Annotated in this window: 211 protein-coding genes, 1 pseudogene and 1 riboswitch (2 of these 213 running past the window's edge); of the genes and pseudogenes, 99 read left to right on the plus strand and 113 right to left on the minus strand. The window is 70.2% G+C overall.

The window, feature by feature from the left end; translation table 11 throughout:
* Position 1, minus strand: partial view of an MFS transporter gene (locus AB0C30_RS08170; protein ID WP_357940901.1) — a 1-nt sliver only. 1,262 nt of this gene lie to the left of the window's left edge; a 1-nt sliver of its 1,263-nt coding sequence is all that appears in the window; its start codon straddles the left edge of the window (only 1 of its three bases is visible, at position 1); its stop codon lies off the left edge, out of view.
* A 128-nt stretch (positions 2–129) separates the two neighbouring features.
* Here AB0C30_RS08170 and AB0C30_RS08175 point away from each other — a divergent pair, with 128 nt between their 5' ends.
* The 3 genes from AB0C30_RS08175 to AB0C30_RS08185 are packed head-to-tail and all read left to right on the plus strand — an operon-like array spanning position 130 to position 2,566.
* Positions 130–1,164 (plus strand): Gfo/Idh/MocA family oxidoreductase, encoded by a 1,035-nt coding sequence (locus AB0C30_RS08175; protein WP_357940903.1) that lies wholly within the window; start codon positions 130–132, stop codon positions 1,162–1,164.
* A 17-nt stretch (positions 1,165–1,181) separates the two neighbouring features.
* Positions 1,182–1,652 carry a heme-degrading domain-containing protein gene (locus AB0C30_RS08180; RefSeq protein WP_357940905.1) on the plus strand — a complete coding sequence of 157 codons (471 nt, stop codon included), beginning with the start codon at positions 1,182–1,184 and terminating at the stop codon, positions 1,650–1,652.
* Positions 1,649–2,566, plus strand: a complete 918-nt coding sequence (locus tag AB0C30_RS08185; protein ID WP_357940907.1) for a hypothetical protein — start codon at positions 1,649–1,651, stop codon at positions 2,564–2,566. The genes AB0C30_RS08180 and AB0C30_RS08185 overlap by 4 nt, the downstream gene beginning before the upstream one ends.
* A gap of 213 nt (positions 2,567–2,779) precedes the next feature.
* Here the strand turns inward: AB0C30_RS08185 and AB0C30_RS08190 are convergent, their stop codons facing one another.
* The 5 genes from AB0C30_RS08190 to AB0C30_RS08210 form a co-directional block, all read right to left on the minus strand.
* Positions 2,780–3,910, minus strand: a complete 1,131-nt coding sequence (locus AB0C30_RS08190; protein ID WP_357940909.1) for a hypothetical protein — start codon at positions 3,908–3,910, stop codon at positions 2,780–2,782.
* Between the two features lie 64 nt (positions 3,911–3,974).
* On the minus strand, positions 3,975–5,378 hold the full coding sequence (locus tag AB0C30_RS08195; RefSeq protein WP_357940911.1) for an MFS transporter: 1,404 nt from the start codon (positions 5,376–5,378) through the stop codon (positions 3,975–3,977).
* A gap of 58 nt (positions 5,379–5,436) precedes the next feature.
* Positions 5,437–6,321: an alpha/beta hydrolase gene (locus tag AB0C30_RS08200; RefSeq protein ID WP_357940913.1), complete on the minus strand. Its 885-nt coding sequence runs from the start codon at positions 6,319–6,321 to the stop codon at positions 5,437–5,439.
* Between the two features lie 81 nt (positions 6,322–6,402).
* Positions 6,403–6,936 carry a DUF1707 domain-containing protein gene (locus AB0C30_RS08205; RefSeq protein WP_357940914.1) on the minus strand — a complete coding sequence of 178 codons (534 nt, stop codon included), beginning with the start codon at positions 6,934–6,936 and terminating at the stop codon, positions 6,403–6,405.
* A 3-nt stretch (positions 6,937–6,939) separates the two neighbouring features.
* A complete protein-coding gene (locus AB0C30_RS08210; RefSeq protein WP_357940916.1) occupies positions 6,940–7,671 on the minus strand; it encodes a PadR family transcriptional regulator in 732 nt (243 codons plus the stop codon).
* 353 nt (positions 7,672–8,024) lie between these two features.
* Here AB0C30_RS08210 and AB0C30_RS08215 point away from each other — a divergent pair, with 353 nt between their 5' ends.
* The gene (locus tag AB0C30_RS08215) at positions 8,025–8,753 is read left to right on the plus strand and encodes a metal-dependent hydrolase (RefSeq protein ID WP_357940918.1); all 729 of its coding nucleotides are present in this window, start codon (positions 8,025–8,027) and stop codon (positions 8,751–8,753) included.
* Between the two features lie 145 nt (positions 8,754–8,898).
* Complete coding sequence (acnA, locus tag AB0C30_RS08220) at positions 8,899–11,646, plus strand: aconitate hydratase AcnA (RefSeq protein WP_357940920.1); 2,748 nt, start codon at positions 8,899–8,901, stop codon at positions 11,644–11,646.
* Between the two features lie 401 nt (positions 11,647–12,047).
* On the opposite strand, the gene AB0C30_RS08225 is transcribed toward acnA, so the two are convergent.
* Both AB0C30_RS08225 and AB0C30_RS08230 read right to left on the minus strand, forming a co-directional pair.
* Entirely contained in the window at positions 12,048–12,884 is an 837-nt protein-coding gene (locus AB0C30_RS08225) for an ABC transporter permease (RefSeq protein WP_357940922.1), read from the minus strand.
* Positions 12,885–12,970: 86 nt separating this feature from the next.
* Complete coding sequence (locus tag AB0C30_RS08230; protein ID WP_357940924.1) at positions 12,971–13,894, minus strand: ATP-binding cassette domain-containing protein; 924 nt, start codon at positions 13,892–13,894, stop codon at positions 12,971–12,973.
* A gap of 70 nt (positions 13,895–13,964) precedes the next feature.
* Here AB0C30_RS08230 and AB0C30_RS08235 point away from each other — a divergent pair, with 70 nt between their 5' ends.
* Positions 13,965–14,600 (plus strand): TetR/AcrR family transcriptional regulator C-terminal domain-containing protein, encoded by a 636-nt coding sequence (locus AB0C30_RS08235; protein ID WP_357940926.1) that lies wholly within the window; start codon positions 13,965–13,967, stop codon positions 14,598–14,600.
* Positions 14,601–14,686: 86 nt separating this feature from the next.
* Here AB0C30_RS08235 and AB0C30_RS08240 read toward each other — a convergent pair whose 3' ends face one another.
* Complete coding sequence (locus AB0C30_RS08240) at positions 14,687–15,016, minus strand: type II toxin-antitoxin system PemK/MazF family toxin (protein WP_357940928.1); 330 nt, start codon at positions 15,014–15,016, stop codon at positions 14,687–14,689.
* Entirely contained in the window at positions 14,982–15,317 is a 336-nt protein-coding gene (locus tag AB0C30_RS08245; protein ID WP_357940930.1) for a hypothetical protein, read from the minus strand. The genes AB0C30_RS08240 and AB0C30_RS08245 overlap by 35 nt, the downstream gene beginning before the upstream one ends.
* Positions 15,318–15,453: 136 nt before the next feature.
* Between AB0C30_RS08245 and AB0C30_RS08250 the strand changes: the two genes are divergently transcribed.
* Positions 15,454–16,143: a sulfite exporter TauE/SafE family protein gene (locus tag AB0C30_RS08250; RefSeq protein ID WP_357940932.1), complete on the plus strand. Its 690-nt coding sequence runs from the start codon at positions 15,454–15,456 to the stop codon at positions 16,141–16,143.
* A 102-nt stretch (positions 16,144–16,245) separates the two neighbouring features.
* Here the strand turns inward: AB0C30_RS08250 and AB0C30_RS08255 are convergent, their stop codons facing one another.
* Complete coding sequence (locus AB0C30_RS08255; RefSeq protein WP_357940934.1) at positions 16,246–16,758, minus strand: hypothetical protein; 513 nt, start codon at positions 16,756–16,758, stop codon at positions 16,246–16,248.
* A gap of 148 nt (positions 16,759–16,906) precedes the next feature.
* Complete coding sequence (locus tag AB0C30_RS08260) at positions 16,907–19,261, minus strand: hypothetical protein (protein WP_357940936.1); 2,355 nt, start codon at positions 19,259–19,261, stop codon at positions 16,907–16,909.
* A 341-nt stretch (positions 19,262–19,602) separates the two neighbouring features.
* On the opposite strand from AB0C30_RS08260, the gene AB0C30_RS08265 reads away from it, so the two are divergent.
* The 7 genes from AB0C30_RS08265 to AB0C30_RS08295 all read left to right on the plus strand — a co-directional run bounded on the left by AB0C30_RS08265 (position 19,603) and on the right by AB0C30_RS08295 (position 28,938).
* On the plus strand, positions 19,603–22,422 hold the full coding sequence (locus tag AB0C30_RS08265; protein ID WP_357941485.1) for an AAA family ATPase: 2,820 nt from the start codon (positions 19,603–19,605) through the stop codon (positions 22,420–22,422).
* A gap of 148 nt (positions 22,423–22,570) precedes the next feature.
* A complete protein-coding gene (locus AB0C30_RS08270; RefSeq protein ID WP_357940938.1) occupies positions 22,571–23,089 on the plus strand; it encodes a SigE family RNA polymerase sigma factor in 519 nt (172 codons plus the stop codon).
* Positions 23,086–24,204, plus strand: a complete 1,119-nt coding sequence (locus tag AB0C30_RS08275) for a hypothetical protein (RefSeq protein WP_357940940.1) — start codon at positions 23,086–23,088, stop codon at positions 24,202–24,204. Before AB0C30_RS08270 ends, AB0C30_RS08275 begins: the two co-directional genes overlap by 4 nt.
* Before the next feature lie 292 nt (positions 24,205–24,496).
* Entirely contained in the window at positions 24,497–25,612 is a 1,116-nt protein-coding gene (locus AB0C30_RS08280) for a substrate-binding domain-containing protein (RefSeq protein WP_357642521.1), read from the plus strand.
* 73 nt (positions 25,613–25,685) lie between these two features.
* Positions 25,686–26,438 carry an ATP-binding cassette domain-containing protein gene (locus AB0C30_RS08285; RefSeq protein ID WP_357940942.1) on the plus strand — a complete coding sequence of 251 codons (753 nt, stop codon included), beginning with the start codon at positions 25,686–25,688 and terminating at the stop codon, positions 26,436–26,438.
* Positions 26,435–27,697 (plus strand): ABC transporter permease, encoded by a 1,263-nt coding sequence (locus AB0C30_RS08290; RefSeq protein WP_357940944.1) that lies wholly within the window; start codon positions 26,435–26,437, stop codon positions 27,695–27,697. Before AB0C30_RS08285 ends, AB0C30_RS08290 begins: the two co-directional genes overlap by 4 nt.
* 35 nt (positions 27,698–27,732) lie before the next feature.
* Entirely contained in the window at positions 27,733–28,938 is a 1,206-nt protein-coding gene (locus AB0C30_RS08295) for an ROK family transcriptional regulator (RefSeq protein WP_357940946.1), read from the plus strand.
* Here the strand turns inward: AB0C30_RS08295 and AB0C30_RS08300 are convergent.
* Both AB0C30_RS08300 and AB0C30_RS08305 read right to left on the minus strand, forming a co-directional pair.
* A complete protein-coding gene (locus tag AB0C30_RS08300; protein ID WP_357940948.1) occupies positions 28,935–29,714 on the minus strand; it encodes a neutral zinc metallopeptidase in 780 nt (259 codons plus the stop codon). The two genes, AB0C30_RS08295 and AB0C30_RS08300, sit on opposite strands and share 4 nt — an antisense overlap.
* Before the next feature lie 129 nt (positions 29,715–29,843).
* A complete protein-coding gene (locus tag AB0C30_RS08305) occupies positions 29,844–30,680 on the minus strand; it encodes a neutral zinc metallopeptidase (RefSeq protein WP_357940950.1) in 837 nt (278 codons plus the stop codon).
* Positions 30,681–30,837: 157 nt separating this feature from the next.
* Here AB0C30_RS08305 and dxs point away from each other — a divergent pair, with 157 nt between their 5' ends.
* Positions 30,838–32,718: a 1-deoxy-D-xylulose-5-phosphate synthase gene (gene dxs / locus AB0C30_RS08310; protein ID WP_357941487.1), complete on the plus strand. Its 1,881-nt coding sequence runs from the start codon at positions 30,838–30,840 to the stop codon at positions 32,716–32,718.
* Positions 32,719–32,777: 59 nt separating this feature from the next.
* Positions 32,778–34,244, plus strand: a complete 1,467-nt coding sequence (locus AB0C30_RS08315) for an amino acid permease (protein ID WP_357940952.1) — start codon at positions 32,778–32,780, stop codon at positions 34,242–34,244.
* Positions 34,245–34,271: 27 nt separating this feature from the next.
* Here the strand turns inward: AB0C30_RS08315 and AB0C30_RS08320 are convergent, their stop codons facing one another.
* The 4 genes from AB0C30_RS08320 to AB0C30_RS08335 all read right to left on the minus strand — a co-directional run bounded on the left by AB0C30_RS08320 (position 34,272) and on the right by AB0C30_RS08335 (position 38,326).
* Positions 34,272–34,664, minus strand: coding sequence for an SSI family serine proteinase inhibitor (locus AB0C30_RS08320; RefSeq protein ID WP_357940954.1), 393 nt, complete (start codon positions 34,662–34,664; stop codon positions 34,272–34,274).
* A 105-nt stretch (positions 34,665–34,769) separates the two neighbouring features.
* Entirely contained in the window at positions 34,770–36,863 is a 2,094-nt protein-coding gene (locus AB0C30_RS08325; RefSeq protein ID WP_357940956.1) for a 3-hydroxyacyl-CoA dehydrogenase NAD-binding domain-containing protein, read from the minus strand.
* Positions 36,860–38,044 (minus strand): thiolase family protein, encoded by a 1,185-nt coding sequence (locus AB0C30_RS08330; RefSeq protein WP_357940958.1) that lies wholly within the window; start codon positions 38,042–38,044, stop codon positions 36,860–36,862. Before AB0C30_RS08330 ends, AB0C30_RS08325 begins: the two co-directional genes overlap by 4 nt.
* Before the next feature lie 39 nt (positions 38,045–38,083).
* Positions 38,084–38,326, minus strand: coding sequence for a hypothetical protein (locus AB0C30_RS08335; protein ID WP_357940960.1), 243 nt, complete (start codon positions 38,324–38,326; stop codon positions 38,084–38,086).
* Positions 38,327–38,675: 349 nt separating this feature from the next.
* Between AB0C30_RS08335 and AB0C30_RS08340 the strand changes: the two genes are divergently transcribed.
* The 5 genes from AB0C30_RS08340 (at position 38,676) to AB0C30_RS08360 (ending at position 45,588) form a co-directional block, all read left to right on the plus strand.
* On the plus strand, positions 38,676–39,851 hold the full coding sequence (locus tag AB0C30_RS08340) for a hypothetical protein (RefSeq protein ID WP_357940962.1): 1,176 nt from the start codon (positions 38,676–38,678) through the stop codon (positions 39,849–39,851).
* Between the two features lie 104 nt (positions 39,852–39,955).
* A complete protein-coding gene (locus AB0C30_RS08345) occupies positions 39,956–40,948 on the plus strand; it encodes a LacI family DNA-binding transcriptional regulator (RefSeq protein WP_357940964.1) in 993 nt (330 codons plus the stop codon).
* Between the two features lie 84 nt (positions 40,949–41,032).
* The gene (locus AB0C30_RS08350) at positions 41,033–41,809 is read left to right on the plus strand and encodes a sugar phosphate isomerase/epimerase family protein (protein WP_357940966.1); all 777 of its coding nucleotides are present in this window, start codon (positions 41,033–41,035) and stop codon (positions 41,807–41,809) included.
* A 42-nt stretch (positions 41,810–41,851) separates the two neighbouring features.
* Positions 41,852–42,829 carry an alkaline phosphatase family protein gene (locus tag AB0C30_RS08355; RefSeq protein WP_357940968.1) on the plus strand — a complete coding sequence of 326 codons (978 nt, stop codon included), beginning with the start codon at positions 41,852–41,854 and terminating at the stop codon, positions 42,827–42,829.
* 86 nt (positions 42,830–42,915) lie between these two features.
* On the plus strand, positions 42,916–45,588 hold the full coding sequence (locus AB0C30_RS08360; RefSeq protein WP_357940970.1) for a PEP/pyruvate-binding domain-containing protein: 2,673 nt from the start codon (positions 42,916–42,918) through the stop codon (positions 45,586–45,588).
* Positions 45,589–45,631: 43 nt separating this feature from the next.
* Here the strand turns inward: AB0C30_RS08360 and AB0C30_RS08365 are convergent, their stop codons facing one another.
* The 5 genes from AB0C30_RS08365 to AB0C30_RS08385 form a co-directional block, all read right to left on the minus strand.
* A complete protein-coding gene (locus AB0C30_RS08365) occupies positions 45,632–46,576 on the minus strand; it encodes a sugar phosphate isomerase/epimerase (RefSeq protein WP_357940972.1) in 945 nt (314 codons plus the stop codon).
* Positions 46,573–47,733, minus strand: coding sequence for a dihydrodipicolinate synthase family protein (locus tag AB0C30_RS08370; protein ID WP_357940974.1), 1,161 nt, complete (start codon positions 47,731–47,733; stop codon positions 46,573–46,575). The genes AB0C30_RS08365 and AB0C30_RS08370 overlap by 4 nt, the downstream gene beginning before the upstream one ends.
* Positions 47,730–48,875, minus strand: coding sequence for a Gfo/Idh/MocA family oxidoreductase (locus AB0C30_RS08375; RefSeq protein ID WP_357940976.1), 1,146 nt, complete (start codon positions 48,873–48,875; stop codon positions 47,730–47,732). Before AB0C30_RS08375 ends, AB0C30_RS08370 begins: the two co-directional genes overlap by 4 nt.
* Positions 48,876–48,947: 72 nt before the next feature.
* Positions 48,948–50,174, minus strand: coding sequence for a ribonuclease D (locus tag AB0C30_RS08380; protein ID WP_357940978.1), 1,227 nt, complete (start codon positions 50,172–50,174; stop codon positions 48,948–48,950).
* A gap of 45 nt (positions 50,175–50,219) precedes the next feature.
* On the minus strand, positions 50,220–50,816 hold the full coding sequence (locus AB0C30_RS08385; protein ID WP_225289305.1) for a DUF3000 domain-containing protein: 597 nt from the start codon (positions 50,814–50,816) through the stop codon (positions 50,220–50,222).
* A 652-nt stretch (positions 50,817–51,468) separates the two neighbouring features.
* Here AB0C30_RS08385 and hemE point away from each other — a divergent pair.
* Positions 51,469–52,419 carry a uroporphyrinogen decarboxylase gene (hemE, locus tag AB0C30_RS08390; protein WP_357941489.1) on the plus strand — a complete coding sequence of 317 codons (951 nt, stop codon included), beginning with the start codon at positions 51,469–51,471 and terminating at the stop codon, positions 52,417–52,419.
* Here the strand turns inward: hemE and AB0C30_RS08395 are convergent.
* Positions 52,407–53,357 carry a DUF4349 domain-containing protein gene (locus AB0C30_RS08395; protein WP_357940980.1) on the minus strand — a complete coding sequence of 317 codons (951 nt, stop codon included), beginning with the start codon at positions 53,355–53,357 and terminating at the stop codon, positions 52,407–52,409. The genes hemE and AB0C30_RS08395 overlap by 13 nt on opposite strands.
* A 134-nt stretch (positions 53,358–53,491) precedes the next feature.
* Between AB0C30_RS08395 and hemG the strand changes: the two genes are divergently transcribed.
* The 3 genes from hemG to AB0C30_RS08410 all read left to right on the plus strand — a co-directional run bounded on the left by hemG (position 53,492) and on the right by AB0C30_RS08410 (position 56,928).
* Positions 53,492–54,907: a protoporphyrinogen oxidase gene (gene hemG / locus AB0C30_RS08400; RefSeq protein WP_357940982.1), complete on the plus strand. Its 1,416-nt coding sequence runs from the start codon at positions 53,492–53,494 to the stop codon at positions 54,905–54,907.
* On the plus strand, positions 54,900–55,601 hold the full coding sequence (gene hemQ / locus AB0C30_RS08405) for a hydrogen peroxide-dependent heme synthase (RefSeq protein WP_357940984.1): 702 nt from the start codon (positions 54,900–54,902) through the stop codon (positions 55,599–55,601). The genes hemG and hemQ overlap by 8 nt, the downstream gene beginning before the upstream one ends.
* A gap of 529 nt (positions 55,602–56,130) precedes the next feature.
* The gene (locus AB0C30_RS08410; RefSeq protein ID WP_357940986.1) at positions 56,131–56,928 is read left to right on the plus strand and encodes a hypothetical protein; all 798 of its coding nucleotides are present in this window, start codon (positions 56,131–56,133) and stop codon (positions 56,926–56,928) included.
* A 15-nt stretch (positions 56,929–56,943) separates the two neighbouring features.
* Here the strand turns inward: AB0C30_RS08410 and AB0C30_RS08415 are convergent.
* The 14 genes and pseudogenes from AB0C30_RS08415 to AB0C30_RS08480 form a co-directional block, all read right to left on the minus strand.
* Positions 56,944–57,117: pseudogene (locus AB0C30_RS08415) on the minus strand (transposase); the annotation flags it as partial.
* Between the two features lie 108 nt (positions 57,118–57,225).
* Positions 57,226–59,670: a glycoside hydrolase family 2 TIM barrel-domain containing protein gene (locus AB0C30_RS08420; protein WP_357940988.1), complete on the minus strand. Its 2,445-nt coding sequence runs from the start codon at positions 59,668–59,670 to the stop codon at positions 57,226–57,228.
* Between the two features lie 39 nt (positions 59,671–59,709).
* Entirely contained in the window at positions 59,710–59,823 is a 114-nt protein-coding gene (locus AB0C30_RS08425) for a DUF5605 domain-containing protein (protein ID WP_357940990.1), read from the minus strand.
* A 190-nt stretch (positions 59,824–60,013) separates the two neighbouring features.
* Positions 60,014–60,214, minus strand: a complete 201-nt coding sequence (locus tag AB0C30_RS08430) for a hypothetical protein (RefSeq protein ID WP_357940992.1) — start codon at positions 60,212–60,214, stop codon at positions 60,014–60,016.
* Positions 60,215–60,240: 26 nt separating this feature from the next.
* Positions 60,241–62,229 carry a PKD domain-containing protein gene (locus tag AB0C30_RS08435; protein WP_357940994.1) on the minus strand — a complete coding sequence of 663 codons (1,989 nt, stop codon included), beginning with the start codon at positions 62,227–62,229 and terminating at the stop codon, positions 60,241–60,243.
* Positions 62,230–62,261: 32 nt separating this feature from the next.
* Entirely contained in the window at positions 62,262–63,704 is a 1,443-nt protein-coding gene (locus tag AB0C30_RS08440) for a family 43 glycosylhydrolase (protein WP_357940996.1), read from the minus strand.
* Positions 63,701–63,838: a hypothetical protein gene (locus AB0C30_RS08445; RefSeq protein WP_357940998.1), complete on the minus strand. Its 138-nt coding sequence runs from the start codon at positions 63,836–63,838 to the stop codon at positions 63,701–63,703. Before AB0C30_RS08445 ends, AB0C30_RS08440 begins: the two co-directional genes overlap by 4 nt.
* Complete coding sequence (locus AB0C30_RS08450) at positions 63,835–66,651, minus strand: family 78 glycoside hydrolase catalytic domain (protein ID WP_357941000.1); 2,817 nt, start codon at positions 66,649–66,651, stop codon at positions 63,835–63,837. The genes AB0C30_RS08445 and AB0C30_RS08450 overlap by 4 nt, the downstream gene beginning before the upstream one ends.
* 27 nt (positions 66,652–66,678) lie before the next feature.
* Entirely contained in the window at positions 66,679–67,503 is an 825-nt protein-coding gene (locus AB0C30_RS08455) for an ATP-binding cassette domain-containing protein (RefSeq protein WP_357941002.1), read from the minus strand.
* Entirely contained in the window at positions 67,500–69,236 is a 1,737-nt protein-coding gene (locus AB0C30_RS08460; protein WP_357941004.1) for a dipeptide/oligopeptide/nickel ABC transporter permease/ATP-binding protein, read from the minus strand. Before AB0C30_RS08460 ends, AB0C30_RS08455 begins: the two co-directional genes overlap by 4 nt.
* Positions 69,233–70,174 carry an ABC transporter permease gene (locus AB0C30_RS08465; protein ID WP_357941006.1) on the minus strand — a complete coding sequence of 314 codons (942 nt, stop codon included), beginning with the start codon at positions 70,172–70,174 and terminating at the stop codon, positions 69,233–69,235. The genes AB0C30_RS08460 and AB0C30_RS08465 overlap by 4 nt, the downstream gene beginning before the upstream one ends.
* A 16-nt stretch (positions 70,175–70,190) precedes the next feature.
* The gene (locus AB0C30_RS08470) at positions 70,191–71,726 is read right to left on the minus strand and encodes an ABC transporter substrate-binding protein (protein ID WP_357941008.1); all 1,536 of its coding nucleotides are present in this window, start codon (positions 71,724–71,726) and stop codon (positions 70,191–70,193) included.
* 235 nt (positions 71,727–71,961) lie between these two features.
* Entirely contained in the window at positions 71,962–72,993 is a 1,032-nt protein-coding gene (locus AB0C30_RS08475) for a LacI family DNA-binding transcriptional regulator (protein ID WP_357941010.1), read from the minus strand.
* 55 nt (positions 72,994–73,048) lie between these two features.
* Positions 73,049–74,212 (minus strand): MFS transporter, encoded by a 1,164-nt coding sequence (locus AB0C30_RS08480; RefSeq protein ID WP_357941012.1) that lies wholly within the window; start codon positions 74,210–74,212, stop codon positions 73,049–73,051.
* A gap of 603 nt (positions 74,213–74,815) precedes the next feature.
* Between AB0C30_RS08480 and AB0C30_RS08485 the strand changes: the two genes are divergently transcribed.
* Positions 74,816–75,640 carry a patatin-like phospholipase family protein gene (locus tag AB0C30_RS08485; RefSeq protein WP_357941014.1) on the plus strand — a complete coding sequence of 275 codons (825 nt, stop codon included), beginning with the start codon at positions 74,816–74,818 and terminating at the stop codon, positions 75,638–75,640.
* A 193-nt stretch (positions 75,641–75,833) separates the two neighbouring features.
* Here AB0C30_RS08485 and msrB read toward each other — a convergent pair whose 3' ends face one another.
* Both msrB and folP read right to left on the minus strand, forming a co-directional pair.
* Positions 75,834–76,235 (minus strand): peptide-methionine (R)-S-oxide reductase MsrB, encoded by a 402-nt coding sequence (msrB, locus tag AB0C30_RS08490; RefSeq protein ID WP_225289313.1) that lies wholly within the window; start codon positions 76,233–76,235, stop codon positions 75,834–75,836.
* Between the two features lie 667 nt (positions 76,236–76,902).
* The gene (folP, locus tag AB0C30_RS08495; RefSeq protein ID WP_357941016.1) at positions 76,903–77,766 is read right to left on the minus strand and encodes a dihydropteroate synthase; all 864 of its coding nucleotides are present in this window, start codon (positions 77,764–77,766) and stop codon (positions 76,903–76,905) included.
* A 303-nt stretch (positions 77,767–78,069) separates the two neighbouring features.
* Here folP and AB0C30_RS08500 point away from each other — a divergent pair, with 303 nt between their 5' ends.
* Together AB0C30_RS08500 and ligD are read left to right on the plus strand one after the other, a co-directional pair.
* A complete protein-coding gene (locus AB0C30_RS08500; protein ID WP_357941018.1) occupies positions 78,070–78,378 on the plus strand; it encodes a hypothetical protein in 309 nt (102 codons plus the stop codon).
* Positions 78,359–79,366 (plus strand): non-homologous end-joining DNA ligase, encoded by a 1,008-nt coding sequence (ligD, locus tag AB0C30_RS08505; RefSeq protein ID WP_357941020.1) that lies wholly within the window; start codon positions 78,359–78,361, stop codon positions 79,364–79,366. Before AB0C30_RS08500 ends, ligD begins: the two co-directional genes overlap by 20 nt.
* A gap of 30 nt (positions 79,367–79,396) precedes the next feature.
* On the opposite strand, the gene AB0C30_RS08510 is transcribed toward ligD, so the two are convergent.
* Positions 79,397–80,248: an alpha/beta hydrolase gene (locus tag AB0C30_RS08510; protein ID WP_357941022.1), complete on the minus strand. Its 852-nt coding sequence runs from the start codon at positions 80,246–80,248 to the stop codon at positions 79,397–79,399.
* On the minus strand, positions 80,223–80,711 hold the full coding sequence (locus AB0C30_RS08515; RefSeq protein ID WP_357941025.1) for a hypothetical protein: 489 nt from the start codon (positions 80,709–80,711) through the stop codon (positions 80,223–80,225). Before AB0C30_RS08515 ends, AB0C30_RS08510 begins: the two co-directional genes overlap by 26 nt.
* Positions 80,712–80,991: 280 nt before the next feature.
* Here AB0C30_RS08515 and AB0C30_RS08520 point away from each other — a divergent pair, with 280 nt between their 5' ends.
* A complete protein-coding gene (locus AB0C30_RS08520) occupies positions 80,992–81,489 on the plus strand; it encodes a hypothetical protein (protein ID WP_357941027.1) in 498 nt (165 codons plus the stop codon).
* A gap of 36 nt (positions 81,490–81,525) precedes the next feature.
* The gene (locus AB0C30_RS08525; RefSeq protein ID WP_357941029.1) at positions 81,526–82,200 is read left to right on the plus strand and encodes a class F sortase; all 675 of its coding nucleotides are present in this window, start codon (positions 81,526–81,528) and stop codon (positions 82,198–82,200) included.
* Here AB0C30_RS08525 and AB0C30_RS08530 read toward each other — a convergent pair.
* Entirely contained in the window at positions 82,197–84,302 is a 2,106-nt protein-coding gene (locus AB0C30_RS08530) for an acyl-CoA dehydrogenase (RefSeq protein ID WP_357941030.1), read from the minus strand. The genes AB0C30_RS08525 and AB0C30_RS08530 overlap by 4 nt on opposite strands.
* 311 nt (positions 84,303–84,613) lie before the next feature.
* Here AB0C30_RS08530 and nthB point away from each other — a divergent pair, with 311 nt between their 5' ends.
* The 3 genes from nthB to AB0C30_RS08545 are packed head-to-tail and all read left to right on the plus strand — an operon-like array spanning position 84,614 to position 86,231.
* Complete coding sequence (gene nthB, locus AB0C30_RS08535) at positions 84,614–85,279, plus strand: nitrile hydratase subunit beta (RefSeq protein ID WP_357941032.1); 666 nt, start codon at positions 84,614–84,616, stop codon at positions 85,277–85,279.
* On the plus strand, positions 85,276–85,863 hold the full coding sequence (gene nthA / locus AB0C30_RS08540; RefSeq protein ID WP_357941034.1) for a nitrile hydratase subunit alpha: 588 nt from the start codon (positions 85,276–85,278) through the stop codon (positions 85,861–85,863). Before nthB ends, nthA begins: the two co-directional genes overlap by 4 nt.
* 26 nt (positions 85,864–85,889) lie before the next feature.
* On the plus strand, positions 85,890–86,231 hold the full coding sequence (locus tag AB0C30_RS08545) for a nitrile hydratase accessory protein (protein ID WP_357941036.1): 342 nt from the start codon (positions 85,890–85,892) through the stop codon (positions 86,229–86,231).
* Here the strand turns inward: AB0C30_RS08545 and AB0C30_RS08550 are convergent, their stop codons facing one another.
* Both AB0C30_RS08550 and AB0C30_RS08555 read right to left on the minus strand, forming a co-directional pair.
* Positions 86,232–87,527 carry a TDT family transporter gene (locus tag AB0C30_RS08550; protein ID WP_357941038.1) on the minus strand — a complete coding sequence of 432 codons (1,296 nt, stop codon included), beginning with the start codon at positions 87,525–87,527 and terminating at the stop codon, positions 86,232–86,234.
* A 10-nt stretch (positions 87,528–87,537) separates the two neighbouring features.
* On the minus strand, positions 87,538–88,536 hold the full coding sequence (locus AB0C30_RS08555; RefSeq protein WP_357941040.1) for a GlxA family transcriptional regulator: 999 nt from the start codon (positions 88,534–88,536) through the stop codon (positions 87,538–87,540).
* 82 nt (positions 88,537–88,618) lie between these two features.
* On the opposite strand from AB0C30_RS08555, the gene AB0C30_RS08560 reads away from it, so the two are divergent.
* Positions 88,619–89,080 (plus strand): helix-turn-helix domain-containing protein, encoded by a 462-nt coding sequence (locus tag AB0C30_RS08560; protein WP_357941042.1) that lies wholly within the window; start codon positions 88,619–88,621, stop codon positions 89,078–89,080.
* Here AB0C30_RS08560 and AB0C30_RS08565 read toward each other — a convergent pair.
* On the minus strand, positions 89,077–89,859 hold the full coding sequence (locus AB0C30_RS08565) for a type II CAAX endopeptidase family protein (RefSeq protein WP_357941044.1): 783 nt from the start codon (positions 89,857–89,859) through the stop codon (positions 89,077–89,079). The genes AB0C30_RS08560 and AB0C30_RS08565 overlap by 4 nt on opposite strands.
* Positions 89,860–89,985: 126 nt before the next feature.
* On the opposite strand from AB0C30_RS08565, the gene AB0C30_RS08570 reads away from it, so the two are divergent.
* Both AB0C30_RS08570 and AB0C30_RS08575 read left to right on the plus strand, forming a co-directional pair.
* Positions 89,986–91,125, plus strand: a complete 1,140-nt coding sequence (locus AB0C30_RS08570) for a sensor histidine kinase (protein ID WP_357941491.1) — start codon at positions 89,986–89,988, stop codon at positions 91,123–91,125.
* Positions 91,122–91,751 carry a response regulator transcription factor gene (locus tag AB0C30_RS08575; RefSeq protein ID WP_357941046.1) on the plus strand — a complete coding sequence of 210 codons (630 nt, stop codon included), beginning with the start codon at positions 91,122–91,124 and terminating at the stop codon, positions 91,749–91,751. The genes AB0C30_RS08570 and AB0C30_RS08575 overlap by 4 nt, the downstream gene beginning before the upstream one ends.
* Positions 91,752–91,761: 10 nt before the next feature.
* On the opposite strand, the gene AB0C30_RS08580 is transcribed toward AB0C30_RS08575, so the two are convergent.
* The 5 genes from AB0C30_RS08580 to AB0C30_RS08600 all read right to left on the minus strand — a co-directional run bounded on the left by AB0C30_RS08580 (position 91,762) and on the right by AB0C30_RS08600 (position 95,923).
* The gene (locus AB0C30_RS08580; protein ID WP_357941048.1) at positions 91,762–92,640 is read right to left on the minus strand and encodes a tetratricopeptide repeat protein; all 879 of its coding nucleotides are present in this window, start codon (positions 92,638–92,640) and stop codon (positions 91,762–91,764) included.
* Positions 92,641–92,657: 17 nt separating this feature from the next.
* Positions 92,658–94,097, minus strand: a complete 1,440-nt coding sequence (locus AB0C30_RS08585) for an aldehyde dehydrogenase family protein (protein ID WP_357941050.1) — start codon at positions 94,095–94,097, stop codon at positions 92,658–92,660.
* A gap of 120 nt (positions 94,098–94,217) precedes the next feature.
* Positions 94,218–94,682: a hypothetical protein gene (locus tag AB0C30_RS08590; RefSeq protein WP_357941052.1), complete on the minus strand. Its 465-nt coding sequence runs from the start codon at positions 94,680–94,682 to the stop codon at positions 94,218–94,220.
* Between the two features lie 155 nt (positions 94,683–94,837).
* Positions 94,838–95,773, minus strand: a complete 936-nt coding sequence (locus AB0C30_RS08595; protein ID WP_357941054.1) for a hypothetical protein — start codon at positions 95,771–95,773, stop codon at positions 94,838–94,840.
* A gap of 3 nt (positions 95,774–95,776) precedes the next feature.
* A complete protein-coding gene (locus AB0C30_RS08600) occupies positions 95,777–95,923 on the minus strand; it encodes a hypothetical protein (RefSeq protein ID WP_357941056.1) in 147 nt (48 codons plus the stop codon).
* A 463-nt stretch (positions 95,924–96,386) separates the two neighbouring features.
* Between AB0C30_RS08600 and pgeF the strand changes: the two genes are divergently transcribed.
* A complete protein-coding gene (gene pgeF / locus AB0C30_RS08605) occupies positions 96,387–97,094 on the plus strand; it encodes a peptidoglycan editing factor PgeF (protein WP_357941058.1) in 708 nt (235 codons plus the stop codon).
* A 356-nt stretch (positions 97,095–97,450) separates the two neighbouring features.
* Here pgeF and AB0C30_RS08610 read toward each other — a convergent pair whose 3' ends face one another.
* The 5 genes from AB0C30_RS08610 to AB0C30_RS08630 form a co-directional block, all read right to left on the minus strand.
* Complete coding sequence (locus AB0C30_RS08610) at positions 97,451–97,798, minus strand: hypothetical protein (RefSeq protein WP_357941060.1); 348 nt, start codon at positions 97,796–97,798, stop codon at positions 97,451–97,453.
* Positions 97,799–97,824: 26 nt separating this feature from the next.
* A complete protein-coding gene (locus tag AB0C30_RS08615) occupies positions 97,825–99,063 on the minus strand; it encodes an ATP-dependent DNA ligase (RefSeq protein ID WP_357941062.1) in 1,239 nt (412 codons plus the stop codon).
* Positions 99,060–99,782 (minus strand): pyrimidine reductase family protein, encoded by a 723-nt coding sequence (locus tag AB0C30_RS08620; protein WP_357941064.1) that lies wholly within the window; start codon positions 99,780–99,782, stop codon positions 99,060–99,062. Before AB0C30_RS08620 ends, AB0C30_RS08615 begins: the two co-directional genes overlap by 4 nt.
* A 113-nt stretch (positions 99,783–99,895) precedes the next feature.
* Positions 99,896–101,050: a serine hydrolase domain-containing protein gene (locus AB0C30_RS08625; protein ID WP_357941066.1), complete on the minus strand. Its 1,155-nt coding sequence runs from the start codon at positions 101,048–101,050 to the stop codon at positions 99,896–99,898.
* Between the two features lie 47 nt (positions 101,051–101,097).
* Positions 101,098–101,541: a hypothetical protein gene (locus tag AB0C30_RS08630; RefSeq protein ID WP_357941492.1), complete on the minus strand. Its 444-nt coding sequence runs from the start codon at positions 101,539–101,541 to the stop codon at positions 101,098–101,100.
* A 206-nt stretch (positions 101,542–101,747) separates the two neighbouring features.
* On the opposite strand from AB0C30_RS08630, the gene AB0C30_RS08635 reads away from it, so the two are divergent.
* Complete coding sequence (locus AB0C30_RS08635; RefSeq protein ID WP_357941068.1) at positions 101,748–102,152, plus strand: hypothetical protein; 405 nt, start codon at positions 101,748–101,750, stop codon at positions 102,150–102,152.
* 199 nt (positions 102,153–102,351) lie between these two features.
* Here AB0C30_RS08635 and glgX read toward each other — a convergent pair whose 3' ends face one another.
* On the minus strand, positions 102,352–104,457 hold the full coding sequence (glgX, locus tag AB0C30_RS08640) for a glycogen debranching protein GlgX (RefSeq protein ID WP_357941070.1): 2,106 nt from the start codon (positions 104,455–104,457) through the stop codon (positions 102,352–102,354).
* Between the two features lie 33 nt (positions 104,458–104,490).
* Positions 104,491–104,916 (minus strand): OsmC family peroxiredoxin, encoded by a 426-nt coding sequence (locus AB0C30_RS08645; protein WP_357941071.1) that lies wholly within the window; start codon positions 104,914–104,916, stop codon positions 104,491–104,493.
* A 152-nt stretch (positions 104,917–105,068) separates the two neighbouring features.
* On the opposite strand from AB0C30_RS08645, the gene AB0C30_RS08650 reads away from it, so the two are divergent.
* Together AB0C30_RS08650 and AB0C30_RS08655 are read left to right on the plus strand one after the other, a co-directional pair.
* On the plus strand, positions 105,069–105,626 hold the full coding sequence (locus AB0C30_RS08650) for a sigma-70 family RNA polymerase sigma factor (RefSeq protein WP_225289339.1): 558 nt from the start codon (positions 105,069–105,071) through the stop codon (positions 105,624–105,626).
* On the plus strand, positions 105,626–106,522 hold the full coding sequence (locus tag AB0C30_RS08655; protein ID WP_357941073.1) for a maleylpyruvate isomerase family mycothiol-dependent enzyme: 897 nt from the start codon (positions 105,626–105,628) through the stop codon (positions 106,520–106,522). Before AB0C30_RS08650 ends, AB0C30_RS08655 begins: the two co-directional genes overlap by 1 nt.
* A 71-nt stretch (positions 106,523–106,593) precedes the next feature.
* Here the strand turns inward: AB0C30_RS08655 and AB0C30_RS08660 are convergent, their stop codons facing one another.
* Positions 106,594–107,940, minus strand: a complete 1,347-nt coding sequence (locus tag AB0C30_RS08660) for an ankyrin repeat domain-containing protein (protein ID WP_357941075.1) — start codon at positions 107,938–107,940, stop codon at positions 106,594–106,596.
* 195 nt (positions 107,941–108,135) lie between these two features.
* Here AB0C30_RS08660 and AB0C30_RS08665 point away from each other — a divergent pair, with 195 nt between their 5' ends.
* Positions 108,136–108,840, plus strand: coding sequence for a DUF1707 domain-containing protein (locus tag AB0C30_RS08665; RefSeq protein WP_357941077.1), 705 nt, complete (start codon positions 108,136–108,138; stop codon positions 108,838–108,840).
* Between the two features lie 5 nt (positions 108,841–108,845).
* On the opposite strand, the gene AB0C30_RS08670 is transcribed toward AB0C30_RS08665, so the two are convergent.
* Complete coding sequence (locus tag AB0C30_RS08670) at positions 108,846–109,241, minus strand: nuclear transport factor 2 family protein (protein WP_357941079.1); 396 nt, start codon at positions 109,239–109,241, stop codon at positions 108,846–108,848.
* A gap of 86 nt (positions 109,242–109,327) precedes the next feature.
* Here AB0C30_RS08670 and AB0C30_RS08675 point away from each other — a divergent pair, with 86 nt between their 5' ends.
* The gene (locus AB0C30_RS08675; protein ID WP_357941081.1) at positions 109,328–109,888 is read left to right on the plus strand and encodes a TetR family transcriptional regulator; all 561 of its coding nucleotides are present in this window, start codon (positions 109,328–109,330) and stop codon (positions 109,886–109,888) included.
* Positions 109,889–109,891: 3 nt separating this feature from the next.
* Here AB0C30_RS08675 and AB0C30_RS08680 read toward each other — a convergent pair whose 3' ends face one another.
* From AB0C30_RS08680 to AB0C30_RS08700, 5 genes are all read right to left on the minus strand, one after another.
* Positions 109,892–110,686 carry a sirohydrochlorin chelatase gene (locus tag AB0C30_RS08680; RefSeq protein WP_357941083.1) on the minus strand — a complete coding sequence of 265 codons (795 nt, stop codon included), beginning with the start codon at positions 110,684–110,686 and terminating at the stop codon, positions 109,892–109,894.
* Positions 110,687–110,709: 23 nt separating this feature from the next.
* Positions 110,710–111,438, minus strand: a complete 729-nt coding sequence (locus AB0C30_RS08685; RefSeq protein ID WP_357941085.1) for a phosphoadenylyl-sulfate reductase — start codon at positions 111,436–111,438, stop codon at positions 110,710–110,712.
* Positions 111,435–111,605: an Insertion element protein gene (locus tag AB0C30_RS08690; RefSeq protein WP_357941086.1), complete on the minus strand. Its 171-nt coding sequence runs from the start codon at positions 111,603–111,605 to the stop codon at positions 111,435–111,437. The genes AB0C30_RS08685 and AB0C30_RS08690 overlap by 4 nt, the downstream gene beginning before the upstream one ends.
* The gene (locus AB0C30_RS08695) at positions 111,602–113,275 is read right to left on the minus strand and encodes a nitrite/sulfite reductase (RefSeq protein WP_357941087.1); all 1,674 of its coding nucleotides are present in this window, start codon (positions 113,273–113,275) and stop codon (positions 111,602–111,604) included. Before AB0C30_RS08695 ends, AB0C30_RS08690 begins: the two co-directional genes overlap by 4 nt.
* Before the next feature lie 108 nt (positions 113,276–113,383).
* The gene (locus AB0C30_RS08700) at positions 113,384–113,467 is read right to left on the minus strand and encodes a putative leader peptide (protein WP_311132608.1); all 84 of its coding nucleotides are present in this window, start codon (positions 113,465–113,467) and stop codon (positions 113,384–113,386) included.
* Between the two features lie 242 nt (positions 113,468–113,709).
* Between AB0C30_RS08700 and AB0C30_RS08705 the strand changes: the two genes are divergently transcribed.
* The 5 genes from AB0C30_RS08705 (at position 113,710) to glyA (ending at position 118,967) form a co-directional block, all read left to right on the plus strand.
* The gene (locus AB0C30_RS08705) at positions 113,710–114,486 is read left to right on the plus strand and encodes a TIGR03084 family metal-binding protein (protein ID WP_357941494.1); all 777 of its coding nucleotides are present in this window, start codon (positions 113,710–113,712) and stop codon (positions 114,484–114,486) included.
* Positions 114,487–114,519: 33 nt separating this feature from the next.
* A complete protein-coding gene (locus tag AB0C30_RS08710) occupies positions 114,520–114,894 on the plus strand; it encodes a YccF domain-containing protein (RefSeq protein WP_357941088.1) in 375 nt (124 codons plus the stop codon).
* A gap of 60 nt (positions 114,895–114,954) precedes the next feature.
* Positions 114,955–115,890 (plus strand): YihY/virulence factor BrkB family protein, encoded by a 936-nt coding sequence (locus AB0C30_RS08715; protein ID WP_357642581.1) that lies wholly within the window; start codon positions 114,955–114,957, stop codon positions 115,888–115,890.
* 15 nt (positions 115,891–115,905) lie between these two features.
* A complete protein-coding gene (locus AB0C30_RS08720) occupies positions 115,906–117,561 on the plus strand; it encodes a serine/threonine-protein kinase (protein WP_357941089.1) in 1,656 nt (551 codons plus the stop codon).
* A 45-nt stretch (positions 117,562–117,606) separates the two neighbouring features.
* Positions 117,607–117,688: riboswitch (ZMP/ZTP riboswitch) on the plus strand.
* A 25-nt stretch (positions 117,689–117,713) separates the two neighbouring features.
* Entirely contained in the window at positions 117,714–118,967 is a 1,254-nt protein-coding gene (gene glyA / locus AB0C30_RS08725) for a serine hydroxymethyltransferase (protein WP_357642582.1), read from the plus strand.
* Positions 118,968–119,053: 86 nt separating this feature from the next.
* On the opposite strand, the gene AB0C30_RS08730 is transcribed toward glyA, so the two are convergent.
* The 6 genes from AB0C30_RS08730 to AB0C30_RS08755 all read right to left on the minus strand — a co-directional run bounded on the left by AB0C30_RS08730 (position 119,054) and on the right by AB0C30_RS08755 (position 124,472).
* On the minus strand, positions 119,054–120,217 hold the full coding sequence (locus AB0C30_RS08730) for an amidohydrolase/deacetylase family metallohydrolase (RefSeq protein ID WP_357941090.1): 1,164 nt from the start codon (positions 120,215–120,217) through the stop codon (positions 119,054–119,056).
* Positions 120,214–121,218, minus strand: a complete 1,005-nt coding sequence (locus tag AB0C30_RS08735) for a serine hydrolase domain-containing protein (RefSeq protein ID WP_357941091.1) — start codon at positions 121,216–121,218, stop codon at positions 120,214–120,216. The genes AB0C30_RS08730 and AB0C30_RS08735 overlap by 4 nt, the downstream gene beginning before the upstream one ends.
* A complete protein-coding gene (locus AB0C30_RS08740) occupies positions 121,215–121,475 on the minus strand; it encodes an IclR family transcriptional regulator C-terminal domain-containing protein (RefSeq protein ID WP_357941092.1) in 261 nt (86 codons plus the stop codon). The genes AB0C30_RS08735 and AB0C30_RS08740 overlap by 4 nt, the downstream gene beginning before the upstream one ends.
* A 258-nt stretch (positions 121,476–121,733) precedes the next feature.
* Positions 121,734–123,035: a CHRD domain-containing protein gene (locus AB0C30_RS08745; protein ID WP_357941094.1), complete on the minus strand. Its 1,302-nt coding sequence runs from the start codon at positions 123,033–123,035 to the stop codon at positions 121,734–121,736.
* Positions 123,036–123,204: 169 nt separating this feature from the next.
* On the minus strand, positions 123,205–123,927 hold the full coding sequence (locus AB0C30_RS08750) for a zf-HC2 domain-containing protein (RefSeq protein ID WP_357941096.1): 723 nt from the start codon (positions 123,925–123,927) through the stop codon (positions 123,205–123,207).
* Positions 123,924–124,472 (minus strand): sigma-70 family RNA polymerase sigma factor, encoded by a 549-nt coding sequence (locus tag AB0C30_RS08755; RefSeq protein ID WP_357941099.1) that lies wholly within the window; start codon positions 124,470–124,472, stop codon positions 123,924–123,926. Before AB0C30_RS08755 ends, AB0C30_RS08750 begins: the two co-directional genes overlap by 4 nt.
* Positions 124,473–124,768: 296 nt before the next feature.
* Here AB0C30_RS08755 and rsgA point away from each other — a divergent pair, with 296 nt between their 5' ends.
* Positions 124,769–125,866, plus strand: coding sequence for a ribosome small subunit-dependent GTPase A (gene rsgA, locus AB0C30_RS08760; protein ID WP_357941101.1), 1,098 nt, complete (start codon positions 124,769–124,771; stop codon positions 125,864–125,866).
* A gap of 17 nt (positions 125,867–125,883) precedes the next feature.
* Complete coding sequence (locus AB0C30_RS08765) at positions 125,884–126,516, plus strand: phosphoribosyltransferase family protein (RefSeq protein ID WP_357941103.1); 633 nt, start codon at positions 125,884–125,886, stop codon at positions 126,514–126,516.
* Positions 126,517–126,751: 235 nt separating this feature from the next.
* On the opposite strand, the gene AB0C30_RS08770 is transcribed toward AB0C30_RS08765, so the two are convergent.
* Positions 126,752–127,228 carry an ATP-binding protein gene (locus AB0C30_RS08770; protein ID WP_357941105.1) on the minus strand — a complete coding sequence of 159 codons (477 nt, stop codon included), beginning with the start codon at positions 127,226–127,228 and terminating at the stop codon, positions 126,752–126,754.
* A 131-nt stretch (positions 127,229–127,359) separates the two neighbouring features.
* Between AB0C30_RS08770 and AB0C30_RS08775 the strand changes: the two genes are divergently transcribed.
* Positions 127,360–128,247: a helix-turn-helix transcriptional regulator gene (locus AB0C30_RS08775; protein ID WP_357941107.1), complete on the plus strand. Its 888-nt coding sequence runs from the start codon at positions 127,360–127,362 to the stop codon at positions 128,245–128,247.
* Between the two features lie 116 nt (positions 128,248–128,363).
* The gene (locus AB0C30_RS08780; RefSeq protein WP_225289364.1) at positions 128,364–128,597 is read left to right on the plus strand and encodes a DUF397 domain-containing protein; all 234 of its coding nucleotides are present in this window, start codon (positions 128,364–128,366) and stop codon (positions 128,595–128,597) included.
* Between the two features lie 253 nt (positions 128,598–128,850).
* Here the strand turns inward: AB0C30_RS08780 and AB0C30_RS08785 are convergent, their stop codons facing one another.
* From AB0C30_RS08785 to AB0C30_RS08800, 4 genes are all read right to left on the minus strand, one after another.
* A complete protein-coding gene (locus AB0C30_RS08785; RefSeq protein ID WP_080036407.1) occupies positions 128,851–129,162 on the minus strand; it encodes a WhiB family transcriptional regulator in 312 nt (103 codons plus the stop codon).
* A gap of 101 nt (positions 129,163–129,263) precedes the next feature.
* On the minus strand, positions 129,264–130,133 hold the full coding sequence (locus AB0C30_RS08790) for a sucrase ferredoxin (RefSeq protein ID WP_357941109.1): 870 nt from the start codon (positions 130,131–130,133) through the stop codon (positions 129,264–129,266).
* A 106-nt stretch (positions 130,134–130,239) separates the two neighbouring features.
* Positions 130,240–131,802, minus strand: a complete 1,563-nt coding sequence (locus AB0C30_RS08795; protein ID WP_357941111.1) for a glycerol-3-phosphate dehydrogenase/oxidase — start codon at positions 131,800–131,802, stop codon at positions 130,240–130,242.
* A complete protein-coding gene (locus AB0C30_RS08800; protein WP_357941113.1) occupies positions 131,795–132,304 on the minus strand; it encodes a helix-turn-helix domain-containing protein in 510 nt (169 codons plus the stop codon). The genes AB0C30_RS08795 and AB0C30_RS08800 overlap by 8 nt, the downstream gene beginning before the upstream one ends.
* Positions 132,305–132,335: 31 nt before the next feature.
* On the opposite strand from AB0C30_RS08800, the gene AB0C30_RS08805 reads away from it, so the two are divergent.
* Complete coding sequence (locus tag AB0C30_RS08805; RefSeq protein ID WP_357941496.1) at positions 132,336–133,976, plus strand: FAD-binding oxidoreductase; 1,641 nt, start codon at positions 132,336–132,338, stop codon at positions 133,974–133,976.
* A 71-nt stretch (positions 133,977–134,047) separates the two neighbouring features.
* Here AB0C30_RS08805 and AB0C30_RS08810 read toward each other — a convergent pair whose 3' ends face one another.
* Entirely contained in the window at positions 134,048–134,458 is a 411-nt protein-coding gene (locus tag AB0C30_RS08810) for a hypothetical protein (RefSeq protein WP_357941115.1), read from the minus strand.
* A 147-nt stretch (positions 134,459–134,605) separates the two neighbouring features.
* On the opposite strand from AB0C30_RS08810, the gene AB0C30_RS08815 reads away from it, so the two are divergent.
* Both AB0C30_RS08815 and AB0C30_RS08820 read left to right on the plus strand, forming a co-directional pair.
* On the plus strand, positions 134,606–136,093 hold the full coding sequence (locus tag AB0C30_RS08815; protein ID WP_357941117.1) for a metallophosphoesterase: 1,488 nt from the start codon (positions 134,606–134,608) through the stop codon (positions 136,091–136,093).
* 21 nt (positions 136,094–136,114) lie between these two features.
* Positions 136,115–137,680 (plus strand): bifunctional 3'-5' exonuclease/DNA polymerase, encoded by a 1,566-nt coding sequence (locus tag AB0C30_RS08820; protein ID WP_357941119.1) that lies wholly within the window; start codon positions 136,115–136,117, stop codon positions 137,678–137,680.
* Between the two features lie 11 nt (positions 137,681–137,691).
* Here the strand turns inward: AB0C30_RS08820 and AB0C30_RS08825 are convergent, their stop codons facing one another.
* Both AB0C30_RS08825 and AB0C30_RS08830 read right to left on the minus strand, forming a co-directional pair.
* Positions 137,692–138,981 (minus strand): MFS transporter, encoded by a 1,290-nt coding sequence (locus tag AB0C30_RS08825; protein ID WP_357941120.1) that lies wholly within the window; start codon positions 138,979–138,981, stop codon positions 137,692–137,694.
* Positions 138,982–139,130: 149 nt separating this feature from the next.
* Positions 139,131–139,946, minus strand: coding sequence for an MOSC N-terminal beta barrel domain-containing protein (locus AB0C30_RS08830; protein ID WP_357941122.1), 816 nt, complete (start codon positions 139,944–139,946; stop codon positions 139,131–139,133).
* Between the two features lie 122 nt (positions 139,947–140,068).
* On the opposite strand from AB0C30_RS08830, the gene AB0C30_RS08835 reads away from it, so the two are divergent.
* The gene (locus AB0C30_RS08835) at positions 140,069–140,851 is read left to right on the plus strand and encodes an alpha/beta fold hydrolase (RefSeq protein ID WP_357941124.1); all 783 of its coding nucleotides are present in this window, start codon (positions 140,069–140,071) and stop codon (positions 140,849–140,851) included.
* A 67-nt stretch (positions 140,852–140,918) separates the two neighbouring features.
* Here AB0C30_RS08835 and AB0C30_RS08840 read toward each other — a convergent pair whose 3' ends face one another.
* The 4 genes from AB0C30_RS08840 to AB0C30_RS08855 form a co-directional block, all read right to left on the minus strand.
* Positions 140,919–143,210, minus strand: coding sequence for a protein kinase (locus tag AB0C30_RS08840; protein ID WP_357941126.1), 2,292 nt, complete (start codon positions 143,208–143,210; stop codon positions 140,919–140,921).
* Positions 143,211–143,436: 226 nt separating this feature from the next.
* Positions 143,437–144,819, minus strand: a complete 1,383-nt coding sequence (locus tag AB0C30_RS08845) for a DUF1116 domain-containing protein (RefSeq protein ID WP_357941128.1) — start codon at positions 144,817–144,819, stop codon at positions 143,437–143,439.
* The gene (locus AB0C30_RS08850; protein ID WP_357941130.1) at positions 144,816–146,165 is read right to left on the minus strand and encodes an FdrA family protein; all 1,350 of its coding nucleotides are present in this window, start codon (positions 146,163–146,165) and stop codon (positions 144,816–144,818) included. The genes AB0C30_RS08845 and AB0C30_RS08850 overlap by 4 nt, the downstream gene beginning before the upstream one ends.
* Positions 146,162–147,091: a DUF2877 domain-containing protein gene (locus AB0C30_RS08855; protein WP_357941132.1), complete on the minus strand. Its 930-nt coding sequence runs from the start codon at positions 147,089–147,091 to the stop codon at positions 146,162–146,164. Before AB0C30_RS08855 ends, AB0C30_RS08850 begins: the two co-directional genes overlap by 4 nt.
* Positions 147,092–147,222: 131 nt before the next feature.
* Between AB0C30_RS08855 and AB0C30_RS08860 the strand changes: the two genes are divergently transcribed.
* From AB0C30_RS08860 to AB0C30_RS08895, 8 genes are all read left to right on the plus strand, one after another.
* Positions 147,223–148,863 (plus strand): PucR family transcriptional regulator ligand-binding domain-containing protein, encoded by a 1,641-nt coding sequence (locus AB0C30_RS08860; protein ID WP_357941134.1) that lies wholly within the window; start codon positions 147,223–147,225, stop codon positions 148,861–148,863.
* Positions 148,864–148,874: 11 nt separating this feature from the next.
* On the plus strand, positions 148,875–149,078 hold the full coding sequence (locus AB0C30_RS08865) for an RNA-binding S4 domain-containing protein (RefSeq protein WP_357941136.1): 204 nt from the start codon (positions 148,875–148,877) through the stop codon (positions 149,076–149,078).
* 277 nt (positions 149,079–149,355) lie between these two features.
* Positions 149,356–150,720, plus strand: a complete 1,365-nt coding sequence (locus AB0C30_RS08870) for a solute carrier family 23 protein (RefSeq protein ID WP_357941138.1) — start codon at positions 149,356–149,358, stop codon at positions 150,718–150,720.
* Positions 150,717–151,640: an FAD binding domain-containing protein gene (locus AB0C30_RS08875; protein ID WP_357941140.1), complete on the plus strand. Its 924-nt coding sequence runs from the start codon at positions 150,717–150,719 to the stop codon at positions 151,638–151,640. Before AB0C30_RS08870 ends, AB0C30_RS08875 begins: the two co-directional genes overlap by 4 nt.
* 11 nt (positions 151,641–151,651) lie before the next feature.
* On the plus strand, positions 151,652–152,134 hold the full coding sequence (locus AB0C30_RS08880; protein ID WP_357941142.1) for a (2Fe-2S)-binding protein: 483 nt from the start codon (positions 151,652–151,654) through the stop codon (positions 152,132–152,134).
* A 2-nt stretch (positions 152,135–152,136) separates the two neighbouring features.
* Positions 152,137–154,515, plus strand: a complete 2,379-nt coding sequence (gene cutA / locus AB0C30_RS08885; protein WP_357941143.1) for an aerobic carbon-monoxide dehydrogenase large subunit — start codon at positions 152,137–152,139, stop codon at positions 154,513–154,515.
* 81 nt (positions 154,516–154,596) lie between these two features.
* Entirely contained in the window at positions 154,597–155,649 is a 1,053-nt protein-coding gene (locus tag AB0C30_RS08890) for a leucine-rich repeat domain-containing protein (protein ID WP_357941145.1), read from the plus strand.
* A gap of 111 nt (positions 155,650–155,760) precedes the next feature.
* A complete protein-coding gene (locus tag AB0C30_RS08895) occupies positions 155,761–156,216 on the plus strand; it encodes a hypothetical protein (protein ID WP_357941147.1) in 456 nt (151 codons plus the stop codon).
* A gap of 44 nt (positions 156,217–156,260) precedes the next feature.
* Here the strand turns inward: AB0C30_RS08895 and AB0C30_RS08900 are convergent, their stop codons facing one another.
* The 6 genes from AB0C30_RS08900 to AB0C30_RS08925 form a co-directional block, all read right to left on the minus strand.
* On the minus strand, positions 156,261–157,199 hold the full coding sequence (locus AB0C30_RS08900; protein ID WP_357941149.1) for a hypothetical protein: 939 nt from the start codon (positions 157,197–157,199) through the stop codon (positions 156,261–156,263).
* Positions 157,196–158,650: a PQQ-dependent sugar dehydrogenase gene (locus AB0C30_RS08905; RefSeq protein WP_357941151.1), complete on the minus strand. Its 1,455-nt coding sequence runs from the start codon at positions 158,648–158,650 to the stop codon at positions 157,196–157,198. Before AB0C30_RS08905 ends, AB0C30_RS08900 begins: the two co-directional genes overlap by 4 nt.
* Positions 158,651–158,764: 114 nt before the next feature.
* Positions 158,765–159,496: a hypothetical protein gene (locus AB0C30_RS08910; protein WP_357941153.1), complete on the minus strand. Its 732-nt coding sequence runs from the start codon at positions 159,494–159,496 to the stop codon at positions 158,765–158,767.
* 40 nt (positions 159,497–159,536) lie between these two features.
* Positions 159,537–160,319 carry an ABC transporter ATP-binding protein gene (locus AB0C30_RS08915; protein WP_357941155.1) on the minus strand — a complete coding sequence of 261 codons (783 nt, stop codon included), beginning with the start codon at positions 160,317–160,319 and terminating at the stop codon, positions 159,537–159,539.
* Between the two features lie 2 nt (positions 160,320–160,321).
* The gene (locus AB0C30_RS08920) at positions 160,322–161,344 is read right to left on the minus strand and encodes an ABC transporter substrate-binding protein (RefSeq protein ID WP_357941157.1); all 1,023 of its coding nucleotides are present in this window, start codon (positions 161,342–161,344) and stop codon (positions 160,322–160,324) included.
* 39 nt (positions 161,345–161,383) lie between these two features.
* The gene (locus AB0C30_RS08925; RefSeq protein ID WP_357941159.1) at positions 161,384–162,199 is read right to left on the minus strand and encodes an ABC transporter permease; all 816 of its coding nucleotides are present in this window, start codon (positions 162,197–162,199) and stop codon (positions 161,384–161,386) included.
* Positions 162,200–162,359: 160 nt separating this feature from the next.
* Here AB0C30_RS08925 and AB0C30_RS08930 point away from each other — a divergent pair, with 160 nt between their 5' ends.
* Both AB0C30_RS08930 and AB0C30_RS08935 read left to right on the plus strand, forming a co-directional pair.
* Complete coding sequence (locus tag AB0C30_RS08930) at positions 162,360–163,385, plus strand: LacI family DNA-binding transcriptional regulator (RefSeq protein ID WP_357941161.1); 1,026 nt, start codon at positions 162,360–162,362, stop codon at positions 163,383–163,385.
* 229 nt (positions 163,386–163,614) lie between these two features.
* Entirely contained in the window at positions 163,615–163,920 is a 306-nt protein-coding gene (locus AB0C30_RS08935; protein WP_357941162.1) for a UTRA domain-containing protein, read from the plus strand.
* 274 nt (positions 163,921–164,194) lie between these two features.
* On the opposite strand, the gene AB0C30_RS08940 is transcribed toward AB0C30_RS08935, so the two are convergent.
* Positions 164,195–164,995 (minus strand): FCD domain-containing protein, encoded by an 801-nt coding sequence (locus tag AB0C30_RS08940; RefSeq protein WP_357941164.1) that lies wholly within the window; start codon positions 164,993–164,995, stop codon positions 164,195–164,197.
* Between the two features lie 34 nt (positions 164,996–165,029).
* On the minus strand, positions 165,030–165,167 hold the full coding sequence (locus AB0C30_RS08945) for a hypothetical protein (RefSeq protein ID WP_357941166.1): 138 nt from the start codon (positions 165,165–165,167) through the stop codon (positions 165,030–165,032).
* Between the two features lie 207 nt (positions 165,168–165,374).
* Here AB0C30_RS08945 and AB0C30_RS08950 point away from each other — a divergent pair, with 207 nt between their 5' ends.
* From AB0C30_RS08950 to AB0C30_RS08970, 5 genes are read left to right on the plus strand one after another with little or no spacing between them, the layout of a single operon-like run.
* The gene (locus AB0C30_RS08950) at positions 165,375–165,761 is read left to right on the plus strand and encodes a hypothetical protein (RefSeq protein ID WP_357941168.1); all 387 of its coding nucleotides are present in this window, start codon (positions 165,375–165,377) and stop codon (positions 165,759–165,761) included.
* Positions 165,745–166,179, plus strand: a complete 435-nt coding sequence (locus tag AB0C30_RS08955; RefSeq protein WP_357941170.1) for a hypothetical protein — start codon at positions 165,745–165,747, stop codon at positions 166,177–166,179. The genes AB0C30_RS08950 and AB0C30_RS08955 overlap by 17 nt, the downstream gene beginning before the upstream one ends.
* A 15-nt stretch (positions 166,180–166,194) precedes the next feature.
* Positions 166,195–167,691, plus strand: coding sequence for an aldehyde dehydrogenase family protein (locus tag AB0C30_RS08960; RefSeq protein ID WP_357941172.1), 1,497 nt, complete (start codon positions 166,195–166,197; stop codon positions 167,689–167,691).
* Between the two features lie 20 nt (positions 167,692–167,711).
* Positions 167,712–168,251, plus strand: coding sequence for a nuclear transport factor 2 family protein (locus AB0C30_RS08965; RefSeq protein ID WP_357941174.1), 540 nt, complete (start codon positions 167,712–167,714; stop codon positions 168,249–168,251).
* A 13-nt stretch (positions 168,252–168,264) separates the two neighbouring features.
* Positions 168,265–170,238, plus strand: coding sequence for an FAD-dependent oxidoreductase (locus tag AB0C30_RS08970; protein WP_357941176.1), 1,974 nt, complete (start codon positions 168,265–168,267; stop codon positions 170,236–170,238).
* 619 nt (positions 170,239–170,857) lie between these two features.
* Here AB0C30_RS08970 and AB0C30_RS08975 read toward each other — a convergent pair.
* Entirely contained in the window at positions 170,858–172,411 is a 1,554-nt protein-coding gene (locus AB0C30_RS08975; protein ID WP_357941178.1) for a PHB depolymerase family esterase, read from the minus strand.
* Positions 172,412–172,655: 244 nt separating this feature from the next.
* Here AB0C30_RS08975 and AB0C30_RS08980 point away from each other — a divergent pair, with 244 nt between their 5' ends.
* A complete protein-coding gene (locus AB0C30_RS08980) occupies positions 172,656–173,171 on the plus strand; it encodes a MarR family transcriptional regulator (RefSeq protein WP_357941180.1) in 516 nt (171 codons plus the stop codon).
* Positions 173,172–173,345: 174 nt separating this feature from the next.
* Here AB0C30_RS08980 and AB0C30_RS08985 read toward each other — a convergent pair whose 3' ends face one another.
* Positions 173,346–174,083, minus strand: coding sequence for a hypothetical protein (locus AB0C30_RS08985; protein WP_357941182.1), 738 nt, complete (start codon positions 174,081–174,083; stop codon positions 173,346–173,348).
* Between the two features lie 83 nt (positions 174,084–174,166).
* On the opposite strand from AB0C30_RS08985, the gene AB0C30_RS08990 reads away from it, so the two are divergent.
* Together AB0C30_RS08990 and AB0C30_RS08995 are read left to right on the plus strand one after the other, a co-directional pair.
* Positions 174,167–174,928: a class I SAM-dependent methyltransferase gene (locus tag AB0C30_RS08990; protein WP_357941184.1), complete on the plus strand. Its 762-nt coding sequence runs from the start codon at positions 174,167–174,169 to the stop codon at positions 174,926–174,928.
* Positions 174,929–175,056: 128 nt separating this feature from the next.
* Positions 175,057–175,965 (plus strand): MerR family transcriptional regulator, encoded by a 909-nt coding sequence (locus tag AB0C30_RS08995; RefSeq protein WP_357941186.1) that lies wholly within the window; start codon positions 175,057–175,059, stop codon positions 175,963–175,965.
* Positions 175,966–175,969: 4 nt separating this feature from the next.
* On the opposite strand, the gene cydB is transcribed toward AB0C30_RS08995, so the two are convergent.
* The 3 genes from cydB to AB0C30_RS09010 all read right to left on the minus strand — a co-directional run bounded on the left by cydB (position 175,970) and on the right by AB0C30_RS09010 (position 179,285).
* Entirely contained in the window at positions 175,970–176,857 is an 888-nt protein-coding gene (gene cydB, locus AB0C30_RS09000) for a cytochrome d ubiquinol oxidase subunit II (protein WP_357941188.1), read from the minus strand.
* A gap of 1 nt (position 176,858) precedes the next feature.
* Positions 176,859–178,202, minus strand: a complete 1,344-nt coding sequence (locus AB0C30_RS09005; RefSeq protein ID WP_357941190.1) for a cytochrome ubiquinol oxidase subunit I — start codon at positions 178,200–178,202, stop codon at positions 176,859–176,861.
* Between the two features lie 144 nt (positions 178,203–178,346).
* The gene (locus AB0C30_RS09010; protein WP_357941192.1) at positions 178,347–179,285 is read right to left on the minus strand and encodes a polysaccharide deacetylase family protein; all 939 of its coding nucleotides are present in this window, start codon (positions 179,283–179,285) and stop codon (positions 178,347–178,349) included.
* A 174-nt stretch (positions 179,286–179,459) separates the two neighbouring features.
* Here AB0C30_RS09010 and tnpA point away from each other — a divergent pair, with 174 nt between their 5' ends.
* The 5 genes from tnpA to AB0C30_RS09035 all read left to right on the plus strand — a co-directional run bounded on the left by tnpA (position 179,460) and on the right by AB0C30_RS09035 (position 183,780).
* Complete coding sequence (tnpA, locus tag AB0C30_RS09015) at positions 179,460–179,858, plus strand: IS200/IS605 family transposase (RefSeq protein WP_357941194.1); 399 nt, start codon at positions 179,460–179,462, stop codon at positions 179,856–179,858.
* Between the two features lie 6 nt (positions 179,859–179,864).
* Complete coding sequence (locus tag AB0C30_RS09020; protein WP_357941196.1) at positions 179,865–181,154, plus strand: transposase; 1,290 nt, start codon at positions 179,865–179,867, stop codon at positions 181,152–181,154.
* 78 nt (positions 181,155–181,232) lie between these two features.
* Complete coding sequence (locus AB0C30_RS09025) at positions 181,233–181,925, plus strand: carbon monoxide dehydrogenase subunit G (protein WP_357941199.1); 693 nt, start codon at positions 181,233–181,235, stop codon at positions 181,923–181,925.
* Positions 181,926–182,061: 136 nt separating this feature from the next.
* Entirely contained in the window at positions 182,062–182,958 is an 897-nt protein-coding gene (locus AB0C30_RS09030; RefSeq protein ID WP_357941201.1) for a hypothetical protein, read from the plus strand.
* A gap of 150 nt (positions 182,959–183,108) precedes the next feature.
* Positions 183,109–183,780, plus strand: a complete 672-nt coding sequence (locus AB0C30_RS09035) for a DsbA family oxidoreductase (protein WP_357941203.1) — start codon at positions 183,109–183,111, stop codon at positions 183,778–183,780.
* Positions 183,781–183,812: 32 nt separating this feature from the next.
* Here AB0C30_RS09035 and AB0C30_RS09040 read toward each other — a convergent pair whose 3' ends face one another.
* Complete coding sequence (locus AB0C30_RS09040) at positions 183,813–184,682, minus strand: LLM class flavin-dependent oxidoreductase (protein ID WP_357941205.1); 870 nt, start codon at positions 184,680–184,682, stop codon at positions 183,813–183,815.
* Between the two features lie 59 nt (positions 184,683–184,741).
* Here AB0C30_RS09040 and AB0C30_RS09045 point away from each other — a divergent pair, with 59 nt between their 5' ends.
* A complete protein-coding gene (locus AB0C30_RS09045; RefSeq protein ID WP_357941207.1) occupies positions 184,742–185,146 on the plus strand; it encodes a MarR family transcriptional regulator in 405 nt (134 codons plus the stop codon).
* Between the two features lie 107 nt (positions 185,147–185,253).
* On the opposite strand, the gene AB0C30_RS09050 is transcribed toward AB0C30_RS09045, so the two are convergent.
* On the minus strand, positions 185,254–185,889 hold the full coding sequence (locus AB0C30_RS09050) for a thymidine kinase (protein WP_357941209.1): 636 nt from the start codon (positions 185,887–185,889) through the stop codon (positions 185,254–185,256).
* A 76-nt stretch (positions 185,890–185,965) separates the two neighbouring features.
* Here AB0C30_RS09050 and AB0C30_RS09055 point away from each other — a divergent pair, with 76 nt between their 5' ends.
* The 6 genes from AB0C30_RS09055 to AB0C30_RS09080 all read left to right on the plus strand — a co-directional run bounded on the left by AB0C30_RS09055 (position 185,966) and on the right by AB0C30_RS09080 (position 193,364).
* Positions 185,966–186,337 (plus strand): hypothetical protein, encoded by a 372-nt coding sequence (locus AB0C30_RS09055; protein ID WP_357941211.1) that lies wholly within the window; start codon positions 185,966–185,968, stop codon positions 186,335–186,337.
* A 6-nt stretch (positions 186,338–186,343) separates the two neighbouring features.
* Positions 186,344–188,350, plus strand: a complete 2,007-nt coding sequence (locus tag AB0C30_RS09060; RefSeq protein WP_357941213.1) for a hydantoinase/oxoprolinase family protein — start codon at positions 186,344–186,346, stop codon at positions 188,348–188,350.
* Positions 188,343–190,151 carry a hydantoinase B/oxoprolinase family protein gene (locus AB0C30_RS09065; RefSeq protein ID WP_357941215.1) on the plus strand — a complete coding sequence of 603 codons (1,809 nt, stop codon included), beginning with the start codon at positions 188,343–188,345 and terminating at the stop codon, positions 190,149–190,151. The genes AB0C30_RS09060 and AB0C30_RS09065 overlap by 8 nt, the downstream gene beginning before the upstream one ends.
* A gap of 72 nt (positions 190,152–190,223) precedes the next feature.
* The gene (locus AB0C30_RS09070) at positions 190,224–191,111 is read left to right on the plus strand and encodes a Gfo/Idh/MocA family oxidoreductase (RefSeq protein WP_357941217.1); all 888 of its coding nucleotides are present in this window, start codon (positions 190,224–190,226) and stop codon (positions 191,109–191,111) included.
* Positions 191,112–191,266: 155 nt separating this feature from the next.
* Positions 191,267–192,271: an NAD(P)-dependent oxidoreductase gene (locus AB0C30_RS09075; RefSeq protein ID WP_357941219.1), complete on the plus strand. Its 1,005-nt coding sequence runs from the start codon at positions 191,267–191,269 to the stop codon at positions 192,269–192,271.
* A gap of 37 nt (positions 192,272–192,308) precedes the next feature.
* Complete coding sequence (locus AB0C30_RS09080; RefSeq protein WP_357941221.1) at positions 192,309–193,364, plus strand: dihydrodipicolinate synthase family protein; 1,056 nt, start codon at positions 192,309–192,311, stop codon at positions 193,362–193,364.
* A 101-nt stretch (positions 193,365–193,465) separates the two neighbouring features.
* Here AB0C30_RS09080 and AB0C30_RS09085 read toward each other — a convergent pair whose 3' ends face one another.
* Positions 193,466–194,701, minus strand: coding sequence for a hypothetical protein (locus tag AB0C30_RS09085; RefSeq protein WP_357941223.1), 1,236 nt, complete (start codon positions 194,699–194,701; stop codon positions 193,466–193,468).
* Between the two features lie 30 nt (positions 194,702–194,731).
* Here AB0C30_RS09085 and AB0C30_RS09090 point away from each other — a divergent pair, with 30 nt between their 5' ends.
* From AB0C30_RS09090 to AB0C30_RS09110, 5 genes are all read left to right on the plus strand, one after another.
* Positions 194,732–195,880 carry a DegT/DnrJ/EryC1/StrS family aminotransferase gene (locus AB0C30_RS09090; RefSeq protein ID WP_357941225.1) on the plus strand — a complete coding sequence of 383 codons (1,149 nt, stop codon included), beginning with the start codon at positions 194,732–194,734 and terminating at the stop codon, positions 195,878–195,880.
* Between the two features lie 102 nt (positions 195,881–195,982).
* Positions 195,983–197,224, plus strand: a complete 1,242-nt coding sequence (locus AB0C30_RS09095) for a sugar ABC transporter substrate-binding protein (RefSeq protein WP_357941227.1) — start codon at positions 195,983–195,985, stop codon at positions 197,222–197,224.
* 2 nt (positions 197,225–197,226) lie between these two features.
* The gene (locus AB0C30_RS09100) at positions 197,227–198,093 is read left to right on the plus strand and encodes a sugar ABC transporter permease (protein WP_225289419.1); all 867 of its coding nucleotides are present in this window, start codon (positions 197,227–197,229) and stop codon (positions 198,091–198,093) included.
* Positions 198,090–198,899 (plus strand): carbohydrate ABC transporter permease, encoded by an 810-nt coding sequence (locus AB0C30_RS09105; protein ID WP_357941230.1) that lies wholly within the window; start codon positions 198,090–198,092, stop codon positions 198,897–198,899. The genes AB0C30_RS09100 and AB0C30_RS09105 overlap by 4 nt, the downstream gene beginning before the upstream one ends.
* A gap of 10 nt (positions 198,900–198,909) precedes the next feature.
* Positions 198,910–199,815 (plus strand): dihydrodipicolinate synthase family protein, encoded by a 906-nt coding sequence (locus tag AB0C30_RS09110; protein WP_357941232.1) that lies wholly within the window; start codon positions 198,910–198,912, stop codon positions 199,813–199,815.
* On the opposite strand, the gene AB0C30_RS09115 is transcribed toward AB0C30_RS09110, so the two are convergent.
* Entirely contained in the window at positions 199,800–203,789 is a 3,990-nt protein-coding gene (locus AB0C30_RS09115) for a S8 family serine peptidase (protein WP_357941498.1), read from the minus strand. The two genes, AB0C30_RS09110 and AB0C30_RS09115, sit on opposite strands and share 16 nt — an antisense overlap.
* Positions 203,790–203,926: 137 nt before the next feature.
* On the opposite strand from AB0C30_RS09115, the gene AB0C30_RS09120 reads away from it, so the two are divergent.
* Positions 203,927–204,898, plus strand: a complete 972-nt coding sequence (locus tag AB0C30_RS09120; protein WP_357941234.1) for a helix-turn-helix domain-containing protein — start codon at positions 203,927–203,929, stop codon at positions 204,896–204,898.
* A 52-nt stretch (positions 204,899–204,950) separates the two neighbouring features.
* Here the strand turns inward: AB0C30_RS09120 and AB0C30_RS09125 are convergent, their stop codons facing one another.
* The 3 genes from AB0C30_RS09125 to AB0C30_RS09135 all read right to left on the minus strand — a co-directional run bounded on the left by AB0C30_RS09125 (position 204,951) and on the right by AB0C30_RS09135 (position 208,682).
* A complete protein-coding gene (locus AB0C30_RS09125; protein WP_357941236.1) occupies positions 204,951–206,921 on the minus strand; it encodes a hypothetical protein in 1,971 nt (656 codons plus the stop codon).
* Between the two features lie 163 nt (positions 206,922–207,084).
* Positions 207,085–207,873, minus strand: coding sequence for an amidohydrolase family protein (locus tag AB0C30_RS09130; RefSeq protein WP_357941238.1), 789 nt, complete (start codon positions 207,871–207,873; stop codon positions 207,085–207,087).
* Positions 207,870–208,682 carry an amidohydrolase family protein gene (locus tag AB0C30_RS09135; RefSeq protein ID WP_357941240.1) on the minus strand — a complete coding sequence of 271 codons (813 nt, stop codon included), beginning with the start codon at positions 208,680–208,682 and terminating at the stop codon, positions 207,870–207,872. Before AB0C30_RS09135 ends, AB0C30_RS09130 begins: the two co-directional genes overlap by 4 nt.
* 83 nt (positions 208,683–208,765) lie before the next feature.
* Between AB0C30_RS09135 and AB0C30_RS09140 the strand changes: the two genes are divergently transcribed.
* From AB0C30_RS09140 to AB0C30_RS09155, 4 genes are read left to right on the plus strand one after another with little or no spacing between them, the layout of a single operon-like run.
* On the plus strand, positions 208,766–210,742 hold the full coding sequence (locus tag AB0C30_RS09140) for a hypothetical protein (RefSeq protein ID WP_357941242.1): 1,977 nt from the start codon (positions 208,766–208,768) through the stop codon (positions 210,740–210,742).
* A 10-nt stretch (positions 210,743–210,752) separates the two neighbouring features.
* Entirely contained in the window at positions 210,753–211,451 is a 699-nt protein-coding gene (locus tag AB0C30_RS09145) for an amidohydrolase family protein (protein WP_357941244.1), read from the plus strand.
* Between the two features lie 23 nt (positions 211,452–211,474).
* A complete protein-coding gene (locus AB0C30_RS09150; protein WP_357941246.1) occupies positions 211,475–212,254 on the plus strand; it encodes an amidohydrolase family protein in 780 nt (259 codons plus the stop codon).
* A complete protein-coding gene (locus tag AB0C30_RS09155; protein ID WP_357941248.1) occupies positions 212,251–213,465 on the plus strand; it encodes a DegT/DnrJ/EryC1/StrS family aminotransferase in 1,215 nt (404 codons plus the stop codon). The genes AB0C30_RS09150 and AB0C30_RS09155 overlap by 4 nt, the downstream gene beginning before the upstream one ends.
* A gap of 47 nt (positions 213,466–213,512) precedes the next feature.
* Here AB0C30_RS09155 and AB0C30_RS09160 read toward each other — a convergent pair whose 3' ends face one another.
* Together AB0C30_RS09160 and AB0C30_RS09165 are read right to left on the minus strand one after the other, a co-directional pair.
* Positions 213,513–214,625 carry a CU044_5270 family protein gene (locus tag AB0C30_RS09160; protein ID WP_357941250.1) on the minus strand — a complete coding sequence of 371 codons (1,113 nt, stop codon included), beginning with the start codon at positions 214,623–214,625 and terminating at the stop codon, positions 213,513–213,515.
* A complete protein-coding gene (locus AB0C30_RS09165) occupies positions 214,618–215,163 on the minus strand; it encodes an RNA polymerase sigma factor (protein ID WP_357941252.1) in 546 nt (181 codons plus the stop codon). Before AB0C30_RS09165 ends, AB0C30_RS09160 begins: the two co-directional genes overlap by 8 nt.
* 138 nt (positions 215,164–215,301) lie before the next feature.
* Between AB0C30_RS09165 and AB0C30_RS09170 the strand changes: the two genes are divergently transcribed.
* Positions 215,302–215,976, plus strand: coding sequence for a histidine phosphatase family protein (locus AB0C30_RS09170; RefSeq protein WP_357941254.1), 675 nt, complete (start codon positions 215,302–215,304; stop codon positions 215,974–215,976).
* Between the two features lie 33 nt (positions 215,977–216,009).
* Here AB0C30_RS09170 and AB0C30_RS09175 read toward each other — a convergent pair whose 3' ends face one another.
* Positions 216,010–216,540 carry an AAA family ATPase gene (locus tag AB0C30_RS09175; protein WP_357941256.1) on the minus strand — a complete coding sequence of 177 codons (531 nt, stop codon included), beginning with the start codon at positions 216,538–216,540 and terminating at the stop codon, positions 216,010–216,012.
* 78 nt (positions 216,541–216,618) lie between these two features.
* Between AB0C30_RS09175 and AB0C30_RS09180 the strand changes: the two genes are divergently transcribed.
* Entirely contained in the window at positions 216,619–217,791 is a 1,173-nt protein-coding gene (locus AB0C30_RS09180) for a CoA transferase (RefSeq protein WP_357941258.1), read from the plus strand.
* Between the two features lie 70 nt (positions 217,792–217,861).
* A complete protein-coding gene (locus tag AB0C30_RS09185; RefSeq protein WP_357941260.1) occupies positions 217,862–219,352 on the plus strand; it encodes a carboxyl transferase domain-containing protein in 1,491 nt (496 codons plus the stop codon).
* An 11-nt stretch (positions 219,353–219,363) separates the two neighbouring features.
* On the opposite strand, the gene AB0C30_RS09190 is transcribed toward AB0C30_RS09185, so the two are convergent.
* The 7 genes from AB0C30_RS09190 to AB0C30_RS09220 are packed head-to-tail and all read right to left on the minus strand — an operon-like array spanning position 219,364 to position 226,141.
* Positions 219,364–221,367, minus strand: coding sequence for a hypothetical protein (locus AB0C30_RS09190; RefSeq protein WP_357941262.1), 2,004 nt, complete (start codon positions 221,365–221,367; stop codon positions 219,364–219,366).
* A complete protein-coding gene (locus tag AB0C30_RS09195; RefSeq protein ID WP_357941264.1) occupies positions 221,364–221,843 on the minus strand; it encodes a SigE family RNA polymerase sigma factor in 480 nt (159 codons plus the stop codon). Before AB0C30_RS09195 ends, AB0C30_RS09190 begins: the two co-directional genes overlap by 4 nt.
* 51 nt (positions 221,844–221,894) lie before the next feature.
* The gene (locus AB0C30_RS09200) at positions 221,895–222,290 is read right to left on the minus strand and encodes a hypothetical protein (RefSeq protein WP_357941266.1); all 396 of its coding nucleotides are present in this window, start codon (positions 222,288–222,290) and stop codon (positions 221,895–221,897) included.
* Entirely contained in the window at positions 222,287–222,733 is a 447-nt protein-coding gene (locus tag AB0C30_RS09205; protein WP_357941268.1) for a hypothetical protein, read from the minus strand. The genes AB0C30_RS09200 and AB0C30_RS09205 overlap by 4 nt, the downstream gene beginning before the upstream one ends.
* Before the next feature lie 9 nt (positions 222,734–222,742).
* Positions 222,743–223,534, minus strand: coding sequence for a carbon-nitrogen hydrolase family protein (locus AB0C30_RS09210; protein WP_357941270.1), 792 nt, complete (start codon positions 223,532–223,534; stop codon positions 222,743–222,745).
* Positions 223,494–224,426, minus strand: coding sequence for a DUF418 domain-containing protein (locus tag AB0C30_RS09215; RefSeq protein ID WP_357941272.1), 933 nt, complete (start codon positions 224,424–224,426; stop codon positions 223,494–223,496). Before AB0C30_RS09215 ends, AB0C30_RS09210 begins: the two co-directional genes overlap by 41 nt.
* A complete protein-coding gene (locus AB0C30_RS09220; protein WP_357941274.1) occupies positions 224,423–226,141 on the minus strand; it encodes an alpha/beta hydrolase in 1,719 nt (572 codons plus the stop codon). Before AB0C30_RS09220 ends, AB0C30_RS09215 begins: the two co-directional genes overlap by 4 nt.
* A gap of 25 nt (positions 226,142–226,166) precedes the next feature.
* On the opposite strand from AB0C30_RS09220, the gene AB0C30_RS09225 reads away from it, so the two are divergent.
* On the plus strand, positions 226,167–227,091 hold the 5' portion of the coding sequence (locus AB0C30_RS09225; RefSeq protein WP_357941276.1) for a pyridoxal phosphate-dependent aminotransferase. It continues 242 nt past the right edge of the window; 925 of the gene's 1,167 nt are visible here — the first part of the coding sequence; the start codon lies at positions 226,167–226,169; its stop codon lies off the right edge, out of view.

The raw sequence follows: 227,091 nt of genomic DNA on the forward strand, positions 1-227,091 counted from the left end.
TCGACGCCTCCTTTAGTTCGTAGCCGAACGCCAGAAACTCGGCCAACACAATTTGGCTCGTGCTAACCTGCGCGTAACTTTAGCTCGTGCCAAGTCAGTTTTCTAGAACGTCGATGACATGGAGTGAACATGCTGCCTTCTCATCTCCCCGACCCCGACCTCTACCTGCCAGGCACGGGGGAGCCGTCCCTGCGGTGGGGCATCGTAGGACCGGGATGGATCGCGGGTGAGTTCGCCAAGGCGCTGCGCGCCCACACCGCGCAGCGCGTCGTGGCGGTCTCGTCCCGCTCGGCCGATCGGGCGGCTGCGTTCGCCGCCGAACACGGCATCGAGGTCGCGCTCGGCTCCACGGAGCAGCTGGTGACGCATCCGGAGGTGGATGTCGTCTACATCGCGACGCCGCAGAGCGAGCACCTTTCGATCGGGCTGGCGGCGATCGCCGCGGGCAAGCACGTACTGATCGAGAAGCCGATCACGGTGAGCGCGGCCGAGGCGCGGACGCTGGCGGACGCGGCACGTGCCGCGGGGGTGCTGGTGATGGAGGCGATGTGGAGCCGCTACCTGCCCCAGACGTCGGTCATCCGCAAGCTGCTCGCCGATGGCGTACTCGGGGAGGTTCGTGTCGTACTCGCCGATCACGGGCAGGCGATCACCGCGGATCCGCAGCATCGCCTCTACCGGCCTGAGCTCGGCGGCGGTGCGCTGCTGGATCTGGGCATCTATCCGGTGCAGTTCTCCTCGATGGTGCTCGGCGCCCCGACCCGGGTCGTCGCTGTCGGCGGCATGACGAAGACGGGCGTGGACGCCTACTCGACGCTCGTGCTCACTCATGAGGGAGACGCGCAGTCCACGCTGTACTCGTCGATCCTGGCTCGAACGTCGATGACCGCCGTGATCGCCGGATCGGCGGCGACGATCAGTGTCGACGGCAGCTTCTACACCCCCACCTCCTTCACGCTCGCGGACAGCAACCCGTTCGCCCCCGTGCTCACCTGGAGCGACCCGACGGACCTGAAGCTCTTCGCCGGGCTCTCGTGGGAGGCCACGGCGCTGGCCCGGTTCGTCGGCGAAGGCCGCACCGAGTCGCCCGTGCACACGCTGGACGAGACCGTCTCGATCCTCGACACCATCGACCAGGCGCGAGCCCAGCTCGCCGCCTCCTGACTTGAAGGAGAGCCGTCATGACCGATCTCGTCACCACGCTGGAACGTCAGGAGCAGGAGCTGGTCTTCGACGCGTTCGACCACGCGCACGCCTGGCGACTCGGCACCCGCATCACCGCGATCGCGCAGGAAGCCGGCCACAAGGTGGGTATCGACATCCGCCGACCCGGCCTGATCCTCTTCCGCGCCGCCCTGCCGGGGATCACCCCCGACCAGGACACCTGGATCGCCCGCAAGGCCGCCGTCGTCCTGCGCATGGAGGCCAGCAGCGCGCTGGTGGACGCCCGCCTGTCCGCCATGGGGGTGAATCCGGTCGCGGCCGGATGGCTGGGTGCCGAGTACGCGGTGACCGGCGGATCCTTCCCCATCCGGGTACGAGGAGCCGGGGTCGTCGCGGCGGCGACCGCCTCCGGGCTGTCCTCGCAGGAGGACCATGACCTCATTGTCGAAGGCATTCGCGCTTACCTGGCCGAAGGAGACGGTAAGTGAGTGAGCAAAAAGTGCCGCAACGGCGGTTGCGGCCCGGGCAGCGCGCCCGGATCCGCGTCTGGGATCGCCGCACCGGAGCCGTGCGTACGGTGTGCGAGTCGCGTGATCGCCTCTACGAGGCGCCGAACTGGACGCCCGACGGCCGGCTGCTGATCAACGGCGACGGGAAACTCTGGCTCCTGCCCGTCGACGGTTCCGAGCCGCCCCGGGAGATCCCCGCGGAAGGGCTGCCGGACGTCAACAACGACCACGTTCTCGCCCCCGACGGGGCGACCGTGTTCGCGTCGGCGAACGACTGGCACATCTGGCAGGTCCCCCTCACCGGAGGTACGGCGCGTCGCGTCACCGCCGATGACGGCGGGATGCATTTCCTGCACGGCGTCAGCCCCGACGGGCAACGGCTCGGCTACGTCCGTTTGACCCCGGAAGGGGACAACTGGTGGGCGTCGGCGACCATCCACACCGTCGGCGTCGACGGGCGGGGAGATATCGCCGTCACGACCGACCCGGGCCCCGCGGACGGATGCGAGTGGACGCCGGACGGCGAGTGGATCGTGTTCAACACCGAGCAGTTCTCCACCACGCCCGGACACGCCCAACTCGCCCGCGTACGGCCGGACGGGACCGAGTTGGCGCAGCTGACCTTCGACGAGCGCGTGAACTGGTTCCCGCATGTCGCTCCGACCGGCGATGTCGCGGTCTACCTCAGCTACCCGCCGGGCACCACCGGGCACCCCGCCGACCTGCCCGTCGAGCTGCGGCTGGTATCGGTCGGCGCCTGGCAGGAGCCGACCACGCTGGTCGCCCTCGACGGCGGGCAGGGCACGATCAACGTGCCCAGCTGGGCGCCGGACGGATCGGCGTTCGCCTTCGTGGACTACCCCTTCGACCAGCCTGTGAGGAGACTCCCATGACCCTGGTGCGCCGCACCGCGATCAACCCGCTGCCGTGGATCCTCGGCGACAGCGGCTAGCAGCGCCGCGTCGTCGGCGTTCCTGCGGCAGCACCCGTACTTCACCACGCCAGATGGAGGCGACGTCTGACCGCCGCGGGTGGTGATCATCGGGATGATCGCCACCCGCGCATCCGCTGGACCACTGTCAGGAGACGGTCCAGCCAGGCGACCGCTACTGGACCCGTTCGAAGGGCGCCGGGGCCTTGCCGGTCCAGCGGTGGAGCTGGGCGAGGCCGGTCTGCTTGGTCACCCCGTCTTCCACGACCGTGCCCTGCTGGGCGACGTAGTAGCGGCCGTCGTCCAGCGAGGCCAGGCCGTACTGGCCGCCGAATTCCCAGCCCCAGATGCCTGTCGCCTGGTCATGGAGACCCCGCTCGACCAAAGAGAGCGTCTTGCCGCGCTCGGGCTGCGGCTGGCCTTCGATGGGCTTGATCACGGCGGGCTTGGCGCCGTCGATCATGAAGAAGGAGTAGTTCGGGAACTGCGGCTTGATGCCCTTGTACGCCGCCATGAACCAGTTGCCGGTGTGGCCGTCGTACTCCAGGTTCTGTACGCCGTAGGTGGTGTTGCCGGTGCGGACGAAGTACTTGCCGTCCGAGCGGGATGGTCCTGAGGTGTGCGGCTCGCTCTGGGTGAGCGGGCGTTCGTACTGGCGCCACTGCTTGATGTCGTACTGCAGGATGACCTGGTAGTCGTTGTCCTGGCGGTCGGCGTTGGCGTAGATGCCGTACGCGACGGTCAGCTTGTCGCCGCCGCCGCGCTTGCCGAACGCGGGGCCGAAGGCGACGCCGTCGATGCCGCTGCAGCCGTAGCGGTGGTCCGGAGTCTTGGCCGTGTCGCCGTCGAAGACGCCGTCGCCGTTCATGTCGGCGCTGTAGTCGTCCACCACGTCCTTGAGGTAGACGGCCGTGACCACGTCGGAGGTCTCGGCGTTCATGTCGAGGCTGGTGATGCGGTCCACGTCGAAGATGGCGATGTAGAAGGACTTGGCGGCCTTGTACTCCAGGGAGCCGTACACGCGGCCGTCGCGGCTGTTGAAGTCGAGGTCGCCCAGGTGGCCGGTGAAGCCGGTGACAGAGCCGACCGGCTTGCCGGCGAGGTCGGTCTTGACCAGGAGGTTGGTGAAGGAGAAGTACATGAACCCCTTCTTCTGGTCGATCGCGATCCCCTGGACGTGGCCCGACGGCCAGGCCCCGCCGTTCACCTCCGCCGGCAGTCGTGACGGCCGGTCGGCCGCCTGGGCGGGGAGGGCGAACAGGGCCGACGCTGTCAACGTCGCGAGCAGTAGTTGAGCGACCCGCATGTTCTTCCGCGTACCTTTCCGTGGATCAGTGCTGATCCACACCATAAAGGGACACACAGGAACTTTACTGACTGTTGTTTGACTCTTTTGTGGCGTCTTGTTGAACGTCAGAGGCCGGAGCCGATGTCATCGCCGCGCGGATGCCGCGCTGGAGCAGGGCGGGCAGGCACAGTATGGTGCCCAGCGCGCCGATCCACACCGCGGCGGCGAGCCCGCCCAGAGCGGTCGCGGCGGCGGCCAGCAGGCTGCCCAGCGCGATGGCGCCCCACAAGAGGAATCGCTGCACCGAACCGACCCGGCCCAACAGGGATGCCGGGGTGAGCACCTGGCGCATCGTGATCGACGTGGGGCTGAAGGCGCCCTCGCCGACGCAGTGCACGATGCTCCCCGCGACCAGCCCGATCGCGCCGGGTGCCCCGCCCAGGGAACCGAGCGCGGGCATGGCGACGATGCCCAGCACGGACACCGACGCGGCCAGTACGAGGGTGCGCGGCGAGCCGAGACGGCGGATCAGCCGGGTCGACATCAGGTTCCCGATAGGGTAGCCCGCCGCGGCGGCGCCGATCACCACGCCGATCCAGCCGGGGGACAGGCCGAGGACGTTGCGGCAGTAGAGCACCAGGCTCGTCTCGACCATGGACAGTGCCAGTACATAGACCGTGCCGCACGCCAGGACGGGCCGGAGTATCGGGTGCCGGAGCGCGAACCGCAGCCCCTCGGCGATGTCGCGCCGCATCCAGCCGGGCTCACGTCCGTGGCCTGGGGCCGTGGTGCCCGATCCAGGTGCGGTCCCCGGCGCGGTGGTGCTCAGCTCAGTGGCGACCTTCTCGCGGTGGCGGATCAGCGCCAGCGAGGTGAGTGACGCCGCGAAGCTGACCATGTTGGCGGCGATGGCCCCGACCAGGCCGAGCGCCGCGATGACCGGCCCGGCCGCCATCGGGCCCAGCGCCTTGGCCGCCGACTCCGACAGGGCCAGCCGCGTGTTGCCGCGATGTAGCGCCTCCGCCTTGCCGTACAGACTGGGCAGGTAGGAGGTGTACGCGACCTGAAAGAACACCACCGCGCACCCGCTCACCAGGATCAGCGCGAACAGCACCGGAAACGTCAGCCCGCCCAGAACGGCCAGCACCCAGATCGCGCCGAACGCCAGCACCTGCACGCCGTCGCAGACCAGCATGACGGTACGGCGGGGCAGCCGATCGACGATGGCCCCGGCCGGCAGGCCGAGCGGGAGGAAGGGGACGAACAGCGCGAACGGCAGCAACGCGGCCTGCGCCGGGGAAGCGCCCAGGACGGTCACGGCCAGCAGCGGCAGCGCCAGCGTCATGAACTGGTCTCCGAACAGCGACAACGACTGCCCGGCCCAGAGCAGGCCGAAGTCACGATCTGCCGTCCGGCGCGTCGCGCGCCCCAGAGGCGACTCGTCACGCGACCGGTCAGTGGTCGCGGAGCCGGACCGCTTCGTCATGCGGACCGCCAGAACTCACGGATCCGCGCCCTCAAGCCGACCGCCGGAACCCGCGCCCTCATGCGGACCGCCAGAACTCATGCAGCAGGCCCAGCACGGTTTCAGGCTCTTCGACGTGGCCGAAGGAGCCGCTGCGCTCCAGCATCTCGAAGCGCGCCCGCGGGGCGAACCGCTGGAAGTCCAGCTGCGCCGCCGGATACAACGCCCGGTCGTACCGCCCGGCCAGCACCATCAGCGGGACGGCGAGCTCCTTGAGTCGCGGCCGGAAGTCCGGAATCGCCGCCACCTGACCACCGATCATGAAATCGACGTCGTCACCGCAGAAGAGCGGATAAAGCTCCTCGTTGCGGGCGCCCGGTTCGGTGGCCAGCAGGGCGGCGTTGGCGGGATCGTAGAACCTGATCAGCGGTGCCGCCGCGGCGAACTCCGCGCGCATGGGCGCGGACGTGGACCGCAGGCCGGAGCGCCGCAGCGCCTGGATGCGCTCCCAGGTCTCCGGGAGCTGGGTGGCGAGTTCGCGGTTGATGTTGGCGTGGTTGAGCTGCCACATCTCCGGGCTGTGCAGGGAATTGGCCAGAGTGAGGGTCGTTACGAGGTGCGGGTGGTCCAGGGCGACGGCCTGGGCGATCAGGCCGCCGTAGGAGAAGCCGTACAGGTGCGCGGGGCCGAGCTCGCCGAGCAGGGCCGTGACGTCGGCCACGTCGTTCGCGAAGGTGATCTCGCCCAGGTCGGCCGGGCGGTCGGAGCGGCCGCGGCCGTGGAGGTCGACGTAGATCACCCGATGGTCGGCGGCCAGCGCGTCGAAGTGCGGGTGGAAGACCACGTGCGAACCGGCCGGGCCGAGCCCGGCCAGCAGGACGACCGGGGAGCCCGCGCCGTCCTGCTCTACCCAGAGGCGGTGGCCGCGGATCTCGTGGTGGCGGCCGTTCGGATGCTGGAACATGCCGCGAATTGTGCCGACCGCCGCCCGTCGGGTGACGGCGGCGATCGGACCTATATATGCCTTTAAAAGGGGATGAGGGGGTCAGCGGCGGTGGGAGTGCCGGTGGATCATCTTGAAGACCATGGCTCCGATGAACACGAAGAACAGCACCTTCGCGATGCCGAACCCCCCGAACACGAGCCCCACCATCAGCAACACGAACAGGATCGGCAGGAACGGCCCCGGCCCATGGTGCCGCCGTCCCCAGCCATGTCGCATGTCGCGCCGCTCGTGACGCATCGACTGCATCTGGTGCCGGTGCGCCTTCATCGCCGCCCGCCAGGCGTCCTTGTCGAACGCCTGGGGAGGCAGGCCATGCGGGTCGCGGTAGTCGTACTGCCGCCGCTGTCCCGGAAGGTCAGCGGTGATCTGCGCGAGGTCTCGCGCGGTGCGTGCGCCGAGTGTCCGATCGAGGCGCTGGTCCAGCTCCTCGCGGTCGAGGCGGCCCTGCGCGAAGTGCTCGCGCAGGTCGGCCATCGTCTGTTCGCGCTCGGCGTCGCCGATGCGGAGATCGTTGGGGTCCATGGCTGGTTCCTCGCTCTCCCCGTACCGGCCTTCCAGGGTGGCGCCGGTCATGCGTTACTCCTCACCCGGGTCGCCGTCGGCCAGAATCTGGTAGAGCTTGCGCCGGGTCTCTACAAGAGTCTTACGCGCTTCGCGGATTTGTGCGTCGCTCCCGGTCTGCAAAACCTGCATCATCGCGAATGCCGACTGGCGCGCGATGTCCCACAGGTCCGCGGTGTTGTCGTCGATGTCGGGCCGCATCTCGTCCCACGGGGCGCGGATCTCGTCGGCGTGCGCCTCGATGTAGGCGAGCCCGGTCTCGGTGAGGCGGAAGGTCTTGCGGCCCTCGTTCTCCTCGGCGACGACCAGCCCCTCGTCGGTGAGCTGCTGGAGCGCCGGGTAGACGGCGCCGGGGCTGGGCTTCCAGCCGCCTTCGCTGCGCTCGGCGATCTCCTGGATGATCTGGTAGCCGTTGCGCGGCTCCTCGGACAGGAGCGCCAGGATCGCGGCGCGTACGTCGCCCCGCTTGGCCTTCCGGCCACCCCGGCCTCCCCAGCCGCCCCGATGCCCGAACGGGCCCGGTCCGCCGGGACCCCATCCCCAGGGGCCGCGCCCGAACTCGGGCGGGAATCCACGCCGGCCGCGTTGCCGCTCCTCGTGCGGACCGCCGCCGCCGCGGTGGTGGTGATGGTGGTGGTGCCCGCCCTGTTCCCACGCCTCGGCCACGGCCTTGAGCGCTTCACGGGCGGCACGCTTGAACTCGCGGGGCTCGGGCCACGGCCGACCTGCTGCTTGTGCGGAAGTCATGTCAAACGCTCCTTCTTGTGAATGCTTGTGAATGTTCTCGATGCTTCAAAGATATATCGCCAATATGTCGTTCGCAAGCGGGTGGGCAGAGTGAGACAGATCACGAAAAAGTTGCGGATTACGGGAACAGGAGACGGGAGGGTGTCGTTGTTCAGAGCAGACGAGGTCGTTCCGCGTCGGCAGGGCTGGGGGGTGCTGTCGCCGCGGAGACGACCTCGTCTGCGTTTCCGGACATTTCCGGTACGACCGGCGTTGGTCTGCGGTCGGCAAAGTCCGTAGCGCCGTGGTGAGGGTGATGGCGCCCCAGGCGGGTCTCCGCGCGTAAAGAACGGCTTTGCCGTACAGTTTCGATCATGATGGGGCATTCGCATGCGATGACCGGGGCCATCGCTTGGCTAGGACTCGCACCCGGGCTCGCCGCGCTCCCGATGCTGACCGACTCGTCCAGGTTCATCGAGACCGGGATCATGGCGAACGCCCTCACCCCGGCCGAGTTCATCGCCGGCGCCATCATCTGCGCCGGGGCGGCCATGCTGCCCGACCTCGACCATCCGAGCGCGACGATCGCGCAGACGTTCGGGCCGGTCACCTGGGTGCTGAGCAAGGCCGTCAACTGGCTGAGCGGCGGACATCGGGGGGCGACGCATTCGCTGGCGTTCGCGGTGGTGCTCGGGTTCGCGGCGCACTGGCTGGCCAACACCTATCCGATCGGCCGCGACATCATGGTCGTGCTGCTCATCGGCCTGGCGCTGCGCGCGATCGGCATCGGCATCCCGGGCAACAAGCTCGGTTCGGCGATGATCAACGTCGGCCTGACCGCCGGGCTCTACGCCGTCTTCCTGTCGCAGGGGGTCGGCTACGCGTGGCTGGGCATGGCCGTGGCCATCGGCTGCCTCGTGCACGTCGTCGGCGACTGCATGACCGAGCGGGGCTGTCCGGTGCTGTGGCCGGTGTCGGTCCGGTTCGTGCTGCCGTGGAAGATCGGGATCAAGACCGGGAAGACGTTCGAGCAGAAGATCCTGGCTCCCGTGCTGTCCATCGCCATCATTGGCCTGCTGTTCTGGCGGCTGGCGCCGGTTTAACTTGATGTCGAGATACTTTTAGAGATATCTTGACGTCAAGACATCCGCCGCGCTGCCCGCGGGTTAGGTTCACCTAACGTTCTTACTGCTCCCGGGGTGCGGCAGGATTCAACTGAGCACATGTCTATGGAGGAGGCGAATCATCGTGTCCGCGAACAGCTTCGGCAGCCGTGACACGCTACGCGTAGGCGACGCGTCTTACGAGATTTTCCGGCTGGACGCCGTCGAAGGCGCAGCCCGCCTCCCGTTCAGCCTGAAGATCCTGCTGGAGAACCTCCTCCGCACCGAGGACGGCGCGAACATCACCGCCGACCACATCCGCGCGCTGGGCGGCTGGGATCCCAAGGCGGCGCCGAGCGTGGAGATCCAGTTCACCCCGGCCCGCGTCATCATGCAGGACTTCACCGGCGTGCCGTGCGTGGTCGACCTGGCCACCATGCGTGAGGCCGTACGCGACCTGGGCGGCGACCCGGCCCGGATCAACCCGCTGGCCCCCGCCGAGATGGTCATCGACCACTCGGTCATCGTCGACTACTTCGGTCACCCCGACGCCTTCCAGCGCAACGTCGAGCGCGAATACGAGCGCAACCACGAGCGCTACCAGTTCCTGCGCTGGGGCCAGACGGCCTTCGACGAGTTCAAGGTCGTCCCGCCCGGCACCGGCATCGTCCACCAGGTCAACATCGAGCACCTGGCCCGCGTGGTCATGATCCGCGACGGCAAGGCCTACCCCGACACCTGCGTGGGCACCGACTCGCACACCACGATGGAGAACGGCATCGGCGTCCTCGGCTGGGGCGTCGGCGGCATCGAGGCCGAGGCCGCGATGCTCGGCCAGCCGATCTCCATGCTGATCCCGCGCGTGGTCGGCTTCAAGCTCAACGGCAAGCTGCCCGCCGGCGCCACGGCCACCGACCTGGTGCTGACGGTGACCGAGATCCTGCGCAAGCACGGAGTGGTCGGCAAGTTCGTCGAGTTCTACGGCGACGGCGTCTCGTCCGTGCCGCTGGCCGACCGGGCCACGATCGGCAACATGAGCCCCGAGTTCGGCTCCACCTGCGCGATCTTCCCGATCGACGGCCAGACGGTCGAATACCTGCGCCTGACCGGCCGCTCCGAGGAGCAGATCGCGCTCGTCGAGGCCTACGCCAAGGCCCAGGGCCTCTGGCTCGACCCGTCGGCGGCCGAGCCGGTCTTCTCCGAGTACATCGAGCTCGACCTCGGCACCGTCGTCCCGTCCATCGCCGGCCCGAAGCGCCCGCAGGACCGCATCGCCCTGTCGGCCGCCAAGGACACCTGGCGCCGCGACGTGCGCAACTACGTCACCGACTTCGACGGCGACGGCATCGACGAGGCCGTGGAAGAGAGCTTCCCCGCCTCCGACGCGCCCGCCTCCAACGCCCGCGCCAACGGCAGCCGCCCGCACAAGACGGTCTCGGTGACGCTCGAGGACGGCACCTCGTTCGAGATCGACCACGGCATCGTCTCCATCGCCGCGATCACCTCCTGCACCAACACCTCCAACCCGTACGTCATGCTCGGCGCGGCCCTGCTGGCCCGCAACGCCGTCGAGAAGGGCCTGACCCGCAAGCCGTGGGTCAAGACCTCTCTGGCTCCCGGCTCGCAGGTCGTCACCGGCTACTTCGAGCGTTCGGGGCTCCAGCCGTACCTCGACAAGATCGGCTTCAACCTCGTCGGCTACGGCTGCACCACCTGCATCGGCAACTCCGGGCCGCTGCTCCCGGAGATCTCCGACGCGATCCAGGCCAACGACCTCGCCGTCACCGCCGTGCTGTCGGGCAACCGCAACTTCGAGGGCCGGATCAACCCCGACGTCAAGATGAACTACCTGGCCTCGCCGCCGCTCGTGGTGGCGTACGCGCTGGCCGGGACCATGGATCTCGACCTCGACACCGAGCCGCTGGGCGTCGGCGCCGACGGCACGCCGGTCTTCCTGCGCGACATCTGGCCGTCGCCCGAGGAGATCGCGGCCGTGGTCAACTCCTCGATCGGGCGCGACATGTTCGAGCGGGACTACGCCGACGTGTTCAAGGGCGACGAGCACTGGACATCGCTGCCGATCCCCACGGGCAACACCTTCGAGTGGGACCCTTCCTCCACGTACGTGCGCAAGGCTCCCTACTTCGAGGGCATGCCCTCGACTCCTGACCCCGTTACCGACATTTCCGGCGCCCGCGTGCTGGTGAAGGTCGGCGACTCGGTCACCACCGACCACATCTCGCCGGCCGGCTCCATCAAGGTCGGCACGCCCGCCGCCCAATACCTGCAGTCGCACGAGGTCGCGGTCAAGGACTTCAACTCCTACGGCTCGCGGCGCGGCAACCACGAGGTCATGATCCGGGGTACGTTCGCCAACATCCGCCTGCGCAACCAGATCGCGCCCGGCACCGAGGGCGGCTACACCCGCGACTTCACCCAGGACGAGGGGCCGGTGTCGTTCATCTACGACGCCTCGGTAAACTACGCCTCGGCCGGGACGCCGCTGGTGGTGCTCGCGGGCAAGGAGTACGGCTCGGGCTCGTCGCGCGACTGGGCGGCCAAGGGCACGGCGCTCCTGGGCGTCCGCGCCGTCATCGCGGAGTCGTACGAGCGCATCCACCGCTCCAACCTGATCGGGATGGGCGTGCTGCCGCTGCAGTACCCGGAGGGCGTCTCGGCCGCCTCGCTGGGGCTGACCGGCGAGGAGACGTTCGACATCACCGGGGTGGAGGAGCTCAACAAGGGCGGCATCCCGGCGACCGTGCACGTCAAGGCGGGCGAGGTGGAGTTCGACGCGGTGGTCCGCATCGACACGCCCGGCGAGGCCGACTACTACCGGCACGGGGGCATCATGCAGTACGTGCTGCGCTCCCTCCTCGCCAAGTCCTCCTAAGTTCTCCCGCGTCTCCGCCTCGGCCATCAGCTGAGCGGAGGCCGCCGGGATCCCGCGCCGCACTTCCCGCGGCCGGGCGGGCGCGACCTCACGCGCCCACATCGGGGGTGAACCACCCGACCACGAAGAGCCGCCCGGCACCACACCGCCGGGCGGCGCTTTGCTGCCTTCCCGCAGACATCTGCTTTCGAGCCACCCGCCGTCCGTGGCCGGACCCCGTTCAGGGGCGCCCTCCTCCGTACCCGCTTTACGGGCACTTCCCTTTTACGGCAGGCACGGTGAGCCCCACCCGCCGTCCATGGCCGGGCCCCATCCAGGGGCACGCTCCTGCGGTTCACGGGGCTGGGCGCCGTGACGTGCGCGTTCTTGGCCGCCTGCTTCGGCCTACGTCACCCGGCGGATCAGCGGGATATACGGCGGTAGGCGCGGACGGCCAACGGCATGAAGACGACGATGAGCGCCCCGGACCACAGCAGGCTCGCCGCGATCGGGTGCTGGAGCGGCCAGGCGGTGGAGTGCGACGTCGGGTTGCCGAAGAGCAGGCGGGCGGCGGCGACCACGGCGCTCATCGGGTTCCAGTCGGCGAGCGGCTTGATCCAGGCGGGAAGCCCCTCCGTCGGGACGAACGTGTTGGCCAGGAACGTCATCGGGAACAGCCACCCGAACGTCGCCGCGTCCGCCTGGGCGCCACTCTTGACGAACAGCCCGATGTACGTGCCCACCCAGATCATCGCGAAGCCGAACAGGGCCAGCAGGCCGAACGCCGCCGCCGTCTGCCCGAAGGTGCCGTGCGCCCGCCACCCCGCCAGCAGCATCGCCGCCCCCACCATCGAGGCCAGCGACAGCAGGTGCATGGACAGGTCGGCGACGCTGCGGCCGATGAGCACGGCGCCGCGGGCGATCGGCTGGGCGCGGAACCGGTCGATGATGCCGCGCTCCATGTCCTCGCCGACCGCCGTGGCCGCGGCGGCCGCGGTCATCGCCATGACCTGCATGAAGATGCCGGGCATCAGGTAACTGCGGTAGTCGCCCCCACCGGGGAGGGTGATCGCGCTGCCGAAGACATAGCCAAACAGGATGGTCATGACAACGGGGAACACCAGGTATCCCGCTATTTCCCCTGGCTGCGCCATCAGCCTGAAGTAGGTGCGGCGCGCGATGGTCAGGGAGTCGGAGATCGTCCAGCGGAGGCGCTCGCCGAGCGTCGTCGGTGGAGCGGGTACGTGGACAAGGGTCATGTGGAGTCACCTCGTGGGAATCGGCCGGACCTGCCGGAAGGGCGGGTCGGGTGGCGGTCAGCGGCTGTGGGCTGGTGGTCGGGTGGTCAGGTGGTGGTCAGGTGGAGGAAGACCTCGTCCAGGGTGGGGCGACGGAGGGACAGGTCTTCGACCGGGATCATGGCCGTGTCCAGCGCGCCGGCGATGCGGATGAGCGACTGCGCCCCGTGTTCGACCGCCACCGTCACCCGCCGCTCGTCCACCACCTCCACCTGCCGTTCATCGGCCGCGCGCCGTACCAGGTCGAGGGCTTGGGGGACGTCGGCGGCCGCGCGGAGGACGACCTGCACCCGGTCGCCGCCGATCCGCTGCTTCAGCTCCGCGGGTGAGCCGGAGGCGGCGACCCGCCCCTGGTCGAGCAGGACGATCTGGTCGGCGAGACGGTCGGCCTCGTCCAGGTATTGAGTGGTGAGCAGCAGCGTGGTCCCTTCGGTGACCAGGTCGCGCAGCAGTTCCCACAGCCCGAGGCGGCTGCGCGGGTCGAGGCCGGTCGTGGGCTCGTCCATGAACAGCACGGGCGGCGCGACGATCAGGCTGGCGGCCACGTCGAGGCGGCGGCGCATGCCCCCTGAGTACGTCTTGACCCGCCGGTTCGCGGCGTCGGTCAGGTCGAACCGCTCGAGCAGCTCGTCGGCCCGCCGCCGGGCCGCCGCCTTGGGCAGGTGGTACAGGCTGCCGAACATCTCCAGGTTGCGCCGCCCGGTGAGCAACTCGTCGACCGCCGCGTGCTGCCCGGCGAGCCCGAACATGAAGCGCAGCCGCGCCGCGTCCCGCACCACGTCCAGCCCCGCCACCTCCGCGTGACCGGAGTCGGGGCGGAGGAGGGTGGTGAGGATGCGTACGGCGGTGGTCTTGCCCGCCCCGTTGGGCCCGAGGAGCCCGCAGACCGTGCCCGCCGGCACGGACAGGTCGATGCCCGCCAGCGCGTCCTTGGACCGGTAACTCTTCCGGAGCCCTTCCGCGTGGATCACGACGAACCTCCTTAACGCCGTTAAATCTAACGCTGTTAAGGATGCATTGAACGTTGTTAAACTGTCAACCGTGGCACTCGAAAAAGGCACCATCGTGGCGACGGGGCTCCGCTTGCTCGACGAGGTGGGCCTCGACGGCCTCACCTTGCGGCGGCTGGCGGCGGAGCTCGGCGTGCAGGCGCCGGCGCTCTACTGGCACTTCAAGAACAAGCAGCAGTTGCTCGACGCGATGGCGGTGGCCATGGAGGCACCGCATGTGACGCGGCCGGTGTTCACGGACCCGTCGCAGTGGCGGGAGTGGGTGGCCGACTACGCCCGCGGCAGCCGGTCGATACTCAACTCCCACCGCGACGGCGCCAGGCTGGCGGCCGGGACGCGGTCGTCACCTGAGATGTTCGCGATGGTGGAGCGGGCGGTGGAGGCGCTGGAGCTGGCGGGCTTCACGGTGGCGGACGCGGCGCGGGGACTGTTCGCGGTGAGCAACTACGTGGCCGGGTTCGTGCTGGAGGAGCAGGCCGACCGGACGCGGCCGGACACGGACGAGTCGGGGCCCGACATGGCGGAGTTTCAGGCACGCTACCCCCGGATCATGGCGGCCCTGCTGGAGGAGGGCGACCCGCAGGGCGACCGCTCGTTCGAGGCGGGGCTGGCCCTCATCCTGGACGGCATGCGGCTGCGACTGTCCAGCGGGAGCGCCGCCGATTGAGGCGGGTTGGCGACGGTCGATCGGCGAGTCTGGCACGATGAGGGTGCCACCCGGCGAAATTCCGCTTCGCCGGATGGCACTAATCGTCAGACGATGTCCGCGATCCAGTCGGTCACTTCGCGGACGACCTCGTCGGGAGCGATCCCGACTCTCCTGGTGAATCGCTGGGGAGACACGCTTCGCACGTGCTCGACCATGGCCCAGCTGGGTTTGTCGAGCCCCGTGCCTTCGCGGCTGACCGGGATGTGGTTGTCCCATCCGCGCTCGGTCGTTGTCAGGGGGACAATGATCTTTACTGCGGCTGCGGCGTTGAAGCCGTCGTTGCTCACGACGAGCACGGGGCGACGGTAGCCCTGCTCCCGTCCGGTGGGCTCGCCCAGCTCAGCGAGCCAGATCTCGCCTTGGATCACCCTCATCTCTCTCCTCGGGAAACGTGATGAGCCCCTCCCACTCGGGTGCGATGCGGAGGGAGCTTGACGGTGGGCCCTGGACCAGCTCGGACTCGGCGAGATAGTCGGCCCAGGCTCGCGGGTCCTCCTTCCTCGTGCGTTCCATCTGGTCCGCGACATGTTGCCAGCGGTGCTTCTTCTCCAACTCCCGAATGGCCTGGTCGATGATCGCGGTCATGGGTTCACCCGCCTTTCTGGCAAGTGCGGCGATTCTGTCCCGGGTCTTGACGCTGACGCGTATCGTCGTCGCTTTTTGTTTCACGTTCATACTCCGGAGGCTACGTCTGCGTCGGGAAGAAACCTACACCCTCGTCGTAACGCATACTGCTTGAACGGCAACACAGAGTAAAGATGATTGACTCTCCTCCGTGACTCAGATGGCATTAGTGCTGATTGTTGGCGGTTTGGCGGTCTTCATTGGGGCGGTTGTCCAGGGCAGCGTGGGGTTCGGGCTGGGGCTGGTGGCCGCGCCGGTGCTCACCATGCTCGACCACTCCCTGATGCCCACCGCCATTCAGGTGGTCAACCTCACGTTGCCGCTGTTCACGCTGGCCGCGGAGTGGCGGAAGGTGGACTGGCGCGGGGTGGTTTTCGCGGTGCTGGGACGGCTGCCCGGTGCGGCTATAGGTGGAGTCGTCCTGGTCTACATATCCGTCTACACGCGAGGCGTCTTCGTGGGGGTCATGGTGCTCATCGCGGTGGGGCTCACGGCGTGGGCGGTCAGCGTGCCGCGCAACGATGCGACCATCGCGGGGGCCGGGTTCTTCTCGGGCATCACCGGCACCGCGACCGGCGTCGGCGGGCCGCCGATCGCGCTGGTGTACCAGCACGCCAAGGGGCCGCAGATCCGGGCGACGCTGGCGATGGTCTTCTTCCTAGGCGCCGCGCAGTCGCTGGCCGTCCTGGGCTTCGTGGGGGAGTTCTCCGGCCGGGCGGCCATCACGGGGGCCGTGCTGATCGTGCCGATGGTGCTCGGGTTCCTGGTGTCGGGGCCGCTGCGGCGCTACCTGGACGGCGGGAAGGTACGGACCGCGGTGCTGGTGGTCGCCGCCCTTTCGGCCGTCGCCCTCATCGGTCAGAGCCTGACCGCCTGAGCCGCCCGCCGCGTCCGCGCCTTCATGTCGTCCGTGCCTGATCGGCCGAGCGTCAGGCCCTGACCGGCTAACGGTCAGGGCCTGTAAGCGGTGGTACGGCGCCTAGGTTGCCCTCAGTGAGACGTCGAGTATGGTTCGGCTGCAATTGGTGGTCGGCGCGTTCCCGCAGAAGGTGTTGACCGCGAAGTCGCTGAAGTCCGCGGTGGGCTCGATGGCGATGACGTTGCCCACAAGGTCGGGGTACGGGCTGACCTTGAGCTGGATGCCCGTGTCCAGCCAGTACAGCTTCTTGATGGCCACCTGCACGTAGGCCTGTTGTGCCGCGGTGACGCCTAAGCGGAGGCCGAATGTGCCCAAATACCCGGGGGAGTAGACGGGCCGCGAATGGGTGTCCAGGAAGTAGGCCTGGACCTCTCCCGGTTGGATGACCGTGTTGACGTTAATGGTCTTACAGTCGCCTTGGGCGCTCACCATGGGCACCTCGTAGGTGCAGGCTTTGAACGTGCCGGTGACCCACTTGGCGGGGGCGGCGTGGGCGGCGCCGGCCGGTACGGTGAGTGCCGCACCGGCGGCGAGCCCGGCCGCCGCCAGGCTGAACGCGCGGCGCATGGACATGGGTTTCTCCTTTGATCGCTTCCGCGGGTTGATGTGCTGGACGTTGGATATCTCTAGAACTTTGTTCTGTGTTGGCGTGCGCCAACGATGGGCCGGGGTAGTTCGCCGTCCTGGGAAGGCCGGCGGACTACCCCAGCTCCGCCACGTGTCACTTCGGTTGCAGCTGGGTCGTCAGCGTGTAGTCACCCGCGACCGCGGTGGGGTTGGTCAGCACGAAGCCGAACCAGGTGTCGGTCGAACCGGTGTTGGCGAAGGTGAACTCCTCCGGCACTCCGGGCCCGTGGGTCGTCGACGACGCCACCGCCTGGGCCCGCGTCTGGAAGTTCCCGGACGCGCTCGACAGCAGGAAGATCTCCGGATCCTGGTTGTTCAACGGTGTGAGCGTTACCTTGATCGTTCTTCCGGGTGGGACCGCCAGGTCTCGCGCCGCGATGACGTTGTCGCCGCCCATGGTGATCGTGTCGGTCGTCGTTTCACCCGAGATGGCGCGTCCGCCGCCGAACTCGATCATGTACGGGAGGTTGTCCGAACCGAGGGAGACCGTCGCGCGGTAGGTATCGGCGGGCTGCTTGTTCGAGTCGACCGCCACGAAATCGGTGACCGACCCCGTGATCGTGCTCTCCACGAGTGCGGAACCGTGGTTATTGAGCAGTTTGACGTTCACGTCATTGCCCGACTGCGGCCGGGCGCCGACGACGCTCCAGTAGGTGGGCACCGCGTCGAACCGGAAATTCTGCGCCGGCAACGGCCTCGGCCGTTTGCGCGGCGTATCCCTCGGCAGGGGATCGTGGAACAACCCGATCCCGATCTGGATGCCGTTGTTGTAGGCGCTGCCTTGCGGGTCGACGCCAACGCCCTGGTCCGGACGCTGTCCCCAGTACTGCACGAAGTTCTGCAACGTAGAGGACGAATCCCGCACTGTGTTGAAGATGCTGTGCGGACCCTCGTGCGCGTAGTCCCAGTAGTCCACCGCGCTGATGGCGCTGTCGCCCAGGTCGAGCAGCGCTCCGGCGACGTTCGCCTCCACCGTGATGCCACCGGTGTTGTTGTACTCCACCAGGTCGAGGTCGCTGACATCGAACGGGTTCGTCCAGAAGTCCGACTTGCCGTACACCGCCAACGGGAACCAGTCCGCCCAGCCCTCGACCCAGGCGCAGGTGTCCGAGGAGACCTCGAACAGGAAGTGCGGGTTGCAGTTCGCGATCGACATCGGCGCGTCGTTGAACAGGTCGTCCATCACAGCGTGGCCGACCTCGTGCACCACGGCGTCCGGGGTGTCGGGGTCGTCCGCCTGCAGCCAGATGGTGTCCGTGCCGTGGTCGTAGTGGGTGCGATTCACGTTCGGTCCCATGCTCACCTTGTATTTCCGGCATGGGTTCTCGTTGCCGTCCCAGCACGGGTCCGGGATCCAGAACCACACGTCGGCCAGCTCGTCGAAGGCATGCGCGGCCTTTTGCTTCGAGCTCGGCGGGAACGACTGCCCGAAGTCGACCGTGCCACTCGTCACCGTCTGGCCCCAACTGGTCCAGGTGAAGGGGATGCCGTCCTGCGCCACGACCCAGTGCGGGTTGTCCGTGGTGAACCGGATCTCGATGTTGGGGGAATCACCGGTGGCGTCGAAGCAGAGCTTGTAGTTTCCGCTGCGGTCGGTGTACCCGCTGGCCAGGACGGTGCCGAACCCGAGAACCTCGGCGCGCAGAAACTGCGAGAAATGATTGCTACCGGCGGCGTTGTACAACGCGGTGCCCTTGACGCAGGCGATCACCGGCTTCGGGTCCGGCCCTGGGGCGCCCGTCGGCGCGACGCCCGGGTGATCCGGCTTGTCCGTCGGTGTGACGGCCGAGTCCGCCCGCTTGTCCGTCGGTGTGACGGCTGGGTTCACCGGCCTGTCCGTCGATGTGACGGCCCGATCCACAGGCGTGACCGCCGAGTCCACCTGCTTGTCCGACCGGGTCGGCGCCGGTATCGCGGAGGTGTCCACAACGGCCCGCACCGCGGCGACGTCGTCCGTGACGGCTCCGGCGCGTGACTCGCCACCGGACGCGGCCACCGTGAAGTCGACGGTGTCTCTGTCGCCGTTCTTGCCGACGAGACTTGGCGCCGAAGCGGACGCCATGATCTCGGCATAGCCCGCGGCCGTCGCCCGCACCGCCCCCTCATATGTGGTGGCGCCGGCGGCCAGGTCCACGTGCGCGGCGGCCCGGTGGACGGTGCCCGCACGCGTCGGATCTGTGGACGCCACGTCGCTGGTCGAGAGCCCTCGCGGCGCGTTCGACCAGGTCAGGTTGGGTGGCAACTCGATCGCCACGTCGGCGCCCGCCCGCGCCACCTTGCTGTTCACCGTCACCCGCAGCGTCGCGGTCTGCCCTACCGCGGGCAACTGTGTGAGGTCGGCGGAGACCTCGATGGGCGCGGTGACCGGAGTAGGCGCCGTTGGTTGCGCAACCGCCTTACCGGGGGCGCCGGATAAGAGCAGGCCGGCCCCGAGCATGCCGGCGGACATCAAACGCCAACGGCGATGCGCCCCCGATTTCGAGCGCCTGAACTGACTTCTTCGCCTTCTCGATGTGTCGCCGGCGGCGGTTACGGCGAGACTCAGCCCTGCCAGGCGGCGGGCGATGGACATGATTTTTCCCCTTTTATGAGATGAATTTCCGCTGCCTGGGCCAAGGGTGCGGACCAGGCGTCCAGATCAGGCTGGCCCGTACCTGGTGCCGAGGGCTTTAGGGCGGACCCCCAACCGCGACCCCAAGGTTTGGCGGACCCTCCCCGTCCGCTGGAGGCGTTTTATTGCGCAGACATAGGGGCCGTCGCCGTGCGATGGTGACGCGGGCGGTGAGAGCGATGGTGGGTCAGGTGCGGCTGCGGGAGCGTGAGGATCACCTCGCGTCACTCGCTGACGCCGCGAGGTCGGCCAGAGCCGGGCAGGGCCGGCTCGTGCTGATCAGCGGATCGGCTGGTCTGGGCAAGACCAGCGTGCTGGCGCAGGCGAGGCAGATCGCCGCTTCGGCGGGATTGCGGGTCCTGACGGCGCGCGGCACGGAGCTGGAACGCGATTTCGGCTTCGGGGTGGCGCGGCAGCTGTTCGAGCCGTGGCTGGCGGGCATGCCGGCGGGTGAGCGGGCCGCCCTGCTGTCGGATGCGGGCGCGGCGGCCGAGGCCGTCTTCGGCCCGGCCAGACCGGGGCAGGGCGCGGTGGGCGATTTCGCGGTGCTGCACGGCCTGTACAAGCTCGCGGCCCGAGGCGGCTCACTGGCGTTGCTCTGCGATGATCTGCATTGGGCGGATGAGTCGTCGCTGCGGTTCCTGGCCTATCTGCTGCCGCGCCTGGACGGGCTGGGACTGATGGTCGTGGCGGCGTTGCGGCCCGGCGAGACGGGCGCCGCGACCAGACTGCTGGATCTGATCACCGCCGATGACGGTTGCCAGGTGCGCAGGCTCGCGCCGCTGACCGGGACCGCCAGCGCGGAACTCCTGCGCGAGCTGCTGCCGGACGGCTGCGAGGACGACTTCGTCGTGGCCTGTCAGACGGCCGCGGCCGGCAACCCGCTGCTGCTGCGCGAACTGGCGTGCACAGTGCGGACCGGCGACCTCGCGCCGACGAACGCCAACGCCCCGCGCGTGGCGGGCCTGGGCGCGGACGCGGTCGGCCGCCGGATCGCGCTCCGGCTCGACAGGCTGCCCAAGGCCGACGCGGCGGTCGCGGGGGCGGTCGCGACACTGGGCGGTGCGCCGATCGCCATGGCGTCCAAGCTGGCCCGTCTGCCGGCGGCCGAAGCCGCGGACGCCATCGCGGACCTGGTCACGGCTGACATCCTCCGTGTGGACGACGGCCGGGTGGAGTTCGTCCATCCCCTGGTGCAGGCGGCCGTCTACGACCGGCTGAGCGTGACCGAACGCGTCGATCGGCACCGCTGCGCCGCCGGGCTGCTGGCCACCGCGGGTGCCCCGGCCGAGCAGGCCGCGGTCCACCTGCTCAGGATTCCGCCCGGCGGCGACCGTACCGCCATCGCCACACTGCGCCGCGCCGCCGATGACGCCCGGGCCCGCGGGGCGCCGCAGGCCGCGTTGAGCTACCTCCAGCGCTGCCTGGCCGCTATGGACGACAACGATGTCCGGCGGGTGGAGGTGCTGACGACGGCGGGCATGGCGGCCGCCCATGTCGACCAGAGCGCCGCGGTCACTCACTTGGCCGACGCGCTGGAGCTGGCCACCGAGCTCCGTCAGCGGGCGGAGCTGGCCTACGCCCTGTCGCTCGCCTGCTCGCTGGTGGGCCGGATCGACGAGGCGCTCAGTGTGCTGGCGCGGGCCCGGGAATGGGTGCCCGACGAGGATGAGGAGCTACGCCGCAGGCTGCTGGCCAGTACGACGCTCATCAAGAGCATCTTCACCGGAGCCGACCGCGATGCCGCCGACCGTGAGCTCCAGGAACTCCGGGCTCTGACGCCCCATGACAGCGCCGGCGGACGCATGCTCGACTGCGTGATCGCCACGCGCGACGGCATGGCCGGCGATCCGGCCGCGATCCAGCGAGGGCTGCGCGGCCTCGCCGACGATGTGCTGATCTATCAGGCCATCGGCTGGCCGGCGCTCAACGGCGTGTGGGGAGTGCTGTTATCCGCCGACCTGGACGATCCCATGGCCAGCATCGAACGTGCCCTGGAGCACGGTCGCGCACACGGATCGACCTTCGCCCTGGCCGCCGTGCTCACCTATCGCGGCCTGGGCAGGCTATGGCGCGGACAACTGCCCGGCGCCGAGGCCGACCTGCGAGAGGCCGTAAGGGTGATCGACCTCGCCGGGATCGACTCGGGGCGCCCCTTCGCCGGAGCGTTCCTGGCTCTCACCCTGCTGGAGCGGCAGCTGCCCGACCAGGCGGCGGCGGCGCTGGAGTGGGTGGGAGCGCCCGATCCCGTGCCGCCGGTCGGGCCGTGGTACTTCTACCTCGATGCCCTGGCCGCCGTGCGACAGGCTCAGCAACGGTACGAGGAGTCCGCCGTGCTGGCCGTCGCGGCCGGCCACAACCTGGCTGTACACGGGTTCGGCAATCCCGCGTGCGTGCCGTGGCGTACCCGGGCCGCCCAGAGCCTGCACGCCCGGGGCCGTAGCGCGCAGGCGCGGGCGCTCGCTGCGGAAGAGCTCGAACTGGCGCGCCGATGGGGCGCGCCCCGCGCGCTCGGCCGCGCGCTACGGGTGCTGGGCCTGCTGACCGGCGGCGAGCAGGGCCGCGAGCTGATGCGGGAGTCGGTAGAGGTTCTACGCGGATCATCCGCCAAGCTGGAGCACGCCCACAGCCTGCACCACCTCGGCGCGGTGCTACGCCGGGCGGGCACGCTCACCGCCGCCCGCGTGCCCCTGACCGAGGCGCTCGACCTGGCCGTGGCCTGCGGCGCACCCGGACTCGCCCAGGCGGCCAGGAACGAACTGCTGGCAGCGGGAGCCCGACCCCGGCGAGGCCGCTTGCTGTCGGGGCCGCAGGCACTGACGAACGCCGAGCAGCGGGTCGCCGCCCTCGCCGCGGCGGGCCACTCCAACCGGGACATCGCCCAGCGCCTCTTCGTCACCCCCAAGACCGTGGAGGTACACCTGACCAGCGTGTACCGCAAGCTCGGCGTCAGCAATCGGGCCGGCCTGAGGCAGGCGCTGGAACACGCGCCGCTTTGAGGGATCGAGCCGTCAGCGCTGATTTGCCCGTCACGATCCCAGACCGGCCACCGCATGAGCTCCTGAGGACCGGAGCCCCCTGTGCGTGCTCGGCGATACAACCTTTTGTCACACAAGTCGCGTTGGCAACGGGGGAGAGGAGATCACATTGGACCGTCACGACGGCTTCCGTGAGTTCGTGCTCGCCCGCCAGCAAGCCCTGATGCGGACCGCGTACCTGCTCACGGGAGACCCGCACCTGGCAGAGGACCTGCTGCAGAGCGTCCTGATCAATGTCGTGGGCCACTGGTCCAAGCTGGTCAAGGGCGGCAACCCGGAGGCGTACACCCGCAAGGCCATGGTCAACCAGTACATCTCCTGGAAGCGCAGATTACGTCCCGAGGTGCCGAGCGGTGACCCGCCCGAGCGGGGCGCCTACTCCGACGGAGCCGTGCTCGACCGGATCGTGCTGCGCCAGGCGCTGGCCAAGCTGGGGCGCAGGCAGCGGGCCGTGATCGTGCTGCGTTTCTGGGAGGACCTGACCGAGGCGCAGACGGCCGAGGTGCTGGGCTGCGCGGTCGGCACCGTCAAGAGCCAGACCCATCACGCGCTGGCCCGCCTGCGCGAGGTCGCCCCCGAACTGCTGCATCTGCTGGACGATCCCGAGGTTGTGGAGGTGGCACGATGACGAGACTGCGTGAGGCATTGGGGGACATCGCAGAGGAGGCGCCGCTGGTGAGCCTCGCCGACGTGGCCATCGCGGGCCACCGGCACAGGCGGCGGACCGTGCTGACGGCATCCGCCGTGGCGGTGCTGTGCGTGACGGCGGCGGTGGCAGTGGTGGTGGCGGTGCCGTGGCCGCGTGGTGCCCAGACGGCCACGCGGCAGGGCCAAGAGGCCGTGCCCGACCTGCCCCCGGGCAAGGTGGGGGCGATCAGCCGCGCGTACATGACATCCTGCAAGGTCGTCGAGCATGAGATCGACTGCACCGCGGTCGAGTGGCGGCTGGTCACCCGCGCCGGCAAGACCTACCGCGTGCCGCAGGCGCTCGCCAAGACCGCCAAGGGCGAGCGGGTGCCCGTCGCGATCAGCCGGGACGGCCGCCTGCTCGCCTACTACAGCCGCGACGCTCAGGCGCACGTGGTGCGCGACCTGGTGGGCGGCTCCGAGACGACGTCGGCGGTCACCATCAAGGAGGAGCGGATCGGCGTGGGTTCCATGCTCGTGCTCTCCGACGACGGCCGGTACATCGCCTTCGACCCGCGCGAGGGCAGCAAGTATCCCGGCATGCTGATCGACGTGCGCACCGGCAGGACGACGCACATCAACGGCAAGTACGAGCCGGTCAGCGTCAAGGGCGGCGTCGCCGAACTGGTCCGCTATCGCAAGACCGACCTGTGGCTCATGCCCGTCACGGGGGGAGGCAAGCCGGTGCGTTTCAACGGCGTGTTCATCATGTTCAGCGAAGTAGCGCCCGACGGTCGTACGGTGGTCGCCGTCGAGTTCCCGAAGGTCGGCAAGGGCGAGGTCCCGAGGCACGAAGAGCGCATACTGACCCTGCTCGACGCCAAGACCGGCGAGACCCTGCGCAAGGTGTCCGTCCGCGGCCTGCCGGACGACCGCGGGGGCGTCATCGGCACCACGATCTGGCAGAGCGCATCCGAGGTCACGCTGCTGTACGGGGGCAAGGAAGGCGAGCGCTCGTACGCGGTCGACGTCAACACCGGGCGGGCTCGGCTCCTGGACCGGCAGTCAGGCAAGGCCATGAACCTGATCTATCCCGGGGCAGCCGCGAGCGGCTGACAGTCGCCCAAGAGACGCCGCCCAAGAGACGCCGCCCAAGAGACGCCGCCCAAGAGACGCCGCCCAAGAGTCGCCCAAGAGACGCCGCACCGGCCGGATCCCCCCGGTCGGTGCGGCGTTTCGGGTGTCCGGCGGCACGCGCACGGTGAACCTCCGATGTCAGGCGCGTTTCTAGATTGTTATCCGGAACAACAAACTCCCCCCTTCATAGGTCTTCCAAAGCAGGCCGTCCCGGAATACGTTGCCGCAAACAACATTCATCCGGGCCCTCCGGAAGAAAGGACCCTGCACTATGCGCAAGGGGATCCTCAGCCTGACCGCCGCGGCCGCCGTTCTAGCCCTCGGTCTCACCGCCTGCGGGGGCAACAGCGGTCCGACCTCGTCCACGTCTTCCGCGCAGAGCACGCAGAGCTCGCAGAAGGCCGGCAAGATCGGCGTCATCCTGCCCGACAGCAAGTCCTCGGCCCGCTGGGAGACGGCGGATCGCAAGTACCTGGAAGAGGCGTTCAAGGCCGCCGGGGTGGCCTACGACATCCAGAACGCCCAGAACGACAAGACGGCCTTCCAGACCATCGCCGACCAGATGATCACCAACGGCGCCACCGTGCTGATGATCGTCAACCTCGACAGCGGCACCGGCAAGACGGTCATCGACAAGGCCAAGTCCCAGGGCGTGGCGACCATCGACTACGACCGGCTGACGCTGGGTGGCGGCGCCGCCTACTACGTGAGCTTCGACAACACCAAGGTCGGCACCCTGCAGGGCGAGGGCCTGGTCAAGTGCCTGACCGACAAGAAGGCCAGCAAGCCGATCATCGCCGAGCTCAACGGCTCGCCGACCGACAACAACGCCACCCTCTTCAAGGCCGGGTATGACGGCGTGCTCAAGCCCAAGTACGACTCGGGCGACTACGTCAAGGGCCCCGACCAGTCCGTGCCCGACTGGGACAACGCCCAGGCCGGCACCATCTTCGAGCAGATGCTGACCAGCGCGCCGAAGATCGCCGGCGTGCTGGCCGCCAACGACGGTCTCGGCAACGCCGCCATCACGGTGCTGAAGAAGAACAACCTCAACGGCAAGGTCCCGGTGACCGGCCAGGACGCCACGGTCCAGGGTCTGCAGAACATCCTGGTCGGCGACCAGTGCATGACCGTCTACAAGGCCGTCAAGAAGGAGGCCGACGCGGCGGCCAAGCTCGCGGTCGCGCTGGCCAAGGGTGAGAAGCCCACGGCGAGCGGCAGCGTCAAGGACCCGCAGAGCAACCAGGACGTGCCGTCCGAACTGCTCGACCCGCAGCCGATCTACCTCGACAACGTCAAGGACGTCGTGGCGGACGGTTACGTGACCAAGGAGGAGTTGTGCACCGGCGACTTCGCCGCCAAGTGCACCTCGGCCGGAATTCAGTAGGAAAAGGAAGAAAGCGGAACCGGGTACGGCCGCGACCTAAGAGGGCGGCCGTACCCCTCCCCAAGGGAGCCTCATGACCCCCCTGCTCGAAGTGCGCGGGATAGACAAGAGCTTCGGCCCGGTACAGGTCCTGCATGACGTCACCTTCGCCGCCAACCCCGGCGAGGTGACGGCCCTGGTCGGCGACAACGGCGCGGGCAAGTCGACGCTGGTCAAGTGCATCGGCGGCATCTACCCGATCGACGGGGGCGACATCCTCTTCGACGGCCGCCCCGTCCAGGTGCACGGCCCGCGTGACGCCGGTGAGCTGGGTATCGAGATCGTCTACCAGGATCTCGCACTCTGCGACAACCTCGACATCGTCCAGAACATGTTCCTCGGCAGGGAACGCCGCAGCGGGCTCGTGCTCGACGAGGCGTCGATGGAGGAACTGGCCACACAGACGCTCGACGGACTGTCCGTCCGTACGGTGAAGTCCATCAGGCAGCAGGTGTCCAGCCTGTCCGGCGGTCAGCGCCAGACGGTGGCCATCGCCAAGGCCGTCCTGTGGAACAGCAAGGTCGTCATCCTCGACGAGCCGACGGCCGCCCTCGGCGTCGCCCAGACCGCGCAGGTGCTGGAGCTGGTACGCCGGCTCGCCGACACCGGCCTGGCCGTCGTCCTCATCTCGCACAACCTGAACGACGTCTTCGCCGTCTCCGACCAGATCGCGGCGCTCTATCTCGGCAGGATGGCCGCGCAGGTCAGGACCGCCGACGTGACGCACGCGCAGGTCGTCGAACTGATCACATCCGGCCGGAGCGGAGACCTGGGGATCGCGCAATGAACAAGGTCAAGGAACTCCCCGGCGAGGCGATCGTCACCGCGAAGCAGTCGCCGTCGATCGGGCACAGCGTCACCGCCTACATCGAGCGGGTACGCGGCGGCGACATGGGCGCGCTGCCGGCCGTACTCGGCCTGCTGGTGCTCTGCACCGTCTTCGCCATCGCACGTCCCGCCTTCCTCACGGCGATCAACATCGCGAACCTGTTCACCCAGGGCGCCGCGGTCACGGTGATCGCGATGGGCCTGGTGTTCGTGCTGCTGCTCGGCGAGATCGACCTGTCGGCCGGTTTCGCCAGCGGCGTCTGCGCGGCGGTGCTCGCGGTGACGCTCACCAACATGGGCCTGCCCTGGTACGTCTGCGTGGGGGCGGCGATACTCACCGGCATCGTCATCGGCACCGTGCTCGGCACGCTGGTGGCCAAGGTGGGCATACCGTCCTTCGTGGTGACGCTGGCCGCCTTCCTCGCCTTCCAGGGGCTGGTCCTGGTGCTGGTCGACGAGGGGACGAACATCTCGATCCGGGATCCCGTCATCGTCGCCATCGCCAACAAGAACCTGCCGGTCTGGCTGGGCTGGGCGCTCTTCGCGGCCTGCGTGGCGGGCTACGCCGCCCTCCAGCTCCTCAGGGCCGGCCGGCGGTCGAAGCGCGGGCTGGTGGCCGACCCGCTCTCGCTGATCGCCGCCCGCGTGGGCGCGCTGGCGATCATCGGGGGTGTTGTCGTCTACGTGCTCAACCTCGAACGCTCCCGCAACCCGGCCATCAGCTCGCTCATGGGGGTGCCGATCGTGGTGCCGGTGATCCTCGTGCTGCTGGTCGCGTGGACGTTCGTGCTCCGCCGTACCGCGTTCGGCCGGCACATCTACGCGGTCGGCGGGAACGCGGAGGCGTCCCGCAGAGCCGGCATCGGCGTCGACCGGATCAGGATCAGCGCGTTCGTGATCTGCTCCGCGATGGCCGCCGTCGGCGGCATCGTCGCCGCCTCCCGGGCCAGCTCGGTCGACCCGAACACCGGCGGCAGCTCCGTGCTGCTGTACGCGGTCGGCGCCGCGGTCATCGGCGGCACCAGCCTGTTCGGCGGGAAGGGGCGGGTCCTCGACGCGATACTCGGCGGCGCCGTGGTCGCGGTGATCGAGAACGGCATGGGCCTGATGGGGTACGGTGCGAGTGTGAAATACCTGGTCACGGGGTTCGTTCTGCTCCTGGCCGCGGGTGTCGACGCTCTGGCGCGCAAGCGGGCGGCAGCCGCTGGTCTAAGGTGATCAGCGACTCTCACCCCTTTAAGGAAGCCCAGACGATGCGTGCCGGTCCCTCCCAGGAGGACATCAGGCGTCACAACCTCGGCGCCCTGTTGCGGCACGTCCATCTGGGCGGGCCGACCTCGCGCGCCGAGCTGACGTCGAAGATGGGCCTCAACCGCAGCACGATCATGGCGCTCACCTCCGACCTCACCGCGGCCGGCCTGGTACGCGAGGAGCTGCCGCGCGAGACCGGCCGCGCGGGCCGCCCCTCGCTCGTGGTGCGTCCCGAGTCGGCGCGGGTCTACGTGTTCGCCTTCGACGTGGGCCCGGACCGGCTGGCCGTCGCGCGCGTCGGGCTGGGCGGGGTGATCCTCGACCGCAGGGAGGCCGTACGCCTGCGCGGCCCGTTCGAGCTGGAGGAGCTGGCCGGGATCCTGGCCGGCTTCGCCCGGCAGATGCGGCGCAAGACCAGGGCCGACACGGTCTGCGTCGGCGCGGCCGCGGCGGTCGCCGGCGGGGTGCGCAAGGGCGACGGCATGATCAGGTTCGGCCCCAACCTGGGCACCGAGGAGGTGCCGTTCGGTGAGGAGCTGGGCCGCAGGCTGGGTCTGGGCCTGCCCGTGAGCGTGGGCAACGACGCCAACCTGGCCGCGCTGGCCGAGCACAGCCGCGGCGTCGGGGCCGCCGTCCGGGACCTGATCTACCTGCACGGAGACGTCGGCATCGGCGGCGGGATCATCGCGGGCGGTCACCTGCTGGGCGGTCACGACGGCTACGGCGGCGAGGTCGGCCACATGGTCGTCAACCCCGGCGGGCGGGCCTGCGGCTGCGGTTCGCACGGCTGCCTGGAGGCCGAGGTGGGGGAGCGGGCCCTGCTGGAGACCGCCGGCCGGCTGGCCGGCGAGCAGCACGGCAGGGACGCGGTGCGCGCCGTGGTCGACGCCGCCGACCGGGGCGACATCGTGGCCCAGGAGGCGCTCAAGAAGGTCGGCGACTGGCTCGGCCTGGGCGTCGCCAACCTGGTCAACATCTTCAACCCGGAGATGGTCATCTTCGGCGGAATGCTACGGGAGATCTATCTCGGCGCGGCCGCTCAGGTACGCACCAGGCTGACGCTGCACGCGATGGCGCCGCAGCGGGAGAAGCTGCGGCTGCGCACCTCGGCCCTGGCCGACGACGCGACGCTCGTGGGCGCGGCCGAACTGGCCTTCGCCCACGTGCTCGCGGACCCGCTGGAAGTGCTGGCCAGGGCCAACGCCTAGGAGACCCGGCTCTTCTGCGCGGTCCAGGTGTTGCAGTACCGGGCCGATCCGCCGCTGTAGCCGCGGTCCTGCCAGTAGGCGAGGTTGGCCGGCTTGCCGTGGACCTTGCTCTCCCCGGCCCTGCTCACGGCGTCGGTCCACTCGTCCCAGGTGATGCCCGGGTCGATGGAGTCGAGGGTGGAGCTGTAGAAGACGCCGGCGAAGCACTCGGCCTGCATCTCCAGGCGGTGGCTGAGTATCGTGCGCGCGCTCCCTCCGGCTCTCCAGTAGAGCCTGTTCTGCTCGTCCAGCATGCCGCTGAGCTGCTGCACGTGGTGGCCCCACTCGTGGGCGACGGAGTGCGCGATGTTCATCCGGAACGGGTCCTGCAGGTCCCGCTTCATGATCCGGATGGCGATCGTCCGCTGCGCCGGGCAGTACTGGGCGCCGTTGCTGGTGATCTTGCCGCAGACCGACCCGCTGCCGGTCGTGATGGCGATCTTCGGAGGGCTGTAACGCAGCCCGGCGGCCTTGAACCTGGTGGCCCAGAAGGTGTTGGCGCACCTGGCCATGGCCCGGTGGAAGGTCTTGAGTGAGGCGGCGCTGCCCTTGCGGATCGCGGGGATCGCGCACGACTGCGGCGACGGGGTGCCGGACCGATAGATCTTGTTCTTGGCCAGTACGGCGGGCGGCGCGATCTGCGCGACCTGCGGGGCCGTGGTCTCCGCGTTGGCCGTGCCAGATAGGGCCAAACCCACGACCATGCCGACAGATGCGGCGATAAGGGGTATACGCACGATCGCGGATACTAGACCACTAGGTCGGGCCCTGTTCGCGAGACCTGTGCTTTGTCCGGAAAGCGCAATGCGGCCGCGCCGTAGGGCGCGGCCGCATCAGAGCGGGAGAAAGAACTACGGGAGAAAGAACTAGGCGACGGTACGCGCCGACGCGGCCCAGGTGTTGCAGGAGCCGGGGGACGCCGAGCCGTAGCCGCGGTTCATCCAGTACGCCTGCGACGGGCCCCGGCCGTGGTCGTTCTGCGGCCAGCCCTTGGCGCCGTTCTTACGGAACCAGTTGACGGTGTAGTCCCACTCACCCGAGTCGACGGGCAGCGTGCCCTCGACCGTGCGCATGAAGACCGAGGAGAAGCACTCCGCCTGCAGCTCCGACCGGCGCGAGAGCGCGAGCTGGCCGGACCTGCCGCTGGCGTTCCTGGCAGCCCAGTAGTAGTTCCAGATGCCCGACATGTTCTGCACGTGGTGGCCGTACTCGTGGGCCATCAGCCGGGTGATGCCCAGCGCGAACGGCTGGCGCAGCTGAGTCTTGGTGATCAGCATGTACATCGTGCGGTCGGTCGAGCAGTAGATGCCGTCGGCACCCGCGCTCCACGGGCCGCAAGGCGTGCGGACCTTCTTGGTGATGATGCGCAGCCGCGGCTTGCTGAAGGAGAGGCCGGCCTTGCGGAACTGGGTGGCCCAGGAGCGGTTCAGGCAGTTCGTCACGGTCGAGAGGAAGCGCTTGTAAGCCGTCGTGCTGCCCTTGGGCAGGTTGCCGGGCGAACAGTTGGAGCCGGCGAGCCGTCCCGTCCGGTACAGCGGGCTGGCCGTCGCGGCGGCCTTGCCGCGAGGGGGCGCCGCCTGCTGAGCGGCTGGCTGGACGACCTGCTGACCTGCGGAAACAGGCTTGACATCGGCTGTCGCCGTTCCCGCGCCGGCCAGCGCGATAACCGCGCCTGTGGCCACAAGGGACGACAGCTTCTTCATGGGGAGAGTGTTCATAGTGAAGGAAAGACTAGGTCAAGATCGGACATATGTGGGTGGATTTGACTCTATGGAGCTCGATGGAGTCAGCAAGGCAGGCACGAACTAGACTCGATCGGGTTAGCGCACAGGAGCAGAGGGGATCGCATCCGTGAGCGGGTTGCTGGGCTCGGTAAAGGGACCACACGACGTCAAACGCCTGGATGCAGAGGAGCTGCCGCAGCTAGCGGCGGAGATCCGTGACCTGCTCGTCGACTGCTGCGCCCGCTTCGGCGGCCATCTCGGCCCCAACCTCGGTGTGGTGGAGCTCACCATCGCCCTGCACCGCGTCTTCGACTCGCCGAACGACCCGATCGTCTGGGACACCGGGCATCAGTCGTATGTTCATAAATTGCTCACCGGCCGGGCCGCGGGCTTCGGCGCGCTGAAGCAGGAGGGCGGCCTGTCCGGCTACCCGAGCCAGGCCGAGTCCGAGCACGACTTCGTCGAGAACTCCCACGCCTCCACCGCGCTGTCCTACGCCGACGGCCTGGCCAAGGCGTTCAAGCTGCGCGGCGAGCACGACCGCACGGCCATCGCGGTGATCGGTGACGGCGCGCTGACCGGCGGCATGGCCTGGGAGGCGCTCAACAACATCGCGGCGGGCAAGGACCTGCGGCTGGTCATCGTCGTCAACGACAACGGCCGCTCCTACTCGCCGACGATCGGCGGCCTGGCCTCCCACCTGTCCTCGCTGCGGGTCAACCGCCGCTACGAGGACATGCTCGAGTACGTCAAAGACAAGATCGGGAACGTTCCCGTGCTCTACGACGCGCTCCACGGCATCAAGAAGGGCGTCAAGGACGTCCTGGCCCCGCAGGTCATGTTCGAGGACCTCGGCCTGAAATACGTCGGGCCGATCGACGGCCACGACGAGCAGGCCATGGAGGCGGCGCTGCGCAAGGCCCGCGACTTCCGCGGCCCGGTCATCGTGCACGCCCTCACCCAGAAGGGCCGCGGCTACTCACCGGCCGAGAACCACGACGAGGACCAGTTCCACTCGCCCGGCGCCTTCGACCGGGCCACCGGCGCGGAGAAGCCCAAGGGCCGCATCTGGACCAACGTGTTCAGCGAGGAGCTGGTCAGGCTCGGCAAGGACCGCGAGGACCTGGTCGCCATCACCGCCGCGATGCTCCACCCGACCGGCCTGGCCGCCTTCGCCGAGGCCTACCCCGAGCGCATCTACGACGTCGGCATCGCCGAGCAGCACGCCCTGACCAGCGCGGCCGGGCTGGCGCTGGGCGGCATGCACCCGGTCGTCGCCGTCTACGCGACCTTCCTCAACCGGGCCTTCGACCAGCTGCTCATGGACGTGGCCCTGCACCGGCTGCCCGTCACCGTGGTGCTCGACCGGGCGGGCGTCACCGGCGACGACGGCGCCAGCCACAACGGCATGTGGGACCTGTCGATCCTGCAGGTCGTCCCCGGCCTGAAGATCGCCGTGCCGCGCGACGGCGAGCGGCTGACCGAGCTGCTCGGCGAGGCCGTGGAGGTCTCCGACGGCCCGACCGTGCTGCGCTTCCCCAAGGGCCCGGTCGCCGAGCCGATCGAGGCCGTCGGCAAGCTGGGCACGATGGACGTGCTGCGCGCGGGCGAGCCCGACGTGCTGCTGGTGGGCGTCGGCCCGATGGCGCGGATCTGCATGGACGCCGCCCTCCTGCTCGACGCGCAGGGCATCTCGGCGACCGTGGTCGACCCGCGCTGGGTCAAGCCGCTCGACGAGGCGCTCGTGGCCGCCGCGAGCGCCCACAAGCTGGTCGCGGTCGTCGAGGACAACGGCCGCGTGGGCGGCGTCGGCGACGCGGTATCCCGCCTGCTGCGCGACGCCGACGTGGATGTGCCCGTACGCGGCTACGGCATCCCGCAGCGCTTCCTCGACCATGCCAAGCGGGCCGCGATCCTCGGCCAGGTCGGGCTGACCGGCCAGGACCTGGCGCGCGAGATCACCGAGGCGATCGCCAAGCGGAGCAGCCCCATCGAGAGCCAGTCCGCGCCACGCTGATCGCCCTGGTCACAGCCCGTGTAGGGATGATCAACCGGGGGTTTGGGAAGACGCTGAGTGTGGACATCTTTCGCACCAAGAGCGTCGAGCAGTCGATCCTCGACACCGAAGCCCCCGAGCATCGGCTGCGAAAGCGACTGACCGCCGTCGACCTCACCGTCTTCGGCATCGGCGTCATCGTCGGCACCGGCATCTTCGTCCTCACCGGCCGCGTGGCCAAGGAGACGGCCGGTCCGGCGGTGGCGCTCTCCTTCATCGTGGCCGCCGTCGTCTGCGGTCTGGCGGCGCTGTGCTACGCGGAGTTCGCCTCGTCGATCCCCGTGGCCGGATCCGCCTACACCTTCTCGCTGGCCACGCTGGGCGAGTTCCCGGCCTGGGTCATCGGCTGGGACCTGATGCTGGAGATGGCGCTGGCCGGGGCGGTGGTCGCCGTCGGCTGGTCGGGCTACTTCGCGTCGCTGATGTCCTCGCTGGGCCTCCAGCTGCCCGGCTGGATGGCGGGGGAGCACCCCGTGATCAACCTGCCCGCGATGGTCATCGTGCTGATCCTCACCGGCGTTCTGACCGCCGGGATCAAGCTGTCGTCGCGGGTCAACCTGGTCATCGTCACCATCAAGGTGGCGGTGATCCTGCTCGTCATCGTGGCCGGGCTGTTCTTCATCAACACGGCCAACTACTCGCCGTTCATCCCGCCGCCGGTGTCCACGCCGGGGGTCGAGGGGCTGAAGGCGCCGCTGATCCAGGTGCTGTTCGGCATCACGCCCGTCGCCTTCGGCGTGATCGGCATCTTCTCGGCCGCCGCGATCGTGTTCTTCGCCTTCATCGGCTTCGACATCGTCGCCACCGCCGCCGAGGAGACCATCAAGCCGCAGCGCGACCTGCCGCGCGGCATCATCGGCTCCCTGGCCATCTGCACCGTCCTGTACGTCGCGGTGTCGCTGGTCGTGGTCGGCATGCAGCGCTACGACAAGCTGAGTGAGAAGGCGCCGCTCGCCGACGCCTTCACCGCGGTCGGCCAGTCCTGGGCGGCCACGCTGATCAGCATCGGCGCGATCGCCGGCCTGACCACCGTGGTGATGATCCTCATGCTGGGGCAGAGCCGGGTGCTGTTCGCCATGTGCCGCGACGGGCTGCTGCCGGTCGCGCTGGCGAAGGTCCACCCCAGGTTCGGCACGCCGGCCCGGCTGACGATCATCATTGGGCTGGTCACCACGGTGCTGTCCGGGTTCATCTCGCTCAGCGCGCTGGCCGAGCTGGTGAACATCGGGACGCTCTTCGCGTTCGTGGTGGTCTCGGCAGGTGTGATCGTGCTGCGTCGGACACAGCCGGATCTGCACCGGGCCTTCCGTACGCCGATGGTGCCGCTGCTGCCGATCCTGTCGGTGCTGGCCTGCCTCTACCTGATGCTCAACCTGCCGGTCGAGACGTGGCTGCGATTCCTGGTGTGGCTGATCATCGGTGCCGTGCTCTACTTCGCCTACGGCTACCGCCACAGCCGGGTCCAGGTGACCGGCCCGAAGGGGTAGGCGCCCGGGGCGCCCACCCCTCGGCGGTCAGGCGGCCGGCGGTCTGACGGTGAAGACCGCTCCGCCCGCCGCCTTCATCCGGCAGGAGTTGGAGAAGATGTAGGTCCATCGCAGCGACGTCCCGCGCCACTTGCCCACCACCACGACGGTGTGCGGCTGGTACTCGTCGGTGCACACCGGATTCGGCACCACGTTCAGCTTGCTCGGGTCGCCCTTGACCTTCCGCAGCAGGTCGCAGGCCGCGGCAGGGGTGGGGTGGCTGCCGCCGTCGGGGTCACAGGTGAGGGTGGCCCCCTTCGGCAGGTCGTCCACCACGACAACGATCTTCAGCGTCGACTTGGGGGCCGTTTCGGCGAGCGCGGGGGTCGCCGTCGCCAGCGCGACTCCGCACAACGCGATCGTGCCGACTGCTCTCATCATGGATCTTCTCCGTTCGTAGCGCGGCGAACACGCTACGTGACGGACGGCCGGACCTTGGGAGGCCCGCCGGACGGGCCTCCCAAGATTCGGTCAAGCCGGCCCGTCTCAGGCGGGCACGGAGGCGGTGCCGGACGGGAGGAAGCGCGGCCGGGCCAGACCCGACCTGTCCAAGTACGGGGTGATCCCGCCCAGATGGAACGGCCAGCCCGCGCCGAGGATCATGCACAGGTCGATGTCCTGCGCCGCCGCGACCACGCCTTCGTCCAGCATGATCTGGATCTCCTCGGCCAGCGCCCGCAGCACGCGCAGCCGTACGTCGGCGGCGGTGGACGGCGCCGAGCCGCCCGCGAACAGCGCCACCGCCTCGGGGTCGAGCGAGAAGTCGGGCAGATAGACGCCCGGCTTGCCGGAGGCGACCAGCTTGGCCATGTTCGCCGAGACGCCGAAGCGCTCGGGGAAGGCCGCGTGCAGGGTCTCGGCCACGTGCAGGCCGACGGCCGGCCCCACGAGCTGGAGCAGCGCGAACGGCGTCATCGGCAGCCCGAGGTCGTCGAGCGAGTGTTCGGCGACCTCCAGCGGCGTGCCCTCGTCGACCGCGGCGATCACCTCGCCCATGAAGCGGGTGAGCAGCCGGTTGACCACGAACGCCGGAGCGTCCTTCACCAGCACCGACGACTTCTTCAGCGACCGGCCCACGGCGAAGGCGGTGGCCAGCGTCGCGTCGTCCGTCGCGGGCGCCTTGACGATCTCCAGCAGCGGCATCACCGCGACCGGGTTGAAGAAGTGGAACCCGACCAGCCGCTCCGGACGCTCCAGCGCGGCGCCCATCTCGGCCAGCGAGAGCGAGGAGGTGTTGGTCGCGAGCACGCAGTCGGCCGAGACCACCGCCTCCACCTCCGCGAACACCTGCCGCTTGACGGCCATCTCCTCGAAGACCGCCTCGATGACGAAGTCGGCGTCGGCGAAGGCGTCCTTGGTCAGCGAGCCGGTCACCAGCCCCTTGAGCCGGTTGGCCTGGTCGGCCGAGATACGGCCCTTGGCGAGCAGCTTGTCGACCTCGGCGTGCACGTGCCCCACGCCCTTGCCGAGCCTGCTCTCGTCGAGGTCGGTCAGTACGACCGGCACCTCCAGGCGGCGGGCGAACAGCAGCGCCATCTGCGAGGCCATCAGCCCCGCGCCCACCACGCCGACCTTGGTCACCTTGCGGGCCAGCGCGGCGTCGGGGGCGCCCGCCGGGCGCTTGGCCCGCCGCTGCACCAGGTCGAAGGCGTAGAGCCCGGCCCGCAGCTCGTCACCCATCAGCAGGTCGGTCAGCGCCTCGTCCTCGGCGGCGAAGCCCTCGTCGCGCGTGGCCGTACGGGCCAGGGCGACCAGGTCGAGCGCCCGATAGGGCGCGGGGGAGGCGCCGCGCAGCTTCATGTCGACCAGGAAACGCGCGTCGGCGACCGCCTTGTCCCAGTCATCGTCGGCGTACGAGTCGCGTGCCACGACGGTGTCGCCGGTGAGCACCCGGGCGGCCCAGCGCAGCGACTCCTCCAGGAAGTCGGCCGGCTCGAACATCGCGTCGGCGACGCCCAGCTCGAACACCTGGGCGCCCTTGAGCATCCGGTTCTGCGACAGCGGGTTCTCGATGATCAGCTTGAGCGCGCGGGCCGGGCCGATCAGGTGCGGCAGCAGCTGCGTACCGCCCCAGCCCGGCACCAGCCCGAGGAAGCACTCGGGCAGCGCGATGGCCGGGACGCCCGAGGAGATCGTCCGGTAGGTGCAGTGGAGGGCCACCTCCAGGCCGCCGCCCATCGCCGCGCCGTTGACGAACGCGAACGACGGGATCGGCAGCTCGCCCAGGCGGCGGAACACGTGGTGCCCCAGCGCGCCGATGGCCCGCGCCTCCTCGCGCGAGGCCATGGTCGTCGCGCCCTTGAGGTCGGCGCCGACCGCGAAGACGAACGGCTTGCCCGTCACGCCCACGGCGGCCACGTCGGTGCGGGCGGCGATCTCGGACAGCGCGCCGTTCAGCGCGAACAGCCCGTGCGGGCCGAAGGTGTTGGGCTTGGTGTGGTCGAAGCCGTTGTCGAGGGTGATGAGCGCCATCGTGCCGGCCCCGCCGGGCAACTCGACGTCGCGGACCAGGGCCTTGGTGACGACTTCGCCGGTGTCGCGCTCGGTCAGCAGCGAGCGCCAGGTGTCGAGGTTGCTCATGCCAGGTTCTCCCAGATCACGGTGCCGCCCATGCCCATGCCGACGCACATGGTGGTGATGCCGTAGCGAACGTCGGGGCGCTCGCCGAACTGCCGCGCGAGCTGCGTCATCAACCGCACGCCCGAGGAGGCCAGCGGGTGGCCGAAGGCGATCGCGCCGCCGTAGGGGTTCACCCGCGGGTCGTCGTCGGCGATGCCGAAGTGCTCCAGGAAGGCCAGCACCTGTACGGCGAAAGCCTCGTTGATCTCGAACAGCCCGATATCGGAAATATCGAGATTTGCCAGGCGGAGCGCCCGCTCGGTGGACGGGATCGGGCCCACGCCCATCACCTCGGGATCCACTCCGGCGAAGGCGTAGGAGACCAGCCGCATCTTCGGCGCCAGGCCCAGCTCGGCGGCCGTCTCGGCGGCGGCCACGACGCAGCCGGTGGCCCCGTCGTTGATGCCCGAGGAGTTGCCCGCCGTGACGTTGCCGTGGGCGCGGAACGGCGTCTTGAGCGCGCCCAGCCCGTCCAGCGTGGTGCCGGGGCGCGGCGCCTCGTCCTCGACCGCCAGGCCCCAGCCCCGCTCGGCCGTCCTGATCGCCGTGGGGACCAGATCGGGCTGGATCCGGCCGTCGGCGTACGCCTTGGCCACCTTCTCCTGCGACAGCACCGCGTAGGCGTCGGCGCGGTCCTTGGTGATCGTGGGGAAGCGGTCGTGCAGGTTCTCGGCCGTCATGCCCATGACCAGGGCGCTCGGGTCGACGAGGCGCTCGGACAGGAACCTCGGGTTCGGGTCGACGCCCTCGCCCATCGGGTGACGGCCCATGTGCTCGACACCGCCCGCGATGGCCACGTCGTACGCGCCAAACGCGATGCCGCCCGCGACCGTGGTCACCGCGGTCATCGCGCCGGCGCACATGCGGTCGATCGCGTAGCCGGGCACGGTCTTGGGCAGCCCGGCCAGCACCGCCGCCGAGCGGCCGATGGTCAGGCCCTGGTCGCCGATCTGGGTGGTCGCGGCGATCGCGACCTCGTCCACGCGCTCCGGGGGCAGCCCCGGGTTGCGCCGGATCAGCTCGCGGATGACGCGGACGACCAGGTCGTCCGCGCGGGTCTCCGCGTACATGCCCTTGGGCCCGGACCGGCCGAAAGGTGTGCGTACGCCGTCGACGAACACGACGTCACGAGAGGAAGGCACGGATTCGCTCCTCGTTGCTCGGCAGTTACCGCGCCTATGCTACTGGTCAGTAACCACGACGCGGACGAGGCCCTTGCCGCCGCCGAACCTGCCAGCCTCGGCGCCTCGGTGACCGGGCTCATCGCGTCGGCGAAGCCGTACAGGCGCGGCTGGCGGAGCGGGCGTGGCGCCCGTACAGCCGAGCGGCGGCGTCACCGCCCACCCGCGGCCGACGGAGAGCCTGCTGAGCGCCGGCTGCGGCGTCCTGGGCGGGCTCGCCGGGAGGGGCGCGAACTCAGTCATGGGGGTCATGATCTCGTCACTGCGCGTGACTGTGCGCTGAATTTCGGTCTTTTGGATGGAGTCCTCGATTGGACCGAAACTCCGGTCCTGACCGAGATCAGCGCCGTCATGCGCGGCCTTTGCTGGCTTTAGGTGGGCCGTGTCCCGTTACCGTGCGTATAGGGCTGGAGCAGGTGCGTGGTCATGTGCAGGCAACCTTCGGGCATACCCCTCGGGGGGTCCGCCGAAACGGGGGATCATAGTTGTGACACCAGCTTATTTATGAGCATCCTGTGAAATTTCCGGACAAGTGGTGGAGAAGTCTGTTAGGAAGGGTCGCGGTCCAGATTCGTATTAGAGAGGTTCCATCGTGGCGCGCGACGAGAACGACAGGCCATATGAGGATGGGCAGGGCAGGTCGGCGAACCCGGAGCTGACCGGCGACGTTCTGTCTCCGCGCTGGAGCACGGACGACACCGACGAACAGCCGGCCATTGTGGTCTCGGGCAATGAGACCTACATCCTCCCGCCGGACAACGGCGCGCCCGAGTTGTACATCCCGCCGTCCGAGGGGCAGCACCGCGCGACAGGTGCCGAGGGTGAGCTGTACACGGGTGACCCGGCCAGCGGTCCCCTTTACGGGGATTCGCTTTACACGGGTGGCGACCAGCTGTATGCCGGTGACGCGCCCAGTGGGCCGCTCTACAGCGGTGACTCGGCCAGTGGGCCGCTTTACACGGGCGATGCGCAGAGGGAGCCGCTCTACTCCGGTGACACCGGCGAGCCGCTCTACACGGGTGACGCCCAGAGTGGGCCGCTTTACACGGGTGACGCGCCGAGCGGGCCGCTTTACACCGGTGACCAGCCGAGTGACGCCTACCTCCCGCTCGACAAGAGCTACGGGTCCTCCTACGACGATGACGAGTCCGCGGAGCCCAAGCGCGGCTTCCTCGGCTCCGGCTGGACCGACGGCTCCCAAGGGGGCGGTCACCAGGCCGAGGGCGACAAGGAGGTGCGCCGCCGTACCAAGGTGCTGCTCATGGCGGCCGTCGCGGTCGTCGTGCTCGGCGCGGGGGCCGGCTGGATGCTGACCGGTACGTCCTCCGACGACCCGTGCCAGAGCGGGAAGTGCGCCAGCGCCGAGCAGGTGAGCGCGCCGGCCGCCTCTCCCACGGACGCGGAGCCGACTGACACCGAGGAGGAGGCCACCGACCCCACGGAATCGGACTCCCCGGAGCCGACCGCGTCGGCCACCGCCGCCCCGTCGCCGACCGCCGCCCGGGTGCGCCCCACCCGAACCCCCTCTCCGCGGGCCACCCGCACGCGCATCGGCGAGCCGACCGCCAAGCCGAGCACCCGGGCCACCAGGGCGACGCAGGACACGATCAAGGACACGGACACCGGCACCACCCAGAAGCAGCCGACGCAGGACCCGGCCAAGCAGGAGACCAGCCAGCCGACGCAGGCGGTCCAGACGCAGGCTCCGGTGCCGGCTCCGACGGAGACCAAGAAGGGCCTGTTCGACATCCTGTTCCCGTGGGGATGAAGTCCTTCGGCGGTGACTTCCTGTCGCGCCGGCCCCGAGACGTGTAAGGATGCGGACCCAGGTGCCGGTCTGGCACACTGGGAAACCGCTTTCCGGGAGGTCTCGTGGTCACGCTGGAAGACGTCGCCAAGCAGGCGGGCGTCTCACTCGCCACCGCCTCGCGGGTGCTCAACGGCAGCACCCGCCAGGTGGGCGCCGACCTGCGGGCCCGCGTCGAGCGAGCCGCGTACGAGCTGGGCTACCGCGCCAACATCGCGGCGCAGACACTGGCCCGCGGGGCGAGCAACGTCATCGGCATCGTGGTCCACGACCTGACCGACCCCTACTTCGCGGCGCTGGCCGACGGCGCGATGCGGGCCGCGGCCGGCGAGGGTCTGCTGGTCATGGTGGGCACCACGCACCGCGACCCCGAGCAGGAGATCGCCTACGTGGCGACGCTCAACGCCCAGCGCGTACGCGCCGTGCTGCTGGTCGGCTCCCGCGTCGCCGACCCTGAGGTCACCGAACGGCTCCGCGCCGAGCTGGACCGCTACCGGGCCAGCGGCGGGCGGGCCGCGTGCGTGGGCCAGGACCTGCTCGGCGTCGACACGGTCGCGCCCGCCAACCACGAGGGCGCCGCCGCCCTGGCCCGCTCGCTGGCCGGGCTGGGCCACACCCGCTTCGCCGTACTGGCGGGGCCGCCGCGCCTGATGACCGCCCGCGACCGCTGCGCCGGGTTCGTGTCGGCGCTGGCCGAGCTCGGCCTGCCGGAGCCGCGCGTCATCGAGGGACCCTTCGACCGCGACGGCGGCTACCGGGCGGCCCAGGAGACGGGGGACGCGACGTGCGTATTCGCCGTCAACGACGTGATGGCCGTGGGGGCGCTCGCCGCCTACCGCGAGCGGGGGATCCGGGTGCCGGACGATGTGTCGGTGGCCGGCTTCGACGACATCGCGACGCTACGCGACCAGGTGCCCGCGCTGACCACGGTACGGCTGCCGCTGCAGGACATGGGCGCCCGCGCCCTCGAACTGGCCTTGGCGGCGGAGGAGGAGCCGACGGTGGAGCAGGTGCCGGGTGAGGTGGTTTTGCGCGAGAGCGTACGGGCGCTGCGCTGAGCTTCGCCGTACAGGGCGTGGATAGGGGGCGCTTCCGAAGGGGAGGCGCCGCACAGGCGGGACGGTCGCTCGGGAGGGCACGCGATGAAACTGGCGGTCAGCACGCTCGGGATGCCGGGCGATGGGCTCGACAGGGCGATCGAGGTGGCGACCGCGCAGGGTTGCCAGGGTCTGGAACTGCGGTTGCACCCCGACACTGGCGTACACCGGGGTCTGTCGGCGGATGAGCGGTCGTCGGTGCGGCAGCGGGTCGAAGCCGCAGGTCTGGAAATATCGGCGCTCGCCGGATATGTCGGCGTATGCGAGCCGGGCCCGGACGAGCCCGTCGTCGAGGCGCTCGTCGCGGACCTGACGCTCGCGGCCGACTTGGGCGCCCCGGGCGTCCGGGTGTTCCCGCGCGGCGACGACCCTTCCATCGGAGCGCGCAGGCTCAAAGCGGTCTCCGCCACGGCCGCCGGACTCGGTCTGCGGGTGCTCGTCGAGACGCACGACCAGATGGCCACCGGCGCGGCCGTCGCGCGGCTGCTCGACGAGGCGGCCTGCCCGGAGACCACCGGCGCGCTCTGGGACCTCCTCCACCCTTGGCGCCACGGCGAGTCCCCGGCCGACACATTGGCGCTTCTCGGCCCGCACCTCGCCTACGTCCAGGTGAAGGACGCGGTCTCCGCCCAGGACACCACGCCGGTGCCGATGTGGACCGGCACGGTGCCGCTGGACGAGTGCGGTGAGCTGCTGCGCTCGTGGGGCTACTCCGGGTGGGTGTCGCTGGAGTGGGAGCGCACCTGGTATCCCCAGGTCGCACCGGTGGAGGAGATACTGCCTGGGGCCGCCGAGTGGGTGCGGCGTTTTAGGAGGGAGTAGCCAGTGACGAGCGACCCGGTGAGGGATCCAGCCAGGGGCTCAGTGAGGGCCAAGGTGCTGGTGGTCGGCATGGATGGCCTGCGCTTCGACCGCTTGGTCGCGCTGGAGCCGCCGGTGCTGAGCGGGCTGATGTCGGCGGGCGCGTACGGGACGAGCCTGCTCCCGTACGGCGAGGCCGCCGCCCCCCGGACCGAGTCCCCCGGCGAGATCGTCCCAGAGGGCACCGCCGCTTCGGGCGAGGACGCCGCCACTTCGGGGGAGATCTCCTCCAGCGGTGCCGCTTCGGACCAGGTCTCCTCCAGCCGGGTCATCAGGTCGCGGACCGATTCCGGGCCGGGATGGTCGTCCATCGCCACCGGGGTGTGGCCCGACAAGCACGGCGTTGTGGACAACGCATTCACCGACCCTCAATTCGCGAAATATCCGGACTTCTTGACGCGCGCCAACACGGCCCGCCCCGACCTGACCACCGCGGCGTTCTTCTCCTGGGCGGCGCTTGCGGACCACGGCGCGTTCGGCCCGGCCATCGGCACCCGCCTCGCCCTGGACGGCTACGCGATCACCTGGCCGACCGCCGACAAGCAGGTGACCGAGGCCGCCGAGAACCACCTCGCGAACACCGGCGCCGACCTCACCTTCGTCTACCTGGGCGAGACCGACGAGGTGGCCCATGACCTCGGCCCGCACTGCCCCGAATACACCGAGGCGCTGCACACCCAGGACGCCTACCTCGGCCGCTTCCTCGACGCGATCCGGGACAGACCGACGTTCGCCGGCGAGCGCTGGACCGTGCTGGTCACCACCGACCACGGTCACGTCGACGAGGGCGGCCACGGCGGCACCTCCATCGAGGAGCGAACGGTCTTCGTCATCGCCGCCCGCCTGGGCGGCGGCGTGAACCTGGGCGGTTCCGGCCTCGGCGGTCCGAGGCTCGTGGACGTCGGCCCGACCGCGCTGGCCCTGCTCGGCATCGAGCCCGACCCCGCCTGGGGCCTCGACGGTGTGCCGCTGGAGGTGTGAGCGACGCCACTGTTCATCAAGTGTTGAATTCTTTGCCGTAAAGCGTGACACTCATAGCGAGACGCTGAACGGTGGGGGTGCGCCCGATGAACACGGCACTAAACTTTTCCGACATCGACGGCGGCATGCTGGCCGAAGTCGGTGGCAAGGCGGCCAACCTCGGTGAGCTGACCCGGGCCGGGCTCCCCGTCCCGCCCGGCTGGGCGCTCACCACCGAGGCGTACCACGAGGTGGCGCAGGCGGCGGGCCTGGACGACGTCATCGCGACCGGCGGCCCGGGCCTCGCGGAGGCCGCCAGGACCCGGCTGCTGAGGGCCCCGATCCCCGAGGCCGTCGCGCGGTCGATCCGCGAGGCGTACACCACACTGAGCCAGACCGTGCACCATGACGCGGCGCCGGTCGCGGTGCGGTCCTCGGCCACGGCGGAGGACCTGCCGTTCGCCAGTTTCGCCGGTCAGCAGGACACCTACCTCAACGTCGTCGGCGCCGACGACGTGCTCGACGCCGTACGCCGCTGCTGGGCCTCGCTCTGGACCGACCGCGCCGTCGCCTACCGCGACTCCAACGGCATCGACCACGCCTCCGTACGGCTGGCGGTGGTCGTCCAGGTCATGGTCGACGCGCGGACGGCCGGCGTACTTTTCACCGCGAACCCGCTCACCGGACGCAGGCACGAGGCCGTCATCGACGCGAACCCCGGGCTCGGCGAGGCCGTGGTCTCCGGCGCCGTCAACCCCGACCGGTTCGTCGTCGACGCGGCGAGCGGTGAGATCCTCGACCGGCACGCGGGCGACAAGCGGCTGACGATCCGCGCCCTGCCCGGCGGCGGCACGGAACGCGTCGAGTCCGCCCATGACGGCTTCTGCCTGACCGACGAGCAGGTACGCGACCTGGCCGCGCTCGGCACCCGCGTCGAGGACCACTACGGCGCGCCGCAGGACACCGAGTGGGCCATCGACGCCGACGGCGAGCTCTGGCTCACTCAGGCCAGGCCGATCACCACGCTCTACCCGCTGCCCGAGACCACCAGGCAGGGCCTGCGGGTCTACTTCTCCATCAACGTCGCCCAGGGCGTCATGGGGCCGCTTACCCCGATGGGGCTGTCCGCGTTCCAGCTGCTCAGCTCGGGTGCCGCCGGGGTGTTCGGCTACGGTCCGGCCAGGGCGCGTGATGGGGCGGCGTTCATGTTCGAGGCGGGTCAGCGCGTCTGGCTGGACCTCACCACGGCCCTGCGCAGCCGCATGGGCCGGGCGATCATGCCGCGCGCCCTGCTGATGGGCGAGGCCAGGGCCGGGGCGGTGCTGACGGACCTGTTCGAGGAGCCCCGGTTCTCGGTGATCCAGACCTCGCGCCGGCCGTTCTTCCGCGCGGTGGCGCACTTCGCCCGCCGCGTACACGCCCCGAAGCGGCTGCTCCAGGCGCTGACCCGGCCCGACCGGGCGATCGCCTACACCAGGCGGATGGGCGACGAGCTGGACCGGCGGCTGCGGGTGCCCGGCTCCGCCACACCCGTCCAGCGGCTCGACCACGCGGAGCGGATGCTCAGCACCGCGTTCCCGGCGATCGTCTCGCTCATGCCGATCGCGATCGCCGGTTATGGGCTGTTCGGGCTGGCCGCGAAGCTCTCCGGCCTGTCCATGAGCGACATGCAGGACGTACTCCGCAGCGTCCCCAACAACCCGACCACCGAGATGGACCTCGAACTCTGGGCGCTGGCGACGCGCATCGAGCCGGAACCGTTCAGGAACGAGCCGGTGAGCGAGCTCGTACGCCGCTTCAAGGCCGGCGAACTGCCCCCGAAGGCCCAGCAGGGGATCACTGCTTTTCTGGATAAGTACGGGCATCGCGGCATCGCCGAGATCGACCTGGGCGTCGCCCGCTGGTCGGAGGACCCGACGCACATCCTGGGCGTCCTGGCCAACTACCTGCGTATGGAGGGCGGCGCCGACCTCGCGCCCCACGCGCTGTTCGCCAGGGGAGCGGCCGAGGCCGAGGCGGCTGTCGCGCGGATCGTGGCGACTGCTCGCCGCAAGGGCGCGCTCCGGGGGGCTGTCGTCCGGTTCGGGCTGCGGCGGACCCGGATGTTCGCCGGGGTACGCGAGATGCCGAAGTTCTACCTGGTGAAGACCCTGGCCGCGATCCGGCGGAGTCTGCTGGTCGTCGGCGAGCACCTGGTGACCACCGGCGTGCTGGACGCGGCGGACGACGTGTTCTACCTGCGGATCGAGGAGGCGCGGTCGGCCCTGGACGGGGGCGACCTGCGTACCACGGTGATCGAGCGGCGGGCGGCCTACGAGCGGGAGTCACGCCGCAGGCACGTGCCGAGGATCATGCTGTCGGACGGCACCGAGCCCGAGGCCCTGGCGGCCCCCGCCGCGGCGGGCGCGCTGATCGGCAGCGCCGCCTCCGCCGGTACGGTCACCGGCCGCGCCAGGGTGGTGCTCGACCCGGTCGGGGCGCACCTGGAGCCGGGGGAGATCCTGGTCTGCCCGTCGACCGACCCCGGCTGGACGCCGCTGTTCCTCACGGCGGGCGGGCTGGTGATGGAGATGGGCGGCGCCATGTCGCACGGCGCGGTGGTGGCCCGCGAGTACGGCATCCCGGCGGTGGCCGGCGTCCCGGACGCCACCCACCGCATCGTCACCGGCCAGGAGATCACCGTGAACGGAGCCGCGGGCACGGTGACGATCTCCGAGGCCGAGCCGGACCCGGCTGACGAAGCCGCGGCACGGGACGAACCGGCCGCCAGCCCGGCCTGACCCGGTCGCGGTCAGGAGGGGCGGCACAGGACGCCCGGCCGGGTCAGGCGGACACCACCTGGGCGTAGCGGTGCTTCATGGTGGCCACGATCTCGTCCGGGTCGGCGGCCCAGACGTCGGCGTTGAAGATCTCCACTTCGACGTCCCCGGTGTAGCCGGCCGCGGCGACAGCGCGGGTGATCGGCGGAAAGTCGATCACCCCGTCGCCCATCATCCCGCGCCCCAGCAGCACGTCCGCCGGCAGCGGCTGCAGGTAGTCGCACACCTGGTACGACGCGATCCGGCTGCCGGCCCTGGCGATCTCCTCGAACAGCCGCGGGTCCCACCACACGTGGAAGGTGTCGACCACCACCCCCACCTGCTCCTCCGGATACGGCAGGCACAGGTCGACCGCCTGGGCCAGCGTCGACAGGACGGCCCGGTCGGCGCAGTACATCGGATGCAGCGGCTCCAGCGCCAGCTTGACGCCCCGCTCACCGGCGTACGGGGCCAGCACCTCCAGCGCCTCGGCCACCTGCTCACGGGCCCCGGCCAGATCACGCGAGAAGGGCCGCCCCGCGCCGTCGGGGTCGGCCGGCAGCGGTTCACCCGGCCGCACGACCGGTAGCGGCTCACCCGGCAGCGGTTCGCCGGGCCGCACGCCCGGCAGGCCGCCGACGACCATGACCAGGCAGGCCGCCCCCAGCTCGGCGGCCTCGTCGATGGCCCGCCGGTTGTCGTCGAGCGCCACCCGACGAGCCGTCCCGCCTGATGCCTGGCCGCTCGTGCCGGAACCCGGGTCGGCGGGGGTGGTCAGGAAGCCGCCACGGCAGAGCGACGACACGCGCAGCCCGGCGTCGCGGACCAGCTTGACGCTCTCGGCCAGCCCCTGCTCCGCCACCTCCTCACGCCACAGCCCCACGGCCTCCAGACCGTGCCGTACGCAGCCCTCGACGGCCTCCGCCACCGACCACCGTTTGGTCGTCCGCTGGTTCAGGGAGAGGCTCACAGCCCGTTCACCTCCAGCAGCGCCTTCATCTTCCGTACGGCCAGCTCCTGGTCGGCCAGCAGCCCGGCCTGGTCGGCCAGGCGGAAGACCTCCGACAGGTGGACCAGCGAGCGGGCCGACTGGGCGCCGTTCACCATGGCGAACGCGTCCTGGTGGCCGTTCAGCCAGGCCAGGAAGACGATGCCGGTCTTGTAGTTGTACGTCGGCGTCTCGAAGATCTTCCGGGACAGCGGCACGGTCGGCGCCAAGATCTCATCGTAAAGTGCGAGATTTCGGGCGGCCGCCGCGCCGGTGCTCTGTTCGGCGGCGTCCAGCGCCCGCAGGGCCGCGGCCGCCGCCGGCGCGATCGCGTCGAAGATGCCCAGCAGCGCGTGCGACCCCGACTTGATCAACGACGGATAGTTGAAGTCGTCGCCGGTGTACAGCCTGACGCCGGCGGGCAGCGCGGCCCGCAGTCCCACCTCGTGCTCCTCGTCGAGCAGCGACACCTTCACGCCGTCCACCTTCGAGGCGTGCGCGTGGATCAGTTCCAGGAACGACTCCGTGGCCGCCGCCACATCGGCGGAGCCCCAGTATCCGGCCAGCTGCGGGTCGAACATCTGGCCGAGCCAGTGCAGGATCACCGGCCGGTCGGCCAGCCCGAGCAGCTCCCCGTACACCTGGTGGTAGTCCTTGGGCCCGCTCGCCACCCGCGCGAGCTGCCGCGAGGCCATGATGATCACCCCGGCGCCGGCGGCCTGCACGGTCTCCAGCTGCTCGGTATAGGCGGCGGTGATCGCGCCCAGGTCGGCGGCTTCGGGCGCGTGGTCGGTGCCCGCGCCACAGGCCACCAGCGCGGCGGGGTCGCCGAACGAGCGGGCCTCGGCGGCGCTGCGCCGGATGAGCTCCTTGGTGGCGACCCAGTCCAGGCCCATGTTGCGCTGGGCGGTGTCCATGGCGTCGGCGACGCGCAGGCCGTACGACCACAGGTGCCGGCGGAACCGGAGCGTGGCGTCCCAGTCGACGGCGGCGGGGGAGCCGGGCGTGTTGTCGCCGAGCGGGTCGGCCACCACGTGCGCGGCCGCGTACACGACCCGGCTCGACGCCGGGGCGTCGACGACGGGCCAGGTCACGGGCTCACGCAGCGTGTACGCGCCGCCGGGCAGGTCGATGATCACAGGTGCGGCACCTCGATCCGGCGGCCCTCGGCCGAGGAGCGCAGGCCCAGCTCGGCCAGCTGCACGCCGCGCGCGCCCGAGGCGAAGTCGTTCGGGAACGGCGCGTCCTCGCACACGTGGCGGATGAACCCCTCCCACTGGATCTTGAAGCCGTTGTCGAAGTCGGCGTTGTCCGGCACGTCCTGCCAGCCCTCGCGGAAGCGGGCCGTGGCGGGCAGGTCGGGGTTCCAGACCGGCTTGGGCGTGGCGGCGCGGTGCTGGAAGCGGCAGTTGCGCAGGCCCGCGACCGCGCTGCCGTGCGTGCCGTCCACCTGGAACTCCACCAGCTCGTCGCGGTTGACGCGGACGGTCCAGGAGGAGTTGATCTGGGCGATCACACCGCCGGCCAGCTCGAAGATGCCGTACGCGGCGTCGTCGGCGGTGGCCGCGTAGGCCTTGCCCTGCTCGTCGACCCGCTGGGGAACGTGCGTCACGGCCTTGGCGTAGACGGACTCGACGCGGCCGAACAGGTTCTCCATCACGTAGTGCCAGTGCGGGAACATGTCGAGCACGATGCCGCCGCCGTCCTCGGCCCGGTAGTTCCACGACGGCCGCTGGGCCTCCTGCCAGTCGCCCTCGAACACCCAGTAACCGAATTCGCCCCGGACTGAGAGGATCTGGCCGAAGAAGCCGCTGTCGATGAGCCGCTTCAGCTTGAGCAGGCCCGGCAGGAACAGCTTGTCCTGCACCACGCCGTTCTTGACGCCCTTGGCCTTGGCCGCCTCCGCCAGCGCGACCGCCTCCTGGACGGACTCGGCCGTGGGCTTCTCGGCGTAGATGTGCTTGCCGGCCTCGATGGCCTTGAGCACCGCCTTCACCCTGGCGCTGGTGACCTGGGCGTCGAAGTAGATGAGGTTGTCGTCGTCGGACAGAGCCGAGTCGAGGTCCGTGGTGTAGCGGGAGATGTGGTGCTCGGCGGCGATCCGGGAAAGCTTGTCCGCGCTCCTGCCCACCAGGACCGGCCTGAGCTTGACCCGGCTGCCGTCGGAGAGGACGACCCCACCCTGCTCGTTGATGGCCAGGACCGATCGGACCAGATGCTGGCGGTAACCCATCCGGCCGGTGACGCCGTTCATCACGACGCCAATGGTGCGCACGCTCATGAGGATCCTTTCGCGGAAAGCGCTTTCCCGAACGGTAAGGCCGCCCCCGTGGGGGCGTCAAGTGGGCCGTACCTAGAGCTCGCCCTTGCTTTCCAGCCGGGCCAGCGCCTTGGCGAGCGGATGGGCGGTGAGGGAGAGCTGCCATTCGCGGGCGCCGAGCCCGCGCAGCCGGGCGGTCACGGTCTCGTCGGTGATCTCCACCGGCGGCTCCCAGGTGAGTCTGCGGACCGCGTCGGGCTGCAGGAGATTCTCCGTCGGCATCCGATGCTCGTCGGCGAGCGCGGCCACGACGGCGCGCGCCGCGGCGAGCCGCTTGGCCGCCGCCGGATCGCGGTCGGCCCAGCGGTTGGCCGGGGGCGGCCCGTCGCCGGGCGTGCTCGGCTGCGGCAGCTCGGACTCGGGCAGCCCGCGCGCCCTGCTGACCGCGGCCAGCCAGTCGGTCATGTGCCGGCGCGCGCTGCGCCCGGTGAACGCCGAGATCTCGGTGAGCGCCTTCTTGGTGCGCGGCACCTCCAGCGCGGCCGTGACGATCGCCGAGTCGGGCAGCACCCGGCCGGGCGCCAGGTCGCTCTCCTGGGCGATGCGGTCGCGCATGGTCCACAGCTCCCGCACGATCGCCAGCGCCCGCATGTTGCGTACCTTGTGGATGCCCGACGTGCGCCGCCACGGATCGGAGCGGGGGACCGGTGGCGGGGTGTTGAGCACGGCGGCGAACTCCTCGCGCGCCCACTCCAGCTTGCCGCTCTCCACCAGCTCGCCGTGGAGCACGTCGCGGAGCTCGACCAGCACCTCGACGTCGAGCGCCGCGTAGCGCAGCCAGTCTTCGGGCAACGGCCTGGTCGACCAGTCGGCCGCCGAGTGGCCCTTCTCCAGCCGCAGCCCCAGCACGGTCTCGACCATCGTGCCGAGCCCCACCCGCTCGTAGCCGAGCAACCGGCCCGCCAGCTCGGTGTCGAACATGTCACGGGGCCGGAACCCGACCTCCAGCAGGCACGCCAGGTCCTGCGACGCGGCGTGCAGCACGATCTCCGCGCCCGAGACGGCCTCGTCCAGCTCCGACAGGTCGGGGCAGGCGATCGGGTCGATCAGCGCGCTGCCCGCGCCCGCCCGGCGCAGCTGCACCAGGTACGCGCGGTTGCCGTAGCGATAGCCGGAGGCCCGCTCGGCGTCGACGGCCACGGGACCGGTGCCCGCCCGGAAGGCCGCGACGACGCGCGCCAAAGAGGCGCCGTCTTCGACGACCGCCGGGATGCCCTCGCGTGGCTCCAGCAGTGGGACGACGGTTCGTTCTTCTGTCATGAGATCACCGTTCTCATGACGCTTGTGCGGTATTGACTGGTGCCCTCACTTCGTACGGTCACTCTCCGGATCTTCACGTCGGCGTGGCATGGCGGCCACGTCGGGAGGGAGCGGCGGGATCCCGGCCGCCAGGCACATGAGGTCACACCACGCTGCGACATGGCCGGAGAGATCCTCATGCGCGGGCGACCAGGATGCCCTCAGCTCTAGCTCGGTGGTGACCGGGTCTTCGGCCTTGTTGCCGAACCCCTCGGACACGGCTCTAGTCACGGTACCGCCAGCGGCGGAGTAGTCGGCCTGATGAGCCTCGAGCGCTTCGGTGAGCCAGCTCCACGCGACGGGGCCGAGCAGGGGGTCGGAGGTGATCTCCGGCTCCATGTCGGCACGGACATAGGCGACCAGCCGGAACGGACCCTCCCAGCCGCGCTGGCCGTCGGGGTCGAAGAGCAGGATCAGCCTGCCGACCGCGAGTTCGTCGTCCTCGCGGTAGACCGAGGCGCCGATCGCGGCCGAGAAGGGGGCCAGCCGCTGGGGCGCGGGCAGGTCTTCGAGCTCGATCTCCGGCCTGACCTCGGCCTGACGCAGGCTGTCGACCGCACGCCTGAAGGAGGCGGGGGCCGGCGGCTGCTCACCGAGGGTCATAGCCGAAGCGTAGGTCGAAGACGGGCGGAAGGGGACCACGGGGGTGCTCATAGTTCGCGATCAAACCGATGCCATAGCTAGCTGACGGACCGGCAGGGTGATCCCGCCTAGGACGATCGCGTGGCCGCAGTCGACACAGGCCCACTCCGGACACTCGCCCGGCTCGTGCCCGTCGGGACACGGAGGCTGCTCGAACAGCCGCATGCCGGCACAGGGAGCGCAGTGCTCACTGCGGTGTTCTGGGGAACCCCACAACGCGGTCATCGCACCGGAGCCTTTCTTCGGGTCGTCGCTCCGACGTTGGCACGGCACGCTGACAATTCGCCGCAACGCGCTCGGCGTGTCCCGAAAGTGGATGCTGAATCGATGCCGCGCGGTGGCTTGGCCAACTTTTGGTCCAGACGAGACCGGCTTTCTGGTCGCCCATGGGGTGTGTTCGACCCGTGTGGGGCGCCGATGCCGAGCCGACCGGTAAACATCCATCTGGCTATCTGATCATGATTTTGGTCGTTCAATGCATACTTTTCCGACACGTCGCGCCGGTGAACGGACCGGCACGAGGTCATGGGACCCTTGAGAGGTGAATCTCGCCGACTCAGCGTTCCTTCGCGCCTGCCGCCGTCAGCCCGCACCGCACACCCCGGTCTGGTACATGCGGCAGGCCGGGCGGTCGCTGCCCGAATACCTGAAGGTTCGCGAGGGCGTGCCCATGCTGACCGCGTGCGCGACGCCCGACCTCATCGTCGAGATCACCCTGCAACCCGTCCGCCGCTACGGCGTCGACGCGGCCATCTTCTTCAGCGACATCGTCGTGCCGCTCAAGGCCATCGGCATCGACCTCGACATCAAGCCGGGAGTCGGCCCGGTCGTGGCCGACCCCATCCGCGACGCCGCCGGGATCGACGCGCTGCGCCCGCTGGAGCCCGGCGACGTCCCCTACGTGACCGAGGCGATCCAGGCGCTGACCGGCGAGCTGGGCGCCACGCCGCTGATCGGCTTCGCGGGCGCGCCGTTCACGCTCGGCTCCTACCTCATCGAGGGCGGGCCGTCCAAGAACCACGACCGCACCAAGGCCATGATGTACGGCGAGCCCGCGCTGTGGCACGCGTTGATGGACCGGCTCAGCGCCATCGTCCTGGAGCACCTGCGCATCCAGGTACGGGCCGGGGCGTCGGCCGTCCAGCTGTTCGACTCGTGGGTGGGGGCGGTGGCCCCCGAGGACTACCGGGAGTTCGTCCTGCCCCACACCCGCCGCATCTTCGACGGCCTGGCCGACCTCGACGTGCCGCGCATCCACTTCGGGGTGGGCACCGGCGAGCTGCTGGGCCTGCTCGGCGAGGCCGGGGCCGACGTGGTGGGCGTCGACTGGCGGGTGCCGCTCGACGAGGCCGCCCGCCGCGTGGGGCCGGGCAAGGCGCTGCAGGGCAACCTCGACCCCGCCATCCTGCTGGCCCCGTGGGAGGTCGTCGAGCGCAAGGCGCGCGAGGTGCTGCGCCGGGGCGAGGCGGCCGAGGGCCACGTGTTCAACCTCGGCCACGGCGTACTGCCCTCGACCGACCCCGACCAGCTCATGCGCCTGACCGACCTGGTTCACGAAGCCTGAGTCTCCACCGGGGTTGCCGCTGCTGGGCGGGCTAGGCGGCGCCGCCGTACCAGGACGACCGTCAGAACGATCACCGGCACGACCACGATCATCCAGGGCAGCAGCACCCCGACGACCGTCAGCGCGACCTTCACGGCCCCGACCAGGCCCCTCCAGCCCGACTTCAGCCCGCCGAGGAAGCCGGCGGGCTCCTCCGACGGCTCGTTCACGACCGCGACGGGGCCGACCAGCCGGAGCGTGAGGGTCGCCATGCCGACCTGGGTGGCCAGCTCCTTCTGCTGGGACTGCAGCGACTCCAGGTCGGCCTCGCGGTCGGAGATCTCCCGCTCGACCTGCAGCACCTGGCCGATCGTGTCGGCCTTCTTCAGCAGCGTACGCAGTGAGTCGAGCGCCTGCTGCGCCGACTTCAACCGGCTGTTGACGTCGGCCACCTGCAGCGTGACGTCCTGGGTGCCCTGCTGGACCGACAGCTGCTTGCCCAGGTTCTTGCCGAGCGCGGCGAGCACCTCGCCGTAGCGGGCGGGCGGGATCTTGAACTCCAGCAGGGCGCTGGCCTCGCTGCCCTCGGCCGAGTTCGACTCCTCCTTCGACAGGTAGCCGCCGGCCGCGGTGACGATCTGCTTGGCCTGGAGCGCCGCCCCCGTGACCTCCTTGGCCCGTACGGTCATGCTCGCCGTGTAGATGACCTGGCGGTCCTGCTGGGTGACCTTGACCTTCGAGGCGATGTTCTCGACGGACTTGGGGGCTCTGCGTTGCGGGGTGGAGGCACTGTCCTGGGCGGCCTTCGACTCTGTCTGGCCGGACGCGGCCGCTTCGGGTGCCACCGCCGGGGCCCCGGCCTGGTCGGACAAGATGTTCGACTGGCTACCGCCGCAGCCGGACAGGACCAGGATCGCGCAGGCGGCTGATAACGCGACGCCGTACCGGAATCTCTCCATGCACCTAAGACGGGCGGTGGCTCCGGCGGGTTTGACCATGGGCGTCACGGTCAGGTCACATGCCTTCAGCATGATCCCAAAGTGGGCTCCCCCGAGGGGCTGGTCGAGCCCGTGAGGCGGTAGCGTCGGGAGGCGTGGCAGGGAAACAAGCGCACGTGGTCGTCATCGGGGGCGGGATCTCCGGCCTGGCCGCGGCGTGGCACCTCAGACAGGGCGCGGGCGAGCGCGTGAAGGTGACCGTGCTGGAGGGCAGTCCGCGCATCGGCGGCAAGCTGCTCGTCTCCGAGGTCGCGGGCATCGACGTCGACGCCGGCGCGGAGTCCATGCTGGCCAGGCGGCCCGAGGGCAAGGAGCTGGCCAAGGCCGTCGGGCTCGGCGACGACCTGGTGGACCCCGGCACCACCCGCGCCGCCGTCTACAGCAGGGGCGCGCTGCGGCCGATGCCCAAGAAGCAGGTCATGGGCGTGCCCGCCGACCTGATGGAGCTGGTCAGATCCGGCATCGTGTCGCCCGGCGGGCTGGCGCGCGTGCCGCTGGACCAGATCCTGCCCCCCACGCTGGTACGTACCGACGTCTCCGTCGCCTCCTACATCAGGGCCAGGATGGGCGGCGAGGTGCTCGAGCGGCTGGTCGAACCGCTGCTCGGCGGCGTCTACGCGGGCCGGGCCGAACGGCTGTCGCTGGAGGCCACGATGCCGGCCATCGCCGCCGCCGCGCGCTCCGAGCGTTCGCTGCTCGCGGCGGCCAGGCAGATCGTGGAGGAGGCGCCCCGCGACGCGGGACCCGTCTTCACCTCGCTCAGGACCGGGATCGGCAGCCTGCCGGAAGCGGTCGCCAAGGCGTCGGGCGCCGACATCAGGACCGGCGTCACCGTACGCGAGCTGCACCGGACCGAGCACGGCTGGCGGCTCGTGACCGGCCCCGTGCCGCGCCCCGAGGTCATCGAGGCCGACGCGGTGATCGTCGCCACGCCGGGACCCGCCGCCGCCAGGCTGCTGCGCGCCGAGGCGCCCAAGGCGGCGACCGAGCTGGACCGCATCGACTACGCCAGCATGGCCATCGTCACCCTCGCCTACGCCGTCGACGCCTTCCCCACACCGCCGACGAGCAGCGGCTACCTCGTCCCGCCGGTCGAGCGGCGGCCGGTCAAGGCGGTGACGTTCAGCTCGGTCAAGTGGCCGCACCTGGCCGGCGACCTGGTGGTGGTGCGCTGCTCCATCGGCCGGATCGGCGAGGAACACCTGCTCCAGCGCGACGACTCCGAACTCGTCTCCCTGGCCACGGCCGAGATGGGCGACGTCATGAGCGTACGCGGGCTGCCGGTCGACACCCGGGTCTCGCGCTGGGGCGGGGCGCTGCCGCAGTACGACGTCGGCCACCTCGACCGGGTGGCCCGCATCCGCGCGGCGGTCGCCGTGCAGCCCGGCCTGGCGGTGTGCGGGGCGGCCTACGACGGGCTCGGCATCCCCGCGTGCGTCTCCACCGCCCGCACGGCGGCGGCCCGGATTCTGGACCACCTCTCGCCGGAAGGACAATGGACCCATGACTGAGGGCGCACCGCGGCCGAAGGCCCGCGATCTGAACCAGGTGATCCGCTACACGATGTGGTCGGTCTTCAAGGCCACCGACCGCTGTCCCGCCAACCGTGACAGCATGACCGGCGAGGTCACTGAGCTGCTCGAACAGGCGGCGCTGAAAGACGTTGTGACCCGCGGCCTCTATGACGTGGCGGGGTTCCGGGCCGACGCCGACTACATGTTCTGGTGGCACGCGCCGACGGCCGAGGACCTCCAGGACGTCTACTCCCGTTTCCGCCGCACCGAGCTCGGCCGCCACAGCGCGCCGGTCTGGTCGGCGATGGCGCTGCACCGGCCGGCCGAGTTCAACAAGTCCCACATCCCGGCCTTCCTGGCCGAGGAGGAGCCGCGCGCCTACGTCAGCGTCTACCCGTTCGTGCGCTCGCTGGAGTGGTACCTCCTCGACGACGCCGAGCGGCGGTCGATGCTGGCCGAGCACGGTCACATGGCGCGTGACTACCCGGACGTCCGCGCCAACACGGTGTCCTGCTTCGCCCTGAACGACTACGAGTGGATGCTGGCCTTCGAGGCCGACGAGCTGCACCGGATCGTCGACCTGATGCGTCACCTGCGGGGCGCCAAGGCCCGTGAGCACACGCGCATCGAGGTCCCCTTCTACACGGGCGTGCGCAAGCCCGTCCAGGAACTCATCGCGGCACTTCCGTAACCTCAACCTCCTTGTTCACTGGCGCCCCGAGTTGGGGGATCCAACTGAATTGATCTACCGCTCCTTGCCACAATCGGGGGAATCCCTTGCCTGTGCGGTGCGAGGGTGTCCACGTTCCAAGGGGGCGGGCCGGGTGCGGCGGTCGGAAGGGCACACCTCTGGGCGACACGCGGCGGATTGTGATGATCTCCGGATCAGGCCAGGACGGGAGCGGTCGGACGCGCCTCCGCTGGGATGGGGGCGGCCGGAGGCGTCTGCGCCGGGTCGGGGGCGGTCCGACGCGCTTCCGCCGGGTCGGGACTGGTTCGACACGTCTCCGGTGGGTCGGGGGCGGTCGGACACGTCTCCGCCGGGTCAGGAGTGGTTTGACGCGTCTTCGCCCGGCCGCCCGGAGCGTCGTGAGGGAACCCGGGAGGTGCCCGGTCACGGGTCGCCGGGGAGTTCGCCGCGCAGGTCACGGCATGTCGGGCGGCGGCGTCGTACGAAGGCTCGGCGGCCGTGGGCCTTGGGGTTGTCTGCGGGGGCGTTGGTGCTGGCAGGAGCGACCTTGTGGCTGCTGGGCACGGACGGCCCGTACGCCGGTCCACTCGTCGGCCCGCTGGCCGGTCCGCTCGCCGGTGGGCTGACGGCCCGATCGGACGCGAGCGGAGGCGTGGACACCCGCGCGGCCACGGACTCGAGCCTGCGTGAGGGTACGAGCTCTGGCGCCCGCAGAGGTGCGGGGAAGCATGGCCAGGCCCTCGCGGAGGGCGGCGCGACCCGCATCCCGATGAGCGTCACCCCCACCCCACTGGGCGGAGGCGCCCAGCGCTCGGGCGGTTCGACGCACGACACCCCGGCCTCGAAGGCCCCGCCGGCCGGCGCCACGCCGGGCTCCGTGACAGGGGACGACCCCCAGGCCGAAGCGCCCCAGGACAGCGGCACCGTGAACCCCTCGACCGTCGATGCGTTGACCGGAGATCTGTCGACTGGGGATGACGGATCCGACTACAAGGCGGACGGCCCCTCGATGCACACCGACCAGCAGGCGGCCGAATACTTCCGCACCCACTGGCCCGCGGACGACAAGGCCTCCAAACGCCTCAAGGACATCCGCAGCATAGGCGGATATCTCCGCCTATACACCGACCTCCCGGAGTCGGCCGGCAACTCCAGCCAAGCCATCACCTTGTGCGAACGCGGCCTGCAGTATTTGAGGGAGAGCGGCGAGACGAACCCGATCATCTTCGTTCAGGCCAAGTTCGGCGAGAACGGCAACCCGGTCCTGGCCAACATCCTCGGCCCCGCCGACAAGAGCTGCCGCGTCACCTACCCCGAACCCGACTAAGAGCTGTTTCTCGAATCAGGGGCGGAGCGAGATGGTCAGGGCGGCCAAGGTGACGGTGCCGAGGAAGATGTGGGCGCGTTTGTCGTGGCGGGTCGCGATGGCTCGGAGGTTCTTCAGCCGGTTGATCGCTCGTTCGACGACGTTCCTGCCCTTGTATCGTTCGGCGTCGAAGCCGGTGGGGCGTCCGCCGGCGGACAGATGGATCTTGGTGGTGAAGCCACCCCGGCAACGGCCTGACCACCTCCGCCAGCCGGGAGAAATTCCAGCTCAGCCTCGCTGAACTCCTGCCGATCGACGTCATCCCTCGTCGGCGGCGACCTTGAGCTCCACGGTGACCGGGGCAAGTCCGTCACTGGTGACCCGCACGTGGATGGGGCCCGGGCCGGTCGGGCGGATAACGGCGAGGGCCCGGCCGTCGAACGTGGTACGCCGTGTCGCGTCGAAGCCTTCCTCGGTCATGGGCCGCGCGCTGCCCAGCGCCTGAAGGACTCCTGCACCGCTCACCTGGACCGCCACTTGGCGATCGTCGTCGTGTGCCAGGTTGCCGTCGGCGTCACGGAGCTCGATGGTGACGTAGGCCAGATCACGATGGTCGGCGCGCAGCAGGTGACGATCGGTCTCGACGCTGAGGCGGGGCTCTGCAGCCGTCCGAAGGCGCACTCGTGACTGTTCGCGGCCGGCGCTGTACGCGACCGCCGTGAGCTCGCCGGGGTGGTACCGCAGGTCGAAGCGCGCCCGGTACTCGTGGTGGCGGCCGGCCGGGGCCCGGCCCACCGCTGTGCCGTTCAGGAGCAGTTCGACTTCGTCGGCGTCGCTGTACACCTCGGCCTCGACGGGTGATCCCGGTGCCACGTTCCAGGACCACCCGGCGACCGTGTCGGTCCACGCCCACTGCATCTCCAGGCGTCGCCTGCCATGGTGCTGAGGACGGAACACGGCGATATACGGCTCGTGCCGCAGCCCGAACACGATCTCCCGGTAATAGGAGGCCGGGCGGCGATGGCCGGTGATGTCGATGTCTCCGCACCAGGCGAGCAGCCAGGGGTAATCCGGGTCACCGCCGCCACTCCGTGCCGGATCGTCGGCGTAGTCGGTGCGTCCGAGCCCCACCTCGCCCAGGTAGTCCCACCCGGTCCAGGTGAAGTCGCCGATCACGTGCGGTAGTTCCTCCACCAGTGGCCAGATCCGCGCGATGTTGCGCGGATTGGTCTCCGTGCCCAGGACGACCCGGTTGGGGAACCGCTGCCTGTCGGAGACGTAGCGCTGCTCGGCGTAGTTCAGGCCCGCCACGTCGACGGCCGCGTGTGACTCCGCTGTGCGCTCGGTGACGAGGTCGGAGGTGGTGATGCGGTCGAAGATGTCCGACATCGCGGTCATGACGTCGTTGACGCCGCGGGCATGCAGGGCCGAGACCTCCTGCTTGAAGTCGTCGAGGATCTCGGCGCTGACGGCCCAGAAGCTGCTGATCGCGTTGGTCACGAAGCGGGTGCCGTCCAGGCTGCGGACCTTCTCGGCCAGCCGGCGTCCCCATGCGCCGCCGTGCCCGGAACCGGCCTCGGGGACCTCGTTGCCGATCGAGTACATGATGACGCTCGGGTGGTTGCGGCTCTTGGCCACCATGGCCTCGATGTCACGCTCCCACCACTCGGGAAAGTCCAGGGAGTAGTCGAAGGGCTTCATGGCCTCCAACCACATGTCGAACGCCTCGTCCAAGACGAGCATCCCGAGCCGGTCGCACGCTTCCAGCAAGGCGGGGCTCGCCGGGTTGTGGGAGCTGCGGATGGCGTTGAACCCGGCGGCCTTGAGGATCTCGATGCGGCGCTCCTCCGCCCGCGCGATCGCCGCCGCTCCGAGCGGACCGTTGTCGTGATGGATGCACGCCCCGCGCAGCTTCACCGCCTGGCCGTTGATCCGCAGGCCGTGCATCGGATCCAGTTGGAGAGTGCGGATGCCGATGTTCAGCGAGGCCGAGTCGGACTCGACGTCCCCGTCCTGCAGCCTGATCGTCGCCTGGTACAGGTAGGGGTCGTCGACGCTCCAGCGGCGGTGGCCGGCCACGTAGAGCCGGTTGCGCGACACCGTGGTCGTGCCAGGGGTGATGGTGACGGGCGTGGCCTCGTTCGCGACGAGTGCGCCTTGCTGGTCGCGCAGCTCCACCTGCACGGCCACGGTGCGCGTGGTCAGGCCCTCGTTCTGGATGGTCGCAGCGACCTCGACCACCGCTCGCTCGTCGTCCACGTCGGGCGTGGTGACCAATACGCCGTCGGGGGTCAGGTGGACGAGATCCAGCACGTGCAGATACGTGTCGCGGTGAATGCCCAGGCCCGAGTACCAGCGGGAGTCCTGGTGCGCCCGTGCCTCGACCCGGATGGTGTTCGTCTGCCCGTAGTGCAGGTAGGCGTCCAGGGGTACCCGGAATCCGGTGTAACCGTTGCGGCGCTGCCCGGCGAAAGAGCCGTTCACGAAGACCATGGCGTCCCGGTAGACGGCCTCGAACTCGATCGCGACACGCTTGTGACGCCACTCCTCGGGCACGAACAGCGTCTTGTTGTACTCGACCACACCACCGGGGTGGTAACCGGTGGAAGCTCCTTCGCTGTCCGTGGCCGAACGCTTGAGCGACTGCATGGCGTCGTGGGGGAGCACGACAGCCTGGCCGGCGGCATCTGCGGCGACGAGATCGGAGAAGCTGCTGACCTTCGGTTTCACCGTCCAGTCGGCGTTGAACGAGATGCGTGCCACAGTGACCTCTTTCTATGGGGACAGGCGACCTGAAACTGGTCAGGCCGCCACCAGCCGCACGGCCTGATACGGCTTGGACGGTAGGGGCACCAGCACGAACGTCTCGTACGTGCCGGGCAGCCGGTCGATGGTGCACTCCCAGGTGTCGAGCACGTCCACTCCGCGGACAGCTCGACGTCCACGAAGGGGTTGCCGGCCGCCGGTCCCTGCAGTGCGATTTCCAGCACTTCCCACCTGGACGGCTCGCCCACGAGGGTCCAGGCCGCCGTGGCGCGCGGGGCCGACGGGTCCGGGGCGGCGGGCGTGACGGCGGGCGCGTGCTCGTGGAGCAGGATCGGGGCCATCACCTTGTCGATCTCGTTCCAGAAAGCTCTCTCGCCGCCTCGTCGTCGCGCAGGCCGGGCGCCACCCGTAGGAACGCGCCGATGAGCAGCACACGCAGGCCCGGCTGGTCGAGCACGGCTTCCGGCAGATGCCGCTCCAGCAGGGCGCGGCCGCTCGGCGCGTCGAGGACCTGGCCGAGCGTGACGAGGGGTGTGAGCATGGGTTCGTTCTCCTTACGTCTCGTAATCAGGGCTTCACGACCACGCGGACCCGGCCGAGGTTCTCGACCTGGGCGAACGGGCCTGCCTGGCCCGGCCGGGAGGAGGCCACCTTGAGCGAGACGTAGTACGTGCCGGGCTTGGTGTACCGGTGGCTGCCGGTGAGGGTCAGTGTGGAGCCGGGCTTGCCGATGGTGATGGGCGTGTAGGTGCCGGAGCCGGTGAAGTCCCACGCGGCCGAGACGATCGTCCCGGCGTCCGGGGGAGTCTGTGCTTTTGCGAAGAAGGTCGCCTTGCGACCGGCCAGACGGACGGTCAGGTCGACGACGGGCTGAATGCCGCGCCTGTCCGACGCCCGCGCCGGGATGGTGACCTGTCCGCCGGTGATGTCGTACCGGGTGGAACGAGGTGGGGTCACACCGCGCTCGGCCCATGCGGCCACGTCGCGCAGCGCCTGCTCGACGATCGGGTCGTAGGAGACGATCCGGTTCGTCTTGGTGCCGGTGACCGGGCCTTCGAGGTGGTCGGCGTTGTCGTTGTAGTAGAGCCGGAAGGCGCCGTCGAACGCCTGGTCACCGAGCGCCGTGCGCACCTGCTTGGCGTACCAGTCCGCGTGCCACGGGTAGGCGTCGGTGTCGACGAGGTTGTCCACCACGATGACCTTGGTGTTGATCTTGCCGGTGAAGGTGCCGCCGCCGGTGGTGCTCCGCGCGATCATTGGGCCGATGAGCATGGGCCGCTGCGGGTAGAGCGGCTGCCCGTCAGGGCCACGAAGCACGTCGTAGATGGTGTAACCCTGGTCGGCGGGCGGAACCTGGTGGCGGTAGTACGACGGCAGCGCGACGAACCAGCGGTTGTCGACGCGGATCCGCACGCCGGTCTTGAGCGCCGCGAGCACCGCGGCGGAGTTATCGCTGCCCAGAGTCAGCACGCCGGTGGAGGGATCGAGGGTGCCGATCAAGCCGCCGATTCCCGGGACGGTGAAGTCCAGCCCGAGGGTGCCGGTCAGGGTGGGCAGGCCGGACAGCGTGACGGCGATGGGTGTCCCGTCGGCGGCGGCTTGCACGTGGGTGATGGTCGGTGTGGCGTCGATCAGTTCGGCGCGGACGAGGTCGCCGAGCGGCGACTGCTCGGTGCCGAGATAGCCGGGCTTGGACCAGAAGTCGGTGACGTAGGACGGGTCGAACCGGCGGATCACGGCACCGAAGCCGAGCAGTCCGTCCGCGGTGGACAGCCCCAGCACGTAGTCCGGGTCCTCCCACGCCCGCAGCGGGACGCCGAGGCTCGTCACCTCGCGCAGCATCGCCGCCTGAACCGCCGTCAGCCCGGCGTACGGGTCGCCGGAGCCGCCGGGGTGGACCGCGTCCGCGATTCGGTCGGCCACATCCCGCAGCACCATGCGGGCCTGCGCGCGGATGAAGAAGTTGGCCGGGATGGACATGGGGACGCCCACGACGATCGGGACTGCGCCGTCCCAGACGCCCGTGGTGTTCTCGATCGCGCCGACGGTCTGGAAGGAACCGCCGGAGGGGCCGTAGAGGTAGCCGTAGATGCGCCGGGAGCCGGAGCGGTAGTAGGCGGCGGCCACGGTCTCGGCGAATTTCGCCGCGGCGGCGGCATGTCGGTACCCCTGGGTCCCGCTGGTCGCGACGGTGTACCCGCCGCTGGCGGCGCCGAAGGAGATGACGCGGTCCAGGGCGTTCTCGTCCGACAGGGGATAGGTGTACTGGAAGAAGCGGCCCTGCCACTGGGCGGCCGGCGGCAGGTAGATCGTGAACTTCACGTCCGTGCCCTCGAAGTGCCCCGACAGCCGGCGGTGTGCCACGGGGGTGGTGAGGTCCCGCTCGGCGTCGATCATGGGCTTGACGTAGAGCGGGTCCACGCAGTCCGGCGTCACTTGGATCGGCCCTCCTGGCTGGGAAGCGGCGCAGTCCGCCGCTGCGATGGCGGGCTGTGCGGGGACGAGGACCGGGCTCAAGGCGAGGACGAGGCCGGTGGCCACGAAACGCAGGGTCATGCGAACTCCTTGGGGGGTGGGGTGGCGGGCTCCTACGCCTGCGGGCGGTAGGTCACCGAGCGCACGTGCGCCGGGACGGTGGTGGAGCCCAGAGCGAGCATGCGTCCGGTAAACCCGGAGGCGACCTCGGTGGACAGGTAGCGCCCGTCCAACCGGGCGAGATCCCGCACGCCGTCCGGCCGGCCGACGGAGAGCACGATCTCGTCCGGGCCCGCGTCACCGAGGGGTACGGTGGGCGATGCCGGCGGCGCCGCCTCGATGCGTAGCACGACGGGGCCGTCCGGGACGAAGGCTGTCGCGAGCACGACGTCGAGGTCGCCCACGCGGGCACTGGCCTCGACGCGATCACCGTAGCGGGCCAGCCCATAGTGGTGCCGGTGATCCAGGCGCAGCAGGAATCGGCCCGAGCCCTCCAGCGTCGCCTCGGCCGACCAGCGCAGGTCCCGGACCCGGGCGCACAACAATCCCTCGGCGATGCGCAGGCCGTCGGCGGTGACGGTCACGGCTGGTTCGCCGCCCGGCACCACCCAGCGCGGGTCGAGCGCAGGACGGTCGAAGCGGTCGGTGAACGCGGTGTTCGCCGAAGGGACGTCGTAGCGGTCCTCGTCGAACACCGGCCAGCCGCCCACCCAGTTCACGCCCGCGAGGAACGTCTCTCGACCCAGCACGTGGAAGCCGGGCGTCGAGCCGCGCGGCCGGGCGCCCAGGTAGACGGCCGCCCAGCCGCCGTCCGGCGCGCGCACCAGATCGGCGTGGCCGGTGTTCTGCGTCGGGTGGATCGTGCTGCGGTGGCTGAGGATCGGGTTGGCCGGGCAGCCCTCGAAGGGGCCGGAGGGGTGCGGGCCGCGGGCGACCGTGACGGCGTGCCCCCGCTCGGTGCCGCCTTCTGCGAGGAGCAGGTACCAGAGGCCGTCCACCTCGTACAGGTGCGGGCCTTCGGCGGCGCTCAGCCCGCTGCCCTGCCACACCGGGTAGGCCGGTTCGAGGAGCCGGCCGGTGGCGAGGTCGAGGCGGGCCTGCATGATGCCGCCCTCGCCCTCGGTGAAGCTCAGCGCCTTCCACGTCAGGTAGCACTGCCCGGCGTCGTCCCAGGCCAGGTCCGGGTCGATGCCGATGGCCTGGGGGACGCGCACCGGGTCGCTCCACGGCCCGGCGGGGTCGTCGGCCTGGAGGATGAGCTGGCCGCCGTCGTGGTCGCCGACGTTCGTGGTGACGTACCAGAAGCGCCCGCCGTGATGGCGCAGCGTGCCCGCGTAGATCCCGCCGGACGAGCGCCCGTCACCGCGGGCGAACTGGCTGCGGCGGGTCAGGACGTGGCCGAGCTGCGTCCAGCGCAGCAGGTCGCGGCTGTGCCAGATCGGCACGCCGGGGAAGTACTCGAAGCTCGAATGCGCCAGGTAGTAGTCGTCGCCGACGCGGCACACAGTCGGGTCGGGGTAGAAGCCCGGGACGATCGGCGTGGTGGAGCCCTTCACCCGAGGGTCACCTCGGACAGGAACGACCGCTCGGCGCTCTTCAGCGTGCGCGCCTCGCCTCCGACGTCGAAGGAGCCTTCCAGCCACCGGTCGTCGGCCGGCAGCGTCGGGTCGAGGTGTCCCTGAGAGGTCATCGTCGGTCCTTCGTGTCGCCGAGAATGTCCGCGATGCGGAGGTGCAGCTCCCGCGCCCGCGGCAGGTGATCTTCAGGTGCCAGGGCGTGGGCCACCCGCGTCGCGGGGGAGTCGAGGTAGGCGGCCAGCTTTTCGGCGGCCTGGGCGTCGCCCCTGGGGGTGATGCCCGCCGTGACGGCGGCTTGGGCCACCGCGGCCCAGGTCCGCGGGTCGTCGAGCAGGTCCCTGACCGTCGCGCCGGTCCAGCGGCGATCCTCGTCCGTGATGGGATCGGCGGCCGTCCAGCGGTGCTCGCCGTGGCCGACCTGCACGGGAGCGTCCGCCCCTGGGACGTGGACCTCGGCGGATGCTCCGGCGGGGACGGCGACCGTGAGGCGCATGCTGCCGCCGGAGCGTTCCCACGACACCGACGCCTCCCCGTAAGGGGTGGCGTGGCGGGCGGCGGCGCGGGTGAGCGCCGCGGTCGGCCGGGGCCGGATGAGCAGCCGCCGGTAGCCCGGGGCCGCGGGCGCGAGACCGGCGACGGTGCGGTGCAGCCAGTCGGCCACGGCGCCCAGGGCGTAGTGGTTGAAGGAGGTCATCTCGCCCGGGTTGATGCCACCGTCGGGCCGCATGCTGTCCCAGCGCTCCCAGATCGTGGTCGCGCCCATGGTGACGGGGTACAGCCAGGACGGGCACCGCGTCTGAAGGAGCAGCCGGTAGGCGATGTCGAGGTGGCCGGTGCTGGTGAGCGCGTCGCATACCAGCGGAGTGCCGACGAAGCCTGTGGCGATCCGGAAACCGCCGGCCCGCACGAGGTCGGCCAGCCGGCGACCGGCCTCCTCGCGCTGGGCCTGCGTGGGCAGCAGGTCCCACTCGATGGCCAGCGCGTACACGGTCTGGGCATCGGACAGCACCCGCCCCGCCGGTGTCACGAACGTCCGGGCGAAGGCGTCGCGCACCTCCTGGGTGAGAGCCTGATACTTGTCCGCTTCGTCCGCGCGTCCGAGCAGCCGTGCTGTTTCGGCGACGATCCATGAGGAGCGGGCGAAATGGGCGGTCGCTACCACGTCGGGGTCAGCCTTGGCGCGGCCCGGCTCCTCTGGGGGCGCGGTGGGGTCGAGCCAGTCGCCGAACTGGAAGCCGCCCCGCCAGATCCGGTCCGGGCCGGCCAGTGCCGTGACCTTGTCGACCCAGGCGCGCATGCTCGGCAGTTGACGTTCCAGGAGTTCGAGGTCGCCGGTGCGCTGGTAGAGCGTCCAGGGCAGGATCGTGGCGGCGTCGCCCCAGGCGGCCGCCGGCACCGCTGACGCCGCGTCGTCCCTGAAACCTGGGACGACGTGCGGCACCGAACCGTCCGGGCGCTGCTCGGCGGCGAGGTCGGCCAGCCACGAGCGCAGCAGGCCGGTGGCGTCGTAGAGGAAGGTCGCGGTGGGGCCGAACACCTGGATGTCGCCGGTCCAGCCGAGGCGCTCGTCGCGTTGCGGGCAGTCCGTGGGCAGATCGACGAAGTTGCCGCGGGTGCTCCACACCACGTTCTCGTGCAACTGGTCGAGTTCCTCGTGTGAGGAGGAGAACCATCCGGTGCGACGCAGATCCGAGCCGACGACGACCAGTTCGAGGTCTTCGGCGCGCAGGTCCGGCACGCCGGTGACCTCGGCGTAGCGGAAGCCGTGCAGCGTCAGCGACGGTTCGAGCACCTCGTCGCGGCCGGACAGCACCCACGTGTCGGTGGCGCGGGCCGTGCGCAGCGGGCGCGTGCCCAGCTCGTCGTCCTCCAGCACCTCGGCGTGCCGGATCACGACCGTGGTGCCCTCCGGCAGGCCGCGCGTGCGGAGCCGGACCCAGCCGACCGCGTTCTGCCCGAAGTCGACGAGCGTCATGCCGGACGGTGAGGTCCACACCCGCTGTGCCGGCAGTACACCGGTCGGCCGGATGGGCGGGCCGTCGGGGGCGACGAGCGCCGACAGGTCCGCCTCGATCACCTCCACGCCGCTCACCGGGCCGGGCGCGCCGCGCAGGCGCAGGTCGGTGGACTGCCCGTCGTACAGGTCGTCGGCCAGGACCTCGCTCTCGCGGGCGCGCCAGGTGTCATCCGTCGCCAGGACGTGCACGGCACCGTCGGTGGTGGTGATCTCGAGCTGGGCGAGCAGGGCGAGCCGGTCGCCGTAGACGGCGCGATCGTTGAGGTAGCCGAGCCGGCCGCGATACCAGCCGTTGCCGAGCAGCACCTCCAGCATGTTCTCGCCGGGCCGGACCAGGTCGGTGACGTCGTAGACGTGGTAGCGCAGCCGGTGCCGGTACGACGTCCAGCCCGGGGCGAGGACCGTGTCGTCCACGCGGCGCCCGTTGATCGACGGCGAGTAGATGCCGTGGGCGGTGGCGTACAGCCGGGCACTGCGCACCGGGCCCGGCACGTCCACCAGGCCGTACAGGAGGGGAGCCCTGCCGTCCATGGCGCCGATCTCGGCGGGGCTGATGAAGCGGGCCGTCCAATCGGACGGGTGCAGCAGGCCCGCTTCGACGGTGGCCGCCTCGCTCCAAGGGCTCCAGTCCTCCCCGTGCGCCACCCGCACCCTGGCCTCGGCGGCCTCACGGGAGGCGAGCGGCGGCGCCGGCCACGGGACCAGTACCTGCTCCCGGCTCCGGACCAGATGGGGCTCGCGAGTTCTTCCTCGGGTGATCTCCACCTCATACGCCGTCTGCTCCCAGCCCTCGCCGGCGTGCGGGACGGTCCAGGACAATCGAGGGACCGGCGTGCCCATCCCGAGCGCCGGCCCGGGCTCGGTGCGGTGCTCGAAGCGCGGCGCGCTGGGTGCAGCGGACAAAGTCATGCAAAACTCCATAATGTACGTGAAGCGTCAGGACCGGCCCTCAGCCGGCAGGGCTTGGCGCAGCTCGCGCCGTTCGCGCTGCTTGGCCGGGTCGGCGACCGGCGCGGCCATGTGCAACCGGCGCGTGTACTCGTGCCGCGGTGCGGTGGCCACCTGGCGCGCGTCACCGATCTCCACGATCTTCCCGCGGTGCAGGACCGCGATCCGGTCGCTGATCTGGTTGACCACGCCCAGGTCGTGGCTGATGAACAGGTAGGCCACGCCGGTCGCCTGCTGGATGTCCTTGAACAGCCTCAGGACACGAGCCTGGGTGGTGACGTCCAGCGCGCTCGTCGGCTCGTCGCAGACGATCACCGCCGGGTCGAGGGCGAGCGCGCGGGCAATGGCCACCCGCTGTCGTTGCCCGCCGGAGAACTCTCGTGGATACCTGGCGGCGGCATCCGTGGGCAGACCGACCGCGTCCAGCAACTCCCGGACCCGGGCACGACCGCCCGCGACGCCGGCGGCGGCGAGCGGCTCGACCAGGATGTCCCCGACCGTCATGGACGGGTTGAGCGAGGAGTAGGGGTCCTGGAAGACCACCTGAAGGTCGCGGGCCAGCTCGCGGCGGCGCGCCCGGGACACGCCGCTGATGGTCTGCCCGCGAAAGCCGATGCTCCCCGAGGTGACCGGGGCGAGGCCCAGAATAGCGCGGCCGATCGTGGTCTTGCCGGACCCGGACTCGCCCACGAGGCTGAGCGTCTCCCCGGACGCCAGGTCGAAGGAGACACCGTCGATGACGGTGCTCGCGCTCTTGCCGCGCCCGCCGAACCGGACCACCAAGTCACAGACCTGCAGCAGGGGTTGCGTCATGGTTGGATCTCCATCAGCTCGACACTGCGCGAGGAGGACAGCAGTTCCTTCGTGTACGCCTCCCGCGGCGACTCGAAGAGCGTCTCGACATCGGCCCGCTCGACGATGCGGCCTTCCTTCATCACGCTCACGACGTCGCACAGGTCGGCCACGACCCCGAGGTTGTGCGTCACCAGGATCATGGCCAGGCCACGCTCGCGGCTGAGCTCGCGCAGCAGCTCCAGGACCTCCGCCTGAACCGTGACGTCGAGGGCGGTGGTGGGCTCGTCGGCGACGATGACGTCCGGGTCGGCGGCGACGGCACCGCAGATGAGCACTCGCTGCGCCATGCCGCCCGAGATCTCGTGCGGGTACAGACACATGACGCGCTCCGGATCGTTGATGCCGACGCGGGTGAGCAGCTCCACGAGCCGCTCCCGCGCTTGCTGCGCACTCAGCGAGGTCACCCCCCGCAGGCCGTAGGCGAGCTGCTTGCCGATGGTGAATGACGGGTCCAGATTCGACATGGGCTCCTGCGGGACGTACGCGATGCGCCGCCCGCGGGCCGCGCGCATCTTCGCCCCGTCCTCCAGCAGGTCGTCGCCGCCGAGCAGCACGCTGCCGCCAAGGATGAGCGCCTCGCGCGGCAGGATGCCGAGCGTGGAGAAGGCGACCTGGGACTTGCCCGACCCCGACTCGCCGACCAGGCCGTGGATCTCCCCGCGCCGCACGTCCAGATCGACACCGTGGACGACCTCGCGGATCTCGCCGCCCACCGGGTAGGCGACCCGCAGGGCGCGGATGGACAGCACGACGTCGTCGGAGCTGCCCACCAGGATGGAGTCCTCCTCCACCTCCTCGCGCCGCGCCGCCTTCAGCACCGCGCGCCGGGCCCGCGGAGACAGCGGCTTGCTGCGGGCCGAGGCCTGCAGGACGTCGCTGAGCGCGTTGCCGAGCAGGACCAGCGCCAGGATGGTGAGGCTGATGACGAGCGCGGGCCACACGACGGCTGTGGGATTGTTGTAGATGCCGTTGAACGACTCCTGCAGCACGATGCCCCACGACGCCGCGGCGGGGTCGCCGAGCCCGAGGAACGAGATCCCGGCCTCGATCCCGATGCCGGACGCGAGCACGAACGAGCTCTGGATGATCACCGGCGCGCGCACCGCCCACAGCACGTGCCGGCCGACGATGCGCAGGTCGGGCAAGCCGACCACGCGCGCCGCGTCCACGTACAGCTCGTTGCGAACCCCCAGCACGACGCTGCGGACGAGGCGGTAGTACGTGGGCGCGAGGATCAGCCCGAACGCGGCCATGGCGACCGGGATGTTCGGGCCGGTGAGGGCGTAGAGGGCGATCAGCAGGACGACCCCCGGCAGCGACATGATCACGTCGGCCACGAAACTCGCGCCCGCCTCGAAGCGCCCTCGGTAGAAGCCCGCCGCGAGGCCGGAGAGGACACCGGTCACCACCGACACCGCCAGGATGATGAGGCAGGCGAGCACGGTCTGGCGTGAGCCCCACATCAGCCGGGACAGGATGTCGCGGCCCGCGCCGTCGCCGCCGAGCAGATGTCCGGCGGTGAACGGCGGGGCGTTGGTGGCGTCGAGCTCGGTGACCGACGGGCCCGTCGGGGCCAGCCACGGGCTCGTGACGGCGACCAGGACGACGAGCAGCAGGTAGACCAGGCAGATGGCGCCCTGCGGGTTGCGCAGAAGGCGGACGAGCACTCCGCGCCGGGGGTTCTCGGTCATCGGGTCCTCGCCTTCGGGTTCAGGACCGTCGTAGCCAGATCGCCGAGAAAATTGACGACCAGGACGATCACGATGGTGACGAGTACGGTGCCCATGACCATGGGCACGTCGTTGATCTGGGCCGATTGGTTGGCGAGCTGGCCCATGCCCGGCAGGGCGAACACCTGCTCGATGAAGACCGCGCCGCCCAGCAGGCTGAAGGTCGTCAGGCTGAGCACCGTCAGACCGGGAGCGGCTGAGTTGCGCAGCACGTGCCGGAAGATGACGTGCCGCTCGCTGATGCCGCGTGCCCGCAGCGTGCGGACGTAGTCGCGGCTCAGCGTGTCCAGCACCGCCGTGCGGAACTGCGCGGCGGCGCTGGCCATCGACCCGATCAGCAGCGCGACGACCGGCAGCGTCACGGACGCCAGCCAGCCGGAGACGCTGATCTCGGGCGAGACATATCCGGTGGCCGGCAGCACCCGCCCGGCGATGGCGAAGGCGAAGACCAGGACGATGGCCACGATGAACGCCGGCACGGCGGTGCCCAGCACCGACAGGAACTGCAGCACCCGGTCCACCCATCCGCCCTTGACGGCCGCGGTGACACCGAGGAGCACGCTGAGCGCGGCCGTCAGGACGAGGGTGATGACCACGATGGCGAGCGTCACCGGCACCCTGGACGAGAGAGCGTTCGTCACGGTCTGCCCCGTGTAGAACGACGCGCCGAGGTCACCGGAGAGTGCCCCCTTCAGCCAGTTCCCGTACTGAACGAGGAGCGGCTGGTCGAGTCCCAGGGCGATGACCTCACGCTGGACGTCCTCGGGTCTGGCGTTCATCCCGAGCACCGCCCGCGCGATACCCGGTCCGTTGCCGAACATGAGAGAGAAGGTGGCGAAGGTGACCACCAGCAGTACGGCGAGCGAGCGTACGAGGTTCTTGAGCAGCGTGAGTGCCATCTGTGAGTTCTCCCGGCTACTTGAAGTCGCGCAGCTTCGGGGTCAGCGCCTCGACGTCGGAGACCTTGTCGACGGTGACGTCGGGGCTGTGCGCGTAAAAGCCGTCCGGATTGACCATCGGAGCGAACCAGGCCTGGTCGATGATGTACCGGTTGATCTCCTGCTGGGCGGCCTTCTTCTGGGCCTCGTCGCCGGTGACGATCTGCTTCCAGTGCTTGTCCACGGTGGCGTCGGGCTGGTGCATGAGGTTCCAGTAGCCGGACGAGCGGACCACGATGTCGATGTCCTGCAACGACTGGCCGAAGTTGCCGAGCTGCCAGAGCACCACCGGGTAGGTGCCGCTGAGCAGGTCGCCGATCGCGTTCGCACCGGACAGCGGAACCTGCTTGACGGTGATGTTGAGCTGGGCGAGCTGCTGTGTCACGTACGGCATCAGCTTCTCGTGGTTCTGGCCCGCCATCGTCGGCAGCTCCAGCGCGAAGCCCTTCTCGTAGCCGGCCTCGGCCATGAGCGCTTTGGCCTTGGCGACGTCGAACGGGTAGGGGTCCTGCAAGCCCTCGATGTAGGCGTCGCTGCCCGGGCGGAAGATCTGGTACGACGGCTTGCCATGGCCTTGGTAGAGGTTCTTCACCATGGCCTCGCGGTCGAACACCATGTTGATCGCCCGGCGCACCCGCACGTCGCCGAGAGCCGGGATCTTCTTGCCCAGATGGTCGGTGAGCAGCAGGCGGGTCGTCTGACCCTGCATCGTCTGCACCTTCAGGCCCGATGCCGTGATCTCGTTGTAGCTCTGCGGGGTGATCAGCGCCCCGTCGATCTGCTTGGTCTTGAGCGCGCTGACGGTGGCGGTCTCGCTCTCGATGACCTTGATGACGAGCTTCTTGTACGGGTAATTGGCCGCGTTCCAGTGCTGGTCGTTCTTGGTGAACGCGTACACCGAGCCGCGCGTGGTGCCGGCCGTGTCGAGGACGTAGGGGCCCGAGCCGACCGGGGTGTCGTTCACCTTCCCGGAGTCCAGGATCGCCTTGGTCGTGACCTTCGGGTTGCAGATCCGGGTGACGATCAGCGGCTGCGGCTCCGGCCAGGTGATCGTGATGTTCTGCGGATCGGGGGTGTCGAACTTGATGCCCTCATAGTCGGCCTGGGCTCCGCCGTGAGTGCTTATGTACTTGTACGTGGCCTCGACGGCGGCGGAGTCGACCGGCGTCCCGTCGGAGAACTTCATGCCCTCCCGGATATGCGCCGTGAACGACTTGTTGTCCTCGCTGATCGACCACTTGTCGGCGATGTCGGCCTCGGGCTTGCCGAAGGCGTCACACTTGACGAGGGTGTCCCAGACGGCCTCCCCCGCCCAGCCCTGGTAACCCGGCTGGTTCGACGGGTCCCAGCCCTGGATGTCGGCCGACATGCCCAGCGTGAGCGTGTCCTTGGCCGTCTTGGTGGTGCCACCGCCGGCAGGGCCGGTGCCTGTCGCCGACTGTCCGGTGCACCCGGCCAGCAGGACGGCGAGTGCCGATGCCGAGGCGATGAGTGCTGGCTTGTTAGGTCGCATAGGGGGACTCCTTCAGGCTGCCGCCGAAGTGGGCACTCGGTCTGCGGGAGCAGGAGGCGATCAAGAGGACTTGAGTACTTCGGCATGTGCAACGTTCTACGCCGAGGACTGTAGGGAGCCGCCTCGTAGCCCGTCAAGAGTGCGGATGAAACCTGCTAGTAACTATCAAGAAAAGACAGAGGCGACTTCTTGTAGAACGTTGCCGCAAATCCTCTTGCCAGACGAGCGTGGACGATCAGTGCTCGGCGGGAGCGGGACCACTGGTGGCGCGGGGGATGAGCCTCGGCGCGATGATGTAGTGCACCGGCCTAGGGCGGCCGCCGATGCGCTCCAGCAGAAGACGGGCGCTGATCGAACCGGTATGGCGCCCCGACTGATCGATGGTCGTCAGAGCGACACGACCGATCGTGGAGATGAAGGTGTTGTCATATCCGGTCACCGAAAGTCGGTCCGGCACGGTCAGACCTCGCTCCTCGGCGGCACGCAGGACGCCGAGCGCTGCGATGTCCGCGCCGGCGAACACCGCCGTGGGCGGTTCCGGCCCGGCCAGCGCCAGCAGCGCCGCCTCATGGCCGCCCTCCTCGGAATAGGAGGTCTCGATCACGTCCGGGACGAGCCCGTGTCTCCTCATCGCGGCGACATAGCCTTCGCGTCGTGCGGTGTGCGCCAGCACGTGCGGCGGCGTCAGGCCGAGAGCGGAGTGACCGGTATGGACGATCCGGCGGTGACCGAGCCCCACGAGATGGTCGACCATCAGCCGCGCGCCCTCGTAGTCGTCGTCCACGATGGTGTCGAAGTTGTCCCCGCCGCCGTGCCGGGCGATGACGACCGTGGGGATCTTCGCGCCTAAGGCCTCCAGCCAGGAGGTCTCCACCCAAGGGGCGACCAGGATGAGGCCATCGACCTGCCGGTCGATGAGCGCCTCCACGCTGCCGCGCTGTCGTGCCTCGGATGGGCTCGCTCCGATGAGGATCTCCTGATAGGGGCTGGGCTCCAACTCCGCCCCGATCCCCGCGGAGATCTCCAGCTGAAAAGGGGAGCCCAGGTCCGCGATCAGCACGCCGATCGTGAAAGAGCGCCCCCGCATCGCCCGCGCCCCCGCGTGCGGGCGGTAGCCGAGCCTCTCGATGGCCTCGGTGACCTTCTGCCGCATCTGTGGACTGACCCCGTAGGCCTGGCGGAGTACCTTCGAGACGGCGGACATGGAGACCCCGGCCGCTTTCGCGACATCCTGGATGGTCACACGCCGGGTCTCGGGTTGGGTCACGGAGGGAGCCTACCCGAGCGTAGAACGTTCTCTCCGGCAGGGTTGGACGTTGCCGTCACGCCGGCCGTTCTCCGCCAGGAGGCACGACGAGCGCGCCCAGGAGTGCGATGACGGCGGCGGCCGGCAGGGCGGCATGCGAACCGAAACCGTCGACCAGCAGCCCCGCGAACAAGGTCCCCACGGCGTTTCCGATCGCCAGTGCGCTGCCCATCCAGCCGAACGCCTCCGTGGCGGATCCGGCGGGAACGAGCTCCGACAGCCGTTCGAACAGTCTGGACATGGTCGGCGCGACGGTGCCGCCCCAGAGAAACAGCACCACGCTGAGCACGCCCGTGTCAGGCGCCAAGGCCAGGACGAAGAGGCCCGTCGACACGAGCAGCAGCAGGTGTCGCAGGTGGATCGCGCGGCGGCGAACCGACCCGTAGAGCAGTCCACCCACCAGCGATCCGAGACTGCCGACGGCCATGACGAGGCCCGCGTCGGCTGAGACGCTCGCCCCGCTGACCAGCGCGGCGACCCCCAGGACCTGTGCGGCCAGCGCGCAGGTCAGCAGCGCGGTGCCGCCCAGCAGCCTGGCCAGACCCGGTATTCGCAGGACCGCGCCCAACCCGGCCCGTTCCTCTCGCGGCCTGTCGGCGGGCGGCCGGGACAGCTCGACGTTGCGATCCCGGGCATAGCCGACGGTTCCGGCGAGGACGAACGCCGCTGCCACGAAGATGGCCAGGCGGGGGCCTCCCAGGGAGGAGGCGAGCGCCGCGACGGGAGGGCCGAGGACGAACGTGATCTCCTGCGCCGTCGCCTCCATCGCGTAGGCGCTCCGTCGCCTGTCCGGGCCGACCAGGACGGGCAGCACGGCTCGGAGCGAGGCGGTCAAGGGCGGTGCCGACACTCCGACCAGGAAGGCGACCGCGATGAGCAACGGCGGGTTGTGCGGCACCAGCGCAAGGGCGCACGTCCCGCCGGCGTGGAGAACCGCGCTGATCTGCAGCACCCGGCGATGCCCTCTGGCGTCGGCCAGCCGGCTCAGCGCGGGACCCCCGATGAACGCCCCGGCTGTCGTGGCCGCCGAGACCGCGCTGAAGACCGCATAGCTCGACGTCTGGGTGATGAGCATCATCAGCGCGAGCCCGACCATGCCCTGAGGGAAACGGCCGATGATGGAGGTGCCGAACAGCCATGCGAACGACGGCACGCGAAACAGGTCCCGGAAGGCGGACATTCCTGGTCTTCCTCAAGTGGATGGCGCGGCCCGATGCCGAATCATCCGGGGCCCGCCCAGGACCGGTCTGGTACCGATGTGTAACGTTCTACGCCGGAGCGTAGAATCGTCCACCAAGACGTGTCAAATCCTTGGATCAAGGCCTGGCAGACGGGGGCGCGCTGGTGCCGCGCGGCACGAGGCGCGGCACGATGACGTAGTGCACGGGCCTGGTGCGGCCTTCCAGTCTTTCGAGCAGCTTCCCGAGGTGCGGAGTAGAACGTTGCACACGCGCGCTTCCTCGGCTTCCACTCCGACGAGCGGGGCATCGAGGGTCCCTCCATGGGAGCCCTGCCGCGACGGGCCGTCTGCTTCCGCTCTCTCGGAGGGGCGTCTTTCCCCTGGGAACCTTTGCTACGACGGACCGTCGTCTTTCGCTCCCCAGGAGGGGCAGGCCTCCTTTGGGACCCCAGCCACCACAGACCGCCGCAGGGATTGAGACGGTCGCGTGACGAACCATTCGGGAAACCATCGTGGTAACCCCGCTGTCCCCACCAGGAAGACGATCGGCTCGCGGCCGGTTGGGGATTACATCGTCTTCGATAGCGAGCGAGGGGCCTTCATATGAGCGAGATCAAACGGGCACTGGTGATGGGCGGCGGCGGGGTCGCCGGGATCGCGTGGACCACCGGTGTGCTGGTCGGCCTGGCCGCCGGGGGAGTGGACGTGGCCGCCTCCGCCGACAAGGTCATCGGCACCTCGGCGGGGTCCGTCGTCGCCGCGCAGGTCACCAGCGGCCTGTCGCTGCCCGACCTCCTCGAACGCCAGACCAACCCCGCCCTCCAGGCCCCCGAACTCCCGAGCGGCGTCCCCATGGACCATCTGTGGGCGACCATGCAGGAGGTCTACGAGAGTACGGAGGATCCGGCCGAGCAGCGGCGCAGGTTCGGCGCGCTGGCCCTGGCCGCCGACACCGTCGGCGAGCCCGAACGCCGCCGGGTGATCGAGGCGCGCCTGCCCGTCCACACCTGGCCGGAACGCGACCTCGTCATCGTGGCCGTGGACGCGGTCACGGGCGAGCCCGCCCTGTTCGGGCCCGGCTCGGGCGTGGCGCTGGTCGACGCGGTCGCGGCGAGCTGCGCGATCCCGGTCGTCTGGCCGCCGGTGACGATCGACGGCGTGCGTTACATCGACGGCGGCATGCGCTCGATGAGCAACGCCGACCTCGCCTCCGGGTACGACCGGATCCTCATCCTCGCCCCGATGCCCGAACTCGGCCCCGAGCCCGCGGTGACGGGCGGGAAGGTCGAGGTGATCGAGCCCGACGAGGCGTCACAGGCGGCGGTCGGCGCCGACCCTCTCGACCCCGCCGTGCGGGGCGCCAGCGCCGAGGCCGGCTACGCCCAGGGCACCGCCCTCGTCGCCCACGTGGCGGCGCTGTGGACATGACCGAACTCGTGCTCGTCCCTGGTCGCAGGGAGAGCTAGCGCACGCGCGTGCGGGTCTTGAAGCACACTTCGCACCGCTGGGTCACGACGCGGCCGATGGCCTCGATCGTGTGCCAGCGGTGACGAAGATGAACAAGATTCACAGCGGAGTACTTACCCGCTCCACGCGCTCGATACGCGGTGTCGCCGGTCGTTCACGCGCTGGGTTCGAGCCGCAAGGACACGGAGTTGATGCAATAACGGTCGTCCGTGGGCGTGGCGTACCCCTCGCCGTGGAAGACGTGCCCCAGATGAGAGTCGCACCGCGCGCAGCGCACCTCGGTACGCACCATGCCGTGGCTGGCGTCCTCGATCAGCCGCACCGCGTCCGAATCCGACGGCTGGAAGAAGCTCGGCCACCCGCAGTGCGACTCGAACTTCGTGTCCGACCGGAACAACTCGGCCCCGCACGCCCGGCAGGAGTAGACCCCCTCGGTCTTGGTATCGACGTACTCGCCGGTAAACGGACGCTCGGTGCCCGCCTCCCTGAGGACGTGGAACTCGTCGGGAGAGAGCTGGATCCGCCACTCGGCATCGCTCTTGACCACCTTTTCCATGCTTCCAGCGTACGAGATCCGGCAAAAAGAGATCTCCATTGGGTGAAGCATCCCTTCTGGGGCCAATTTGCGTCTTTGACGACAAGGGGGTGTCATCACCTCCTGCCCAGAGGTGAGATCACTCGCCGGATCGCCTGCGCGGCACAGCCCACGCCCGTGCTGGCGCCGCCGGCGATCCGAAGACCGGCCGGGTGGCGCGCCAGCGCCCGGAACGGTGGCGAGTGATCTTTTGGTCCGTCCCGTCGAGCGCCGGTCCCGCCACCGCGCCCGCTCCGGGCCGGACCACCTCATACCACCATCAACATCATTGGTCTCTTTACGGCACCCACGGTCAGCCCCAGTCGCCGTAAAGGGCGGGGGTCCCTGGCACACGTACGGCGTAACCGAGATGTGGTCGAAGGTGACCGGCGCGAACGGCATCGTGGTAGCGCGCCCTGGAGCAAGTTTCCCGAGCTGAGCGCCGCCGCGTCATCTCGCTTTCAAGGCTTTTGGGAGACCCCACGGGCTGGGCGCCGCACTGCGTGCCGTTGGCCCGCTGGACTCGCCGAGCCCACGCACCGGCCGCGCACCTCAGCAAGCGTCCGCCAAGTCGCCGGCCCAACTCGCCGGACGCTCGCCCTTCGGGCGCTACGCATTGGGCGGACGGCTTGGCTCCCATCGCACAGATTTACGCCAAACCGAGCAGTGATTCCGCCGCTCTCATCGCGGTGACATTCCCGGCGACATCATGGACTCGCACGACCCGCGCGCCCTGATGAACGCACATCGTGTTCGCCGCGATCGTTCCTGCCTTCAGTGCTTCGCTGTCTCGTTCCACCCCGAGGCTTTCCCGAATGAAATGCTTGTTGCTGCACGCCACGAGTACGGGATATCCGATCGCCGCGATCTCTCCCAGGCGGCGGGTTATCGTGTTCGAGTGCTCGGTGTTCTTGTTCAGGTCGTGCCCCGGATCGATGAAGATCTTCTCCGGTTTGATGCCATGTCCAACCGCGGCGTCCGCCCGTTGACGAAGGAATTCTGTCACCTCGCTGACGACATCTCCATATTGGGGGCTCGCTACCACCTCCCCCGGCCCGCCGATGCTGTGGGTAATGACAACGCTCATCCCTGTCTCGGCGATAAGGCTCGCCATCCCCGGCGAACGGAGCCCGTTCGTGTCATTGATCACATCGGCCCCCGCTTTGTAGGCCGCCTCCGCGACCTCCGGCAGGTGAGTGTCCACGCTGATCACGGCGTCGCTCTTCTCCCGAATGCCCTTGATTACCGGCACCACTCGGTCTATCTCTTCCGCCCCCGACAACGGTGGCTGATCAGAGCGGAAAGCCCGGCCCCCTACATCAAGCCATTCCGCGCCATCCCGTAGCGCCCGCTCCGCCGTCGCAATCGTCTCGCCAAGCTCCATCGACCGATTCGGATCCAGGCCCGAGTTGGGGGTGCGATTCACAATGCCCATCACGACTATGTGTCGTGCTAGATCGAATTCTCGCCGTCCCACTCTCCGTATCGGCGCGATCAGCTTGGGGTGGTACATCTGCATTACGTTCAACTCCGTCTGAAAGAATGATCAGCGCAGCGCCATGAAGAGGCCGATGGATCCCGGTTCGATCAAAACCACGTCGCCTGCTGCCAGCCCTTTCTTCATTGCTCGCCTCAGTCCCTAAGTCACTCGCGGTCATACTCCAGCGCAGCCGGGTGCCGTCCGTGGATCTCCACCACCATAACTTCAACATGTGGATCTCCGTAGTGCGTCGGAGACCCAGGTGTCAACGATGATCGTCAGTTTTAGACCGCTGCCTTCCCCTACGCCTCGTGGGACGCGACCGGCGCGCTGCAGGTGGGCCGTGTCCAGTGGCACAACACCTTCATCGAGAACTTCGCCGGTGACATCGACGAGCTGAAGGTGTGGAACCGGGAGTTGTTCGACGACCCGCGCACGGTCAACGATCCCGCGCGGCTGGCCGCCGCTGAAGATCGTGATCGGCTCGACCGGAGGAGCGTTTCCCTGAACAGGTCTCGGCCCGGTGTGGGTGGGTGGGGCTCACCGTGCCTGCCGTACAAGATCGTCAAGAGAATGAGGTACGGCGCGCAGGCGATCTCCACCGGAGGCGCGTTAGGTTGGGGGCATGGCGTCACCGTTTGTTGAGATTGAGGTGGGGGAGCGGACCGTTAAGGTCACAAATCCCGACAAGGTGTATTTCCCGGAGATCGGGGCGACCAAGCGCGAGCTGGTCGAGTACTACGTGAGCGTCGGCGACGGCGCCTTGCGCTCACTCAAGGATCGGCCGACCAACCTGAAACGTCACCCCGACGGCGTGCACAGCCCGGCGATCTACCAGAAGCGGATGCCGCCCAAGCATCCCGACTGGCTCGAGACCGTGACCGTCACGTTCCCCAGCGGGCGCAAGGCCGACTCCCTGCGCGTCACCGAAGTGGCCGCCATCGCCTACTGCGCCAACCTCGGCACCATCGACTTCCACCCCTGGCAGGTGCGCGCCGCCGACACCGAGCACCCCGACGAGCTGCGCATCGACCTCGACCCGCAGCCCGGCCTGGAGTTCGACGCCGCGCGGAAGGCCGCGTTCCTGACCCGCGAGGTGCTGGACGAGCTGGGGATGACCGGGTTCGTGAAGACCTCGGGCAACCGCGGCGTGCACATCGCCGTGCGGATCGAGCCGCGCTGGGACTTCGTTCAGGTACGGTACGCGGGCATCGCCCTGGCCAGAGCCATCGAGGCTCGGGATCCCAGCCTGGTCACGACCGCCTGGTGGAAGGAGGAACGCGGCGAACGGGTCTTCATCGACTTCAACCAGAACGCCCGCGACCGCACCATAGCCAGCGCCTACTCCGTCAGGGCCAGGCCGGACGCCACCGTCTCCACCCCGCTCACCTGGGACGAGCTGGCGGACGCCGACCCGCGCGACTTCGACATCCGCACGGTCCCGGCCCGCTTCGCCAAGCTGGGCGACGTCCACGCCGCCATCGACGACCAGGCGTACTCGATTGAAGCCCTGCTCGACCGCTACGAAAGCGACGAACGCGGCGACATGCCCTATCCCCCGAACTACCCGAAGATGCCCGGCGAGCCCAAGCGCGTACAGCCGAGCAAGGCCAGGGACAGCGAGCAAGACTGATCTGCCGGCGCGAGCACGGGGCATTCGGATTCACGCTGATGAGGCGCTGCCCGGGCTGTTCGCCGTGAGGAAGTCCGTTACGAGCGCGGCGACCGCCTTCGGCTGCTCGGCGAGCATATTGTGGCTGGCATCCAGCTCTTTGACCTGAATATTGGACGGCACGTCAGCGAGGTCCCGGCGCACCCCCCTTCTGAAGGCTTCCATCAATTCCCCGCCCGACATCCCCGGCGGGTCCTGGGTCGGAATCACCACCAGCGCGGCACAGGTGACCTGACGCAGCAGCGGAATCGTGTCGCGGAACTCCGGCGTGTATCGCACCGCTTCGAGGAGTGCCGCGCTGGGCCGGGCGTAGGTGTTCCCGTCCTTCTCGGTGAGAGCCCTCGTGGAGAACATCGCCTGGAACTCGGCGGACAGCGGTCGGCCCATGTTCGCGGCCTGCGCGTCGAACATGGCCTTGAGTTTCGCCAGTTCCTGGTCCCTTGCGGCCGGATCCATCCCCGGATAGTTGTCCGGGTCGTTCTCGGCGGATCGCAATCCGTCCAGGTTGACGATGCCCGGGCATCCGGGATGGCGCCGGGCCCAAAGTACGGCGAGCATTCCGCCCAGCGAGTGCCCGACTATTGCCGGGTTGCCGAGGTCGAAACGCCGCACCACGACCTCGATGTCGTCCAGAACTCTTTCCCACTCCCATGGCCCATCGCCGGACAGGCCGTGGCCCCGCAGATCCATGGCCACGGCCCGGTGGTCTCCAAGCTCCAGCGCGTCCCAGGCTTCCAGGGTGCCGCCGAGCCCGTGGAGAAGAAGCACGGGTTCGCCGTCCCCGCCTAAGTCCCGCGCGGCGAGGGGTATTTCGTGTTCAGTGATGGTCACGTCGTGCGGCATAACGCTCCTGAGGTTGGTTCAGTCGTTCGTGTATGGATTCTGCGGTCACCCCGCCGTCGGGATGCCGGTCGAGCTTGGCGCGTTTGACGAGGTCGTGAACGCCCTGTCGGGTGATGCCCAGCATCGCCCCCGCCGTGGCGAACGGCACCGCGGTCTTGCCCGGGTGGCCCACACGTCTGGCCACCGTCCGGCCAAAGGCCGTGCGCCACCACTCGTCGGGTGGATCGAACGGACCGTCTCCGGGAAAGACCGCCGCGATCAGCCGCGCTGCCGTATGAACCGCGAGCCGGTCGTCGGGTCCCAGCAACTGCGCGGCCCAAACCTCGGCCTCGATCCGCAATCGACCTCTGACCGGACCCACCTGTTCGTCCGAGCCGAACAGGATCTCCAGCGGATCGACGATCCGCCGCTCGATCAGTCTGACCAGCTCACCAGCCAACGCGACGTGCTCGCCCGTACTCACTTGACGAACAATAGCAAGTACTTGCTCTCGTTCGTCAAGTATCAATCGCGAAGCCGCTTCCGCTCGTTGATCCGACGGATATGAGCGCGGTGGGCGCGGTCGTGGTCCCGTTCGGGCTGCGGTCACTGCCTGTAGGTCGCTCCTGCGGTTTTACTGGGAGGGAGAAAACGCAGAGTAAGTGACTGATTTCACTTCGGTCACATTACTTGACTCATGGTCTAATAATTCGCAAGGCTCTCCTTCTATCTCGGGGCGTGACAACCGATTCGGGAGCCTTGTAATGACAAGAGCGCGACGTCTCGCAGCCGCCGGAGCCTTGGCGGCCTTCGTGGTCGGGGGCGTGAGCATGGTGGCGGGCATCGGAACCGCTTCGGCCACCACGCAGGACGAGCCGAACGCGGGCGCCACCTGCCTGCTGCCCATCCTGCCGTGCGAGGTCCAGCCGTCGCTCGCGGTGCCCGACCTGCCCATCCCCAACCCGCTCGACAGCTGGTCCAGCGCGCCCACGACGGACGACTCGTGGTCGCCGCCGCCCGATGAGCCAGCGCCCTCGAAGGAGCCCGACCGGCCGTGGAAACCGGCCGACGAAGAAGAGCACCGGATGCCGCAGGGCCATCCCGAGACGGGCGGTGGCGGGCTGGTGCCTGAGCCGCCGGTGTGGCCGTTCGCGGCGGGTGGGGTCGCGCTGCTGGCCGGGGCCGGGCTGACCGGGTTCGCCGTGCGGCGCGGCAAGGGCGACACGGACGCGGAGGAGATCGCGCAGGCCGCCCAACGCTGAAGCGGCCGATGGCATGGGAAGCGGGGCGGTGAGACGGTGGCTGGCTCGAAGCTGATCTGGGCCGGGGCGGGTGTGGTGTCGCTGGCCGGGGTGCTGCTGATCGGGTTCGGGATCAACGGCATGCTCGGCGACGGCGCGTCCGAGCCCGTGGCGGCCGCCGGACCCCAGGTGCCCCATGCGCTCAAGGCCACCAGCCTGCCGTCCCTGAACGTGCCGCTCGACAAGGTCGCCAAGCCGATGAAGGCCGCGCGGCCCACGGCCGTCTACATCCCCTCGATCGGCGTGTCGGCGCCGCTCATGGAACTCGGCCTCGACGCCGCCGGGGCCATCCAGAACCCGCCCTTCGACCCGCCGAACCTCGCCGGCTGGTACCGCTACGGCGCCGTCCCCGGCGGGCGCGGCGCCGCCGTGATCACCGGTCATCTCGACACGAAGAGCGGCCCGGCCGTGTTCGCGAGGCTCAAGAACGTCAAGCGCGGCGAGCAGGTGCAGGTGCTGCGGGCCGACCGGTCCGTGGCCGTGTTCGTGGTGGACCGGGTCGAGCACACGCCGAAGAAGAGCTTCCCGACCAAGAAGGTGTACGGGAAGATCGACTATCCGGGGCTACGGCTGGTGACCTGCGGGGGGACCTTTGACCGGCAGGCCCACAGCTATCGCGACAACACCATCGTGTTCGCCCACCTCGCAGCGCCGTACCATCTCAAAAGCTAAGGATCGCGGGGCAGGCCGAGGGCGCGTTCGGCGATGATGTTCAGCTGGACCTCGGCGGTGCCGCCGCCGATGGTGAACGCCCTGGTGGTCAGGATCGTCCGTGACCAGCGGGCGTTCGACGGGTCGAGTGACCAGCAGTATTCGGAGACGGCCTGGGCGTGGCGCATGCCGAGGAGTTTGCGCACGCTGGGGGCCGTACCCGGGTCGGTGCCCGAGAGCTGGGAGAGCGTCACGCGCAGGCCGAGCGCCGAGATGGCCTGGCCTTCCGCCCAGAGGCGGCCCGCCTGTTCGCGCTGGGACTGCCGCAGGTCGGGCAGCTTGCCGACGAGTTCGATCATGTCGGTGTGCTGGGAGCCGGGGCCCCAGGAGTCGCCGAGCGCGACCCGTTCATGCGAGAGCGTGTCGCGGGCCACGCGCCAGCCGCCGTCGACCTCGCCGACCACCAGGTCATCGGGTACGAACACGTCATCCAGGAACACCTCGTTGAAGATCTCCTCGCCGTTGATCTCCTTGAGCGGCCTGATGGTGATGCCCGGCGTGGCCATGTCCACCAGGAAGTAGGTGATGCCCTCATGCTTGGGTTTTGAGGGGGAAGTCCTCGCCAGACATATCCCGAAATGTGCGTACTGGGCGAGGGATGTCCAGATCTTCTGGCCCGTCAGGGACCAGCCGCCCTCCACCCGGGTCGCCTTCGTCGACAGGCCCGCCAGGTCGGAGCCCGCGCCCGGCTCGCTGAAGAGCTGGCACCAGACGATCTCGCCGGCGAACGTCCTGGGCAGGAAGCGTTCGGCCTGTTCGGGGGTGCCGTACTTGACGATGGAGGGCACGGCCCACGCCGCTATGCCAAGGTTCGGTCGGCCGAGGTCGCGGAACTCCTGGTGGATGATCACCTGCTCCAGCGGTGACGCCGCCCGGCCCCACGGCTTCGGGAGGTAGGGCATGATCCACCCTTCCCGGGCGAACCTCCCCAGCCTGGCGTCCCGCTCCAACGCCCGCAGAGACGCCGCCTCGGCCCAGATCGTGTCGCGTACCTTCGCCGCCTCCTCGGGCAGATCAGGCTCCATGCGCCGCCGCACCCCCGCGGCGGCCAACTCGGCCACCTTCTCGGCCCACACGCCCGGATCGTTGGCCAGCATCCTGTCGGACAGGGCCCGGCGGTAGTAGCGATGCGCGTCGTGCTCGTAGGTGTAGCCGATGCCGCCGAGGACCTGGATCGCGTCGGCGGTACACCGTACGGCCGCATCGGGCCCCAGCACCGCCGCCACCCCGACCGTCAGCCGCGCCTCATCGCCGACCATCCACGGTCCGGTACGACTCGCGGCCGATCCGACCGTGACCCGCGTACGGCCGAGGGTCGGCGCGGCGGGGACCGCCTCGTCCAGAGCCCTGGCCGCGTCCCAGACGGCGGCGCGTGCCTGCTCCAGCGCCACCAGCGCCGCCGCCACCCGGTGCTTGACCCCCTGGAACTGCCCGATCGGCCGCCCGAACTGCTCGCGCACCTTGGCGTACTCGGCGGCCGTCGCCACGGCCCACGCCGCCACCCCGCACGAGTCCGCGCCCAGCAGCACGGCGGCCACCTCGCGCACCGGCACGACACCGAGCGGCCGCTTCCGCGTCCCGGTGAACCCCACGATCGAGCACACGGCCCGGTCGAGGTCCACGCTCTCGAACGGCTCGGCGGTGACGTCCTGCCACTCGAACAGCGACCACTCCCCGTCCCCGATCGGCAGCAGGAAGACGTCGGCCTTGGGGGAGCCCAGGGCGAGCAGCGTGTCGCCGTCGGCCGTACCGTGCAGGGCGACCGCCGCGCTGAGCGACCCGTCGGCGAGGCCTCCGAGCAGGTCCTTCGGCCCCCGGGACCGCGCGAGCACCGCCGAGGCGAGCACGGTCGGCAGGTAGGCGCCGGGCACGCGCCGCTCACCGAGCACCTCCAGCGCCACGGCCAGCTCCAGCAGCCCGTAGCCCTGACCGCCGTACTCCTCGGGCAGGTGCAGCCCGAGCACACCCTGCTCGGCCAGCGCCCGGTGGCTGGTGTCCCGCTCGGCCTGCCCGCGTACGGAGGCGGCCAGCGCCCGGTGTTCCTCGGTCAGCCCGATCCCCATGCGACCGAATCTAGAAGCCCGGTGTGTCGATCTCCAGAGGTCAGAGGCAACGGATCACGCACAGTCGGCGTCGCGCTACGCCGGCCGCCGCATCGGTGAACAACCCCTGTGCGCGGCCGCCAGCCTGGTGGCCGCCCTCACCGCCGCCCCGCCGGCATCGGCATCGGCGAGAAGGTCGGTGACAACAGCGTCGTCTGCGTCTACGTCCACACCGTCCCCGCCGGAGAGACCGAAAGGGCGGCTCACCTTCCACATCACCCACTGACCGCCTGGGTATATGTCCCGCTATGTAGGTATATGGGGGTGATTGCGTGGATGGGATCGCCGATATGGGGGGCACCGAGGGCTGGGGACCCACCCATCCGCCGAGAGGCGATGAGCCGGTCTTCAAGGAGCCCTGGCAGGGGAGGGCGTTCGCGCTGACGCTGCTGTCCATCCGGGTGTCCGGGCGAAACGTGGACGCCTTCCGGCATGCGCAAGAGCGCCTGGGCCGAGCCGCCTACCTCGACGACGGCTACTTCGGCCGCTGGCTCAACGCCTCGGAGCTGATGCTCACCGACAGCGCCATCCTCGCGTCGGCCGCGATCGACGCCCGCGCTCGCAACCTGCGCGGCGAACACGTTGAGGAACCACCGATCCCCGAACCCGCGAAGCCCGACTACACGCCGACCGCTGCGGGCTCGCTCCGTTCGGTGGACGTCCCGCCGGCCTTCGCCGTCGGCGAGCGGGTACGCGCCAAGGACATGTCACCGCCCGGGCACACCAGGTTGCCGGCGTACGTACGCGGACATACCGGCGTTGTCGAGTTCATCCAGCCCGCCGCGCTGCTGCCGGACACCAACGCGCACTTCCTGGGCGAGAACCCCCAGCACGTCTATTCGGTGCGCTTCGACTCACGGGAGTTGTGGGGCGCCGACGCCGAACCCTTCACGCTCACCGCGGAGCTGTACGAGAGCTACCTGGAGGCACTCTCATGACCACCGGCGGACGTCTCCCCGCGGCGCTGCGTACCGAAGCGCTCGAGCAACTGCTCACCGAGCGGGGCCTGATCGACCCGAAGGCGATGGACGGGATCATCGCCAACTACGAGACCAGCGTGGGCCCGCTCAATGGCGCCAAGGTGGTCGCCAAGGCGTGGACCGACCCGCGGTACCGGCGACGGCTGCTCGCCGATGGCACCTCGGCCATCAAGGAGCTGGGCTTCGGCGGGCCGCAGGGCGAGCACATCGTCGTCGTGGAGAACACCGCGACCACCCACAACGTGGTGGTCTGCACGTTGTGCTCGTGTTACCCGTGGCCGGTGCTCGGCCTGCCGCCGAGCTGGTACAAGGATCCGGCCTACCGGGCGCGCATGGTCAAAGAGCCGCGTACGGTGCTGTCGGAGATGGGGCTCGAACTCGCCGAGGACGTACGGATCACCGTCCGCGACTCCACCAGCGAAGTGCGCTGGCTGGTGCTGCCCGAACGCCCGGCCGGCACCGAGCACCTGTCGGAGGAACAGCTCGTGCCGCTGGTGACCCGGGACGCGATGGTCGGCGTGGCCAAGGTCAAGGCGCCATGACCACCCCGCTCGAAGGTCAAAGCGCCATGACCACCCCGCTGGACGCCGAGGGGCCGGCCGCACCGCCCCGCTCCAACGGCGAGCTGGTCTTCGTCGAGCCGTGGCAGAGCCGCGCCTTCGGCATGGCCGTCACCCTGTACGAGGCGGGCGTGTTCACCTGGCCGCAGTTCCGGGCCGCCCTGATCGCCCGCATCTCAGCCTGGGAGAAGGACGAGCGCTGGAACTACTACCAGCACTGGCTGGACGCCCTGCAGGATGTGCTCGCCGGCCAAGGCACCGTGTCCGCCGAGGAGGTCACCGCCCGCGCACATACCCTGGCCCGACGCCACCCGGGCCACGACCACCTCGACGATCACGGTCACCCGTGATCACGCCCGCCTCTCCGGCCTGCCCGCGTGCGCGGCCGCGTGGCGCAGTGAGCGGCAGGCCACCACGACCCACGCGGCGACGAGTAGCGCGTAGAGGACGACGGCGACCCAGACGAAGATCTGCGAGCCGGTACGGGCAGCGAGGGCGCCGGTGCCGGTGACGCAGGCACCGAGCGGGAAGATGAAAGACCACCAGGTGACGGCGAAGGGCAGCCCCGCTCGGAACTCCCGTACGGTCAGCGCCGCGGCGAGCGCGAGCCACAGCATGGCGAAGCCCCACACCCCGACTCCGCACAGCAGCGCGACGACCTCCGCGCCGTGCGCGTACGACATGGGCAGCGCGCTCGGCGTCGCGGTGGCCAGCGTCCCCAGCCCTGTCACGATCTGGCCCAGCGCCCCCAGGCCGATCCACACCGTGGGGACCATCGCACCAGTGGGCGCGTCATGGTGCACCAGGCGGCTGTAGACCATGGCCAGCACCAGCAGTACCGCCACCAGGCCGAGCCCGAACATCGCGTAGCAGCCCAGCAGCAGGGCCAGCCGCGCCTGCCCGGCAGGCGTGTGCGGGACGAGCAGCGCGCCCGTCGTGGCCGAGACCAACGGTGGTACCACCGGCATCAGCCAGCCACCGAACGCCGCGTCCGGTGCGAAGCGGTGCCGGGTGACCATCAGGTACGGCACCGTACAGGCAGTGGCGAGACCGAGTGCGGTGCCGAGCGACCACAGCGCCCAGTCCACCTCCAGCGCGGCCCGCGCCCCGATCACCGGCTGACCGAGTCGCAGTGCCCCGGCACCTACCGTGAGCAGCGCCACGGCCGGCGCGCCGAAGAATTGAGCGTGCACCGGATCCGCGGCGTGCAGGCGCAGCGCCCGCTGCCAGACGTAGCCGACCGTCAGCACGACGAGCAGCAGGCCGGCCCCCGACCAGACCACCGTGGCGGCGACCAGCAGCCCAGGAAAGCTTCGGGGCAGGGTGACCGCCGCGTTGGCGACGATACCGGTGCCCATGACGGCCGCGAACCAGCTGGGGGCGAGCAGCGCACGACCTATGGGCGGCGGGGAGAGCCCCGGGTCCACGTCGCCCTCGGCAGGGATGGCTCGGGCATTGCTGGGGTGGGGTGTCACGGCGTAGAACGCCTCTTTCTCCGTCTGGGGAATCACCGTCGTGAACCGGCCGACCGGAGGGCCCCAGCCCAGCACATCGCGGGCCGCGGCCAAGTCCGTCGGCCCGTTGGCATCACGGTATGGCGGCCGCTCGTCCCGGGCGGATAGCAGCGTGTGCCACAACGCCCTCACATCAGGACATTCAACGGAGCGGGTCCGCCACTCCGGTGGTGTGGAAACGCGCCCGGAACACGCCTGGAGTCACCTTGAGATTGCGTACGAACGCTCTGCGTAGTGACTCCGCGGAGCCGAACCCGGTGCGGCGGGCGATCACCGCCATGGGATCGTCGCCGGTCTCCAGCATCGCCTGCGCCGCTTCCAGCCGGATCTGCTCCACGTACCGGGCCGGTGTCGTGCCCATCTCGTCGTAGAAGAGCCGGGTCACGTGGCGGGAGCTGATGCCGGCTCTGCGCGCCATGGTGGACAGCGTGTGGGTGGCGCCTGGATCTTCCACGACGGCGTCGAGCACCCGGCGGAGCATCTCCTGGCGAGTGTGCGGAGCACGGGCGCGCACGCTGAACTGGGACTGCCCGCCGGGCCGTTGCATGAACACCACCATGTCCTTGGCCACCGCGCGGGCCACTTCGGCTCCACAGTGCTGTTCCACGAGAGCCAGTGAGAGGTCGATGCCCGCGCTCACCCCGGCCGAGGTCATCACCTTCCCGTCCTGGACGAAGATCGCGTCGGACTCGACCTGGACGGCGGGGAAACGCAGGGCGAGATCCCGTGAGTGGCGCCAGTGGGTGGCGGCGCGACGGCCGTCCAGGAGGCCGGCGGCGGCCAGCAGGAAGGCGCCGGTGCAGACGGAAACAGTGCGACGAGAGTTCGCGTCGAGCCTGCGCACCATGTCCAGCAGCGCGTCGTCCTTGATCAGCTGGTCCCAGCCCGGACCTCCGGGTATCACCAGGACGTCGCTGGTCTCGTGCGCGTCCTTGACGGCCATGTCGACGCTGAGCCGGGTGCCTGCCGAGGTCGTCACCTCGTTGCCGTCGGCCGACACGAGGTTCAGCCGGTAGTGGCCGCCGAATTCGTTCGCCGAAGTGAACACCTCGATCGGACCGGTCACGTCCAGCAGCCGGGCTCCAGGAAAGACGAAGATCGTGACGAGGAGTGGGCCGGTTCCGGCGTGTCTGGGGTTCATCGAATGCCCTCCGGACCTGCGATGCGGTGCCGCCGATGTTAGGCGTAGTGAGTTCGCAAAACAAACCGACTAGGCTCGCGGGGTGACCGATGTCCAGCCACGTGCCTGCCCTATCGCCGGGACCCTCGACCTGGTAGGGGAGCGCTGGTCGCTCCTGGTATTGCGTGAGGTGTTCATGGGCGTCCGGCGCTACGCCGACATCCGCGCCAACACCGGAGCGCCCCGGGACGTTCTCACCAAGCGACTGAGATCCCTGGAGGCCGCGGAGATCCTGGAGCGCCGCCCGTATCAGGACCGCCCTCCCCGCTCCGAGTACCACCTGACGGCAGCGGGGCAGGCGCTGGAGCCGGTGCTGATCGGGCTCCGGGAATGGGGCATCCGGCACCTGCGGAACCCGCCGCCCGCACCGCGGTTCCTGCACACGTGCGGTGCCGAGGTGCAGACGCGGATCGTCTGCGCGGAGTGCGGCGAACCTCTTGAGGGAGGTGGATTGGTGAAGGTGCCGCAGGAGCCGGACCGTCCCCGTGCAATCGGGCGCCTCTAGGAAAGGGCGTCCGATCCCGCCCGCGCAGGACCGGACACCCGGTCGCGGCCGCTCGGGAATCTGAGCACCAAGACGGCGGTCAGGACGAGGGCGGCGGTCTGAAGGGCGAGTTGCACCCCATAGTTGATCTCTTGGGTGGGGAACGCGCCGCTGCTCAGGTAGATCGAGGTATGTACGCCCACAGCCATCCACACCGCTCCCGTTCGCGCCCGGGCCGCCCCGCACAGCAGCCCGAGCGCGGTGGCCTGTACGACATAGAGGATCTTCTCCGCGATCCCCGAGGCGGGGCTGCTCGACAGGATGTGGATCGCGCCGAAGGACAGCGTGGTGATCGCCAGAACGGCGCGGGGGCTGAGCCGGTCGGACAGCGTGTCGTACAGATGGCCGCGGAACAGCAGTTCCTCCGGGAACGAGGCTCTCAGCATGATCAGGACGATGGCGACAGGGAGCATGAGGGGCGACTCGATCGCCGGCGGTTGCCACGTCGCCGCGCCCGCCCAGACGGAGACCGCGTTGGCCGCGAGCAGGGCGGCCAGGCCCACCGCCATGCCGAGCAGCGCCTGAGGCAGGGCCCGCCAGGTCAAGGTCATCCCGAGGCCGGACCACGGGCGGTGGCTCACGAAGCGCCGATAGACGTACAGGAGGAGGAGCACCAGCACCGTGATCAACGGCGCCAGGGCTTGGGAGCCGTCGAACAGGACGTTGCTGATCGCGACGACTCCGAACGTGGCCGCGAACAGCATCGCGATCGTGACAAGAACAGCACCGAGGATTCGCATGGCGGCACGCTAAAGCGCACTCGTCAGCGCGCACATCGAGCATGGGGTAGATCCGGGCGTGACCGAAGTACCGTGTCGCTGGGGGGATGTCCGGGGGCGGGTAGCCGCGTAGGGTCCCCAGATGTGATGTTTCGCGACCCCGGTCGGCCTGCCTTGCTGTCGGTGGTGTTCTGGTCGGTCTTCGCGACGGTCCTGGTCGGCGGCGTCGGATCCTCAGTCGGACCCGCCATCGGATCCCCAGTCGCATGGCCGCGCCTCGGGGTCTTCGCCGCTCTGATGGCGCTGGTGGCGGTGCTCTGGCTGATCATGCCATGGAGCCCCGACGCGAGCCCCGTGCGCAAGCTGGCCGCCCCAGGGCTCCTGGTGGCGATCTTGTTCGTCGGTCAGTTCCTGAGCGGGTGGCACACCGCGCTGGTGTTCGTCGCGATGGTGAACCTCGCCTTCGTGTACGACATGCGCCGCGCCATCGTGATCACGGCGATCTACCTGCTCTCCGTCGGCGGGTTCATCCTGGTGCTGCTCGGCGCCACCTGGCGCGAAGCGCTCGACCAGGTCATGCCGATGACGCTGCTCGCCGTCTTCTCGCTGGCCATGACCTCCGCCCTGCTCGAGGCCGGGCGGCAGCGCGCGGCGGCGCAGCGGCTGATCGAGCGGATCAGGGAGCTGGCGGTGGCCGAGGAACGCGCCCGGATGGCCAGGGACATGCACGACTCGATCGGGCACCAGCTCACCGTGATCAAGATCAACCTGGAGAACGCCGAACGCTACCGGGAACGGCGTCCGGAACTGATCTGGGAGGAGGTACGCCAGGCCAAGGAGATGACCGTGCGGGCGCTGGCCGAGGCGCGGCGCTGGGTGCGCGCGCTGCGCCCCCTCGCGCTGGACGGCCGGCTCGGCAGCGCCGCGCTCGGCCAGCTGGCCCGGTCCTTCGAGGGCACCGGCATCGAGGTCGGCTTCACGGTCGACGGGCACGAACGCCGCATCGACCCCGACTCCGAGCTGGTCCTCTACCGCGTACTCCAGGAAGGGCTCACCAACGCGCTGCGGCACGCCGAAGCCCGCCGGGTGCGTGCCCACCTGAACTTCGGCGAGGATCGGGTGGTGCTGACGATCGACGATGACGGCAAGGGCGCGGCGCGCGCGGCCGGGTTCGGCCTGTCCTCGCTGGCCGAGCGGGTGCGGTCGGTCGGCGGTAGCTTCCTGGCGGCCAACGCCCGCGACGGCGGGTTCGAGCTGCGGGCCGAGGTGCCGGTGGCCCGGCCATGATCCGCGTACTGCTCGTGGACGACCAGGAGCTCATGCGCCGCGGACTGCGCAAACTGCTGGAGATCGAGGACGGGATCGAGGTGGTGGGCGAGGCCGCCGACGGCAGGGAGGCACTGGCCGCCGTGCCGGGTTGCGCCCCCGATGTGGTGCTCGTCGACGCCAGGATGCCGCGGATGGACGGGGTCGAGCTGACCGCCCGGCTCGCCGCCGAGCACCCGAGCGTCGCCGCGCTGGTGCTCAGCACCTTCGAGGAGGACGCGTACATCTTCGGCACCCTGCGCGCCGGAGCCTGCGGCTACCTGCTGAAGGACTGCTCGCCCGAGGAGCTGATCGACGGCATCCGCAAGGCGTACGAGGGCGAGACCGTGCTCGACGGGCCCGTGGCCGCCCGGCTCGTGGCCGAGCTGCGCGGGCAGCCGCGCGAACCGAGCCGCTTTCGCGGCCAGGAACTCCTGTCGAGCCGGGAACTCGAGGTGGCCAGGATGATCGCCGTGGGTGCGACCAACCGGGAGATCGCCGCCCGGCTGTTCATCACCGAGGGGACGGTGAAGAACCACGTGTCGAGCATGCTGCGCAAACTGGGACTACGCGACCGCACCCAACTCGCCCTGCACCTGTCCAGGTAGTAAGGGGTTTTCAGGAGTCACCGAACTCCAGGTCCAGTGCCCGGGTGAAGTCGGCCACCGCCTCCTCGTGCCGCTCCATCTCTTGCAGGACCTCCCCCCGCACCCGGTACGCCCAGATGTAGTCCCCGTCCAGCTCGATCGCCCGGTCCAGGTCCTTCACCGCGCCCTCGTTGTCGCCCATCTCGCTGAGCACCGCCCCGCGGCTGCCCAGCGCCCGGTCGTTGTCCGGGTCGAGGTCGATGGCCCGGTTCAGGTCGGCCAGGGCCTCGTCGTAGCGGTCGACCATGCGCAGGGCCTCGCCGCGCCTGCTGAACGCCCGTACGTACTCGGGCTCCACCTCCAGCGCCCGCGTGTAGTCGTCGATGGCCTCGGTGTACAGGTGCATGCGCTGGTAGAGCTCGCCTCTGGCCAGCCACGAGTATGCCAGTTCCTCGTTCAGGGCGATGATCTTCGCGTGCTCCTCCAGCGCCTCGTCCAGGCGGCCGAGATCGGCGAGGGTGTCCGCCTTCGCCTCCAGGATCCACAGCGATTCGGGCGAGAGGGTGAGCGCGTGCTCGAAGTCGGCCATGGCCTCCTCGAAGCGGCCGAGCGAGGCGTACGCCTGGCCGCGCGAGCCCAGGGCGTACCCGCTGTCCGGCTCCAGCCGCAGCGCCTCGTCGAAGTCGGACAGCGCGGCCTCATAGCGCTCGATGATCCGGTGGCTCTCACCCCGCAGCCGCCAGGCTCGGGCATTGTCCGGCACGAGCGCGATCGACTCCGTAAGATCGGCGATGGCGGCGTCGTGTCTCGACAGCGCGATGTACGACTCGGCCCGGCTGCGCAGCACCGAGGCCCGAGACTGTGCGGCAGCCTCGGAAAGCTCCGGCTTTTCGTTGATCCCCTCGCTCATGATGGGAATCTATCTAACTAAATCTGGATGATGGCCGCCTTTTCCCGGGTGTATTCGAGGACCGAGTCGTGCCCGTAGCCGCTGTCCTTCACGCCGCCGAACGGCAGCCCCGGCGGCATCTGCCGGAAGGTGTTCACCCACACCGTCCCGCTCCGCAGATCGCGGACGAACCGGTGGGCGCGGCGCAGGTCACGCGTCCACAGACCGGCCGCCAGCCCGTACGGCGAGTCGTTGGCGATCGTCAGCGCCTCCTCGTCCGTCTCGAACGGGATCGCCACCGCCACGGGTCCGAAGATCTCCTCCTGGCAGATGCGCAGCGCGTTGTCGCCGGTCGTGTAGAGGGTGGGCGCCACCCAGTAGCCGCCAGGCAGATGCGGCACCACCTCGGCGCCCGCCCGGCCCCCGAACACCAGCTCCGCGCCCTCCTTCTCGGCCACCTCCAGGTAGGAGACGACGCGCTCGTACTGGCCGGCCGACACGATCGGGCCCATCGTGGTCGCCAGGTCGAGCGGGTCGTCCAGGATGAGGCTCTCCGCGATCTGCCGGGTACGCTCCAGCACCTCGTCCCAGACGGACCGGTGGACCAGGATCCGCGAACCGGCCACGCAGACCTGCCCGGCGTTGCCGGTGAAGATGGAGTTCACGGTGATGCCCTGGGCGGCCGCCTCCAGATCAGCATCAGGGAAGACGATATTTGGCGACTTGCCGCCCAACTCGAAGGTCATCGGCTTGAGCGAGTCGGCGGAGGCCCGGGTGATGGCCTGGCCGGTGGCCGTCGAACCGGTGAGGCTGATCTTGCCGACGCCCCGGTGCCGTACGAGGGCGTCGCCCACCTCCTCGCCCAGGCCGCTGACGATGTTCAGCACCCCGGGCGGGAACACCTCCGCCAGCAGCTCGCCCAGCCGCAACACCGACACGCTCGCCTGCTCGGCGGGCTTGACGATGACCGTGTTGCCGGCCGCGAGGGCGAAGGCGGCCTTCGCGGAGAACGTCGAGATGGGGGAGTTCCACGGGATGATGCAGACGGCCACGCCGTACGGCTCGCGCCGCGTCAGGCCCAGGGCGTCGGGCCCCAGGATGACGGTGTCGCCCTTGACCGCGTCCAGGCACTGGCCCGCGGCGAGCTGCCACAGGTGCGCCATGCCCGGCAGGTCCTTCTTCAGGGTGTCGCGCAGGATCCTGCCGTTGTCGCGCGTCTCCAGCCTGGCCAGCTCCTCGGCGTGCTGGACGAAGAGCTCGGAGACCTTGCGCAGGAAGTGCGCCCTGCCCAGCGCCGGCATGGCCGACCAGCGGGGGAACGCCTCCTGGGCCGCCGCCACGGCCGCCTCGGCGTCCTTGGGGCCGCTCGCCGGGATCCTGGTCCACACCTCGCCGGTGGCCGGATTGACGGAGTCCATGGTCTTGCCGTCGGCGGCCGGGACGAGCTTGCCGCCGATCAAGTTGCGATAGTCAGCCACGTGGCCAAGCATATGCTTGCTTGCCTCGCGCGGGCTAGCGGGCACCGCGGTGGGCCGGGTGCCCATCGTGATCGCAGAAACCGCTGTGATCACGATGGGCGGGGGTTTGTCGACCGGTGCTCAGCCGTCGATCCGGCTGATGGTGTACATCTGCGGGGTGGCGCCGAGCTGGGCGCGCAGTTGCCGGCCACTGCCCACGTTGGAGGCGGGCTTGTGGTCGCTGATCACTACCGGCCGTGCGTCTTGCCACCATTCGCACTGGTCGCCGCCGCCCAGGAACCTCCACCGCTGGCTGGAGGAGCCTACGGCGCAGACGTAGCCGTCGCTGGAGTCCAGCCAGTAGTCGGCGTAGGGGCCGTCGTCGATCTTCATTCGGCAGCTCCAGCCGTCGTCCTCTTCCTGGCCGTCTACCGCGCGGAAGCGCGCCTGGGTGGACTCGACGGCGCCCCAGCACAACCACTTGGTGTCCACCAGGCGCGAAGGGTGGTCGGGGGCGGGCTGTGTGCCGTACGCGAAGTCCAGCCGACTCTGGGGGTGCAGCTCCGTGCCCCGGTAGATGGAGAACCGTCCCGGTGGAAGTCCCATGGATCCCTCGCTAGCTACTTTGTGCATTCCTTCATGTTCAGAGAGTAGCTACCCAGGATCGGAACGGGCCGCACCCATGCCTGTGGGGCAAAGTAGAACGTTTCCGCAGGTGAAGGGCGATGAGGGTGGCCCGCGCCGCTCCTAGGTTCAGCTCGCTACGGCTGCGGGATGCCGAGGTCCGAGGGGTGCTGGGCTGAGATGACAGGCTTGGTGAGGTCGGGGTCGAGTTGTTCCAGCAGCCGCTGGACCAGGGCCGCCCGGCGTACCCGCTCCCGGCCCAGCTCGCGGGGCACGGCGCCCAGGTGGGCGCCGGACGGGTAGATGTTCGGCGCGTTCCGCAGGCCCATTTTCAGGTAGACCGGGGCCGTCGCCCGGACGATCTCCACCGCCTCGTAGAAGCGGACGAACCCGCCCTGGTCATCGGGCACTTCCAGATACAGGTCGATCGGCAGGCCGGTGGCGGCGCGGATCTCGGACAGGTGCGGGACGGTCAGGTCGGTGCCGACGTTGAGCGTGCTCGCGCCGAGCCGTTCCAGGATCGTGGCGGTGGGGCCGTTGGTGAGCGGCAGGAGTACGGAGGTCTTCAGCACCAGGGTGGACGGGAGCGCGCCGTCGGCCTTCATCGTCGTGAGCACCTCCAGCGTGCCGAGATCGCCGACGAGCAGGCTGCGGATGCCCAGCTCGCAGGCCCGCAGCGCATCGGCCACGCAGGCGGCGACCATCGCGTTGCCCCTGGCCGCGGCGCCGACCGCCTGGGTCACCTTGGCCTGGCCGCCGGTGTCCCAGGCGGCGCGCGGGCCGAGGAACAGGTTGATCTCGATGCCGCGCTCGGCGCCGATGCGCGCCATGCGGGTGATCTCCGCGTCCGACAGCATCATCACGCCGCTGCCCTGCGAGGTCCGGTGCACGGGTACGTTCAGGAGGTCCGCCTCCGCGACGACGGCCTCCAGGACCTCCGGCCCCTCCACACTGGGAATCTCGAACCGGTACGGAGCGCCGTCCGCGAACCGGGCGACGGAGGGGGCGGGGGCGGTCACCACCGGATGTCCCAGGCGAGCCATCAGGGCGTGCAGGTCGGCAAGAGTGGTCATCGGTTAGTTCCCCTCATAGATGATCTCGGCGCGACCGAGAGTGGTGCGGCGGCCCTGGTCGTCTTCGCCCCACAGTTCGAGCTCCGCCCGCTCTCCGTCGGTCGAGACCACCCGGCCGCGGCACGTGTGCGGGCGGTCGCGGAAGTCCATGCCCCGGTAACGCACATGCCTCTGGGGCGGACATTTCTGGTCTGGTTCCTCTTTCACCGGATCGGTCGGCGGGGCGCCGCTCACCGTACTCAAAAGTACATCGAGCAGCAGAAACAACCCCGTATGAGTGAAAGTGAAGCTGCCGACGAACCTGAAAGACCAGGACACCCTCGCGCCCTGACGGGCCCTCCCATATGAGCCTTTACCCCGGCGTGAACACCGGAACACTGGCCCACGTTCTGGTAGAAGTCGCCCGAGGCGCCGGCGTACTCCACGAGCCTGCGCAGCGTGGTGGTCTCCGCCAGGGGTGGCATATCCGTCATGAAAGGGCCAAGCACAAACCCTACTGGCAGGGACACTGATGGGACCACCAGCGGTGGAGCCTCGGCGGGCGGTGCCATCGGCTCGGCGGGCGGGCCCGTCAGGAGGCCGGTCGTCGGCGGCCGGGGCCTAAGATCGGAGTATGGAACTGGCCCCCGGAGTGCACGTCGCCATCACCGATCGCCACGGGGGCGTGAGCGCCGCGCCGTACACGTCGCGCAATCTCGGCGGGCTGGTCGGTGACGACCCCGAGGCGGTGCGCGCCAACCGGGCGGGTGTCGCGGCCGAGCTGGGTGTGCGGGCCGTCGTGTTCATGCGGCAGGTCCACAGCGCCGACGTCGCCTACGTCAGCGAGCCGTTCGGCGACGACGCGCCGCCGCTCGACGGCGTCTTCACCACCGAGCCGCGGCTGGCGCTCGCCTCCCTGGGCGCCGACTGCCCGGCCGTGCTCGTCGCCGACCCGGTCGCGGGCATGGTGGCCGCCGCCCACTCCGGCCGTCCGGGCACCGAGGCGGGCATCGCGACCGCCCTGGTCGAGGCGATGACGGCCAAGGGTGCGGAACCCGCGCGGATGGTGGCGCTGATCGGGCCCGGCGCATGCGGCCGCTGCTACGAAGTGCCCGCCGACCTGCGCGAACGGGTCGCGTCTCGGGTGCCGGAAACCTGGTCGACCACCTCGTGGGACACGCCCGCGCTGGACCTGCGGGCGGGCATCGAGGCTCAGCTGCGTACGGCGGGCGTCGCCGACGTACGACACGACGCCCGGTGCACGATCGAGTCGCAGGAGCTCTACTCCCACCGGCGAGAGCAGCCAGGCGGCCGCTTCGCCGGCCTCATCTGGCTCACCTGACCACCATCGCCCCCCACGTCCTGCACCCCCGGGGACCAGCACCCCACCGTGGGACCAGCACCCCCGAGTCCTACACCCCTGGGACCGGCACCTGCCCTGGGGCCGTGCGCCCCAGGTGCCGCACCCCCTCGGACTCGGCACCCCCTGGGACCCGCGCTCCCCGAGACCCGCACCCCCTGGGACCCGGCACCCCCCGAGACCTGCACTCCTCCCGGGGCCTTCACGCCCAGACCGGCGTCTCGGGATCGGCTCACGGGATCGGCCGGGCGAGCCCTGCGCTCGGGATCGGCCCGGCGAGACCAACGCTCGTGAACGGCCGGGCGGGACCTGTGCCCAGGAGGGGCCGGGCGGTTGGGTCAGCCCTTGCCGTTGCCGGAGAAGATCCCGTTGACGACGATGATCGCGAACCAGATCGGCGCGATCACCCACATCTCCTTCTGGCCCATGATCACGGCCAACGTCAGGAGCGTGCCGAGAGCCATCGAGACGATCGCCAGAGCCAGCCGTTGGCCGTCGGCGGGTCGCTGCAGTTGCTGCTTGGCCTTCTTGCCCTTGGGATCTGCGGCGGCGAGCCGCTCGTCGACCCGCCGGTCGACCTCCTGCCCCATTTTGTCGAGGAACGACTCGACTATCGCATCCTCGAAATCGGGACCGAGGTCCCGCCGGGCGCCCACCGCCGCCCGCAGCTCATCACCGGTACTCATATGTCGAGATATAACGGGATAAAGGGCTATCGGGCAAGGATATCGTCAAGGTTGTACGAGACCGGCCTCTCCAACTGCTCGTACGTACACGATTCCGGCGTGCGGTCCGGCCGCCACCGCCGCCACTGCGCGGTGTGCCGGAACCTGTCGCCTTCCATCTGGTCATAAGCCACCTCGATCACCAGCTCCGGCCGGAGCGGGATGAACGACAGGTCCTTTTTGGCGTTCCAGCGCGACACCGCGCCGGGCACCCGCTGCCCGCCGGTGGCGGGCCCGGCCGCCGGCTGCCCGACGGTGGCCGCCGCCTGCTCGGCCCAGTGGCCCCAGGGATGCTCGCCCAGCTCGGCGATGTACGGCTTGAGCTCCTCGACCAGCTCGGCCCGGCGCGCCATCGGGAACGACGCCGCCACGCCCACGTGATGCAGCCTGCCGTCGTCGCCGTAGAGGCCGAGCAGGATCGAGCCCACGATCGGCCCGGTCTTGTGCTCGCGGTAACCGGCCACCACCACGTCGGCGGTGCGCTCGTGCTTGACCTTGAACATCGTGCGCTTGTCGGGGATGTACGGCTGGTCGCCGGGCTTGACGATGATGCCGTCGAGCCCGGCCCCCTCGAACATCTCGAACCACTCGCCCGCCTGCTCGGTGTTGGTCGTGACCGGGGTCAGCCGGATTGACCTGCCCTTCTCCGGGAAGATCTGCTCCAGCCGCGCCCGCCGCTCACTGAACGGCGCCTCCATCAGCGACTCGTCGCCCAGCGCCAGCAGGTCGAACGCCACGAACGACGCGGGAGTCCGCTCCGACAGCATCGCGACCCGCGACTTGGCCGGATGGATGCGCTGCTGCAACGCGTCGAAGTCGAGCTGCGACCCCTGCGGCAGCACGATCTCGCCGTCGACCACGCACCTGTCCGGCAGCTCCGCCCTGACGGCCTCGACCAGCTCGGGAAAGTAGCGGGTGAACGGCCGCTCGTTGCGGCTGCCCAGATAGACCTCGTCACCGTCGCGGAACACGATGCACCGGAACCCGTCCCACTTCGGCTCGTAGAACAGCGTGCCGTCCTGCTCGGGCATCTTCTTGACCGGCTTGGCCAGCATCGGCGCCACCGGCGGCCGAACCGGCAGATTAGGCACCGGCTCCGGTTCCGACGCTTCGGCGACCGGCGCCTCGACGGGCGGGTGGGCTGGTGGCTCGATCGGCGGGTGGGCCGCCGCCTCGATCGGCGGGTCGACCGGTGTCTCGGTGGGCGGCTGGGTGGGTTCGGTCATGTCGTCGACTCCCTCGTGTACTTGCAGAAGAGGACCCCCTCCTCCTCCAGCACCTGGCTGAGCCGTAGCTCGACCTGTGCCGCCTCGCCGTTGAGAATGCGCGCCGCCCCGCCCCCGACCAGCAGCGGGCTGATCGACAGGCAGAGCTCGTCGATCAGGTCGGCCGTCGCTAGCTGCCCGTTGAGCCGGGGGCCGCCCTCGCACAGGATCCGCGTCAGGCCGCGCTCGTGCAGCTCGCGTACGGCCACCGACATGTCGACCTGGTCGCCGCCCGCCACGACGACGTCGGCCACCCGGGCGGCCTCGGCGCGGAGCTCGGCGGGCGCGGCCTCGCAGGTGATGACGATCGTCCGGCTCACGGCTTCGGTGAACAGCGGACTGCCCAGATCGAGATCGAGTCGGCGGGTGACCACCGCGAGGGGCGGAGCCGGCGGCCGGTCCCCCCGCAACTCCTTCCAGGAGTCGCGTGGTTTGACCGCGCCGTACCCCTCGGTACGCACGGTCGCGGCGCCCGCCATGACCACGTCGGCCAGCCCGCGTAGGATCCGGAAGATCCGCCGGTCGCCCTGGCTGGACAGCCCCCCTGACAGGCCCTTCAGCCAGGCGGCCCCGTCGGCGCTGGCGACCATGTTGAGGCGCAGCCACGGCCGGTCCGCCGGATAGGCGTAGGCCTGCTGGATATCTGGATCGTCCTGAATGTCGGGATGGATGCGACGCACTCCTCTACCTTGGCACACGCCTCCGACAACGAGCCGACGAAGGACCCTCGACAGCGGGCATAGTGAGGTGTGCACGATAGATGGCCAATCTGGGCCTCGCGTGCCACCCCGGGCTATAGACGGCGGTTCCCGCTGGGGGCGGATGCGGGGCAGAACACCGACGTGAGGGCTTGGTCGATGCGTCTCGCCACAGCGGCGCGCTCGCCATCATCCATGGCCACCGTCACGGAGACCGCGAACTGCAGCCGCCCGTCCGGGGAGGTGTAGGTCGCGGCGACGAAGCCGGGGGCGCTGCCGCCGCGTGGCTGGAAGCCGGGGTTGCCCGCGCACGGACCACCCTGCGGCGGCGGCTGCTGGCCGGGCACCGGATCGGTGATCACCTTGCGCAGGGAGTCCGGCAGCAGCTTGCCCTGAACGAAGGCGCGTTGGAAGGCGCTGACGTCTCGCGCGGTGGAGATCACGCCGCCGGCGCCCAGCATGGTGGTGGCGTTGAGCATGTCGACATCGAGCAGCTTGCCCGTCTCATCCGGCATGTAGCCGTGCCCATGCGGCCCTTTGATCCCCGCGCCGGCCTTGACCGGCAGGTAGGTGTCCCGCATGCCCAGCGGGGTGAAGATCTTCCGGTTGAGCTCGGTCGCCAGCGAACGCCCGGTCAGCTTCTCGATGATCATGCCGAGCAGGATGTAGTTGGTGTTGGAGTAGTTGAAGGTCCCGATCTGCGACGGCCGTTGCCGCTTGCGGGAGGCGGCCACCAGGTCGACGGGGCGATACGTGAGTGTGGGGTCGAGCGCGCGGATGTCGGGACCGAGGAAGTCGGGGATGCCCGAGGTGAGCTGGATCAGGTCGCGTACCGTGATCTCTTCGGCCCGTTCCACCAGATCCTTCTCCGCCATCTCGGGGAGCACCTCGCTGAGAGTGTCGTCCAGCTTCAGCTTGCCGCTCTGTACGAGTTGCAGGGCCACGGTGGCGGTCATGTTCTTGGTCTGTGAGCCGATCCGGTAGCGGGCGGTGGAGGGGATGGCGCCGCCCCTGCCGTCGAGCAGCCGAGATCCGGCCGATCCCGTCCTGACCCGCTTGCCGTTCACGTACACCTCGCCAATGGCGCCCACCACGTGGCCTGTCTTCACCAAGGCGGCCATCGCCTTCTGCACGTCCCCTACCTCGACGGCGTTGTCCGCCGTTGCGACGGCGGGCGTGGACACGCTCAGAGCCAACGACGTGCATGCCGCCAAGATGACGCGGGCGACTGCCGATTGACGCGAAACCATGAGGCGCTCCTCCTGGAAGATCGAAGTCCCGATGCGGAGCTCCAGTTCTAGGCAGGAGAGCGTTTCCTCAACGTTTCCTCGGAAGCCGGTATGAGCCAGGCCTGCCGCGCAGACGTCGCACGAGGTCGTCGGCGGCAGCCCCACCGGCGCCAAGGCCGAGGCGCGCGAGCCGCAGCATGACATCGAAGACGCCGCCGCGGTCGGGGCTCATCACCATGGCGGCGCGCATGCTGACCTTGCGCGTGTGCGGGGTTTCGGCTTGCTCCTGGGCCCGCTCCCACCCGCGAATCCATCATCGCCCGCAGATTGTCAGGCGTGTAGCGACAGTTGACGCTGCGCCCGGCCAGGTTGATCACTATGTCGCTGCCGTCGAGTTCCTTCGCCCATGGGCCCAGGGCTTCGGCATCCCAGCGGACGTCGTGATCACGCACCGGGCGCCTGGTCAGGACCACAACGTCATGGCCCGCTGCGGTCAGCGCGCGACTGAGGATGGTGCCTACCTGCCCGGTTCCCCCGGTATCACGATCTTCATCCGGCTTCCCCTAACAACGTAGGACAAGGCTAACTGGCTGGCTGAACGCGGTTAAAAGTGGCTCGTCGCACCGCCAGAGATAGCACTTTGGCGTATCTAGGGACGTACGCAGCGTGACGCGCATAACGTGGCGGCAGGGGAATCGGGCACTTGAGGGAGGGCCCAGTGGGGTTGGTCACCGCTGTGACATGGCTGTTCACCGCGCTCGTGGGGATCTATCTGCTCTACCTGTGGCTGTCGGGTGGTGGGCTGCGGCAACAGGCGGCGAAGGTCACGCGCTTCCCGGTGACGCTGATCTTCTCCCATCCGGTGCTGGGGGTGTCCGCGCTGGCCTGCTGGGTGGCCTTCCTGCTCACGGGCAACCGCGCGCTGGCATGGACGGCGTTCGGGGTCCTGGCGGCGGCGGCGCTGCTGGGCTTCGTGATGTTCACCCGCTGGCTGGGTGCCGGCCGCCACGCGCGAGGCGCGGAGCGACGCTTTCCCCTCCTCGCGGTGCTGCTACACGGTTTGGCGGGCGTGGCCACGTTCGTCCTGGTCATCCTCACGGTGAGCGTCGCGGGGCTGCTCTAGGGGCCGCGATGAGCCCTCTACGACCGCGGTGGGCCTTCTACGGGCGGTATGAGGCGCGTTGTGAAGGCCCCGGTCTCACCGTCTCGTCACGGCGCCCGGCCACCTCCACCGGAGGAGCGTCCCCCTGGACAGACGCCGACCCCGTACGGCGGGTGGGGCTCACCGTGCCTGCCGTAAAAACCGCTCCTAAAACCAGCCCTTAAGAAAGGGGACGCTGGAGCACCTGCATGCTGCGGGAGGTCACCGTCACCTGGGAGGAGGAGGCGTATTCGCCATCACAGACCCCCTTGTCGTCCGTGTCCAGGATCGGCAGCCAGTGGTCGCCGAATTCCCCGCCCGGCAATGTGAACGTCATGTCCTCATGGTGGGCGTTGATCAGCAACAGGAACGAGTCGTCCACGATCCGCTCACCCCGCGTCCCCGGCTCCGTGATCGCCTCGCCGTTGAGGTAGACCATCAGCGACTTGGCGTAGCCGATGTGCCAGTCTCCGGCCGTCATCTCCGTGCCGCCCGGCGTGAGCCACACCAGGTCGCGCTTGCCGTCGTCCGGGTGGCGGCCGTGGAAGAAGCGGCGGCGCTGGAAGACCGGGTGCTCGCGCCGCAGCCGCGACAGTCCGCAGACGAACTCCAGCAGGTCGGACTCGGTGTGGAGCTGCGACCAGTCGATCCAGGCGAGCTCGTTGTCCTGGCAGTAGGCGTTGTTGTTGCCCCGCTGCGTGCGGCCGAGCTCGTCGCCGTGGGAGAGCATCGGCACCCCCTGCGACAGGAACAGCGTCGTCAGGAAGTTGCGGCGCTGCCGGTGGCGGAGGCGGACGATCTCGGGGTCCTCGACGGGCCCCTCCGCGCCGCTGTTCCAGGAGCGGTTGTCGTCGGTGCCGTCGCGGTTGTCCTCGCAGTTGGCCTCGTTGTGCTTGCGGTCGTACGACACCAGGTCCGTGAGGGTGAAGCCGTCATGGCAGGTCACGAAGTTGATGGAGGCGACGGGCCGGCGGCCCGAGGAGGCGTAGAGGTCGGCGGAGCCGGTCAGGCGGGAGGCGAACTCGGGGAGCGCCGAGTGGGTGCCGCGCCAGAAATCTCGCACTATGTCGCGGTATTTCCCGTTCCACTCCGTCCACAAGGGTGGGAAATTTCCGACCTGGTAGCCGCCGGGGCCGACATCCCACGGCTCCGCGATCAGCTTCACCTGCGAGATGACCGGATCCTGCTGGATCAGATCGAAGAAGGCGCTCAGCCGGTCGACGTCGTGCAGCTCCCGCGCCAGCGCCGCCGCCAGGTCGAACCGGAACCCGTCGACGTGCATCTCCAGCACCCAGTAACGCAGGGAGTCCATGATGAGCTGGAGCGCGTGCGGCGACCGGACGTTCAGCGAGTTGCCGCAGCCGGTGTAGTCCAGGTAGTAGCGCCGGTCACCGTCGTGCAGCCGGTAGTAGGCCGAGTTGTCGATCCCCCTGAACCCCAGCGTCGGCCCCATGTGGTCGCCCTCGGCCGTGTGGTTGTAGACCACGTCGAGAATGACCTCGATGCCCGCCTCGTGCAGCGCCCGCACCATGGCCTTGAACTCCAGCACCTGCTCGCCCCGCGTGCCCGCGCTGCTGTAACGGCCGTGGGGGGCCAGGTAGGCCATCGTGTTGTAGCCCCAGTAGTTGGTCAGCCCCCGCGCCACCAGGAAGTGCTCAGGCATGTAGTGGTGCACCGGCATCAGCTCGACCGCCGTCACCCCGAGCGAGAGCAGGTGGTCGATGATCGCCGGGTGCCCCACGCCCGCGTACGTGCCGCGCTGCTCCTCGGGCACCGCCGGGTGGCGCATGGTGAGCCCCCGCACGTGCGCCTCGTAGATCACGGTCTCGTGGTACGGAGTGCGCGGCGGCCGGTCGTTGCCCCATTCGAAGAACGGGTTGATGACCACATTTTTCGGCATGAAGGGCGCGCTGTCGGCCGAGTTGAGCCGCGTCGGGTCGGTGAAGTGGTACGGGAACAGCGCTTCGTTCCACGTCAGATCACCGTCGATCGCCTTGGCGTAGGGATCGAGGAGGAGCTTCGCCGGGTTGCACCGGTGCCCGTGTGACGGCTCGTACGGGCCGTGCACGCGGTAGCCATAGCGCTGTCCCGGCGCGATGCCCGGCAGGTAACCGTGCCAGACGAATCCATCGACTTCCGGCAGATCCACGCGTTCTTCGGAGCCGTCATCGTGAAAGAGGCATAGCTCGACTCGCTCGGCCACCTCGGAGAACAGCGAGAAGCTGGTGCCCACGCCGTCCCAGGTGCCGCCAAGTGGATAGGGCTCGCCCGGCCAGACCTCGCGCATGTGACCCAATTGTCGCACGCGATCGCGGTCCCGCTAGAGGAGTTCGGCGTTGAGGCTGATCGTCGTGCCCGTCAACGCCTTACTCACCGGGCAATTGGCCTTCGCGGTTTCCGCCGCCTCCTGGAACTGCTCGGCCGTGATCCCGGGCACCTGCCCCTTCACGGTCAGGACGATCCCGGTGATGCCCTCACCGGGCTGGAACGTCACGTCCGCGCTGGTCTCCAGCGACTCCGGGGGCGTGCCGGCACCGGCGAGGCCGTGCGAGAGCGCCATCGAGAAGCAGGAGGAGTGGGCGGCCGCGATGAGCTCCTCGGGCGAGGTCTTGCCGCCGGCGTCCTGGGACCTGGACGCCCAGGTGACCTCGAACGTGCCGACACCCGAGGTGTTCAGCGACACCGTGCCCGACCCGTCGAGCAGCGCGCCCTTCCACTCAGTAGTGGCGGTGCGAGTGGTGGCCATAGTGGTTGCTCCCTCTGGTCGTAGGAATTCCGACCCTATCGCGAGCCCGAGAAAGTTCTGCGGCTCGGTCATCCGTGTGCACATTTCCGGCGAATAATGACATGCTCGGGTCGCGGCGCACCCGCCGCCTTGGTCCGGATCACGGGAGTGTGGTGCCAGTGGAGGCACCGTACGACGACCGCCTGCTGCATCAGCGGGTGGTCGGCGGCGACGAGGCCGCGCTCGGGGAGGTCTACGATCGGCTCTCCTCGCTGATCTTCGGTCTCGCCCTGCGTGTCACCAGGGACCGGGTGATCGCCGAGGACATCACGCAGGAGGTGTTCCTGGTCTTCTGGGAACGGCCGCTGGCCTACGACCCAGATCGTGGCACCCTGCGCGCGTGGCTCGCCACGATCGCCCACCGCCGCGCGGTCGACCACGTACGGGCCGAGGAGCGAAGGCGCGTCTCCGCGCTGGGCCCCCGCCTGTACGAGCCCGAGCCCGCCAGGCTGGAGGACAACGTGCTCGCGGCCGACGAGGCCAAGCGGGTACGGCAGGCGGTGATGGCGTTACCCGACGGCCTGCGGGAAGCGGTCGAACTGGCCTACTACGGTGGGCGGACATACCGCCAGGTGGGCGAGGAGCTGGGCGTGCCCGAGGGCACGGCCAAGTCGCGGATCCGGCTGGCGCTACGCCGCCTGGCAGACGCGCTGGCAGAGGAAGAGGTGTGATGGAGCCCGTCGAGCGTCTCTACCTGGACGCGCTGATGGAGGACCCGGCCGTACCGGAACGCTCCCTGCGGGCCCAGCTCCTGGCCGGGGCCAGGGCCCGGCGCCGGCCCGCCGCGCCCACCGCCCCCTGGGTGCGGCCGTACGCCGGGCGCGTCGCCGCCATGGACGCGCTGCTCGCCTCCGCCGTGGAGGACGACTGGTCACGGGTCATCGTCGAGGGCTGGACGCTCCAGGAACTCGTCGCCCACCTCGCCGCCAAGGACGGCCTGCTGGCGGCCTCCGTCGGCGCCCCCGTGCTGGGTCCGGCCATCGGCGCGACCGACTCGCTCAGCCGTACCGCCGACGTCCAGAACTACGAGCGGTCCCGCAGCCCCGAACAGACCAGGCGCGACTGGCGCGCCCAGGCCGACGCCCTCTGCCGCCACCTGGCCGACCTCGACCCCGGCACCGCCGCGCACCTCGACGGCCTCGACGCGCCGGTGTCCGACCACATCCTGGCCCGGTGCCTGGAGACGTGGGTGCACGCCGACGACGCCGCCCGCACCGGCGGCCTCCGGCTGCCCGACCCGATCCCCGAGCACATCCACCCGACGGCCGACCTGTGCGCGCGGCTGCTGCCGTGGACGATGCTCCTGTCCGGCCTGGACGGCAGCGGGCGCACGCTCCTGCTCACGCTGACCGGGCCGGGAGGCGGGGAGTGGCACGTTCCGCTCGGCGTGACGGACGCCGCCGACGGTGGCGGCGTCCCGGACGCGCACATCACGGCGGACGTGGTGGAGTTCTGCTTCCTGCTGGGCGGGCGGGGCGACCCGGGGTCCTTCCCCGCCGACCTCGAAGGCGACCTCGCCCTGGCTCACGACGTCCTCAACACCGCCCCGGCCCTTTCGGGCCCCTGACGCCCGCTTCCCCGCAGGCGTTCAGGGCCGGGTCCATCCGAGGCGGTCAGGGCCGGGCCCGTGTCACGTCCCTACTGCGCCTGGGTCTGGGTGACCAGGTCCCTGGCGTACTCGTCGTCGCTCTCCGCCAGCACGCGCTTGGCGCCCTGCTCGGCCCGCGGGTCGCCCCGCTCGGCGAGCCCGCGCGTGGCCTCCGCCACCGTACGGAAGTCGGCGTCGTCGAGGCGGTCGGCGAGTGCCTCGCGGATCTGCGGTGTGTCGGCCTTGAGCGAGGCCAGCCCGGCCGTGGCCCAGTCGCGGACCTCCGCCTCGTCGTCCCGCGTCATGCCGATCAGCAGCTCCAGCCCCTCCTCGTGGTCCGGCGGCAGCACATCGGCCAGCGCGATCGCGTCGGTCATGGTGCGCCGGTGATCAGGACGGCCGATGATGTCGAGCACCTGCGGCAGCGCCCGGGGGTCGCCCTGATGGCCGAGCGCGGCCAGCACCGAGCGCAGGACCTGCGCGTTGCCCTCCGTGGTGGCCATCTTCTGCAGCAGCGGCAGCGTCTGCTCGAGGTAGGGCTTGTCGTCGTCGGCGAACCCGAACTGGGCGATCGCGTCGACGCCGAACTCCCGCTCCCTGGCGTCCTCGCTCACGCACAGCCCGGCCAGCACCTCGTACGTCTCGTCGTCGGCCCGCTTGCCCAGCGAGTCGGCGACGATCCACCATGTCTCGGCGTCCTCGTCGGTGTCGCGGTGCGCCAGGGCCCGCGCCACGAGCTGGTCGGCCGGGGCGTAGATGCCGGTGGCGTCCTCCAGCAGCGTCGCGATGGCGGCGTGGCCGCGCTGTGCCTGCACCTGCTCGGTCTGCTCGCCGTCGGGGGAGCGCCCGGCCACGGTGACGAGCTCGGTGCCGTCCTTGGCGAACTGGCGCGCCACGACGTACTCCCAGTCGTCCTGGCCGATCTGGTCGAGCAGCGCGCTCTCCAGGTGCACGCCCACCCAGTCGACGGCGATCTCGTGCGGGGTGTCGCCGTCTCCGTCGTACTTGGCGGCGTCGGCCCCGCTGTCCAGCAGCAGGCGTACGACGCCCAGGGCGCCGCGCCGGGCCGCCAGCGTGAGCGGCGTGTCGCCGACGTCGTTGGCGGCGTCGATCTCGGCACCCGCCTCGATGAGCAATTCGGCCGTCTCGGCGTGCCCCTTGGCCGCGGCCCAGAGCAGCGCGGTCCAGCCGCCGCTCTCCCGGCCGTTGACGTCGGCCCCGGCGGCCAGCAGCAGGCCCGCGACCTCGGCCCGGTCCCAGGCGGCCGCCGCGCAGAGCGGCAGCCCGTCTTCATCGCCCGCGCTGGCCTGGTTGGGGTCGGTGCCACCGGCGAGCAGCTCGCTCACCTTCTCCGACTCGCCGTTCAACGCGGCCCGGTAGAGCTGTTCCTCATGCATGACTGGACCCTAGCTTGGATCGGGCGCCGGCCGTGTCAGCCCCTCGCAAGCGCGATGAGCAGTTCGGCGAGGTGAGCAGTTCGCGAGGTGAGCGGCTCGGCGAGGTGAGCGGCTCGGCGAGGTGAGCAGTTCGGAGTAGGGCTGTTCCTTCTCCGGGAGGATCCCGATCGTCCGGAAACGCGATATGTTGCGACTATGACTGACCCTGGCGAGGTTAGGGCCTCGGACGCCGAACGTGAAGCCGTCGTGGAGCAGCTCCGCGTCGCCTCGGTTGACGGGCGGCTGACGCTCGTCGAGCTGACCGACCGCACCGAGGCCGCCTACACCGCCTCCACGCACGCCGAGCTGGCCATGCTCGTCCAGGACCTGCCCGCCTCGGGCGCCGTGCCCGTGCCACCCATCCATCAGGAGGGGCCCGCGCGCAAGCGGCGCTGGTTCGTCGGCGTCATGGGCGACTCCAAGCGGCGCGGCACCTGGCGGATCGACCAGGAGCTGGGCGCGGTCGCCGTGATGGGCGATGTGCTGCTCGACCTGCGTGAGGCCGAGGTCCGCACGAACGTGGTCGACATCATGGCCGTCTCGGTGATGGGCGACGTGAAGATCATCGTCCCCGACGGCGTCAACGTGGACCTCGACGGCATGGCCATCATGGGCGACAAGCGGGTCGACGTCCTGGAAGCGGCTCCGGGCACCAACGCACCGGTCATCCGGGTGCACGCGTACGCGGTCATGGGCGACGTGAAGGTGATCGGCGACTCCCAGGCGCAACCGCTACGGCGCGGCCTGGCGGCGTGGCGCGAGCAGTGGCGCATGCTGCACGGCGACGAGTGGCGCAGCATGCGCAGGCAGCTCCGCGACGACCACCGCAGCATGCGCCGCGATCTGCGCCGGGGCTACTGACGCGCTCACGAACCCATGGCCGCCATCAACGGCAGCGGGTTGATGTAGTCGCGATAGTGCACGATAAATCCGTCACGCACCCGGATCACGGCGATGACCCGCTGGGTGAACGGCGCGCCGGTGGCGGCGACGTGGCCGTGGACGGTGTACTCGACGATGACCACCTCGGGATCGGCCGTCTCGTGGATCACCACATCGACGTGCCTCTCGAACTCGATCAGCCGCCCACCCGTGGCCATGAACGCCCGGATCTCGTCCCGCCCGTTGAGGGTCTCCGGGACGCCCTCGGGACGGTAGGGCCACTCGATGACCCCGTCGGGGGCCATCAACGCCACGAACCCCTCCATGTCCGCCGACAGGCTCGTCTCCAGCACCCGCTCGGCCACCTCACGTGCGTTCACGGCCACCCCGCATTCGTTGAACGTGCGTTCATTGAACAACCGTAGAACGAATCTGGTGATTCGGTCAACGCCCGTACAATGAACTGGTGTCCGACGAGAAGCCGCGCCGCACCCGAGCCGAGCAGCGCCGCGAGACCGAGGCCCGCATTCTCGCCGCCGCCCGTGCCACCTTCGCCGAGCTGGGATACGAGCGCACGACGATCCGGAACGTGGCGTCCGCCGCGGGGGTCAACGCGGGGCTGGTGATGCACTACTTCGGCAGCAAGGAGGAGCTGTTCTCGCGCGCGGCCAAGCTGCCGGACGAGGAACTGCCGGTGGGGCATCCGGCGGAGGCCCTGCTCACCTCGCTGCGCCGGCGGCTCGACGACGAACCGGTCGCGTCGCTCGTTGTGCTGCGTTCCGTGCTCACGCACGCGGAGGCGTCGGGGGAGTTCCGAGCGGCGGCGGCGACCTGGCTCGACCGGATGAGCGCGGCCATCCCGGCCGCCGACGCCGGGCTGCGGGCGGCGCTGATCAGCGCGATCATCCACGGGGTGGTGATCGATCGTTACCTGCTCAAGCTGAGCTCCCTGGCGGACGCGCCCGCCGACGACATCATCGCCCTGCTGCGGCCGTGCTTCGAGAGCTTGGCGGGCGAGACGCGCTGAGGTCTACGAGGCCGCCGCACCGGCCGGGGCGTGGGCCGCGGTGTCATAGCGCTCCAGCAGGACCTCGGCCAGTTCGGGAGCCGGGCCGAGCACGTCGGCGATCACGTCGGCGCCCGCCTCAAGGGTGCTCCGCCGCACCTTGTCGGCGAAATAGCCGGGCGCCAGCAGGTACGGCGCGACGGCCACCCGGGGCGCGCCCGCCTCGCGGAGGAGCGCCACCGCCTGCGCGGGCGTTGGCTCGGCCGCCGACGCGTACGCCGCGGTCACCGCCCACCACCCTCCCGTGGCACGCGGGCCCGCGGACAGCCCTCGCGGGAAGCCCGTCGCCCGTGACCAGGAGCGCGCCATCCCGGTGATCACCGCGTTGGCCCGTGGATCACTCGAACCCGCCGACACGAGCACGACCGCCGTGTTCGGATCGCCCGGCGACACCCCGGCCTCCGCCAGCCGCCGTTCGAGCGTCGCCAGCAGCAGCGGGTGCGGCCCCAGCGTCGCGCCGTAGCGCACGCGCAGCCGCGGGTCGCGCGCCCTGGCCTCGTTGAGCGCCGCGGGAAGGTCCACCCGGCTGTGGTACGCCTCGGTGAGCAGCAGTGGCAGCACCACGGCCGCGTCCAGCCCGCTCAGCGCCTGCCCCAAGGACGGGGTCGCGTGGTCGAGGTACGCCGTGCGCACCGGCAGTCCGGGCCGCGCCAGCCGTACCTCGTCGAGCAGGGCTTCCACGGTCGCGGCGGCGCGCGGATCGCGAGACCCGTGCGCCACCGCGACCAGTGGGATGTCCTGGCCCGTCCCGTCTGCCAACGGGACGGGCCACATGCTGGGGGTTACAGGTGAATGCCGCATTCGACCTTCCCCAGCCCCGCCCAGCGGCCGCTGCGCGGGTCCTCGCCCTCCGCGACCTGCCGGGTGCAGGGGGCGCAGCCGATCGAGGGGTAGTTGTCATAGTGCAACGGGTTGATCAGCACCCCGTTGTCGGCCATGTAGTTGTCGACCTCGTCCTGGGTCCACTTGGCGATCGGGTTGACCTTGACCATCTGCCGCTTGGCGTCCCACTCCACGACCTTGGTCTCGGCGCGGGTGCTCGCCTCGTCGCGGCGGATGCCCGAGATCCACGCCAGGTACGGTTCGAGCGCCCGGTTGAGGGGCTCCACCTTGCGCAGGTAGCAGCACAGGTCGGGATTGCGGCCGAACAGGCGCGGCCCGAGCTCGCGTTCCTGCTCCTCCACCGTGCGCGACGGCTGCACGTTGATCACATTGACGTCATAGACCTGCTGGACCGCGTCACGGGTGCCGATCGTCTCGGCGAAATGGAACCCGGTGTCGATGAACAACACGTCCACCCCGGGCTTGACCCGGCTGACCAGGTCGATGAGCAGGGCGTCGCTCATCGAGGAGGTCAGGCACAGCCGGTCGCCGAACGTCGCCGCCGCCCACCGGATGATCTCGCGGGCGGATGCGTCCTCCAGGAAGACCGCGGCGGACTCGACGATGTCCTGCAGGTCGAGCGCGCCGCGTTGCTCTCTTAAACCGACCTCGATGTCGACGAGTGTCATATCTTCACTCCGATTCCAAGAAACTTCAGCTTGAAGGCGCGGGCGCAGGACCGGCAGTACCAGCCGCCGTGCGCCGCGGAGTCGGGGGCTTCGGGGTCGCCCTCGTAGGGCTCGAGGTCCTCGTCGCCGCAGTAGGGGCAGTGGAAGGGGACGGCTCGCGTGGTCATCGCAGGTCCGCCTCGTCCGCTCGCTGCACCCAGTCGGCGAAGGCCTCGCCTTCCTTCTTCTGGGCGTCGTAGTGCTTCACTACCCGCTCGACGTAGTCGGGCAGGGCCTCGGCGGTGGTCTTGAGTCCGCGTACCTTCCTGCCGAAGCCGGGGTTGACGCCCATCGAGCCGCCCAGGTGGATCTGGTAGCCCTCGACCTGCTCCCCGTGCTCGTCCACGACGAGCTGGCCCTTGAGGCCGATGTCGGCGACCTGGATGCGCGCGCAGGAATTGGGGCAGCCGTTGACGTTGATGGTGAGCGGCTCGGCGAAGTCGGGCAGGCGCCGCTCCAGCTCGTCGATGAGGTTGGCGGCGGTGGCCTTGGTCTCGACGATGGCCAGCTTGCAGTACTCGATGCCGGTGCAGGCCATCGTCTGGCGGCGGAACGTCGACGGGTTGACCTGGAGGTCGTTCGCCTCCAGCTCGGCGACCAGGGAGTCGACCTGGTCCGGCGCGACGTCGAGGATGACCATCTTCTGCTCGACCGTGGTGCGGACGCGGCCGGAGCCGTGCCGCTCGGCGAGGTCGGCGATCACGTGCAGCTTGTCGCCGTCGAGGCGGCCGACCTTGGGCGCGAAGCCCACGTAGAAGTTGCCGTCCTTCTGCGGGTAGACCCCGACGTGGTCGCGGCGGGAGCCACGGGGCGCCTGGGGCGCGGGCCCGTCGGGCAGCGCCTCCTTGAGGTATTCGGTCTCCAGGACTTCCCGGAACTTCTCCACGCCCCAGTCGTTGACCAGGAACTTGATCCGCGCGCGGTGCCGCAGCCGCCGATATCCGTAATCACGAAATATCCCGATCACTCCGGCCCAGACGTCGGCCACCTGCTCGGGTCGGACGAACACCCCGAGCCGCTTGGCGAACATCGGATTGGTGGACAGCCCCCCGCCGACCCACAGGTCGTAGCCCTTCTCCCCACTGGGCAGCTCGACACCCACGAACGCCACGTCGTTGATCTCGTGCACCGTGCAGTGCGACGGGCACCCGCTCAGCGCCGACTTGAACTTGCGCGGCAGGTTGGAGTAGGCCGGGTCGCCGATGAACCGCTCGTTCAGCACGTGGATCTCGTCGGTGGCGTCCAGCACCTCGTCGGTGTCGATCCCGGCCAGCGGGCAGCCCAGGATGACGCGCGGCGTGTCGCCACACGCCTCGGTGGTCGACAGCCCGACCGCTTCGAGCCGCGCCCAGATGTCGGGCACCGACTCGATCTCGATCCAGTGCAGCTGGACGTTCTGCCGGTCCGTCAGGTCGGCGGTGCCCCGGCCGTACTCGTTGGAGATCTCGGCGATGACCCGCAACTGCGGGATGCTCAGCTGACCGCCGTCGATCCGCACCCGCAGCATGAAGTAGCGGTCGTCCAGCTCCTCGGGCTCCAGGATCGCGGTCTTGCCGCCGTCGATCCCGGGCTTGCGCTGGGTGTAGAGGCCGTACCAACGCATCCGGCCGCGCAGGTCGGCCGGGTCGATCGAGTCGAAACCACGCTTGGAGTAGATGTCGATGATGCGCTGGCGGACGTTGAGGCCGTCGTCGTTCTTCTTGTTCTCTTCATTCTTGTTCAGCGGCTCCCGGTAACCGAGAGCCCACTGGCCTTCGCCGCGCGGGCGTTTGTGATGCCGGCTGGCAGGGGTGCTCATTGCGCGTCCTTCGGTTCATGGGCGCGCGCAGGCTTCCTCCCGCCTCATCATTGAGGGCAGGGGTGAAGGAGGAGATTTGCGACGCGCGCAACGGAGAAAACGGGTGGGTTAACGGGCGTCGCAACAGATGGCACTGCGGACACGCTGAAGATCGACGTGTCGTCGACCGACAAGCATGGGGTCCGCTGGCATAGTTCGAAGATACGCTAGGTATCCGGTATGTCCAAGACTGGGTCCAGACTGTGGACGCTCTTCACCCCTGACGGGGCCAGTCCAGGTCCGACTCGGCCGGCTCCTCGGCCTGCTGGTGCTGGCAATCGCACCAGGATCCGCCGCGACACTCCTCGTGGCGTTTTTCCTTGCACTTCTCGCAGATCACCCTTGCATTATTCCTCGTAGAACCTTGTTCGGTTAGGCTGGCGCCCGTGGACCTCATGGGCGAGTTGCTGAGCGACCTGCGTGCGGAGACCGCGTCACTCGACGGGCTGTTACGGCCCCTGGAGGCCGGAGACTGGGAGCTCGGCACACCCGCCGAGGGATGGGCGGTGCGCGATCAGATGAGCCACCTGGCCTGGTTCGACGAGGCCGCGCGCACCGCCGTGACCGATCCCGACGTCTTCCGGGCGGCGGCGGCGCACTTCACCTCCACCGACGACCTGGCCGCGGAGTTCCGCGGGCTCGCCCCCGACGAACTGCTCGAATGGTTCCGTACGGCGCGCGCCCGCAGCATCAAGGCGTTCACCGGGCTGTCGGCCCGGGACCGGCTGCCCTGGTACGGCCCCGACATGTCGGCCGCGTCCTTCGTCACCGCCCGGCTGATGGAGACCTGGGCGCACGGCCAGGACGTCGCGGACGCGCTCGGCGTCACCAGGGAGCCCACCCCGAGGCTGCGGCACGTGGCGATGATCGGGTTCAGAGCCATGCCCTACGGTTTCGCCGTACGGAATCTGCCCCTTCCGGCGCGGCCGGTGCGCGTGGAGCTGACCATGCCCGACGGGACGCCATGGGCGGCGGGCCCCGAGGAGGCCGCCGACACGGTCCGCGGGCCGATGCTGGACTTCTGCCTGCTCGTCACCCAGCGCGTCCACCGCGACGACACCGACCTGGAGATCACCGGCGAGACCGCGCGCGCCTGGATGGAGATAGCGCAGGCGTTCGCCGGACCACCCGGTAAGGGTCGATCAGGGAAAGGCCAGGGGTATTCCCGATGATTTGAGAGGCAGCCCCGGTGACATGCTGTAAGCATGCGGACAATCCTGAACGTCATCTGGCTGATCTTCGCCGGTGTCTGGCTGGCCATCGGCTACGCGATCGCCGGCGTCATCTGCTGCGTCCTGATCGTCACGATCCCGTTCGGCATCGCCTCGTTCAGGATCGCGGCCTACGCGCTCTGGCCGTTCGGCCGGACCGTCGTGCGCGACCCCGACGCGGGGGCGCTCTCCACGATCGGCAACGTCATCTGGCTCGTCTTCGCGGGCATCTGGCTGGCGATCGGGCACGTGGTCACCTCGATCCCGCTGTTCCTGTCGGTCATCGGCATCCCGCTGGGCATCGCGAACCTCAAACTCATCCCGGTTTCCCTGCTCCCGCTGGGTGCGCGCATCGTCGACGTCGACTAGGGCAGTGCCCGGGGGACGTAAGCTGTCCCGAAGAGTCACTGCTAATAACCGTTGGGTGCCATGACGTCCACCGATGCGCCTAGCCGGTCGATGAGGAGGCGGCTCGCCTCCAACGCCCGTGCCAGGCTGAACTGGGTGCTCGACACGAATTCGTGGGCGACCGTCCGCGCGACCACGAACGCGGGAGTCACTTACCGCGTCACGGGCCTCGCGGGCGAGGCGGCCTTCTTCGCGCTGCTGTCCCTCCCGCCGTTCGTGCTGGGGCTGATCGGGGTACTGGCCAAGCTCGGCACCTGGCTGGGGCCCCAGGTTGTCGTGCAGGTGAAGACCTGGGTGATCGACCAGGCCGGGCTGCTGTTCACCGACGACGCGGTGCACAAGGTGGTCAACCCGCTCATCACCGACGTCCTCAGCGACGACGCCAGCAAGGTCTCGATCATCTCGGTGGGCTTCCTGCTGTCGCTCTGGTCGGGCTCGCGGGCACTTTACGTCTACGTGGACCTCATCTCCGTCTCCTACGGGCTCGGCGAGGAACGCGGCATCATCAGGACCAGGCTGATGTCGTTCGGGCTCTACGTGATCGGGCTGGTCATCGGGATCATCGTGATGCCGGTGCTGGTCATCGGGCCGACGCTGCTCAAGGACGCGCTGCCGGGGGAGTACGGCGTCCTCGTCGACCTGCTGTACTGGCCGGTGGTGGTCATCGGCTCGGTGCTCTTCCTGACCGTGCTCTACCACGTGAGCGTGCCGGTCCGGACGAAGTGGTACCGGGAGCTGCCGGGGGCGATCCTGGCGCTGTTCCTGTGGATCGTTTGTGCCGCCGTGCTGCGGGCCGTGCTCGCGGCGTGGTTCTCGCCCGTGTCCGTCTACGGCTCGCTGGCCGCGCCCATCGCGCTGCTGCTCTGGCTCTACATCACCGCGCTCGCCGTGCTGATCGGAGCCATCCTGAACGCCGAGGTCGATCGGCTCTGGCCCGGCGCCAGTCGTACCAAATAGGGAATAATCCCCCCGGTGGACGCACAGCGGAGAGTCGGCCCCTACACGCTCGTCAAGAAGCTGGGCGAGGGTGGCATGGGGTTCGTCTACCTCGCGGAGGACCCCACCGGCAGGCGCGTCGCGCTGAAGATGATGCGGCCCGAGCTGGCCGCCCGTGAGGAGTTCAGGCGCCGGTTCGGCAAGGAAGCCGAGGCCGCCAGGCGGGTCGCCAGATTCTGCACCGCCCCCGTGCTCGACGCCGGGTTCGAGGGCGGGACCGCCTATCTGGTCACCGAATATGTCGAGGGCCCCGACCTGTCCGGCGTGGTCGTCCGGCAGGGGCCGCTGACCGGGTCGAACCTGGAGGCGCTGGCCGTCGGCGTGGCCACCGCGCTGGCCGCGATCCACCAGGCCGGGGTCGTGCACCGCGATCTGAAGCCGTCCAACGTGCTGCTCAGCGCGGTCGGGCCGCGGGTCATCGACTTCGGCATCGCCCAGCTCGCCGACGCCGGGGGAGCGCCCGTCACGATCGCCCAGAGCATGGGGACGCCCGCGTACATGTCGCCCGAGCAGGCCAAGGGCGAGCAGGTGACCTCGGCGAGCGACATCTTCTCGTGGGCCGCCTTGGTGGCGTACGCGGGCATCGGCCGGCCGCCGTTCGGGTCCGGCGGGGTCGCCGAGGTGGTCTACCGGGTGATCAACCACGCGCCGGTGCTCGACGGGCTGGACGAGCGGATCAGGCCGCTGGTCGAGCGGGCGCTGGACAAGGACCCGATGCGGCGGCCGACCGCACAGCAACTCCTGGACCGGCTGCTCGGCCGCGCCGAGGTGCCGGTCGCCGCCGCCACCAGACTCGTCTCAGACACCTGGACCCCACTCGCCCCCACCCCACCTTCCGCCGCCCCACCCTTCGCCACTCCGTCGTCAGCCATCCCATCGTTGGCCAGCCCGGCGTCAGCCACCACGCCCGGTGCCACGCGGCCCGACAGTCGGTTCGACGGCCCGTCCGCTGGTTCGCTGGGAGGGCCGTCCGCGGTGGTGCCGGCAGGTTCTTCCGCTGGCGCGGTCAAAGGGCCGTCTGCCGGACCGCTGGCAGGCCCGTCCGCTGGGGCTGGTGAAGGGCCGCCCGCCGGAGCGGGTGAAGGGCCGTTCGGCGGGAGGCGGGCTGCCGGGCGGGCTTCTGGGCGGCGCCGTTGGCTGGGCCCGGTCGTCGCCGCCGCGCTCGCGGCCGTCCTCGGCGTGGGCGCCACGCTCGCCGTACTGCGCCCATGGCAGGAGCGCGTCGCCGAGCCGGGCACCCCCGCCGTCACCCGCACGCTCGACGCCCTGGACACCACCTTCCAGGTGCGGATCGACTCCCTCGTACGGCAGGGCACCACGGCCCGCCTGCAGTGGACGGTCAAGAACGTCGGCAAGAACAACGCGCCCCTGTACGACAGATTCGGTGCCAGCACCCTCGACAACACCGTGTCGAGGATCAGCATCGTCCCTCCCGGCGTGGGCAAGCCGTTGTACCCGGCCAGGAAGGACAACGCCTGTCAGTGCGCCGAGGTCCCCACGGCCTCGTTCGGGGGCGGTATGCAGCTTCAGCTCTGGGCGGTCTTCGAGGGCGTGCCCCACGACGCGGAGCACGTGGACGTCAACCTCGGGCCGCTGGGAACGATCAAGAACGTGGCCCTCTCATCTGCCTGATCACCTGATCCGTGCCCGGTCCCCCCTGCCCGATCCGCTATCGTCTAGAACGTCGCGACTGGCGCGTTAGGTGGGGCGAACCACCAGGGAGCGGAAGGGCAGAAGGCCGTGCGCCTGGGTCTTCGCACATTGTCAACGATGACAGGAGAGTCATGAGTTCTCTCACAAGCGTAGACCCGCAGATCGCCGAGCTCATCAAGGCGGAGGAGCGCCGCCAGGCCGACACCGTCAAGCTCATCGCGTCGGAGAACTACGTGTCCAAGGCCGTTCTGGAGGCCACGGGCACCGTCCTGACCAACAAATACTCCGAGGGCTACCCCGGCAAGCGCTACTACGAGGGCCAGCAGGTCATCGACCAGGTCGAGACCCTGGCCAACGAGCGGGCCAAGGCGCTGTTCGGCGTCAATCACGCCAACGTCCAGCCCTACTCGGGCTCGCCCGCCAACCTGGCCATCTACATGGCCTTCCTGCAGCCGGGCGACACCGTGATGGGCATGGGCCTGCCGTTCGGCGGTCACCTCACGCACGGCTGGTCGGTCTCGGCCACCGGCAAGTGGTTCAACCCGGTCCGCTACGGCGTGCGCCAGGACACCGGCCGCATCGACCTCGACGAGGTCAGGGCGCTGGCCCTGGAGCACCGGCCGAAGCTGATCTTCTGCGGCGGCACGGCCATCCCGCGCACGATCGACTTCGAGGGCTTCGCCTCCATCGCCCGCGAGGTGGGCGCCGTACTCGCCGCCGACATCGCGCACATCGCCGGCCTCGTCGCGGGCGGCGCGCACCCGTCGCCGGTGGGCCACGCCGACGTGATCTCCACGACCACGCACAAGACGCTGCGCGGCCCGCGCGGCGCCATGCTCATGGCCACCACCGACGAGCACGCGACCGCGCTCAACAAGGCCGTCTTCCCCGGTCTGCAGGGTGGCCCGCACAACCACACCACCGCCGCCATCGCCGTGGCCCTGCACGAGGCGTCCACCGACGACTTCAAGGCATACGCGCACCAGGTGGTGACCAACGCGAAGGCGCTGGCCGAGGAGCTGTCGAGCCGCGGCTTCGACCTGGTCTCGGGCGGCACCGACAACCACCTCATCCTGCTCGACCTCACGCCCAAGGGCATCGGCGGCAAGCCGGCCGCCCAGGCGCTCGACCGCGCGGGCCTGGAGACCAACTACAACACGGTCCCCTTCGACACCCGCAAGCCGTTCGACCCGAGCGGCATCCGCATCGGCACCCCCTCTGTCACCTCCCGGGGGATGGGGCCGGCGGAGATGCGGCAGATCGGCGCGTGGATGGACGAGGTCGTCACCGCCCTGGCCAAGGGCGACGCCGAGCACGTCATCAGCCGGGTGCACCACGAGGTGAGTGAGCTGACCGCGCAGTTCCCCGCGCCTGGTCTCTCCTGATTTCCGTTTCGGCACAGCCGCCCGCCATACGTGGCTGTAGGTCTCCAGGAAAACGGCCGCTGAGCCCCGCACAGGGCTCGGCGCCGTTACGTGCGTGTCGTTGACCGGTGGCGCGGTTCGGTGGGCCGGAGGCGTCCCTCCCGGATGGTGGCCACCGGGAGGATGCGCTGGGTGGGCTCGCGGTGGGTTCCGCGAGAATCCACATAGACCCGCTCCGTCTCCCCGGTCAGCCGGAACTCCGTGGTCTCTGCGGTCGACCGGGACGCCGTGGCCTCTCCGACCAGCCGGAATACCGTGGCGTGCCTTATCGTGCCGTCGTTCGCCAGCCATTCCGAGTCTGGCGAGTCCATGCGCAGGACGCGGCGGGGTGCGTCCGTCACCGCCGTGATCGCGTTCTTCAACGGCAGGCCGCAGGCCAGCAGCTTGGTGATCGTGGTGGCCAGGTCGTGCACCGGGCCTCCGATGTTGCGTACGTGGATGTCGGTGCTGATCGAGTGCGGTGGGTAACCGGCGGCGAGCGCGCGTTCGGCGACGTCGAAGCTGAAGCTGGCCACGCCGTGCCCCACATCCAGCAGCACGCCCCGGTCGAGCGCGCGGGCCAGCGCGGGGGCAGGGGTGCCGTCGGGCCGCCACGGATGGCCGGTCTTGCCGTGGTAGCAGTGGGTGATCACGTCGCCCTCGTCCAGCAGGTCGAGCACGTCCTCGATCAGCGGCGGCGCCTCGCCGACGTGCACCAGCAGCGGCAGACCCGCCTGCCGGGCGACGAGCCGGCCGAGTTGGAGCGGCTGCAGCCCCATCGCGCCCACGACCGCGCCGCTGGAGCGGACCTTCACGCCGCAGACCAGACCCCGGTGCCGTTCGATGGCGGCTAGTGTGGCGTCCACGTCGATGAAACTCGGGTCGGCCGTTTCGCGTAGATGAACGAGGCCGTATGAGCCGATGTTCACCCAGGCGCGTATTTCGGTCTCGGCGGCCGGAACGACATAGCGGGCCAGACCGTCGATCGTCGCCTGGCCCGCGCTGCCCGCGTCGGCGACCACGTGCACGCCCTGGTCCAGGCCGACCCCGTCCGGGGGCACGCTGATCACCGTCATCCCGTCGTAGACGTGGGCGTGCAGGTCCACCCAGCCGGGCCCGATCCAGAGATCCCCGGGCCGCTCCCGGGTCGGCTCCAGCACCAGCCCGCCGCCTCCCGGAACCAGCCGCACCACCGAAGCCGAACCGACCACCCGAAGCGCATCACCGGTCATGCCAGGACCTCCGCGACAGCCGCATTGTGGAAGGCGCGGCGGATTCGGTTGATCGCGTCCGACCCCCGGCTGGGGTGCACCCGGTTGGTCAGCAGCACCACGAACACGTTCAGTTCCGGATCCACCCATAGGCTCGTCCCCGTGAACCCGGTGTGCCCATACGCCGCCGGGCTCAGCAGATCGCCCCCGCTGCAGCCGGGCCGCTCCCACCCCTCCCAGGCCAGCGCCCTGCCTCCGGTCCGCGTCCGGGTCATCACCTCGAGCGTTCGGGCGCCCAAGAAACCGCCGCCCCGGCACAGCGCCCGGCCCAGCCGCGCCAGGTCCTCCAGCGTGCCGAACAGCCCCGCGTGCCCGGCCACCCCGCCCAGCACCTCGGCGTTCTCGTCGTGCACGGTCCCCTGGACGATCCGGCCGCGCCACGGGCAGTCCTCCGTGGCGGCCGCGCGACCCCGGTCGGCCTCGGGCAGCAGGAAGCGGGTCTCGTCCATGCCGACGGGCCCGGTCACCCGCTCCCGTACCAGCTGGTCGAGCGGGGTCCGGGCGGCGCGTTCGGCGATCAGGCCGAGGATCATGAACCCCTGGGAGCTGTACTCGACCCCGGGCGAGGAGCGCAGCGGCAGCCGGGCCACCGCCGCGAGCAGTTCGTCGCGGGTTGGGTGGTCGCGGTAGAGCGGCTGCTGCCCGGGGATGCGCGAGGTGTGCGTCAGCAGCTCGAAGACGGTGATGCCGGACTTGTCGGTCGAGGCGTACTCCGGCAGGTGCAGCGCGATGGGATCGTCCAGGGTCAGCTCGCCCGACTCGACCAGCGCCATGACGGCCAGCCCGACGATCGGCTTGGTGAGCGAGGCCAGGTCCCACAGGGTGTCGTCACTGACCGGGTCGCCGTTCCACGCCAGCGTGCCGAGCCGGCCGCGCGAAACCGGGCCGCTCGACCTGCCGTAGGCCCAGGCCGCGCCGGAGAACTCCCCGAGGGCTCGGGCCCGCGCGAGCACGTCCGTCATACGTTCCTCCCGATCGCCGCCGGCACGCGGGCGGCGGCGGCCACCACCAGCGGTCCCAGCAGCGGTATGTCGTCCTGACTCAGGCTGAGCGTGAGACCCGCGCCCACCGCCGTCCCACTCGCGTCGCGGACCACCGCCCCGACACAGCGCATGTTCGCCTCATTCTGCTCCTTGTCGATCGCGTAGCCGCGTGAGCGTACCGCCTCCAGCTCCTGAAGCGGCAAAGCCGCCGCCGACCGGGGCTGAGGTCCGTGCATGAGGACGCCCCCCGTTCGGACCTGCTCCGGGCGTGAGGGCGCCCCGCCGTTCGGACCTGCTCCGGGCATGAGGACGCCCCGCCGTACGGAGGGTTACGGCGGGGCGTCGGGTGCCTTCGGGGACGGGCCGGAGGTCCCCGGAGGCGGTGGCCGGTGGCGGGTGGCGCCGCTACCGGCCGGGGGCGGCCCTCGCGGGCGGGACCGAATCGCCCGCGCGGACTTGCTCTTCAGTTGGTCTTATGGACTTCCTTAGAGTGATCAGCCCAGGAAGAGGTAGTCGGCCTTGTAGTCGACCTGGGTCTGGGCGCCGACCGTGCAGGTGCCCGCGGGGGCCACGCCGCCCTCGGTGTTGAGGCGCAGGATCGTGGTGGCGTGGGCCAGCAGGCCGGTGTTCTTGCCGGACTGGGTGGCGTCCAGGACCAGCTCGGGGATGTTGCCGTCACCGTTGGGGGTCTTGGTGACGACCGCTCCGCGTACCGCGCTGCCGTCTGGAGCGACCCACTGCGGCGGTCCCGCGGCAGGGGTCACGAAGGAGTGGTCGATGCCGCGCCGCAGCTTGGCCGCCACGCCGTACTGGGTGAAGGCCGCTGCCGCGCCGGGCTGCTGGGTGCAGGCGTAGATCTGGGCGCCCTTCAGCACCTCGGCGGTGACCGCGCGGGGGTGGTCGAACGGGTCGCCGGACAGCTGGCCGCGCACCGCGCCGCCGTTGAACTCCGTGGTGTGCAGGTTGGTGTAGTACCGGCCGGGGTTGGCGGCGATGCGCTTGACGACCGGCGCGGCGACCTTGGCCTCACCCGCGACCCCCGTCAGGTTCGACGGCAGGCCCGCGGCGTCGGCGAACAGGTCGGCGACCACGTCGCCGTTCTTGCCGCTCGCGCCCTTGTGGACGTGCCCGTTGGTCACCGGGGCGAGCCCGGTCCAGAAGGCGGTGTAGCCGATGATCGAGCCGGCCGGGCGCAGCCACCAGGTGGCCTGGCCGTCCTGGTCGCCGCGCTTCTTGCCGTCGTTCGCGGGCACTTCCTTGGTGCCGTCGGCGCGGGCGGAGAGCGTGGCCTGGTTGCTGCCCTGCAGGACGCCGTTGAGGTCGATCGGCTTGTTCAGCCGGTGGAACTGGCCGCGGACCGCGCCCTTGGGGTGGGCGGCGTCGTGCAGGTTGGCGTAGAAGCCGCCAGGGTCGTCGATCAGCGCCTTGACCAGCGCCGGGTCGGCGGTGACCGTGCCGGTCACGCCGAGCACGGACTTGGGCAGCGGCTTGGTGAAGAACTCGAGCTTGACGTCGCCGTTGGCGCCCTTGGCGGCCTGGTGGATGTGGCCGGCGGTAGGTGAGTCGATCTTGTTCCAGCGAGCCGCGAAGGTGACCTCGTTACCGCTGATCTTGATGACGACGGTCGACCGGCCATCGGCGTCACCCTTGACGTCCACCTCGTTGGCGCCGCGCAGACCGGCGGCGAGATACACGTCGTCACCGGAGGCCGAGACAGTCGCCTGAGCAGCGGTGACCGGAGCGAGAAGGCCGGTGGCGAGCAGCGCCCCGGACAGGGCGAGCGTACGAATCGACATGATGAAACCTCTTCAAGGATTGTCATTGGGGTTGGTACGGCAAGCAGTACGCGACCCGGTCCGAAGAGGTTCAACCGCTGAATCCGTAAATTTACACATAGGGAAGTGCGCACAGAAAAGCCCTCCCACCTGCGGTGGAAGGGCTTCTGAGAGGTGAGTCCCGGGGAATTCAGGCTCTGACGGTAAGTAAAGTCTTACCAGTCGTGGTGACCACCTCGAAATGATCGATGTCCTCGAGCTTCCACGGGCTGCCGCCGTGCATGTAGAGCGGATCGGGCGACCCGGGCACGCCGTATCCGGCGGGTGGCACCGACCAGCCCGTCATGATCCGCTGCTTGCCCGTCTTGGACACCGAGATCAGCTCGCATTCGAGCGGGCCCTTGATGCCCGAGAGCTTGAGCGCGGCATGCGTGCCCCAGCCCTTGGACTCCAGCACCAGCCCGCCGGTCACGCCGTCGGCGCCGACGCCCTCGATGGGCTTGCCGTCGGCGTAGAACTGCTCGGCCGGACCCAGATGCTGCGTGGGATGGCCCGCCGCCACGGGCGGCGCCGCGTCACCGCCCCCGAGCTGGGTGCCGACCGCGAGCCCGCCGGCCACCAGCGTGACCGAGGCCGCCAGCCCGATCACGAATGTGCCCCGCCTCGACCGCCGGTCCTCCGCCTTCTTACGCCGGAGCAGGTCGATGACATCGGCCTGCCCGTAATCGGGAGGAGGGGGCTCTTCTCGCACCGGCCCGATCCCCGTCAGCACACTGGCCACTCCGGCCAGCTCTGACAGCTCCGCCCGGCATGACGGGCAGAGGGAGAGGTGCGCTTCGAAGGCCAGTCTGTCGTCGTCGTCCAGCAGGCCGAGGGAGTAGGCGCCCACGTCCGTATGCTCGACTCTGTTCACGCCGTCACCCCTCTCTCCTGCAGTGCGACGCGCAACGCGCGGACCGCGTAGTAAACCCGGGACTTCACTGTGCCAACGGGGATGCCGAGCGCTATGGCAGCATCGTTGACCGACCGGTCTCGCAAGATCGTCTCGTTGAGGATCTCGCGGTGGGCCGGGGATAACGCCATCAGCGCCTCGGATACGACCACCTGGTGCAGCAGTCCCTCCATCTCGTCCGGCACGGGCATGCTCTCCAGCGGGCCGTCGCCTGATTCCGGCGGGCGGGCTTCCTTGCGCCGCCGGTCATCGATCACGATACGGCGTGCGACGGTGGCTAGCCAGGGCATGAGCGAAGCCGAATCCGGATCAAGCTGCTCGGAACTACGCCAGGCACGGATCATGGTCTCCTGCACGACGTCCTCGGCCCATTGCCGATCGCCCGCCGTCAGCCGGATCACGAAGGCCAGCAGCGGCCGGTGGTACTCCCGGTAGAGAGTGGAGACGACCACTTCGTCATCCGGACGTACTCGCCTCATCCGGTGGCGTGAGCGTGGCTTGCCCATGGGGGCGGCTCCCTCGGCCGAGGGCGGGGGACACGTGCTGACTCGCATCATTCCCCTTTCAAAGTGCAGTCGGCAGGAAGTACGGACAGATTCCCTGGTGCGGTTCAACAGATCGAGAAGAAAGTCGTTGCGAAGTCGCAGGAGGGATGCGTAGAGTCACTTCCCAGCTGCACCGAGAACTCGAGTGAGGAGGTGACGACCATGCGGGCTGTTCTGTTCGGCTTGCCGTTTGTCATCCTCCGGGGGCCCGCTTAGAGGTCACCCGGGTCCTTCTCGACCACAAAGGTGTCACTCCGTTGTTCTCCACGCTTTTCCCGCTCGGCTGGACCGAATCCCGCGCCGCCGAGCTACCACTACATACCGTGCCCGCCCGGGTGTCCCGGGTCGATCGCGGTGCGGCCGAAGTGATCGCCGCCGATGGGCAGCATCACGTCAAATACGGCGCGCGCGTCCGCAGGGCGTCCGCTGACGACCCGGTGGCGCTGCCCTGTGTCGGAGACTGGGTCGCGCTCAAGGAGCTCCCAGAGGGCCGCTACGAGCTCGACGCGGTCCTGCCGAGAAGCAGCGCCTTCGTCAGGGGCGGCGTCAGCCGCGACTCGCGCGGCGGCTTGTCGGGCGACGGCCAGGGCCAGGTGCTCGCGGCCAACATCGACATCGTCTTCGTCGCGGAGCCGTCCATGCACGCCACGGACTTCGCCGACCTGGGCCGCATCGAACGGCTCGTCGCGCTGGCCTGGGAGTCGGGCGGCACGCCGGTCGTGCTCGTCACCAAGTCCGACCTGTTCGAACGCGGCCTCGACGACCTGCTCGCCGACGTACGCGTCGCCGCGCCGGGCGTCGACGTGCACGCCGTCTCCTCGGTGCTCGGCGACGGCGTCGAGCTCGTACGCGGCTACCTCGAAGGCTCGCGTACGGCCGTCGTGCTCGGCCCGTCGGGCGCCGGCAAGTCCACGCTCGTCAACGCCATGGCGGACGGCGAGGCGATGGAGACCCAGCAGGTGCGCGCCGCCGACGGCCGGGGCCGCCACACCACCGTGCACCGGGAGCTGATCCCGCTGCCCGGCGGCGGCCTCGTCATCGACACGCCGGGCATCCGCCGCGTCGGCCTCTACGAGATGAGCGAGGGTGTCGACCTCGTCTTCTCCGACATCGAGGAGCTGGCGGCCGGCTGCCGGTTCGACGACTGCGGCCACGAGAGCGAGCCCGGCTGCGCGGTGCTCGCCGCCCTGGAGTGCGGCGAACTCCCCGAGCGGCGGCTGATCAGCTGGCGCAAGCTCCAGCGCGAAGCCGCCTGGATGGCCTCGCGCACCGACGCGCGGCTCCGCAAGGAGCAGCAGAACAAGTGGAAGGTCATCCACAAGGAAATGCGGCGCACGGGCAGAAACCGCCCCTGACCGGGTAACACCACTGCATGGAGCTGCTGTTCGCGGACCGCGCGCAAGCGGGGGCCATGCTGGCGGGGCGCCTGCTCGACGCGCAGGACCCGGTGGTGCTGGCGCTCCCACGCGGCGGCGTGGCGGTGGCCGTGCCGATCCACCGCAGTGTCGGTGGCCGGCTCGACGTGCTGGTGACCCGGAAGATCGGCTATCCGCCGACGCCCGAACTGGGCGTCGGCGCGATAGCCGAGGGCGGCGAGCCGGTGTTCGACCTGCTGCTGCTGCGCAGGCTCGGGATGACGCCCGAGTCGGTGGCGGACGTGGTCGCGGAGGAGCGGCGCGAGCTGGCCCGCCGGGTCAAGGTCTATCGGGGCGACCGCCCGCTGCCCGATCTCGCCGGACGCGAGGTGATCGTGGTCGACGACGGCCTGGCCACCGGCGCCACCGCGCGGGCCGCGCTCCGGGCGGTCGGCGCGGCCAAGCCGGGCCGGGTGACGCTGGCCGTGCCGGTGGGCGCCCGCGACACCGTCGAGGCCATGCGCGAGGAGGCCGACGAGGTGGTGGTGCTGCGGGTCCCGGCGGATTTCCGGGCGGTGGGGCAGTGGTACGAGCACTTCGACCAGCTCAGCGACGCCGACGTGCTGGATCTGCTGGCGGGTGTGCGGTGAGGGGTGTTTCGTCACACGACCGTTTCGGACTCTGTGACGGTCCGTCGGGGTTGGTGTCCCTTGGGAGGGATACCCCTGCGGGAGTGAGGAAGAGGCCGGTCCGTCGGGGCTGGGGTCCCTTCGGAGGGATACCCCCTGCGGGGGAGCGGAAGAGGCCGGTCCGTGGAGGGCGGGGTCCCTTCGGGGGAGCGGACGAAGGTGGTCCGTTGTGGCCGGGGTCCCGATGGGCGTGGGGTCAGTTGGAGAGTACGGCCCAGACGAGCTTGCCCTGGGCGCCGGGGGTGAGCCAGCCCCAGCCCGTGGTGAGGGCCTCGACCAGGCGCAGGCCGCGGCCGTATTCGGCGAAGACGTCGGTGGTGGGCGGGGCGGCGGGCGCGTGCCGGCTGTAGTCGCTCACCACGCACGCCACCTCGGGCCGCCGGCTCAGCAGCCGGAGCTGGATGGCGCCGCCGCCGTGCCGCATCGCGTTGGTGACGAGCTCGGAGACCACCAGCTGGGCGTCGAAGACGATGTCGTCGGAGCCCCACGAGGTGAGCGTCCGGTCGACGAACCGCCTGGCAGAGGCCACGCAGACGGGCTCGAACGTGCTCAGCTCATGAAAGCGGAAGACCTCGTCACACGGTCCGCGCCGCCCGTCGAGCAGAATGGGCAGCAGCCATTCGGGTGCCTGGGCACACGTGGCGGCTTGCGGCCGAGCGTCGAAAGTCGTCATCCTGGCCCCCGAAGCGCGGTCTAGGTGATCCAATGCCCATCTTTACGGCGTGTGCTTACCGATGCAAGACTTTTCGTGTTTTACAGATGCAAATAGCATCTGCACGTGCAGATGATCTGGGAGCGATAGGTGTGAGCGCACTGAGTGCGGAAGGGAATGTGGTCGGCTACTCGCCGGGAAGCCCGACGGTGCTGCGGATCCTGCTGGGTACGCAACTGCGCAGGCTCCGCACGGAGAAGCGTATCTCGCGGGAGGACGCGGGGTATGCGATTCGCGCTTCTCACGCCAAGATCAGCCGCCTGGAGCTCGGGCAGGTCAGCTTCAAGGAACGCGACGTCGCCGATCTGCTCACCCTCTACGGCGTCACCGACGAGGCCGAGCGGGCGCCGTTGCTGGAGCTGGCCCGGCAGGCGAACGCCCCGGGCTGGTGGCACAAGTACAGCGACCTGCTGCCCGGCTGGTTCGAGGTCTACATCGGCCTGGAGGGTGCGGCCTCGGTCATCCGTACGTATGAGAACCAGTTCATCCCCGGCCTGCTCCAGACGCCCGAGTACGCCAGGGCGGTGATCAAGCTGGCGCACGAGACGACTCCCGAGGCCGAGGTCGACCGGCGTGTGGCGCTGCGCACCAGGCGGCAGGAGCGCCTGGCCGGTGGCCGGGCGCTCAAGCTGTGGGCGGTCATCGACGAGGCCGTGGTGCGGCGCGCGCTCGGCGGCCGTGAGGTGATGCGGCGGCAGATCGAGCACCTGCTGGAGATGACGAAACGGTCCAACGTCACCGTTCAGGTCATCCCGTTCGAGCGCGGCGGGCACGCCGCCGCCGGCGGGCCGTTCAGCATCCTGCGCTTCCCCGAGCGTGACCTGCCCGACGTCGTGTACCTGGAGCAGCTCACGAGCGCCCTCTATCTGGACAAGCCGGCTGAGTCCGAGCATTACATGCAGGTCATGGACCGATTGAGCGTCCAGGCCGACTCCCCTGAGCAGACCCAACGCTTCCTGGAGCGCCTGCTGTCAGTGTGATCCACCCCATATCGGGGTTTTGGTCGTCCCGTATATGGCGATCTTGGCGATGCCGTAACGTGATCTCGCAACCACGGCTGCACGTGCATCCGTAAGCGCGCGAGGGAGCTTCGCCCATGCATGAGTTCCGCAACGGAACGCCCGCCGGTCGCCTTCCCGCCGTCTGGCGCAAGAGCAGGCGGAGCAACCCCAACGGCAACTGCGTCGAGGTGGCCGATCTGCCCACGGGGGAGGTGGCGATGCGTAACTCACGCTTCCCCGAGGGGCCCGCCCTGGTCTACACGCGGGATGAGATCACCGCGTTCGTGCTCGGCGCCAAGGATGGCGAGTTCGACGATCTGATCGTCTGAGCCAAGAGCCCAGAGCCAGGCGCAGCGCCGACTCAGAGCGGTCCAGCCCCGAAGCTCGGCGAGCAGCGATCCGGAAACCACTTCAGCCCGGCGTCACGGATGACGCCGGGCTGAAGCGCGTGCTGGGGGCTGAGGTCTTTTGCCTGATCAAGCAGTTGCCCCGACCGGGTTCGCCGGAGCCTGGACTTGGCTGGCCAGGCCCCGGTTCATCGGGGCAACTGCATGATCACGCGGTGATCGCTGCCGGGTGGAGTCAGGCGGCGGAGATGCCGGCGCTGGCGGCGCGGCGCATGCGACGGCGACGCTCGGAAGCGCGCTCGTCCTCGTTCAGGCCACCCCACGTGCCGTACTTCTCCGGACGGGACAGCGCGTAGTCCAGGCACTCGTTGCGGACAGGGCACTGGGCGCAGATCGCCTTGGCCTTCCGCTCGCGCACGTCACGCTCGGGCTGCCGCTCCCCATCGGGGCCGAAGAAGAGCACGAGGTCCTCACCCCGGCACGCGGCATCATCCTGCCAACCCCAGCTGGGGCGCGGGCGGGCGAGCTGCCGACGTACCTGAGACATGAGAAAACCACCTTCGTGAGAGGTATTTCAGTAATTGAGCCGCATTGGACGTTTTCGGCGTCACTGTTCCAACGCAAAGGTGGGCCGTAGTGTTCCCGTGATCAGGTAAGGGCGGGCGTGGCGTACCGCACAGGCGTGAGCCTGTCCAGCGAAACCAGCCGGTAGGTGGTGATCTTCTCGGCGCAAGCCGTACCACACGGCGCTTGGAACACCGATGGCTCAACCACAACCTCGAACCGGACGTCGCCGCAGCGCACGATGGCTTCGGTGACGTCGCCGTCCGACCTGGAGGATTCCACGGCCACTGCGCCGACAGAACACTCTCCCGAATGGGTTCGGGCGAAGTGCTCGACGGCTTGCAATGGCTCAGGGATGCCTGCGCGTCCCCGGTAACGGTCGAGAATGATCTCGCCCGACCGGTACGCGTTAGCCGCTGCGATCGCAGCAGCCTGAGACATGCTGCCGTAGAAAATTCCGTGTGGCAAGCACACGAGGTTGGCGGCGTAGCGATCGCCGCCAACGTGTGACGTTTCCCATACTCTGTCCGGCCAGTTTTCGGCCAGGCTTCGAGCGATGGGCAGTCCAATGCGGGCGCAACACGCATTGCGCTTGGCGTGCGTGCAGACCAGAAATACCGGCTCGTCTTCAAGTATGCAGGACTCCGGGACCACTCCGGCCACCAGCGCGTCCAGGTCAAGATCCTCGGTACCTGCGATGACTCCGCTGGCCAGCCAGGGGTTGGGGCCCGTGGCGTAGCCCACTAGCACACGCAAGTCCTGCTCCTGTGGGCGGACCCGTCTGCCGGGGCGGCGGATGAGCTGGGGTCTGATGCCACGTTCTTGGGCTCGGCGCACGAGGTTCGAGATTTTTTCAGGAAGCTCGAAGGTTTCCAGATGTGACGGCCACGGTCCGTCGTACTCGACGAGTAGCCACAGCCGGGCCCCCACGGTGGCGCTGGCCAGATTCGGCACCCCGCCCGTGTGGCAGCCATCCGGATGCTCGCAGCCCCTGGCCAACGCCTTGCTCCCCTCTTGCGAATTAGGTAAGACTAACCTAACGGTAAGAGGGATGTACGGGTTATCGGTTGAAAGCCGCCCTGGCGGCCGGCAGCGCCGCCGCCCGGTCCTCGGGGACGAGGCCGATCCTGGTCCTGCGGTCGAGGAGGTCGTCCGCGTCGAGCGCGCCCTCGTGGGCGACGGACCACATCAGCTCGCCCATCGTGATGCCGAGGCCGACCTCCTCGGGATGCGCCCGGACGAGTTCGTGCACGGCCGCCGCCTCGACGCCGTGGCGGGCGACCAGCCGCTCGGGTGGGCGGCCCGCGCCCGCCCCGGTTCGCGGGGTCACGGCGCCGTGACCCCGGACGGCTCCGACGAGCGGGATCGAGGCGGTACGGCTCCGGCCCGCCGGGAGGTTCCCCACCGAGATCGCTCGATCCACCGCGTCGGCCGCCATCCGCCGGTATGTCGTGAGCTTGCCGCCCACGACCGTGACGACCCCTCCGTCCGCCTTCCCGCCATCTGCGTACACGGCGTGCCTGCGTGAGACGTCCGCCGTCCGCCCGCCCGCCGCCAGAAGCGGCCTGAGCCCCGCGTAGGCGCCCGCGACGGCCTCGCGGGTCACCGGTGCCGCCAGAACCGTGTTGAGCACGCTCAGGAGCGTCCTGATGTCCTCCTCGGGGGCCTCGGGCACGTCGGGGACGGGTCCGTCGAGGGGCTCGTCGGTCAGGCCCACGTGCACGCGGCCGTCGGCTTGGGGGAGTACGAGCGCGAATCGGCTGCTCTCTCCGGGAATCGGAATGTGCAGCCCGGACAGGAGGCCCGGCAGGGTTCCGGGGCGGAGCACGAGGTGCGTGCCGCGTGACGGGCGCAGGCTCACCCGCGGGTCCAGCAAGCCCGCCCACACGCCCGCGGCGTTGATCACCGTCCTGGCCCGGATGCCGAACTCCGCGCCGGTCAGCTCGTCACGCACCTTGGCGCCCGCGCCGGTCAGCTCCAGGGCGCGGCACCGGGTCAGGATCCGGGCCCCGTACGCCGCCGCCGTCCTGGCTATGGCCACCACCAGCCGGGCGTCGTCGTACACGCGGCCGTCCCACGACAGCAGGCCGCCCCGCAGGCCGTCCTCGCTCAGCATGGGCGCGAGCGTGTGCGCCCGGGCGGCCGTCAGCCGGGACGGCCCGGGCAGCAGGCGGCGCGGCGTGCCGGCGGCGGCGCGCAGCCCGTCGCCGAGCCGGTAGCCGGTCATCAGCAGCTCCGCCCGGGACCTGGAGACCTCCGGCGTCAGCGGCAGCACGTACGGATGCGCCTTGACCAGGTGCGGAGCCGTCCGCCGCAGCAGGACGCCGCGCTCGACCGCGCTCTCGCGGGCGATGCCCACCTGCCCCTTGGCGAGGTAGCGGAGGCCGCCGTGGATGAGCTTGGAACTGAACCTCGACGTGCCGAAGGCCAGGTCGTGCGCGTCGATCGCCGCGACGCTGAGACCGCGCGAAGCGGCGTCGAGCGCCGCGCCCGCACCTGTCGCGCCCAGGCCCACGACCAGCACGTCGACCGTCTCCTCCGCGACCACGGCCAGCTCGCGGGTCCGTCGCGCGGCGTTCAGCGAGCTGTCTGAGGGGCGCGCGGCGTTCGGCGGGCTATCCAAGGTAGGCCTCCAGCAGAGTGGCGAGTTCGGCGTCGAGTTCGTCGAGGGTCACGGGGTCGAGCATGGTGGGCGCCGACAGCAGGAACGACTGCGCCACGAGCAGCACCGCCCTGGCCTTGCGGCGGTCGCCGACGGCGGCTTCGAGCACGCCGAGCACCGCCTCGTGGGTGGCGCCGCGCCGATCCAGCAGGTACGGCAGCAGCAGCTCCGGGTCCGCTTCCACGATCTTGCGCCAGAGCGGATGGCCGCGCAGCCGCCGTACCCCTTCGACCACGGCGGCGACCGGGTCCGACAGGTCCAGTTCGGTGACGGCCAGCACCCACTCCCGCGTCATCAGGTCGGCGACCAGGCTCCGCACGTCGGGCCAGCGGCGATAGAGCGTCATCCGGGACACCCCCGCCCGCCGCGCCACGTCGGTGAGCGTGGTGCGCCGCACCCCGTAGGCGAGCACGCAGTCGCGGGCCGCGTCCAGCACGCCGTCATTGTGACGAATCGACGTCATATGTCACAGTGTAGACGTGCTGAACGAACCGATGCTGTGGTCGGGCTGGGGCGACCCCGCCAAGGCCCGCGAACTGCCCCCGCAGATCCGCGAGCTGCTCCACGACCTGCTGGGCGTACGCGAGCCGGCCGCTCCCGCCGCCTCGTTCGAGTCCGTACGGCTGGCCCCAGTCGCGCTCTCGCCCGCGCACCTGGCCGCCCTGGCCGACGTCGTGGGCCACGAACAGGTGCTGACCTCGCGCGCGGCCCGGATCCGGCACACGCGCGGCAAGTCGACCCCCGACCTGCTGCGGATGCGCGCGGGAGACGGCTCGGCCGCGCCCGACGCCGTGCTGCTGCCCGGCTCGCACGACGAGGTCGCCGCGCTGCTGCGGCTGTGCGCCGCCGAGCGGGTCGCGGTGGTGCCCTTCGGCGGCGGCACCTCCGTGGTGGGCGGGCTGGCGGCGTCCCGGTCCGGCTTCGCCGGGGTGGTGGCGCTGGACCTGGCCCGGCTCGACCGGCTCGTCTCGGTCGACACCGAGTCGATGGTCGTCACCGCCGAGCCGGGACTGCGGGCGCCCGAGGCCGAACGGCTGCTCGAACGGCACGGGCTGACGCTGGGGCATTTCCCGCAGTCGTACGAGTACGCCACGCTGGGCGGATTCGCGGCGGCCCGGTCCAGCGGGCAGGCTTCGGCCGGTTACGGGCGCTTCGACGACATGGTGGTGGGTCTGACCGTCGCCACTCCCTCCGGCGATCTGGACCTGGGTCGCGCGCCCAAATCGGCGGCGGGGCCCGATCTGCGGCAGCTCCTGCTGGGGTCCGAGGGGGTGTTCGGGGTGATCACGGCGCTGCGGCTGCGGGTGCGGCGGGTGCCCGGGCGGCGGGTGTACGAAGGGTGGCGGTTCGGGTCGTTCCGGGAGGGGATGGCCGCGCTGCGGACGCTGGCGCAAGAGGGGCCGCTGCCCGCGGTGCTGCGGCTTTCGGACGAGACGGAGACCATGATCGGGCTGGCCCGGCCGGACGACATCGGGGGCGGCTCCAGCGGCTGCCTGGTGATCGCGGGTTACGAAGGCCCGGTTGACGGTCCAGCCGACGGGCCGACTGACCGGCCGACCGACGGGCAGGAGGCGGGTTCCCCGGCGACGTCTTCCCCGGCGACGTCCGTCGAAGGGCGCAGGGCCGGGGCCGGGGTGGTGCTGGCGCGGATGGGCGGGGTGCCGCTCGGGACCGAGCCCGGACGGGCGTGGGAGCACGGCCGGTTCTCGGCGCCGTACCTGCGCGACTCGCTGCTGGCCGCCGGCGCGACGGTGGAGACCATCGAGACGGCCGGGTTCTGGTCCGCGCTGCCACGCCTGTACGACGCGGTACGGCTGGCCCTGCTCGGGGCGCTGGAGTCGCCGCTGGTCATGTGCCACATCTCGCACGTGTACGAGACCGGGGCCTCGCTGTACTTCACCGTCGTCACCGCGCAGAAGGGCGACCCGGTGGCGCAGTGGGAGCGGGCCAAGGAGGCGGTCAACGCGGCCATCGTGGCGGCGGGCGGCACGATCTCGCACCACCACGGCGTGGGCCGCGACCACCGCGAGGCGTACGCGGCCGAGCTGGGACCCGTGGGCGTCGACATCCTGCGCGCCGTCAAGGCCCGGCTCGACCCCACGGGCATCCTGAACCCGGGCATCTTGATCCTCTGAGGTCGACCTGGGGCCGCGGGCCTGGGGCGCGGGCCTGGCCTGGGCCGCGGGCCTAGGTCTGAGTCTGGGGGTCAGTCCGGTGGGTCGACCGAGGCGGCCTCCGTCATGGCCGCCGCCGCTTCCCCATAGCGCTGCTGCGCCTCGTACACGTCCGACAGGCAGGCCAGGGCGAACACCAGCGGCGCGCCACCCGCCGGACGGCAGAGCTCGACGGCCTCCTCGGCGTACGGCAGCGCCTCCGCGGCCCGGCCGCGCTTGAGCAGCAGCTTGGCCGCGGCCAGCAGGCAGCGGGCGAGCAGCACCGCGTGCTCGTCGGGGTCTGCGGCGGCCAGCTCCCGGCTGAGCCCGATCGCCTGGTGGACCCTGTCGAGCGCCCCACCACCCCAACGCGACCGTCTGCCGGCGTACGCCAGCAACCCCTCTACGGCGGCCACCCCCGCGGTGCCCCTCCGGGTGGCGTCGTCCGAACCGTTCCGGGCCATGGCAGCCCCCCATCGCGGCGACGAACCGCTTGCTTGGGGCGTGAGGCTACACCATCGCGAACCGATTGTGTTCCCAACGGCACGCTGCGTTCGGACGCGCTTCGGGAAGTGGGTGCGGCTTGGGGAAGATCGCGTAAAGATGGAGTCATGGTGGAAGTCGCGGCTGAGCGTGGAAGGCAGCTCTCCTCCCGGGTGTCGGAGGAAGGCGCGGGGTGGGCCTGTCAGCGGATCGGCACGTTCAACGACCTGAGACCCGACAACAAGGGCTTCACCTGGCTCAGCCCGCGCACGCTGTGGCACTCGCGCAACCAGATCGTCGCCGGGCTCTTCGGCGACCCGTCCGGGAAGGTGCGCCGCAGGTGGATCGCCGAGCAGGAGGCCCGTGGCGCCGACCCGGACTTCCGCGTCAAGCCGGAGGTGGGGGAGAGCTTCAGCTTCCTGCTGCTCGGCGACACCGGCGAGGGCGACGCCTCCCAATACGCGGTCGTGCCCGGCCTGCTCAAGGTGGGCGAAGGCACCTCCTTCGCGGTCATCGCCAGCGACGTGCTCTATCCGGCCGGGTCCGGCAACGAGTACGAGAACAAGTTCTTCCGCCCGTACAAGGACTATGACGCGCCGATCTACGCGATCCCCGGCAACCACGACTGGTACGACGGGCTTGGCGGTTTCATGCGCGTGTTCTGCGACGCCCCGGCGCTCCCGCCCAAGCGGGATGCGGGGTTACGTGGCCTGCTCTGGCGCAGGTCGGAGACGATCGACGAGCGGCTGCTGGCCGAGGCCCGCGCGTTCAGGGACCGTCCGGCGCAGCGGGCCGCGCAGCCGGGGCCGTACTGGGCGATCGAGACCCCGAGCCTGCTCATCGTGGGCGTCGACACCGGCATCCAGGGGGAGATCGACGCCCAGCAGACCGAATGGCTGCGGCGCACCTCCCTGGACCCGCGCCCGAAGATCCTGGTCACCGGCAAGCCGATCTACACGCGCAACGACTACAAGCCGTCCCCGCTGGAGGGCGGCGGCACGATCGACGACATCATCCGCGCCCCCGAACACCGCTATGTGGCCGCCATCGGCGGCGACGTGCACAACTACCAGCGCTATCCCGTCAGGGTGGGCGACCGGGTGATCCAGTACATCGTCTCCGGGGGCGGGGGCGCGTTCATGCACGCCACCCATACCACCCGCCGGGTGGACGTGGCGGGCGTGCACGAGGACGACTTCAAGTGCTATCCGCTGCGCGGCGACTCGCTGTCCTTCTACAGCCAGCTGTACGCCAAGCGGCTCCGGATGAAGTGGATCTACCTCACCCCGGCCGAGGCCGCCTGCATCATGGCGGACCAGATCAAGAACACCCCGGTCCGGCCCGTCGCCGGACCCATCAAGATCACTCGCAGGATGAGGTGGGCGGCCCGGCTGCTCGGGGCCTGGCCGATGCCGTTCCGGCTGCCCGTGGGCACGGTCTTCCACCGCTACCTCTCCGAGCTGTCCGACTGGGACACACCACCGTTCTTCAAGCAGTTCCTGCACCTTTCGGTCACGCCCGAGCTGCTCTCGGTGCGCTGCTTCGCCGCCACCGGCTGCCTGCCGCAGGAGGTGGATCCGCCGATGGAGGACGAGGTGCACATCAGTTTGTCGTAGTCACCTGGCACTCTGGACGGCGTGCACGTAGTGGTGGCAGACGGGACGATCCTGCCGGTCGGTGGTCCGGCTCGCCGGGTCGACGACCTGGCGCGGGCCGTGCGCGAGCTCGAAGCCGAGCGGCCGCGCTGGGTCTGGGCGGACGCCCGCGAGATCTATCCGTCCCTGCTGTCCAAGGGTGTGCGGGTGTCACGCTGCCACGACCTGACGCTCACCGAGGGGCTGCTGCTTGCGTACGAGGGACGATACGGCCAGCCGCGCTCGGCCAAGGCCGCCCACGCCAGGCTGCACGGCCTGCCGGTGCCCGACGATCAGCCCAGCGTGCCCGACACCCTGTTCGCGCCCGAGCCGCTCGGCGCGGAGGCGGTGGCGGAGGTGCTGGCCGACCAGCTGCGCCGGATCGAGGCGCTGCCGGAGCCGGGCCGGTTCCGGCTGCTGGTGGCGGCCGAGTCGGCGGGCGCGCTGATCGCCGCCGAGATGGGCCACGACGGCATGCCGTGGCGCCGGGACGTACACGACGCCCTGCTCACCGAGCTGCTCGGCCCGCGCCCGGTGCACGGCATGCGGCCGGCCAAGCTCCAGGCGCTGGCCGACGAGGTGTCGGCGGCGTTCGGGCATCCGGTCAATCCCGACTCGGTGCAGCAGCTGGTCAAGGCGTTCAAGGGGGCGGGCGTCGCGCTCAAGACCACCCGGTCGTGGGAGCTCAAGCAGCTCGACCACCCGGCGGTCGCGCCGCTGCTCGCCTACAAGGAGCTGGCCAGGCTGTACAGCTTCCACGGGTGGGTCTGGGCCGATCAGTGGGTGCGTGACGGGCGCTTCCGTGCCGAATACGTGGTGGCCGGGGTGGTGTCGGGGCGGTGGGCCACCGACGGCGGCGGCGCGCTGCAGATCCCCAAGGTGATGCGCCGCGTGGTGGTCGCCGACGACGGCTGGACGTTGATCGTGGCCGACGCCGCCCAGCTGGAGCCGCGGGTGCTGGCCGCGATGGCCGCCGACGGAGGGCTGGCGCGGGCGGCGGGGGAGATCGACCTCTACTCGGCGCTGGCCAAGTCGTTCGGGGGCGAGCGCGCCAACGCCAAGATCGCGATGCTGTCCGCCATGTACGGCGGCACCAGCGGTGACGCGTCCAAGCTGCTGGCGGTGATGCGGCAGCGCTTCCCCAAGGCCTACCAGTTCGTCGAGGACGCGGCCAAGGCGGGAGAGGAGGGGCGGCTGGTGCGCTCCTGGCTCGGCCGCACCAGCCCGCCGCCGTCGGAGGGGTGGAAGTCCCTGGTGTCGGGGCCCGAGGGGAGCCGGGCGATCCGGGATCGGGGGCGGTTCACCCGCAACTTCGTCGTACAGGCCACCGCCGCCGAGTGGGCGCTGGTGCTGATGGCGGTGCTGCGGGGGCGGTTGTCCGGCCCGGCCCGGCTGGTGTTCTTCCAGCACGACGAGATCATGGTGCACTGCCCGCTCGACCAGGCCGAAGAGGTGATGACCGCGGTGTCGGAGTCGGCCGCCGAGGCCAGCCGCCTGCTGTTCGGGGGGACACCGGTGCGCTTCCCGATGGAGGCGGTCGCGGTCTCCTGCTACGCCGACGCCAAGTGACTCCGCGCACGTCACATGGCGGGTGTCAGCGGGCCGCTGTTCACGTGGCGCCAGGTGATCGCCAGCCAGACCCCGGCCAGTGTCACCATCACCCCCACCACCAGCCCGAGCACCCCGTACGACAGCCCGCCCACGATCGCGCCCGCGACGATCGTGCCGGTGGCGCCGCACACGTTCATCAGCAGGTCGGACAGGCCCTGCACGGCGGGCCGGCTCCCGACCGGGACCGACTCGCTGACCAGCGCCGATCCCGCCACCAGGCCGCACGACCAGCCGAGGCCGAGCAGCACCAGCGCGCTGGTCACCTGCCAGACGCGGTGCCCGGCCGTACCCGCCAGAACGGCGGCGCTGAGCAGCAGCGCCATGCCGAGCAGCAGCACCGGCACCTTGCCCGCCTTGTCGGCCAGCCAGCCGACCACCGGTGACATGACGTACATCCCGGCGATGTGCAGGCTGATCACCAGGCCGATGATGTCCAGATTCGAGCCGTCGTGGTGGAGTTTGACCGGGGTCATCGACATGACCGACACCATCGCGGTGTGGCTGACCGCGATCATGACCAGGGCCTTGCGGGCCATGGGGGTGGTGCGCAGGGTCGTCCAGGCGTTCCTGATCGTCCGGTTCTGGCCGGCGGCGGGGGGTTGCGTGTCGTTCAGCCGGCGGGCCACTTTGAGCGGGTCCGGGCGCAGGCCGACCAGGATGATGAGCATCGCCAGCGCGAACGCCAGCGCCGCGAACGCGAACGGCCCGGCCTTCTCCACGAGGCCCGCGCTCATGCCGATCTGGTCGGCGGGCTTGGCCAGGTTCGGGCCGGCGACGGAGCCGATGGTGGCCGCCCAGACGACCAGGGACAGGTGCCTGGCGGCGTGCCCCGGCGGTGACAGGTCGGTCGCCGAGTAGCGGGCCGCCAGGTTCCCCGCGCTGCCGCCGCCCACCAGAACCAGGCCGACCAGCAGCAGCGGCCAGTTGCCGAGGCTGATGGCGCCGACGGACAACGCGCAGCCCGCCAGCGCGGCCACGTACGCCAGCGTGAGGCCCGTCCGCCGGCCGCCCCTGCCGGACGCCTTGGCGGTCGGCAGGGCGAGGAGGGCCGCGCCGAGTACGGTCGCGGTGCCCGCGAAGCCGCTGATCACGGTGGATCCGGAGAGCTCGTCGACGACGACTGAGCTCAGTGCCAGGCCGACTGCGACGCCTACGCCGCCTACTATTTGCGCGGCGGACAGGATCACGAGAGTGCGCCGCTGGACGGCCCGGATCCGGTCAGGGGATGAAATATCGGGCTTTATAGGGGCGCTGGTCACTTGTGAAGTCTCGCATAGCCCATGAGATCCCCCCAAAGGCCCAAATCACCCCACGCGGCGTTATTCAACTACTTAAGGCTGCTTTCGGGTGGGATGGGGTTTTCGCCGCCCGGCTCGGAGGTTCGCCCGCCTGGCTCCGAGAACCCGGCTCAGAGGATCGTCACCGGATCCCCCTGCGCGATCCGGCCAGGGGCGTCCGGGATGAGGTTCACGCCGAACCAGACCTTGCCGTCCCACCTGCGGTGCCTGGCCAGGGTGCGGATGGGCTCCTTGCCCTTGGTGTAGGTGGCGGCGTCCACGGTGGTCAGTACGCATCGGTCACAGCCCTTGACCACCCGGAACTCCGTGTCGCCGACGCGGACGCGCCTCCATCCGTCCTCGGCGAAGGCGTCCGGCACGCCGTCCACGACCACGTTCGGCCGGAATCTGCTCATGGGCAGCGGCGTGGGCAGCTCCTCGCCACTCTCGACCGCCGTCTCCGCGATCCAGTCGTTGAGCCGGGCCAGCGAAGCCGTGGAGGTGAGCAGCAGCGGATAGGCGTCGGCCAGGCTGACCCGGTCGTCCGGCCGGCCGTACTCGGGATCGACGGGACGGCGGGTGGGGTCGTCCTGCCAGGCCAGCCGGACGGGGCGGTCGATCAGCGCGCTCAGCCACGCGGCCGCGTCGTCGCCGCAGTCGGTCAGCTCTATCGACGTCTTCCGCATCTTGATCACCGAACGGCCGGCGGTGGGAGTGACCCGCAGCGGCGCGGCGTGCGGGCCGGTGAGCTTGAGCGTCTCGCCGTCCGGTTCCGGCACGCACATCAGCAGCCGGGGGAGCTCGCGGGCGGTCAGCATCTCGCCGTGCTCGTCGACGATGAGGTAGCGCCGGTCACCGGCCAGGCCCCAGGGCTGCACCTCGGCCTCATGTACCTCGTGCCCGGTCGTCGATTTGACGGGATAGATGTGGATGCTCGCCAGCTTCATGCGGCCGACGGTACATGACGCCCACCTGCGGGGGATTCGGCGACCGGCCAAGGGCTGAGGCGCTGGGGAGCGGCCGTCGGGCGGCTGTTAGCGTACCGATCATTCCGAGCGAGGAGAGCCTTGTGAGAGCTGCCACACCTGCTGTGACCTTCGACAGTGACGGGGTCCCGTTGATGGGAGTGCTGCACCTGCCGGCCGGCGAGGGGCCGCATCCGACCGTGGTGGTGCTGCACGGGTTTCCCGGCAATGAGCGCAACTTCGATCTGGCCCAGGCGCTGCGCCAGGCGGGGTACGCCAGCCTGGTCTTCCATTACCGGGGCTCCTGGGGCGTCGGTGGGGACTGGTCGTGGGGGAACGGCCTGGCGGACGCGGCGCGGGTGGTGGCGGCCGTCCGGGAGAAGCCGTTCGCGGCCGAGCACCGGCTCGACCCGGAGCGGGTCGCCCTCGTCGGACATAGCTTCGGGGGGTTCGTCGCCTTGATGACGGCCGCCGCGGATCCGGGGATCGCGGCCGCCGTATCGGTGTCCGGCGTCGACTTCGGCACGATCTCCCGCGGGCTCGACGCCGAAGGGCGGAGGGAGTGGGTCGAGGCGTTCGACGGTGAACTGCTCCCGCTCACCGGCACCAGCGGTGAAGCGCTGGTGGCCGAGATGGAGGCCGCGGGGGAGGAGTGGAGCCTGGCCTCGCTGGCACCCGCGTTCGCCGGACGCCCGGTGATGCTGATCGGGACCGGACTCGACCCCGTGACGCCCGCCGCGGTACACCACCGGCCGCTGCTGCCCGCGTACGCGGGGGCGGCGCTCGAACACCACGAATGGGCCACCGACCACGCCCTGTCCGACCACCGCGCCGAACTGGCCACGACGGTCCGCGACTTCCTCGACCGCGCTCTCGGCGTGCGATAACCGTTCAGATCCCGGCCGCGCGCTCCACCCAGCCGCGCTCATGACGCGGTGGCTGGGTCTCAGGTGGTCACGTCTGGCGGAAGGTGTCGAAGAAGACCTTGCGGGTTTCGGCCTGGTCGTCCCACTTGAGTTCGGGCATGTTGAAGGTGATCTTGTACGCGTTGGTGTCGTCGATCGTGACGAAACGGGTCAGCGCGTGCATGGGGACGCCGTTGGCCAGGGTGTAGGTGTACTCCCAGTCGGCGGCCTTCCAGTCGCGATACCGCGTCGCCTGGAGCTGTACCTGGATGTAGCCGTCGACGCGACCGGCCGCCTCCTCGCGGGTCAGTTCCGACAGGCCTCCGTCCTGCTGCGGGGTCGTCTGCTCGATGCGGGTCGTCATGCCGGAGTCCTTGGGCCCGGTGAAGGTGGCGTCGCCGCCTGACGCGGTCAGCTTCCAGCCGTCGGGGACGGCGGCGGAGAAGCCGGGCGGGGTCTGCTCGCTGAAGCCCTTGGGCACGGTCGCCGTCAGGGGATCGGCGGCGGGTGGCGACGACACCTCCTGGGTGATCGCCACGCTCGGCACCGGCGCGGGTGCGCTGCCCGTGCGGACGTACAGGACGACGGCCACGATCACGCCGATGGTGGCGATGCCCGTGACGATCAGGCGCGGGGTGGGGCGGCCGTCGCGGAGCCAGCCGCCCTCATCGTCGTCCTCGTGCCTGCGCCTGCTCTTGGTCAGGCGCTCCGAGGTGGCGCTGGGCAGCTTGGTGAGACGGTCGTGGGTCAGGTCGCGCGACAGGTCGATGGCCTGGTCGCGCAGGTGGTCCGGCGAGGCCAGCGGCCAGGGGGCGGCGGCGCGGCTGTCACTGGTCAGGGGCAGGATCGGCTGCGGGCCCGACGGGCTCGGGGAGTCCGCACGCGATTCCGGGATCCGGCGCGGCCCCGAAGGGCTCCCGAACGCCCCGCTGTCAGAGGCCCGATGGGATCCCGACGGCTCGCCGAACGACGGCGGCGCGCCGAGCGGCCCGCTGGGCGGGAAGCCCGGCGACGACGGTGGCCCGCCTGACGGGAAGCCCGGCGACGACGGTGGCCCACTCGCTGGGTAGCCCGGCGACGACGGCGGCCCGTCCAGCGGGGAGCCCGGCGAGGACACGGGCCCGGACGGAAAGCTGCCCGACGGGTAGCTGCCCGGCAGAGGACGCACCAAGGACGGTCCGGCCGGATCGCTCAGCGACGGGTGCGGCCCCGTCGGCGGGCGCTCCCCGGCCTCCGGTATCCGGTGCGACCCCGACTGGCTGGTGAACGCCTCGAACCCGTCCGCCCGGGGCAGCGACGGCAGTGCGTCCGTGCGGTGGCTGCCCGACGGGCTCGACATCCCCTCGTAGGGCATGGAGTAGCCGCCCGACGGGCTGTTCAGCGGGTCGTACGGCACGCGCACCGGCCCCGAGGGCGTCTCCACGATCCGCGACGGCATCGGCCCGGACAGCGAGTCGAACGGCGGCAGCAACCCGGCGGGCGTCGAGTCCGCCTCCGTGGGCAGGGACCGTGAGGTCTCGGCGGGTCGCGGGCGGGTCGAGCCGTGGGCGTGCAGGATCCGCTCCAGCAGATCGCCGACCTGCTCGGCGGTGAGACGTTCGGCCGGGTTCTTGCGCAGCAGGCCCTCGATCACCGGCGCCAGCGCGCCGGCCCGCTGCGGCGTGACAGGGTCCTGTGTGAGGACCGCGCCCAGCACCGCGATCGGGTCCGGCCCTTCGTACGGCGGGCGTCCCTCCACAGCCGCATACATCGTCGCCCCGAACGACCACAGGTCGGCCGCCTGGGTGATCGACTGCCCGGACAGCCGCTCCGGCGGGATGTAGGCGGGCGAGCCCATGAGCAGCCCGGTCTGCGTGATCGTGACGTCGCCCTCGATCGCGGCGATGCCGAAGTCGGTCAGCACCACGCGGTCGGAGGTGAGCAGGACGTTGCCCGGCTTGATGTCACGGTGCAGGATCCCGGCCGCGTGCGCGTGCCGGACCGCGTCGAGCACCCGGATGCCGATCTCGGCGGCCTGGATCACCGGGAGGGGTCCGCTCTGGCGGACCGCCTGCTCCAGGGACCACGCCCGGACCAGCTCCATGACGATCCACGGCCGGCCGTCTTCTTCGACGACGTCGTGCACGGTCACGATGCCGGGGTGCGTCAGCCGCGCGGCGGACCGGGCCTCGCGCAGCATGCGCCGGTGGGCCACCTGCTTGCCCGCCTGGTCGAGCCCGTACGGCAGGATCAGCTCCTTGACCGCCACGTCGCGGGCGAGCAGCACGTCATGCGCGTGCCACACCATCCCCATGCCGCCCCGGCCGACCGGTGACATCAACCGGTAGCGCCTGCCGATCAAACGACCCTGGCTCTGTGAAGCGTTTCCCTCCGCACCGGGTCCGCTGAGCAAGCGGTCGGCTGCCATGTTCCCGCCCCAATCTCCAGCCTCATCGGTCACAAGCGTCGCGCCGCCATACGTCAAGATTATGAGCGTTGGCCACGATATAGGCAGGTCATTCCCAAGGGAACCACAACTCGGCTCTTACAAATGCCTTGACGTGTCGCAATATCGCCCATCAATTGGATCAATTACGGTCGGCGGCCAGGGCGAGCAATGCGGCGGTGAATGCCTCTACCGGGGGCTTCACCAGGCCCGCACCGACCTGGCCGGTGCCCGCCACGCGGCCCGCGATACCGGTGTTGACGACGGGCAACACGCCGGTCCTGGCCACCAGAGTGATGTCGATGCCGACCGGTGTGCCGCGGAAGCCGAGTCCCGGGATCTGGTAGGCGGGATGCTCGGCGAGCGTGATCTCGTACATGGACCGGGTCGCCGCCACCGCGTCCGCCACCTCGCCGCCGACGAAGCGCACGATGGCCGGGGACGCCGCCATCGCGAACCCGCCCAGGCCCGACGTCTCGGTGATCGTGGAGTCGCCGATGTCCGGATTGGCGTCCGCCGGGCCGTACGCGCCGAGGTAGAGCCCGTCCGGCACGCCCGCCGGCCCGGTGAACCACCGATCGCCCAGCCCCGAGACCTGTACTCCGAAATCGGTGCCGTTGCGGGCCATGGCGACGACCATCGAGGAGCCGGGTACGTTCCTGGCCGCGTCGGTGCTCACCTTGCCCGCGGCCATGGCGGCGTTCAGGAAGAAGTGGTCGTTGCCGTTGACGAAGCGCAGCACCTCGGCGGCGCTGCCGGCCGCCGCCTCGACCACCCAGGGGGCCAGCTCGCGCAGGAACAGCGAGGTGGCGGCGCGGTTGCGGTTGTGCAGCTCGTCGCCCATCTGCAGCGCCTGCGCGATCATCGCGCGCAGGTCGATCGGGCCGCCCAGCTCGATCGCGGCCGACAGGACGGGTCCGAGCACCCGGTCCATCCACTGCAGCCGCTCCAGCACCTCGGGTCCGTACGCGCCGTAACGCAGCACCTTGCCCAGGCCCTCGTTGAGCGAGCAGTAGGCCGTGCCGCCGTGCTCGGCGTCGCGTACCTCCAGCATCCACATAGACGGGCTCACCACGCCCGCCATCGGGCCGACCGTGGCGTGCCGATGGCAGGGCTCCAGGAGTACCCGGCCGACGGCCAGCAGCTCCTCGGCCGACGGCACGTCATGGGCGTACTCCTCGAGCAGCATCGCGCCGATCAGCGCCCCGCGCATCGGGCCCGACGCGCGCTCCCAGTCGATGGGCGGCCCCGCGTGCAGGAACATCCGCTCCGGCAGGTCGAGCACCTCCGAGGCCCGCCGTACCCCGACGAGCTGGGGGCGGGCCGAGGTCAGGCGGCCGACGGCCCGTTCGTTGGCCGCGGGCAGGCGCGGGTCGGCGAGCACCTTCGCGAGCGCGTCCGCGGTGCCGGGCAGGGGCGGCCGCCACGCGACGGCGGTCGTGGGCACGGCCTGCGCGTCGAGCGACTCCTGAAGGAGGGCGGCGCCGACGGTGATCACGTGGGGCGGACCGGAGAGCAGAGTCAAAGGAGGTTCCTGGCGTGCCGGGCGGCTTGGGCGTTGGAGGTGAAGACGGTGGCGCCCGCCTCGCGGAACGCCGCGGCCTGCCGGTGCAGGCCTTGGGGGTCGCCCTCGGTGCCGATGAGCGCGACGACGACGGTGGCTCCATGGTGGGTGGCGTGGGCGACGGCCGAGGCGAGGGAGGCGGCCGGGTCGGGGTCGGCGCCGTGCCCGAGTACGACGTCCATGAGGATCACATCGCCCGGCTCCACCTGGGCCAGGGCCTCCAGACGGAGCGTCGGGTCGATCATCGGATGGGCGCGGCCCCTGGTGTAGGCGTCGTCGCCGTAGTCGGTGAACTCGCCCGCCCCGGCGATCAGGCTCGCCTCGGCGCACAGCGTGCCGCCCGAGTAGACGCCCTTGAGTTTCGTGTACGCCGACGTGGGCGACCAGCCGGGCCACGACTCCCAGGCGGGAACGGGCCGGCCGATGGCGCGCAGCGCCTCCTCCGCGGCCGCCGTCAGATCGCGCTCCCCGAGCAGCGCCGACACGACCGGCGTGCCCAGCCTCTCCACCACCTCCTGTACGGCCCGCGCCACCGCCGGGTCGGGCCGCTTGGAGACCAGCACGATCAGCTCGGTGGCCGGGTCGTCGTCCAGCATGCGCAGCGCCCGCATCGCCGACAGCCCGCCCACCTCGGCCGAAAGGTCCCTGCCGCCCACGCCGAGCACATGGCTGACCCCGGCGCCCGCCTGGTCGAGCAGGGACGTCACCTGCTGGGCGCCGGTGCCGGAGGCCGCGACGACGCCGATCGGGCCCGGCCTGAGCACGTTGGCGAACCCCAGCCCCACCCCGGCGATCACGGCGGTGCCGCAGTCGGGGCCCATGACCAGCACGTCACGCTCCTCGGCCAGCAGCTTGAGCCGCCGCTCCCGGGCGACCGGCACGCCGTCGCTGAAGATCATCACGGGTAGTCCCGCGTGGATCGCGTCGAGCGCCTCGGCGAACGCGTGCTCTCCCGGAACCGACACGAGCACCAGGTCGGCCGGGCTTCTGGCCGCCGAGAGGGTGGTGAGCGGGGGTTGGTCGGCGGCCGCCCGGGTCCGGGAGGCGGACAGCCGGGCCAGGGCGTGGTCGAGCTCGCCGGTGGCGGTGTCCACACTGTCGCCGCGCAGGGCGACGAGCAGGTCGCCCGGGTCGGCGGCGGGCAGGTCGAAGCCCAGGTCGCGAGCCAGGGCGAGGTTCAGTTCCGTGGCCATGGCGACGATGGCCACCCGCATGCCGGGCAGGTCCGACAGCGAGCGGCTGACGCGCATGAGGGTGACGGAGTCGTGGTAGACGCCCTTGCGCAGCAGCACCGCGTCGCGGGTCATCCGGTCACGCTCAAGGCGCGGGCCGGGGTCGGGGCCTCCGTCATGGCCGGGACATGGGGCAGGCTTTGGGGCGGGCTCGGGGCCTCCGCCATGGCCAGGACGGTGTCGAGACCGATGGAGATGCCCTGGAGGAGGTCGGATCCGGAGGTGTGGCCGAGCCGCCGCAGCTGCCGCCGCGCCGGTTCGAGCTCCTGCCGCCCGGCGATGCCGCGCAGCACGGCGATCACCTCGGGGCTGGCCTCGCCTCTGGCCGCGCAGTGCAGGAGTGTCGCCGAGATCGGCGTCGTACGGGTGCGGGCGTCGTACGTCACGGTCGCGGCCAGCCAGTCCGCCAGCCACACCGCCCGCTCCGCCTCGGCCGCCGCGCCGAGGTGCCTGAGCGTCACCAGCAGCCCGGCCAGCACGTCGTCCCCGCTCGGCGTCAGCCCCGGACCGAGGCCGACCAGCCGTTCGGCCGCCGTGACCGCGCCCAGCAACCGGCCGCTCGCGCAGCCGGCCGCCAGGAGCTCGATGGCGTCGTTGCCCGCCAATCCGGGCTCGCCGGGGGTCAGGCGAGGGGCGGCCTGCCTGAGCCGTTCGGGATCGACCCGGCCGAGCGGCGGCGCGGGATCCCACCAGCGGCGCGCCCGTACGCTCAGCCGCCCCAGCTCGATGGCGCCGTCGCCCACGGCGGCCTCGTCACCCACGGTGACGCGCGGCAGCTCGGCGGCCAGCAGCACGGAGTTGGGCAGCCGCGTCGCCGCGCCCGTGATGACGGCCAGCACGGACGGCTCCAGCTCGGTCCTGACCTCCAGGTACACCCCGGCGGGGAAGACGGCCAGCACCCGCGCGGGGCTGCGCGGCGCCTCCAGCACAGGGCGTACCGCCGCGCTGGCCGCTCCTGTCACAGGGGTACGCGGGCGCCTCGCATGAATACCGACGGTCACCGAACCTCCCTACCGGCTCTGGACCTGACCGTAGAACGTGCCGCACAACCGTCCGTACGGAGAAATTTGCCAAGAGTCAGCGTGAAGGTTGGCTCTTCCTGACAGACCGCTTCTGGGGTCACAATCTCCACATGGAGCCCCCAGTCCGTCTCGCGAGCACGGGCACGATCACCCACGGCGTCTCGGTGGGGGAGGTGCTGGGCGTATCGACCCTCGCGGACGCCCGCCTCATCGCCGGCGAGAGCGGGCTGGGCCGCATCGTGCAGCGCCTCAACGTCATGGAGGTGCCCGACATCCTGGCCTGGGTCAAGCCGCACGAGCTGCTGCTGACCACCGGCTACCCGCTGCGCAACACCCCCCAGTCGCTCGGCCGCCTGGTGGCCGACCTCGACGAGCGCAAACTGGCGGCCCTGGCGATCAAGCTCGGCAGGTACGTGGACAAGCTGCCCGACGAGATGGTCGAGCAGGCCGACCGGCTCGGGTTCCCGCTCATCCTGCTGCCGAACGACGTCGGCTTCGACGACATCCTGAACCAGGTGCTGACCGACATCCTCAACCGCCAGGCCGCCGTGCTCGCCCGCGCCGAGGAGGCGCACCGGGCGCTGGTCCAGGTGGTGCTGGCCGGCGGCGGGCTGGACGAGGTGACCGCCGAGGTGGCCGCGCTGCTCGACGTGGCGGTGGCGGCGGTTGACGGCGGCGGGCGGGTGCTCGCCACGGCCGGGCCGCCCGACCACGTGACCCTCCTGTGGGAGTCGATCGCGCACGAGGGACCGCCGCTCGTCCCCGCCTCGGGCCGTACTCCGTCCGGCAGGCCCGCTTCCGGTACGGCGGGCCGCACGCGCGCGTTCGCCTCCGTTCCCGTCCTCGCGGGCGGCCACCACCACGGCCGCATCGTCGCCTACAGCCCGGCCGGGACGCTCCGTGACAGCGACGTCGGCATATTGGAGCGCGCCGCGACCGTCGCCGCGCTCGTCGTCACCAGGCAGGAGGCGGTCAACGCCGTCGAGAGCAAGTACCGGGCCGACTTCCTGCGCGACGTGCTCACCGGCCGGGCGGGCACGGCCGAGCGCGTCACGGCGCGGGCCAGGGCGTTCGGCTGGGATCTGGAACGGCCCGTCACCGTGCTGGTCGCCGAACTCGACCCGGACGGCGACGAACGCGCCACCCAGGACCGCCTGGTCGCGTGCTGGGTCGCGGCGATGCGCCGCCACGACCCCCAGGGCGCGGTCGCGGGCTTCTCGCACGAGGTGGTGGCCGTACTGGACGCCACGGTGGACGCCGCCAGGGTGGCCAAGGACGCCGCCTCCTCCTTCGCCGACGTGCCGCCCGCCACGTTCTCGACCGGCACCTCCCGCCCGTCGCCCGGCGCCGACCTGCTGCCCGAGGCGTACTCGCAGGCTTTGAAGGCGGCCCGCGTCGGCCGCCAGCTCCACGGCCCCGGCGCGGTGGCCCACTTCGACCAGCTGGGCGTTTATCGGCTGCTGTCGCTGGTGAACGACACGGAGGAACTGCACGCGTTCGTCCGCGAGACGCTGGGCCCGCTGGCCCTGGACGACGACGCCGAGAACTCCGACCTGCGCAGAACCCTGCAGGTGCTCCTGGAGACCAACCTCAACGTGGCGGAGACGGCCAGGCGGCTGCACTTCCACTACAACACGCTGCGCTACCGCATCGGCAAGCTGGAGCGCCTGCTCGGCAACTTCACCGACGACCCCCACCTGCGCCTCAACCTGACCCTGGCCCTGCACGTGCTGCGCATGCGGGGCATCTAGGCTGAGTGGTCGTGGACTTCGAACTGCGCTCCGACTTCATCCCGCTGTGTGACCTGCTGAAGTACTGCGGGGTCACGGAGACGGGCGGCATGGCCAAACACCTGATCGCCGAGGGAATGGTGTCGGTGGATGGGGAAGTGGAGCTCCGGAAGACGTGCAAGATCCGGACGGGGCAGGTGGTGACGGGGGAGGGGTTCTCGATCCGGGTGCACTGAGGTTTGGCGGGCCTACCTGGCCGCGCTGAAGCGAGCGGGCCCGGTGGTGCCACCTACCACCGGCCGCCGCACTGGAACTGAGCGCTCACCGGAACCACCTGAAGGTAGTGCGCGACCACTCCTCTGGTCAGGAAAGCGAATTTGGCAGATCATGCCCGTGTACGAGCACGCCTGCGGGCCTAATGTGCCCGCAACGGCAGCACGAATCTGGAGCGGGATGCGGAAGGAGCCTGCGGGGCGGCACTGGAAGCGGCAGCCCGGGTGAAGAGGGGCTCACATGGTTTTCGGTTGGACCAAACACGGCGACGGCAAGCATCTGGCTCCCGGAGAGGTCGTCAAGCCCGACGAGCGGCTGACCTGGCCGCGCATGATCGGGTTCGGCGCGCAGCATGTGATCGCGATGTTCGGCGCGACGTTCGTGTTCCCGCTGGTGATGGGGCTGAGCCCCAATGTCGCGATCATGATGTCCGGCGTGGCCACGATCATGTTCCTGCTGATCGTGAAGGGCAAGATCCCCAGCTACCTGGGCACCAGCGCGTCGTTCGTGGGCGGTGTGCTGGCCATCAGGGCGGTGTTCGGCGGTGACACCCCCGGCGCCGATGCCATCGTGACCGGCGCGATCCTCATCGTCGGGTTCGTGCTCGCGCTGGTCGGGCTGGCCGTGCACTTCCTCGGGGTACAGATCATCCACCGGATCTTCCCGCCGATCGTGACCGGCGCGGTGGTCATGCTGATCGGGTTCGGGCTGGCCTACGTGGTGGCGGACGTCTACTGGCCCAAGGATCAGTGGATGGCGCTGATCACGATGCTGGTGACGTTCGTGATCGTGGTGGCGTTCAAGGGCTTCATCGGGCGCATCGGCATCCTGCTCGGCCTGATCGTCGGCTACGCGCTGTCCTGGGTGGCCGACCAGCTGTTCGGCCAGGTCCCGGCCTACACCGACGGCGCGCTCAAGATCGCCCCGCATCTGCGTGTCGACTTCTCCAAGCTGGAGGCGGCGCCATGGTTCGGCCTGCCGCCGTTTCATCTGCCAGACTTCAAGTTCTCCGCCGTGCTGCTCGTGCTGCCCGCGGTGATCGCGCTGATCGCGGAGAACATCGGTCACGTCAAGGCCGTGGGAGAGATGACGCGTACCGACGTCGATCCCTACATCGGCCGCGCCATCGCCGCCGACGGCCTGGCCACCGTGGTGACCAGCGCCGTCGGCGGCTCGCCCACCACCACCTACGCCGAGAACATCGGCGTCATGGCCGCCACCAAGGTCTACTCCACCGCCGCCTACTACATCGCCGCACTCATCGCCATCCTGTTCGGCCTGAGCCCGAAGTTCGGCGCGCTGGTCTCCGCGACTCCGGAAGGCGTTCTGGGCGGCGTGACGGTCATCCTGTACGGCATGATCGGCCTGCTCGGCGCCAAGATCTGGATCGAGAACCGGGTGAACTTCGCCGACCCGGTCAACATGGTCCCCATCGGCGCGGGCATCATCCTGGCGATCGGACCGGTGAAGCAATTGATCAGCGGCGACTTCCGGCTGGAGGGCATCGCGTTCGGCACGATCGTCGTGGTGGGCGGCTACCACCTGCTGCGCGTCATCGCCGGGCGGCCCGCCGACACAGCCGCCGCGGGGAGAGAGGCCGGGTGAAGCCGCCGCCCTTCGAACACCACGCGCCGCGCGACCTCGGCGAGGCCCTGGACGTCCTCGCCCAGGTGGGTCCGCGCGGCAAGGTGCTCGCGGGCGGCCAGAGCCTGATCCCCATGCTCAACATGCGGCTGGCGGCGCCCGAGCACCTGGTCGACATCAACCGCGTCGAGTCGCTGGCCAGCCTCGACCTCGCCGCCGAAGGCGTCACCGTGGGCGCGCTGGCCAGGCACGCCCAGGTGGAGCGGCTGGCCGGACATCCGCTGCTGCGGCAGGCGCTCCGGCTGGTCGCCCACCCGGTGATCCGCAACAGGGGCACGGTGGTGGGCAGCCTGGTGCACGCCGACCCGGCCGCCGAGCTGCCCGCCGTGCTGGCCCTGCTCGGCGGGTCGGTACGGCTGTCCCGGCTGGACGCCGCCGAGGGCGTGGTGAGCCGGGAGGTGACGGCCGCCGACTTCTTCGTCGGGCCGATGGAGTCGGCCGTCCAGCCGGGCGAACTCGCCGTTTCCGCATATTTCCCGATGCCGCCGGAACGGTCGGGTACGGCGTTCCGCGAGGTGGCCAGGAGGCACGGCGACTACGCCCTGGCCGGGGTGTGCGCGCTGGTCACGCTGGACGACGACCTGCGCGTCACCGCCGCCCGGGTGGCCTGCGTCAGCGTCGGCCCCGTGCCGGTGGTCGTGGACGTGGGCGGGCTGTGCGAGCGCCGTCCCCCCTCCAGCGTCGACTGGGCGGGCGTGGCGCGGGCCGTACGGGAGGCGACCGAGCCGGACGACGACATCCACGCGAGCGCCGCGTACCGGCTGCATCTGGTCGGCGTCCTCGCCGAGCAGGCGCTGAAGGACGCCGCCCGTGAGGCGGCGCTCAAGGACGTGGCCCGTGAGGTGGCGGGACCGTGGGGTAGCAGCCCAGCAGGTACGTGAGGGAGGCCGGATTGGAGCGCGAGCGCGAGATCACGCTGGTGGTGAACGGAGCCGCGCGGCGGGTGCGGGTGCCGGGACGGCGGCTGCTGTCCGACTGCCTGCGCCACGACCTCGGGCTGACCGGCACGCACGTGGGGTGCGAGCACGGCGTGTGCGGCTGCTGCACGGTGCTGCTGGACGGCGAGCCGGTGCGCTCGTGCCTGACGTTCGCGGTGACCGTCGACGGCAGCGAGATCACCACGGTGGAGGGGCTGGCCGGGCCGGAGGGGATGTCGGCGGTGCAGCGGGCGTTCGCGGAGTGCCACGGGCTGCAGTGCGGCTTCTGCACACCGGGCTTCCTGTGTACGGTGACCGCGCTGCTGCGTGACAACCCGGCGCCCACCGACGAGGAGGTGGTCGACGGCATCTCCGGCAACCTGTGCCGCTGCACCGGCTACCAGAACATCGTGAAGGCCGTCCACCGGGCGGCGGAGCTGATCGCCGAGGAGACCTAGGGATGACCACCAGGCTGTTCGGGGAGCCGGTCCAGCGCCGGGAGGACCCCAGGCTGCTCACCGGCGGGGGCCGCTACCTCGACGACCTGGGCTCCGGCGCGCTGGCCGCGGCGTTCGTCCGCTCGCCGCACGCCCACGCCCGCGTCCGCGACGTCGACGTGAGCGCCGCGCTCGACGTGGACGGCCTGGTCGCCATCTACACCTGGGAGGACCTGCCCGAGCGCGTGGGCCGTCCCCTGCCCCTGCTGATCCCGCATCCCGCCCTCACTCACGGCCGCACCGCCTACCCCCTGGCCAGGGACGTCGTCCGGCACGTGGGCGAGCCCGTGGTGATGGTCGTGGCCAGGGACCGCTACCTCGCCGAGGACGCCTGCGCGCTCATCGAGGTCGACTACGAGCCGCTCAAGCCGGTCGTCGGCATCGAGGAGGCTGTCCAGGGCGCGCAGCTGGTCCACGAGGACGTACCGGGCAACGTGGGCGCCCATCTGGTGCAGGAGGTGCCGAACCAGGCGGGCCGGAGCGCCCGCGAGGCCATCGAGGCGTCGCCGCACACGCTGAGCTTCCGGCTCGACATCGAGCGCAGCGCCAGCATGCCGCTGGAGGGCCGCGGCGTGTACGCCCGCTGGGACGGCTCCGACCTGCGCGTCTACACCAGCACCCAGACCTCGACCAGCGTCCGCATGGCCGTCGCCGCGGCCCTGGGCCTGCCATTGCCGCACGTCGAGGTGATCGCGCCCGACGTGGGCGGCGGGTTCGGGGTGAAGATCGTGCACCCGTGGCCGGAGGAGATCCTGGTGCCGTGGGCGGCGATGCGGCTCGGCCAGGAGGTCAAGTGGACCGAGGACCGGCGCGAGCACTTCATCTCCTCCGCCCACGAGCGGGGTCAGGTGCAGCACGTCAGGGTCGGTTTCGACGACGACGGGGTGGTTCAAGGGTTGGATGTGACGATCCTGCACGATCACGGCGCCTACACGCCGTACGGGATCATCGTCCCGATCATCACCTCGACGCAGCTGCTCGGGCCGTACCGGATCGGGGCCTACCGGGTCGAGTTCTCCGCCGTTTACACCAACACCGTGCAGGTCACCCCGTACCGGGGGGCGGGGCGGCCGCAGGCCGTGTTCTGCATGGAGCGGACGATGGACAAGATCGCCCGCTACCTGGGCAAGGACCGCACCGAGGTGCGCGCGGCGAACTTCATCCGCCCCGACGAGTTCCCCTACGACCAGGGCCTGATCTTCCAGGACGGACGCCCGCTGATCTACGACAGCGGCGACTACCCCGAGATGCTCCGCATGCTCAAGGAGCTCATCGGCTGGGACGACTTCGAACCCGGCCGGCACCGGGGCATCGGCATCGGCTGCTACGTCGAGGGCACCGGCGTCGGCCCGTACGAGGGCGGCCACGTCCAGATCACCTCCGACGGCCGCGTACACGTCTCCACCGGGCTCACCTCGCAGGGACAGGGCCACGAGACCGTGTTCGCCCAGATCGCCGCCACCGAGCTGGGCGTGCCCATCGAGCGGATCTCGGTCGTCACCGGCGACACGCGCAGGTTCGGGTACGCGGTCGGCACCTTCGCCTCCCGCGCGGCCGTGGTCAGCGGCAACGCCATCGCCCTGGCCTGCCGCAAGGTGCGGGAGAAGGCGCTGCGCATCGCCGCCGACGCGCTGGAGGCCGACCCGGCCGACCTGGAGATCGCCGACGGCCTGGTACACGTTGTGGGCGCCCCGACCGCCTCGATCCCGCTGTCCACGGTCGCGGTCCTGGCCAACCCGCTGCGGTACGCCTTCGACGAGGAGGCGGCCAAGGCGACCCAGTTCTCCGGCGTCTCCTCGCCCGACAAACCGCCGGTGGCCGAGGGCGACGAGCCGGGGCTGGAGGGCCGTGACTACTACTCGCCGATCAGGTCCACGTTCGCGGCCGGGATGCACGCCGCCATCGTCGAGACCGACCCGCTGACCGCCGAGATCAAGGTCCTGCGGTACGCGGTCGTGCACGACTGCGGCCGGCTGATCAACCCGATGATCGTGGAGGGACAGATCCACGGGGGAGTGGCCCAGGGCATCGGTGGCGCCCTGTACGAACGGATGGTGTACGACGGGCACGGGCAGCTGCTCAACGCCTCGTTCATGGACTTCCTCATGCCGTACGTCACGGAGATCCCGCGCATCGAGACCGCCCACCTGGAGACGCCGTCGCCGCTCAACCCGCTCGGCATCAAGGGGGCGGGAGAGGCCGGGGTGATCCCGGTCTCGGCGGTGATCGCGGGGGCGATCGAGGACGCGGAGGGCATCGAGATCGACCGCATGCCGATCTCGCCGTCCGAGCTGTTCGACCTCAGGAACCTCGCCGGACAGGACGCCGAGCCGGGCACTTAGCCGGGCTTCCTGCGGCGTGCTTCCTGCGGCGTGCTTCCGGCGGCGGCGTGCTTCCGGTGGCGGCGTGCGAGGATCGGCGCCGTGACGATCCATGACGAACTGCGCGCACCCGGCGCGGGGCTGACCACGTTCCCCAGCTCCGACCCCGCCGAGCTCGGCGAGGTCCGGCTGATCGACCTGGCCTGGAACGAGCTCACCGAGCTCCCCGCATGGCTGGGCGGCCTGACGTCGCTGGCCGAGCTCCGGCTCGACGGCAACCGCCTGCGCTCGCTGCCGGACCTGACGGGACTCACCGCGCTGCGGGCGCTGCACCTCGATGGCAACCTGCTGACCGAGGTGCCCGGCTGCCCGCCGTACCTGGAGACCCTGTACCTGTACGGCAACGCCATCGAGACGCTGCCCGCGCGGCTCGGCGGCGGGCTGCGGCACCTGGCGGCGGGCGGCAACCGGCTGACCGGCGTGCCCGACGCGCTGTGGAAGCTGACCCGGCTCGAATCGCTCAACCTGGCCGAGAACGCACTCACCGAGGTGCCCGCGGCGATCGGCGGGCTGACCGGGCTGCGCATGCTCGACCTCGGCCACAACGACCTCGCCACGATCCCGCCGGAGATCGGCGACCTGGGCCTGACCGACTACCTCTACCTGAGCGACAACCGGTTCACCGAGGTGCCCGCCGCGATCGGCCGGCTCGACCGGCTCGCCTACCTCAACGTGACCGACAACCGGCTGACCGGCCTGCCCGAGGCGCTCGGCCGCATGGCATCGCTGGTCGAGCTGCGGCTCTACAACAACCGGCTGGAGACGCTGCCCGGCTCCATCGGCGGGCTGGGCCGGCTGCGCGAGCTGCATCTGCAGGGCAACCGGCTGACCGCCCTGCCTGACTCGATCGGCGGGCTCGGCGAGTTGCGCGTGCTCGACCTGCGCAACAACCAGCTGCGCGCGCTGCCCGGCGCGGTCGCGGGGCTGGCCCGGCTCACGCACCTGGATCTGCGCAACAACCGGCTCAGGACGCTGCCCGAGAGCCTTGGCGAGCTGCCCGCGCTGGAGAAGCTCGACCTGCGCTGGAACAAGCTCGACGGCGAGCCCGACGCGCTGCGCCGCCTGGTGGAGCGCGGCTGCGTCGTCCTGCGCTGAGATCGCGGTTCTTCGGCCGGGATTGCGGCTCTCGGGCTGAGGTCTCGGGTGAATCTCGGTTTAATCTCGGCCGGAGTGAACCCCACCTACGGGGGTTGCGTATCTCGGCACATGACGACATTTCCACGTCTGGCCGCTACTGCGCTGCTGGTCGGGCTCGTGGCCGGTTGTACGAACGCCAGCGGTTCCGTAGGAGCCGGCCAGAGCGCCGCGATGGCCGGGGGCGAGCCCATCGTGCAGAAGCCCGCCACGGTCGACAACAACGTCTACACCGTCGAGCAACTGGCCGAGAAGGTCGGGTGCAAGCCGAAGATCCAGGTCAACGCCAAGGACATTCGTACGGGCTTCTGCCAGACCGACGAGGGTCAGTTCTTCGTGTCGACGTTCGCCACCCAGGCCGGCAAGGACGCCTGGATGGACACCGCGCCCGAATACAACCCGCACCTGGTCGGCAACCGATGGACCGTGCTGTCCAGCCGCAAGGTGCTTGACGCTTTGAAGGAGCGTCTCCACGGTGAGCTCCATCTCAAGGACCACAGGACCAAACAGATGCAGACTAACGGCTGACGGAGGGCTGGGAAGGCGGTGGGAGTCCTCCCAGCCCCAGCCGTTCAGCCTCGGGCCGCCAGCTTGTACTGGGCCCAGATCTCCAGGGGGGCCGCGACCCTGTCGAGGAACATCAAATCGTCCATCCGGCAGTTACAGGGGTTGTTCTCTCTGGTGTTCTGCGGATAGCTACCTCCGATCTTGATGCCTCTGGGGTCGGTGGCCGAGGTGAGATCGGGCTCCGGCGCCCCCTCCACGCCCCACGGATCACCCGTGAGCGTGTAGAAGCCGTCGAGCGGGCGGCCGTTCTTGTAGAGCTTCATCGCGGCGTTGTCGTAGTCGAACGTGGCCGCCAGGAAGACCCATTCATCCTGGGGAAGCACGCTCTGCCACGGCTCGCTCGCGGCGAAGGTCTGGGAACTGCTGCCGTCGACTCGCCTGCCCAGCGCGACCACGCGCAGCTCCCCGTTGACCGTGATGAGTTCGAGCAGCGCTCTGACGTCATGGCCCTGGGAGTTGCCGGTGAGCACCCCGGCCAGCCCGATCGCTCCGTAGCGGTCGGCCGGGTCCGCGGTGTTGGAGTTGAGGCTGGGGTTCTCGCCGGTCATCTTGAACCAGCCCATGACGGTGGCGCCCTTGACGGCGTTGAAGGCGTGGAGGGTGGGCACTCCGGTCTCGGAGTAGATCCCGGCCTTCCAGTCGTCGTTGCCCATCGTGGCGGGGTTCACCTGCTGGAGCTGGATCGAGTGGCGGCTGCCCCGATGCGCGCCGTCGTCGTTGCGCATGGCGGCACCGCCGTTGATCAGCGTGATGTCCGTGCCCGATCTGCCCTGGTCGCGCTCCAGCGCGGGGTTTCCGGGGACCGGGTGTTCGAAGTCGTAGGCGGCGATGAGGTTGTGGCGCAGCGTGGGCAGTACGCCGGGCCGGTCGTGGGCGGCGGCCGGGGTGGCGAGCGTCGCCGTCAGGACGAGAGCCACCACCGGGGCCAGATAGCGGTGCCTCATGGCGTCGCCGTCATGCAGGCGCCGGTGACCTTCCAGATCTTGCCGTTGGCCTTGGACAGCAGGTAGAGCTCGCCCGCGCCGTCGCGGCTCAGGCGCAGGTCCACCCGGGCGTCCCCGGCCAGATCCTTCATGGTGACCGTGGCGCCGCTCGCGTTCACGAGCTTGGGCTGGTAGATCGTGGCCCGCGGGCCGCCCTGCCGCATCTGGCTCGCGATGGTGAAGAAGACGCGGCCGTCGACGATGTCGCCGAACAGGTATTTGCCGTACAGCAGCGGCAGCCGCGTGCCGCGATAGACGAACCCACCGGCCACCGCGTGACCGCTGTCGGCCGTGCAGGAGTGGCCGGGCGGCGGGTCGTGGTCGTAGGCCGCGACCGGGTAGGTGTAGCCGAACGACGCGTCGTTGTCGGGCAGCGTGTACAGGTGGCAGCGGTCGGCCTTGTTGAACACGAAGGAGCCCTCGCGCTCGCTCCAGCCCAGGTTGTCGCCGGCCTTGACCTCGTAAATGGCCTCGATGGCGTGCTCGCCGATGTGGCCGAGAAACAGCCGGTTGCCCTGCGGGTCCCAGCTGAAGCGGTGCGGGTCGCGCATGCCGTACGCGTAGATCTCGCCGATCGCGCCGGCCTTGGTGACGAACGGGTTCTTGGCCGGGATGCCGTACTTGCCGTTGGCGGCGCTCGTGCCCAGGGGGTCGATGCGCAGCACCTTGCCCTGCGGGATGGCCAGGTTCTGCGGGTCGTCGCTCGACGAGCCCCGGCCGCCGTCGCCCGAGGCGACGTAGAGCAGGCCGTAGTCGGCGTCGCGGCGACGCGCGTACGGGTTGAAGTCGATCTGCTGGATGCCGTGGACCTGGCCGTTGAAACCGAGCCTGAGCACCTCTCTGTGGGTGCCGCTGAAGGTGTCGGCCTTCGGGTTCGTGGCGGTCCACTCGGTGATCACGCCGTGGAACTTGGTGTCGGGCTGAGGCGTCAGGTCCGGCGTCTTGGTGGTGAGGGCCGCGCCCCACTCGGTGTGTACGGTGTAGAACTTGCCGTTACGGGCGAAGTCCGGATGGAAGGCGACGTACCCGAACCCGGATCCCAGACCGCGGCCGGAGAGGAAGTCCGGCGCGAACGTGGCACCGACGTCGAGGTATTCCTGCGGCTGGCCGTTCTTCAGCAGGTACAGCTTGCCGTTGAGGTCGTTGACGAACTGGCGCCGCGACCCGTCGGGGATCTCGCCGATGTTGTTGATCCTGGCCCAGCGCATCAGCCGTTGGTCGGTGGGCGTGGGGACCGGTTCGGTCTTGGGGAAGGTCGCGTACTCGGTCAGCGTCAGCGTGAGACCGGACGCGGTGGGATTCTCCGGAATGGGGTCGTCGATCGGGGTCGAGTCCATCGCGGCCGCCGGCGGCGCCCAGAGCGCGGTCGCCAGCAGTGCGGCTAAGAGGTACTGGAGGGGGGATTTCGGCATTCCTGTGCACCACCTGAGGGGTTGTTGGAAAGCGCTTACCGGGGACGGTAAAGGGAGAAGTGGGAGCAGTCAAGAAGGGTGACGTCAGGGGTTCTGGGTGCTCGGCGCAGGCGGTCAGGGCTGGGAGCGGTCGGCGCAGGCCGGTGTGCCGGTGACGGTCAGGTTGCGCACCCGCCCGATGTTGTCGAACGAGCCGAAGCCGACACGGCCCGAGGGGAACGTCCGGTCCGTGGCCGTGATCAGCGGTGTCGTCGAGCCGTCCATGAAGACCGAGATGCGGCCGGTGTCCGCGCAGTAGCGGACGCGGACCTTGTGCCACGCCTCATCGGTGACCGCGGGCGGGGCGCCGACCTGGCCGTTCCACTGGTCGTCGATGCGCAGGCGATCGGCGTTGTTCACCACGAAGATCCCGTTGTGGGGATAGATGGTGTTGTCCTGCGACAGGTGGGCGTAGTTGAACTGCAGATCGGAGCGGTAGCCGAACACGATGATCACGTCACGGTTGCTGACGCTGGTCGGGGTGTCGAGCCGTACCTCGGCGTCGATCTGCACCGATCCGAAGACCGGGCCCTTGGTCAGCACGGCGTACTCGAAGGGGCGGCGCGGGCCGGGGCGCGCTTCCCCGGCTTCGGCGAGGATCACCTGGTCGCCGGGGAACTGCCACTTGGCTGGAGTCACCGGTGCCCAGCTGGTGGCGGCGTTGGTCTTGCGGACGACCGTGCGGCCCAACGTACAGTCGGGAGCTTGTGCCGCCTGGTCGGCGGCGGTGGCGTGGGCGGTGGGCGCGATGAACTGGGCCAGGACCAGCACCAGTGCGAGCGCGCACAAGCGGACGAATGTGGGCATCGGAATCCTCTCAGTGGGGGGAGGGGGCGGATCCGAGCGGTCAATCGTTGTGCGTGGCGGCCCCCAGCAGGTCGCGGATGTGGCTGGTCGCGGCGGCGAAGGCGGGCTGGGACATGGTCGCCGCGTAGTCACGTACCCGTGGCAGCGCCACGTCGATGACCTCGGCGATCGTGCCGGGCCGCGGTGTCATGACGATCACCCGGTTGCCCAGGTAGACCGCCTCGGCGATGGAGTGCGTGACGAGCAGGACCGTGGTCTCGGTCTCGTGCCAGATGCGGTGCAGCTCGATGTTCATCTGCTCGCGGGTCAGGGCGTCCAGTGCGCCGAACGGCTCGTCCATGAGCAGCACCGGCGGCCGGTGCAGCAGCGCGCGGCAGAGCGCCACCCGCTGCTGCATCCCGCCGGACAGCTCATGCGGCAACGCGTCCTCGAAGCCCGTCAGCCCGGTCATCTCGATCAGCTCGTCGGCCCTGGCGGCGGCCTCCTTCTGCGGCATGTCGCGCATCTCGGCCTGCAGCAGGATGTTCTTGCGCGCCGAACGCCACTCCAGCAGGGCGGCGCGCTGGAAGACGTACCCGACGTCGTGGCGCGGGCCGCCGACCGTGCCGCCGAGCAGCCGCACCGCGCCCGCCGACGGCTTGAGCAGCCCGGAGACCAGCTTGAGCAGCGTCGACTTGCCGCATCCCGACGGGCCCACGATGGACACGAACTCGCCGGGGCGGACGTCCATCGACACGTTCTCCAGCGCGACCACGTCGCGCTTCTTCGATCGGAACCGCACCGCCACCTTGTCGATCTCGACGGCGGGTGCCTGTTGCGTCACGGTCATCCCTTCGGCGCCACGCTGGCGTCCCAGTAGGCGCTGGGCGCCTGCGGGTTGGAGACCATCCCGGCCTTGGCGAAGGTGTCGATCGTCTTCTGCCAGTCGGCCTCGGTGTTGACGCCCGGCGCCTGTCCCTGGGTGGCGTCGGTGTGCAGCAGCGTGGTCGTGGTCTTGAACTGGTCGAGCAGTACCTGAGCCGGCGGCAGCTGCTCCGAGGCGCCCTTCATGGCGTCCACCGCGGCCTGCTGGTCCTTCTCCGCCGCCGCCCACGCCTCGCTGGTGGCCGCGACCATCCGCTTGACCAGGTCGGCCTTGCTCTGCAGGAAGGAGGAGGAGGTGAGCAGGCCGTTGCTGTAGTAGTTCAGGCCGAACTCGGAGAAGCGCAGGTACGCGACCGGCTTGCCGGCCTTGTTCTGCATCGTCGGGCCCTGGTCGGAGGCGTAGCCGAGCAGCGCGTCCGTCTGCCCCGACATGACGGCCGCGATCTTGCCGGCCGGGTCGGTGTTCTGCAGCTTGACGTCGGCGTCGCTCATCCCGTTGGCCTTGAGGAACACCGGGAAGGTCTTGGTGAGCGCGTCACCGGCCGTCGAGGCGATCGTCTTGCCCTTCAGGTCGGCCGGCTTGGTGATGTTCTTCTCCTGGAAGAACTGCACCGAGGCCGGGGTCGTCTGCAGGAAGACGCCCAGGCTCTTCACGGGCACGCCCGAGCTCACTCCGCCGAGCAGCGCGGGGGTGTCGGCCCAGCCGAAGTCCGTCTGGCCGGCGCCGGTGGCCTGGACGGTCTTCTGCGAGCCCTGCCCGGCCTGGATCGTCAGGTCGATGCCGTGTTTTTCGAAGATGCCCTTCGTCTTGCCGTAGTAGAAGGGCGCGTGCTCGCCGTACGGATACCAGTTGAGGGTGAGCGTGGCCTTGTCGAGCTGCTTGCCCGACGAACTGGTGGTCTTCTCGCCGCCGCCGGAGCCGCACGCGGTGGCGAACAGGAGCAGAGCCGGGGCTATGACGGCGATCAGCGTGCGTGTCTTCATGGCGTCCTCAGGGGGTGAGGTCTTCGGCGGGGTCGTTCCTTAGTACGTGACGGTGACGGCGTCGCCGCGGCGGCTGGCGTGCCAGGGCAGCAGCAGCCGCTCGGCGAACTCGACGGCGACGAAGAGCACGACGCCGAGCAGGGACATGACGAGGAGTCCCGCGAAGAGCATGGGTGTGTCGATGTTGCCGTTGGCCTGCAGGATGACCGAGCCGAGCCCGTCGTTGCCGCCGACGAACTCGCCCACGACCGCCCCGGTGACGGCGAGCGTCACGGCGACCTTCAACCCGGAGAACAGGAACGGCAGGGAGGCGGGAAACCTGATCTTGGCGAAGGTCTTCGCCGGGCTCGCTCCCATGGTCGAAGCCAGCTGGAGCATCTCCGGATCCACCGACTTCAGGCCGGTGACCATGGAGATGACGACGGGGAAGAACGCGATCAGCACGGCGACCACGATCCTGGGCGTCAGCCCGAACCCGAGCCAGACCACGAACAGCGGGGCGATCGCGATCTTCGGGACGACCTGCGCGAACAGCAGCAGCGGATAGAGGGTCTTCTCGACCTCCGCCGAGGCCACCATGAGCACCGCCGCGGCGACGCCGACGACGACGGCGATCGCGAAGCCGAGCACCGTCTCGTAGCCGGTCACCAAGGTGTGGTGGGCGAGGTAGCCGGCCTTGTCGGCCATCACCTGGAGGGTGACTCCGGGCGAGGGCACGAGGAACCTGGGCACGATCTCGAACTCGGTGATCGCCCACCAGATCGCGTAGCAGGCGGCGAGCAGGGCGAACGGCCGCCAGGACCGGTCCGCCAGTTCCACGACGCGGTCGCGCGAGCTCGGACTCTCGCGCCGCACGATTCCATCAGCGGTCTGTACCACGATCGAAGGTATCCCTCCATCGCGTGCCATCAGGCCAAATGCGAGAAAGCGCTATCTGAAAGCGCTTTCCTGCGGTACGCTAACCCGGCATGGTCCAGGGGTCAATGGTCGTTAACTTCCTGTTACAGGAGGGCGAGTGGCCGATCGCGTTCACGTCACTCTCCGGGATGTGGCCATGGCCGCCGGAGTCTCCCTAGCCACCGCCTCACGTGTCCTCAACGGCACCGCCAAGGTCCGCGAAGACCTGCGCGACCGGGTCGAGGCCGCCGCCTCCGAGCTCGCGTACACGCCGAACGCCCACGCCCAGGCCCTCGTCCGGGCCTCCAACGAGACCGTCGGCGTCATCTGCCACGACGTCAGCGACCCCTATTTCTCCGGCATCGCCAGGGGAGTCATGCGCGCCGCCGCGCAGCGCGACCTGCTGGTGATGCTGGCCAGCACGTTCCGCGACAGCACGCGCGAGGTGGCCTACGTCTCCATGCTGCGCGCCCAGCGGGCCCGCGCGATCCTGCTGATCGGCTCCGGCTTCGAGGACCGCGGCTGGGAACGGGCCATGGACGTCGAACTACGCCCCTACCTGAACGCCGGCGGCCGGGTCGCCGTGGTCAGCCGGCACCGCAGCCTGCGCGTCGACACCGTACTTCCGGAGAACCGCGAGGGCGCCGCCGCCCTGGCCCGCGCACTGCTCGCCCTCGGCCACCGCCGCTTCGCCATCCTGTCGGGCCCGCCCGGCCTCAGCACCGTCGTGGACCGGGTCAGCGGCTTCCGCGACGCCCTGGCGGCGGCCGGAGTGACGGTCGACCAGATCGAGGAGGGCCCTTTCAACCGCGAAGGCGGCTACGCCGGGGCCTCCGCCCTCCTGGACCGAGGTCTCGACGCCACCTGCCTGTTCGCCGCCACGGACGTGATGGCGGTGGGAGCGCTGGCCGCCTTGCGGGAACGCGGGCTGCGGGTGCCGGAGGACGTGTCGCTGGCGGGCTTCGACGACATCCCGGTGGTACGGGACCTGACACCACCGCTGACGACGGTGTCGCTGCCGTTGGAGGAGATGGGGGAGCGGGTGATCGCTCTGGCCCTGCGGGACGGGAGCCGGGGACGACGACGAATCGAACGGGTGCCGGGCACGGTCATCTTGCGCGCCAGCACCATCGGGCCGCCCTAAAGGGCGTTCTTCCTGCCCACCCGCCCACAAAGGGCCTTCGCTTCGCTCCGGACGTTCTTCTTTCCCACCCCTTACCCGATTCGGTGGTTGGCCGTCTGCTGCCCACCCACCCAAAAAGGGCCTCCGCTTCGCTCCGGACGTTCCCCCAGGCGGGCTCACGCCCGCCCCCTGGCGGGCCTCGCTTCGCTCGGACTGCCTTCCCAGCGCTTCGCCAGAAGAGTAAGGCGGCATGCCAGGGATCATTCGCAAGGGCTTCGGACACGCGATGATCGGCCACTTCGAGGAGGACGTGCGGGGCCGTGGCGGCGAGCAGACCATCGCCGGACGGCGGCTGGAGACGGTGCCGGCCAGCACGGCGGCCGCCGCCGAGCTAGGGGTGACGCCAGGCACGACCATCGTCGAGATCGAACGCCTGCGGATGGTGAACACGGAGCCGTGGGCGCTGACCATCACGCGGCTGCCGTTGTCCGTCGGCAAGCTCGCGACCTCAGCCGATTCCTCGTCAACGTCTACCGCCATCCCCCCCGCCGAATGATCGCTACCGCCTTCCGGGGCGGAAGCCCCAGGAGTACGGCTTCCGCTTGGATGCCTAGCGGGTGCGGTGTCCAGCGGGTGGTGGCGCAGCACGGCGACCGCCCCGCCCACGATCGCCGGGACGCCCACCAGGCCGAGGAAACGCATAAGGATCAGGTGGTCTCCCACTACGACCTCGCGTACCACGTACCGCACAGCAGCCTGATCGTCCGGCGAACGCCCAGCTCAGCAGCAGTATTCGCGTTTTGGAACCGCACAAGCCGTGCGCTCCGGGCTCACTGCCATTCGATGACCTCGTCCATCTGGACGCTGCTCTGCTCGCGGTGATAGCTGCTGATGTCCTCGATGTGCTGCTGCATGAGGGTACGGGCCAGCGTGCCGTGGCCGCCGACGATCGCCTTGGCCAGGCGCCGGTGGCTGGTGGCGATGAGGTCGCGGATCGCTCTGGGATCCTCGTTCACCGCGACATGGTGCGTGACGACCTGCCCCATGGTCTGCAACGTCAACTCCAGGACGCGGTTGCGGGCCAGCGAGGCGATGGTGGCATGGAAGGACGAGTGCTGCGCCACGAAGTCCTCAACCCCTGCCTGCTCGTCGTCGGCACAGTCGTCGGAGCCGAGGAAGGGCGCCATCGCGGCCAACCGCGCGTCGCGCAGGGGGTGGCGCGCCGCGCGCGCGGCCAGCTCGCACTCGGCGAACACCCATGCCTCGAACAGCTCCTCGTACGTGGCGCCGGCCATCTGGTAGTAGAGCGTCGCGGTGCGGCCCAGGTTGGCCGGGTCCACCATGCCGACCACGGGGCCGCCGCCGGGCCCCCGGCGGATGGAGATGAGCCCTTGGACCTCCAGCAGGCGCAGGCCCTCCCGCAGCGACTCGCGGCTGACGCCGTACTCGGCCAGCATGGCCGCCTCGGCCGGCAACGCGTCACCGGGTTGCCGTCCGGATGCGATGATGTCGCGTACGAGATCGCGGGCCATGCTCTCGGACGTCTTGAGAACACGCATCAGGCCGTCGCCACGTCCGATCGCGACGCGGCTCATGGCGGGGGTCTCAGCGCTGTCACGCCTGATGGACATGACGTCAAGGCTACCGTTGAGGAAGACTCGGGGATCAGAACCGGATGACGTCCCGGATGCCGTGCCAGGCGCGCTCGTCCTCGTAGGCCTGGCCGATCTCGTCCATCGTGCCGACCAGCGCCACGGCGCCGTCGTCGCACAGGGTCAAGGCCGCGCACGTCTTCACGTCCATCTCCTCCTCTCCCTCACGCGACACAGGCGTGGACCGGGCCGGACTGTTGTTTCGAGCATGTACCGAACCATAATCCTCATGAGAAATAACGACAAGGATTCTGGTACTTGCGGTTAATCCTCATGACATTTATGGTCCGAGGCATGCCCCGGTGCGACGTGCCGCTCCGGCCGCCACTCCCCGTAGACCCGTTTCGACCACCCCCAATTGATCACTACGACGGGTAGCCACATGTACGGCACCAAGACCCTGACGCTCCTCGCCACAGGCGTGCTCGCGACCGCTCTGGCGGCGTGCGGGACGATTTCGGAGCCGGCCTCGCAGAAGGTCGCCTTCGTCCAGTGCGCGGACCCGAGCTGCGCCATCCTGGCCGGATACCTCGACGAGGCCGTCAAGGCCCGAGGCTGGGAACTGGTCACGGTGAGCGCCACGGCCACGGACCCGGGCGCCGCCGTCCAGCAGGCGATCGACGCCGGCGTGGACTACCTGGTCACCACGCCGGAGGCGGCGAAGGAGATCGAGGGAGAGAAGGACGGTTGGCCCGGCCTCGCCGGGTTCACGGACACGTTCAAGAACTGTGGGGCGTCTAGGTGAGCGGCCCCGCACTGGATCTTCACACGGTCTCGAAGACGTTCGCCGGCCAGGTCGTGCTCGACCGGCGGTCGCGGCGCACGAGGCGGGCATCCGCTTCGTCCACCAGGACCTGGCGGACCGCACCGGGGTGGCCGTCTCAGGCGGTGACGGCGCCCCGCAGGAGGCGCCGCACACCCCGATCGGCGCGACCCTGGGCCGCTACAGCGCGGTGTTCCTGTTCGCGTACTTCGCCCCGGCGTTCGGCGTCAAGGGCCTGCAGCTGTCGTTCGGGCCGGGCACCTTCTGGATCCAGCCGTTGTTCCAGGGCGCGGCGCTGATGATCGCGGTGGCCCTGGCGAGCAGGCAGATCACTCACACCCGGCGCTGCCGGCGGGCACAGGCACGCCGGACCGGCCCCGACGATGCTTCCGTCACCTGAAAGGAGTGTTGCCGGATGAGCAGCACGTTGACCGACCCCTCTGTCTACCCGATCTCGGCGGACACCGTCCGCGAGCTGTCCCGCCAGCTGTTCGGTCACGTGATCGACGGCGAGGTGGTCCCGTCCGCCGACGGCGCGACCATGCCGGTCGTCGACCCGGCGACAGAACGGCAGGTGGCCATCGCGGCTGCAGGCTCCGCTGCGGACGCCGAACGGGCTGCGCGGTCGGCGCGGGCCGCGTTCGACGACGGCCGGTGGCGTTTCCTCGCGCCGTTGGAGCGGGAGCGGCGGCTGCGCCGCCTGTCCGCCCTGCTCGCGGAGCGGGCCGACGTCTTCACCGAGCTCGACGTGATCGACTCGGGACTGCTGCGGTGGTACGAGAGCTTCATCGTGCAGTTCGCCGTCGACGGCATCGACTACTACGCGGGCTGGCCGACGAAGCTGGAGGGAACGATCCCGTCGGTGCCGTCCGACCTGGTCGTCTACCAGCACCGCGAGCCGATCGGCGTGATCGGCCTCATCACACCGTGGAACGGGCCGACCTCGGTGCTGGCCTTCGTGGCCGCGGTGCTCGCCGCCGGCAACAGCGTCGTGCTGAAGCCCGCCGAGCAGACCCCGATGTCCGCGGTGCTCATGGCCGAGCTGGCGCTGGAGGCGGGCATCCCGCCCGGCGTGTTCAACGTGCTGCAGGGGTCCGGCGAGTCGGCGGGCGCCGCGCTCGTCACGTCACCGTACGTCGACGCCGTCTCCTTCACCGGCTCGGTCGCCACCGGATCGGCGATCCAGGCGGCGGCCGCTGCCCGGGTCAAGCGGGTGGGCCTCGAACTGGGCGGCAAGAGCGCGCTGATCGTCTTCCCGGACGCGGACCTGGAGGCCGCGGCCGCGGCGGCGATGATGGGCGTGTGGGGCGCGTCCGGCCAGGTGTGCACCGCCGGCAGCCGGGTGCTCGTCCACCGCGACGTGCGCGAGGAACTGGTGAGCAGGATCGTCGAGGGCTCGCGCGATCTGCGGATCGGCTCGGGCTTCGCCCCCGGCAGCCAGCTCGGCCCGCTGGTGTCCGCGCAGCAGCTGGAGCGCGTGCGCCGTTACGTCGGCTACGGCCTGGAGGACGGCGCCGAGCTCGTGCTCGGCGGCGATCGGCACGGTGACGTCGGCTACTTCCACCAGCCGACCGTCTTCACCTCGGTGCGCAACGACATGCGCATCGCCCAGGAGGAGATCTTCGGGCCGGTGATGTCGGTGCTGGACTTCGGCTCGGAGGAGGAGGCGTACGCGATCGCCAACGACACCGACTACGGCCTGGCGGCCGGCGTCTGGACGAACGACCTCGGCCGGGCCCACCGTGCCGGCCGGGCGCTGCGCGCGGGAACCGTGTGGGTGAACACCTACCAGATGGTCTATCCGACGGTGGCCTACGGCGGCGTGAAGCTGTCCGGGCACGGCCGCAACCTGGGCGCGGCGTCGCTGGACGACCTGACCCAGGTCAAGAGCGTGTGGATGAAGGTCGGCTGACGAACGTGGAGGGAGCGACCATGAGGACCCAGTCAGAGGTGGCGGCGATGCTGGACCGGGCCAAGGTGACCGACGTGCTGTACCGGTACGCCTCGTGCATCGACAGAAGGGACCTCGGCGGGCTGCGTACCACGCTCGCCGACGACCTGCGGGCGCAGTACGGCAACGCGGAACCCATCACCGGCGGCGACGCCGTCGCGCGGTGGATCGACGAGGCCACCCGAGACTGCCTGTGGCAGCACCACCTGCTCAGCGTCTACCACGTGGACGTCACCGGGGACGAGGCGAGCGCGCTCGTCTACCACACCTCACACCAGTGCTTCGCCGCCGCCCCGGACACGGCTCACGTCCTGGTCGGCCGGTACCACAATCGGCTGCGCCGGGAGCCGGACGGCTGGCGGATCAGCAGTCTGGTACTGGAGATCCTGTGGGGCGAGCGGCGCACGGACACGACCGGCTACCTGGCCGCGGTCGGCGGCCGGGGGCCCGAGCTGGGACACCGGGCCCAGGCGGACGCTCCCGCGGCGGCGGGAGCCGGCCACGGGGATGGGCGGCTCTGACATGGCCGGCGGCATGAGGGACCCGCTCGATCTCGCCGGGCTACGGTTGCGCAACCGGCTGGTGGCGGTCGCGCACGGTCTGGCGGACGTGCGCGACGGCGCGCCGACCGAGACCGACGCGGCCTACTGGCGGCGGCTCGCCTCGGGAGGCGCGGCCATGGTCATCACCGGCGGCACGGTCGTGGCCAGGGAGTCGACGCTGCGGCAACGCTACCTCACCGAGGCGTACCGGCCGCCGATCCGCGAGGCGCTGCGGCGCCGCGCCCAGGCCATCACGGGCGAGGGCGCAGTGGCGATCTCCCAACTCCTCCACCTGGGCCGGGAGACCCTCGGCGCCGGCAACCACTTCCACCCCGTGTCCGCGAGCGGCGTACGCTCCCCGCGGGAGCCGACCGCCCCGCGCCCGCTGACCGCGGCCGAGGTGCGGGGCGTGGTGGAGGGGTTCCGCGTCTCGGCGGGCAACTGCGTGGAGGCCGGTTACCACGGCGTCGAGCTGCACGCGGCGCACGGGTACCTGCTCGCCCAGTTCCTGTCGCCGGTCACCAACGACCGCGACGACGCCTACGGAGGGGACGCCGACCGGCGGGCGGCGCTGCTGTGCGAGGTCATCGACGCGGTCCGCGCCGAGATCGGCGGGCGGCCGATCGGGGTGCGCCTGTCGATCGCGAACGGTGCCGAGCCCGAGCTGGAGCTCGACGACCTGCTCGACATCGCCCGGCGTGTGTCCGCCGCGTCCCCGTTCGACTACCTCAACGTCACCACGGGCGTGCGCAACACCTACGTGCCCGGTATGGCCACCACCGGGCCGCCCCTGCTGGAATCGGTCGCCGCGCTGCGCCGGGCGGCCTCCGTCCCGCTGCTGGTGAGCCAGTCGTTCCGAACAGCCGCCGACATCGGGCGGGCGCTGCGGCTGGGCGCGGACCTGGTCGGCATGGCGCGGCCGTTCATAGCCGACCCCGACGTGGCGAACAAGTTGCTGTCCGGCGACGAGCGTGGCATCCGGCCGTGCACCTCCTGCAACGAGGACTGCCGCACGTTCGAGCCGACGGGCCTGTGCGCGGTCAATCCGGAGCTCGCGCCCCCCGGCGAGACCAGCCGGCCCGCGGCGCCGCTCATCCTTCTCCACGGTGACGGCCGTCAAGGAGCACGGGCCGGCGGGTCGGGGCCGGTGGCGGTGGTCGGGGCGGGGCCCGCGGGCATGGAGTGCGCGCTGACGCTGGCCCGGCACGACGTGGCCGTAACGGTGTTCGAGGCGGAGCCGTCAGTCGGCGGGCAGGCGGCGCTGGCGAGCCTCGCGCCGCAGCGCGGCGGCTGGCAGCGGTTCGTCGACTACCAGTACGCACAGCTCACCGACCTTGGCGTGTGCGTACGCCCGGGCGCGGCGCCGTCGGCCGCCGATCTGCGTGAGTTCGACGCCGTGGTGGTGGCCACGGGGGCCGTCGAGGAGGCCCCGGAGCTGCCCGGCGACCTGCCGGTCACGTCCAGCACGGAGTTCCTCGGCGACCCCGGGCTCGCAGCGCCGGGCGGCCGCATCGCCGTGCTCGACGACGGCTTCGGATGGTGGCCCGGGATCGGCGCGGTGCAGGCCGCGATCGAGCGGGAGGCGGCCGAGGTCGTCCTGCTCACTCCCGCAGCGGGCTTCGCCACGGGTGTGTCGGTGGAGAACAGGGTGCAACTGCTGCACAGGCTGAAGGGCGCGCCGCTGCGGGTCATGCCGTTCACGACGGTGACGGCCACCCTGACCGCCGCCATCGAGGTACGCGGCGTGCTCAGCGGCAGGGCGCGCCGGATCGAGGCCGACCTGCTGGTCGTCGTCGGCCAACGGATCCCGCGCGCGCCGTGGCCCCTCCCGGCGGACGGACGGACCGGGCGGACCGTGGTGGCGATCGGCGACTGCGTGGTGCCCCGCCGGATGTCGCACGCGGTGGCGGAGGGACGTGCCACCGCCATGACGCTGCTCGCTCGCCCGGTCGCGCGCGCCCGGTGATCTCCCAGCTCAGGAGGGGGACGCCGGACGCGGCGCGCGGGCAAGGCCCGCGCCGGCGCCCACGGCGAGTTGCGGCTCCGCGCGCACCAGGCGCCCCGCCGCCGGGACTTGGTGACGTTCGGACCGGGGACATCACCTCATACAGGTTGCGAGATACAGGTTGCGAGCGGCATCGACGAAGAACACTCATCGCGCCGCCGACCGGCCTCACCCCGGAGCTTCCCCGTACTCCGGACACTTGACCTGAGGTCACCCCTGATCGAATGCGAGCCCCAATAGCCAGGCGCGTGCTGGGAGAGGCCGTAGCGCCTGACGGTCAGCCGGGGCCGGGCTTCCTCCTGCTGCTCGCGGGAGATCCGCCGCTGGGTGAGCCGGTGTTCTTCCTAAGCCTCATCGCTGAGTTCCTGGTCATAGGCGGCTGGTCCTCGGCGCGCAGCCCCGGGGTGTGTTGGGCGATGGCGAGGTCTTCCTCGCGGAGGCGCTCGCAGACGCGAGCAGCTTGCGGGACATGCCGAGGTGAAGCTCGTCGACGAGCTCGGTATGGCGGGGTGGATCGAGCGCTACCTCGCCGGTCCCACCTGTCAATGACGGGGCCGTGATCAGGGAAGCGCGCTGACGGTCAGGCGCAGGTGTAGCCGGACGGCAGGGCGGTGTTGCCGTCGGGCCTGCTCGCTTGGAAGCCGAAGCCGGTGGTGCTGGCTCCCGGCGCGAGCGTGCCGTTGTGGCTGACACTTCTGGCCGTGACGGTCTGGCCGCTGGTGGTGATTATGGCGTTCCACGAGCCGGTCAGGGTGTGCCCGGCCGGCAGGGTGAAGGTGACGGTCCAGCTGGTGATCGTCGAGGTGCTGGTGTTGGTGATGGTCAGCGGCTGGATCACATACCCGGTCCCCCACTGGGACTGCACGGTCGGGGTGGCCGAGCAGGCACCGGTCGTGCCTCCCTGAGTGGTGATCTGCACAGTGTTGGAGACCGGTGAGACGTTACCAGCGGCATCGCGCGCTCGGACCTGGTAGCGGTAGGTGGTGTTCGCAGTCAGGCCCGTGTCGGTGAACGAGGTCGTGGCCGAGGTGCCGACCTGGGGGAATGTGCCGCCCATCGCGCCGGTAGCGCGCAGGATGTCATAGCCGGTCACACCGGTGTCGTCAGTGGAGGCCGTCCAGGTCAGGCTGGTGCCGGTTGTGCTGGTGCCCGAGGCGGTGAGCCCGGCCGGGGCGGTCGGCGGCGTGGTGTCGGTCGGACTGGTAGTCAAGCCGAAGAACTCGATGGCGTAGAGGGCCATACCGCTCTGCGGAAGAGTGTGCCCGGCGCCCTGGATGCTGTACGCCTCCACCTGCACGGTGCCGGACAGATTGGCGTATCGGCTGCGGTTCCAGTTTGCCTGCGGGGTGTCGGTGCCGGTCGGGGTCTGGCTCAGCCCAAACACATTGGTCCACTGCTCGATCGACTCTCCCAGCAGCGAGTAGGGCACGAGGGTGTCGCTGGTGCCGTGCCACAGCTGCATGCGCGGGCGGGGGCCGGAATATCCCGGGTACGTCTGGCGGACCGCATCGCCCCACTGCTGGGGTGTTCGGTCCATGCTCCCGCCGGTGCACCTGCTGCTTCCGGGCGGGTAGTCGGAGGCGCCGGCGAAGCAGTTGAACGGCACGCCCATGAAGGAGGCCCCTGCCTTGAACAGGTCCGGGTAGACGGCGAGCATGTGCTGGGTCATCATGCCGCCGGACGAGCTTCCAGTGGCGTAGACACGGTTCGGGTCTCCCTGATAGGTCCGCTCGACATAGTCGATCATTGAGACGATCGAGACCGGATCGCTGCCGCCGCCGCGCCGCTTGGCCGCGTCCGACCAGGTGTCGAAGCAGTTGCCGAACCCTGCCGACTGGGTGGCGGTCGGGTAGATGACGATGAAGCCATATCGATCCGCCAGCGAGGCGAACTCACTGCCCTGGTAGAAGCCGGGACCGGAGCCGCCGCAGCCATGCATCGCCACCACGATCGCCGGCGAGGCCGGGTGCGAGCCCGGCACATAGACGTGCATCCGCATGTTGCCCGGGTTGTTGCCGAAGCTGGTCACCTCCACCAGGGTGGCGGCGACGGCCGGCGATCCGAGTACCACGGTCATGACGGCAAAGAGCGCCGCGGTGCAGGCACGAGCCAGCACCGTGGTCAATCGTGTCATTCGCGCTCCTCCTCTCCACAGCCGCGGCGCGCCGCGGACCGGTCCGCCGCGTATTGACATCGGTCGCTGGAAAATAGAAGAGCCACAATCCACCGTCAATGCACGCTTGGTGTGCATGTCCGCCGGTTCACCGGGCAGAGAGCTGTTTCCCCTGGTTATCAAGTAACTTGTTATCAAGGTTCTTGATAGCGGTGTGGGAAACTTACATGGGGCCCGTTCTGACGGGGCGCGATATCGTCTCCTGGTGACCGATCCGGGTGTCCCCGCGGCCGCTGCGCCCGACGCACCGCCGCCCCGTGTGAGCTACCTGGTGTTCCGGCTGGAACGCCGCATCCGCGCCTGCCTGGATGAAGCGCTCGCCCGGCACGGCATGACGACCACCGGATACATGGCGCTCAGCGAGCTGCGCCTGCGCGACGCCCCATCCTCGGCCGACCTGGCCCGCATCGCCTTCGTCACCCCGCAGGCGATGAACCTGGTCATCCGCGATCTCGAGCAACGCGGCCTGATCCGCCGCGACCCGCATCCCCGTGGCGGCCGCGCTCTGCGCACCCGCCTTACCCCGAAGGGCCTGAGCACCCTCCGGAGATGTGACCGCTCCCTCGACAGCATCGAAGCCGTCATGCTCGCCGAGATCGACGACCCGGACCGCACGACACTCGCGGAAACGCTCACGCTGTGCGCCCGAGCCCTCCACCCGGACACGCGGGCCGTGACCCCAGCCCCGCACGGGATGAACTGGGAGAACAGCTCCACGTAGGTGTCGGAGATGTAGTGGTAGGCGATTCCGCCGAATCCAGTTGTCAGTCCTCGATATCCCTGGCGGGATGCCCGTTCCGGACTGAAAATCGGGGTGGTTGCCCGCCGACGTCGTAGGTGCTTGACCCGTTGAGGTCGTTTGTTGGTCGGACGCCGGAGCCGCGTCATGGGCCCTTCACTGTGCTTCGAGCACGCGGATGAGATTCGCTCCGTCCTGGCGGCTCTTGCGGGCAGCCTGTGCAGGGTCCTCGCGCGTAATGACGGCAGGAGAAACGACATGCTGGAGGAAATCAAAGACCGCGAGGAGATCATCGGACGGATCGCGGCGCTGGACATCGGCAAGCCTCCGAGCTCGACACCAAGAGGCCGTGTCGTAGCCGTAGACCACCAGCGCGTGTCCCCCGCCTGCCGCCCAGCTGATCCCGGCGTAGAAGGGACGCTCGACGTCGATCTGGCCCTTGAGGGCGGTCCAGCTGATCGAGGTCTCGATGACCTCGCCGGGCCAGTAGAAGCCGCGTCTTTCCAGTGCGTGCTGTACGCGATACGGGTTACCGGCGTCATTGGGCAGACTCCGGTAACCGGATAGTCCTTGGCCAGGTTGCAGAACGCGTAAGGCGACACGTAGTCGCCGTGGTTGGCGGCGATGGTCGCGCCCGCAGCGGCCCAGCACCAGCTCGTCTTCTCCCGGTGCTGCGTCGTGATGTAGAGCACGTGCTGGGTCGACGCGGTTCTCGACGTCGCCGAGGCCGGAGTGACTGAACTGGCCAGGCACAATCCGGCTGCCACGAGCGCCGGAATGGCGCGTGGCAAGTTTCTTGGCATGCGATTCTCCTTTCGGTTCCTGTTGAACGGGGAATTCGGTCGCGTCGGACCCTGCGGAGAAGCTCCTGTCTTCGTCCCGGATGGAGCCCAACCTCCCCGAAATCAGAAGGAAAGCCGCTGAATTTCCGGCTAGAAATCCCGTGTGAGGAGAAATGCCGGGGTAGGTTCGGGAGCGTGCTGAGACGAATCAACTACGACGACCGCCAGCACCTGGTGTACGCCCGTGGCCGAGCGTTGCCTCCCGACGTCGTCGCCGCCTGGATGGCGGAATTCGCCCGGCACGCGCCGTCCCGGCGGCCGCTGACGGTCCTGGACCTGGGCAGCGGTACCGGCCGGTTCTCCCCGGCCCTCGCCGACACCTTCGGCGGCACGGTGTACGGCGTTGAGCCCTCCGTCCGGATGCGTCAGGTAGCGGCGAACATCTCCGCCCACCCGTCGGTCAGCTATCTCGAGGGCGCCGCCGACGAGATCCCGCTGCCCGGCAACGCCTGTGACCTGACCCTGCTCTACCTGGTGATCCACCACATCCAGGACCTACCGGCGGCGGCCGCGGAGATCGCTCGCGTGCTGGCCCCAGATGGCCGGGTGCTCATCCGCAACGCCTTCGCCGATCGGTCGCCCAACCCGCTGTGGCACCGCTGGTTTCCACGCGCCCGGACCATCGAGGAAGAGGTCTTTCCCACCGTCGCCGAAGTGGCGGCGGCCTTCGCCACGGTCAACCTGCGCCCGGTCGCCCTCACCTCGGTTCGGCACCGTCTCGCGGCCGGCCGTGCCGACTACGCCGCGCGACTGCGGCTGCGCGCCAGCTCGATCTTCGACCACATGACGGAGCGGGAAATCACCGAGGGCTTCGCCGCGCTGGACGCCGATCTCGCCACGCGTCCCGACACCGGCCCCGTCGAGGAAGACTGCGACCTGCTCGTCCTGGCCGGCTGAGATCGCACCGGAAGGCGCCCTCTTCCGGTGCGGCTGCCTACCGTCGGATCAAGCCGCCGCCGGGCTGAGGCGAGAACGTGTGTCGCATCGCTTGAGGTTCCAGTGGGTGGAAGGTGCAGAGTCGAGCCATGAGCGATGCGACCGATCTGTACACGATTGGGCAGCTGGCCCAGCGCACCGGGCTGCAGGCGCGCACGATCCGCTTCTGGTCCGACAGTGGCGTTGTCCCACCGGCCCACAGGTCGAGCGGGGGATACCGGCTTTATGACGCGGAGGCGGTCGCACGGCTGGACCTGGTCCGGACCCTTCGCGATCTCGGGCTCAGTCTTGATGCCATCCAGCAGATCGTGGAAAAGCGGGTCGCACTGCGGGAACTTGCGCAGACCCACGTCAAAGCCCTCGACGCGGAGATCCGCACCTTGAAGGTACGGCGTGCCGTCCTGCACGTTCTCGCCCAACGTGACAGCACCACAGAGGAGATCACCTTGATGCATGCGCTAGCCCGATTGTCGGCGCGGGAACGCCAGCAGATCATCGACGAGTTCGTTGACGGGGCATTCGCCGACATCCTCGACGAGGACGCCGCTCTCGTCGCGGACTGGATGCGTGACATCCCCGCCGACCTTCCCGAGGATCCGACAGCCGAGCAGGTGAACGCCTGGATAGAGCTGGCCGAGCTGGTCGCCGACGAGAGCTTCCAGCGGACGGTACGGCAGCTGGTCCTGAGCGGCCGGCAGGACAATCGCCTCGAGTTCGGCCTCAACCTCCGGCCCCTGGTCCTTGAGCACGCGGCCGCCGCCCTGGAGAAGGGGATCCCGCCGGAGTCGCCAGGCGCGAGGGCGACGCTTGACCGGATCATCCCCGTGGACCTCCCCGCCGACGAAACCGCCTCCCTGACGGACTGGCTGGGACTGGTCGCCGAGCCCAGGGTGGAGCGGTATTGGCAGCTTCTCCAGCTCCTCCAGGGCCTGCCGCCGGATCCGCCGGCGGTCCCGGCCTTCCAATGGCTGCTCACCGCGCTGTGCACTCACCGCTGATCCTTCAGTGCGTCAGCGCCACCCGCTTGCGGAACACCCAGTAGGTCCAGCCCTGGTACACCAGTACGAACGGCAGCGTGATCAGCCCGATCCAGCTGAGCATCGTCAGCGTGTAGGGCCCCGAGGCCGCGTCCGTCAGCGTGATGCCTGGTAGCGGGGCCCATCGGAGCTCGGCGAAGACCGCCACCGAGGCCAGGGCGATGGCGCCGGCGGTGGCGGTGAAGGCCCAGCCTTCCCTGCGGCGGTACGTCAGCGCCGCCCCGGCGGCCAGCGCCGCCATGGAGATCAGGGCGGGGATCGAGCCCAGGCTGGACAGGGCCGCCGCGGCCAGCGGCAGGACCACGGCGCTCGCGGCCAGGGCGACCGCGCGGGCGCGCCGTCGTACGGGGCCGTCGGTCTTGAGGGACAGGAAGACGGCGCCATGGAGTACGCAGGTCGCCAGGGTGAACAGGCCGCCCACGAGCGCCGCGAGAGCGCTGTCGAAGAGCACGTCGGCGAAGATCGCGCCCCACAGGAACGCCGGGAGAGCGCTGCCCGCCACGATGCCCAGGTCGCACCAGAGCGTATTGGTCACCTTGCCGCGCCACTCCAGGCCGACGCCGCGCACGATCAGGCCCACCAGGATGAGCACGACCGGGAGATAGAAGGCGCTGAACATCCCGGCGTACCAGGCGGGGAAGGCGGCGAACATGGCGCCGACCGCGGTGATCAGCCACACCTCGTTGCCGTCCCAGACCGGGCCGATCGTCTCCAGGCTCTGCCGGTGCTGCTCCGGACCCCTGCTCACGAACGGCGCCAGCAGGCCCACGCCGAAGTCGAAGCCCTCCAGCACGAAGTAGCCGGTCCAGAGGAAGGCGATGATGACGAACCACAGGTTGACCACTGTCTCCACCTCAGTACATCAGCGACGGCTGGAGTCGCTCGGTCGCGGGGACGGGCTCCGTCTGCTCGGGGCCCTTGCGTACGTGCCTGGTCAGGAGTACGGCCTCGGCCACCGCGAGCCCGCCGTACAGGAGCGTGAAGATCGTGAGTGAGGTGGCCACCTCGGCGAGGCTCACGCCGGGGGACACGCTCGCGGCCGTGAGCAGTTCGCCCGTCACCGTCCACGGCTGGCGGCCTATCTCGCTCAGCAGCCAGCCGGAGATCATCGCGAGGAACGGCAGCGGCAGGGCCAGCACCATGATCCGGGCCAGCCAGGGGGGCAACTCGCGCCTGCGGCGGGTGAGCCACAGGCCGAGCACCGACAGCGCCACCGTGGTCAGGCCGAAGACGATCATCACCCGGAACGACCAGAACACCACGGTCTGGTCGGGCCGGTAGTCGCCGGGGCCGAACTGCTGCTCGAGCCGGGCCTGCAGGTCCTCGGTGCCCTGGACGGTGGCGGTGGGGTCGTGGCTGGCGAGGAGGCTGAGGAGGCTGGGGATCTCGACGCCGGGGACGATGGAGAACGGGGCTCCGGCGGTGTCGTGCTGGAGGCCCTCGGCGGCGGCGAGCTTCATCGGCTGCTGCTCGTACAGCAGCCGGGCCGAGGTGTCGCCGGTGCCCGCGACGACGGCGCCGGCCAGTGCGGTCATGACCAGCGCGGCCCGGGCGGCGCTGCGCCACATGGGGGCCTTCGTCCTCAGCAGCCAGTAGCCGCAGACCGCCAGTACGAACCCGCCCGCCACGATGAAGGCGGCGCCGACGACGTGCGGCACCTGGGCGATCGCCGTGGGGTTGGTGAGCACCGCCCACAGGTCGGTCATCCTGGCCCGGCCGTCGACCACCTCGTAGCCGACCGGGTGCTTCATCCAGGCGTTGGCCGCGAGGATGAAATACGCGGACAAGTTAGAGCCGATGGCGGCGGCCCAGATGCACGCCAGGTGGACCTTCTTCGGCAGCCGCTCCCAGCCGAAGATCCACAGCCCCAGGAACGTGGACTCCATGAAGAACGCCAGCAGCGCCTCCATGGCCAGGGGCGCCCCGAACACGTCGCCGACGAAGGTCGAGTATTCGCTCCAGTTCATGCCGAACTGGAACTCCTGCACGATGCCGGTGACCACGCCCATGGCGAAGTTGATCAGGAACAGCTTGCCGAAGAACTTCGTCAGCCGGAGGTACTGCTCCTTCCCCGTCCGGTGCCAGGCGGTCTGGAGGCCGGCCACGAAGACGCCCAGGCCGATCGTCAACGGCACGAACAGAAAGTGGTAAACGGTGGTCACCCCGAACTGCCACCGCGCGAGATCGAGCGCGTCCATCTTCCCCCCACCGGGTGCTTAGCTCTACAAGCTGTAGTGCATCTACTTAAAGTAGTACTACAGCTCGTAGAGCACGGCTATGCGATCTTTGTCACAAGCCCGCGGATCGGTGGTCCCACGATGGCGTACGGGGGCCGGCGGGGCTCAGCGGGCGGTGGCGGCGTCCAGGTACGCCTGAAGGTTGCCCAGCTCGAAGCCCCGGCGCTTGATCTTGTCGACCAGGATGCGGAAGTCTCTGGCCAGGTTCGGGCGGAAGTGCAGCAGCAGGATGTCGCCGGGGCGCAGGCGCTTGTCGGGCACCTGGTAGGCGATCTTGCCGCCCGGTTGCACCGTGGCCGTCCAGAGCAGTACCGACTTCAGGCCGCAGTTCTTGGCGGCCCTGAGCGTGTCGGTGTTGTAGTTGCCGAACGGCGGCCTGAACAGCGTCGGCCTGGTCCCCAACTGCCTCCTGATGATGGTGGAGGAGCCGCAGATCTCCCGTCGCTGGGCGTCGTAGCCGAGGAGGCGGAGGTTCGGGTGGGTGAGGGTGTGGTTCTCGACGGGTGCGTGGGCGTCACGTAGCGAGCGGAAATATCCCCATTTCCCGGCTCCTACGAAGCGGCCGGGCCCGCCGGCCGGGTCGGGCGTGCCCTTGGCCTCCACCGCGTCCCGCATGGCGAACGCCGTGATCGGGATGCGCTGGTCGCGTACCTGCTGGACGAAGCCGGGATCCTGTTCCCAGCCGTCGTCGATGGTCAGGAAGACGACCTTGCGCTTGGTGGGGATGGAGCTGATCACCGGAGGTAAGGAGCCCGTGGCCTGGATCTCCCTTACTTCGCCGCGTCGGGGCACCGCACCGGGCGGTCCGTCGAGCGGCCGCGTGGTCGCGTCGGACCTTTGGGCGGCAGGGGTGGCCGTGCTGCCCGGGGTGGCGCCGGTGGTGTCGCCTCCTGGGCCGTCCGCCGTACCGCTTGACCCGCCGTTGGCCGCGCAGCCGGCCAGCAGGACCGCGACCGCCGCCACGGCGGCAACGCGGACGGGCCGCGCCACAGGGGTCATATCGCCCACTCGGGCCGCTCGTGCCATATCGGCAACGATCGTCATGTTTTGTCCCCCGGCTCGCCCCTCGCACACCGGTCCCATCCTGCCAGTCTTGATCGCCAGGCGGGCGCATCCGATCGGTGATCTAGGGCGCGGACCCCTGGCTTTAGCCTTGGCGGTGAGCCCTTCTGTCGAATCTTTGAGCGGTAGATAGGTCGCTGCTGTATATTGATCCATGTGGCAGTGACCTTGCGCGCGAACAGCGATATCGCCTTCCAGTGCGCCTTCCACGTGGTCTGGTGTCCCAAGTACCGCAGGCGGGTGCTGGGTGGAGGGATCGAGGAACGACTCAAGCAGCTCATCGGCGAGGTGGTCGAGGAGAAGGGGGCGTGGCTGGTGGACGTGGAGGTCGTGCCTGACCACGTGCGGCTGCTGGTCGAGGTGGATCCCCAGCTCGGGATCCACAAGCTGGTCAAGGCCATCAAGGGCCGCTCTTCTCGCGTCCTGCGTCAGGAGTTCCCGAGCCTGAAGTCGAAGCTGCCGACGCTGTGGACCAACTCCTACTTCGTGGCCACCGTCGGCGCGGCGCCCCCGGAGGTCGTCGAGCGGTACGTCGAGAACCAGAAGAACCGGTGATCGCGGATGCTGACCGGACGTAAGTACCGCCTGGATCTGACTGCCGGCCAGGCGGAGTTCGCCGAGCGGATCGGCGGGGCGTGCCGCAGCGTGTGGAACACCGCGCTGGAGCAGCGCCGCACCTACCGGCGACGCGGCGCGTTGATCGGCTACCACGCCCAGGCCCGCCAGCTCGCCGAGGCCAAGCGGGAGTTCGCGTGGCTGGGCGAGGCGCCCGGCCATTGCCTTCAGCAGACGTTGATCGATCTGGACCAGGCGTGTTCCCGGCACGGCACGTGGAAGGTCGGCTGGAAGTCCAAGGTCAAGAATCCGCCGTCGTTCCGGTTTCCCGAGGGCGCCAAGATCGCCATCGAGCGGTTGAACCGGCGCCGGGCGCGGGCGAAACTGCCCAAGCTCGGCTGGGTCCGCTTCCGCATCACCCGCCCGCTGGGCGGCAGGGTCAAGAACGCCACCATCAGCCGGGACGGCAAGCACTGGTACATCAGTTTCCTCGTCGAAGACGGTGTGATCACACCCTGGCGGCACGCCAGCCCGGGCAGTGCGGTCGGTGTCGACCGGGGTGTGGTCAAGGTCGTGACCCGCTCGGACGGGCGTTTCCACCATCAGGTGTTCGCCCGCGATCGGGAGGCCGGGCACGCCAAGAAGCTCCAGCGGGACTTCGCCCGGACTACCCAGGGATCGGCCCGGCGCAGGAGAGCCGCCGCGCGGGTCGCCGAGCTGGCGCGGAAGATCCGCCGTCGCCGGGAGGACTTCGCCGCCAAGACCGCCTGCATCCTGGCCGCGAGCTTCGAACTGGTGGTGTTCGAGGCGCTGGCGACCAGGAACATGGCCGCCCGTGTCGCGCCCCGGCCGGATCCCGAACGGCCGGGCGTTTTCCTGCCTAACGGGGCCGCGGGCAAGTCCGGCTTGAACCGCAGCATTCTGGACAAGGGCTGGCATCGGATCGAACTGGCCACCCGGAGCAAGGCCCGGTACACGGGCACCAACGTGATCACTGTCAATCCGGCGTACACGAGTCAGACGTGCAACGTGTGCACGGTGGTGGATCGCAAGTCCCGCGAGAGTCAAGCGGTCTTCCGGTGCACCTCGTGCGGACACACCGAGCACGCCGACGTGAACGCCGCCAAGAACATCCTCACCGCCGGGAGGGCGGAGCACGCACCACCCAGATCGGGTGTGCGGGTTGGGGCGCGCAAACCACGCAACCGCGTGGGCCGGAAGGCGAACCGCCAAGCAACAGCAGCCCAGGCCACCGCGCAGCCGGAGCCCGAGCTGGCTGGAATCCCCCGACTTTAGTCGTGGGGAGCGCTTCAAAAGGGCAACACTCGCCAGACGGATCCCTAGAGTGGCGATGTGAAGGTGGCAGGTAGCGCCATGATCGGCGTTGAGAGGCATCGCGTGTGGGACGCGCTTCAGGATCCGGCGGTGCTGGTACGCACCATCCCCGGCTGTGAGCGCCTGGAGGAGACGGGGCCGGACACGTACCGGATGACGGTGACGGCGGGGGTCGCCTCCATCAAGGGCGTCTACCAGGGCGAGGTGTCGCTGTCCGAACCGTCGGCGCCGGAGAGCTTCGTGCTGCGGGCGCGCGGCCAGGGCGCGCCGGGGACGGTGGAGGCCACGGTGCTCGTACGGCTCAGCGAGGTCGACGGGGGGACCCGCGTCGACTACGACGCCGACGCGGTCGTCGGCGGGATGATCGGCGGGGTGGGGCAGCGCATGCTCGGCTCGGTGGCCAAGAGGACGGCGGGGGAGTTCTTCGCGGCCGTCGAGGACCATTTGCGCCTCCCGGAGGGTCCGTTGCTCGCCCCGGACGGTACGGGGGTGGACGAGTTGGCCGCCCGGCGAGCCGCGATGGCGCGTACGGCCGACGAGGTCGCGGAGGGGCGTCGGGCGCCCGCCGTGTACGAACGGCCGTCCGGCGTGTACGAGCGCCCGCCCAAGAGCCACACCGAGACGAGGCCTTGGGTGATGCTGGCGTCGTTCGGCATGGGAGCGGGCATCGCGCTGACCGGCGTCGCCGTGGGCTGGCTGTTCGGCCGGGCAGGCCGCCGTCCACGCCGCTGACGGTCGCCTGCGATCGAGGGCGGTCGTGCCCTCGGACCGCCCGCTGTCCGAGGGCGGTCGATGTCGTCAAACGGGCTGCTCATGAGCGCGGATCTGGCCTCTCGCGGAAAAGGATCTCCAGGCGTAGCGTGGCTATATGCGGCAGGCACATGCTGAAGACGCACGAACCGAGGCCCGGCGAATCATCCGCAACCTACTTGGAGAGGAGCGCCCGACCGCCGAGGCGCTGATCGGCGACGCGCGCTCCGTGCTCGGCGACGCGCGGCTCGGCCGCTGCCTGAGCCTGGCGCTCGGCGCGTCTCTCACCAGGCGGTCCGCCGAGCTGGCCGCCATCGCCGCGTTGCTGGTCGGGGCGCGGGAGCTGGGTGAGGAGTGGTGGACGCGGCCCAGGGGCGGCAAGTTGCCCGCGCCCGACGAGGTGCTGCGTACGGCCGTCGCGATCGAGCCGTGGACCGACCTGACCGCCCTGGAGATGCTCGCCGCCTGGATCTCCGACGACGCGGCCGACCAGCTGTGGGGCCAGCCCGTCGCCCAGGTGGACCTCAACTCGTGGCAGGCCGAGGACCGCTTCGACCTGCCGGACGGGGCGAAGCCGGGGCAGCGGCTCGTCGTCCACTTCGACGCCGGAGGGCGGCTCGACGCGGTGGTCACCCGGCGGCCCGACGAAGACCTGGGGTCGAACCTCGACTTCCACTCGCTGCGCTACTCGCGTCCCGCCGAGGCCCAGTGGAGCTGGGGAGTGGCGGCCGGGCTCGGACCGCACCGGCTGCCGGACGAGGATCCCGACCCGTACGCCCGTGAGGTACCCGGCACCGCCGTCGGCATCCTGCGCGCCTGGGCGCTACGGCACGGCGCCACCCGCGAGCAACTGGGCGAGCGGTGGCAGACGGTCGGCGACGTGGTGGCGGCCATCGAGCGGGTCGACTGGATGTGGCGCAGCGGGGAGTGGTTCGGCTGGTGGCGCGGCGCCTCCGCCCTGGTGGACGACTCGGCGTACCTCCCGTACCGGCTGGAGGAACTGGCGGCCGGGTGACCGGCCCGGCGGGGAGCGGGCCAGCGGGGGAGCGGCCGGACAAGGCCGCGCGCATCCGGCCAAGGCCGTGCGGGAGTACGGACAAGGCCGCGCACACATACGGCCCAGGCCGGCGGAATGGGGTCGGGGTCGTAGAGGTTGTGGTCGAGCGTGAAAGTCGAGATATTTTCGGACATCGTCTGCCCCTGGTGCTACATCGGCCACACCCGCTTCGGCCGAGCGGCAGACCGCTTCCGCGCCAAGGGCGGCACCGTGGACATCACCATGCGCCCGTTCCAGCTGAACCCGGACGCCCCCGCCGAAGGCGAACCGCTGCTTCCGTCCCTGGAGCGGAAGTTCGGCGGGAACGTCGCGCAGATGACCTCCCATGTCACCACCGTCGCCGCGGAAGAGGGACTGGACCTGCGCTTCTCGCAGGCGATCAGCGCGAACACGTTCGAGGCGCACCGGCTGGTCGAACTCGCCACCCGGCAGGGGCGCGGGCTGGAGGCGGTCGATCGGCTGTTCCACGCGCACTTCACCGACGGGCTCAACGTCGGTGACCAGGACGTGCTCACGAAGCTGGCCGCCGAGCTGGGTGTGGATCACCCGCCGGGTGAGGGCGCGCAGGAGGTAAGCGAGCAGCTCGGCCGGGCGCGGGCGCTGGGGATAACGGGTGTGCCGCTGTTCCTGTTCGAGGGGCAGTTCGCGGTGTCGGGAGCGCAGCCGGCGGAGACGTTCGACGCCGCTCTCGACGAGGTGGCGGCCCGCACCGGCCAGACCCCGGTGACCATCCTCGCGCCCCCGGCCGACGGTTGCGACGACGGCTATTGCGCCGTTTGAGGGAAGGTGGCGGCTGCTGCGCCGCCTAACGGCTACAGCGTCATGTGGGCGATGAGCTCTTCGGCCAGCCATTCGGCCACGTTCGCCGGGCCGGGCAGGCGGACGCCGAGGACGAAGTGGGTCAGGCCGGCGTCCGCGAGCTCGCGGATCGCTGACCGGGCGGCGGCGGGGTCTTCGGTGGAGACGACGAGTTGGGTCGAGCGGGTGATCTCCGCCGGATCGCGGCCGATGGCGGCGCACTTCTCGTCGAGCACCTTGTTCCGTTCCCGGATGAACTCGATCGTGTTGTGCGGCGGCCCCGGTACGTTCCAGATGTCGGCGTGCTCGGCCACCACCCCGAGCGTCCTGTCGCCCCACCCGCCGATCAGCAGCGGCGGCGGGACGGCCGGCTTCGGCGAGCAGACCACCTCGCGCAACTGGTAGTAGCGGCCGTCGAAGTCGAAGCGGTCCTCGGTCCACATCCGCTTGATGATCGCGCACGACTCGGCCAGCCGGGCCACGCCCTCACCGGGTGAGGCGATGTGCAGGCCGTACGCGTTGTACTCCCTGGGTACGAGCGTGTCGCCCGGCTGGTGCGTGCCGCCGACGCCGAGGCCGAGGACCAGCCGGCCGGGCGCGATGGCGTCCACGGTCGCCGCGATCTTGGCGAGTACGGCCGGCGGCCGGGTGAGGTTGCTCGTCACCATGAGCCCCAGTTGGAGCCGGGAGGTCCGCGCGGCCAGGGCGGCGAGCATCGTCCAGCCCTCGTGGATCGGCGCGTCCACCGGCCCGAACAGCGGCAGCATGTGGTCCCAGAGCCACGCGTGCTCGATGGCGGGGACCGCGTCGGCCTGCTGCCAGGTTCGCAGCAGCGTGTCGTACGTGACGCCGACAGGGACGGTCTTCATTCCGAAGCTCAGCATATGACAGCTCCACTGATTGTCAGCTCTACTGACGATTAGGCTAGTGCGAGAATCGGGAGGTGTCGAGACGCCGCCTTGGATACCTGCTGAAGCACGCCAACCTGCGCCTGGCCCAGCACACCGGCCCGGCCCTGGAGCCGTACGGCGTCGACGGCCGCGAGCTCGCGGTGCTCAACGTGCTCGACTCGGCCGACCCGCTGTCCCAGCAGGAGGCCGCGACGCGGCTGCGGATCGACAGGACGACGATGGTCGCGATGATCGACACGCTGGAGGGCAAGAAGCTGGTCAGCCGTCGGCCGCATCCGGCCGACCGGCGCAAGAACATGGTCGAGCTGACCCCGCGTGGGCGCGACACGCTGCGCGACGGGGGTCAGGCCGTGGACGAGGCGGAGCGGGCGTTCCTGGCGAAGCTGACGCCTGAGGACGCGGCCCGCCTCAGAGAGCTGCTCGACAAGCTGATCTAGGCTCGGGCTGGGGTCCTTAGGGTGGGATACCCCCTCCGGGGGAGCGAGGGTAGACGGTCTGTCGTGGCTGGGGCCCCTTTAAGGGCCATGGAAGAAGGTGGCCAGGCTCAGGCAGTGCCCTCGCCCAGGAGGCCCGCGCGGTGGTGGCGGCGGCAGAGGACCTGGTAGCGGACCGGGGACGCGTCCGTGTCGCCGATCACGACCTGCTCGCCCGTACGGACCAGCTCCCCGCCCACGATCCGCCCGTTGAGCTGGCCGGGGCGCCCGCACCAGCACAGCACCTCGACCTGCAACCGGCACACCTCGTCCGCCAGCTCGAACAGCCGCTGCGCCGCCGGGAACATCACGGATCTGAAGTCCGAGGCCAGCCCGAAGGCGTAGACGTCGATGCCGTGGTCGTCCACCAGGTCGGCGAGCTGCTCGATCTGGTCGACGGTGTAGAAGCAGACCTCGTCGCAGATCAGGTAGTCGATCCTGTCGTGGCCGGTCACGAGCGTCACCAGGTCGAGGGAGTCCACGACCTCGATGGCGTCCAGGCCGAGCCCTATCCTGCTGGTGACCTGGGGTCCGCCCGAGCGGTCGTGCTTGGTCAGGACCAGCCCGCGCCGGCCCTGGCGGCCGTGGTTGTAGTTCATCTGCAGCGCGAGCGTGGACTTCCCGCAGTCCATGGGACCGAAGTAGAACTTCAGTACGGCATCACGGGCGCCGGACGGGACGGCGGACAGGGCAAACGTGTCGGTCACAGGGGGCCACCTTAGCGGCTTGGCTTGTTACCTGACCTCGTGGGAGATTTCTCCCCTGGAGTTATCAGGAGGAACCGTGGTCACAGAGAAGCCCCCTTCGCTCGACGCGATGATGACGACCGACGACCTCACGGCGGCGCAGGCCGACGCCACGAGGTGGCGGTACGGCTTCCTTGTGGTCGTGGTGGGGATCGTCGCGGTGCTGGTGGCCTTCGGGGCCGCCGTGTTCGCCACGAAGGAGTTCGCGGCGTTGTTCGCGGGCGTGGCCGGGGTGGTGGGTACGATCATCGGCGCCTACTTCGGCGTGCAGGCAGGGCAGTCGGGTAAGGCCAGGGTCGAGGCCGAACTTGCCAGGTCACAGGAGCTAGTGGTGCGCTTGGCCGCCTATGTTGGCACTGAGAACGCGCCCCGGGTCATCGATGAAGTGCTCGGCCGGCGCCGAAGCTGAGGAGCCATGCGTAGCGTCCGTATTGGAGTCGACACCGGGGGCACGTTCACCGACGTGGTGGCCGTGGACGACCAGACCGGTGAGATCGTCACCACCAAAACCCCCTCGACCCCCGCGAACCCGGCCGACGGGTTTGTCAGGGGCATCGAGAAGCTGGGGCCGCTCGACGCGAGTTCCGTCGTGCACGGCACCACTGTGGCCACCAATCAACTGCTCGAGGACCGGATCGCGAACCTGGGGTTCATCACGACCGAGGGCTTCGAGTTCATCCTGGAGATAGCCAGGCAGAGCGTGCCCGACGGCTATGGCAACTCCTACTTCTGGGTCAAACCACCGCGGATCGTCCCGATCCACCTGGTCAAGACCGTCGGGGGGCGGCTGGACCACACCGGTGCCGAGGTGCGCCCGTTCGCCGAGGAGCAGGCCGCCGAGGTGGCCCGCTGGTTCAAGGCCAAGGGCGTCACCGCGATCGGCGTGTGCTTCCTGCACTCGTACGCCAATCCGGACCACGAGCGGCGCATGCGGGACGTACTGGCCCGTGAGCACCCCGAGGCGATCGTCTCGCTGTCGAGCGACGTGCTGCGCGAATACCGCGAGTACGAGCGGTCGGTCACCACGCTCGTGGACGCGGCGGTCAAGCCGACGATGCGCCGCTACCTGGCCAACCTGTCGGCCCGGCTCGGCATGCCGTTCTCGGTGATGAAGTCCAACGGCGGCGTGCTGTCGGCCCGCGAGGTCGTCAACCAGCCGATCACCACGGTGCTGTCGGGGCCCGCGGCCGGGGCGCTGGGCGCGGCGCTCATCGCCTCCACGGCGGGACACCCGTCGGTGATCACCCTGGACGGCGGCGGCACGTCCACCGACGTCTCGGTGGTGATCGACGGCGAGCCGTCCATCACCACCGAGGGCGTCATCGGCCGCTACCCGTGCAAGATCCCGATGATCGACATCGTCACAGTCGGCGCGGGCGGCGGCTCGATCGCCTGGATCTCGCCCGAGGGCACGCTGAAGGTCGGCCCCAAGTCGGCCGGGGCCGATCCCGGACCGCTCTGCTACGGCAGGGGCGGCACCGAGGTGACGGTCACCGACGCGCACGTCTTCCTCGGCCGCATCCCGCCGCACCTGCTCGGCGGGGAGATCCCGCTCGACGTGGCGGCCGCGCGCACCGGCATCCAGGCGCTGGCCGACAAGCTCGGGCTCAGCGCCGAGCGGACCGCGACGGGCATCCTGGAGATCAGCGCGTTCAACCAGAGCAACGCCATCCGCCAGCTCACCGTCAAGCGCGGGCTCGACGTGCGGGACTTCCCGCTGGTGACGTTCGGCGGCTCGGGGCCGCTGCTGGCCTGCCGGCTGATCGACATCCTGGGACTGCCCGCGGTGGTCGTCCCGCCCGATCCGGGCAACGTCTCGGCGTTCGGCCTGCTCACGGTGGACGTCAAGAACGACTACGTCCGTACGCACGTCACCCGCGACCTCTCACCGGCGACGGCCGCGGAGATCTTCCGCGAGCTGGAGGGCGAGGCGGCGCAGGCGCTCGACCGGGAGGGCTTCGACGAGCCGGTCTACGCCCGCAGCGCCGACCTGCGTTACTACGGTCAGGCGTACGAGGTGCGCGTGGCCGCCCCGGCGGGCGAGGTGGACGAGGAGTGGCGCCGGGAGGTGCTGGACCGCTTCCACCAGGCGCACGAGAAGCTCTACGGCTACGGCTACCGCGACGACGAGCGGCACGGCGTCGAATGGGTCAACCTGCGCGTCTCCGGCATCGGTCCCATCACCCGCCCGGCCATCCGCCGCAGGGAGCCCGGCGCCGGTGAGCGGCCCGCGGCGGCGACCAGGAGCGTGCACTTCGACTCGGCCGCCGACACGCCGATCCACCAGCGGTCCGACCTGGACCCGGGCACCGTGGTCGAGGGTCCGGCGGTCATCGAGGAGTACGGCTCGACGATCCCCATCCATCCCGGCTTCACCGCCCAGGTGGACGACTACGGCAACGTGGAGGTGCGGCGTGGCTGACCCGATTCTGGTCGAGATCGTCGAGGGCACCCTGGCCTCCGTGGAGAAGGAGGTCGAGACCGCGATCGCGCGTACGGCCCGCTCGCCGATGATCCGCGACGCGCACGACTTCCGCGCGGGCATCCACGACGCGCGGCTGCGCAAGCTGACCGGCCGCTCCTACAGCGCGCTCGTCCAGCCGATCGTCCGCGACTTCCCGATCGAGGAGATGAACCCCGGCGACGTCTTCTTCCACAACGACGTCTACCTGTCAGAAGGCGGGATCGGCCACCTGCCCGATCTGTGCGTCACCGTCCCGGTCTTCCACGAGGGCTCTGTGGTGGCCTTCGTGCAGGCGTTCGGGCACCACGACGACATCGGCGGCTCCGTGCCCGGCTCGATGCCCTCGCACGCGCGCAGCGTGTACGAGGAGGGGCTGATGGTCCCGCCGATCAAGTTGTGGGACGCGGGCGTGCCCAACGAGGCCGCGCTGCGCATCATGACCCGCAACTCGCGCATGCCCGACTCCCTCGCGGGCGACCTCGACGCCGAGTGCTCGGCCTGCCTCATGGGGGCGCGCCGCCTGGGCGAGCTGTTCGACAGGTACGGCCGGGCCGAGGTCGAGGCGTGCTTCGACGCGATCATCGGCAAGACGACGGAGACGTTCCGGCGCGAGCTGCTGGCCAAGATCCCCGAAGGCACCTACACCTGGGAGGACTACGCCGAGCACGACGGCGTGGACGAACCACGGCTGCACGCCCAGCGGATCACCCTCACCGTCGACCACGCGGCGGACGCCCCGCTGAAGATCGACTTCACCGGCACGTCACCGCAGGCCAAGGGGCCGATCAACCACGCGGGCGACTACGCCGACGGGGTGTTCCTGAAGAAGTGGCTGGCCCCCATCCTGCGCAACCTCGCCGACACCCCGGAGCGCATGGCCGAGCTGGACGTCAACGAGGGCGTCGTCCCCCTGATCGAGATGGTCTTCCCGGAGAAGGGGACGCTGCTCACCCCGATCTTCCCCGCGCCCACCAACGCGCGGACGTTCGTGATCCTGCGCCTGCTCGGCGTGCTCGCGGGCGTGCTGGCCAAGGCCACCGGCGGGCGCATGCCGGCCGACCAGGAGACGATCCGCTACACCGGCGTCCACGGCGCCGACGCCGACGGCGTGCCGTACCTGATGAGGGAGGTCCTCGGCGGCGGCTCCGGCGGGCGCTGGTACGCCGACGGCGAGGACACCATCCACGTGGTGCCCGACTCGCGCAACATCCCGGTGGAGTTCGCCGAGGCGCGCTGGCCGTTCCGGGTCGAGCGGCTGGCGCTGGCCTGCGACTCGGGCGGGCCGGGCATGTTCAGGGGCGGGCTCGGCTACGACAAGCACATCAGGATGCTCAGGGACGCCTCGTACATGTCGATCGCCGACCGGTCGATCCTGTCGTGCTGGGGCGTCAACGGCGGGCTGGCCGGGCGGCCGTTCCGGGTCGAGATCGCGGGCAAGGAGATGGAAGGCCTGGTGGACGACTACCAGGTGCAGGCGGGCGAGACCATCCGCATCCGCACCACCGGGGGCGGCGGCTGGGGCTCACCGTACGACCGGGACCCGCGCGCCGTGGCGGCGGACGTCCGCGACGGCAAGGTGTCCATCGCCGGCGCCCTGGGCGACTACGGCGTGGTGCTGGACGGCGACCGCATCGACGAGCAGGGCACCGCCCAGCTCCGCGCCAACCTGCGCCCGCCGGCGGGCCGCTTCTTCGACCGCGGCCCCGGCTACCCGAAGCTGTCGGGCGGCCGCTCCCACGCGGAGGTGGACGAGCTCTAGCGGATGCCATGATGGGCTCCATTTCCTGAGATTCCTTGAGATTTCCTGAAATGTCGCGAAATGGAGCCAGCCATGCGTGTCGCCCTAGCCGGTCTCGCCACCAGCCATCCCTTCACCGACGCCCGTACCCTGGCCCGCCACGCGGACCTGCTGGTGTGGGAGGAGGACCCGGAACGGCTGAGCCGCTTCACCGGCGAGCACCCCGGCGCCGAGGTGCTGCCGAGCCTGGCCGCGCTGCTGGCCGCCGAGCCGGACGGCGTGGTGCTGACCGTGCCGAGCCCGCGCGTGCCCGGGGCGCTGGCGGCCGTGCTCGACACCGGCGCGGCCTGCTTCGTGAACAAGCCCGCCGTCGCCACCCGCGCCCAGCTGCGCGAGCTGGACCGGCTGCGGATCCACGACCGCGTGCTGTCCAGCTCGGTGCTCCGCTTCGCCCCGGCCTTCACGGGGCTGCGGGTGGACCCCGCCGACGTGCTCGCGGTCCGGGCCACCGTACGGCATGACGTCGGCCTCTGGGCCAATGGCTACAACGCCTGGCAGGACACCCCCGGCGAGGGCGGCGGGACGATGGTGACCATGGGGATCCACGGCGTGGAGCTGCTGGTCGCGCTGTTCGGCCCGGACGTACGGCTGGCCGGCGCGGCCTCGGCCACCAGGCACTACGCGGGCCTGCGCTCGGAGGACACCGGCGTCATGGCCCTGCGCTGGGACAGCGGCGTCACGGGCACGGTCGAGATCCTCGGCGTCTCCGACGAGGAGTCCTACTCCGTCACCATCCATCGGCGCGGCGGCACCGACACCGTCGTGATCGAGGGCGGCGACGACCACGTCAAGGGCCTGGGCTACGAGGGGACGATCGAGGCGTTCCTGGCGATGATCGGGGGCGCGCCGAGCCCGGTCCCGTGGGCGCAGACCCGGGCCATCCTGGAGGTACTGGTCGCGGCCCGCGAAACCACCCAATGACCGGCTCGTGAGAGCGCCCAACGACCGGCGCGCGAACCACCCGTTGCCCGGGGTCCGAGGGCGCCCGCCGACAGGCGTCCGAGGGCGCCCATTGACAGCCGAACTCCGCCGCAGTTACGGTCTGGACCGTAAATGACGTAACGGAGGTAGACCGCGTGCGGACGACAGCGGAACTCGAGGAACGGCTGGCGCGGCCGAGCCCCGCCCTCGTCGACGACCTGAGCAGGCTCGACGGCGACATCCTGATCCTCGGCGCGGGCGGCAAGCTCGGCCCGAGCCTGGTCCGGCTGGCGCTCAACGCCACGCGTGGCGACCGGCGGATCATCGCGGTGTCCCGGTTCTCCGAACCCGGGCTGGCCCAGGCGCTCCAGGACGACGGCGCGACCGTGGTGGCCGCCGACGTGGCCGACGAGGGGGCGCTGCGCGACCTGCCCGACGCGCCGAACGTGGTGTTCCTGGTCGGCGCCAAGTTCGGCACCGAGGGCCGGGAGCACGCCACCTGGTTCACCAACGCGTACCTGCCGGGCAGGGTCGCCGACAGGTTCAGGGACGCCAGGATCGCCGCCCTGTCCACCGGCAACGTCTACCCGCTGGTCCCCGTGGGCGGCGGCAGCACGGAGGGCTCGCCGACCGGGCCGGTCGGCGACTACGCGATGAGCTGCCTCGGCCGGGAGCGGGTGCTGTCGCACTTCGCGGAGACGTACGGCACCCGCATGTCGCTGCTGCGGCTCAACTACGCCGTCGAGCTGCGCTACGGCGTGCTCGTCGACCTGGCCGGGAAGATCCTGGCCGGGGAGCCGATCGATCTGGCCACCGGCCAGGTCAACGTCGTCTGGCAGGGTTACGCCAACGAGGTCGTGCTCCGCTCGCTGCTGCTCGCCGAGTCACCGCCGTACGTGCTCAACGTGACCGGGCCCGAGCTGGTCTCGGTCCGGCAGGCGGCGCTGGACCTCGGCGCGGCCCTGGGCAAGGAGCCGGTGTTCAGCGGCGAGGAGGCGCCCACGGCGCTGCTGTCGAACGCCGGCAAGTGCCACCGCCTGTTCGGCTACCCCGAGCTCACGCCCGCCGAGCTGATCGAGCACACGGCGCGCTGGGTGGCCGACGGCGGCCCGCTGCTCGGCAAGCCCACCAAGTTCGAACGCCGTGACGGCCGCTTCTAACCGCGTGCCCGGCCCATTGACCCAAGGGGGATCCGACGTGCTCAGCACGATTCCAGAGGCGCAGACGTCCGTGCGCGAGCTGTTCCGGCGCGGCCTGGTGATTCCGGCGCACCCGCTGGCGTTGACCGAGGACCGGAAGCTGGACGAGCGGCGGCAGCGGGCGCTGACCCGCTACTACGTCGAGGCGGGCGCGGGCGGGCTGGCGGTGGGCGTGCACACCACGCAGTTCGCCATCCACGGCACCGACCTGCTGCCGCCGGTGCTGGAGCTGGCCGCGCGGACCGCGGGGGAATACGAGCGCGAGGTCGTCCTGGTCGCGGGCGCGACCGGGACCACGCGGCAGGCCGTGGCGGAGGCCGAGCTGGCCAGGTCGCTCGGCTACCACATGGTGCTGCTGAGCCCGTGCCGGGAACTGGACGAGGACGGGCTGATCGAGCGGGCGCGGGCGGTGGGCGAGGTGCTGCCGGTCATCGGCTTCTACCTGCAGACCGCGGTCGGCGGACGCCCTTTGTCACGAAATTTCTGGACCCGGTTGGCGGCGATCGAGTCCGTGGTGGGCATCAAGGTCGCCCCCTTTGACCGCTATCGCACGCTCGACGTGCTCCACGGCGTGGTCCGGGCCGGTCGCGCGGCCGAGGTCGCCCTCTACACCGGCAACGACGACCACATCCTGGCCGATCTCGTCACCACCCACCGGGTCGTCGTGGACGGCCACGAGGTGGAGATCGAGTTCGTCGGCGGGCTGCTCGGTCAGTGGGCGGTCTGGGTACGGCGGGCGGTCGAACTGCTGGAGGAGGCCAAGCTGGCCCGCTCGGGCGACGACGCGGCCATGCGGCGGCTGCTCACCCTCGACGGTCACCTCACCGACGCCAACGCCGCCATCTTCGACTCGGCCAACGCCTTCCACGGCTGCATCCCCGGCATCCACGAGGTGCTGCGCCGCCAGGGGCTGCTGGCGGGGCGCTGGTGCCTGGACCCGGCGGAGGAGCTCTCACCGGGGCAGCTCGCGGAGCTCGACCGGATCTGGGCCGCCTACCCGTGGCTACGGGACGATGACTTCGTCAGCGCCGGCCTGTCCCGCTGGCTCGCCTGACCCTCATGCGAGCCAGCGGCACCGTCCCCGAGCCGGCCGTCCCCGAGCCGGCCGTCCCCGAGCCGGCCGCTCCCAAAACGGCCGTCCCCGAGCCCGCCGCCTCAGAGTGTGAGGCGGTACAGGGTCAAGGGGCGGCCGCTGGAGCCGCTGGTGAGGTTGCCCGTGCGTTCGGCCAGCCCGGCCAGCTCCAGCCGGTGCAGCATGCGCCGGGCCGTGCGCTGCTGGACGTCGAGGCGGTCGGCGATCTCCCTGGTGGTCAGCGGCTCGTCACCCGCCGCCGCCCGCGCCTGCAGCAGCCGCTCGATCGTCGCCACCGACAGCCCCACGCGGCGGGCGATCACCGAGAGGTTGCGCTCCGACTCCGGGACGCCGGCGACCGACTCCAGGACGATGTCCGTGTCGGCGCGCAGCGACAGCACCGCCGCGACCTCGCCGATGCGCCGGGCGCGGGCCAGGGCCCGGCGGGCCAGGCTCTCGGCCTCCGCCGCGCTGCGGCCCAGCCCGAAACCCACGCGTACCACCTGATTCTGCGCCGCGAGGCGGCTCAGCATGGGCAGGCCGGTGAAGCCGCCCGTGGCGTCGTACAGCGGACCCCGGGTGGTCACCAGGAGATGGGTGCCGCCCCGGAAGGCGGCCAGCGTGCCGCCGAGCGCGGTGGCCTCGCGCAGCAGTCCCTCCTCGTTCTCGACCTCGATCAGCCCGAGCGCGATCTGCGCGTCCTCCTGCGCCTGCCCCTCGGCGGTCAGCAGCAGCTGGCGCAGCGCCACCCGGACCGAGTGGACGGACGGCGCCAGGCGCAGCACGTGCATCTCATCGCGCAGGGCCTCGTGCACCGAGCTCAGGCAGGTGATCACCGGATGGGCGGGGCCGCGCCGGTGGAAGGCGATCGCCTTCTTGGAGGTCATCTCCGGCCGGTAGGGCAGCGTCCTGAGCGTGTCGGCGGGCAGCCCGGCCTCGGCGAACGTGGCCACCACGTCGGCCGCGGGCAGCGTGTCGATGGACAGCCCGGTGACGTCCTGGCCCTCGTGCTGCAGGCGTACCAGGGCGCTGAGCAGTGTCGCGCCCGAGTAGTCGACGAACGCGGCGGCCCGGCTCAGCACCTCGGCGTCGCGGGAGAGCATGTAGGGGACGATGCCGGTGAACAGCCATCCCTCCACGGCGGCGGCGTGCGCCTCGACGATCGCGGGCGCCTGCGACTCGTGGTCGTAGTCGAGGCGCAGCGCGGTGATCGCGGGCTGCTCCTCGCAGGTGGCCGCGACGTCGTCGACCAGATCATGCGGGCCGACGACCCCGATGACGATTCCCACCCACGCCTCCCTCTCGCTGTTTTCGGTCAAGACCGCAATTATAACTTGTGAGGTGCCCCTGTGAAGTTCCCGTCCATGGCCGAGGCCGCCGGCCGTACGCTCGGCGACGAAGAGGTCGCCGCCGCGGCGCGGGTGATCCGCTCGGGCATGCTCAGCTCCGTCTGGGGGACCGAGACCAGAGCGCTCGAACGCGAGGTCGCCGCCTTGTACGGCGTGCGCCACGCGGTCGCGTGCGGCTCCGGCACCGCGGCCCTCCATCTGTCGGTCGTGGCGGCTGCGCCGGACCCCGGAGACGAGATCATCACGACGCCGATCACCGACTTCGGGACCGTGGCCCCCATCCTGGCGCAGAACGCGGTCCCTGTCTTCGCGGATGTAGATCCCTCGGACGGCAATCTCGACCCCGGCGCGGTGGCCAAGCTGATCGGCCCGCGAACGCGGGCGATCATGGCCGTGCACCTGTTCGGCGCGCCCGCCCGCGTGGCCGAGCTGCGGGCGCTGGCCGACGAGCACGGCCTGGCGCTGATCGAGGACTGTGCCCAGGCGTGGCTCGCCGAGCTGCCGGACGGCCGGCCGGCCGGCACGGTGGGCGACGTCGCCACCCTCAGCCTGCAGCAGTGGAAGCACATCACCTGCGGCGACGGCGGCCTGGCGCTCACCGAGGACGACGAGCTGGCGCGCCGGATGCGGCTGTTCGCCGACAAGGGCTGGGACCGGGCGGCCGGGCGCTCGCACGCCGGTTTCGGCCTGAACTACCGCATGACCGAGCTGCAGGCCGCCGTGGCGCGGGCCCAGCTCGCCAAGCTGCCCGGCGTCGTCGCGGCCCGCCGGAGCACGGCCGTACGGCTGCTCGACGCCCTTCAGGGTCTGCCAGGGGTACGGCTGCCGCGCCCGGAGGGGCACGCCTGGTGGCTGTTCCCCATCGTGCGGCCCGAGGGTGACGCCCGGGAGCTGGCCGCGCACCTGGCCGCGGCCGGGATACCCGCGCGGGCCGGTTACCTGGAGGAGCCGCTGAACCGCGCCCCACTGTGGGATCGGCCCATCTACGGCTCCTCGCGCTACCCGCTCGACGGCTACGTCCCGAACCCGTGCCCCGAGGCCGAGCGGCTGGTCGCCGAGACGCTGCTGATCATCGAATGGAACGAGAACTACACGGCCGAGCACGCCGACGCCGTCGCCCGCGAGATCACCCGATTCACCGCGCGTTAACGGTGGAGGCCGTAGTTACGTTCAGGTATCGCCCATTGACCGCACGAGGTCCTCGTCATTAGGTTTCGGTCAGGACCGGTATTACTCGAAAGGAATCCGCCGATGAGGAAGACAGCGGCACTCGGCCTGACGGCCGCCCTGGCCCTCGCCGCCGCCGGGTGCGGATCCAGCGGCTCGGACAAGAGCACCGTGACCCTCTGGATGTACCCCGTCATCGGGGACCAGGCCAAGAGCCAGGCGTTCTGGGCCAAGGTCGAGAAGGACTTCGAGGCCAAGAACGCGACGATCGACATCAAGATCGACCAGCAGCCGTGGGAGGGCCGTCAGGAGAAGGTCACCACGGCACTGGTCTCGAAGAAGGGCTTCGACCTCGTCGTCCTGGGTCCCGACCAGATCCCGCAGTACGCCCAGCAGGGCACCATCGACGCCGTCGACGACGTGGTGGGCAAGGACAAGGCGACCTACCTGCCCAGCGCGCTCACCGCGCTGACCGTGAACGGCAAGCTGTACGGCGTGCCGATCTATCAGACGATCACCGCGCCCATCTACAACAAGAAGCTGTTCGCCGAGGCGGGCGTCGACAAGGTGCCCGAGACGCTGGCCGAGCTCAAGGCGGCGGCGCCCAAGCTGGCCGCCAAGAAGGTCGCCGTGCTCGACTACCCCGGCAAGCCCGAGGTCAGCCTCAACCAGAGCTTCTACCCCATCCTGTGGGCCAACGGCGGCAGCGTCTTCGCCCCCGACGGCAAGAAGGTGGCCTTCAACAGCCAGCAGGGCGTCGACAGCCTGCAACTGCTGCTCGACCTGAAGGCCGCCGGCGGCCTGCCCGAGGACACCGCCAGCAAGGGCAACGAGGTCGAGGGCGGCGCCCTGGCCAAGGGCAAGAGCGCGATGTACCACGCGGCCACCGCCCTGCAGGCCACCCAGCTCGGCGCCGCGATCGGCGCCGAGAACGTCGGCATCGGCCTGCCGCTGGAGGGCGTCAAGCGGGTCGCGTTCGGCATCCCGGGTGCCCTGGTGCTGGCCAAGCACGCCGAGAACAAGGACGCGGCGAAGAAGTTCGCCACTTACCTGTCCTCGCCCGAGGTCGCCGCGAGCCTGGCCGCGGAGTCGGGCTTCTTCCCCGCCCGTACCGACGTGACCGTGCCGGGGCAGTCGGCCGCGGCCACGGAGTTCGCCAAGTCGCTGCAGTACGCCTTCCCCGGTGACACCCACCCGAAGGCCCGCCAGGTGATGGGCGTCATCGCCCCGCACATCCAGGCGGCCCTGCTCGGCAAGGAGGACGCGAAGACGGCGCTCGACGCGGCGGCCAAGGAGGCCGACGCGCTGCTGGGCAACGGCGGATAGGGATGCGCCAACGCCTGCGTGACCCGGTCACGGGCCTGCTGTTCGTGCTGCCCGTGCTGGTGCTCTTCCTGATCTTCCGGATCTTCCCCGCCCTCGGCGCGGCGGGGATGAGCCTGACCAACTGGAACATCGGCGGGGAGTGGAGCTTCGTCGGCGCGGACAACTACGCCCGGCTGCTCGACGACACGATCTTCTGGACGAGCCTGCGCGTGACGCTCGTGTACGTGGCCGTCTACGTGCCGCTCACCCTGCTCGTCTCGCTCGGCACGGCGTTGCTGCTGAACCAGGTCGTGTTCCTGCGCGGCCTGTTCCGCGGCATGCTGTTCCTGCCGTACGTGACCAGCTTCGTGCTGGCCGGCGTCATCTGGCGGTGGATCTACGAGTTCGACGGCCTGATCAACGGCGTCCTGGGCAAGGCCGGGCTCGGCCCGGTGGCCTTCCTGGAGCAGTCGTCGCTGGTACTGCCGGCCCTGGCCGTGGTGTCGGCGTGGAAGGGCTTCGGCTACTCCATGCTGATCCTGCTGGCCGGGCTGAAGGCCATCCCCGGCTCCTACCTGGAGGCGGCCCGGGTCGACGGGGCCTCGGCGTGGCAGCGCTTCCGCCGGATCACGCTGCCGCTGCTGAAGCCCGCGCTCTTCTTCGTCCTGGTGATCGAGACGATCAGCGCCTTCCAGACCTTCGACACCGTCTACGTGATGACCGGTGGCGGTCCCGCCAGGGCCACCTACACCCTCATCTACGGCATCTACGACCACGGCTTCAGATCCTTCGACTTCGGCTACGCCGCCACGTGGGGGATGGTCCTGTTCGCCCTGGTGCTCATCGTGTCGCTGATCCAGCGCCGCTTCCTGGACCGGGGGAACACATGACGCGCACGCGGCAGAGATGGCCGCTCGTCGCGCTGCTCGGCGTGCTGTCGGTGCTGACCGTCAGCCCGTTCGCCGCCATGCTGATCGTCGCGCTGTCGCCCGCGGGCGCCCCGACCCTGCCCGCGCAGTGGCCGGACTCGCTCACGCTCGACAACCTCACGCGGGTGCTGTCCGCCTCCGGCTTCGTGGGGTGGACGGTCAACTCGCTGGTGTACTCCGTGGTCTCGGTGGTGATCATCCTGCTCACCGCCTCGATGGCCGGGTACGCGTTCGCCAAGAAGCGCTTCCCCGGCCGCCAGGCGATGTTCTGGACGTTCCTCGCGACCATGATGGTGCCCTTCCAGGCCACCCTGATCCCGACGTTCGTGCTGGTCAACAGCCTGGACGGGGTGGACACGTTCTGGGGGCTGATCGTGCCGACGCTGGCCAACTCGCAGGCCGTGTTCCTGATGCGGCAGTTCATCATGGGGCTGCCCGACGAGCTGTTCGACGCGGCCAAGGTGGACGGCGCCTCCGAGCTGCGGGTCTACTGGACGATCGTGGTGCCGCTGACCCGGCCCGTCCTGGCCACGCTGGGCGTGTTCGTGTTCCTGTGGCACTGGAACGACTTCCTGTGGCCGCTGGTCGTGGGGCAGAGCGACGCCACCCGTACGCTCACCGTCGGCCTGACCACGCTGCGGACCGAGGAGATGCAGCTGTCGGTGCTGATGGCGTCGGCGGCGATCTCCGTGGTGCCGTGCCTGCTGGTCTTCTTCCTGTTGCAGCGGTACCTGGTCAACAGCATCGCGATGACTGGGCTGAAATAAGCTCTCTCGGGTGGATATTTCGGCACAAGTCCTCCGTGATCGTCTTCGCGGCACGCTGCTCGCCGCCGCGGCCACCCCCATGACGGAGTCGGGCGAGGTGGATCTCGGCGTGGTGTCGCGCTACCTCGCCGGGCTGGTCGAGGACGGTGCCGACGGGCTGGCGGTGCTCGCGCACACCGGCCGCGGGCCGTACCTGAGCCCGGACGTACGCGCCGCCGTGATCGAGCGCGCGGTCGCGCTCGGCGTGCCGGTCATCGTCGGCGTCGGCGGCTCGTCGGCGCATTCCGGGGGGGTCGCTCAGGCCGAGGAGCAGGCCCGGGTGGCCGCGAGGCTCGGCGCCGATGGCGTCCTGGTCTTCCCCGCCGAGGGCGACCGGCTGGGCGGCCACGAGGCGATCTGGCGGGCGGCCGGGATCCCCATGATCGCCTTCGACCTCTACACCCGGCCCTGCCCGCCCGAGACCATGCGGGACCTCCTCCGGCATCCCGGCGTGGCCGGGATCAAGACCGCGCTGCTGTCCGACGCCATGGGCTGCCAGCGTGCCATCACCCTGGCGAGGGAGGCGGACAGGCTGGCCATCACCGGCGAGGACCGCATGTTCGGCCCGTCGCTCCTGTGGGGCGCCGAGGCCGCCCTGGTGGGCCTCGCGGCCGCGTCGGTCCCGGTCACGGCCGCGGTCATGGCCGCCTACCGAGGTTCGGACCTGCGGGCCTTCGACGCGGCGTCGGGCCGCCTGGACCGCCTGGCCACCGCCACCTTCACCGAGCCCATGGAGGGCTACGTCCAGCGCATGCTGTGGCTCGCGGCGGCCGAGGGCCGCATCCCGGAGTCCCACGCCCACGACCCGTACGGCCCGCCCTTGCCGGAGCAGGAACGGGCCGCGGTGGCGAGGGCGGGGGGCTACCTCGCCAAGTAGGCGTCGGCGACGGTCTGCGTGACGGTGTTGCCGTCCTTGCCCTTCGCCTCGGCCTTGATCGTGATGCTGCCGGCCGGGTTGACCACCAGGACCTTGTAGGAGCCGCCCGGCGCCGGGAGGACCACGGCCGGCGTCCAGTGGGCGCCCTTGTCGGCGGAGGTCCAGACCCGCAGCGCGGACGCGCCGCCCTCGGCCTTGACGGTGAACGCGAACGGCCGGCCGGCCGCCACGGTGTCGTTCCCCGGCAGGTTGAGCTGGTACCGGAGCTGGATCAGCGGCAACCGGGCACACGGCTGCTTGTCGCCGAAGAGCAAGCCGTCCAGACAGGGGTAGGGGGCGTTGTCCTTCGCCGGCCGGGCGGATCGGAACGTCCAGGTGGACTCGACGCTGGTGCCCGGGTGCTTGCCGGTGAACCCGTCCTTCCACACATCGGTCAGCCGGTACGTGCCCGACCCGGCCGGCACACTGTAGTACGGCAGGCCGATCTCGTCGTACTGGGGCTGCACCTCCGTCTCGCCGCTGAACAGGTGGGTCTGCTCGTCGCCCGGCGCCCCCACGTAGGTGTGGCTGGGGTCGGAGGCGTCGGTGTAGTAGCCCAGGCCGGCCGGGACGAGCGCGCGCACCCGCATCCGGTCGCCCTGGCGGCAGCCGTCGCAGAAGATCCCCGGATCGACCCAGTCCGGCCGGTCAGGCCCGGCGGTGATCTGGGTGGGCATGAGGGCTTCGTTCCAGTCCTCCCGCTCCTGGGTGGCGCGGGTGAACCCCCGTTCGGACATGGCCAGGCGAGTGGTGTCCGTGGCGGGGTCGCGGAACTGATAGCCGCGCTGCCACAGCACCTCGCTGCCGGTCGTGTTGTAGTACTCGGTCCGGGTCACGGGCGCGTTGAAGAGGTGCGAGCCGCGGACGCTGAGCGGCTGGACGGGGATGTAGGTGTGGTCGACCTCGTTGAAGTTCGGGTACGGCCCCCACCTCCCCGCCTGCATGGGGAACTGGGCGTGGTAGGTGGTGTCGATCGCGGTCAGGTCGCGGGCCTTCGGGGCGAAGGTCAGGCGGCCGGCGGTGACGCCCTTCACGTAGTAGGCCAGCTTGTACTCGAACGGGCTGGTCGGCTGGACGGTCAGCTTCCCGGCCGGGTACGGCTTGCGGGCCATGGCCTTGCCGAGGGTGTCGGCTTCGGCGCTGTCGAGCCACAGGAGGGGCAGCTTGTTCTGGGCGAGGTAGGCGTCGGCGCTGAGGATCCAGGCGAAGCGGTCGCTGGTGATCACACCCGCGGCCCCGCCCTTGATCGCCGTCTCCATGTCGGTCAGGAGGAGCTGCAGTGAGTTCCTGGCGGGGAGGTAGACCAGCTTGCCGCGTATGTCCGCGCCGATGGTGGTCAGGCTCAGCCGCTGGTCGGCGGCGAACTTGGGCACCAGGGCGTCGTGCTCACTGACGTAGCGCGGGTGCAGCGACAGGCCCGGCACGCTCAGCGAGACCTCCGGCGCCCGGCGGATCTGGTCGAACAGGAACGTGAAGGTGCCCACGGTCGGCTTGGACGTCAGGGGCGTGACCCAGTAGTTACCGGTGATGGCCGGCTCGTAGCTCAGCAGCGAGGCGCCGGCGTACATCCGTCCCGAGGCGGTCGTGCGGACGTTCATCACGTTCAGGAACACCGGCTCCGACTCGCGCGGCGTGCTGATCCGCAACTGCTCGGTCTTCGTCGCGTCCAGGGTGATCGTGGTCTCGCCGGTGAGCTTGGTCTCGGGGGCGATCAGCAGGCCGTACTGGAGCTGGCGGGCCGGCATGGTGTACCACCACGGCTGGGCGCTGATGGAGTAGACGCCGCCGTGGGCGAGCTTCACGTCCACCTGCACCGTGCCGGGCACGTCGGTGGTCCGCCAGTTCTCGGTGACCACGGTGAGCGGCTCGCCGGCCAGGATCGGATCGGTGTCGCTGACCCTGATCACGGCCAGCGGTCCGGGGTTCAGCTTCGTCCACTCGGGCTTGCCGACGAGCTTGACGTGCACCGTGTCCATCTGGGCCTGCTTACGGAAGGCGATGGGGGCCGTCAGCCGGTCGGTCCCGGCCGTCGCCGTCAGGCGGCCCTCGTACCAGCCGGGGTCGCCGAGCTTGGGCTCGATGGTGAGGTCCGCGGCGGCGGTGCCGCCGGCGGGGACGGTCACCGACGACGGCGTGATCGTGGCCATCCCGGCGGGCGCCTGCGTGCCGTCGTGCGTCAGGGCCACCGACAGGGCCAGCGTGACGGGGTCCTTGCCGGTGTTGCGGTAGGTCACCTTCTTGGTGAGCGTCTGGCCGGTGTACGGGTCGGTGAACCCGGCCGACACCGCCGACAGGTCGTCGAAGACCTGCTGGGTGACGGCCCGGCCGATGTCCAGCCGGCCGGCGCCCTGGTCGTACGGCGAGGTGGCGTCAAGGGGCTGCGCGGTGCCCACCAGGGCGGTCTTGAGCTGGTCGGGCGTCCAGTCGGGATGCTGGGCGGCCAGGATGCCCGCCGCGGCGGCCACGTGCGGCGTGGCCATCGAGGTGCCGGACGCCGCCGTGTAGTTGTCGTCGATCGGGCCGCCGCCCGGGACGCTGCTGCCCTCGCCGAGCGAGGTCCCGGCCGCGCGGGCCGCGATGATGTTCACGCCGGGCGCGGTGATCTCCGGCTTGATCGCGAAGTCGTCGCTCAGGCGCGGGCCGCGGCTGGAGAACGACGCGATCTTGTCGGCGGAGTCGACCGCCCCGACCGTGAGGGCCGAGGTCGCCGCGCCGGGCGCGGCCACGGTGAACCGGTCAGGGCCCGAGTTGCCCGCCGCGACCACGAACAGCGTGCCGTACTCGGCGGTCAGGTCGTTGGCCGCCTGGCTCAGCGGGTCGGTGCCGTCGGTCGCGCCGTTGCTGCCCAGGCTCATGTTGACCACCCGGGCGTGCTCGGTGGCCGCCTGCCACTCCATCGCCGCGATGATCTCGGAGTTGTTGCCGCTGCCGGTGTCGTCCAGCGCCTTGGCGATGGTCAGCCGGGCACCGGGCGCGACGCCCTTGTAGCGGCCGTTGGACGCGGCGCCGCTGCCCGCGATGATGCCCGCCACGTGGGTTCCGTGGCCGAACTTGTCGGAGACGTTGGCCGGGTCGCCGCCGCCGGGACTGCCCGCCGGGACGAAGCTGCGCGCCTCGGCGATCCTGCCCTGAAGGTCGGGGTGCCGGGCGTCGATGCCGGTGTCGATGATGCCGACCGTGGCGCCGGTGCCGTCGAACCCGGCGGCCCACGCCTTCGGCGCGCCGATCTGCGGGTTGCTGACGTCGTCGAGCGCCTTGGCCTTGCCGTCGAGCCACACCTTGCGCAGGCCGCTCTCGAGGGCGGGGGCCGCCTTCGCCTTGGCCTCCGACGGGGTCGTCTCCCCGGTTACGGACTGCCAGAACGCTCGGGCCTGCTTCTTGTCGACCTTCAGCGCGGCGCCGTCGATGCTCTTCAGGACCAGCGGTTCCGCGCCGCCCTTCAGAGACCGGGCCTTGCCCGCGACGTCGCCGGACTTCACCTGCGGCTGGTACTGGACGATGAGGGGCAGCCGATCGGCCTTGGCGTCGCCGTACCCGTTGACGGCCAGGTAGTCGACGTTGAACAGCTCCTTGTCCAGCAGACCGCTGCTGACGTAAGGCCCGGCGTCGGCGGGGATCACGTAGTAGCCGTGCTCGTCCTGCTGGGCCTGGTAGGTCGTCGCCTCGTGGCCGTCGCGGGGGTCCACGACGACCGCCGCGCGGCCCGCGGCGTCCTTGGAGTAGGTGACGGTGTCCCCGGTGACCAGGGTGATCTTGACGGGCGCCGTACCCGGTGCCTTGACGGCGGCGGGCGCGTTGGCGGACCCGTTGGCGGGCGCCTCGGCGGGTGCGGCGGCGGGCGCGGCGGTGGCCGGCTCGGCTACGGCGACCAGCGGCACCGCCAGCGCGAACGCGAGTAAGGCCCCGAGACCGCGTCGCCGGGGGGTGGACAGCATGCGCACGGCACTCTCCTGTGCGGTGGAGATCGTTTCCTCGCTGACCTAATCTGGGAATCAGTCAGGGCACAAGTACGCCGGAGGGGCCAAAACCCGCCAGGTGGCGGTATCCCGCCATCGGTCAGAAGGGTGCCGCCATGCTCGAAGCGATCGGCCTGTCACCGGCCGAGAGCCGCCTGTACACGATGCTCGTCGAGAATCCGCGGTCATCGGCCGCCGAGCTCGCCACGCACTGCGGGGTGTCGACGCCGCTGGCCGCGCGCACGCTCGCCGGATTCGCCAGGCGCGGGCTGGCCAGCCGCCTGCCCGGCCGCCGCGCCCGGTACGTGGCGGTCGCGCCGGACATCGCCATCCGGCCGATGCTCAGCCGCCAGGAGGAGGAGCTGCACCAGGTGCGGACGGCCATCCACGAACTCACCGCGTCGTTCCAGCGGGCCTCGCGCTACGCGGCGCATCCGGCCGAGCAGGTGGAGGTGGTCATGGGCACCGACAACATCATCAGCCGGGCGTACGCGCTGCAGGACAGCGCGCAGAGCATGTTCCGCAACATCGACAAGCCCCCGTACGTCATGCCGGACCACTCGAACAACGTCGAGCGGGAGCAGCGGATGATCCAGGCGGGCGTCGACTACCGCAGCGTCTACGACCTTGAGGTGCTGGCGATGCCCGGCCGGCTGGAGCTGATCCAGGACGCGGCGGCGCGCGGCGAGAAGGCGCGCGTGGTGGCGGACGCGTCGGTGAAGATGTGGATCGCCGACGACGCGCTGGCGCTGATCCCCATCCGCAACGGGGCGTACTCGATCGACGCGGCGTTCATCCTGCACCACTCGGCGCTGCTGGACGCGCTGATCGCGCTGTTCGAGCGGGAGTGGCTGCGCGGCTTCCCGTTACGCGCCGTGCCCCGGCCGCCCGCCGCCGACGGCCCGGACGAGCTGGCCAGGGACCTGCTGGCGCTGATGGCCGGGGGACTGACCGACGAGGGCATCGCGCGGGCGCTCGGGCTCGGGCTGCGTACCGTGCAGCGCCGCATCCACGACCTCATGCAGGACCTCAACGCCATCACCCGCTTCCAGGCGGGGATGGCGGCGAGGGAACGTGGGTGGATCTGACGGGCTTGGCGCTCGTTTTGTCGGCTCAGCGACGGCTCTCGGTCTGACGGGGTCAGCGGCGGCCTGAGATGGCGATGCGGACCAGGTCGCGGCCGCGCACGCCGTACAGGGCCTGGCCGGAGGGGTCCAGGGCCAGCTTGGGCTCGCCGCCGAACCACTGACCGGCCAGACCCTCGACGATCGTCTTCGCCGTGAACGTGACCAGGTCCAGCTTGTACACCTTGTCGCCGTCGGTGCAGTAGGCGACGCGGCCGGTGACGAACAGCTCGCCGCCCTTGGCGCCCACCTTCAGCGTCCTGGTGACCTTCTTGCGGATCAGGTCGAACTCGAACACCTCACCCGTGCTCGCCATGCCGTACAGGGTGATCGGGCCCAGCGCGAGGGAGGCGATGTACCGCGCGCCCGCGATCGGCTCGACTTGCCACAGCAGCTTCCGTTTGACCAGGTCGAACGCGGCCAGCCTGGCGCTCGTGGTGACGGGCGGCAGCCCGAGGCCCTCCTGGGTGGTGGTGCCGAGGTAGGCGGTGCCGAGGCGGGTGGCGACGGAGTAGACGGTCTGCCGCTCGACGGCGGGACGATAAGTCTCGTACGTGCCGGTACGCGGTGAGTAGAGCGACAGCGCGCCGTTCATGTGGCCGGGCTCCGGCTGCGTGGGCATCACGACCAGGCCCGTCCGCGCGTCGTAGGCCAGGTCGCGCGGCCGGTCCTGCTGGTTGCCGGTACGGGCCAGCAGCTTCGGCTCCGCGTCCCCCGGCCGGTAGGAGTAGAGCGCGGCCTGGGTGTAGACGCCGAGGTAGGTGGTGCCGCCGACGGTCAGCAGCGTCTTCGGCTCGCCCGAGATGCCCAGCCTGCTCACCTTGCCCGTGGCCAGGTCGTGGACGTCGGCGCCGCCCTTGCCGCCCACGTAGACGCGGCGGCCGTCGGAATGGACCGACATCGGCTCCTCCGGCGCCGCCTTGAGCCCGCGCTGCACCAGGTTGAGGTAGTCGAGGGTGCCCGTCGCGGGGTCGTACACGAAGACCGCGCTGTCCTGGATGCCGTAGACGCGCCCCTCGTGGGCCAGCAGCCGGTGTGTGAGCGCCTCGAAGTACGGCACGCCGAGCGCTTCCAGCTTGCCCGTGGCCAGCTCGTAGCGGTAGAAGGTGCCCGAAGGGCGGCCGGAGAAGTAGACGTAGCCGTCGTGGATCAGCACCGCGACGACGTACTTCTCGCCCGGAGCCGTGGCCTTGACCAGCTTGTAGTCCCCCGGCGCGGTCTTGTCGAGGACGACCAGCTCGGCGAGGGAGTTCATACCGCCCGCTATGTGGGTGTCGGAGATGTTCATGCTCGACACCCAGTCGCGGTCGGCCAGGGCGGCCGGGAGCAACTCCCGCTTCTCGCCGGTCGCCCGGTCGATCGCGACGAGGTGGGCGTGGGAGCCGACGCCCGCGTAGACGTACTTGTCGTCGGCCTGGATGCTGCGTACGTACGCCTCGCCGGGGGCGGGCTGGCCCAGGTCGCGGCTGGTGCCCGTGGCCGGGTCGTACTCCCAGACGCGGCCCGGCTCCGACGTGCCCATGTAGACCTTGCCGTCGGGGGAGGAGGCCATGGTCCAGATGTAGTGGTCGGGGTATTCGGCGACCTTCGTCACCTGTCCCGCGACGGTGTCGATGCGGTAGAGGTCGGAACGGGCGTGCGTGCCCACGTAGACGTCGGTGCCCACCCGGCACATCGCCCAGATCCCCACGCCGGTGGGGATGTCGAAATGGGTGGTGACCGAATCCTTGGCCAGGTCGTAGGCGCCCACCACGTTGGGAGACAGGCCGCGGGAGCCCACGTACAGGACGCCGCCGACGAACTCGCCGTTGCCCAGCGGGCTGGCGACGCTCGCGGGCCCGAGGCCGGTGACGGTGCCCTCGGGCTCGCGGCTGCTCCTGGTCTCCGCGCCGGACTGGGCTGCGGCGGTCCGGGCCTGGATGACCGGTACGGCGGTGAGGGAGGCGGCCGCGGCGGCCGCTCGCAGGAAACGACGACGGGGGATCATGTGCGGCTCCCTTGGTGAAGTTGCGCCGCACGCTATAACGGACCAGGCCGTAATGTCCAGAAGGCTTCGGGCCGCTGAGGCCGCCGCCCCTCTGGCAGTCCGCCTCGGACCCCTCCCGACCGCCTCGGATCCCCCGGACCGCCTCGGATCCCCCGGACGGCCGCTAGAGGGCCGTCTCCAGGCCGAACAGTTCCGCCGCGTTGCGCCACGCGATCCGCTCGGCCGTCTCGCCGGTGAGGTTCGCCGCGGCGACCGAGCCGAAGGCCGATGACGGGTCGATGAGCGTCGCGTCGGTGCCGAACAGCAGTTGCCGCGCGTCCACGTTCGCCGCCACCTCGGCGATGCGGCCCGCCGGGGCGTGGGACCAGCAGGGCTCCAGGTAGAGACGGTCGCAGGCGCTGGCCGCCTCGATCGCGTACCTGAACCCGTCGGCGCCCATGTGCCCGGCGATCACCCGAAGCCCCGGCGTGTCGAGGCAGACCTGGGCCAGGTCGAGCACTGAGGGACCCCAGGTGTGGACCAGCGCCGGGCAGCCCGCCGAGGCGACCAGTTCGAGGGCGTCGAGCAACTGGGGCGAGGTGGCGGGCGAGCCCGTGTAGTCGGTGTGGATCTTGACACCGACGAACCGGCCGGTAGGCAGGTACTCGGCCAAGTCCCGGACCGCCTCCTGGAGCCTGCGGGGATTGATGGTGACATAGCCGTACAACCGATGTCGGCCGCCTTCGACCCCGCCGTCCGGGCTGTCTCCGCGCCCGCCCACCCCGCCGTTGCCCTGGTCGTTGAGGGCGGCGGCCAGGGCGCGGTTGCCCGCCGGGGCGTCGTAGATGACCGCCTCGGTCGACGACACGATGGCCCGGTCGATGCCGTAGCGGTCCATGGTGGCGAGGGTCGCCCCCGCCACGTCCATGGTGAAGAACCAGGGGCCCCAGTGGGCGTGGACATCGATGATCATCCGAGTAGCCTCCTGGCGTTGCCGCCCGCCACGGCGGCCACCTCGTCGGGCTTCAGGCCGCTGGTCGCCAGCCTGAGCAGCGGGACAATGGGTTCGTAGTGGGGGGTCCGCGAGCCGTACAGCAGCCGGTCGGCGCCGAGTTCCGCGGCGACCGTCTCCAGCGCGTCGGGGGAGTTGAGCAGGCGGGTGGAGGTGTGGAAGCCGGGCTCGTCGGCGGCGGCCACCAGGAAGTCGCCCAGATGGTAGAAGTGCGTGTCGAGGAAGACCACCCTGGCCTCCAGTCCAGCGAACGGCTGCCAGAACCTGCGTACGTCGCCACCGGTCAGGACCGTCATATCCAGCCGCGTCGCCCGCCGGGCGACATGCCGGACCGACGGAAAACCGGCCTCCACACCCTGCTCGTCCGGAAACAGCCGGACCGCCCGCACACCCGCGGCCGCGAGACGGTCCATCTCCCGTCCCGCACCCACGGGATCCCGCAGATCCACCACCCCGACCGGCACGAACGCCGCAGACGAACCTCCGCCGGACGCCGCCGCGCCGGGCGCCGTCAGATCATCGGGCGCGGCCAGCGCGAGGGTCGCGTCGTTGCCCGAGCGTACGTCGAAGAGTGCCGCGCGCAGGCTCGCCACCGCCCCCGCCCGGATCCGGTGCGCCGCCAGCATCGCCCGTACGGTGGCCGGCGTCCCGGGCGGCCCGTCGCGGTCCGGGTAGGCGCCCACGAGCACGTCGACGTCCAGGGCCACCTCCAGCCCACCGATCAGCCCCCAAGCGTCGAACACCATACCGGCCTTGTCCCTAATCGCCATGCGGCCAATCATGCCATTGACGAACGGCGCGCAGAAGATTACGGTCAGGGCCATAATTGCTCAGAAATGAACGCGAGGCCCACATGCTCCGCTCACTCATGGTCGTCGTGGCCGGCCTGTTACCCGCCCTCCTCACAGCCCCCACCGCCGAAGCCGCTGCCGTCGCCAATTGTGAGAGCCCGGCGGTGGAGACGTTCGGACCGGCGTCGGTCACCGGTGCGATCGTCGGCGCCGTCGTCCACGAAGGACACGCCTACGTCGTCGAACGCGGCCCCAAGCCGCCCGTACTGGCGGAGATCGACCTGGCCACCCGCAAGGTCGTCAGGAGCGTCACGCTCCCCGACGGCCCGGCGGCGGGCGAGGCGGAGGGTGGCTGGGCCACCGCCGTGTCCGGCGGCAAGATCTATGTCGGCACGTACCCGGTCCCCGACCTCTACAGCTTCGACCCGGCGACGGGTGAGGTGAAGCACCTGTACTCGTTCGGGAAGAACGGCGGTTTCGTCTGGAGCCTGACCGCGGCGCCCGACGGCACCCTCTACGCGGGGACGTACCCGGACGGCAAGGTCTGGGAGTACGTTCCCAGCACCGGCGCGGTCCGGAACTTCGGCGTACTGGCGCCCGGCGAGCGTTACGTCAGGGCCATCGCCGCGGACGCCGACCATGTCTACGCGGGCCTGCTCGACAAGGCCCAGCTCATGTCGATCGACCGGGCCACCGGCGCGGTCACGCGGCTCGCCACCGGCCCCACCGGCTTCGGCGCCGTCGCCGAGTACGGCGACCGCGTGCTCGCGGCCAGCGGCGGGACCCTCATCGACGTGCGCAAGGACGGTACCGACCTCCGGCAGCCCGCCCTGGCGGAGGGCAGCCTGGACATGCTCACGGTGGCCGCCGACGGCACGGTCTACGCCACCACCCGCCCGGACGGCGCCGTCTACCGCTACCGGACGGGCGACGCCACGCTCACGAAGATCGCCGACCCGCCGTCCCTCGGCGACGAGACCAGGCGACTGCAACTGCTCGACGACAACACCCTGTTCGGCGTCTCGGGCAGCGGCGGCATGTGGTGGCTCGACCTGCGTACGGGCAAGTCGGAGTTCGTGGACCTGATCGAGGCCGGAATACCCGCCGGCGCCGAACGGCCGCAGAGCATGCTGCTCGTGCCCAACCGCGCCCTCTACATCGGCGGGCACTTCTCCATGGAGGTCCGCGACCTGCGTACGGGCGCCAAGCGCAGGTTCCGCCTGCCCGGCGAGCCCAAGGACCTGGTGCGGCGTGGCAACAAGATCTACGCGGCGATGTACCCGAGCGGGCAGATCCTCTCCATCGACATCCGCACCGACCAGGTGCGCGGGCTCGGCTACCTGGGCCACGACCAGCAGCGGCCGTGGGACATCGAGTACGACCCGCTGACCGACAAGCTCCTGGTGGCCTCCGCGCCGCTCGGCGCCAAGCTGTCGGGCGCCCTGTCCGTGGTCGACCCGGACACCGGCAAGATGGACGTGTACGTGGACGTCATCCCCGGCCAGAGCCTGATGAGCCTGTCGCTGGGCGCCGGCGTCGTCTACCTGGGCGGCGACGTGCTCGGCGGCGGGGGCACTCCGCCGGTCAAGACCTCGGCGTCCGTGGCGGCCTTCGACCTGAGGAAGCGCAAGGTGCTCTGGCAGGTCGATCCCGTCGCCAATTTCCGTACGTTCCAGGACATCAAGGTGCACCGCGGGCTGCTGTACGGGGTGTACAAGCGCGACTCGGGAGCCTGGATCGCGCTGGACCTGGCCACCAAGAAGGTGGTCAGCCAGGGCAAGCTCGCCGGCTACGGAGAGCTGACCGCGCATCGGGGCAAGGTGTTCGTGTCCACCTTCTTCGGCGGCGGCAACGCCTACGAACTGGGCACCGACGCCAAGCTGCTGGCCACCGGCCTGGGCGACGAGTGGTACACCAACCCCCAGCTCCACTTCGAGCCCGGCAGCTGGCGGGCCTGGGCCCTGGTGGGGCGGAACCTGGCCCGGATCAGGCTCGACCCCGGCTGCCCGCCCTTGACCATCCCGGCGACCGCTGGCTAGATTTCGGTCTGTGCCGAAATCAGTGATCGATGCCCACCGGCTGATCGGCCCCGTACCGTTCGACGCCCTGCCGTCGGACCCCGGGCCCGAGATGGACCGGCTGGGCATCGACCGGGCCTGTGTGACCCACACGCTCAGCCTCTACTCGGACGCGCAGGCGGGCAACGAGGCCCTCCTGAGACTGGACGACCCCCGGCTCATCCCGGTGCCCGTCGTGGTGCCCGGCGTGACGGGGGCGTCCGCGCCGGTCGCGGTTCACGAGGTGCTGGGGTGGAACGTCCGCATGATCAGGCTCTGCCCCGAACGCCACCGCTTCGACCTCACCGGCCCGATCGCCCTGCGCTGGCTGGCCGCCATCGCCCTGCCCATCGCGATCGACCTGGACGAGACGTCGCCCGCCCAGCTCCGCACACTGCTGGAGCGGCTGCCCGAGCAGCGCGTCCTCCTGCTCAACCCCGGCTACCGCCGCCTGCGCGCGGTGGCCGAACTGATGGCGGAGACCCGCCGCCTCTGGCTGGAGATCGGCACCGTCAACACCCAGGGCGGCGTCGAATGGCTCGCCCACCGGTTCGGGGCGGACCGGCTGGTCTTCGGTACGGGCGCACCGATCGCCGACGACTGCGGCCCTCGCTTCCTCCTCGACCACCTCGACCTGGAGCCGTCCGCCGTCGACCTGATCGCCGCCGGCTCCCTGAGCGGGCTGCTGTGACCCTCGTTCCTGAGCCGGCCGACGTGAGCCCTCTTCCTGGGCGGGCTGATGTGGTGCTCGACGCGCACGGTCACGTCGGCGACTGGCCCGATTTCCTCATCCCCGATCCGTCCGCGGACGGCCTGGTGGCCACGATGGACCGGATCGGCGTCACCGCGATGGGCATCAGCCACCTGCTCGCCGTCGGCCCGGACGCCGTACGCGGCAACCGGCTGGCTGTCGAGATCGCCGAGCGCTTCCCCGGCCGGTTCGGCGTCTGGCAGGTCTACAACCCGCACCACCGCACGCCCCTGACCCTGGAGGGCGTGTGGGGCGTGAAGCTGCATCCCGACGTACACCAGTGCCGTCTGGACGACCCGCTCTACGACCCGGTGTGGGAGCTCGGCCTGCCCGTTCTCGCCCACGGCCAGACCGATTCGCCGTGGAGCGACCCCGCCCAGTTCGCCGCCGTCGCCGCCCGCCATCCGGCGGTGCCGCTGCTGATGGGGCATACCGGGCTCTGGGCGTACGGCTTCGCCCGCGCCGCCCGTCTGGCGGCCGACCACCCGAGCCTCTACCTGGAGATCTGCGGCTCCAAGATGACCGGCCGCTGGATCGCCCGGCTCGTGGACATGATCGGGGCCGAGCGGGTGGTGTTCGGCTCGGACGCCTGCTTCCTCGACCTACGCACCGGTTTCGGCCGCATCGCTCTCGCCCCGCTCACTGACGCGGACCGCACCCTCGTCCAGGGCGCGAACCTCGCCCGCCTCCTCGACCTTCCCCGGCCTTCCCCGACGTCGCATCGAAAGGGACGTTCCCCGTGACACTCGCCCTCCACGGCGGTACGCCGGTCCGCTCGGCGCCCTGGCCCGCGTGGCCGCCGCCGCTCGACCCGGCCCAGCGCGCTCTCGTCACCGAGGTCCTGGAGAGTGGCCAGTGGGGCGCCACCCAGGGTGGTTCCACGGTCACGGACCTGACCGCCGCGTTCGCCCACAGGTCCGGCGTGCCGTACGGCGTGGCGGTCGGGAACGCGACACTGGGCCTGTTCGCCGCGCTGAGAGGTCTGGGCGTGGGGCGGGGCGACGAGGTGATCGTGCCCGCCTGCACGTTCGTCGCCTCAGCAACGGCGGTGCTCCTGGCCGGTGCCACGCCCGTGATCGCCGACGTGAACCCGGTGGACCTGCACCTCTCCCCGGAGGCCGTCGAAGCGGCGGTGACGGACACAACGGCCGCCATCATGCCCGTCCACCTGGCCGGCAGCCCCGCCGACATGGACCCCCTCAACGCGCTGGCCGCCCGCCACGGCCTCGTCGTGGTCGAGGACACCGCCCAGGCGCACGGCGCGACCTACAAGGACCGCCCGGTCGGCGGCCTGGGCGACGCCGGGGTCTACAGCTTCCAGGCGACCAAGGCCATGACGGCGGGCGAGGGCGGCTTGATCGTCTGCCGCGACGAGGCCGCGTATGAGGCGATCTGGTCGGTCTGCAACCTCGGCCGTCGGCTCGGCGGTCAGTGGTACGGCCACCCATCGGTCGGCTGGAACCTCCGGCTCACCGAGATCCAGGCCGCCCTCCTGCTGCCCTGGCTCGACCGCCTCGACACCGAGATCGCCCGCCGCGAGGCCTTCTGCGCCGCCGCCGAACACGAACTGGGCACCGAGTGGTGCGTAGCGCACGGCGGTGAGTCGGCGGGTGTGGGTTCGGTGAGTGTGGTGCCGCGGCCGCCTGGTACCACCCGGGATTCCCGCCATCTGCTCATGCTCCGCTTCCACGAGCCGGTGGACCGGGAGTTCCTGTTCGCCGCCATGGCCGCCGAGGGGGTGCCGCTCGAAGGCGGGTACCCGCCGCTCGGGACGATGGCGGCGCTCGTCAGGGAGGGCGCGCGGGTGGAGCCGTGCCCGGCCGCCGAGGCGGCGGCTCGGGAGGTGGTCTGGGTCCGGCAGTCGATGCTCATGGACGATCCCCGCCACGCCGCCCACCTGGCCGAGGCCCTGGCCAAGGTGCTGGCCGCCATGCCGCCGCGCGGCCAGGTGTGACCACTGAACCCCGGCCGCGCGCCCTCCGCCGCTGGGGTTCACACCCCCTATTTCCCCTTCGTGCATCCCTTCGGGGGAGAAGCCGGTGGGCCGGACCAGCCCGACTCGGGACCGCGAGCGTGGTAGCTCATGACCTCACCCTTTGTCGCCCCCAGAGCCGTGCGAGCCGCGTAGGTGATGGAGGAGAGTGTCTCCCCCGTCCCGGGGTTGAGGATCAGCCTGTGGTAGACCGGTAGCTCCTTACGTGGTTTGTCGGAGTACACGAGGGAGCCGCCCGCCTCGCCGGTGTCCACGGATATGCCCTTTCTGCCCAGGGGGTCCGTCACCGTGCCGACGACCTTGGTGGTCGGCAGACCGGCCAGGACGCGGATGATCGCGGCGCGCGTGGCGGGGCTGATCGGCATGTGGAGGAGGTTCGCGGTAGTAGGCAGGAACTTCTCGAAAGGCTCCGTGAAGCCGCGGCCCTTCCAGATCTCGTGGTAGGAGTGAAGCCGCTCCATGAGCTTGGTGGGATCGGCGGGGATGGCCGCGAGATCGGCCATGGTGAACTCGCTGATCGTCCGGTCAGGATACGTTCCCGTGGGATCAATCTTTGAGCTGTACCTGCAGTCCTGCGGCTGATCGGCGATCGGAACGGAAGGGCACGGCCCGCCGTACTCGCAGCGGCCCTTGACCCGGCCGGGAGCTCCCGCCGCCTGCCAGGCGCGCTCGTCCGCGGTCGTGGCCGGGCGGGCGCTTTCCCGCCGCCACACCTGCATGAGCGCCAGATCGGCGGGGTCGCGCGGCTGCCAGGTCTCCCGTCGCCCGCTCACCACGAGCGTGTAGCCGCCGGTGGACAGGTAGTTGCCGTCGATCTCCACCTCGCGCCAGTAGGTGTTGCTCTCCGCCGGGAGCTTCTCGATCCTGTCGGCCAGGTCGAACAGCTCCTGGTTGACCTTCGGCGGCTTGAGCACGGCAGGAGCGGAGGCCAGGTTCGTCACCAGCGCGAAGACCACGGCCACGATCGCGGCCGTGGCCAGTGGCGCCCACAGGACCCACGGGCGAGGCCGGGCCCGAGAGACCGGGGCGGCGGCCGAGCGGGCGCGGGCGCGCGCCACGACTTCGGGCGACGGCGGTCGAGCGTCGGGCAGGGCGCGAGCGAGCAGGTCCATCTCATCCATCGGAGTCCTCCTTCAGCGGGTTGACGGAGCCGAGTGCCCTGCGCAGTTGTTTGCGCGCCCGGTTCAGCCGGGACGCGACGGTTCCGAAAGGGATTCCCAGGGCGGCCGCCACCTCGGCATGGCTCAGCCCGCCCAGCGCGACCAGCAGGACCACGTCCCGGTCGCGCTGCTTCAGCCCGGCCAGCGCCCCCGCCAGCGGCCCGGTGTAGCGGGCGGCGTCCACCCGGTCGAGCACCTCGTCCTCGTGGCTCGCGACATCGCGCTCCGCCGCCTTGGCGATCGCCTTCCACCGCCGGATCTCGGTACGGCGATGCCGCGCGACGAGATTGGTCGCGATGCCGTACAGCCAGGGCCGTACAGCGCCGATCGACGGGTCGTATCCCCCATGCAGGGCGATCGCGAACACCTCCGCGGCCAGGTCGTCGGCCACGTCCTCGGACAGGCGGCGGGCGACGTAGCGGTGGATGTCGGCGAAGTAGTCGTCGAAGAGGTCTGGTGGAACCGGTAAGCGTTCCGCTCCGTAACGGGGATTGTGCACTATCACGCCAGTTGTTGCCCTTTCGCCGGGAATGGTTTCACGTTCGGGGGAGAGGGTGCGGCGGAGGTCAGGCCCACCTCCGCAGAGACAGATCTACTTTGTAAAGGCGCCCGGCGCATCTATGACACCATGCACTACATGGGACCGTCGCGGATCCTCGCCGTACGACATGGCGAAAGCGAGGCGAATGCCGCCTACCGGCGAGCGGGCGACACGCCACTCGTCTACGAGCGTGGCGATGACGAGGTGACCCTGACGGACCTGGGCCGGCGGCAGGCCGGGGCGCTCGGGCACTTGCTGGGGGCGCTGCCGGAGGAGGAGGCGCCCGAGTTCGTGTGGTGCTCGCCCTACCAGCGTGCGCTCGACACCTGGGCGAGCGCCTCAGAGGTGTGGCGGACCTTGCCGGTGACGACGGACGAGCGGCTCAGGGATCGGGAGCGGGGGATGCTCGCCCCGTACAACGAGGCGGAGATCGGGCGGCGCCATCCCGAGGAACTGGCCCGCCAGCGGGCGGCGGGGGACTACGACTATCGGCCGCCGGGCGGTGAGTCGGTGGGTGACGTGGCGGTCCGGGTGCGTGCGGCGGTCGGTGACCTGGGCGCGCGGGCCGCTGGGCGGCGGGTGCTGATCGTCGCGCACGACGCGGTGGTGCTGACCCTGCGGCATGTGATCGCCGAGACGCCGGACGCCGAGCTGGCCGCCATGGATGAGTTCGCGCCCGTGCTCAACGCGTCCGTCTCGACGTGGGAGGCGCTGGACGGCCGTCTGGAGCTGCTGTCCTTCAATGACGTCGACCACCTGCGGTCCTTATAGCGACCTCGACCACCTGTGGTCCTTATAGCGACCTCAACCGCTTTTGATGAGATCGGCCCGGCCCCGCGTGTCGTCGGCGTCGAACCAGGCCTGCTCCGTGGCGAACCACACGCGCCACCGCGGTTCCAGCTCCGGCCCGTCGCGCTCGATCACCCGGCGCAGCCGCACCTCTTCGGGGGCCTCCACCCAGATGGTGAACGCCAGCAGATGGGCCGCCGATCGGCGGGCCGTGCCCACGCCTTCGATGATCAGGACCGGTGCGGCAGGGACCGTGATCAGGTCCGTGTATTCGCCGCGTACCCAGTCATAACGGCGGAACGCGCCCGGGAGTCCGCGCTGGAGCGGGCGGAGCACCTGCGTGTCGAGGGCGTCGAACCAGCCGCCGGGGCCCTCGTCCCATGGGACCGGGAAGTCGTCGCTGTGCACCACCTGGCAGCCGAGTTCGGCGGCCAGTTCGCCGGCGAACGTGGTCTTGCCCGACCCGGCGGGGCCGTCGACGGCGACCAGCCGGACCGGCCCGCACGACGGATCGAGCGCCTGGATGCGGCGGGCGGGCGATTCCACGGCTCCCAGGGTAGGTGAAGGAGACACGAAGCCTGAAAGACTACTCTTTCGCCACGAACGCAATTCTGGAGGCTGACCTTGCCCGGACCCCTTGGTGACATCGTGGTGCTGGATCTGTCCAGGGCCTTGGCGGGCCCGCACGCCGCTCAGATGCTCGGCGACCTCGGCGCCCGGGTGATCAAGGTGGAGCATCCGGACGGAGGAGACGAGTCTCGAGGCTGGGGGCCGCCCTTCGTCGGGCCGGATCACGATATTTCCACCTATTTCCTGGCAGCGAACCGCAACAAGCAGTCCATCGCCATCGACCTGAAGTCCGCCGACGGCAAACAGCTCGTCGAGCGCCTGGTACGCCAGAGCGACGTGCTCATCGAGAACTTCCGTACCGGCGTGCTCGACCGCCTCGGCTTGTCCGTCGAGCGGCTGCACGAGCTCAATCCACGCCTGGTCATCCTGTCGATCACCGGCTTCGGCCACGACGGGCCCGAGGGCGGCCGGCCGGGCTACGACCAGATCGCCCAGGGCGAGGCCGGCCTGATGTCGCTGACGGGCCCCTCGCGCGACGAGCCGTACCGCGTGGGCGCGTCCATCGCCGACCTGCTCGCGGGCATCCACGGCGCGTACGGCGTGACCGGAGCCCTGTACGAGCGCGAGCGGACCGGCAGGGGCCGGGTGGTGCGTACGTCGCTGCTGGCCGCCGTCACCGGTGTGCACTCCTACCACGGCACGGCGTGGACCGTGGGCGGCCAGGTGCCCGGCGCGAACGGCAACCACCACGCCTCGATCGCCCCCTACGGCGCCTTCCATTGCGCCGACGGGATGCTGCAGATCGCGGCGGCCAACGACGGCCAGTGGAAGAAGGTGGCCGCTCTACTGGGCATAGACCCAGATGTGGCTAAATATGCGACGAACAGGGAGCGATTCGCGCACCGGGATGAGCTGATCGCCGACATGGAGAAGGCTCTGGCCGCGCACGACCGCGGCCACTGGCTGGCCAGGCTCGGCGAGGCGGGAGTGCCCGCGGGCGCGATCCGCTCGATCGACGAGGTCTACACCTGGGACCAGACCCGCTCGCAGGGCCTGGTGATCGAGGTGGACCATCCCGTACTCGGCCGCATCGAACTGCCGGGCCCCCCGCTGCGCTTCGAAGACGGCCACGAAGAGAGTGCCACCGAGGTGACGCACACCGCGCCGCCCGCCCTGGGCCAGGACGGCGACGCCGTGCTCAGCTGGCTGGAAGAGCGCGAGGGGTGATGCGAATCCGATGGCACCGGCGGGCGCTCTGGTGCGTCAACATTCCAACATCGCCGGTTAGTAGGGAGCCATGGTGAGCCGTCCGGACGCGCGCACACTGATCGAAACGGTCCTCGACGCGGGATCGTGGAAGTCGTGGGACGCGCCGCCCGCCGATCCGGTGGCGCCGGGCTCCTCCTACGCCGACGAGCTGGCCGCGGCCCGCGCCAAGTCCGGCTACGACGAGTCCGTCGTCACCGGCGAGGGCCTGCTCGACGGGCGGCGGGTGGCCGTGGTAGTCTCCGAGTTCTCGTTCATGGCCGGGTCGATCGGGGTGGCGGCGGCCGAGCGGGTCGTCGCCGCCGCCGAGCGGGCCACCCGTGAGCGGCTGCCGCTGCTGGCCGCGCCCGCCTCGGGCGGCACCAGGATGCAGGAGGGCGCGCTCGCGTTCGTGCAGATGGTGAAGATCACCGCCGCGGTGCAGGCGCATCGCGGGGCGGGGCTGCCCTTCGTGGTGTATTTGCGGCATCCGACGACCGGTGGGGTGTTCGCGTCCTGGGGCTCGCTCGGGCATGTCACAGCCGCGGAGCCGGGGGCGCTGATCGGGTTCCTGGGGCCGCGGGTGTTCGAGTCGTTGCACGGTTATCCGTTCCCCGAAGGCGTACAGGTGGCGGAGAACCTGCACGAGCACGGGCTGGTCGACGCCGTGGTGTCGGCCGACGACGCGCGGGAGGTGGCGATCAGGGCGCTGTCGGTGCTGTGCGCCGAACGTACCGGGCTGGTCGCCGGCGAGCCGCCCGAGGAGGACCTGCGGCCGGTGGAGGCGTGGGAGGCGATCACCCGCTCGCGCCGCGACGACCGTCCCGGCGCGCGCACGCTGCTCAAGCTGGCCGCCACCGACGTGACCCCGCTCACCGGCAACGGCGCGGGCGAGAACGAGCCGGGCCTGCTGCTGGCGCTGGCGCGGTTCGGCAGCGCGCCGGCCGTCGTGCTCGGCCAGGACCGGCGCCGGGCGCGGCCCAGCTCGCCGCTCGGCCCCGGCGGGCTGCGGATGGCCAGGCGCGGTATGCGGCTGGCCGCCGAGCTGGGGCTGCCCCTGGTCACCGTGATCGACACGGCGGGCGCGGCGCTGTCGAAGGCGGCCGAGGAGGGCGGGCTGGCCGCGGAGATCGCCCGCTGCCTGGCCGACCTGGTCATGCTCGACGCGCCGACGGTGTGTCTGCTGCTCGGTGAGGGCGCGGGCGGCGCGGCGCTGGCCCTGCTGCCCGCCGACCGGGTGCTGTGCGCGCAGCACGCGTGGCTGTCGCCGCTGCCGCCGGAGGGCGCTTCGGCGATCCTCTACCGCAGTGTGGACTTCGCGCCGGAGATCGCTCAGCAGCAGCGGGTGCGGGCCACCGACCTGCGGCGTGACGGGATCGTCGACCGGGTGATCCCGGAGGTGCCCGACGCCGCGTACGAGCCGCGCGCGTTCTGCGAGCGGGTGGGACGGGCGCTGGAGTACGAGATCGCCGGGCTGCTGGCGCGCAGCCCGGCGGACCGTCGAGCGGCCCGCCAGGCCCGCTACCGCAACCTGGGCGGCTAGCCTGGGGCCCGTTACCGCGAGGGCTCCTTCGGCTCGTACGTCCAGAGCACGCCTCCGTCGGCGCCGTAGCCGGTGAACCGCATGCCCGGCCAGGACAGCCCCTGGTTGCCGACCGCCTTGGGCACCGGCCCGGCGAACAGCAGCACGCCCTGGTCCCAGGGGTCGGGCACCGTGCTCGCGGTCAGGCGCCCGCCGCCCTTGAGCGTGACGTCGACCTTGGCCGTGCCGGGCACGGTGAAGCCGTACCACTCCTGCCGGCCTCCCGACCACTGCAGCGGGAGCTCCGGCGCGGCGATCATGTCGCTCAGCTTCCCGCCCGGGACGGCCTGGAAGGAGCCCGGCTGTTCCTTGCCGTCCTTCGTCCACTTGACGCACGTGTCGGCGTACAGGTGGGCGGTGAGCCCGCCGGGGAAGACATGGCCGGCGTCGAGGGGCTTCTTGTCCTCCCAGCACCAGCCGCGCCGCGTCAGGTCGACCTGTTCGATTTGCTTGCCGCGCACCTTGTACGCGAAGGCGCGCACTTTCGCGTCGCTCGGGTATCTGACCCACCACACGGGCGCGGGCAGGTCCTTGCCGCGCGTCAGGGTGGCGGGCAGGCGGCGTCCGTCCTCCAGCACCGCGTCGATCGACAGCCAGTCGTCCTCGGCCGCGCCGAAGGCGAGGACGCTTCCCGGCAGCGGCAGGTAGGTCTCCACCCGGCCGCTGGAGAAGCTGTCGGACGGCGGTTCGGGCCGCACCCGGGCGCAACCGATCTGCTCCCCGCCGTCGGCGCCGGTGCCGCCGGTGCCGCACAGCTGCAGGTCGTCCTGGTAGGGGTACTTGCCGAAGGAGAGCCGTACCGGTCCGTTGCTGAAGTCGTCGGTGCCGGGGACGGTGATGGGCTCGCCGGTCTGTTTGAAGTTCGACTTCGGAGACGCGGTGCTGCGTGGTCTGTCTTCACGCCAGAGCTGCTTGCCCGCGGCGTCGTAGCCCGCCCACCAGCCGCCGAGGGACCAGTCGACCGGTGGCAGGTGCGCGAGGGTGAACAGGTTGCGGTCGAGGTTCCACGGATCGGGTATGCCCTGCATGGTGATCGGGGCGTCGGAGCCGAGCACTATCTGGATCTTGACGGTGTCCCTCTTCGTGGCGGTGTAGATGAGCCCGTCCTCGGAATGGATCATGGGTGCCTTGGCCGTCATCGGATCCTTCAGGTCGAGGTTGACCCAGCCGAGCTCCTTGGCCCCGCGGAACCAGAACACACTGCGGCCCTGGACCTTGTCGTCGTAGGGGCGCACCATGACCTCACCGGGCAGCCGCATGGGCTGGCCGATCGGTGTGTGCCTGCTGCTCTCGCCGGCGAGGCGCCTGGGCGAGGTGTCCGAGCCTCGCCTGCCACGCGCGTCGGTGAACTCCACCGTGGACACCTTGTCCCCGGCCGACAGCGCCAGGGTCCAGATGACCATCGGGGCGCCCTCGGACCGGTGCACGGTCGCGTCGACGCGCCGGCCGTCCGCCAGCACGGCCGTGACCTTCGCCACGTCGTTGTCGGCGATGCCGTAGTCCACGTAGGCGGACGGGGTGTCGGCGCGGGTGGAGCCCTCGTACATGCCGCTACGTTCCATGATCCTGGCCATGAGCAGGTCGTGGCACGAGCCGTACGGATCGCCGTCCGCCGGGACGGCGACGAAGCACACTTCGGGGGAGCCGAGCCGACCCCGGGCGAACCACAGGCGCAGCGGCTTGCCCCGCGCTGGGTCGTTCACCACGACCTGTTCTCCGGCCGCCGTCTTGCCCTGCATGAGCTGCTTGTAGACCTCGTCGGGGTCGCTCGCGCTGTTCCGGCCCAGACCCCCGTTGAGCAGGATGGGGACGAAGATGGCCAGCAGCGCGATGGGCAGGGCGGCGAGCAGCCACCGCCCGCGCGGCACCGGCGGGGGAGTGCGGCGCTGGACCTTGAGCCAGGCGTTCGGATCGGCCTCGTAGGTCTGGGCGCGGGCTTCGAGTGCCGCCCGCAGGCGTGCTTCGAGGTCGCTCACTGGTCCTCCTCCTTCAGCGCCTTGCCCAGCGCGGCCAGGGCCCTGCTGGCGTGGGTCTTGACCGAACCCGTCGAGACGCCCATGACGTCGGCGATCTCGCGTTCGGACAGGTCGAGCCAGTAGCGCAGGACGAGCGCCTCGCGCTGCCTGCGCGGGAGGCGGTCGAGCGCCGCGAGCAGTTCGCGGTGCTCCTCGGCGACGATCACCGCGTGCTCGCTGCTGCGTTCATGCTCGGGAGGATCGGGGCGGCGCAGCCGGACCAGCCTGAGGTGGCGCAGGCGGTTGCGGGTGAGGTTGCAGACAATCGTGCGCAGGTACGACACGGCCGCCCCGTCGTCGCGCAGCCGTCTGATGTGCAGCCGGGAGAACGCCTCCTGGGCGATGTCCTCCGGGTCGTCGGCGCCGAGCAGGCCCGCCAGCCGTACCAGGGGGTGGTAGTGGGCGGCGAACAGCTCGGCGAATGACGGCTGCGCCATGGTGGAGGAGTCGATCACAGTACAGAGACACCCAAGACGGGCGTCGGTTGACTAGGGGACGGGAATCCGTTCGACGCGGATCGAGAAGACCTCCTCACGGGGCACCACGACCTCATAGGCGCCGTGGTCGACCATCCAGTAGCCGAGCGCCTCCGCCTTCATGCCGCTGTGGCCGGTGTAGGCGATGTGCAGGCCGTCGTCGTCCTCGTCGAGCACGATGCACGGCTCGCCGCCGAACGCACCGACCGTGCGGATCAGCACCAGCCAGTCGAGCTCGGCGCGGCCGACCGTACGCCGCCAGTAGCCGGAGCCGGGCTCGAACCCGTCGAGCTCCTCCTCGCTGAACAGCACCACCTGGTCGCTGTCGGGGCCGAGCGCGGCGGGCAGCGTGCGCTCGGCGAACCGCGCGACGAAGCCGGCGGCCACGGGGGTGATCTCGTCACTCATGCGGCGGGCCGCCAGGTGAGCCCGTCGTAGGTGGCGAACGGCCGCTCCTGTTCGGGGGTGATGTGCACGATCTCCGCCCCCGCGGGGATGGGGATCGGCGTGGTGTGGAACTGCGGGACCACGTGCTCGCGCGAGGTGGTGAACCCGTTTCCGGCGAACGGTGGCGCGTCGCTCCAGTCACCGCCCATATGCGGTCCGTACGGAACGGCGTAGGTGTCGGCGTCACGGGCGTACCAGCGCATGACATAGAGCTCGGGCACGTCGGCCGTCAGCTCCGATCCCTCGAACGAAAGGTCGAGTCCGTAGTAGAGCTGTCTGGGGGTCGTCAGCCGGACGCAGTCCTGAAGCCGGTAGACGTAGCCGGAGATGACCGTGCGTTTACCCGATAGGTATGGCACGAGCAGACGCGGCGGGACGACCTTCTGCATCTGCGTTCTGCTCACTGTTCTACTTTACGATCGCTTGACACCTAGTACGCGATGTTCGAGGCACGGCAGGGCGGTCCTGGCCGCTGCGGTCACTTCTGGATCCACCTCCACGAGCTGAATGCCCGGATTGGTGCCCAGATCGGCGCGGACTACACCGAGCGGGTCGACCAACATGCTGCGGCCCACCCCGAAACCGTCGGTCGACTCGGCCGGATTGGGTGCCTGGCCGACGGCGGCGGTCCATGTCGTGTTCTCCAGCGCCCGCGCCCGGACCAGCGTGGTCCAGTGGTCCTCCTTGAGCGGGCCCGATCCCCACGCGGCGATGACCGCGAACAGCTCGGCGCCCTGGTCGACCAGCGCTCTGGCCAGCTCGGGGAAGCGGACGTCGTAGCAGGTGATCAGCCCGACACGGAGCCCCGCGAGCTCCACCACCGTGGGCTCGGCGCCGGGGGCGACCAGCTCGGATTCCTTCGCGCCGAAGGAGTCGAACAGGTGGATCTTCCGGTAGGCGGCCTTGACGGAGCCGTGCGCGTCGATGGCCACGGCGGTGTTGTGCACCCGGCCGGAGCCCGGCTCGAACACACCGGCGATCACCGCGAGGCCGTGCTCGCGGGCCGCCTGCGCCACGCCGGACACGAACGGCCCGTCGAGCGGTTCGGCCAGGTCGGTGATGCGGCTGCCGTAGCGGGTCAGCGTCGCCTCGGGGAAGATCGCCAGGTCGGCGCCTTCGGCCTTGGCGAGCGCTTCGCGGACCCTCTTGAGGTTGGCAGACGGGTCAGGAGACACCGGGATCTGGCAGAGGGCGATTCTGGTCACGGCCCGACTCTAACCGGTTGGGCACCCGTCGAAACCAGGTCAGGCATCGCCAGATCCACTCGAGCGGGCCGTACCTGAATCTCGTCAGCCACCAGGCGCTGAACGGAATCTGTACGGCCAGCGTCGCCACGGTGATCACGAGCACCCACCAGCGTGTGGGATCGGTCTTGAGCAGGTGGGTCGTCAGGGCGATCACCAGCGTGCCGGAGATGTAGTTGGTCAGCGCCATCCGCCCGAGCGGCTCCAGCGCCGCCGACAGCGGTGCCGACCACCGGGTCCGCAGGACCAGCAGCAGGCCGGTGGAGTAGGCGGCGGCCCCGGCGAGCGCGGCCGTGCTGTAGACGGTCCAGTTGTGGTTGGTGGTCCAGGCGGCGGTGAGCAGGGCGGAGGCCAGCGCGCTGACCGCGAAGACCGGCAGCAGCAGCCGCCCGGACGGGCGCGACTCCATCAGCGCCATGCCGAGCAGGAACAGCGCCGGGATGAGATATGGCCCGGCCCCGACCGACACCGTCCACACGACCGCGGCCACCCCGAGGATCACCATGGGCAGGCCGCCGGCCAGGAACGAGGCGGGCAGCAGCACCAGCGCCCCGAACGCCGCGTAGGCCGTCAGCACCTCGCCGCTGTAGAACGTCCGCTGGAGCAGCCCGAAGCACAGCAGCCAGAACAGCCGGCGCAGCAGCACCCACCGCCCGGCCCGCTCCAGGACCAGGACGAAGCTGATGCCGAACAGCAGCGAGAAGATCGGGTAGAACCGGCTCTGGAACAGCGCGTCGATGGTCCAGTCGATGCCGTTCTTGGGCTCGTGCACGGCGTGCTGCCAGGTGTTGACCAGCATGATGCCGCCCACCGCGAAGCCGCGGAGCGCGTCGAGCTCTCGGATACGCCTCACAGGATCCAGGCGAACCACCATACGAGGAATCCGGCCGCCGTGACCGCGGCCACCGCCTGCGGCCATCCCCGCCGCAGCGCGAGCGCGCCGAGCGTCAGTACGGCCGAGCCGACCGCCACCCAGGTGTACGGCCAGGCCGAGGCGGGCAGGCCGACGGCCAGCGCGGTCTCGTTCTCCTTGAGCATGCCCCACACCGCCGAGCCGAGCAGCCCCGTGAACGCCGTCCCCGCCAGCCCGGCGAAGGCGGCCAGCGCCCGGCCCTTCAGCGCGCCCGCGACCAGCTGGATCAGCGACACCAGCGCGAACAGCGCCAACGGGGCGGCCAGCCAGGGCGACAGCGAGATCTGGTAGGGGGCGCCGGTCACGTGTACGTCGCCGGGGTTCAGCCGGGGGTAGACGGTCGCCTTCTCGGGCGAGCAGGGTGCGGCCGCCCCGCCTGACGGGGTGTCCACGAAGGCCAGGATGTGGCGGCGGGCGCAGGCGTTGGCCAGGAACACCGCGTGGCCCGTGCCCGCGAACTCCACGAAGCGGGCGTTGGGCAGGCTCTTGGCGGCGGGCTCGCTGGTCCTGGTCGGCGTCGTGGGGTCGTACTGGCCGCCCACCACGAGCACCGGGGCCTTCGTGGTGGCGTTGACGGGTGCCGACTTGGGAAGCTTCCAAGCATCACACACCGCTTTGTCACTATTTACGGTGAAAAGTCGGGATTTTGTGGCGAATGTGTTGAACGGGACCTCGTCCTGGCACTGCACCGCGTTGTACAGCCCGAACTCGTGGGAGACCAGCCCGTCGCCCACCGCGTCGGCGAGCGGGCGCAGCAGCTCGTCATGGCCCTTGCTCAGCGCGTCGATCATCGCCGGCGCCACGGCGAGCACGTCGGCCTCGTGCAGCGCCTCCGCCATGATCGTCGAGACGTCGTCGCCGGTCAGCCGGGCGGTGAAACCCGTGCCGAGCAGCGGATCCGTGGTCGGCACCCGGGCCGGGCGGGCGTTCAACCGCTTCACCATCGCCTCGAACGGCTCGCGCAGACCCAGCTTGGCCACGGTGTCGGTTAAGTTGCGGTCGGCGTCGTCGTACCAGCCGACCTTCTCCGGCAGGTACGAGTCGAGCACCACCGAGCGCACGCCCGCCGGGTCGGCGGCGGCCACGTCCATCATCACCCGGGTCGAGTAGCTGACCCCGAATAGGTTCCAGGTGGGGTAGCCGAGCGCCTTGCGCAGCGCGACGACGTCCGCGGCGATCTCCTTGGTGTTGTAGCCGCGCAGGTCCACGCCCTGCTGCGTGAGCCGCTCCCGGCACTTCAGCGCGGCGGCGCCGACGTCGGCCGACGGCTCGCGCAGCCGGTCCAGCATCGCCTCGGCCGTCTCCGGGCAGCCCAGGGTCGGCTGGGAGTATTTGCTGCCGCGCTGCTCGACAGCCACCACGTCACGGTCGGGGAACATCTGGCTCAAGAACCCCGTGAGCTGCATCGACGCCGAGGCCGGGCCGCCGCTCATGTAGACGACCGGGTCGGGCTTGCGGTCCTTGGCCGTCGAGGCGTGCACGGCGTAGCCGACCTTGATGGTCTTGCCCGGCGTGTCCCTTCGCTCAGGGACGACCAGGAAACCGCAGGTCGTATTGTCGGGCATGGCGACGGGACACGCGCTCTTCTCGACACCGCCCGGACCCATGACGGGCGGCGCGGAGAGGGCGAGTGCGAGGAGGACCCGAATGATCACGGGAAGAGACTAATAGTGTGGGGCCGTGACGGAACCACTTGTATCTCGGATGCGGGCCTTCGGTACGACGATTTTCGCGGAGATGAGCGCGCTGGCCGTACAGACCAGCTCGATCAACCTTGGGCAGGGATTCCCCGACACCGACGGGCCCGCGGCGATGCTCGACCGGGCGGTGCAGGCCATCGTGTCCGGCGCCAACCAGTACCCACCCGGCCCCGGCGTCCCTGAGCTGCGGCAGGCCGTCTCCGAGCACCGGGCCGACCACTACGGCCTCGACTACGCGGCCGACGGCGAGATCCTGGTAACCGTGGGGGCCACCGAGGCGATCGCGGCCAGCGTGCTGGCGCTGTGCGAGGCGGGCGACGAGGTGATCGCCTTCGAGCCCTACTACGACTCCTACGCCGCCTCCATCGCGCTGGCCGGGGCCCGGCTGGTCGCGGTGACCATGCGGCCGGTGGAGGGACGATTCACCTTCGACCCGGACGAACTACGCGCCGCCGTCACGCCGCGTACCCGGGCGATCCTTGTCAACTCCCCGCACAACCCGACCGGGACCGTGTTCACCCGCGCCGAGCTGACCGTCATCGCCGAGCTCTGCCAGGAGGCCGGGCTGACCGCGATCACCGACGAGGTCTACGAGCACCTGACGTTCGACGGCGTCGAGCACATCCCGCTGGCGACGCTTCCCGGCATGCGCGAACGCACGGTGATGATCTCCTCGGCGGGAAAGACGTTCTCCGTCACCGGGTGGAAGACGGGCTGGATCTGCGCCCCCGCCTCGCTGATCACGGCGGTGCAGACGGTCAAGCAGTTCCTCACCTTCACCGCGAGCGCGCCGTGGCAGCTCGCGGTCGCCTATGGCCTGCGCAACGAGCTGGAGTGGGTCTCGGCGCTGTGCGACGGGCTGGGACACAAGCGGGACCGGCTGATGGACGGGCTGGCGGCGGCCG

Origin of the sequence: Nonomuraea sp. NPDC048901, from assembly GCF_040649695.1 — a bacterium.
Classification (GTDB): Bacteria; Actinomycetota; Actinomycetes; order Streptosporangiales; family Streptosporangiaceae; genus Nonomuraea.

What these genes read in the sequence shown, in the direction of transcription:
- AB0C30_RS08325 (WP_357940956.1), bottom strand. Translation starts at nt 36,863, where the DNA reads ATGAGCAACCTCGACACCTGGCGCTCGCTGCTGACCGAGCGCGACACC.
- AB0C30_RS08740 (WP_357941092.1), bottom strand. Translation starts at nt 121,475, where the DNA reads ATGCACGGACCTCAGCCCCGGTCGGCGGCGGCTTTGCCGCTTCAGGAG.
- AB0C30_RS09025 (WP_357941199.1), top strand. Translation starts at nt 181,233, where the DNA reads ATGATCGGCGTTGAGAGGCATCGCGTGTGGGACGCGCTTCAGGATCCG.
- AB0C30_RS08800 (WP_357941113.1), bottom strand. Translation starts at nt 132,304, where the DNA reads ATGACGTCGATTCGTCACAATGACGGCGTGCTGGACGCGGCCCGCGAC.
- AB0C30_RS09130 (WP_357941238.1), bottom strand. Translation starts at nt 207,873, where the DNA reads ATGATCATCGATGTCCACGCCCACTGGGGCCCCTGGTTCTTCACCATG.
- AB0C30_RS09030 (WP_357941201.1), top strand. Translation starts at nt 182,062, where the DNA reads ATGCGGCAGGCACATGCTGAAGACGCACGAACCGAGGCCCGGCGAATC.
- AB0C30_RS08920 (WP_357941157.1), bottom strand. Translation starts at nt 161,344, where the DNA reads ATGAAGACACGCACGCTGATCGCCGTCATAGCCCCGGCTCTGCTCCTG.
- AB0C30_RS08600 (WP_357941056.1), bottom strand. Translation starts at nt 95,923, where the DNA reads ATGGACTTCCGCGACCGCCCGCACACGTGCCGCGGCCGGGTGGTCTCG.
- AB0C30_RS08190 (WP_357940909.1), bottom strand. Translation starts at nt 3,910, where the DNA reads ATGCGGGTCGCTCAACTACTGCTCGCGACGTTGACAGCGTCGGCCCTG.
- AB0C30_RS08975 (WP_357941178.1), bottom strand. Translation starts at nt 172,411, where the DNA reads ATGACACGATTGACCACGGTGCTGGCTCGTGCCTGCACCGCGGCGCTC.
- AB0C30_RS08850 (WP_357941130.1), bottom strand. Translation starts at nt 146,165, where the DNA reads ATGACCCGCGACGCGGTGCTGCTGCGCAAGGGCGTCTACCACGACTCC.
- AB0C30_RS08910 (WP_357941153.1), bottom strand. Translation starts at nt 159,496, where the DNA reads ATGCCCACATTCGTCCGCTTGTGCGCGCTCGCACTGGTGCTGGTCCTG.
- AB0C30_RS08895 (WP_357941147.1), top strand. Translation starts at nt 155,761, where the DNA reads ATGACGACATTTCCACGTCTGGCCGCTACTGCGCTGCTGGTCGGGCTC.
- glgX (WP_357941070.1), bottom strand. Translation starts at nt 104,457, where the DNA reads ATGCGCGAGGTCTGGCCGGGCGAGCCCTATCCACTTGGCGGCACCTGG.
- AB0C30_RS08870 (WP_357941138.1), top strand. Translation starts at nt 149,356, where the DNA reads ATGGTTTTCGGTTGGACCAAACACGGCGACGGCAAGCATCTGGCTCCC.
- AB0C30_RS09170 (WP_357941254.1), top strand. Translation starts at nt 215,302, where the DNA reads ATGGGACCGTCGCGGATCCTCGCCGTACGACATGGCGAAAGCGAGGCG.
- AB0C30_RS08520 (WP_357941027.1), top strand. Translation starts at nt 80,992, where the DNA reads ATGACAAGAGCGCGACGTCTCGCAGCCGCCGGAGCCTTGGCGGCCTTC.
- AB0C30_RS08735 (WP_357941091.1), bottom strand. Translation starts at nt 121,218, where the DNA reads ATGACGGACGTGCTCGCGCGGGCCCGAGCCCTCGGGGAGTTCTCCGGC.
- AB0C30_RS08295 (WP_357940946.1), top strand. Translation starts at nt 27,733, where the DNA reads ATGCGTGCCGGTCCCTCCCAGGAGGACATCAGGCGTCACAACCTCGGC.
- AB0C30_RS08280 (WP_357642521.1), top strand. Translation starts at nt 24,497, where the DNA reads ATGCGCAAGGGGATCCTCAGCCTGACCGCCGCGGCCGCCGTTCTAGCC.
- AB0C30_RS08255 (WP_357940934.1), bottom strand. Translation starts at nt 16,758, where the DNA reads ATGTCCATGCGCCGCGCGTTCAGCCTGGCGGCGGCCGGGCTCGCCGCC.
- AB0C30_RS08450 (WP_357941000.1), bottom strand. Translation starts at nt 66,651, where the DNA reads ATGACTTTGTCCGCTGCACCCAGCGCGCCGCGCTTCGAGCACCGCACC.
- AB0C30_RS08445 (WP_357940998.1), bottom strand. Translation starts at nt 63,838, where the DNA reads ATGACCTCTCAGGGACACCTCGACCCGACGCTGCCGGCCGACGACCGG.
- AB0C30_RS08530 (WP_357941030.1), bottom strand. Translation starts at nt 84,302, where the DNA reads ATGGGGATCGGGCTGACCGAGGAACACCGGGCGCTGGCCGCCTCCGTA.
- AB0C30_RS09140 (WP_357941242.1), top strand. Translation starts at nt 208,766, where the DNA reads ATGCTCCGCTCACTCATGGTCGTCGTGGCCGGCCTGTTACCCGCCCTC.
- AB0C30_RS08465 (WP_357941006.1), bottom strand. Translation starts at nt 70,174, where the DNA reads ATGGCACTCACGCTGCTCAAGAACCTCGTACGCTCGCTCGCCGTACTG.
- AB0C30_RS08690 (WP_357941086.1), bottom strand. Translation starts at nt 111,605, where the DNA reads ATGACCACGCGAGCCGTCCCCTTCCACTGCCCCTACTGCGGCGACGAG.
- AB0C30_RS08935 (WP_357941162.1), top strand. Translation starts at nt 163,615, where the DNA reads ATGCCAGGGATCATTCGCAAGGGCTTCGGACACGCGATGATCGGCCAC.
- AB0C30_RS09200 (WP_357941266.1), bottom strand. Translation starts at nt 222,290, where the DNA reads ATGAGTGACGAGATCACCCCCGTGGCCGCCGGCTTCGTCGCGCGGTTC.
- AB0C30_RS08695 (WP_357941087.1), bottom strand. Translation starts at nt 113,275, where the DNA reads ATGAGCACCCCTGCCAGCCGGCATCACAAACGCCCGCGCGGCGAAGGC.
- AB0C30_RS08710 (WP_357941088.1), top strand. Translation starts at nt 114,520, where the DNA reads ATGCGGACAATCCTGAACGTCATCTGGCTGATCTTCGCCGGTGTCTGG.
- AB0C30_RS08435 (WP_357940994.1), bottom strand. Translation starts at nt 62,229, where the DNA reads ATGACCCTGCGTTTCGTGGCCACCGGCCTCGTCCTCGCCTTGAGCCCG.
- AB0C30_RS08570 (WP_357941491.1), top strand. Translation starts at nt 89,986, where the DNA reads ATGTTTCGCGACCCCGGTCGGCCTGCCTTGCTGTCGGTGGTGTTCTGG.
- AB0C30_RS09195 (WP_357941264.1), bottom strand. Translation starts at nt 221,843, where the DNA reads ATGGCGCAGCCGTCATTCGCCGAGCTGTTCGCCGCCCACTACCACCCC.
- AB0C30_RS08595 (WP_357941054.1), bottom strand. Translation starts at nt 95,773, where the DNA reads ATGACCACTCTTGCCGACCTGCACGCCCTGATGGCTCGCCTGGGACAT.
- pgeF (WP_357941058.1), top strand. Translation starts at nt 96,387, where the DNA reads ATGGAACTGGCCCCCGGAGTGCACGTCGCCATCACCGATCGCCACGGG.
- AB0C30_RS08580 (WP_357941048.1), bottom strand. Translation starts at nt 92,640, where the DNA reads ATGAGCGAGGGGATCAACGAAAAGCCGGAGCTTTCCGAGGCTGCCGCA.
- AB0C30_RS08565 (WP_357941044.1), bottom strand. Translation starts at nt 89,859, where the DNA reads ATGCGAATCCTCGGTGCTGTTCTTGTCACGATCGCGATGCTGTTCGCG.
- AB0C30_RS08755 (WP_357941099.1), bottom strand. Translation starts at nt 124,472, where the DNA reads ATGGGCAAGCCACGCTCACGCCACCGGATGAGGCGAGTACGTCCGGAT.
- AB0C30_RS08770 (WP_357941105.1), bottom strand. Translation starts at nt 127,228, where the DNA reads ATGACGACTTTCGACGCTCGGCCGCAAGCCGCCACGTGTGCCCAGGCA.
- AB0C30_RS08480 (WP_357941012.1), bottom strand. Translation starts at nt 74,212, where the DNA reads ATGTCCGCCTTCCGGGACCTGTTTCGCGTGCCGTCGTTCGCATGGCTG.
- AB0C30_RS08730 (WP_357941090.1), bottom strand. Translation starts at nt 120,217, where the DNA reads ATGACCGGTGATGCGCTTCGGGTGGTCGGTTCGGCTTCGGTGGTGCGG.
- AB0C30_RS08610 (WP_357941060.1), bottom strand. Translation starts at nt 97,798, where the DNA reads ATGAGTACCGGTGATGAGCTGCGGGCGGCGGTGGGCGCCCGGCGGGAC.
- AB0C30_RS08285 (WP_357940942.1), top strand. Translation starts at nt 25,686, where the DNA reads ATGACCCCCCTGCTCGAAGTGCGCGGGATAGACAAGAGCTTCGGCCCG.
- AB0C30_RS08360 (WP_357940970.1), top strand. Translation starts at nt 42,916, where the DNA reads ATGAACACGGCACTAAACTTTTCCGACATCGACGGCGGCATGCTGGCC.
- AB0C30_RS08460 (WP_357941004.1), bottom strand. Translation starts at nt 69,236, where the DNA reads ATGACCGAGAACCCCCGGCGCGGAGTGCTCGTCCGCCTTCTGCGCAAC.
- AB0C30_RS08305 (WP_357940950.1), bottom strand. Translation starts at nt 30,680, where the DNA reads ATGAAGAAGCTGTCGTCCCTTGTGGCCACAGGCGCGGTTATCGCGCTG.
- AB0C30_RS08645 (WP_357941071.1), bottom strand. Translation starts at nt 104,916, where the DNA reads ATGGCCACCACTCGCACCGCCACTACTGAGTGGAAGGGCGCGCTGCTC.
- AB0C30_RS08335 (WP_357940960.1), bottom strand. Translation starts at nt 38,326, where the DNA reads ATGACTGAGTTCGCGCCCCTCCCGGCGAGCCCGCCCAGGACGCCGCAG.
- AB0C30_RS08545 (WP_357941036.1), top strand. Translation starts at nt 85,890, where the DNA reads ATGACCACCCCGCTGGACGCCGAGGGGCCGGCCGCACCGCCCCGCTCC.
- AB0C30_RS08715 (WP_357642581.1), top strand. Translation starts at nt 114,955, where the DNA reads ATGACGTCCACCGATGCGCCTAGCCGGTCGATGAGGAGGCGGCTCGCC.
- AB0C30_RS08830 (WP_357941122.1), bottom strand. Translation starts at nt 139,946, where the DNA reads ATGAAGCTGGCGAGCATCCACATCTATCCCGTCAAATCGACGACCGGG.
- AB0C30_RS08180 (WP_357940905.1), top strand. Translation starts at nt 1,182, where the DNA reads ATGACCGATCTCGTCACCACGCTGGAACGTCAGGAGCAGGAGCTGGTC.
- AB0C30_RS08815 (WP_357941117.1), top strand. Translation starts at nt 134,606, where the DNA reads ATGGTGGAAGTCGCGGCTGAGCGTGGAAGGCAGCTCTCCTCCCGGGTG.
- AB0C30_RS08275 (WP_357940940.1), top strand. Translation starts at nt 23,086, where the DNA reads ATGACGAGACTGCGTGAGGCATTGGGGGACATCGCAGAGGAGGCGCCG.
- AB0C30_RS08625 (WP_357941066.1), bottom strand. Translation starts at nt 101,050, where the DNA reads ATGGTTTCGCGTCAATCGGCAGTCGCCCGCGTCATCTTGGCGGCATGC.
- AB0C30_RS08745 (WP_357941094.1), bottom strand. Translation starts at nt 123,035, where the DNA reads ATGTCGATTCGTACGCTCGCCCTGTCCGGGGCGCTGCTCGCCACCGGC.
- AB0C30_RS08395 (WP_357940980.1), bottom strand. Translation starts at nt 53,357, where the DNA reads ATGGAGAGATTCCGGTACGGCGTCGCGTTATCAGCCGCCTGCGCGATC.
- AB0C30_RS08455 (WP_357941002.1), bottom strand. Translation starts at nt 67,503, where the DNA reads ATGACGCAACCCCTGCTGCAGGTCTGTGACTTGGTGGTCCGGTTCGGC.
- AB0C30_RS08905 (WP_357941151.1), bottom strand. Translation starts at nt 158,650, where the DNA reads ATGCCGAAATCCCCCCTCCAGTACCTCTTAGCCGCACTGCTGGCGACC.
- AB0C30_RS08655 (WP_357941073.1), top strand. Translation starts at nt 105,626, where the DNA reads ATGGAGCCCGTCGAGCGTCTCTACCTGGACGCGCTGATGGAGGACCCG.
- AB0C30_RS09105 (WP_357941230.1), top strand. Translation starts at nt 198,090, where the DNA reads ATGACGCGCACGCGGCAGAGATGGCCGCTCGTCGCGCTGCTCGGCGTG.
- AB0C30_RS08765 (WP_357941103.1), top strand. Translation starts at nt 125,884, where the DNA reads ATGGAGCTGCTGTTCGCGGACCGCGCGCAAGCGGGGGCCATGCTGGCG.
- AB0C30_RS08385 (WP_225289305.1), bottom strand. Translation starts at nt 50,816, where the DNA reads ATGACCCTCGGTGAGCAGCCGCCGGCCCCCGCCTCCTTCAGGCGTGCG.
- AB0C30_RS08555 (WP_357941040.1), bottom strand. Translation starts at nt 88,536, where the DNA reads ATGAACCCCAGACACGCCGGAACCGGCCCACTCCTCGTCACGATCTTC.
- AB0C30_RS08205 (WP_357940914.1), bottom strand. Translation starts at nt 6,936, where the DNA reads ATGACCGGCGCCACCCTGGAAGGCCGGTACGGGGAGAGCGAGGAACCA.
- AB0C30_RS08485 (WP_357941014.1), top strand. Translation starts at nt 74,816, where the DNA reads ATGAGCGAGATCAAACGGGCACTGGTGATGGGCGGCGGCGGGGTCGCC.
- AB0C30_RS08970 (WP_357941176.1), top strand. Translation starts at nt 168,265, where the DNA reads ATGAGGGACCCGCTCGATCTCGCCGGGCTACGGTTGCGCAACCGGCTG.
- AB0C30_RS08785 (WP_080036407.1), bottom strand. Translation starts at nt 129,162, where the DNA reads ATGTCTCAGGTACGTCGGCAGCTCGCCCGCCCGCGCCCCAGCTGGGGT.
- AB0C30_RS08575 (WP_357941046.1), top strand. Translation starts at nt 91,122, where the DNA reads ATGATCCGCGTACTGCTCGTGGACGACCAGGAGCTCATGCGCCGCGGA.
- AB0C30_RS08965 (WP_357941174.1), top strand. Translation starts at nt 167,712, where the DNA reads ATGAGGACCCAGTCAGAGGTGGCGGCGATGCTGGACCGGGCCAAGGTG.
- AB0C30_RS08245 (WP_357940930.1), bottom strand. Translation starts at nt 15,317, where the DNA reads ATGAACGTGAAACAAAAAGCGACGACGATACGCGTCAGCGTCAAGACC.
- AB0C30_RS08240 (WP_357940928.1), bottom strand. Translation starts at nt 15,016, where the DNA reads ATGAGGGTGATCCAAGGCGAGATCTGGCTCGCTGAGCTGGGCGAGCCC.
- AB0C30_RS09040 (WP_357941205.1), bottom strand. Translation starts at nt 184,682, where the DNA reads ATGCTGAGCTTCGGAATGAAGACCGTCCCTGTCGGCGTCACGTACGAC.
- ligD (WP_357941020.1), top strand. Translation starts at nt 78,359, where the DNA reads ATGGCGTCACCGTTTGTTGAGATTGAGGTGGGGGAGCGGACCGTTAAG.
- AB0C30_RS09010 (WP_357941192.1), bottom strand. Translation starts at nt 179,285, where the DNA reads ATGACGATCGTTGCCGATATGGCACGAGCGGCCCGAGTGGGCGATATG.
- AB0C30_RS08510 (WP_357941022.1), bottom strand. Translation starts at nt 80,248, where the DNA reads ATGCCGCACGACGTGACCATCACTGAACACGAAATACCCCTCGCCGCG.
- AB0C30_RS08320 (WP_357940954.1), bottom strand. Translation starts at nt 34,664, where the DNA reads ATGATGAGAGCAGTCGGCACGATCGCGTTGTGCGGAGTCGCGCTGGCG.
- folP (WP_357941016.1), bottom strand. Translation starts at nt 77,766, where the DNA reads ATGTACCACCCCAAGCTGATCGCGCCGATACGGAGAGTGGGACGGCGA.
- cutA (WP_357941143.1), top strand. Translation starts at nt 152,137, where the DNA reads ATGACCACCAGGCTGTTCGGGGAGCCGGTCCAGCGCCGGGAGGACCCC.
- AB0C30_RS08665 (WP_357941077.1), top strand. Translation starts at nt 108,136, where the DNA reads ATGACTGACCCTGGCGAGGTTAGGGCCTCGGACGCCGAACGTGAAGCC.
- AB0C30_RS09125 (WP_357941236.1), bottom strand. Translation starts at nt 206,921, where the DNA reads ATGATCCCCCGTCGTCGTTTCCTGCGAGCGGCCGCCGCGGCCGCCTCC.
- AB0C30_RS08685 (WP_357941085.1), bottom strand. Translation starts at nt 111,438, where the DNA reads ATGACACTCGTCGACATCGAGGTCGGTTTAAGAGAGCAACGCGGCGCG.
- AB0C30_RS08380 (WP_357940978.1), bottom strand. Translation starts at nt 50,174, where the DNA reads ATGACAGAAGAACGAACCGTCGTCCCACTGCTGGAGCCACGCGAGGGC.
- AB0C30_RS08860 (WP_357941134.1), top strand. Translation starts at nt 147,223, where the DNA reads ATGGAGCCCCCAGTCCGTCTCGCGAGCACGGGCACGATCACCCACGGC.
- AB0C30_RS08615 (WP_357941062.1), bottom strand. Translation starts at nt 99,063, where the DNA reads ATGACCGAACCCACCCAGCCGCCCACCGAGACACCGGTCGACCCGCCG.
- AB0C30_RS08660 (WP_357941075.1), bottom strand. Translation starts at nt 107,940, where the DNA reads ATGCATGAGGAACAGCTCTACCGGGCCGCGTTGAACGGCGAGTCGGAG.
- AB0C30_RS08430 (WP_357940992.1), bottom strand. Translation starts at nt 60,214, where the DNA reads ATGCTCACACCCCTCGTCACGCTCGGCCAGGTCCTCGACGCGCCGAGC.
- msrB (WP_225289313.1), bottom strand. Translation starts at nt 76,235, where the DNA reads ATGGAAAAGGTGGTCAAGAGCGATGCCGAGTGGCGGATCCAGCTCTCT.
- AB0C30_RS08810 (WP_357941115.1), bottom strand. Translation starts at nt 134,458, where the DNA reads ATGGCCCGGAACGGTTCGGACGACGCCACCCGGAGGGGCACCGCGGGG.
- AB0C30_RS08375 (WP_357940976.1), bottom strand. Translation starts at nt 48,875, where the DNA reads ATGAGCGTGCGCACCATTGGCGTCGTGATGAACGGCGTCACCGGCCGG.
- AB0C30_RS08960 (WP_357941172.1), top strand. Translation starts at nt 166,195, where the DNA reads ATGAGCAGCACGTTGACCGACCCCTCTGTCTACCCGATCTCGGCGGAC.
- nthA (WP_357941034.1), top strand. Translation starts at nt 85,276, where the DNA reads ATGACCACCGGCGGACGTCTCCCCGCGGCGCTGCGTACCGAAGCGCTC.
- AB0C30_RS09185 (WP_357941260.1), top strand. Translation starts at nt 217,862, where the DNA reads ATGGTGAGCCGTCCGGACGCGCGCACACTGATCGAAACGGTCCTCGAC.
- AB0C30_RS09160 (WP_357941250.1), bottom strand. Translation starts at nt 214,625, where the DNA reads ATGGATGAGATGGACCTGCTCGCTCGCGCCCTGCCCGACGCTCGACCG.
- AB0C30_RS08195 (WP_357940911.1), bottom strand. Translation starts at nt 5,378, where the DNA reads ATGACGAAGCGGTCCGGCTCCGCGACCACTGACCGGTCGCGTGACGAG.
- glyA (WP_357642582.1), top strand. Translation starts at nt 117,714, where the DNA reads ATGAGTTCTCTCACAAGCGTAGACCCGCAGATCGCCGAGCTCATCAAG.
- AB0C30_RS08290 (WP_357940944.1), top strand. Translation starts at nt 26,435, where the DNA reads ATGAACAAGGTCAAGGAACTCCCCGGCGAGGCGATCGTCACCGCGAAG.
- AB0C30_RS08470 (WP_357941008.1), bottom strand. Translation starts at nt 71,726, where the DNA reads ATGCGACCTAACAAGCCAGCACTCATCGCCTCGGCATCGGCACTCGCC.
- AB0C30_RS08940 (WP_357941164.1), bottom strand. Translation starts at nt 164,995, where the DNA reads ATGTCCATCAGGCGTGACAGCGCTGAGACCCCCGCCATGAGCCGCGTC.
- AB0C30_RS08350 (WP_357940966.1), top strand. Translation starts at nt 41,033, where the DNA reads ATGAAACTGGCGGTCAGCACGCTCGGGATGCCGGGCGATGGGCTCGAC.
- AB0C30_RS08200 (WP_357940913.1), bottom strand. Translation starts at nt 6,321, where the DNA reads ATGTTCCAGCATCCGAACGGCCGCCACCACGAGATCCGCGGCCACCGC.
- AB0C30_RS08590 (WP_357941052.1), bottom strand. Translation starts at nt 94,682, where the DNA reads ATGGGACTTCCACCGGGACGGTTCTCCATCTACCGGGGCACGGAGCTG.
- AB0C30_RS08945 (WP_357941166.1), bottom strand. Translation starts at nt 165,167, where the DNA reads ATGGACGTGAAGACGTGCGCGGCCTTGACCCTGTGCGACGACGGCGCC.
- AB0C30_RS08225 (WP_357940922.1), bottom strand. Translation starts at nt 12,884, where the DNA reads ATGACCCTTGTCCACGTACCCGCTCCACCGACGACGCTCGGCGAGCGC.
- AB0C30_RS08265 (WP_357941485.1), top strand. Translation starts at nt 19,603, where the DNA reads ATGGTGGGTCAGGTGCGGCTGCGGGAGCGTGAGGATCACCTCGCGTCA.
- AB0C30_RS08210 (WP_357940916.1), bottom strand. Translation starts at nt 7,671, where the DNA reads ATGACTTCCGCACAAGCAGCAGGTCGGCCGTGGCCCGAGCCCCGCGAG.
- AB0C30_RS08900 (WP_357941149.1), bottom strand. Translation starts at nt 157,199, where the DNA reads ATGAGGCACCGCTATCTGGCCCCGGTGGTGGCTCTCGTCCTGACGGCG.
- hemQ (WP_357940984.1), top strand. Translation starts at nt 54,900, where the DNA reads ATGACTGAGGGCGCACCGCGGCCGAAGGCCCGCGATCTGAACCAGGTG.
- AB0C30_RS08260 (WP_357940936.1), bottom strand. Translation starts at nt 19,261, where the DNA reads ATGTCCGCCGGCATGCTCGGGGCCGGCCTGCTCTTATCCGGCGCCCCC.
- AB0C30_RS08780 (WP_225289364.1), top strand. Translation starts at nt 128,364, where the DNA reads ATGCATGAGTTCCGCAACGGAACGCCCGCCGGTCGCCTTCCCGCCGTC.
- AB0C30_RS08215 (WP_357940918.1), top strand. Translation starts at nt 8,025, where the DNA reads ATGATGGGGCATTCGCATGCGATGACCGGGGCCATCGCTTGGCTAGGA.
- AB0C30_RS09095 (WP_357941227.1), top strand. Translation starts at nt 195,983, where the DNA reads ATGAGGAAGACAGCGGCACTCGGCCTGACGGCCGCCCTGGCCCTCGCC.
- AB0C30_RS09120 (WP_357941234.1), top strand. Translation starts at nt 203,927, where the DNA reads ATGCTCGAAGCGATCGGCCTGTCACCGGCCGAGAGCCGCCTGTACACG.
- AB0C30_RS09005 (WP_357941190.1), bottom strand. Translation starts at nt 178,202, where the DNA reads ATGGACGCGCTCGATCTCGCGCGGTGGCAGTTCGGGGTGACCACCGTT.
- AB0C30_RS09060 (WP_357941213.1), top strand. Translation starts at nt 186,344, where the DNA reads ATGCGTAGCGTCCGTATTGGAGTCGACACCGGGGGCACGTTCACCGAC.
- AB0C30_RS08705 (WP_357941494.1), top strand. Translation starts at nt 113,710, where the DNA reads ATGGGCGAGTTGCTGAGCGACCTGCGTGCGGAGACCGCGTCACTCGAC.
- AB0C30_RS08175 (WP_357940903.1), top strand. Translation starts at nt 130, where the DNA reads ATGCTGCCTTCTCATCTCCCCGACCCCGACCTCTACCTGCCAGGCACG.
- hemE (WP_357941489.1), top strand. Translation starts at nt 51,469, where the DNA reads ATGCGGCAGGCCGGGCGGTCGCTGCCCGAATACCTGAAGGTTCGCGAG.
- AB0C30_RS09115 (WP_357941498.1), bottom strand. Translation starts at nt 203,789, where the DNA reads ATGCTGTCCACCCCCCGGCGACGCGGTCTCGGGGCCTTACTCGCGTTC.
- AB0C30_RS08805 (WP_357941496.1), top strand. Translation starts at nt 132,336, where the DNA reads ATGCTGTGGTCGGGCTGGGGCGACCCCGCCAAGGCCCGCGAACTGCCC.
- AB0C30_RS08995 (WP_357941186.1), top strand. Translation starts at nt 175,057, where the DNA reads ATGAGCGATGCGACCGATCTGTACACGATTGGGCAGCTGGCCCAGCGC.
- AB0C30_RS09100 (WP_225289419.1), top strand. Translation starts at nt 197,227, where the DNA reads ATGCGCCAACGCCTGCGTGACCCGGTCACGGGCCTGCTGTTCGTGCTG.
- AB0C30_RS09135 (WP_357941240.1), bottom strand. Translation starts at nt 208,682, where the DNA reads ATGGCGATTAGGGACAAGGCCGGTATGGTGTTCGACGCTTGGGGGCTG.
- AB0C30_RS09070 (WP_357941217.1), top strand. Translation starts at nt 190,224, where the DNA reads ATGCGTGTCGCCCTAGCCGGTCTCGCCACCAGCCATCCCTTCACCGAC.
- AB0C30_RS08700 (WP_311132608.1), bottom strand. Translation starts at nt 113,467, where the DNA reads ATGCCAGCGGACCCCATGCTTGTCGGTCGACGACACGTCGATCTTCAG.
- AB0C30_RS09020 (WP_357941196.1), top strand. Translation starts at nt 179,865, where the DNA reads ATGCTGACCGGACGTAAGTACCGCCTGGATCTGACTGCCGGCCAGGCG.